The 202,123-nt window shown below is 57.5% G+C and carries 179 protein-coding genes, 5 tRNA genes, 3 rRNA genes and 5 pseudogenes (1 of these 192 cut by a window edge); 83 read left to right on the top strand and 109 right to left on the bottom strand.

The window, feature by feature from the left end:
• The 3 genes in view from aroA to MTP36_RS14965 are tightly spaced (at most 22 nt apart) and all read left to right on the top strand, a layout consistent with a single transcriptional unit that may run on beyond the window.
• A protein-coding gene (gene aroA, locus MTP36_RS14955) for a 3-phosphoshikimate 1-carboxyvinyltransferase (RefSeq protein ID WP_249251949.1) crosses the window boundary here: on the top strand, positions 1–1,155 show its 3' portion. It extends 120 nt beyond the left edge of the window; 1,155 of the gene's 1,275 nt are visible here — the last part of the coding sequence; its start codon lies beyond the left edge, outside the window; the stop codon is at positions 1,153–1,155.
• Complete coding sequence (locus MTP36_RS14960; protein ID WP_249251951.1) at positions 1,148–2,011, top strand: prephenate dehydrogenase; 864 nt, start codon at positions 1,148–1,150, stop codon at positions 2,009–2,011. Before aroA ends, MTP36_RS14960 begins: the two co-directional genes overlap by 8 nt.
• A gap of 22 nt (positions 2,012–2,033) precedes the next feature.
• Positions 2,034–2,990 (top strand): helix-turn-helix transcriptional regulator, encoded by a 957-nt coding sequence (locus tag MTP36_RS14965; RefSeq protein ID WP_249251961.1) that lies wholly within the window; start codon positions 2,034–2,036, stop codon positions 2,988–2,990.
• Between the two features lie 59 nt (positions 2,991–3,049).
• Here the strand turns inward: MTP36_RS14965 and MTP36_RS14970 are convergent, their stop codons facing one another.
• From MTP36_RS14970 to MTP36_RS14985, 4 genes are all read right to left on the bottom strand, one after another.
• Positions 3,050–5,116 carry an AAA family ATPase gene (locus MTP36_RS14970; RefSeq protein ID WP_442900219.1) on the bottom strand — a complete coding sequence of 689 codons (2,067 nt, stop codon included), beginning with the start codon at positions 5,114–5,116 and terminating at the stop codon, positions 3,050–3,052.
• A 112-nt stretch (positions 5,117–5,228) separates the two neighbouring features.
• A complete protein-coding gene (locus MTP36_RS14975; protein WP_249251981.1) occupies positions 5,229–5,681 on the bottom strand; it encodes a hypothetical protein in 453 nt (150 codons plus the stop codon).
• Between the two features lie 28 nt (positions 5,682–5,709).
• A complete protein-coding gene (locus tag MTP36_RS14980; RefSeq protein WP_117949951.1) occupies positions 5,710–6,672 on the bottom strand; it encodes a TIGR03943 family putative permease subunit in 963 nt (320 codons plus the stop codon).
• A gap of 36 nt (positions 6,673–6,708) precedes the next feature.
• Positions 6,709–7,932: a GTP-binding protein gene (locus tag MTP36_RS14985; protein ID WP_249251983.1), complete on the bottom strand. Its 1,224-nt coding sequence runs from the start codon at positions 7,930–7,932 to the stop codon at positions 6,709–6,711.
• A gap of 283 nt (positions 7,933–8,215) precedes the next feature.
• Here MTP36_RS14985 and MTP36_RS14990 point away from each other — a divergent pair, with 283 nt between their 5' ends.
• The gene (locus MTP36_RS14990; RefSeq protein ID WP_249251989.1) at positions 8,216–10,015 is read left to right on the top strand and encodes an aminopeptidase P family N-terminal domain-containing protein; all 1,800 of its coding nucleotides are present in this window, start codon (positions 8,216–8,218) and stop codon (positions 10,013–10,015) included.
• A 181-nt stretch (positions 10,016–10,196) separates the two neighbouring features.
• Positions 10,197–10,916 (top strand): LytR/AlgR family response regulator transcription factor, encoded by a 720-nt coding sequence (locus tag MTP36_RS14995; RefSeq protein WP_249251991.1) that lies wholly within the window; start codon positions 10,197–10,199, stop codon positions 10,914–10,916.
• A gap of 142 nt (positions 10,917–11,058) precedes the next feature.
• On the opposite strand, the gene MTP36_RS15000 is transcribed toward MTP36_RS14995, so the two are convergent.
• From MTP36_RS15000 to MTP36_RS15010, 3 genes are all read right to left on the bottom strand, one after another.
• Positions 11,059–11,982 carry a glycosyltransferase gene (locus tag MTP36_RS15000; RefSeq protein ID WP_249252002.1) on the bottom strand — a complete coding sequence of 308 codons (924 nt, stop codon included), beginning with the start codon at positions 11,980–11,982 and terminating at the stop codon, positions 11,059–11,061.
• Between the two features lie 20 nt (positions 11,983–12,002).
• On the bottom strand, positions 12,003–13,046 hold the full coding sequence (locus MTP36_RS15005) for a glycosyltransferase family 2 protein (protein ID WP_249252013.1): 1,044 nt from the start codon (positions 13,044–13,046) through the stop codon (positions 12,003–12,005).
• Positions 13,047–13,198: 152 nt separating this feature from the next.
• Positions 13,199–13,849 (bottom strand): HAD family hydrolase, encoded by a 651-nt coding sequence (locus MTP36_RS15010; protein WP_249252014.1) that lies wholly within the window; start codon positions 13,847–13,849, stop codon positions 13,199–13,201.
• Between the two features lie 180 nt (positions 13,850–14,029).
• Here MTP36_RS15010 and MTP36_RS15015 point away from each other — a divergent pair, with 180 nt between their 5' ends.
• Both MTP36_RS15015 and MTP36_RS15020 read left to right on the top strand, forming a co-directional pair.
• Positions 14,030–15,211, top strand: coding sequence for a patatin-like phospholipase family protein (locus MTP36_RS15015; RefSeq protein ID WP_249252016.1), 1,182 nt, complete (start codon positions 14,030–14,032; stop codon positions 15,209–15,211).
• Entirely contained in the window at positions 15,198–16,829 is a 1,632-nt protein-coding gene (locus MTP36_RS15020) for a phosphoenolpyruvate--protein phosphotransferase (protein ID WP_249252024.1), read from the top strand. Before MTP36_RS15015 ends, MTP36_RS15020 begins: the two co-directional genes overlap by 14 nt.
• Before the next feature lie 502 nt (positions 16,830–17,331).
• On the opposite strand, the gene MTP36_RS15025 is transcribed toward MTP36_RS15020, so the two are convergent.
• Both MTP36_RS15025 and prmA read right to left on the bottom strand, forming a co-directional pair.
• Positions 17,332–18,075 carry an RsmE family RNA methyltransferase gene (locus MTP36_RS15025; protein WP_015537187.1) on the bottom strand — a complete coding sequence of 248 codons (744 nt, stop codon included), beginning with the start codon at positions 18,073–18,075 and terminating at the stop codon, positions 17,332–17,334.
• A 31-nt stretch (positions 18,076–18,106) separates the two neighbouring features.
• Positions 18,107–19,021 (bottom strand): 50S ribosomal protein L11 methyltransferase, encoded by a 915-nt coding sequence (gene prmA / locus MTP36_RS15030; RefSeq protein ID WP_117949965.1) that lies wholly within the window; start codon positions 19,019–19,021, stop codon positions 18,107–18,109.
• Between the two features lie 235 nt (positions 19,022–19,256).
• Between prmA and MTP36_RS15035 the strand changes: the two genes are divergently transcribed.
• Positions 19,257–19,859: a GNAT family N-acetyltransferase gene (locus MTP36_RS15035; protein ID WP_249252026.1), complete on the top strand. Its 603-nt coding sequence runs from the start codon at positions 19,257–19,259 to the stop codon at positions 19,857–19,859.
• A 98-nt stretch (positions 19,860–19,957) separates the two neighbouring features.
• Here the strand turns inward: MTP36_RS15035 and MTP36_RS15040 are convergent, their stop codons facing one another.
• Both MTP36_RS15040 and MTP36_RS15045 read right to left on the bottom strand, forming a co-directional pair.
• On the bottom strand, positions 19,958–21,697 hold the full coding sequence (locus MTP36_RS15040) for a hypothetical protein (protein ID WP_249252028.1): 1,740 nt from the start codon (positions 21,695–21,697) through the stop codon (positions 19,958–19,960).
• A 28-nt stretch (positions 21,698–21,725) separates the two neighbouring features.
• On the bottom strand, positions 21,726–22,406 hold the full coding sequence (locus MTP36_RS15045) for a TetR/AcrR family transcriptional regulator (protein WP_212792316.1): 681 nt from the start codon (positions 22,404–22,406) through the stop codon (positions 21,726–21,728).
• Between the two features lie 132 nt (positions 22,407–22,538).
• Between MTP36_RS15045 and MTP36_RS15050 the strand changes: the two genes are divergently transcribed.
• From MTP36_RS15050 to trxA, 3 genes are all read left to right on the top strand, one after another.
• A complete protein-coding gene (locus MTP36_RS15050) occupies positions 22,539–22,961 on the top strand; it encodes a dihydroxy-acid dehydratase domain-containing protein (RefSeq protein ID WP_394803386.1) in 423 nt (140 codons plus the stop codon).
• A 98-nt stretch (positions 22,962–23,059) separates the two neighbouring features.
• Positions 23,060–24,415, top strand: a complete 1,356-nt coding sequence (locus MTP36_RS15055; RefSeq protein ID WP_249252030.1) for a GntP family permease — start codon at positions 23,060–23,062, stop codon at positions 24,413–24,415.
• A 208-nt stretch (positions 24,416–24,623) separates the two neighbouring features.
• A complete protein-coding gene (gene trxA / locus MTP36_RS15060; protein ID WP_005921611.1) occupies positions 24,624–24,932 on the top strand; it encodes a thioredoxin in 309 nt (102 codons plus the stop codon).
• 75 nt (positions 24,933–25,007) lie between these two features.
• Here trxA and MTP36_RS15065 read toward each other — a convergent pair whose 3' ends face one another.
• On the bottom strand, positions 25,008–25,670 hold the full coding sequence (locus MTP36_RS15065; RefSeq protein ID WP_249252032.1) for a helix-turn-helix domain-containing protein: 663 nt from the start codon (positions 25,668–25,670) through the stop codon (positions 25,008–25,010).
• Between the two features lie 165 nt (positions 25,671–25,835).
• A complete protein-coding gene (gene pckA / locus MTP36_RS15070) occupies positions 25,836–27,440 on the bottom strand; it encodes a phosphoenolpyruvate carboxykinase (ATP) (protein WP_005921605.1) in 1,605 nt (534 codons plus the stop codon).
• A 511-nt stretch (positions 27,441–27,951) separates the two neighbouring features.
• On the opposite strand from pckA, the gene MTP36_RS15075 reads away from it, so the two are divergent.
• The 3 genes from MTP36_RS15075 (at position 27,952) to MTP36_RS15085 (ending at position 29,422) form a co-directional block, all read left to right on the top strand.
• Complete coding sequence (locus tag MTP36_RS15075) at positions 27,952–28,353, top strand: hypothetical protein (RefSeq protein ID WP_249252033.1); 402 nt, start codon at positions 27,952–27,954, stop codon at positions 28,351–28,353.
• 259 nt (positions 28,354–28,612) lie between these two features.
• Positions 28,613–29,239 carry a hypothetical protein gene (locus MTP36_RS15080; protein ID WP_249252035.1) on the top strand — a complete coding sequence of 209 codons (627 nt, stop codon included), beginning with the start codon at positions 28,613–28,615 and terminating at the stop codon, positions 29,237–29,239.
• Positions 29,240–29,346: 107 nt separating this feature from the next.
• Positions 29,347–29,422, top strand: a tRNA-Lys gene (locus MTP36_RS15085).
• 237 nt (positions 29,423–29,659) lie between these two features.
• Here the strand turns inward: MTP36_RS15085 and MTP36_RS15090 are convergent.
• Both MTP36_RS15090 and MTP36_RS15095 read right to left on the bottom strand, forming a co-directional pair.
• Positions 29,660–30,607: a transketolase family protein gene (locus MTP36_RS15090; RefSeq protein WP_118658042.1), complete on the bottom strand. Its 948-nt coding sequence runs from the start codon at positions 30,605–30,607 to the stop codon at positions 29,660–29,662.
• 1 nt (position 30,608) lies between these two features.
• A complete protein-coding gene (locus MTP36_RS15095) occupies positions 30,609–31,460 on the bottom strand; it encodes a transketolase (RefSeq protein WP_113991759.1) in 852 nt (283 codons plus the stop codon).
• Between the two features lie 14 nt (positions 31,461–31,474).
• Here MTP36_RS15095 and MTP36_RS15100 point away from each other — a divergent pair, with 14 nt between their 5' ends.
• From MTP36_RS15100 to pulA, 6 genes are all read left to right on the top strand, one after another.
• Complete coding sequence (locus MTP36_RS15100; RefSeq protein WP_249252037.1) at positions 31,475–31,855, top strand: hypothetical protein; 381 nt, start codon at positions 31,475–31,477, stop codon at positions 31,853–31,855.
• Positions 31,856–31,871: 16 nt separating this feature from the next.
• Positions 31,872–32,408 carry an ECF transporter S component gene (locus MTP36_RS15105; protein WP_249252039.1) on the top strand — a complete coding sequence of 179 codons (537 nt, stop codon included), beginning with the start codon at positions 31,872–31,874 and terminating at the stop codon, positions 32,406–32,408.
• A 201-nt stretch (positions 32,409–32,609) separates the two neighbouring features.
• Positions 32,610–33,338, top strand: a complete 729-nt coding sequence (nagB, locus tag MTP36_RS15110; protein ID WP_249252047.1) for a glucosamine-6-phosphate deaminase — start codon at positions 32,610–32,612, stop codon at positions 33,336–33,338.
• A 123-nt stretch (positions 33,339–33,461) separates the two neighbouring features.
• Positions 33,462–35,219: a tyrosine-protein phosphatase gene (locus tag MTP36_RS15115; protein ID WP_249252049.1), complete on the top strand. Its 1,758-nt coding sequence runs from the start codon at positions 33,462–33,464 to the stop codon at positions 35,217–35,219.
• Between the two features lie 7 nt (positions 35,220–35,226).
• The gene (locus MTP36_RS15120) at positions 35,227–35,553 is read left to right on the top strand and encodes a hypothetical protein (RefSeq protein ID WP_249252051.1); all 327 of its coding nucleotides are present in this window, start codon (positions 35,227–35,229) and stop codon (positions 35,551–35,553) included.
• Positions 35,501–37,468: a type I pullulanase gene (gene pulA, locus MTP36_RS15125; protein ID WP_249252059.1), complete on the top strand. Its 1,968-nt coding sequence runs from the start codon at positions 35,501–35,503 to the stop codon at positions 37,466–37,468. Before MTP36_RS15120 ends, pulA begins: the two co-directional genes overlap by 53 nt.
• Before the next feature lie 290 nt (positions 37,469–37,758).
• Here pulA and MTP36_RS15130 read toward each other — a convergent pair whose 3' ends face one another.
• Complete coding sequence (locus tag MTP36_RS15130) at positions 37,759–39,141, bottom strand: S1C family serine protease (protein WP_249252061.1); 1,383 nt, start codon at positions 39,139–39,141, stop codon at positions 37,759–37,761.
• A gap of 111 nt (positions 39,142–39,252) precedes the next feature.
• On the opposite strand from MTP36_RS15130, the gene MTP36_RS15135 reads away from it, so the two are divergent.
• The 3 genes from MTP36_RS15135 to MTP36_RS15145 all read left to right on the top strand — a co-directional run bounded on the left by MTP36_RS15135 (position 39,253) and on the right by MTP36_RS15145 (position 43,139).
• Positions 39,253–40,212: a bifunctional GNAT family N-acetyltransferase/class I SAM-dependent methyltransferase gene (locus MTP36_RS15135; RefSeq protein ID WP_330220867.1), complete on the top strand. Its 960-nt coding sequence runs from the start codon at positions 39,253–39,255 to the stop codon at positions 40,210–40,212.
• 203 nt (positions 40,213–40,415) lie between these two features.
• On the top strand, positions 40,416–42,020 hold the full coding sequence (locus tag MTP36_RS15140) for a peptide chain release factor 3 (RefSeq protein WP_006735394.1): 1,605 nt from the start codon (positions 40,416–40,418) through the stop codon (positions 42,018–42,020).
• 135 nt (positions 42,021–42,155) lie between these two features.
• Positions 42,156–43,139, top strand: coding sequence for an aldo/keto reductase (locus MTP36_RS15145; protein WP_249252070.1), 984 nt, complete (start codon positions 42,156–42,158; stop codon positions 43,137–43,139).
• 57 nt (positions 43,140–43,196) lie between these two features.
• Here the strand turns inward: MTP36_RS15145 and MTP36_RS15150 are convergent, their stop codons facing one another.
• Positions 43,197–43,883: a Crp/Fnr family transcriptional regulator gene (locus MTP36_RS15150; RefSeq protein WP_249252080.1), complete on the bottom strand. Its 687-nt coding sequence runs from the start codon at positions 43,881–43,883 to the stop codon at positions 43,197–43,199.
• A gap of 5 nt (positions 43,884–43,888) precedes the next feature.
• Positions 43,889–44,746 (bottom strand): NAD(P)/FAD-dependent oxidoreductase, encoded by an 858-nt coding sequence (locus tag MTP36_RS15155; RefSeq protein WP_249254442.1) that lies wholly within the window; start codon positions 44,744–44,746, stop codon positions 43,889–43,891.
• A gap of 358 nt (positions 44,747–45,104) precedes the next feature.
• Between MTP36_RS15155 and MTP36_RS15160 the strand changes: the two genes are divergently transcribed.
• Positions 45,105–46,112, top strand: coding sequence for an asparaginase (locus tag MTP36_RS15160; RefSeq protein ID WP_055186189.1), 1,008 nt, complete (start codon positions 45,105–45,107; stop codon positions 46,110–46,112).
• Positions 46,113–46,122: 10 nt separating this feature from the next.
• On the opposite strand, the gene MTP36_RS15165 is transcribed toward MTP36_RS15160, so the two are convergent.
• From MTP36_RS15165 to MTP36_RS15195, 7 genes are all read right to left on the bottom strand, one after another.
• Complete coding sequence (locus tag MTP36_RS15165) at positions 46,123–46,452, bottom strand: branched-chain amino acid transporter permease (protein ID WP_006735387.1); 330 nt, start codon at positions 46,450–46,452, stop codon at positions 46,123–46,125.
• Positions 46,449–47,192, bottom strand: a complete 744-nt coding sequence (locus MTP36_RS15170) for an AzlC family ABC transporter permease (protein ID WP_249252091.1) — start codon at positions 47,190–47,192, stop codon at positions 46,449–46,451. The genes MTP36_RS15165 and MTP36_RS15170 overlap by 4 nt, the downstream gene beginning before the upstream one ends.
• Before the next feature lie 387 nt (positions 47,193–47,579).
• On the bottom strand, positions 47,580–50,246 hold the full coding sequence (locus MTP36_RS15175) for an EAL domain-containing protein (protein WP_249252101.1): 2,667 nt from the start codon (positions 50,244–50,246) through the stop codon (positions 47,580–47,582).
• 187 nt (positions 50,247–50,433) lie between these two features.
• On the bottom strand, positions 50,434–51,519 hold the full coding sequence (locus tag MTP36_RS15180) for a putative ABC transporter permease (RefSeq protein ID WP_249252103.1): 1,086 nt from the start codon (positions 51,517–51,519) through the stop codon (positions 50,434–50,436).
• A 15-nt stretch (positions 51,520–51,534) separates the two neighbouring features.
• Positions 51,535–51,714: a DUF6472 family protein gene (locus MTP36_RS15185; RefSeq protein WP_097785226.1), complete on the bottom strand. Its 180-nt coding sequence runs from the start codon at positions 51,712–51,714 to the stop codon at positions 51,535–51,537.
• Positions 51,707–52,474 (bottom strand): tRNA (guanosine(46)-N7)-methyltransferase TrmB, encoded by a 768-nt coding sequence (gene trmB, locus MTP36_RS15190; protein WP_249252113.1) that lies wholly within the window; start codon positions 52,472–52,474, stop codon positions 51,707–51,709. Before trmB ends, MTP36_RS15185 begins: the two co-directional genes overlap by 8 nt.
• Positions 52,471–53,661 carry an alanyl-tRNA editing protein gene (locus tag MTP36_RS15195; RefSeq protein ID WP_249252115.1) on the bottom strand — a complete coding sequence of 397 codons (1,191 nt, stop codon included), beginning with the start codon at positions 53,659–53,661 and terminating at the stop codon, positions 52,471–52,473. The genes trmB and MTP36_RS15195 overlap by 4 nt, the downstream gene beginning before the upstream one ends.
• Before the next feature lie 601 nt (positions 53,662–54,262).
• Here MTP36_RS15195 and malQ point away from each other — a divergent pair.
• The 3 genes from malQ (at position 54,263) to MTP36_RS15210 (ending at position 57,283) form a co-directional block, all read left to right on the top strand.
• Positions 54,263–55,840, top strand: coding sequence for a 4-alpha-glucanotransferase (gene malQ / locus MTP36_RS15200; RefSeq protein WP_249252126.1), 1,578 nt, complete (start codon positions 54,263–54,265; stop codon positions 55,838–55,840).
• A 153-nt stretch (positions 55,841–55,993) separates the two neighbouring features.
• Positions 55,994–56,782 carry a GGDEF domain-containing protein gene (locus MTP36_RS15205; RefSeq protein ID WP_249252128.1) on the top strand — a complete coding sequence of 263 codons (789 nt, stop codon included), beginning with the start codon at positions 55,994–55,996 and terminating at the stop codon, positions 56,780–56,782.
• A gap of 60 nt (positions 56,783–56,842) precedes the next feature.
• Entirely contained in the window at positions 56,843–57,283 is a 441-nt protein-coding gene (locus MTP36_RS15210) for a hypothetical protein (protein ID WP_006735368.1), read from the top strand.
• 43 nt (positions 57,284–57,326) lie between these two features.
• On the opposite strand, the gene MTP36_RS15215 is transcribed toward MTP36_RS15210, so the two are convergent.
• Positions 57,327–57,740, bottom strand: coding sequence for an EamA family transporter (locus tag MTP36_RS15215; protein ID WP_097779010.1), 414 nt, complete (start codon positions 57,738–57,740; stop codon positions 57,327–57,329).
• A gap of 886 nt (positions 57,741–58,626) precedes the next feature.
• Here MTP36_RS15215 and hisG point away from each other — a divergent pair.
• The 10 genes from hisG (at position 58,627) to MTP36_RS15265 (ending at position 68,351) form a co-directional block, all read left to right on the top strand.
• Positions 58,627–60,222, top strand: coding sequence for an ATP phosphoribosyltransferase (gene hisG / locus MTP36_RS15220; RefSeq protein WP_223452335.1), 1,596 nt, complete (start codon positions 58,627–58,629; stop codon positions 60,220–60,222).
• Complete coding sequence (gene hisD, locus MTP36_RS15225; RefSeq protein ID WP_249252147.1) at positions 60,219–61,496, top strand: histidinol dehydrogenase; 1,278 nt, start codon at positions 60,219–60,221, stop codon at positions 61,494–61,496. Before hisG ends, hisD begins: the two co-directional genes overlap by 4 nt.
• Before the next feature lie 12 nt (positions 61,497–61,508).
• The gene (hisC, locus tag MTP36_RS15230) at positions 61,509–62,570 is read left to right on the top strand and encodes a histidinol-phosphate transaminase (protein ID WP_249252155.1); all 1,062 of its coding nucleotides are present in this window, start codon (positions 61,509–61,511) and stop codon (positions 62,568–62,570) included.
• A 2-nt stretch (positions 62,571–62,572) separates the two neighbouring features.
• The gene (hisB, locus tag MTP36_RS15235; protein WP_249252164.1) at positions 62,573–63,169 is read left to right on the top strand and encodes an imidazoleglycerol-phosphate dehydratase HisB; all 597 of its coding nucleotides are present in this window, start codon (positions 62,573–62,575) and stop codon (positions 63,167–63,169) included.
• A complete protein-coding gene (hisH, locus tag MTP36_RS15240) occupies positions 63,166–63,774 on the top strand; it encodes an imidazole glycerol phosphate synthase subunit HisH (protein ID WP_249252172.1) in 609 nt (202 codons plus the stop codon). The genes hisB and hisH overlap by 4 nt, the downstream gene beginning before the upstream one ends.
• A 30-nt stretch (positions 63,775–63,804) precedes the next feature.
• Positions 63,805–64,524, top strand: a complete 720-nt coding sequence (gene hisA / locus MTP36_RS15245) for a 1-(5-phosphoribosyl)-5-[(5-phosphoribosylamino)methylideneamino]imidazole-4-carboxamide isomerase (RefSeq protein WP_249252181.1) — start codon at positions 63,805–63,807, stop codon at positions 64,522–64,524.
• A 15-nt stretch (positions 64,525–64,539) separates the two neighbouring features.
• Positions 64,540–65,295 (top strand): imidazole glycerol phosphate synthase subunit HisF, encoded by a 756-nt coding sequence (gene hisF, locus MTP36_RS15250; protein WP_249252189.1) that lies wholly within the window; start codon positions 64,540–64,542, stop codon positions 65,293–65,295.
• Between the two features lie 78 nt (positions 65,296–65,373).
• The gene (hisIE, locus tag MTP36_RS15255) at positions 65,374–66,009 is read left to right on the top strand and encodes a bifunctional phosphoribosyl-AMP cyclohydrolase/phosphoribosyl-ATP diphosphatase HisIE (RefSeq protein WP_117553951.1); all 636 of its coding nucleotides are present in this window, start codon (positions 65,374–65,376) and stop codon (positions 66,007–66,009) included.
• A gap of 7 nt (positions 66,010–66,016) precedes the next feature.
• Complete coding sequence (locus MTP36_RS15260) at positions 66,017–66,841, top strand: histidinol-phosphatase HisJ family protein (RefSeq protein ID WP_249252198.1); 825 nt, start codon at positions 66,017–66,019, stop codon at positions 66,839–66,841.
• A gap of 133 nt (positions 66,842–66,974) precedes the next feature.
• A complete protein-coding gene (locus MTP36_RS15265) occupies positions 66,975–68,351 on the top strand; it encodes an MATE family efflux transporter (protein WP_249252207.1) in 1,377 nt (458 codons plus the stop codon).
• 50 nt (positions 68,352–68,401) lie between these two features.
• Here MTP36_RS15265 and MTP36_RS15270 read toward each other — a convergent pair whose 3' ends face one another.
• The 3 genes from MTP36_RS15270 to murQ form a co-directional block, all read right to left on the bottom strand.
• The gene (locus tag MTP36_RS15270) at positions 68,402–69,451 is read right to left on the bottom strand and encodes a MupG family TIM beta-alpha barrel fold protein (RefSeq protein WP_249252225.1); all 1,050 of its coding nucleotides are present in this window, start codon (positions 69,449–69,451) and stop codon (positions 68,402–68,404) included.
• Positions 69,444–70,886 carry a PTS transporter subunit EIIC gene (locus tag MTP36_RS15275; RefSeq protein ID WP_055186210.1) on the bottom strand — a complete coding sequence of 481 codons (1,443 nt, stop codon included), beginning with the start codon at positions 70,884–70,886 and terminating at the stop codon, positions 69,444–69,446. Before MTP36_RS15275 ends, MTP36_RS15270 begins: the two co-directional genes overlap by 8 nt.
• A 77-nt stretch (positions 70,887–70,963) precedes the next feature.
• Positions 70,964–71,872: an N-acetylmuramic acid 6-phosphate etherase gene (murQ, locus tag MTP36_RS15280; protein ID WP_097778998.1), complete on the bottom strand. Its 909-nt coding sequence runs from the start codon at positions 71,870–71,872 to the stop codon at positions 70,964–70,966.
• 202 nt (positions 71,873–72,074) lie between these two features.
• On the opposite strand from murQ, the gene MTP36_RS15285 reads away from it, so the two are divergent.
• Positions 72,075–72,941, top strand: a complete 867-nt coding sequence (locus tag MTP36_RS15285; RefSeq protein ID WP_249252227.1) for a MurR/RpiR family transcriptional regulator — start codon at positions 72,075–72,077, stop codon at positions 72,939–72,941.
• A gap of 149 nt (positions 72,942–73,090) precedes the next feature.
• Here the strand turns inward: MTP36_RS15285 and MTP36_RS15290 are convergent, their stop codons facing one another.
• The gene (locus tag MTP36_RS15290) at positions 73,091–73,831 is read right to left on the bottom strand and encodes a sialate O-acetylesterase (RefSeq protein WP_249252229.1); all 741 of its coding nucleotides are present in this window, start codon (positions 73,829–73,831) and stop codon (positions 73,091–73,093) included.
• 572 nt (positions 73,832–74,403) lie between these two features.
• On the opposite strand from MTP36_RS15290, the gene MTP36_RS15295 reads away from it, so the two are divergent.
• A complete protein-coding gene (locus MTP36_RS15295; RefSeq protein WP_249252231.1) occupies positions 74,404–74,556 on the top strand; it encodes a hypothetical protein in 153 nt (50 codons plus the stop codon).
• 463 nt (positions 74,557–75,019) lie between these two features.
• Here the strand turns inward: MTP36_RS15295 and MTP36_RS15300 are convergent, their stop codons facing one another.
• From MTP36_RS15300 to MTP36_RS15335, 8 genes are all read right to left on the bottom strand, one after another.
• A complete protein-coding gene (locus tag MTP36_RS15300) occupies positions 75,020–75,994 on the bottom strand; it encodes a calcium/sodium antiporter (RefSeq protein WP_005922631.1) in 975 nt (324 codons plus the stop codon).
• 94 nt (positions 75,995–76,088) lie between these two features.
• Positions 76,089–76,436 (bottom strand): hypothetical protein, encoded by a 348-nt coding sequence (locus MTP36_RS15305; RefSeq protein ID WP_005922633.1) that lies wholly within the window; start codon positions 76,434–76,436, stop codon positions 76,089–76,091.
• A 15-nt stretch (positions 76,437–76,451) separates the two neighbouring features.
• Positions 76,452–77,732, bottom strand: a complete 1,281-nt coding sequence (locus tag MTP36_RS15310; RefSeq protein ID WP_015537573.1) for an SLC13 family permease — start codon at positions 77,730–77,732, stop codon at positions 76,452–76,454.
• Positions 77,733–78,328: 596 nt separating this feature from the next.
• Entirely contained in the window at positions 78,329–79,399 is a 1,071-nt protein-coding gene (pdxA, locus tag MTP36_RS15315; protein WP_097774486.1) for a 4-hydroxythreonine-4-phosphate dehydrogenase PdxA, read from the bottom strand.
• Between the two features lie 28 nt (positions 79,400–79,427).
• A complete protein-coding gene (dapA, locus tag MTP36_RS15320; protein WP_005922637.1) occupies positions 79,428–80,342 on the bottom strand; it encodes a 4-hydroxy-tetrahydrodipicolinate synthase in 915 nt (304 codons plus the stop codon).
• 20 nt (positions 80,343–80,362) lie between these two features.
• Entirely contained in the window at positions 80,363–81,529 is a 1,167-nt protein-coding gene (locus tag MTP36_RS15325) for an iron-containing alcohol dehydrogenase (protein ID WP_005922638.1), read from the bottom strand.
• A gap of 63 nt (positions 81,530–81,592) precedes the next feature.
• Positions 81,593–82,753 (bottom strand): sialidase family protein, encoded by a 1,161-nt coding sequence (locus MTP36_RS15330; RefSeq protein WP_005922639.1) that lies wholly within the window; start codon positions 82,751–82,753, stop codon positions 81,593–81,595.
• A 64-nt stretch (positions 82,754–82,817) separates the two neighbouring features.
• Entirely contained in the window at positions 82,818–84,059 is a 1,242-nt protein-coding gene (locus MTP36_RS15335; protein WP_097774484.1) for a four-carbon acid sugar kinase family protein, read from the bottom strand.
• A 216-nt stretch (positions 84,060–84,275) separates the two neighbouring features.
• On the opposite strand from MTP36_RS15335, the gene MTP36_RS15340 reads away from it, so the two are divergent.
• The 8 genes and pseudogenes from MTP36_RS15340 to MTP36_RS15375 all read left to right on the top strand — a co-directional run bounded on the left by MTP36_RS15340 (position 84,276) and on the right by MTP36_RS15375 (position 90,433).
• Positions 84,276–86,093, top strand: a complete 1,818-nt coding sequence (locus MTP36_RS15340; RefSeq protein WP_249252241.1) for a sigma-54-dependent transcriptional regulator — start codon at positions 84,276–84,278, stop codon at positions 86,091–86,093.
• Positions 86,093–86,533 carry a hypothetical protein gene (locus MTP36_RS15345; RefSeq protein ID WP_055186441.1) on the top strand — a complete coding sequence of 147 codons (441 nt, stop codon included), beginning with the start codon at positions 86,093–86,095 and terminating at the stop codon, positions 86,531–86,533. Before MTP36_RS15340 ends, MTP36_RS15345 begins: the two co-directional genes overlap by 1 nt.
• Before the next feature lie 335 nt (positions 86,534–86,868).
• Complete coding sequence (locus MTP36_RS15350) at positions 86,869–87,891, top strand: hypothetical protein (RefSeq protein ID WP_249252243.1); 1,023 nt, start codon at positions 86,869–86,871, stop codon at positions 87,889–87,891.
• A gap of 58 nt (positions 87,892–87,949) precedes the next feature.
• Positions 87,950–88,081: pseudogene (locus MTP36_RS15355) on the top strand (replication initiator protein A); the annotation flags it as partial.
• 55 nt (positions 88,082–88,136) lie between these two features.
• Positions 88,137–88,640, top strand: a pseudogene (locus MTP36_RS15360) (ATP-binding protein); the annotation flags it as partial.
• A 73-nt stretch (positions 88,641–88,713) separates the two neighbouring features.
• Entirely contained in the window at positions 88,714–89,028 is a 315-nt protein-coding gene (locus MTP36_RS15365) for a helix-turn-helix domain-containing protein (protein WP_249252254.1), read from the top strand.
• 16 nt (positions 89,029–89,044) lie between these two features.
• Positions 89,045–89,464: an N-terminal phage integrase SAM-like domain-containing protein gene (locus MTP36_RS15370; protein ID WP_249252256.1), complete on the top strand. Its 420-nt coding sequence runs from the start codon at positions 89,045–89,047 to the stop codon at positions 89,462–89,464.
• Positions 89,465–89,494: 30 nt separating this feature from the next.
• On the top strand, positions 89,495–90,433 hold the full coding sequence (locus MTP36_RS15375) for a site-specific integrase (RefSeq protein WP_249252258.1): 939 nt from the start codon (positions 89,495–89,497) through the stop codon (positions 90,431–90,433).
• A 708-nt stretch (positions 90,434–91,141) separates the two neighbouring features.
• Here the strand turns inward: MTP36_RS15375 and MTP36_RS16110 are convergent.
• The 20 genes and pseudogenes from MTP36_RS16110 to MTP36_RS15475 form a co-directional block, all read right to left on the bottom strand.
• A pseudogene (locus MTP36_RS16110) lies at positions 91,142–92,089 on the bottom strand (recombinase family protein); the annotation flags it as partial.
• 103 nt (positions 92,090–92,192) lie between these two features.
• Positions 92,193–93,920 carry an ABC transporter ATP-binding protein gene (locus tag MTP36_RS15385; protein WP_249252260.1) on the bottom strand — a complete coding sequence of 576 codons (1,728 nt, stop codon included), beginning with the start codon at positions 93,918–93,920 and terminating at the stop codon, positions 92,193–92,195.
• Between the two features lie 3 nt (positions 93,921–93,923).
• Positions 93,924–95,693: an ABC transporter ATP-binding protein gene (locus tag MTP36_RS15390; RefSeq protein WP_249252263.1), complete on the bottom strand. Its 1,770-nt coding sequence runs from the start codon at positions 95,691–95,693 to the stop codon at positions 93,924–93,926.
• Positions 95,694–95,762: 69 nt separating this feature from the next.
• Positions 95,763–96,518: a hypothetical protein gene (locus tag MTP36_RS15395; protein WP_097777098.1), complete on the bottom strand. Its 756-nt coding sequence runs from the start codon at positions 96,516–96,518 to the stop codon at positions 95,763–95,765.
• Between the two features lie 73 nt (positions 96,519–96,591).
• Positions 96,592–97,569, bottom strand: a complete 978-nt coding sequence (locus tag MTP36_RS15400) for a helix-turn-helix transcriptional regulator (protein WP_005935772.1) — start codon at positions 97,567–97,569, stop codon at positions 96,592–96,594.
• A 135-nt stretch (positions 97,570–97,704) separates the two neighbouring features.
• Positions 97,705–97,923, bottom strand: a pseudogene (locus tag MTP36_RS15405) (zinc transporter); the annotation flags it as partial.
• A gap of 99 nt (positions 97,924–98,022) precedes the next feature.
• Complete coding sequence (locus MTP36_RS15410) at positions 98,023–98,502, bottom strand: hypothetical protein (protein ID WP_249252265.1); 480 nt, start codon at positions 98,500–98,502, stop codon at positions 98,023–98,025.
• The gene (locus MTP36_RS15415; RefSeq protein WP_249252266.1) at positions 98,499–98,651 is read right to left on the bottom strand and encodes a hypothetical protein; all 153 of its coding nucleotides are present in this window, start codon (positions 98,649–98,651) and stop codon (positions 98,499–98,501) included. The genes MTP36_RS15410 and MTP36_RS15415 overlap by 4 nt, the downstream gene beginning before the upstream one ends.
• Before the next feature lie 44 nt (positions 98,652–98,695).
• On the bottom strand, positions 98,696–99,187 hold the full coding sequence (locus MTP36_RS15420) for a hypothetical protein (protein ID WP_249252268.1): 492 nt from the start codon (positions 99,185–99,187) through the stop codon (positions 98,696–98,698).
• Between the two features lie 110 nt (positions 99,188–99,297).
• Positions 99,298–99,792 (bottom strand): ABC transporter permease, encoded by a 495-nt coding sequence (locus MTP36_RS15425; protein ID WP_249252269.1) that lies wholly within the window; start codon positions 99,790–99,792, stop codon positions 99,298–99,300.
• A gap of 77 nt (positions 99,793–99,869) precedes the next feature.
• On the bottom strand, positions 99,870–100,475 hold the full coding sequence (locus tag MTP36_RS15430) for an L-2-amino-thiazoline-4-carboxylic acid hydrolase (protein ID WP_249252271.1): 606 nt from the start codon (positions 100,473–100,475) through the stop codon (positions 99,870–99,872).
• A 6-nt stretch (positions 100,476–100,481) separates the two neighbouring features.
• Positions 100,482–101,114 (bottom strand): L-2-amino-thiazoline-4-carboxylic acid hydrolase, encoded by a 633-nt coding sequence (locus tag MTP36_RS15435; RefSeq protein WP_249252273.1) that lies wholly within the window; start codon positions 101,112–101,114, stop codon positions 100,482–100,484.
• Positions 101,111–102,037 (bottom strand): ketopantoate reductase family protein, encoded by a 927-nt coding sequence (locus MTP36_RS15440; protein WP_249252275.1) that lies wholly within the window; start codon positions 102,035–102,037, stop codon positions 101,111–101,113. The genes MTP36_RS15435 and MTP36_RS15440 overlap by 4 nt, the downstream gene beginning before the upstream one ends.
• Entirely contained in the window at positions 102,034–102,876 is an 843-nt protein-coding gene (locus MTP36_RS15445) for a class I SAM-dependent methyltransferase (RefSeq protein ID WP_249252277.1), read from the bottom strand. Before MTP36_RS15445 ends, MTP36_RS15440 begins: the two co-directional genes overlap by 4 nt.
• A gap of 11 nt (positions 102,877–102,887) precedes the next feature.
• Complete coding sequence (locus tag MTP36_RS15450) at positions 102,888–103,661, bottom strand: alpha/beta fold hydrolase (RefSeq protein WP_249252279.1); 774 nt, start codon at positions 103,659–103,661, stop codon at positions 102,888–102,890.
• 10 nt (positions 103,662–103,671) lie between these two features.
• Positions 103,672–104,166, bottom strand: a complete 495-nt coding sequence (locus MTP36_RS15455; RefSeq protein WP_249252281.1) for a hypothetical protein — start codon at positions 104,164–104,166, stop codon at positions 103,672–103,674.
• The gene (locus tag MTP36_RS15460; protein WP_249252282.1) at positions 104,166–104,867 is read right to left on the bottom strand and encodes an L-2-amino-thiazoline-4-carboxylic acid hydrolase; all 702 of its coding nucleotides are present in this window, start codon (positions 104,865–104,867) and stop codon (positions 104,166–104,168) included. The genes MTP36_RS15455 and MTP36_RS15460 overlap by 1 nt, the downstream gene beginning before the upstream one ends.
• Complete coding sequence (locus MTP36_RS15465) at positions 104,864–105,727, bottom strand: MBL fold metallo-hydrolase (protein WP_097785021.1); 864 nt, start codon at positions 105,725–105,727, stop codon at positions 104,864–104,866. Before MTP36_RS15465 ends, MTP36_RS15460 begins: the two co-directional genes overlap by 4 nt.
• Positions 105,728–105,828: 101 nt before the next feature.
• Positions 105,829–106,596, bottom strand: coding sequence for an alpha/beta fold hydrolase (locus tag MTP36_RS15470; protein ID WP_249252285.1), 768 nt, complete (start codon positions 106,594–106,596; stop codon positions 105,829–105,831).
• Positions 106,597–107,072: 476 nt separating this feature from the next.
• On the bottom strand, positions 107,073–107,228 hold the full coding sequence (locus MTP36_RS15475) for a hypothetical protein (RefSeq protein WP_249252287.1): 156 nt from the start codon (positions 107,226–107,228) through the stop codon (positions 107,073–107,075).
• Positions 107,229–107,833: 605 nt separating this feature from the next.
• Here MTP36_RS15475 and MTP36_RS15480 point away from each other — a divergent pair.
• Genes MTP36_RS15480 through MTP36_RS15490 form a run of 3 tightly spaced genes read left to right on the top strand, consistent with a single transcriptional unit; the run spans position 107,834 to position 110,729 of the window.
• Positions 107,834–108,268, top strand: a complete 435-nt coding sequence (locus tag MTP36_RS15480; RefSeq protein ID WP_249252292.1) for a plasmid mobilization protein — start codon at positions 107,834–107,836, stop codon at positions 108,266–108,268.
• Positions 108,240–109,775: a relaxase/mobilization nuclease domain-containing protein gene (locus MTP36_RS15485; protein ID WP_249252300.1), complete on the top strand. Its 1,536-nt coding sequence runs from the start codon at positions 108,240–108,242 to the stop codon at positions 109,773–109,775. Before MTP36_RS15480 ends, MTP36_RS15485 begins: the two co-directional genes overlap by 29 nt.
• Before the next feature lie 12 nt (positions 109,776–109,787).
• Complete coding sequence (locus tag MTP36_RS15490) at positions 109,788–110,729, top strand: hypothetical protein (protein WP_249252302.1); 942 nt, start codon at positions 109,788–109,790, stop codon at positions 110,727–110,729.
• 325 nt (positions 110,730–111,054) lie between these two features.
• Here MTP36_RS15490 and MTP36_RS15495 read toward each other — a convergent pair whose 3' ends face one another.
• The 5 genes from MTP36_RS15495 to MTP36_RS15515 form a co-directional block, all read right to left on the bottom strand.
• Entirely contained in the window at positions 111,055–112,395 is a 1,341-nt protein-coding gene (locus tag MTP36_RS15495; RefSeq protein ID WP_249252314.1) for an MATE family efflux transporter, read from the bottom strand.
• 153 nt (positions 112,396–112,548) lie between these two features.
• Positions 112,549–113,577 (bottom strand): siderophore ABC transporter substrate-binding protein, encoded by a 1,029-nt coding sequence (locus MTP36_RS15500; protein WP_249252322.1) that lies wholly within the window; start codon positions 113,575–113,577, stop codon positions 112,549–112,551.
• A 29-nt stretch (positions 113,578–113,606) separates the two neighbouring features.
• Positions 113,607–114,359, bottom strand: coding sequence for an iron ABC transporter ATP-binding protein (locus MTP36_RS15505; RefSeq protein ID WP_249252334.1), 753 nt, complete (start codon positions 114,357–114,359; stop codon positions 113,607–113,609).
• 4 nt (positions 114,360–114,363) lie between these two features.
• A complete protein-coding gene (locus tag MTP36_RS15510; RefSeq protein WP_249252345.1) occupies positions 114,364–115,332 on the bottom strand; it encodes an iron chelate uptake ABC transporter family permease subunit in 969 nt (322 codons plus the stop codon).
• Positions 115,329–116,342, bottom strand: coding sequence for an ABC transporter permease (locus MTP36_RS15515; protein WP_249254443.1), 1,014 nt, complete (start codon positions 116,340–116,342; stop codon positions 115,329–115,331). The genes MTP36_RS15510 and MTP36_RS15515 overlap by 4 nt, the downstream gene beginning before the upstream one ends.
• Between MTP36_RS15515 and MTP36_RS15520 the strand changes: the two genes are divergently transcribed.
• Positions 116,331–116,594 carry a hypothetical protein gene (locus MTP36_RS15520; RefSeq protein WP_249252347.1) on the top strand — a complete coding sequence of 88 codons (264 nt, stop codon included), beginning with the start codon at positions 116,331–116,333 and terminating at the stop codon, positions 116,592–116,594. The genes MTP36_RS15515 and MTP36_RS15520 overlap by 12 nt on opposite strands.
• 146 nt (positions 116,595–116,740) lie before the next feature.
• Here MTP36_RS15520 and MTP36_RS15525 read toward each other — a convergent pair whose 3' ends face one another.
• Positions 116,741–117,244 (bottom strand): CarD family transcriptional regulator, encoded by a 504-nt coding sequence (locus tag MTP36_RS15525; protein WP_015537283.1) that lies wholly within the window; start codon positions 117,242–117,244, stop codon positions 116,741–116,743.
• Between the two features lie 304 nt (positions 117,245–117,548).
• On the opposite strand from MTP36_RS15525, the gene MTP36_RS15530 reads away from it, so the two are divergent.
• Together MTP36_RS15530 and MTP36_RS15535 are read left to right on the top strand one after the other, a co-directional pair.
• Entirely contained in the window at positions 117,549–118,949 is a 1,401-nt protein-coding gene (locus MTP36_RS15530) for an MATE family efflux transporter (protein WP_249252356.1), read from the top strand.
• Positions 118,949–119,527 (top strand): cytidylate kinase-like family protein, encoded by a 579-nt coding sequence (locus tag MTP36_RS15535; RefSeq protein WP_249252367.1) that lies wholly within the window; start codon positions 118,949–118,951, stop codon positions 119,525–119,527. Before MTP36_RS15530 ends, MTP36_RS15535 begins: the two co-directional genes overlap by 1 nt.
• 103 nt (positions 119,528–119,630) lie before the next feature.
• On the opposite strand, the gene MTP36_RS15540 is transcribed toward MTP36_RS15535, so the two are convergent.
• Positions 119,631–119,882: a DUF6061 family protein gene (locus MTP36_RS15540; protein WP_249252369.1), complete on the bottom strand. Its 252-nt coding sequence runs from the start codon at positions 119,880–119,882 to the stop codon at positions 119,631–119,633.
• 572 nt (positions 119,883–120,454) lie between these two features.
• Here MTP36_RS15540 and MTP36_RS15545 point away from each other — a divergent pair.
• Complete coding sequence (locus tag MTP36_RS15545; protein WP_055186213.1) at positions 120,455–121,360, top strand: peptidoglycan-binding domain-containing protein; 906 nt, start codon at positions 120,455–120,457, stop codon at positions 121,358–121,360.
• A gap of 143 nt (positions 121,361–121,503) precedes the next feature.
• Here the strand turns inward: MTP36_RS15545 and MTP36_RS15550 are convergent, their stop codons facing one another.
• Entirely contained in the window at positions 121,504–122,280 is a 777-nt protein-coding gene (locus MTP36_RS15550; protein WP_128118058.1) for a hypothetical protein, read from the bottom strand.
• 70 nt (positions 122,281–122,350) lie between these two features.
• Between MTP36_RS15550 and MTP36_RS15555 the strand changes: the two genes are divergently transcribed.
• Positions 122,351–122,899 (top strand): sigma-70 family RNA polymerase sigma factor, encoded by a 549-nt coding sequence (locus MTP36_RS15555; protein WP_117534687.1) that lies wholly within the window; start codon positions 122,351–122,353, stop codon positions 122,897–122,899.
• A gap of 58 nt (positions 122,900–122,957) precedes the next feature.
• On the opposite strand, the gene MTP36_RS15560 is transcribed toward MTP36_RS15555, so the two are convergent.
• Positions 122,958–123,623 (bottom strand): sigma-70 family RNA polymerase sigma factor, encoded by a 666-nt coding sequence (locus MTP36_RS15560; RefSeq protein ID WP_249252379.1) that lies wholly within the window; start codon positions 123,621–123,623, stop codon positions 122,958–122,960.
• Complete coding sequence (locus tag MTP36_RS15565) at positions 123,607–124,437, bottom strand: helix-turn-helix domain-containing protein (protein WP_249252381.1); 831 nt, start codon at positions 124,435–124,437, stop codon at positions 123,607–123,609. The genes MTP36_RS15560 and MTP36_RS15565 overlap by 17 nt, the downstream gene beginning before the upstream one ends.
• A gap of 675 nt (positions 124,438–125,112) precedes the next feature.
• On the opposite strand from MTP36_RS15565, the gene MTP36_RS15570 reads away from it, so the two are divergent.
• The 3 genes from MTP36_RS15570 to MTP36_RS15580 are packed head-to-tail and all read left to right on the top strand — an operon-like array spanning position 125,113 to position 128,140.
• The gene (locus MTP36_RS15570; RefSeq protein ID WP_249252392.1) at positions 125,113–126,378 is read left to right on the top strand and encodes a plasmid recombination protein; all 1,266 of its coding nucleotides are present in this window, start codon (positions 125,113–125,115) and stop codon (positions 126,376–126,378) included.
• 42 nt (positions 126,379–126,420) lie between these two features.
• Positions 126,421–126,735, top strand: coding sequence for a helix-turn-helix domain-containing protein (locus MTP36_RS15575; RefSeq protein ID WP_044959457.1), 315 nt, complete (start codon positions 126,421–126,423; stop codon positions 126,733–126,735).
• A 16-nt stretch (positions 126,736–126,751) separates the two neighbouring features.
• Positions 126,752–128,140, top strand: coding sequence for a site-specific integrase (locus MTP36_RS15580; protein WP_249252394.1), 1,389 nt, complete (start codon positions 126,752–126,754; stop codon positions 128,138–128,140).
• A 162-nt stretch (positions 128,141–128,302) separates the two neighbouring features.
• On the opposite strand, the gene MTP36_RS15585 is transcribed toward MTP36_RS15580, so the two are convergent.
• From MTP36_RS15585 to MTP36_RS15600, 4 genes are all read right to left on the bottom strand, one after another.
• A tRNA-Lys gene (locus MTP36_RS15585) sits at positions 128,303–128,378 on the bottom strand.
• A 39-nt stretch (positions 128,379–128,417) separates the two neighbouring features.
• A 5S ribosomal RNA gene (gene rrf, locus MTP36_RS15590) occupies positions 128,418–128,534 on the bottom strand.
• A 126-nt stretch (positions 128,535–128,660) separates the two neighbouring features.
• Positions 128,661–131,495, bottom strand: a 23S ribosomal RNA gene (locus MTP36_RS15595).
• A gap of 270 nt (positions 131,496–131,765) precedes the next feature.
• Positions 131,766–133,276, bottom strand: a 16S ribosomal RNA gene (locus MTP36_RS15600).
• Together the 16S, 23S and 5S rRNA genes with 1 tRNA gene alongside form the textbook arrangement of a ribosomal RNA operon.
• Before the next feature lie 826 nt (positions 133,277–134,102).
• Here MTP36_RS15600 and MTP36_RS15605 point away from each other — a divergent pair.
• The 3 genes and pseudogenes from MTP36_RS15605 to MTP36_RS15615 all read left to right on the top strand — a co-directional run bounded on the left by MTP36_RS15605 (position 134,103) and on the right by MTP36_RS15615 (position 135,456).
• Positions 134,103–134,879: a type III pantothenate kinase gene (locus tag MTP36_RS15605; RefSeq protein ID WP_249252403.1), complete on the top strand. Its 777-nt coding sequence runs from the start codon at positions 134,103–134,105 to the stop codon at positions 134,877–134,879.
• Positions 134,880–134,949: 70 nt separating this feature from the next.
• Positions 134,950–135,026 (top strand) — tRNA-Arg (locus MTP36_RS15610).
• Between the two features lie 177 nt (positions 135,027–135,203).
• Positions 135,204–135,456 (top strand): annotated as a pseudogene (locus tag MTP36_RS15615) (DUF6061 family protein).
• A 424-nt stretch (positions 135,457–135,880) separates the two neighbouring features.
• On the opposite strand, the gene MTP36_RS15620 reads toward MTP36_RS15615, so the two are convergent.
• The 3 genes from MTP36_RS15620 to MTP36_RS15630 are packed head-to-tail and all read right to left on the bottom strand — an operon-like array spanning position 135,881 to position 138,799.
• Positions 135,881–136,846 (bottom strand): hypothetical protein, encoded by a 966-nt coding sequence (locus tag MTP36_RS15620; RefSeq protein ID WP_249252405.1) that lies wholly within the window; start codon positions 136,844–136,846, stop codon positions 135,881–135,883.
• Positions 136,843–138,393: a relaxase/mobilization nuclease domain-containing protein gene (locus tag MTP36_RS15625; RefSeq protein WP_249252407.1), complete on the bottom strand. Its 1,551-nt coding sequence runs from the start codon at positions 138,391–138,393 to the stop codon at positions 136,843–136,845. The genes MTP36_RS15620 and MTP36_RS15625 overlap by 4 nt, the downstream gene beginning before the upstream one ends.
• Positions 138,365–138,799: a plasmid mobilization protein gene (locus MTP36_RS15630; protein WP_098924071.1), complete on the bottom strand. Its 435-nt coding sequence runs from the start codon at positions 138,797–138,799 to the stop codon at positions 138,365–138,367. Before MTP36_RS15630 ends, MTP36_RS15625 begins: the two co-directional genes overlap by 29 nt.
• A 439-nt stretch (positions 138,800–139,238) precedes the next feature.
• On the opposite strand from MTP36_RS15630, the gene MTP36_RS15635 reads away from it, so the two are divergent.
• The 6 genes from MTP36_RS15635 to MTP36_RS15660 all read left to right on the top strand — a co-directional run bounded on the left by MTP36_RS15635 (position 139,239) and on the right by MTP36_RS15660 (position 145,358).
• Positions 139,239–139,415 carry a hypothetical protein gene (locus MTP36_RS15635; protein WP_249252409.1) on the top strand — a complete coding sequence of 59 codons (177 nt, stop codon included), beginning with the start codon at positions 139,239–139,241 and terminating at the stop codon, positions 139,413–139,415.
• A gap of 340 nt (positions 139,416–139,755) precedes the next feature.
• Complete coding sequence (locus MTP36_RS15640) at positions 139,756–140,724, top strand: tripartite tricarboxylate transporter substrate-binding protein (RefSeq protein WP_223382696.1); 969 nt, start codon at positions 139,756–139,758, stop codon at positions 140,722–140,724.
• A gap of 93 nt (positions 140,725–140,817) precedes the next feature.
• Positions 140,818–141,333, top strand: a complete 516-nt coding sequence (locus tag MTP36_RS15645) for a tripartite tricarboxylate transporter TctB family protein (protein WP_113991662.1) — start codon at positions 140,818–140,820, stop codon at positions 141,331–141,333.
• Between the two features lie 11 nt (positions 141,334–141,344).
• The gene (locus tag MTP36_RS15650) at positions 141,345–142,853 is read left to right on the top strand and encodes a tripartite tricarboxylate transporter permease (RefSeq protein ID WP_005941131.1); all 1,509 of its coding nucleotides are present in this window, start codon (positions 141,345–141,347) and stop codon (positions 142,851–142,853) included.
• Between the two features lie 14 nt (positions 142,854–142,867).
• Positions 142,868–144,223: a sulfatase-like hydrolase/transferase gene (locus MTP36_RS15655; protein WP_005941134.1), complete on the top strand. Its 1,356-nt coding sequence runs from the start codon at positions 142,868–142,870 to the stop codon at positions 144,221–144,223.
• Positions 144,224–144,239: 16 nt separating this feature from the next.
• Positions 144,240–145,358, top strand: a complete 1,119-nt coding sequence (locus MTP36_RS15660; protein WP_005941137.1) for a GntR family transcriptional regulator — start codon at positions 144,240–144,242, stop codon at positions 145,356–145,358.
• Between the two features lie 41 nt (positions 145,359–145,399).
• On the opposite strand, the gene MTP36_RS15665 is transcribed toward MTP36_RS15660, so the two are convergent.
• Complete coding sequence (locus tag MTP36_RS15665; RefSeq protein ID WP_015536708.1) at positions 145,400–146,509, bottom strand: anaerobic sulfatase maturase; 1,110 nt, start codon at positions 146,507–146,509, stop codon at positions 145,400–145,402.
• 147 nt (positions 146,510–146,656) lie between these two features.
• On the opposite strand from MTP36_RS15665, the gene MTP36_RS15670 reads away from it, so the two are divergent.
• The 4 genes from MTP36_RS15670 to MTP36_RS15685 all read left to right on the top strand — a co-directional run bounded on the left by MTP36_RS15670 (position 146,657) and on the right by MTP36_RS15685 (position 150,934).
• A complete protein-coding gene (locus MTP36_RS15670) occupies positions 146,657–147,244 on the top strand; it encodes a chromate transporter (RefSeq protein WP_005941143.1) in 588 nt (195 codons plus the stop codon).
• Positions 147,241–147,804 (top strand): chromate transporter, encoded by a 564-nt coding sequence (locus tag MTP36_RS15675; protein WP_005941145.1) that lies wholly within the window; start codon positions 147,241–147,243, stop codon positions 147,802–147,804. The genes MTP36_RS15670 and MTP36_RS15675 overlap by 4 nt, the downstream gene beginning before the upstream one ends.
• A gap of 144 nt (positions 147,805–147,948) precedes the next feature.
• Positions 147,949–149,559 (top strand): recombinase family protein, encoded by a 1,611-nt coding sequence (locus MTP36_RS15680; protein ID WP_249254444.1) that lies wholly within the window; start codon positions 147,949–147,951, stop codon positions 149,557–149,559.
• A gap of 13 nt (positions 149,560–149,572) precedes the next feature.
• The gene (locus MTP36_RS15685) at positions 149,573–150,934 is read left to right on the top strand and encodes an MATE family efflux transporter (protein ID WP_249252410.1); all 1,362 of its coding nucleotides are present in this window, start codon (positions 149,573–149,575) and stop codon (positions 150,932–150,934) included.
• A 381-nt stretch (positions 150,935–151,315) separates the two neighbouring features.
• Here the strand turns inward: MTP36_RS15685 and MTP36_RS15690 are convergent, their stop codons facing one another.
• The 3 genes from MTP36_RS15690 to MTP36_RS15700 all read right to left on the bottom strand — a co-directional run bounded on the left by MTP36_RS15690 (position 151,316) and on the right by MTP36_RS15700 (position 155,687).
• Positions 151,316–152,332 (bottom strand): ATPase P, encoded by a 1,017-nt coding sequence (locus tag MTP36_RS15690; protein ID WP_249252412.1) that lies wholly within the window; start codon positions 152,330–152,332, stop codon positions 151,316–151,318.
• Positions 152,333–152,491: 159 nt separating this feature from the next.
• Positions 152,492–153,994, bottom strand: a complete 1,503-nt coding sequence (locus MTP36_RS15695) for a carbon starvation CstA family protein (protein WP_249252414.1) — start codon at positions 153,992–153,994, stop codon at positions 152,492–152,494.
• A gap of 757 nt (positions 153,995–154,751) precedes the next feature.
• Positions 154,752–155,687, bottom strand: a complete 936-nt coding sequence (locus MTP36_RS15700; protein ID WP_055186420.1) for a LysR family transcriptional regulator — start codon at positions 155,685–155,687, stop codon at positions 154,752–154,754.
• A 439-nt stretch (positions 155,688–156,126) separates the two neighbouring features.
• On the opposite strand from MTP36_RS15700, the gene MTP36_RS15705 reads away from it, so the two are divergent.
• Positions 156,127–156,339, top strand: coding sequence for a hypothetical protein (locus tag MTP36_RS15705; protein ID WP_249252416.1), 213 nt, complete (start codon positions 156,127–156,129; stop codon positions 156,337–156,339).
• 11 nt (positions 156,340–156,350) lie between these two features.
• Positions 156,351–156,890: a histidine phosphatase family protein gene (locus MTP36_RS15710; RefSeq protein WP_249252417.1), complete on the top strand. Its 540-nt coding sequence runs from the start codon at positions 156,351–156,353 to the stop codon at positions 156,888–156,890.
• Positions 156,891–156,934: 44 nt separating this feature from the next.
• Here MTP36_RS15710 and MTP36_RS15715 read toward each other — a convergent pair whose 3' ends face one another.
• The 7 genes from MTP36_RS15715 to MTP36_RS15745 all read right to left on the bottom strand — a co-directional run bounded on the left by MTP36_RS15715 (position 156,935) and on the right by MTP36_RS15745 (position 166,076).
• Positions 156,935–158,284: an MATE family efflux transporter gene (locus MTP36_RS15715; protein WP_249252425.1), complete on the bottom strand. Its 1,350-nt coding sequence runs from the start codon at positions 158,282–158,284 to the stop codon at positions 156,935–156,937.
• Between the two features lie 217 nt (positions 158,285–158,501).
• Positions 158,502–161,801 carry an ATP-binding protein gene (locus tag MTP36_RS15720; RefSeq protein WP_249252427.1) on the bottom strand — a complete coding sequence of 1,100 codons (3,300 nt, stop codon included), beginning with the start codon at positions 161,799–161,801 and terminating at the stop codon, positions 158,502–158,504.
• On the bottom strand, positions 161,798–162,406 hold the full coding sequence (locus MTP36_RS15725) for a DUF4194 domain-containing protein (protein ID WP_249252429.1): 609 nt from the start codon (positions 162,404–162,406) through the stop codon (positions 161,798–161,800). The genes MTP36_RS15720 and MTP36_RS15725 overlap by 4 nt, the downstream gene beginning before the upstream one ends.
• The gene (locus tag MTP36_RS15730) at positions 162,393–163,823 is read right to left on the bottom strand and encodes a Wadjet anti-phage system protein JetA family protein (RefSeq protein WP_249252430.1); all 1,431 of its coding nucleotides are present in this window, start codon (positions 163,821–163,823) and stop codon (positions 162,393–162,395) included. Before MTP36_RS15730 ends, MTP36_RS15725 begins: the two co-directional genes overlap by 14 nt.
• Positions 163,824–164,096: 273 nt before the next feature.
• Positions 164,097–164,633: a hypothetical protein gene (locus MTP36_RS15735; protein ID WP_249252432.1), complete on the bottom strand. Its 537-nt coding sequence runs from the start codon at positions 164,631–164,633 to the stop codon at positions 164,097–164,099.
• Between the two features lie 182 nt (positions 164,634–164,815).
• The gene (locus MTP36_RS15740; protein WP_249252434.1) at positions 164,816–165,361 is read right to left on the bottom strand and encodes a hypothetical protein; all 546 of its coding nucleotides are present in this window, start codon (positions 165,359–165,361) and stop codon (positions 164,816–164,818) included.
• 217 nt (positions 165,362–165,578) lie between these two features.
• The gene (locus MTP36_RS15745) at positions 165,579–166,076 is read right to left on the bottom strand and encodes a hypothetical protein (protein ID WP_249252436.1); all 498 of its coding nucleotides are present in this window, start codon (positions 166,074–166,076) and stop codon (positions 165,579–165,581) included.
• 563 nt (positions 166,077–166,639) lie between these two features.
• On the opposite strand from MTP36_RS15745, the gene MTP36_RS15750 reads away from it, so the two are divergent.
• Positions 166,640–167,311, top strand: coding sequence for a hypothetical protein (locus MTP36_RS15750; protein ID WP_249252438.1), 672 nt, complete (start codon positions 166,640–166,642; stop codon positions 167,309–167,311).
• A gap of 68 nt (positions 167,312–167,379) precedes the next feature.
• Here MTP36_RS15750 and MTP36_RS15755 read toward each other — a convergent pair whose 3' ends face one another.
• Both MTP36_RS15755 and MTP36_RS15760 read right to left on the bottom strand, forming a co-directional pair.
• The gene (locus MTP36_RS15755) at positions 167,380–167,706 is read right to left on the bottom strand and encodes an acylphosphatase (protein ID WP_249252440.1); all 327 of its coding nucleotides are present in this window, start codon (positions 167,704–167,706) and stop codon (positions 167,380–167,382) included.
• A 12-nt stretch (positions 167,707–167,718) separates the two neighbouring features.
• Entirely contained in the window at positions 167,719–169,374 is a 1,656-nt protein-coding gene (locus MTP36_RS15760) for a putative manganese-dependent inorganic diphosphatase (RefSeq protein WP_249252450.1), read from the bottom strand.
• A 249-nt stretch (positions 169,375–169,623) separates the two neighbouring features.
• Between MTP36_RS15760 and MTP36_RS15765 the strand changes: the two genes are divergently transcribed.
• Together MTP36_RS15765 and MTP36_RS15770 are read left to right on the top strand one after the other, a co-directional pair.
• Positions 169,624–170,982, top strand: coding sequence for an MATE family efflux transporter (locus tag MTP36_RS15765; RefSeq protein WP_117929194.1), 1,359 nt, complete (start codon positions 169,624–169,626; stop codon positions 170,980–170,982).
• Positions 170,983–171,234: 252 nt separating this feature from the next.
• The gene (locus MTP36_RS15770) at positions 171,235–171,891 is read left to right on the top strand and encodes a phosphatase PAP2 family protein (protein ID WP_249252452.1); all 657 of its coding nucleotides are present in this window, start codon (positions 171,235–171,237) and stop codon (positions 171,889–171,891) included.
• A 69-nt stretch (positions 171,892–171,960) separates the two neighbouring features.
• Here MTP36_RS15770 and gluQRS read toward each other — a convergent pair whose 3' ends face one another.
• The 4 genes from gluQRS to MTP36_RS15790 all read right to left on the bottom strand — a co-directional run bounded on the left by gluQRS (position 171,961) and on the right by MTP36_RS15790 (position 176,949).
• Complete coding sequence (gene gluQRS / locus MTP36_RS15775) at positions 171,961–172,932, bottom strand: tRNA glutamyl-Q(34) synthetase GluQRS (protein WP_055186405.1); 972 nt, start codon at positions 172,930–172,932, stop codon at positions 171,961–171,963.
• A 123-nt stretch (positions 172,933–173,055) separates the two neighbouring features.
• Positions 173,056–174,414, bottom strand: a complete 1,359-nt coding sequence (locus MTP36_RS15780; protein ID WP_249252454.1) for a 6-phospho-alpha-glucosidase — start codon at positions 174,412–174,414, stop codon at positions 173,056–173,058.
• A gap of 70 nt (positions 174,415–174,484) precedes the next feature.
• Positions 174,485–176,044 carry a PTS transporter subunit EIIC gene (locus MTP36_RS15785; RefSeq protein WP_249252462.1) on the bottom strand — a complete coding sequence of 520 codons (1,560 nt, stop codon included), beginning with the start codon at positions 176,042–176,044 and terminating at the stop codon, positions 174,485–174,487.
• 86 nt (positions 176,045–176,130) lie between these two features.
• Positions 176,131–176,949 (bottom strand): PRD domain-containing protein, encoded by an 819-nt coding sequence (locus tag MTP36_RS15790; RefSeq protein ID WP_015537071.1) that lies wholly within the window; start codon positions 176,947–176,949, stop codon positions 176,131–176,133.
• 348 nt (positions 176,950–177,297) lie between these two features.
• Between MTP36_RS15790 and MTP36_RS15795 the strand changes: the two genes are divergently transcribed.
• Positions 177,298–177,912 (top strand): hypothetical protein, encoded by a 615-nt coding sequence (locus tag MTP36_RS15795; RefSeq protein WP_249252464.1) that lies wholly within the window; start codon positions 177,298–177,300, stop codon positions 177,910–177,912.
• A 64-nt stretch (positions 177,913–177,976) separates the two neighbouring features.
• Here the strand turns inward: MTP36_RS15795 and MTP36_RS15800 are convergent, their stop codons facing one another.
• Positions 177,977–179,101 carry a DUF362 domain-containing protein gene (locus MTP36_RS15800; RefSeq protein ID WP_249252466.1) on the bottom strand — a complete coding sequence of 375 codons (1,125 nt, stop codon included), beginning with the start codon at positions 179,099–179,101 and terminating at the stop codon, positions 177,977–177,979.
• Positions 179,102–179,487: 386 nt separating this feature from the next.
• Here MTP36_RS15800 and MTP36_RS15805 point away from each other — a divergent pair, with 386 nt between their 5' ends.
• Positions 179,488–180,765: a chloride channel protein gene (locus MTP36_RS15805; RefSeq protein ID WP_249252477.1), complete on the top strand. Its 1,278-nt coding sequence runs from the start codon at positions 179,488–179,490 to the stop codon at positions 180,763–180,765.
• Between the two features lie 296 nt (positions 180,766–181,061).
• Here the strand turns inward: MTP36_RS15805 and MTP36_RS15810 are convergent, their stop codons facing one another.
• Entirely contained in the window at positions 181,062–181,913 is an 852-nt protein-coding gene (locus tag MTP36_RS15810) for an undecaprenyl-diphosphate phosphatase (RefSeq protein ID WP_256466547.1), read from the bottom strand.
• A gap of 421 nt (positions 181,914–182,334) precedes the next feature.
• Between MTP36_RS15810 and MTP36_RS15815 the strand changes: the two genes are divergently transcribed.
• The 5 genes from MTP36_RS15815 (at position 182,335) to MTP36_RS15835 (ending at position 185,981) form a co-directional block, all read left to right on the top strand.
• A complete protein-coding gene (locus MTP36_RS15815; protein WP_005924324.1) occupies positions 182,335–182,748 on the top strand; it encodes a potassium channel family protein in 414 nt (137 codons plus the stop codon).
• Positions 182,749–182,792: 44 nt separating this feature from the next.
• Positions 182,793–183,461 (top strand): potassium channel family protein, encoded by a 669-nt coding sequence (locus MTP36_RS15820; protein ID WP_005924321.1) that lies wholly within the window; start codon positions 182,793–182,795, stop codon positions 183,459–183,461.
• The gene (locus tag MTP36_RS15825) at positions 183,458–183,889 is read left to right on the top strand and encodes a hypothetical protein (RefSeq protein WP_249252479.1); all 432 of its coding nucleotides are present in this window, start codon (positions 183,458–183,460) and stop codon (positions 183,887–183,889) included. Before MTP36_RS15820 ends, MTP36_RS15825 begins: the two co-directional genes overlap by 4 nt.
• Entirely contained in the window at positions 183,886–185,241 is a 1,356-nt protein-coding gene (locus tag MTP36_RS15830; protein ID WP_249252481.1) for a PH domain-containing protein, read from the top strand. The genes MTP36_RS15825 and MTP36_RS15830 overlap by 4 nt, the downstream gene beginning before the upstream one ends.
• 77 nt (positions 185,242–185,318) lie before the next feature.
• Positions 185,319–185,981 (top strand): HAD family hydrolase, encoded by a 663-nt coding sequence (locus MTP36_RS15835; protein WP_097778932.1) that lies wholly within the window; start codon positions 185,319–185,321, stop codon positions 185,979–185,981.
• 95 nt (positions 185,982–186,076) lie between these two features.
• On the opposite strand, the gene MTP36_RS15840 is transcribed toward MTP36_RS15835, so the two are convergent.
• From MTP36_RS15840 to rpmH, 15 genes are all read right to left on the bottom strand, one after another.
• A tRNA-Glu gene (locus MTP36_RS15840) sits at positions 186,077–186,148 on the bottom strand.
• 91 nt (positions 186,149–186,239) lie between these two features.
• Positions 186,240–186,316, bottom strand: a tRNA-Met gene (locus MTP36_RS15845).
• A gap of 474 nt (positions 186,317–186,790) precedes the next feature.
• A complete protein-coding gene (serS, locus tag MTP36_RS15850) occupies positions 186,791–188,122 on the bottom strand; it encodes a serine--tRNA ligase (RefSeq protein WP_118658657.1) in 1,332 nt (443 codons plus the stop codon).
• A 95-nt stretch (positions 188,123–188,217) separates the two neighbouring features.
• Positions 188,218–189,093, bottom strand: a complete 876-nt coding sequence (locus MTP36_RS15855; protein ID WP_005924304.1) for a ParB/RepB/Spo0J family partition protein — start codon at positions 189,091–189,093, stop codon at positions 188,218–188,220.
• A 22-nt stretch (positions 189,094–189,115) separates the two neighbouring features.
• Positions 189,116–189,949, bottom strand: a complete 834-nt coding sequence (locus MTP36_RS15860) for a ParA family protein (RefSeq protein WP_055186425.1) — start codon at positions 189,947–189,949, stop codon at positions 189,116–189,118.
• Positions 189,950–190,762: 813 nt separating this feature from the next.
• On the bottom strand, positions 190,763–191,557 hold the full coding sequence (locus tag MTP36_RS15865) for a ParB/RepB/Spo0J family partition protein (protein WP_097778935.1): 795 nt from the start codon (positions 191,555–191,557) through the stop codon (positions 190,763–190,765).
• 154 nt (positions 191,558–191,711) lie between these two features.
• Entirely contained in the window at positions 191,712–192,419 is a 708-nt protein-coding gene (rsmG, locus tag MTP36_RS15870; protein WP_005924286.1) for a 16S rRNA (guanine(527)-N(7))-methyltransferase RsmG, read from the bottom strand.
• A gap of 63 nt (positions 192,420–192,482) precedes the next feature.
• Positions 192,483–194,357, bottom strand: coding sequence for a tRNA uridine-5-carboxymethylaminomethyl(34) synthesis enzyme MnmG (mnmG, locus tag MTP36_RS15875; RefSeq protein ID WP_249252490.1), 1,875 nt, complete (start codon positions 194,355–194,357; stop codon positions 192,483–192,485).
• A 403-nt stretch (positions 194,358–194,760) separates the two neighbouring features.
• Complete coding sequence (mnmE, locus tag MTP36_RS15880; protein WP_249252499.1) at positions 194,761–196,131, bottom strand: tRNA uridine-5-carboxymethylaminomethyl(34) synthesis GTPase MnmE; 1,371 nt, start codon at positions 196,129–196,131, stop codon at positions 194,761–194,763.
• Positions 196,132–196,351: 220 nt separating this feature from the next.
• Entirely contained in the window at positions 196,352–198,163 is a 1,812-nt protein-coding gene (locus tag MTP36_RS15885) for a 5'-nucleotidase C-terminal domain-containing protein (RefSeq protein WP_249252508.1), read from the bottom strand.
• A gap of 224 nt (positions 198,164–198,387) precedes the next feature.
• Positions 198,388–199,524, bottom strand: coding sequence for an RNA-binding cell elongation regulator Jag/EloR (gene jag / locus MTP36_RS15890; RefSeq protein ID WP_249252510.1), 1,137 nt, complete (start codon positions 199,522–199,524; stop codon positions 198,388–198,390).
• 18 nt (positions 199,525–199,542) lie between these two features.
• Positions 199,543–200,604 (bottom strand): YidC/Oxa1 family membrane protein insertase, encoded by a 1,062-nt coding sequence (locus MTP36_RS15895; protein ID WP_242852991.1) that lies wholly within the window; start codon positions 200,602–200,604, stop codon positions 199,543–199,545.
• 99 nt (positions 200,605–200,703) lie between these two features.
• Positions 200,704–201,006, bottom strand: coding sequence for a membrane protein insertion efficiency factor YidD (gene yidD, locus MTP36_RS15900; RefSeq protein ID WP_242651874.1), 303 nt, complete (start codon positions 201,004–201,006; stop codon positions 200,704–200,706).
• Complete coding sequence (gene rnpA / locus MTP36_RS15905) at positions 201,003–201,410, bottom strand: ribonuclease P protein component (protein ID WP_118658651.1); 408 nt, start codon at positions 201,408–201,410, stop codon at positions 201,003–201,005. Before rnpA ends, yidD begins: the two co-directional genes overlap by 4 nt.
• Before the next feature lie 203 nt (positions 201,411–201,613).
• Positions 201,614–201,748 carry a 50S ribosomal protein L34 gene (gene rpmH, locus MTP36_RS15910; RefSeq protein WP_005924258.1) on the bottom strand — a complete coding sequence of 45 codons (135 nt, stop codon included), beginning with the start codon at positions 201,746–201,748 and terminating at the stop codon, positions 201,614–201,616.
• Positions 201,749–202,123 lie beyond the last annotated feature (375 nt).

The following is a 202,123-nucleotide window of genomic DNA, read 5'->3' on the forward strand; positions in this document are numbered from 1 at the left end:
ATCACCCATCTGGAATTCAGCAAGGACATCTCTGCCACCCTGTCCGCTGCCGCGCAGCTGTGCGCCGCCGTGGACACCGACGCAGACGATGCCACTGTGCAGGGGCTTGGGCATTTTCTGCCCCTGACCGCACCGGTGGACTGCTGCGAAAGTGGCAGCACCCTGCGGTTTTTGATCCCCATCGCCAGCCTGACTGGCCAGCCGGTCACCTTTACCGGACGCGGACGGCTGATGGAGCGCCCGCAATCCGTATACGAAACGTTATATCGTGAGCAGAATCTACGGTTTGAGCAGTCCCCCGCCGGGCTGACCGTGGAGGGCGCACTGACCCCCGGGGACTACCGGCTGGCAGGCAACGTGTCCAGCCAGTTCATCAGCGGGCTGCTGTTCGCGCTGCCGCTGCTGCCCGGGGATAGCACCCTGCACCTTATTCCCCCGGTGGAGAGCCGCAGCTACATCGATATGACCCGCGCCGTGCAGGCCGCCTTTGGGGTGCACAGCCGCTGGCTGGACGCAACCACCCTGCTGCTGCCCGGCGGGCAGCAGTACCACCCCTGCGACTACAACGTGGAGGGCGATTACAGTCAGGCTGCTTTCCCGGCGGTGCTGGGTGCGGTGTGCGGCGGGGTGACCATCACCGGCCTTGCACCGGACACCCTGCAGGGCGATGCTGCCATTCTGGACATTCTGCGCCGGTGCGGCGCGGTGTTCACCCGCAAAGGCGACAGCGTCACCTTTGCAAAAGCTCCCTTGCATGGGGTGGATATCGACCTTGCGGACTGCCCCGACCTTGGCCCCGTGCTGATGGTGCTGGGTCTGCTGTGCAAGGGCACCACCGTCATCCGCAACGCCCAGCGGCTGCGCCTGAAGGAGAGCGACCGCATTGCGGCCATGGAGGCCGAGTTGCGCGCCTGCGGCGGCGTGCTGGAAAGCGACGGCGGCACCATCACGGTGCACGGCTGTGCGGAGCGTCTGCACGCTCCTGCCGCCCCGCTGCACGGCCACAACGACCACCGGGTTGTCATGAGCCTTGCGGTGCTGGCTGCCGCCGCCGGGCTGTCCCTGACCGTGGACGATGCCGAAGCCATCCAGAAGAGCTGGCCCGGCTTTTTTGCAGATGCAGCGCCGCTTGGCGTGGAGGTAGAAGATGCTTGATAAAACAAAACGTTATCTCGTAGTGGGTCTGGGTCTGCTGGGCGGCAAGTACGCGCTGGAGCTGACCCGCGCCGGCTTCCATGTGGACGGCATCAACCGCAGCGAGGGCCACTTGCAGTACGCGCTGGAGCACGGCTATATCGCCGGCGGTAAGACCCACGATTTTGAGGACCTTGTCCGGCAGGCCGACCATATCATCTTTGGCCTGTACCCCACCGCACTGCTGGACTGGTTCCGAACCTACGGTTCTCTGCTCAAGCCCGGGTGCATCTTTACGGATGTTTCCGGCGTCAAGACCGGCCTTGTGGAGCCGGTGCAGGCACTGTGCCCGGCAGGGGTGGAGTTCATTGCCAGCCACCCCATGGCAGGCCGCGAGACCTCCAGCGTGGAGCACGCCGCCGAGGTGAATTTTGCCCCGGCAAACTTCATCATCACCCCCACCGAAAAGAACACCCCGGCGGGCATCCAGTGGGCAAGGGAGCTTGCCCAGGTGCTGGGCTTCAAGCACATCTGCACCCTGACCGTGCAGGAGCACGACCGGATGATCGGCTATGTCAGCCAGCTGTGCCACGCCATTGCCGTAAGCCTGATGTGCGCCAACGACAACTCCTCGCTGTGCGAGTACACCGGCGACTCCTTCCGCGATCTGACCCGCATTGCACGCATCAACGACAAAATGTGGGCAGAGCTGTTTTTGTGGAACAAGCAGAACCTGATCAGCGAGATCGACCAGTTTGATTCCGCTTTGCAGGAGATGCGCGCCGCCCTTGTGGCAGACGACCGGGACAAGCTGGAAGAAATGTTCCGCCTTTCCACCCAGCGCCGCGCCGCCTTTGACAAAAAGCTGCCGGAATAAACCGTGACGGAGGTATTGCCCCATGCCCAAGCAGGAAGGACAGAAATCCAAGCTGGTAACGCTGCTGCGCATCCTTGAGCAGCGCACCGACGAGACCCACCGCCTGAACGTGCCCCAGCTGGTGCAGCTGCTGGAAAATCAGGGCATTCTGGCCGAGCGCAAGAGCATTTACAGCGACATTGACACCCTGCGCAGTCTGGGCTACGACATCCAGCTGCAACGGGGGCGCGGCGGCGGGTACTGGATGGCCAGCCGTGCATTCGAGCTTTCGGAGCTGAAGCTGCTGGTGGATGCGGTACAGTCCAGCAGTGTCATCTCGGCGCGCACCAGCAAGCGCATCATCCACAAGCTGGAAGCCCTCTGCTCCGACTACGAGGGCACCCAATTGCAGCGTCAGGTGTATGTGGACGGACGCCCCAAGACCGACAGCCAGACCCTTTTGTACAGCATCGACGCCCTGCACACCGCCATCAACCGGGGGTGTCTGGTGCAGTTCCGCTACAAGGGCAGCAGCGCCGTGCGCACCGTAAGCCCGTGGCAGCTGGCGTGGGAAAACGGCTGTTATTACCTGATTGCCTATCAGGACGAAAAAACACCCCCGGTGCGCCACTACCGGGTGGACCGGATGGCCGGGGTGCTGGTGCTGGACGAGCCGCGCCGGGGCAAGGAGTTCTTCCGCACCTTCGACCTGCCCGCCTATCTGCGCAAGCACTTCAATATGTTCGGCGGCACCGAGTACCGGGTCACCCTGCGGTGCACTGCCGACCTTGAGCCGGTCATGCGGGAGCGCTTTGGCCGCGAGCCGGTGTTCTGCCCGGAGGACGCAGAGCACTTCCACTTTGACGTACCCATCTGTGTCAGCCAGCAGTTTTTCGGCTGGGTGTGCGGCTTTGGCGGCAAGGTAGAGGTCACCGCCCCCGCCGCCGTCCGCACCCAGCTGCACGAGATGGTGCAGGGGCTGGCAGAACAGCATGAATAAACAGAAAGGGTTCCAGAAACGCCTGCGGGCGTTTCCGGAACCCTTTTTCATGATGATTTTTATTCCTCAAATTCCAGATCGCTGGGCTGGATGAGGTCAAGCGGAGCGGCAGGCTCGGCGATAAGGCGGCGGCTCTGGTTGAAGATGGCCTTTTCCAGCGTGTTGCGCGCCAGACGGCCGTTGCCGGCGGTGCGGCTGTTCAGCGCCTGACGGCGCTTGTAGTAGCCCCGCAGCGGGTCTGCGCAGCCCTCGGCAAGGCGGTAGCCCTTGCCCTTGGCCAGCACGGCGGTGATGTCCAGCAGCTCGTCTGCGGTGTAGTCCGGGAACTCGATCTTGTTGGGGAAGCGGCTGGCAAGGCCGCTGTTGGCGGTGAGGAACACTTCCATCTCCTTCGTGTAGCCCGCAAGGATGACCACCAGCTCGTCCCGGTGATCCTCCATGCCCTTTACAAGGGTGTCGATGGCTTCCAGCCCAAAGCTGTCCTGCTGGCCGCGGTACAGGCTGTACGCTTCGTCAATGAACAGCACGCCCCCCAGCGCACTCTCGATGACGCTGTTGGTCAGCGGGGCGGTGTGGCCGGTGTAGCGCCCCACTAAGTCAGCGCGAGTCACCTCCACCAGCTGCCCGCCCCCCAGCGCGCCGATGGCCTTGAGGTACTTTGCCACCAGCCGGGCAATGGTGGTCTTGCCGGTGCCGGGGTTGCCGGTAAAGATCATGTGCATGGACAGGCTTGCGGTCTTGAAGCCCGCCGCCGCGCGGCGCTGCTGCACCTGTAAATTGTCTGCCAGACCGAACACATACTCCTTGACCGGGGCAAGCCCCACCAGCGCATCCAGCTCGGCGCGGATCTGCTCCACTGCGCCGGTGTAGGCCGCTGGAAGCAGGCTGAACAGGTCTGCGGGGGCGGCACCGTTCAGGGCAAATTGCAGCCCTTCGGGCGCGGCGGTCAGCGCCACCGTGCCGGACAGTTTTGCATCAGTCTGCAAACAATACTCGCTCAGGGCGCGGAAGATCCGCTCGCAGCAGTCTGCCAGCCCCTCTGCGCCCTTTTCCTTGGAGCACTGCGCCGCCACATAGTCCCGCACCTCTGCCCCGGCGGTGAGGGTCAGGCCCAGACGGCTGTGCACCCGCTGCGCCAGCGCGTTCAGCTGCTGCGCTGCCAGCGCAGCCAATGCTTCCGGGGTAAAGGGAGCGGTCTGGCACACATCCCCTACCGCCGCCACAAAGGACGCGCCTAATTTATCTGCCAGCGCCTCCCGTCCCTTGCGGGAGAAGAAGATCAGGTATTTGCCGCAGGGGTCGATGCGGCTCACTGCGCCGGGGGCAAGCGCTGTACCGGCTTCCACCAGAATGCCCTCTTTGTTCACCAGATACCGGCTGGACAGGGGCGCACTGCCCTTGACCGCAAGGTCGGAGAGGATGCGCAAAAAGCCGGGGTGGCAGCTCTCGTAGTGCTCGAACACCACGATCTCGCCCGGGGCGTGCAGGGCGGCGTAAAGGTCCTGCAAAAACAGCTTTTCCGCGCCGGGGTCGGGGTAAAGCGCAAGATCCATCACCGCCATCCGGTCGCTCTGCAAAAGCCCCCGCGCCGCCATGATGCGGGCGGTCTCGGCCAGTGCAAAGTGCCGTCCCGTGCCCGGTGCACCCCACAGCAGGATCACATTGCGGGCGGCTGCGCCCTCGGTGCCCAGCACAAAGGGGCGGCGCATGGCCCGCACCACGCTGTCCACAAAGGCATCCTGCCCGAGGACGGTCTTTTTTACCTCGGCAGCAAGGCCCTCAAAGCTGCCCAGCTGCTCCGGCTTTGTGTCTGCCGTGCCCTTGGCAAGCAGACCGTCCGCTTCCATGTCCCGCAGCATCTGGCGGCTGTCCTCCAGCGCCGTCTGCACCCCGGCATCCTGCGCTTTCAGCCGGGCGTTTTGCTGCTTCAGCATTTCGTCCAGCCGCTTTTGCTGCTCCAGCAGCGCTGCGTTCAGATCCGGCAGGCCGCTGCCCGCCGGTTTTTCGGGCTGCGGCTTTTCCGGCTGCGGCTGTGCGCCGCCGAACTTCAGTTTGCCGCCCGCGCCGAACACGCCGTTCATCAAGCTTTCCCAATCATCGGTGTATGCCATGGTGCTGCCCTCCATCGGTGTTTTTTCTTCCAGTATAGTGAACTGCGCAGCATTTTGCAAGCACAAAAAAGCTCCCCCTTTCGGGGGAGCTGATATCCGCGCCTATGCGGGGATCATGCTGTTTTTCTCAGCCCTTGCAGCCCTGCTCTTCCCAGTCGCCGAAATCGTTGGCATCGGCGATCTTGGTGGCGTCGATCTTGCCGTTTTCGTCCCTGGGGGCAACGGCGGGGCCGGCCTCCACGGGGTTGGCGTTCGGGGCTTCGGGGTCGTACACCGGGCGCTCTTCGGCGGTCTCCGGCTGGGTCTGGGGTGCGTCCTCAGCAGGGGCTTCCGGTGCGGCTTCCTCGGCAGCTTCTGCGGCGGCATCGGCAGCCTTTGCCTCTTCCTTGGCCTCGGCCTCTTCGTAGGCCTCGGCGGTCTTTTCGGCCTCCTCGGCGTCCTTTTCGGCTTCCTCCGGGAACTCGACCTCCTCCACATGGAGCGGGTCTTTCTGGTTCAGGATCTTGTCCAGCACCACGATGGCAGCGCCGGTGACGGCCACGGCAGCAGCCGTGCCAAGAATACGGAACAGAGTTTTCATACCAGAACCTCCTTGTTATAAAGAAACGTTAAGAGAACGTTACGACCTCTTCCAAAGGCTTTTCGGCAGGCTCTACCGACACGGCGGTCAGCACCGGGCCTTTGCCCCGGTAGATGTTGTGGAACTTGTACCCCACCTTTGCGGTCACCCGCACCCATGCGCGCTGTTCCAGCGCCTTGTAGCCATCGTAGCTGCAGGGGAAGCCCACAAACTGGATGTCCTGCACGCAGCAGGTCATGGCAAAGCGGCCGGGCACAAAGCTGTTCTTACCGGCGCGGTTGGTCTGGCAGACCTGTGCCAGAAAGCGCACCGTCTTGCCGGTGTACTTCTGGGGCTCGTCCTGACAGTCCATGTACCAGATGCCGAAATCGTCATCCGGGATGTCGATGGGGTCGGCGTTGATATCAAAGGGCAGCGGGTCGGGAATATCATCGTAGGCTACGCTGCCGTCCTTGAACTCGTAGGCGATATCGCACTTGCGGGAGGCCTGCCGCACCAGCTTGTGCAGCTCCTGCCGGGCGTCATCGTTGTTCACGGCTTCGGCGCGGTTGAACACGATCAGCTCACTGCGGGCGATCTTGTCCAGCATCAGACTGCGCATGGAGTTATCGCGGGCGTAGGTCAGGGCAGTGGTGCCGTCGGCGGTGGCGATGCACTGGTACACCAGCCAGTTCTCGGGCAGGGCATCCGCTAAATCCTGCAGCAGCCACATGCCGTTGTACTCGATGACCACGCGGCCTGCGTCTGCTTCCTTGCCCAGCTTTGCAAGGTTCTGGGGGTTCAGCTCGGACTTGTCCTCCAGCACCTTCACGGTCACGCCGGGGAAGGCGAACTTCTTCTCGTTGTACTCCTCTTCGCCCTCCTCGCAGACCAGCAGCAGGGTCTTGTCGCCGGAGTCGAAATTGGGGTCTTCAAAGGTCTCCTGAATAAACTTGGTCTTGCCGCTTTCCAGAAAGCCCACAAACAGGTAGACCGGGATCTCTTTTGCCATAATAAATGGTTGCTCCTTCTCTCAATAATGGGGTTCTCAGCAGCCGAACAGCTGGGCGATGGCGGTCTCGTTCAGCTTGGAGCCGATGACCACCAGCTTGCCGCCCACGTCTGCGCTGCGGCTGCGCACTTCCCACTCGCCGGGCACATAGTCGAACTCCAGCCAGCCGTCTGCACCGCCGTCCACGATGCCCTTGCTGCGCAGGATCATGCCGTAATTGCCGGTATCCAGCTCGGTGAGGGCGTGCTCCACCTCGGCCTTGGTGAACTTGCGGGCCGTCTCCACGCCCCAGCTGGTGAACACTTCATCGGCGTGGTGGTCGTGATGATGATGACCGCAGCAGCAGTGGTCGCCGTGCTCGTGGTCATGCTCGTCATGATCATGGTGATGATGCTCATGCTCGTGCTCGTCATCATCTTCATCATGATCGTGGTGGTGACCGCAGCAGCAATGGTCATCATGATCGTGCTCGTCGTGGTCGTGGTGATGATGCTCGTGCTCATCCTCGTCATCATCATCGTCATCGTCATGATGATGGCCGCAGCTGCACACACCGTTCTCATCGTCGTGATGATGGTGATGCTCGTGCTCTTCTTCCTCGTCCTCGTGGGCGTGCTCTTCGTTGGCCTTGGCAGCCATGGCGATCAGCTCGGCCTTGAAGTCATCCTTGGTGGACATGGCCTTCAGGATCTGCTCACCGGTCAGGTGATCCCATGCGGTGGTCACGATAGTAGCGGTGGGGTTCTTTTCCCGCAGCATTGCCACGGCAGCGGCGATTTTTTCCTCGCTGGCGGTCTGGGTGCGGCTGAGCAGGATGCAGCTTGCGTGGCTGATCTGGTCATCGTAGAACTCGCCGAAGTTCTTCATATACATCTTGACCTTGTTCACATCGGCCACGGTGACAAAGCTGTTCAGCTGCACATCCAGATGCTCGGCCACGCCCTCTACGGCGCGGGTCACATCGCTCAGCTTGCCAACGCCGGACGGCTCGATGACGATGCGGTCGGGGTGGTACTGCTCCACCACCTGCTGCAGAGCGGTGCGGAAATCGCCCACCAGAGAGCAGCAGATGCAGCCTGCATTCAGCTCGTTGATCTGGATGCCGCTTTCCTTCAGGAAACCGCCGTCAATGCCGATCTCGCCGAACTCGTTCTCGATCAGCACCACCTGCTGGCCTGCAAAGGCCTCGGTGATCAGCTTTTTGATCAGAGTGGTTTTGCCGGCGCCAAGGAAGCCGGAGAAGATATCGATTTTAGTCATGTTCCAAATGCCTCTTTCTTTTTATCGCAATATTCGCAATTGTTAGCGCAAAGGGCCGCAGAGTGCTGACCCATAAAAATACTACACCTCTATTATAACAAGCCTGTCAATGGGAAACCGGCCTTTTTCAAGAAAAAATTGTAACTTTTTTTGCAAATTGACGGCGTTTTGGGGGGAGTTTTGCCCCCGCATTGCATTCTTCCCCGCAGAATGATACAATAGCAGCAGCAAACCATCGCCGCCGGACGTTTTTCCGGCAAATGACAGAAAGAGGGCTTTTGTTATGAGTATGAACACAGTTCCCGAGCGTCTGGCCGCGCTGCGTGCCGCTATGAAGGCAAACGGCGTGGACGTCTATCTGATCCCGGTGGGCGACCCGCATTCCAGCGAGTATCTGCCCGACCACTACACCTCCCTGACCTACTTCTCCGGCTTCCACGGTGAGAACTCCAACTTTGTAGTCACCATGACCGAGAGCGCCGTCTGGGCAGACGGCCGGTACTTTGTGCAGGCGGAAAAGGAGATCGCCGGTACCGAGATCCAGCTGATGCGCATGGGCGAGCCGGGCGTGCCCACCGCCGAGGAATACTGCGGCAAGGTGCTGCCCGAGGGCGGCACGCTGGGTCTGTGCGGCCTGACCGCCAACTGCGCGCTGGTCAACAACCTGAAAAAGGAGCTGGAACCCAAGCACGGCAGCATCAAGACCCTGTTCTTGGAGGACGAGCTGTGGGTGGAGGGCCGCCCTGCCCGCCCGGCTACCCCGGCATGGATCCTGCCCAAGGAATACGCCGGCTTCTCCCCGGCGGAAAAGCTGGAGCAGCTGCGCGGCAAGCTGAAGGAGCAGGGCTGCACCGCCCAGCTGGTGGGCAAGCTGGATAATCTGGCATGGCTTTTGAACCTGCGCGCCATGGATATCGAGTGCACCCCCTATGCCATGGCATACTGCTACGTTACCCCCAGCCGCGCCGTGCTGTTCATCGATCAGGCGCGGGTCACCCCGGAGGCCAAGGCAGAGCTGGAAGCCAACGGCGTAACGCTGGCCGACTACGACAGCATTCTGGACGTGATGGCCGCCGAGACTGAGCCGCAGACCGTGCTGGCGGAGAGCGCCACCGTGAACTACGCCGTGTATCAGGTGCTGGAAAACAACCCCGCCCTGACCGTGAAGGACGCCGCCGACCCCCTGCTGGCCATGAAGGGCGTGAAGAACGAGGTGGAGCTGGCACACCTGCGCGAGTGCCATCTGCGGGACGCCGTTGCCATGGTACGGTTCCAGATCGAGCTGGAAAACCGTCTGGCTGCCGGTGAAACGCTGACCGAGCTGACCGTGGACGAGATCCTACACAAGTACCGCAGCGCAAACGACAAGTTCCTTGTGGAAAGCTTTGGCACCATTGCAGCCTACGGCGGCAACGCAGCCATGATGCACTACCACGCCACCCCGGAGGATCACGCCGTTTTGCAGCGCAAGGGCTTTTTGCTGGTGGACAGCGGCGCAACCTACATGGACGGCACCACCGACATCACCCGCACCTACCCGCTGGGCGAGCTGACCGAGGACGAGCGGCTGTTCTATACCTGGACCTTGCAGTGCCACATCGACATTGCCAAGGCTGTCTGGCTGGACTACTGCGACTGCCATATGCTGGACACCATTGCCCGCGAGCCGCTGTGGCGTCACCTGATCAACTACCGCTGCGGCACCGGCCACAGCGTCAGCTTTGTGGGCAACGTCCATGAGGGCCCCCACGCCCTGAACGGGCGCAACACCACCCTGATGCGCCCGGGCATGATCGTTACCGACGAGCCCGGCGTGTATGAAGCCGGCGAGGTGGGCATCCGCATCGAGAACGAGATCGAGTGCTACCACAAGGCCGACAACCAGTACGGCACCTTTCTTGCCTTCCGTCCCCTCACCTTTGTGCCCATTGCCACCTCTCCCATCGTGCCCGGCGTGCTGGACAAGGAGCAGGTCGCATGGCTGAACGATTACCACCGCAAGGTGTTCGAGCAGCTGGCACCCCGCCTGACCGAGGACGAGCGCGCATGGCTGGCCGAGAAGTGCGCCGCCATCGGCTGCTAATGCGAAAAAGAACAAAAGTCAGCTGCCGCTTGCCGTCCTGACTCTTGCCGTAAAAATGCAATTCCGGGCAGACCGCGGTCTGCCCGGAATTGCTTAATTTAAAATAATTTTTCCGCTGAAAATATCCAGAGCACATGCGGAGGATATTTCAAATCGTCTACCCTGCAAAGGAAGCCAAACCATGATCTTTCACATTGCGATCTGCAGCCCGGACGGGGCGCTGCGCAGCCGGCTGGAGCACCAGTGCATGGAGTTCTTTGCCCGGCGGGAGGATGCCTGCATCGTGGAGCAGCTGCAAAGCCCGGAAGCGCTTTTGCAGCAGGATGCCGCCGGGCTGCGGTACGAGCTGTACCTCATCGAGCTTGCGGCGATAGCCCGGCCCGAAGGGCTTGCGGCGGCAGCAGAGCTGCGCCGCCGGGGCCGCCGCGCGCCGCTGGCCTTTGTGGCACGCACCCCGGCCCACGCATACAGCGCCTACCGGGTGGACGCCATGCAGTATCTGCTGCAGCCGGTGCACCAGCCGGAAGTTTCTGCCCTGCTCAAGCGGGCGGTGGAGCCGGAATATGGCCCCACCCTTACCGTGACTACTGCAGACGGCGTGCGGGCGCTGGCCTATGCCGAAATTGAATATCTGGAATGCACCCACCACATCGTGCACTTTCACCTGACCACCGGAGAGGATGTGGCCTCCCTCTCGCTGCGGGTGCCCTTTTCTGCTGTGGCACAGCCGCTATTGACGGACGGTCGCTTTGTGCAGCCGCACCGCTCCTATGTGGTCAATCTGGAAGCAGTACAGCTGCTGTCCCCCGGCGAGGTACGGATGCGCAGCGGGGCGCGCATCCCCATTCCCCGCGGGCGGGAAGCCGCCGTCCGGGAGGCTTTCTGCGCTCGATTGGGGTAAAAAGTAAAAAGTCGCTGCACATTCGTGCAGCGGCTTTTTTGCTTGACGATTTAAAATGGCTTCCGCTGCGCTTTAGCCATATTCAGCGGAAAGAATATTTTTAATTTCGCGGTTGTCGCGGCTTTTGTTTTACGGAAAATTATCACTTGGACTGGGTTCTGCGCTTCAGCAGGGTCTGGACAGGGCCTGCGGGCATGAAGCGCTCCGACTGGGCAATGAGGGTGTGGTACAGCCGCAGCTGATTGCCACGGGCGATCCCCAGTTCGGACAGCATCTGCTTGTAATGGGGAAACATCTGCAAACGGCTGTTCACGACCTTGCTAAGGTCTGCATTGGTGTGCAGCAGGCTCTGGGGGTTCTGGATGTAGTAATAGCCCGGGTCGGCAAGGGCGGTATAGGCCTTCGCCAGCCGGAAATACCGCACATTGAACAGCTGATCCTCGTTGTAAACTTCGCGGGTGAACCAGAGCCCCGCGTTCATCAAAAGGCTGCGGCGGTACAGCTTGTTCCAAACAACGTTGAAATAGAAGGAGGAGGGCTTTTTCATGTACTCCTGCATAAACTCCTTCTGTCCGTAGTTCCCGGCGGGCAGAAAGCTGTAAACGTTCACCTCCGGCTCGGCGGTGTCGGTCTGTACGCCCAGCTGCGCCAGCAGCTTTTCGGTGCGCCGACCGCTTTTGCTGGAAGCCAGCGGGATCACCATCCAATAGGGTGCAATGACCAGATCGGCATAGTTCTTCTCGGCGGCTTCCACCATGCGGGCGGTAAAGGTGGGTTCGATATAATCATCGCTGTCCACGAACTGCAAATACTTGCCGTGGGCAGTGCGCATCCCGGCGTTGCGCGTGAGAGAAAGCCCCTCGTTCTCCTTGCTGATGACCACCACGCGGGGGTCTTTTGCCCGGAACTGCTCACAGATGGCAAGGCTGCCATCCGGGGAGCCATCGTTCACCACGATGATCTCAAGGTTCTGGTAGCTCTGGCCGCAGATGCTTTCCAGACAGCGGGCAAGGGTCTTTTCCACGTTGTAAACGGGCACGATCACGCTGACGAGCGGGGTGTTCATGGGGTTCCTCCTTCACAGGCTTACTCCGTTCCGAGTTTCTGCTTTTTCTTGGCGGCAGTCTTTCGTCCGCTGCGCTCGGCGGCAAGCTCCGCTTCCTCGTCGCTGCCGGCAAAAAAGGCATACCAGTACTCTGCCGCGTCGCTCAGCGCCTTCTGGATGCCAATCGTGGGGCTTACGCTTTCCGCCAGCCCCAGCAGCGAGGCGTGCAGCTGGGTCTGCACCTCCTCGTAGAGGCCCAGTTTCGTGTAAAGAGCCTTATAATAGTCTATCATTTGCAGACGGTTCTGCATGATGGTGGACAGATTGATCTGGGTGTGGCAGATGCTCTGCGGATTCTGGACATAGTAATAACCCGGTTCCTCCAGCGAGACCACCCGTTCCACAAATTCCAGATACCGGATGTTGAACTGCTGATCCTCGGCGTGGATCAGCTCGTTGGTAAACTCCAGCCCGTGGGCGTTCAATACGTCCCGGCGGTAGAGCTTGTTCCACACCACGTTGTAGAAAAAGGTCACGGGCTTTTCCATCAGGTGCAGCGCGTAGCTTTTCTGGTCGTAGACACCGGCGGGCAGAAAACCATACTCCCGGTACTCCACCTCCGGCTTTTTCCTGCGCAGCTTCTTTTTGGCGATGTCCTCCGGGTTGCCTGCCTTGACCTTTTCCCGCAGCTGCTCCTTCTGGATATCCCGGGGGATCTCCATCCAGTAGGGCGAGATGACCAGCGTGGCATCGTGCTGCTCGGCAGCTGTCACCATACGCTGGGTAAAATCCGGGGCAAGGTGGTCATCACTGTCCACGAACTGCAAATATTTGCCCTGTGCCAGCCGCATACCCACATTGCGGGTAATGGAAAGGCCCTCGTTTTCCTTGTCCACCACCGTCACGCGGGGGTCTTTTGCACAAAACTGATTGCAGATCGTAAGGCTGTCATCCGTAGAGCCATCGTTCAGCACGATGATCTCCAGCTCCTGATAGGTCTGGCTGCAAATACTTTCCAGACAGCGGGCAACACTATTTTGCGCGTTATACACAGGCACGATAATGCTGACGAGCGGGTTTGTCATGACAGGGATCTCCTTTTGACGATAAGGTTTGGTTTTTTTCGCTTCACCAAAGCACGTCTTTGTAAAAAAGACGTAATTATTTATATTATCATACTCCTATGGCACGCAAAATGCAAGGGGATGGGCGTTTTATCCATCCGGGAGCAGGCAGTTTATACCTGCGCCCAGTCCAGCGCAGTCCAGTCCGGCAAAAACTGATTGCATACCCGGCGCAAAGCGGGAGCATCGGCAGCGCTGGTGGTGTCCTGAATGCCCACCAGATAGAAGCCGGCGTCGTGGGCAGTCTGGGCAGCGTAGAGCGCATCCTCGCACACGGCGCACCCGGCGGGCTCCGTGCCGCCAAGGCGGTGCAGCGCCTCCATAAAGGGGGCGGGGCTGCTCTTGCTCATAGCGCCCCGCGCCTCGATGTAAAAATCAAAGTATTCGTCGATGCCAAGGCGGGTCAGTACGGCGCGGCACTGGCTGCTCCATGTGTTGGAGCACACGCACATCCGCGCGCCCTCGGCCCGCAGCCGGGCAAGAGTGTCCCGCACGCCGGGCTTCAGTTCCACCTTCTCGTACAATTGGGCGATCACCTCGCGCATCACGTCCAGATAGCCGTTCCTGTCCAGCGGCAGCGCATATTCCCGGATGAGGTACTGTGCGCCGTCCTCCATGCCCATGGTCAGCAGGGTCTCGTGCAGGTCTGCCTTCGGGGTGCGGCCAAAGCGCGCCAGCAGCGCCTCCGGGGCACCCTCCCATACCACCACCATGCTGTCGGTCAGGGTACCGTCCATATCAAAGATCCATTGTTTGCAGTGCATACTTTCCTCCTGTTGTGCGCCCCTCCGGGCTGTCTCTATACTCATCTCCGGCTAGTATAGCACGAAACTTTCACAGGAAAAAGGCATGATCTCTGAAAATTCGGGAGAATTTTATCCGAAAGTATGGTATAATTATGACAATTTTAGAAAATACCGGGAACGTGCACGGGAGGGCTGGATATGGAACGCAGAGAACCCACGCAAAAGGCGCTGGTGCTGGCAGGCGGCGGCGCGCGGGGCAGCTATCAGGTGGGCGTCTGGCGGGCTTTGATGGAGCTGGACTGGCACCCGCAGATCATTACCGGCACCAGCGTGGGCGGGCTGAACGGTGCCATGTTCGTACTGGACCTGTACGAGACCGCCCGGGATATGTGGCTGACCATCCGCAGCCGGGATGTGATGGAGCTGCCGGAGGAAAACGCCGACTTTTCCGCCCTGCATCAGTTTCTGCGCCGGGTGGTAAAGGAAGGCGGCATGGACGTGACCCCGCTGGAGGAGATCGTGGAGCGGGTGCTGGACGAGGACGCGCTGCGGGCAGCGCCCATCCGGTTCGGCATCGTGACGGTGGAGCAGCGGGGGCTGCGCCCCCGGGAGCTGACGCTGGAGGATATCCCCGCCGGGCAGGTGCGGGACTACCTGATGGCTTCGGCGGCCTGCTTCCCCGCATTGCGGGCGCGGCAGATCGACGGAGTAAAGTTTTTGGACGGCGGGTACAGCGATAATATGCCCACCGGTCTTGCCAAGACCATGGGCGCAGAGGAGCTGGTCTGTGTGGACCTTGAGGGCGTGGGCATCACCCGCCCCAACCTGACCGGCCTGCCCACCACCATGATCCGCAGCTACTGGGAGCTGGGCGATATCCTGCACTTCGACCCCGACACCGCCAAGCGCAACATGGAGCTGGGCTATTACGACACCCTGCGCGCCTTTGGACGCATCCGGGGCTGTGCCTACGCGGTGGACAGCGGTGCGGACAGCAGCGCCGATGCCGAAGCCTTCCGCGCAGCCTTTGACGCAGTGCAGAAGGAGGTGCGGGAGAAGTACCCTGTCACCCTTACCGCCGATGCCGCTTTACTGCTGGCACGGATGAAGGACGCCCAGCTTGCCCCGCTGGAAGCCGCCGCCGAGGATGCCGGGGTAGACCCCACCCACTTTTATACCACCCGGACGCTGGCTCAGGCGTTTCTGGCGGCGTGCGATAAAGACCGCATGGAAAGCTTTGCCCCGCTGTTCACGGGCAGCAGCACCGCCGGGCAGGCGGCGCTGGCCGCTTTGCTGCCCAATACATTCTTACAGGCGCTGGTGTGGCGCACTTTAACCGCATCGGCTTTGCCGGAGGTGACAGAAGATGAAGGTTTATAAAGGCGTATCCGCTTCCCCGGGGTTGGTTCTGGGACAGGTGAGCCGACTGGAGCATCATGTGGAGACCTTCAGCCACGGGCCTTTCAACCCGGAGCGGGAGCTGCGGCTGCTGGCAAACGCCGTGCACACGGCGCAGAATGAACTGGACTCCATGGCAGAGCGTGCCGCGCCCACCGAGCAGGCCATCTTTTTGTTCCAGAGCATGATGCTGGACGACGAGGGCATGATGAACGAGGTGCGCTTTTGCATCAATGCGGGCATCAGCGCTTCGGCGGCGATGCATCAGGTGGGGCAGCGCTACGCCGACCAGCTTGCCAACATGAAGGATAACCCCTATATGCAGCTGCGCAGCGTGGATATTCTGGACGCCACCCGCCGGGTGATCAACATCCTGACCAACCGTCCCCGGGTGTGGCTGGCGCTGGATCATCCGGTGATCCTTGCCGCCGACCGGCTGATGCCCACCGACCTGTTCAGTGTGCCCTCCGGCATGATCTTGGGCGTCATCACCGCCGAGGGCAGCGGCCAGAGCCATGCCGCCATCATTGCCCGGGCAATGAACATCCCGGGCATCGTGCAGGTTGGCAAGGATTTTCTGGACGACTGCGACGGCCGCACCGTCATTCTGGACGCAACCAACGGCAACTGCATCCTGGACCCGGACGCCGTCGCCCGCCAGCAGGCGGAGGCCAGCATCTGCCAGCTCCAGCGCGAGGACGCGGAGATGAAGCAGCTGCACAGCCTGCCGGATGAAACGCGGGACGGCGAACCCTTTGAGCTGCTGGCAAACTGCTTCGGCCCGGAGGATATCGACACCGCCATGCAGTCCGGTGCCAAGGGCGTTGGGCTGCTGCGCAGCGGCTACATGATGCTGCCCGGGCGCATTCTGGACGAACAGGAGCAGTATTTCTTCTATTGCTCCTGTCTGGCAGCGGCAAACGGCTGCCCGGTGACCGTGCGCACCTTCGACTTTGGCTCCGACCGTACCGTGGCCGACGCCAATCAGGGGCCGCAGTCCTCCAAGCTCGGCCTGCGCGGCATCCGCAACAGCCTGCGCCAGCCCCAGCAGTTCCAGACCCAGATCTGCGCTTTGCTGCGCGCCGCCGCCCGGGGGCCGCTGCGGGTGATGTTCCCCATGGTGACCGATGTAGAGGACTGGGACGCCGCCATGAGCATTGTGGAACACTGCCGCCAGAACCTGCGGGAGCGGGGCGTGCCCTTTAACGAAAATACCCAGTTCGGCGTGATGCTGAGCATCCCCGCCGCCTGCCTGACCGTGGAGGACTTTATAGCCCACGGCTGCGATTTTCTGGTCATCGGCACCAACGACCTGACCCAGTACACCCACGCCGCCGACCGCGAGCTTGCCAGCGCGGAGCACTACTACCGCCCCGCCAGCCCAGCCATGAAAAAGCTGATCACCATGGTGATGGATGCCGCCAGCGCGCACCACGTCCCGGTGACCATCTGCGGCCTTGCCGTAGGCAACCCCGCCAACACGGCGCAGTACCTGCACCTTGGTCTGCGCAGCTTCTCGGTAAGCCCGCAGAACCTGCTCAAGGTAAAGCGAGCTCTGCTGGACACCGATGCCCACCCGGATGCAGGGGAAAATACCTGAAAATACTTTACAAAGCGTAATATAACGCAAAATAATAAGAGGCTGTTGCACAAACCCCTGTGCAGCAGCCTCTTTGATGTTGTGTTTTTTACTTTAGCGGGCTCGCCCTCTCCGTCATCGCTGCGCGATGCCACCTCTCCCAAAGGGAGAGGCAAGAGCACTGCCGGAAACTTCCTCATTGCACCTAACACTTCAGTAATGAACCTTACGGCTTGGCTCTCCCTTTGAGGAAAGACTTCCCCCGCCCCGGGGGAAGATGTCACCGTAGGTGACAAAAGGGGGAATCTGGCGCGGGAGCGCCTGAGAGGGCGAAGGCTTGTTACAGTACATCGAGAGCAAGCAAAACAAAAAAGATTGACCGCCACAGTTTTCCCGACTCAAACGGCCAATCTTTTCTGATTGTCTAGGGTATGGAAGCTGACCGTTGCCGGGCAGCACCTTTTCTGTTCTCAGTATAATCATTCCGGGCGTATTTGTCAAGCAGATACGTTCTTTTTTATGCTTACTCCAGATTCCCGGTCAGGGTCATGACGGCGGAGAGCACCGCCAGCGGGGCGGTCTCGCAGCGGAGGATGCGGGGACCAAGACCCACCGTTTTTGCCCCGGCGCTCGCGGCCATTTCGGCCTCCTCGGCGGCAAAGCCGCCCTCGGCGCCGGTCACAATGGCAAGGCGCAGCTTTTGCCCGTCGGCGGGCTTTGCCTCTGCCAGCAGTTGGCGCAGGGGTGCGCCGCCGCACTCGTAGCAGAACAGCACAAGATCGTACTGGTCAAAGCTGCGGCACACCGCCCCAAAGTTCGGCAGCGGCAGGGCTACGTCCGGCAGAACGCCCCGGCCGCACTGCTTGGCGGCTTCCAGCGCAATGCGGTTGTAGCGCTCGTTCTTCTGCTCCTCTTTTTTGGGTGCAGCCACGCAGTAGCGGCTGAAGAAAGGCACGATATGCGCCGCGCCCAGCTCGACCCCGTGCTTGATGATCTGTTCCAGCTTGTCCTGCTTGGGGTAGCCCGCCAGCAACGTCACCTCCACGGTGGGCTCGGCGGCGCTGGGGTAGCCCGGCTCTACGGCAAAGTCTACCCTGTCCTCCCCAAAGCCGGTGATGGTGGCGGTGTACTCTACGGCGTTGCCGTCGCAGAGGATGACGGTATCCCCCGGCTTTGCCCGCATCACCCGGGCAAGGTGATGGGCGTCCGCACCCCGCAGGGTGGCGGTGCCGTCGGAGATCTCGGTGGTAAAGTAGCGGTGCGGCATACTGTGCGCTCCTTCTTATAATATTTGAATCTCAGGCCTTTTTGCAGACGATGCACTCCCAGCCGCGCTTTTCCTTGACCTCCACGACGGACAGACCGGCTTTTTCCAGCCCGGTGATCACCTCGTCCTTGCGGCTGTCGATGATGCCGCTGGCAATAAAGGTGGCGCCCTCGGCCATCAGTCCGGGCACGGCGGGCGCAAGGCTGAGGATAGCATTGGCCACGATGTTGGCAGTGATGATATCATAAGTGCCGCTGGCCTTATCGGACAGGTCGCCCACCAGCACGGTCAGCTTGTCCTGCACGCCGTTCAGCGCAGCGTTCTCCCCGGCAGTGCGCACCGCCACGGGGTCGATGTCCACACCCTCGGCGCTGGCAGCGCCCAGCTTGAGGGCGGCAATGGCAAGGATGCCGCTGCCGGTGCCGATATCCAGCACCCGCTCGCCGCCGCGCACCTGCTCGTCCAGCGCTTCAAGGCAAAGGCTGGTGGTCTCGTGACCGCCGGTGCCGAAGGCAAGGCCGGGGTCAAGGATCAGCTTGACCCGGTCGGTGTCGTACTGCTGCCACGAGGGCACCACAGCCAGACGGCTGCCGATCTCCATGGGGTGGTAGTATTTGCGCCAGCCGTTCTGCCAGTCCTCCTGCTCCACGCCCTCGGTCTCCACGGTGTAGGGGATGCCGGCGGCTTCCATACGGGCGGCGATGAGCGCCAGCGTCTCCACCTGAGAAGCACCCGGCTCCAGATACAGATGGATGATCACGGTATCCCGGGGCTTGTCCAGCAGCTCCTGCTCGATCAGGTCCACATGGGCGATCTCGGCCACCTGCTGCTCGATGTCGCTGTAATCCTCGATGTAGATGCCGCCCTCGGCGATCAGGGTAGCAACGGCTTCGGCGTTTTCGGCATCAGCCTTGGCCACGGTCAGGCGGATATCGGTCCATTCCATAGTACAAGTCTCCTTTTTGTATGCTTACCCTTCCGGCAGCGCCGGAGGGAAAAATTCTGTTACCTGTATAGTACCCGATTCTGCGCCCGGATGCAAGCCCCTTGGCAAAACCGGCGGCGCTGCCGCCCGAAAGGGTGCACAGATTGACTTTCGGCAGAACATCCGTTATGCTATATTGGACAAGGCAAAAAATGTGATGCTGCGCAAAGGAGCATCGGAAAGGGATCTTTATCGTATGTGTACTAAAACCTTCACATGGCGGCTGCTCACCGGCCCCGAGCTGACCGAGGTGTATCTGAACGAGATGCGCCGGGACTTCCCCGCCGGGGAGCTGAAGCCCCTGAGCATGATCCTGACCAGCGAAGCGGAGGGCACCGCCCACACTTGGGGCGTGTTTGACGGCGACACGCTGGCGGCTTATCTTTTGATGGTGCGGCCGGAGGGCTGCCGGGTGAGCCAGCTGGATTATTTTGCTGTCGTGCCCGCCTACCGCGCCCACGGCATCGGGGCACAGCTGCTGGCGCAGCTGCCCGCCCAGGAGGGCGACGCCGAAGCGATCCTGATTGAAGCCGAAATGCCGGAAAAGGCCGAGGACGCCGCCATGGCGGTGCGGCGGCTGGGCTTTTACGCCCGCTGCGGCGCGTGGGACACCCACTACACCGAGCATCTTTTTGACGCATGGTTCCGCATTCTGGTGCTGGACTGCCCGGGCTGCGCACCCCTTGCCCCGGAGACTGCGGTAGAGGCACTGACCGACTGCTACCGCCGCACCATCAGCCCTACCCAGTGGCAAAAGCACGTTCAGTTCTTTGCCCCGGACGGCAGTACATACTGCTGATCGCGCAGGAGACCACCTATAACAAAGCCCGCCCACCTGTGGAGACCCACGGTGGGCGGGCATTTTGCGTTTTATTGTTCCTGCCGCTGTAAAAGCATTCAGAGGGCGGCGGTCTGGGGTACCAGCCGGAAGAGCATCACGGGCAGCTCGCTGTTTACAAAATCCAGCGTAAGGATGATCTTTCCGCGCTTTGTTTCAAAAGGCATCTCCGTCTGTGTGCCGTCCGGGGCAATGCGCACAAGCGTTTTGCCTTCCAGCAATCCGGCGGGCAGCGCGAGCCTTACCCGACCGGTGGGCTGCGTCAGGCTGCCTGCGGTCTCAAATGCCACACTCAGGTATTCCCCATTCGTCCGTGCGGTCACATCCTCCGCAGAAAGGCTTCCGATGAGCGGCCATGCCGTTGCGGCGTCGATCATTTCCAGCTGCGCGGCGTTTTCTGCCTGCCCGCACACGGGGCAGAAGGTCAGCGTTTCGCCTTCCGCAGTGCGGAAAGTAAACTTCCGGCAATCAGTGCTGCCCGTGTGCGCGCAGCCCTGCCGCAGACAATCGGCGCTCTGAGAGCCGGTTCCGTTCGGGGACCATGCACCGAACTGGTGTCCCAGCTTATCGGTCGGGTCTGCGGTGTAGCTGTCTTTGCAGCGGGAGCAGGTAAAAACAGTGTAGCCGTCTGTTTCACAGGTAGGCTCTACGGTAACAGCCTGATAATCATGGTTCAGCGCGGGCAGTTCCGCATAGGTGGTATAGTCACAACGGGAGCAGGTTTCGTAAGCATTCCAGCCCTTTTCCGTACAGGTGGGGGCTTTTGCATCGTGATTCACCAGATCATGGTTCAGTGCGGTCAGCTCTGTATAGGTGGTATAGTCACAACGGGAGCAGGTATCGTAGGCGTTCCAGCCGATTTCCGTACAGGTGGGAGCTTTTGCTGCGTGCTGCACCAGAGCATGATTCAGTGCGGGCAGTTCCGCGTAGGTGGTATAGTTGCAGCGGGAGCAGGTTTCGTAAGCGTTCCAGCCCTTTTCCGTACAGGTGGGAGCTTGCGCTTCGTGCTGCACCAAATCATGTTTCAGCGCGGGGATTGCTCGATAAGTGGTATAGCCGCAACCGCGGCGGGTGCAGCCTTCGTAAGCGTTCCAGCCGGGTTTCGTACAGGTGGGGGCTTTTGCTGCGCGACGCTCCAGAGCATGGTTATTTGGGTCTTTTTCGCCGTATTCCACCTTACACACCTCACAGACCGCTTTGGTGGTGCAGGTTGCTGTGCCACCGGTACAGCTTGCGGTACCTTGTAAGCCGCAGCGCAAGCAAATGATGCGGTGCGTGCCGTTGCCAAGGGAGGAGTTCGCCGGATTTATCCATTTGTGATCGCCGTCGTACCGCCCTTTGCAAGTGGTGCACGTTCCCGGGCTGATGCAGGTCGCGCTGGGGTCACCGCCGCAGGGTGCGTTCTCTTCTTTTGCGTCGCAGTTGGGGTTCGTGCATCTGCGGGTGTGCGTGCCGTTGCCGTTAGGCTTCCACTCGCCCCATGCGTGACCGGGGATGTCGTATTCCGCGCCGCAATCTTCACAGATTTTGCCCTCGGTGCAGGTGGGACCTTGGGTACCGCCGGTATGTACCTGTAAAAGCGTAACATTGCCATCGTTGTGGCAGTTCTGGCATTCAGTTACATAAACCCTATGATAGGTCGAATCATATTTTCTGTATCCGAGGATCTCACGTGTCTCCCTACTCCCACAGCGGGAGCAGTGCACCGGGACTGTTTCTGCCGCCGCTTTTAACACGATCCCCGGTATCAGGCACACCATTGCCAGCACCGTCAAACACCAGATCAGCCATTTTTTCATGTTACTCCCTCCTTGTCATCAAACCTTGTTATCCTTTCAGATCAAACTGCACGGACAGCGATGCAAGCACGGCATCTACCACCTTCCGCGCCTGGGCAAGCATATCGATCTCCGCCACAAAAGCGATGACCTGCTCGCGCTCCTGCGCGGGGACCTGCAGCGCACTCAGGCTCATGCTCAGATAGCGCCGTATTTTACGCTCCAGCGTAAAGTAGGGGTCGCACCGCCGTGCCATGTAGCCGCGCATCATGCCAGCCGTGCCCAGCTCCATCTCGTAGAAATCGCACTCGGCGCACCCGGGCAGATACGCGCTGAACGCCGCCTGCAGCTCGGCCGTGGTGCTGCGGTGGATGATCTCTGCCGTGGCGGGGAAGGTGTATGCTTCCACATAGATATCCCGCAGATTCTCGCTCAGCTCGGTCATCGCCAGCTGCAAAGCCGTTTCCACCGCGTAGAGGTACACCGGCGAGGGGGCGTTTGCCGCCAGCGGCCTTACCGCGCCGAACTGCCTGCTGAACATCATGCCGATCAGCTCGGTCAGCACGCCGTCCTTGGTGCGGAAAATATTCTGGAACGACCCGGCGGAAACATCTGCTTCCTTTAAAATTTCTGCCACCTTGGTGTTCGTGTAGCCTTTTTCCAGAAAAAGCCGGACACAGGCGGTCAGGATCCGCCGTTTTGCTTCTTTGCTGTCGTATCTGCGCGCCATTGGAAATCATCCTTTTCTATAATTGGTTTCTGACCTAATTATATATTGATTTGAAAATTGCGTCAAGTAAACTTTTAAGGGCGTATTTTGGGCAATTTACCAGTTTTCAAAAAATTGACGCATCTCATGGGGATGCGTGACTGCAAGAGCAAGTCGGAAATAGAGAAAGAGAAATGCCCACTTGCTCGAGAACTTCTCAGGGGAGTGGCCATCTGCGCCGACCCGAAGCTGGCTTCCAGCGTAGCGCTGATCACCGACGGACGCTTCTCCGGCGCAAGCCGCGGCCCGGTCATCGGCCATGTCAGCCCGGAGGCTGCCGTGGGCGGCCCCATCGCACTGGTGGAGCCGGACGACCTGATCCAGATCGATGTGCATAACCGCAAGCTGGCCATCGTAGGCGTGAAGGGCGAGCCCAAGACCCCCGAGGAGATGGACGCCATCCTCGCCGAACGCCGCGCCAACTGGAAGCCCAAAGCACCCAAGTACACCAAGGGTCTGCTGAAGCTCTACTCTCAGCACGCCGTCAGCCCCATGAAGGGCGCATACATGGAGTAAACCACTCCATATAAACAACAAGAAGTAAACTGTCCGGCGGGTTTTGCCGGACGGCTTGGATAAGTGCAACCAAAAATCACGAAACGGAGGAATTTTCTATGACCGCAGTTGCAACGCCCGATGCGGCACGGCTGGTTTTTGCTGCCGTGGCAGGCCTGATCCTATTGCTCATTCTCATTATCAAGTTCAAGGTACACGCCATGATCTCCATCCTGATCGGTGCGGTGGGCATCGGCCTGATGGCCGGTATGCCCCTGTCCGACATCATCGGCTCGGTGAACGAAGGCATCGGCAACACCTTAAAGGGCATCGCCCTTCTGGTGGGTCTGGGCTCCATGTTCGGCGCTATTCTGGAGGAATCCGGCGGCGCACAGACCTTGGCTGTGACCATGGTGCGGAAGTTCGGTGACGAAAAGGCCGCGTGGGCACTGGGCATCACGGGTCTGGTGGTGGCCATGCCGGTGTTCTTCGATGCCGGTCTGATCATCCTCATCCCGCTGGCCTTCTCTCTGGCAAAGCGCACCAAGCGCTCTGTGCTGTACTACGTCATCCCCCTGCTGGCCGGTCTGGCTGTCGGCCACGCTTTCATCCCGCCCACGCCGGGCCCCGTGCTGGTGGCTACCATGCTGGGCGTTGACCTTGGCTGGGTCATCCTCATCGGCATCTTCTGCGGCATCTTTTCCATGATCGCCGCCGGTCCCATCTGGGGCAGCATCTGCGGCAAAAAGTACATGGTTGAAGTCCCCGAGCACGTTGCACAGCAGGCAGACATTGACGAGAGCAAGCTGCCCAAGTTCGGCACCATCGTGGGCATCATCATGATCCCGCTGCTGCTCATCATCGCAAACTCTGTGGCAAAGGTGGTGCCCGCGCTGGCCGGCATCCAGCCCGTTCTGGCCTTCCTCGGCGAGCCCTTCATGGCTCTGCTGCTGGCTACCATCGCTGCGATGTACCTGCTGGGCACCCGTCACGGCTACACTAACGCCCAGCTGGAAAAGATCATGACCAAGTCTCTGGAGCCCACCGGCATGATCCTGCTGGTCACTGCCTGCGGCGGCGTGCTGCGCTATATGCTGCAGAACTCCGGCTTGGGCGATGTCATCGGCAACGCCGTGGCAAACGCCAGCCTGCCGCTGGTGCTGGTGGCCTTCATCGTGGCTGCTCTGGTGCGTATCTCGGTGGGTTCCGCTACCGTGGCTATGACCATGGCCGCAGGCATCATCTCCGCCATGCCCGGCCTCAGCGCGCTGAGCCCGCTGTACCTTGCCTGTGTCACCGCTGCCATTGCAGGCGGCTCCACCGTCTGCTCCCACTTCAACGACTCCGGCTTCTGGCTGGTGAAGAGCCTTGTGGGCATGGACGAAAAGACCACCCTCAAGACCTGGACCATCATGGAAACGCTGGTGGGCGGCGTGGGCTTCCTGGTAGCACTGGTTATTTCCTTCTTTGCCTGAGCGCCTGTCCGGGGCCTGCACCCCGGGATAAGCGTTGAAGATATCCTTATTCATTTACCTCGTTACCTCCTTCAAAAACAGCCGCTCCGGGTGCGCCCGGAGCGGCTGTTTTTTGTGTCTGCGTGACCCGGTCACGGAAAAGCGGGCGGCGTATGGGGTATACTGATGGTGTCAGTAAAACACAACACCCATTCAGGAGGGAAAAAATATGGCAGTCATCAACATTACCAAGGAAAACTTTGCACAGGAAGTGCTCCACAGCGAAAAGCCCGTACTGCTGGACTTCTGGGCCAGCTGGTGCGGCCCCTGCCGGATGCTGAGCCCCGTGGTGGACGAAGTAGCCGAAGAGCGCACCGATGTAAAGGTGGGCAAGGTGAACGTGGACGAGCAGCCGGACTTGGCGGCCCAGTTCGGGGTAATGAGCATCCCCACCCTGCTGGTGTTCGAGCAGGGCAAGCTGGTGCGTCAGGCCGTGGGCGCCCGCCCCAAGGCCGGTGTGCTGGAGCTGCTGGGCTGAATTATCGTTTTGAATGTGGTACAGCGGAACGCCTGCGGGCGTTCCGCTGTCTCTTTTTTACGGAAATGGTTGGCATCAATTCAAAAAAATCATCCACGCTTCTACAAATGGAATTACAAAACCAAAGCAAAAGAAAAACAAAAGATCCAGCACAACTTTCATCCATCTGGCAGAACGTGTACCGAAGGACATGGCATGAATGATGAAAAGATTGATCTCGCCCCAGCGGCGATAATAGCCTGTCTGTTCAAAACTGTTCCAGATCTCCAACGATAAAAATTCAATGCCAGCACACAACGGGAAAATGACGAGAGAATGCATCCAGCCGTCTGCCCGAAAAGAACCATCGCCAAGACCATACCAGTGCACCGCAATGGTACCGGGGCAAGCCAAAACACCCCACAAGGCAAGCGCAATGCTCAGCCCAAGCAGGGCGGTGCGCACGGAATGCCAATCTACGGCGTGCTGTCGGCGCAGCATGGTAAAGAAATCTTCCAATTGGACGGTCGGTGCGGCATCGGCTTCTTCTGGGGCGCGGCAGTGCATAAGGTCGGCAAGGGTCAGCCCCAGAGCATCTGCCAGAGGTTCCAGTGTGTTGATATCCGGCAGACCGATGCCCCGCTCCCAGCGGCTGACAGCCTTGTCAGTAACGTGCAGCTGTTCCGCCAGCTCAGCCTGTGTCAGCCCCTGTGCTTTGCGCATCCGGCTCAGATAATTTCCGAAAGTTCTGGCATCCATTTTATCAACTCCCTTGGAAAAAGCATAGCATAAGGCCGCACAAAACGCAATCGACGCTCTGTTTACCCGAGAAAAACAGCAAAGCGCCCGCCCTATGGTTCGAGCAGAACCACGGGGCGGGCGCTTATTTTATATGGAGTTCAGAAGAAAAATGCGGGATTCAGCTTACAGCTGGGGGCCTGCGGAGACCAGAGCCTTGCCGTGCTCGTTGCCCTCGTACTTAGCGAAGTTCTTCACGAAGCGGCCAGCCAGATCCTTTGCCTTCTCTTCCCACTGAGCGGCATCTGCGTAGGTGTCGCGGGGATCGAGGATGGCGGGGTCAACACCGGGCAGAGCGGTGGGAACCTCAAAGTCGAAGTAGGGGATCTTCTTGGTGGGAGCCTCGTTGATAGCACCGCTCAGGATAGCGTCGATGATGCCGCGGGTATCCTTGATGGAGATGCGCTTGCCGGTGCCGTTCCAGCCGGTGTTGACCAGATAAGCCTTTGCACCGCTGGCCTTCATCTTCTTGACCAGCTCCTCAGCGTACTTGGTGGGGTGCAGCTCCAGGAAAGCCTGACCGAAGCAAGCGGAGAAGGTGGGGGTGGGCTCGGTGATGCCGCGCTCGGTGCCTGCCAGCTTTGCGGTAAAGCCGGACAGGAAGTAGTACTGGGTCTGCTCCGGGGTCAGGATGGAGACCGGGGGCAGAACGCCGAATGCATCAGCAGACAGGAAGATCACGTTCTTTGCTGCGGGAGCAGAAGAAACGGGACGCACGATGTTCTGGATGTGGTTGATGGGGTAGGACACACGGGTGTTCTCGGTGACAGACTTGTCAGCGAAGTCGATGTGGCCCTCGGCATCCAGAGTGACGTTCTCCAGCAGAGCGTTGCGCTTGATGGCGTTGTAGATATCGGGCTCGGACTCCTTATCCAGGTTGATGACCTTAGCGTAGCAGCCGCCCTCGAAGTTGAACACGCCGTTGTCGTCCCAGCCGTGCTCGTCATCGCCGATCAGCAGACGCTTGGGATCGGTGGACAGGGTGGTCTTGCCGGTGCCGGACAGACCGAAGAAGATGGCGGTGTTCTCGCCGTTCTTGTCGGTGTTGGCAGAGCAGTGCATGGAAGCAATGCCCTTCAGCGGCAGGAAGTAGTTCATCATGGAGAACATGCCCTTCTTCATCTCGCCGCCGTACCAGGTGTTGACGATGACCTGCTCCTTGCTGGTGATGTTGAACAGCACAGCAGTCTCGGAGTTCAGGCCCAGCTCCTTGTAGTTCTCGACCTTAGCCTTGGAAGCGTTGTAAACAACGAAATCAGGCTCGAAGTTCTCCAGCTCCTCAGCGGTGGGACGGATGAACATATTGGTAACGAAGTGTGCCTGCCAGGCCACCTCCACGATGAAACGCACTGCCATGCGGGTATCCTTGTTGGCGCCGCAGAAAGCATCCACGACGTACAGGCGCTTGTTGGACAGCTCCTTCTGAGCGATCTCCTTGACAGCCTTCCAAGCCTCCTGAGAAGCGGGGTGGTTGTCGTTCTTGTACTCATCGCTGGTCCACCACACGGTGTCCTTGGAGTTCTCGTCCATCACGATGAACTTGTCCTTGGGAGAACGGCCGGTGTAGATGCCGGTCATCACGTTCACAGCACCCAGCTCGCTGACCTGACCCTTCTCGTAGCCTTCCAGCTCGGGATTGGTCTCCTCTGCGAACAGCTGCTCGTAGGAGGGGTTGTGCACGACTTCAGTCGTGCCGGTGATGCCATACTTGGTAAGATCCAACTTTGCCATATTTGCGTACCTCTACTTTCGTTTGATCCTTACATAACTCTGTGTAGGAGATGCAGCGCCATTTATGGTATGGACACCGCATAAGGGGGAGACAGCACAGAACGATGCAATGCAAATTCTCCTGTCTATCATTATACACAAAAGCTTTCCAAAAGCAATAAATGGAAGGTTCTGTTTGCAAAAAAGAAACAAATTTCATAAACAAGCTTTCCCGCATAAAGTAATTTCACGAAGCCTTGCAGGGACGCGGACCATGAAAAATAAGGCGGGACGGGGAAAAACCGACATTTTGATAAAAGTTTGACAAACCGGGATGCAAGGTGGGACCCCGGCCCCAAAGGGGCGAAAGGCCACAGCAGGCAGCTCTTTGGCGCAAGACCGAGAAAATGTAAATAAGCACAAAAAATAAGATAATAGTTAAAAAAAATAATGGCGGTATGATATAATAAAGCTAGAGAGGACTCTCCGAGAAACAGAAACCAACGTACCGAAAGAAAGGAAGTGCTTTTCCATGAAAAAGATCGTCCCGATCCTGCTGGCCATGGTTTTGGCCCTGACCCTTTGCCTGGTGGGCTTTGCGGATGCAGAACGCTATGACGATGACCCTTTGGAAGAAACGGCGGCTTCCACGTCCGAGGAGGCCTTGGAGGAGGCAGAGCCGGTTCCTGCCAGGAGCAGTGAGTGCGACGCTTGTGGGAAAATGTCTCGCGTAACCCCAAAAAAAGACACGTTTGAGACCGGACCGGAGGAAGTAAAATGCATCCATTATCCCCACGGGACGGACGAAGTCTATCATCGGAATGCTACGTATTACGAGGTCTGCGGTTCCTGCGGATACAAGTCCGGCACATGGACTGTGGACGAGGGAGAGTCGCTCCGGTACTGCCACGGGTGGTCGGCGACAAAGCACTGAGTTCCGGGGAGAGCGATTTTTGTACGGCTAAATGGAGAGGCCCCTGTAGCAGGGTGCCGCTGACCGTTTCAAGAACCTGTGAGAAACAGCAGCCCAGAGCCCTGAAAACAGCTTTGGGCTGCTGTTTTTGCCCTTTTTTGCAATATTTCGGCCAGAAGAAACGTTTTAGTGGTAAAGGGACCTTACTTATGCTATACTGGTTCTGTATATAGATGATACTTTTCCCCCTTTGCCGGGGGCTGACATAAGGGAAACTGCCATGAAAACCATCTACATTCTGCTCACCCGCTCCGGCACGCTGCTGTCCAAACTGGTCTATGCCGCCACCGGTTCCAGCTATACCCACGCCTCCATGGCCTTTGATGCAGAGCTGAGTTGCCTGTATAGCTCCACCCGCAAAAACGGCTACACCATGTTCCCGGCGGGTCCCAGCAAAGAATACCTGAACAAGGGCGTTTTCCGTCTGCGGGACGACGCCCCTTGTGCGCTGTATGCGCTGGAGGTGTCCGATGAGGCCTATTTCCGCGCCCTGCACCGCGCCGAGGAGTTCATGCGCCACAGCGAGGAGTACAGCTTCAACACGCTGGGGCTGATCTTGTGCGGGCTGCATATCCGCTGGCAGCGCCGCCGGCATTATTTCTGCTCCCAGTTTGTCAGTGAGGTGCTGGAGCAAAGCGGTGCACTGGCGCTGCCCAAGGACAGCACCTTGATGCACCCCAACGACTACGCCCTGCTGCCCCAGCTGAAGTGCCTGTACAAAGGACGCTTGGCCGACCTGCCCCAGCGTAAGGCCATGGAGCTGGGCGAGACGCCCTCCATGGTCAGCATCTATACCGGTCTGCTGGTGGAGCTGCTGCAGCACCGGGCGCAAAGGTTTTTTGAGTAAAGCTTTTGGGCATAAACCTGAAATTTCGGCTTTTTTGAGCACTGCTCTTGCATTTTGCAGCCAATTGTGGTAATATTATTCGGCGGTATTGTTTTGCCGCAGAATATGCGCTCGTAGCTCAGCCGGTAGAGCATCTGACTTTTAATCAGAGGGCCAGGGATTCGAGTTCCCTCGAGCGCACCAAAATCCCACGAAGAATCGCAAGATTCCTCGGGGGATTTTTCGTTTTCTGGGGCTCTGCACACTTTTGCACACTTTTTGCACACCGGCGGGAAAGCCGTGTTTTTCCTTGCATTGTCTGCATTCTGTGCATCGTGGGCGTTTTTCTTACCCCCGCGATACACCGTTCAAAAAAGGCCGCCGCACAAAGCACTGTGCGGCGGCCTTAAAATTTGAACGCGTATTGCTATAAAAGAGCGCTTACTTGCCCAGCATCTCGTGGGCGGTCTTGCAGATGGTGGCTGCGTCCAGACCGAACTTCTTCAGCAGATCCCATGCGGGGCCGGAGCAGCCGAACACGTCCTGCACGCCCACGCGGCGCACGGGGGTGGGCAGCTTCTCGCTCAGGACGGCGCAGACGGCTTCGCCCAGACCGCCGATGACGTTGTGCTCCTCGGCGGTGATGACCTTGCCGCACTCCTTGGCAGCCTTGAGGACGATCTCCTCGTCCAGGGGCTTGATGGTGTGGATGTTGATGACCCGGGCGTGGATGCCCTCGGCAGCCAGCTGCTCGGCAGCCATGCGGGCTTCGTTGACCATCAGACCGGTGGCGATGATGGCAATATCGTTGCCCTCGGTCAGCTGCTCGCCCTTGCCCAGTTCAAAGTGGTAGTTGGCTTCATCGTGGAACACCGGCACAGCCAGACGGCCGAAGCGCAGGTAGACGGGGCCTTCCATGGCGTAGGCGGCGCGCACAGCGGCGCGTGCCTCGATATCATCGGCGGGGCAGATGACGGTCATGCCGGGGATGCTGCGCATCAGGGCAAAGTCCTCGCAGCACTGGTGGGAAGCGCCGTCCTCGCCCACGGAGATGCCGCCGTGGGTGGCGCCGATCTTCACGTTCAGGTGGGGGTAGCCCACAGAGTTGCGCACCTGCTCAAAGGCGCGGCCGGCTGCGAACATGGCAAAGCTGGAAACAAAGGGCACATAGCCCATAGCGGCCAGACCTGCTGCCACGCCTACCATGTTTTCCTCGGCGATGCCGCAGTCAAAGTGACGATCCGGGTATGCCTTCTGGAACATACCGGTCTTGGTAGCGGCGGCCAGATCGGCATCCAGCACCACCAGATCATCGTGGCCTTCCGCGGCCAGTTCCTTCAGGGTGTTGCCGTAGCTGTCGCGGGTCGCGATCTTTTTCACGTCTGCCATCTCAGTTCTCCTCCTGTTCCAGCGCGGCATAGGCGGCGTTCAGCTCGTTCATGGCCACCTGATACTCTTCGTCGTTGGGGCCCTTGCCGTGCCATGCAACGGAATTGGTCATATAGGAAACGCCGGTGCCCTTGACCGTATCCAGAATGATGCAGGTGGGCTTTTCGGTCTCGGCGTGGAAAGCCTGCACGGCGCTCTCGATCTGGTCAAAGTCGTGGCCGTTGATGGTGACCACGTTGAAGTTGAAGGCGCGCAGCTTATCTTCCAGCGGGGCGCTGTTCATCACGGTCTCGGTGGTGCCGTCGATCTGCAGATGGTTGCGGTCCAGCATCACGCACAGGTTAGAAAGGCCGTAGTGGGCGGCAAACATAAAGGCCTCCCAGCATTCGCCCTCTTCCACCTCGCCGTCGCCCAGAATGGCGTAAACGTTCACGGCAGAGCCGGCGTGCTTTGCGCCCAGCGCCATGCCGCAGGCGGCAGAGATGCCCTGACCCAGACTGCCGGTGGACATATCCACACCGGGCACGCTGTTCATGTTGGGGTGGCCCTGCAGGCGGCTGCCGATCTTGCGCAGGGTCTTGAGCTCTTCCACCGGGAAGAAGCCCCGCTCTGCCAGCGCGGCGTACAGCGCCGGGGCGGCATGACCCTTGGACAGCACCAGACGGTCGCGGTTCGCCATCTTAGGCTGGGCAGGGTCTACGTTCAGTTCCTTAAAGTACAGATAAGACAGCACGTCTGCGATGCTCAGACTGCCGCCCGGATGACCACAGCCTGCACTGTGGGTCCCTTCGATCACGCCCATGCGGATGTGGCAGGCGTGCTTTTTCAGGGTAAGTTTTTCAGCATTTGTCATGATGGTCCTCCCGTATGAACCTCAGAATTCATGCGCTCAAAAAAGCCTCTCGTCAGCGCCCCGGCGTCAAGATTGCCGCAGCGCGCTTTTTTTCAATTTTATATTATCCATTCTGCGCAAAAAGGTCAAGCTTCTTCCAGCAAAATGTACAGCCCCGGGGAAATTTTTTTGCGAACAGACCGATTTTTGTCTATTTTGCAGACGTTCTGCCCCGCTTGACAGGGGCAAAATGGTTTGTTATACTTTTGACCATCGTTCCGGCAGGAAGCCGGACACGGGCGGGCAGCAGCCTGCCGCTTATCCCAGCAAGCAATATTTTTTTGAAACAGACGCCACGAAGGGGTCTGCCTTTGGCATGGAATGCCGGGGCAGGCTCCTTTTTATATTGCGGCTGAAAATGGAGGAACCCTTATGAAAACCAAAAACACTCAGACTGTGCGGCAGCTGGTGCTGGCTGCCCTGTTTTTAGCGCTGGCCTTTGTGCTGCCCCTGCTCACCGGACAGGTACCCAAGGTGGGCAATATGCTCTGCCCGATGCACTTCCCGGTGCTGCTGTGCGGCTTTGTGCTGGGCGGCCCGTGGGGGCTGGCTGTGGGCTTTGCCGCCCCGCTGCTGCGCTCGGTGCTGTTCGGGATGCCGCCCATGTTCCCGGTGGCCATCTCCATGGCCTTTGAGCTGGCCACCTACGGGCTGGTGTCCGGGCTGCTGTGGCGCAGGGTAAAGCACAGCCTGCCCGCGCTCTACGCCGTGCTGCTGACCGCTATGGTGTCCGGGCGCATCGTCTGGGGTATCGTGCGCTTTGTGCTGGCCGGGCTGACCGGCGGCAGCTTCCCCTTCCGTGCGTTCCTGTCCGGGGCGCTGTTTACCGCCGTGCCGGGCATCACAGCGCAGCTGGTGCTCATCCCGCTGCTGCTCACCGCCCTGCAAAAGGCCGGCTTTGCGGACTGACCCCCTGCGCGCACCCTTTGTGCAAATAAACGATACTTCAGCCGGTTTTTAAGGCACTTTTTCCAAAAGAAACGGAAAACCGGAAAAATTGTGCCGTTTTGTGGCTTTCTGTTGGCAAATGTGATAAACTTGAACCAGATGCGGGTGTGTGCCGCTGTGCACCGCCCACAAAGAGTAAATGAAGAAGAGAGGTCGTTTATCGTGAAGATCATTCGTACAAAGGACTACGCTGATATGTCCCGCAAGGCAGCAAACATCATTTCTGCGCAGGTCATCATGAAGCCCGACTGCGTGCTGGGTCTGGCTACCGGCGGCACCCCCGTTGGCATCTATGAGAAGCTGGTGGAGCGCTACAACGAGGGGGATCTGGATTTTTCTGAGGTCACTTCCGTCAATCTGGACGAGTACCGCGGCCTGCCCAAGGATCACCCGGAAAGCTACTGGAGCTTTATGCACCGCAACCTGTTCGACCATGTGAACATCGACCCCGCCCACATCAACCTGCCGGACGGCACCAACATGGACGCCGAAGCCGAGTGCAAGCGCTACGACGAGGTCATCCGCAGCGTGGGCGGCGTGGATCTGCAGCTGCTGGGCATCGGTCATGACGGTCACATCGGCTTCAACGAGCCCCACGATGCCTTTGATCTGGGCACCCACTGCGTAGATCTGGCCCAGGAGACCATCGAAGCCAACAAGCGCTTCTTTGACGGCAACGTGGATCTGGTGCCCAAGCAGGCTTACACCATGGGCATCCGCACCATCATGCAGGCACGCAAGGTGCTGATGGTGGTCAACGGCGCAGGCAAGGCCGAGATCGTCAAAAAGGCCTTCTTCGGCCCCGTCACCCCCGAGGTGCCCGCAAGCATTCTGCAGCTGCACCCGGACTTCATTCTGGTGGGCGATGAAGAGGCTCTGAGCCTGATCTGATCCTCCAAGTTTCTGAGCCGCTGCACGGCTGCCGCCGTGCAGCGGCTTTTTGCTGTCCTCTCTTTACATTCCGCCGAAAAAGCGGTATTCTTTGTCCAGAACAAATTTTCCCGGGAGGAGACCATGGATATCCGCCAGCTGCACTACTTTTTGACCCTGTGCGAAGAAATGAATTATACCCGCGCCGCACAGCGGCTGTTCCTGTCGCGGCAGGCGCTGCGCCAGAGCATCTCTGCGCTGGAAGCCGAGATGTGCGGGCCGCTGTTCATCAGCGCCCACCACAAACTGGCGCTCACCGACCGGGGCATGAGCCTGCAGCGCCACGCCGCCCCGGTGGTGGAGCAGTTCCAGCAGATGCAGGCCGCGCTGCGGGCAGAGATCCAGTCTGCCCAGCCGGTGCGCATCGGCATCAGCGTGGCGCTGGTACCGGACTATCTGCCCGGGCTGGAGACCCAGCTGGACAAGTTCCGGCAGCAGTACCCCCATGTGGAGATGCGGTTCCGTCTGCTGGACAACGACGCCGTGGCCGATGGGGTGGAGCAGGGCGAGCTGGACGCGGGTCTGGTCATCGACCTTGGCTGCGCCGCGCCGGTGCTGGCGCGCACCACCCTGCGGGCAGACCCCGCCTGCCTGCTGGTGCCCCGGGGACACCCCTTCTGGGAAAAGGAGCGCATCCCGCTGGCAGAGCTGCGCGGGCAGCGGGTGCTGCTGCCCAGCCTGCGGCAGGATCTGTTCAGTCCGCTGTGGGCGGCCTGTGCCCGGGCGGGCTTTGCCCCCAATGCCGAGATCGGCCCCAGCTTTTATCAGGCCTACTATCTGGTGCAGGAGCAGCTGTGCACCTGCCTGACCCGCTACGAGCCCGGCGCGCGCCGGGAGCTGGACCGGGTGCGGGACGTGCTGCTGGAAGATATGCCCCCGCTGTGCGTGTCGCTGGTGCAGCGGCGGGACACCAGCTCTGCCTACATCGACCTGCTGCGCAGTTACCTGCTGGAGGTTCTGGGCAGCACCGCCAGCCTGCCGCCCCGCCGGGGTCGGCCCGCAAAGCCCTTCTACACCGCGCCGGTGCTTTCCAGCGCCGCCGCAAAGGCTGCCCCGGAGCATCCCGCCCCGGGCACCCAGCTGCCCTTTGCGGGCGGCAACAACTTCCGGGAGCTGGGCGGTTACCGCGCCGACGAGGGCAAGACCGTAAAGTGGGGGCAGATCTACCGGGGTTTCCCCACCGGGCGGCTGACCACCGAAGCCGACCGCGCCCGGCTGGACGGGCTGGGGCTGCGGCTCATCCTTGACCTGCGCAGCGGCGCAGAAGCCGCCAAGCTGCCGGACTATGTGCCGGACGGCGCACGGCTGGTGCAGATCTGCGGCCTGCAGGATGCCACCGGGCAGGAGATCGATTTTTCGCCCAACGACATCCAGCGGCTGGTGCAGAGCGCCCCTGCCGGGACGAACCTCTCCCAGCTGATATACCGGCAGATGCTCACCGGCAACAAGGCCTTCAAGGAGCTGTTCCGGGCGCTGGAAGCCGGCGAGACGCCCATCCTGTTCCACTGCACGGCGGGCAAGGACCGCACCGGTGTCGCTGCCATGCTGATCCTGCTGGCGCTGGGCGCTTCGGACGAGACCATCTGCGCGGATTACGCCCGCACCAACCTCTGCCGCGCCGCCGAGATCGAAAAGGCCATGGCTGACCATGCGGCGGAGATCGCCGCCGACCCGGCGCAAAAGCTGCGCTGGCAGTCCTCCGCCGGGGTAGACCCGGAGACTGCGCCCTTTGTGCTGCGCACCATCCGGCAGGACTACGGCAGCGCTGAGAGTTATCTGGAAGCCGAATACGGCCTGACCCCCGCCCGCCTGATGCGGCTGCGGCGGATGTATCTGGAGTGAGACGATTTTGAATGCCCTCCGCATTGCTCTGGGCATTTTCAGCGGAAAGAATATTTTATATTTCGGGGTTCAGAAACGCCTGCGGGCGTTTCTGAACCCCATTTTCATGGAAAGGGGTCGTGACGGCAAACGGCATCTGCCGCGCTGGTTTCCTGCGGAAACAGCCGCGCGGCGGGGGAAGCCTTTATTAGGAAAATTGATTTCCATGGTAAACATCGATTCCCTCTTGAAAAAAAGCCTGTTGTCCGATACACTGAATATAACGAATCTTATAAGAAGGAATGAAGCTGACCATGGCTGCAAAAACGCCTGCCCAGTGGAAAACACTGTTTGAAAACGTACCCTTCCACCGCGAAAACTACTATACCGGCCCCCTTGGGCCGGATTACACCCCCGGCGGCACCTGTCTGCGGCTGTGGGCACCCACCGCCGAAGCGGTCACCGTGACCTTATACCACAAGGGAGACGGCGGCGCCGTGCTGGGCACAAAGCCCCTTGTGCGCGGGGCGCAGGGGGTGTGGAGCGTCTGGCTGCCCGGGGAGCAGCACGGCCACTACTACACCTTTGCCGTCACCGTGGACGGCGTCACCCGCGAGACCGGCGACCCCTACGCCCGGGCGGCGGGAGTGAACGGTGTCCGCAGCATGATCGTGGACCTTGCCCGCACCGCGCCCTCCGGGTGGGAGCGGGATGTGCGCCCCACTATCCCCCCGGCACAGCGCACCGTGTGGGAGGTGAGCGTGCGGGACTTCTCGCAGGATGCCGCCAGCGGGGTGCGCCCGGCATGGCGGGGCAAATATATGGCCTTTACCCAGCAGGGCACCACTCTGCACGGCGACGGCATCCACCCCACCTGCCTGAACTACCTCAAGCGGTTGGGGGTAAAATATGTCCAGCTGATGCCCATTTTTGATTTTGGCAGCGTGGACGAAGCAAAACCCTTGCTGCGGCAGTATAACTGGGGCTATGACCCCACCAACTTCAACGTGCCGGAGGGCAGCTACTCCACCGACCCCACCCGGGGCGAGGTGCGCATCCGGGAGTGCCGGGAGATGATCGCCGCCCTCCACGCGGCGGGCATCGGGGTGGTGATGGACGTGGTGTATAACCACACCTACCGCACCGAGAACCCCTTCAACAGCACTGTGCCCTATTACTTTTTCCGGCAAAACCCGGACGGCAGCTTTTCCAACGGCAGCGGCTGCGGCAACGAGTTTGCCAGCGAGCGCCCCATGGCGCGGCGCTACCTCATCGACTCCATCCTCTACTGGGCAAAGGAGTACCACATCGACGGCTTCCGCTTCGACCTGATGGGCTTGTACGATGCCGAGAGCATCAACGCGGTGCGCGCCGCACTGGATGCCTTGCCCGGCGGGCGGGACATCCTGCTGTACGGCGAGCCGTGGCAGGGCGGTGCCAGCCAGCTGCACCGGTACGAGGCCAACAAGGCCAACCTTGCCATGCTCAACGAGCGGGTGGGCATCTTCTGCGATGACACCCGGGACGCCATCAAGGGCGGCTGCTTCGATGCCCGGGAGCCGGGCTATGTGGAGGGCAAGCCCGGCAGCTTCTGGGATATCGGCGCAGCGGTGGCGGCATGGTGCCGCAGCGACCGTCTGCCGCCCCACGCGCCCAGCCAGATCGTGAGCTATGTTTCCGCCCACGACAACTTTACCCTGTGGGACAAGCTGCTCTGCGTCCGGTACGAAAAGCCGGAGTTCACCGCCCGGGACACCGTGGCGCTGGCACAGAACCGGCTGGCGGCGGGCATCTACCTGACCAGCTTCGGCCTGCCCTTCATGCAGGCAGGCGAGGAGTTCGCCCGCACCAAAAAGGGTGTGAGCAACAGCTACCGCTCCTCCCCCGCCCTGAACCGTCTGGACTGGAACCGTGCTGAGCAGTACCACGCCCTCGTGGACTACTACCGGGGGCTTCTGGCGCTGCGGGCAGCCTTTCCCCGGCTGGGCAGCACCGACCGTCACGCCCCGGAGGCTTTGCAGTTCTTTGCGCTGGAACAGCCGCTGGTGGGCTGGACGCTGCCCGCCGTCTGGGGAGACGGCGCGGCATGGAGCGCTTTGTGCGTCTTTTATAACCCCACCGAAACCGCCTGCACCGTTTCCCTGCCCGGCGGGCAGTGGAAACTGCTGAGCGACGGCACCTCTTCCAGCCTGTGGCGCGGCCAAAGCCGCATTTTTACCGGCAATGCCCCCCTTGCGCCGTATAGCGCAACTATTTTTGGTGCGGTATAAATAAAGAGCCCTCTCAGGCGCTCCCGCGCCAGCTCCCCCGAAGGGGGAGCCAAGCCGTAAAGTTCATCACTAAAGCATGAGGTGCCACGAGAAAGCTTCCGGCAGTGCTCTTGCCTCTCCCTTTGAGGAAAGACTTCCCCCGCTCCGGGGGAAGATGTCGCGCAGCGACAAAAGGGGGAGTGTGGCTGCGAACGTAGTGAGCAGACGGAGAGGGCGAAACCGCTTCCCGAGGGTATCCCCACAACAAAAAAGGCTGCTGCACATTCCGTGCAACAGCCTTTTTACTATTTTCAGTTATTCTCTGCGCCCTTTTCGCCAAGGGTGACGTTAACGGTCTGCATCTGGCCGCCGCGCGCGACGGTGATCTCGATGGTGTCACCGGCCTTGTGGTCCTGCATCAGGGTGCCAAGGTCGCTCTGGGTGGCCACCTCGCTGCCGTCTACGCTCACGATGCGGTCACCGGCCTGCAAGCCCGCCTTGTCGGCGGGGCCGCCCTTGACCACTTCCACGATGTAGACACCGTAGGCGTTCACGCCCAGCTGGGCGGCGGTCTGGGCGTCGGTCACGGCATAGTAGCTGATGCCCAGATAGGGACGCCCGGTCACATAGCCGTTTTCCAGCAGCTCCTGCGCCACCTTGACGGCGTCATTCACCGGGATGGCAAAGCCCAGACCCTCGGCATCGCTGTCGGAGGACTTTGCATTGACGATGCCCACCAGCTCGCCGTTCATGTTGAACAGGCCGCCGCCGGAGTTGCCGGGGCTGACGGAGGCATCCATCTGGATCAGGGACATGGTGTTGACAGAGCTGGAACCCTGAATGCTGACGCTGCGGTTCAGGGCGCTGACGATGCCGCTGGTCACGGTGCCGCCCAGCTCACCCAGCGGGTTGCCCACGGCCATGACGCTTTCGCCCACCTTCAGGTTGTCGCTGTTGCCCACGGTGGCAGGGGTCAGGCCGGTAGCATCGACCTTCACCACGGCGATATCACTGGTGGTATCCTCGCCCACCAGCGTAGCGGGGTAATCCTTGTCGCCGATGCTCACGGTGATGTTGGATGCACCGCTCACCACATGGGCGCAGGTGAGGATATAGCCGTCCGAGCTGATGATGACGCCGCTGCCGGCGCCGCTCTCCACCTGACTCTGGCCGTACCACGACCACTGGGAGTAGACCACCTGCTCGGTGGTGATGACCACCACGCTGGGGCTGACCATCTCAGCCACCTGTGCGGTGCTCAGGCCGGTGCCGCTGGTGGCGCTGATGGAATTGCCGGTGCTGTCGGTGCTGCTGTCAGAGCTGGCCGGACGCTCCACCTGCTGGATGACCACCTTGCTGCCGCCGCCGTATTTGGCACCCACAAAGCCGCCCGCAAAGCCCATGGCTGCTGCCAGCACCAGCGCCACGGCGCTGCGTGCCAGCTTTTTGCCATTGAACTTCTTCTTGCGGCGGGGCTTTTCCGGCTGCGCCGGGGCGCTGTGCTGCGGCTGCTCCGGCGGGGTGGGCGGCACGCTGCCGCCGTCTGCCGGGGCGGTATCGGCCGGGCGCGCAGGCTGCGCTTCCGGCTCGTTGTACTGGTTTGCCGTGTTCATGCCGCTGCTGCCCACGTTGGGGTAGCCGGTCTCGTTATTGGAAGCGGAATAATCGTATTCCCACTTGTTCTCGTTTTCCATGTTACTACATCCTTCCCTCAAAGGCCGGTCCGCAGGGACATCTGTTCCTTTGAACTGTCCCTATTGTAACTGTCAAATGTGAAAATCAATCGCTTGCGCCGTGAAGAATATGTGAAATGCGGTCCTGTTTTTCTGCCCTTGACAGCCGCGCCGCCGCTTGCTATTGTAAGGGAAGAACATTTGCCCGTCAAGGAGGAGCTTTTTATGGAACTGCGCCGCACCGAACAGGGGTTTGCCCTGTATAAAGAAAAGGACTGCATCGGAGAGTGCACCCTCTCCCCCGCCCCCAAGGGCGCACAGCTTACCGCCCTGTGCATCCTGCCCCGGTGGCGGCGCAAGGGCTACGGCTCCTACCTGTTAAAAGAAGTATTGCGCAGCTTTGGCGGCTATGACCGGGAAGCCGCCACCGTGTTTACCGCCCCGCTGCCGGAAAATGCCGCCGAGCTTGCCTTCTGGGGCAAATTCGGCTTTGCCGCCGAGGGCGGGCAGCTGGTGCGCCGCCGCACCCCGGACTTAACAGCGGTAAAGTTCGTGCAGGACTTTTTAGCCGCCCGGCTGGTGCACCCGCAGCTGTGCGTAGACGCCACCTGCGGCAACGGCGGCGACACCGCCTTTCTGTGCAATCTGACCGCCCCCGCCGGGCGGGTGCTGGCTTTTGACGTGCAGCCCGAAGCCATCCGCTCCACCCGCACCCGGCTGGAACAGGCAAATGTGCCCGCCGAGCGGTACAGCCTTATCTGCGGCAGCCACGCCGACTTATTACAGTATGTGCAGCCCGGCACTGCTGATGCAGTCATGTTCAACTTTGGCTGGCTGCCGGGGGCGGACCATGCGGTATTCTCCACCGCGCAGAGCAGCATCCCCGCCTTGCAGGCGGCGCTGCAGGCGGTGCGCCCCGGCGGCATCGTGAGCGCCATCCTGTACAGCGGGGCGGTCATCGGCTCGGACGAAAAACAGGCGGTGCTGCGTTTTCTGCGGGCACTTCCACTGAAAAGTTTCACCGTTCTGGTGTGTGATTTTGCCAATTGGGCCGAAACTGCCCCTCTGCCCTGCCTGATCCTGAAAAAATAACGAAAACACTTGCATTATCACGCGTTTTCGTATAGAATAGGGTGCGTATGTGTAAAAAGCAAGAACCCTCTCAGTCACGGCTGACATCAGGCCGGAGAGGGTTTTCTCAGAAAGCAGGATGGAGGTTCCCATGTAAGACACCATCTGTCTGCCATTTATTCTCTGCCTTGCATAGGCAATTTTTATAGGAGAAACTACGATCTATGACAAATCGTGAAGAGATCGAACGCCGCAGGACGTTCGCCATCATCAGCCACCCCGACGCAGGTAAGACCACCCTTACCGAAAAGCTGCTGCTGTACGGTGGAGCCATCAATCAGGCTGGCTCCGTCAAGGGCAAGCAGAGCGCCAAGCACGCCGTGTCCGACTGGATGGACATTGAAAAGCAGCGTGGTATCTCGGTCACCTCTTCGGTGCTGCAGTTCAACTACGCCGGTAAGTGCGTGAACATTCTGGACACCCCCGGCCATCAGGACTTCTCGGAGGATACCTACCGCACCCTGATGGCGGCAGACTCTGCCGTCATGGTCATCGACGCCGCAAAGGGCGTTGAGGCGCAGACCATCAAGCTGTTCAAGGTGTGCACCCTGCGCCATATCCCCATTTTTACCTTCATCAACAAGATGGACCGCGAAGCCCGCGACCCCTTTGAGCTGATGGAGAACATCGAGGAAATTCTGGGCATCAAGACCTACCCCATGAACTGGCCCATCGGCTGCGGCAAGGAGTTCAAGGGCGTGTTCGACCGCAACGCACGAAAGGTGCTGGCTTTTTCCAGCGATGGCCGCGCCAACGGCGTGAAGAAGGTCAGCGAGACCGAGGCCGAGCTGGGCGACCCCGCACTGGACGAGCTGCTGACCCCCTACCTGCACCAGCAGCTGGTGGACGAGATCGAGCTGCTGGACGGCGCTGCCGAGGAGTTTGATCTGGACAAGGTGCTGCGCGGCGAGCTGAGCCCCGTGTTCTTCGGCTCTGCATTGACCAACTTCGGCGTGGAGCCCTTCCTTGAAAACTTCCTGCGGCTCACCTCCGCCCCGCTGGCCCGCGTGGACAGCCTGACCGGCGAGCCGGTGGACCCCTGCCGGGACGAGTTCTCCGCTTTCATCTTTAAAATTCAGGCCAACATGAACAAGGCCCACCGCGACCGTATTGCCTTTATGCGCATCTGCTCCGGCAAGTTCGAGCGCGGCATGGAAGCCTACCATGTGCAGGAGGGCAAGAACATCAAGCTTGCCACCGGCACCCAGCTGATGGCGCAGGACCGCGCCATCGTGGACGAGGCCTACGCCGGCGACATCATCGGCCTGTTCGACCCGGGCATCTTCTCCATCGGCGACACCCTGTGCACCGGCAAAAAGAAGGTCCAGTTCGCGGGCATCCCCACCTTCTCCCCGGAGCACTTTGCCCGCATTGAGCAGAAGGACACCATGAAGCGCAAGCAGTTCGTGAAGGGTATGGAGCAGATCGCGCAGGAAGGCGCCATCCAGATCTTCCGCGAAGTGGGCGGCGGCATGGAAGAAGTGGTGGTCGGCGTGGTCGGCGTATTGCAGCTGGAAGTGCTGGAGTACCGCCTGAACACCGAATACAACGTGGAGATCCGCATGCAGCAGCTGCCCTTTGAGCAGCTGCGCTGGGTGCAGAACGACCCCGACACCTACAACCTGCGGGATCTGGACCTGACCAGCGACACCAAGGCTGTGGAGGACATGAAGGGCAACCGTCTGCTGCTGTTCACCTCCGACTGGGCGGTGCGCTGGGCGGAGACTCACAACGAGAGCTTGCAACTGAGCGAGTTCGGCAACATCTGATAAAAGAGCGCTGCGGAGTGCACCTGCGCTTCGCAGCCTTTTTTATATAGCAACCAAAAATACAACATAGAATGCCAGACATTGGAATGAGGGTTCCCATTGCGGGGAACACTGCTGGCATGGAGGGTAAAGTATATGCAGAATATCAACATTGGCAAAAGCGGCATCGCTGTGCCGTTTCTGGGCATGGGTACATGGGCCATCGGCGGCGGTGCATGGTGGGGCGATAACGACGATGCACTGTCCGTAAAGGCCATCCAGACTGCCGTGGAGCAGGGCATCCAGTGGATCGACACTGCACCCATCTACGGGCTGTACCACAGCGAGGAAGTGGTGGGCGAGGCCATGAAGCACATCGACCGCGACAAGGTGGTGCTTTCCACCAAATGCGGCCTGGAGTGGCGGCACGAGTCTCCCATCCTGCACAAGGTAGTGGACGGCGTACAGGTGTACCGCGACCTTTCCGCCAAGAGCATCATCGAGGACGTGGAGGACAGCCTGCGCCGTCTGCACACCGACCATCTGGACGTGCTGTACACCCACTGGCAGAGCCCGGATTTTGGCGTGTATCCGCTGGAAGAGACCATGGAAGCCATGATGAAGCTGAAGGAGCAGGGCAAGATCCGCGCCATCGGTGCTTCCAACGTCACCTCCGACATTATCCGGGGCTACTGCAAGTACGGCCAGCTGGACGTCATTCAGGAAAAATACAGCCTGCTGACCCGCCGCGTTGAAAAGCAGCTGCTTCCCACCTGCAAGGAGCTGGGCGTCTCGGTGCAGGCCTACTCCCCGCTGGAGCAGGGTCTTCTGACCGGCAAGGTGACCATGGACACCACCTACCCGGAGGGCAGCACCCGCAACTCGAACCCCTGCTTCCAGCCCACCCGCCGGGCACAGGCGCTGGAACTGCTGGCAAAGTGGGGCGACCTGACCGAGAAGTACGACTGCACCATGGCGCAGCTGGTCATCGCCATGACCGCCCGCATGATCCCGGGGCTGCACGTTCTGTGCGGTGCCCGCAAGCCGGAGCAGGTACTGGACAACGCCGGTGCGCTGCACATCAAGCTGGACGGTGCCGACGCCGTCCGCATGAAGTGGGACGTGGACGCGATCTCCTGAGCATAAGCAGAACAACACCGGAGCATCTTCAGACGCTCCGGTGTTGTTTTTTATCTCTTATTCTCCCCTTGCCAGCGCTTGCAGCTTTTTCTTATCCAGCACCTGCACCCCGCCGCGGTACAGCCGCACCCAGCCCTCCTGCGCAAAGTATTTGAGCATCCGGCTCACCACCTCGCGGGCAGAGCCCATGTACTTTGCCATCTGGTCGTGGGTCATGCGGAGGTCCGCGCCGCCGGTCTTGGCAAGCTCGTCGGTCAGAAAAATGGCCAGCCGCCGGTCGGCGCTCATGAACAAAATTTGCTGCATCGTCCACATGGTATCGGAAAAGCGCTCTGCCGTCATCTGGTAGGCGTAGCAGCGCACATAGACGTTTTCCTGCATCAGCTGCCGGAAGATGCCCGCGCTGATGCACAGCGCCTCGGTATCCTCCTCCGCGTCGATGTAGAGGTCGATGTTCACCGCGTCCATCACGCAGGAGGCGGACAGGATGCACACCTCCCCGCCGAACAGGCGGTACAGTGTCACGTCCCTGCCGTCCTCGGACAGCAGATAGCTGCGCAGCTGCCCGCTGCGCAGCAAAAGGATGCCCACGCAGCTTTCCAGCGGGCTGTGCACCCGGGCGCCCTTGGCGTAGTGCACCGGGCGGGTAAAGCGGCACAGCCGCTCCTGCTCTGCCGGGGTCAGCTGCTCCCAGAACGGAAACGCGCAGGCAAGGCACCTGGCGTGCGGAGATGTTTCAGCCATACGGCTCACCCCTTTCGCAGCGCCTTGGCGGCTTCCGTACCCGCCAGTGCGCCCTCATAGACCGCTTTTGCCACCTGCAGCAGCCCGCCGGTGCAGTCTCCGGCGGCGTACAGGCCGGGCACGGTGGTCTGCATCTTATCGTCCACCACGATGCGGCTGCCCTCTACGGCAGCGCCCAGCTTTCGGGCAAGTGCGGTGCTGCCCGCCACGCCCAGCGCCACAAATACGCCGGACACCTCCCGCACCGCGCCGCCCGCCAGCTGCACGCCGGTGACGGTCTGCTCGCCCAGAATGGCTTCCACCTTCTGGGTGCAGACGGCTACCTCGGGCGGGAAGTCTGCGGTCAGGGCTGCGCCGTTCGTCAGCAGGGTGACGCTTTTTACCACCGGCAAAAGCGCCTGCACCTCATGCAGGGCGTACTCGCCGCTGCCCAGCACCGCCACGTCCTTTCCGCGGTAGAAAAAGGCATCACAGGCGGCACACCAGCTTACGCCGTGGCCTTCCAGCCCGGTCAGCCCCGGGATGCGAGGCACAGCGCGGGAAGCACCCGTTGCCAGAATGACCGCGTCTGCCGGGTACGCGCCTGCCAGCGTTTCCACGGTCAAACGGTCGGTCCATGTCAGCCCCACAGCCTCGGTCTGCACGAACTGCACCCCCAGCCGCCGGGCGTTCTCGATGCTGCGGCGTTCCAGCTCCGGCCCGGAGACCGGCTGGGCAAAGCCGTAATAGTTTTCGATCTTTTCGGCGCGCGCCAGCGCCCCGGAGCCCTTGGTCAGCACGGTGGTCTGCACCCCGGCGCGCACGGCGTACAGGGCGGCGGACACTCCCGCCGGGCCGGAACCTACGATGACGATGTTGGACATGGTGTTGCTCCTTTGCATGGTTCTTTTGCCTTATTATACACCAAAGCCGTGCTGATTTCTGTGACCGGGTCGCAAAATTCTTTGCCATAGGAATCAGCTTTTCAGCTTGCCACGGAGTAAAAGCCTTCACCCCTTGGGGGGAAGGTGGCGCGTAGCGCCGGATGAGGGGTGATTTCCCGTAAGCTGCCGCTTGCCTGCGCCCTCATCAGTCACCTGCGGTGACAGCTTCCCCCGACCGGGGGAAGCCTTTATTCGGAAAACAGATTTCTTATTTTGAGCAGCGGGCACTGTTCAAGCCCCGGGGAGTATGTTATACTGGTCTCACGTTGAAATTACTGCCACAGGGGGCTTTTGCTTTATGTCCAAACAACGTCTGCTTTTCATCACCACCGGCGGCACCATTGCCAGCGTGCGCACCCAGCAGGGGTTAAAGCCCGTGCTTAGCAGCGAGGAACTGCTTGCCCATCTGCCGGAGCTGAAGGAGCTGTGCTGCCCGGAAACGCTGGCGCTGTGCAGCATCGACAGTACCGACCTCGGGCAGGAGCACTGGCTCATGATGGCACGCGCCATTCAGGAAAACTACGCCTTGTACGATGGCTTTATCATCTGCCACGGCACGGATACGCTGGCCTACTCTGCGGCGGCACTCTCCTATCTCATCCAGAACGCGGATAAGCCCATCATCCTCACCGGCGCGCAGCAGCCCATCTCCAACGAGATCACGGATGCCAAGAAAAACCTGCGGGACAGCGTGGTCTGCGCCATCGACCCGGGCAGCCGGGGCGTGATGGTGGTGTTCGGCGGGCACGTCATCGCTGGCACCCGCGCCAAGAAGAACAAGACCATCAGCTACGACGCCTTTGCCTCGGTCAACTTCCCGGAGCTGGCGCTGGTGCAGGGCGACCGGCTGGTGCGGTACATCCCCTCGCCGTGGCCCACCGGCCCGGTGGAGTTCAGCCGCACGCTGGACAGCCGGGTGTTCCTGCTCAAGCTGACCCCGGGCATGTCCCCGGCGCTCATCCCGGAGATCTTCCGTCTGTACGACTGTGTCATCGTGGAGAGTTTCGGCGTGGGCGGCATCCCGCAGCAGCTGATGGACGCCTTTGCCGCCGGGCTGGGCGATTACGAGACCACCCACAAGGTGCTCATCATGACCACGCAGGTCACCTACGAGGGCAGCGACGTGGGCGTGTATGAGGTGGGCAAGCGGGTGCGCAACCGCTTCCGCTTCTTGGAAGCCCACGATATGACCATCGAGGCGGTGGTGACCAAAAGTATGTGGCTGCTGGCGCAGAACTGCGAAAGCTTTGACCAGCTGCAGCAGCGATTCTACCGTCAGGTGAACTTTGACACCTTCTATCACTGAGCATCACTGCTCAGAACACCAGCTGCACCAGCAGTACATAGCAAAGGGTGCCCCCGGCTACGCTGAGCAGAGTCTGGTGCTTCCACTTGTGCAGCGCGATGGTCGCCAGCAGCGCAAGCGCTTCCGGGATGCCGTGGCTGCCGGAGAACGGGGTGACACCCTTCAGGCAATAGACGATGAGCATCCCGAAAATAGCGGCGGGCAGCACCCGCCCCAGATACCGCACCACCTCCGGCGGCTGCTGCTCCTTGCTGGAAAAAATCAGAAACGGCAAAAAACGGGTAAGCATGGTGGCGGCGGTGCACACCGCAATGGTAAGCCCCATCTGAACTGCTGTCATTCCTCTACCTCCCCGGCTGCTTTTTCCATCGGACGGCGCAAAGCCAGCAGCAGCACCAGAATGCCGCCCATGGACGGCAGCAGAAAGCTGCCGGAACCGAATACTGCCAGACATACCAGCGGCACGGCAAGCCCGATCAGGGCACTGCCGTGCTGCTGATCTTTTTCCCACTGGTTCAGGAAGATGACCGTGAACATTGCAGTCATGACAAAATCCACGCCCTCGGTGCTGAAGGGCAGCACGGTGCCCAGCGCAGCCCCAAGCCCGGCGCTGCCCACCCAGTAAAGCTGATCCAGCAGGGTGATGAAGAACATGAACCAGCCCTTGTCCACTCCTTCCGGCGGCACTGCCGAGCAGGTGATGGAAAAGGTCTCGTCGCTCATGGCAAAGATCATGTAAAAGCTGCGCCAGCCGTAGCCCTTATAGCGCTCCAGCATGGCAAGGCCGTAGAACAGGTGCCGCGCCTGGATCATCAGCGCCATCAGAAAGGCCGACAGCGGCGAGAACGCGCCCAGCAGCAGGCTTGCCAGCACGAACTCCAGCGAGCCGCCGTACACAACAGTGCCCATGAGCATGGGCATCCACACCGGCAGCCCCAAGGACTGCACATAGATGCCGTAGCCCAGCCCCAGCACAAAATAACCCGCCAGCACCGGGATGGTCTGCGGAAAAGCCGCCCGCAGCGCCCGCAGGCAGGGGTGCGGCAGGGCGGGAGAAACGGTTCGGGACAGATGCTGCATAGAAAAGCTCCTTGCTTTGCGGGCTCAGCGGGCGGTGCACCCATATACCCACATATATTGTATGGAATAAGTGATTTTTATTATAGCACATCCCGGCGCTTTTGCAAGACAGTGGACTGCGCCCTCTCAGTCACCTGCGGTGACAGCTCTCCCAAAGGGAGAGCCAAGAGCACTGCCGGAAGCTTTCTCATTTCACCTAATACTTTAGCAACGAACGTGATGGCTTGGCTCCTCCTGAGAGGAAAGACTTCCCCCGCTCCGGGGGAAGATGTCACCGTAGGTGACAAAAGGGGGAATCTGGCGCGGGAGCGCCTGAGAGGGCGAGCAGGCTAAAGAAAAGCAGCCAGACCGGGCGGTCTGGCTGCTTTTATAGCATACAAGAATATTTTACTCTACATCTTCATCCGCAAAGATCCACAGCACCTCGTTGATATGGGAGCCGCTGCAGGAGTAGGGGGTCACACGGACGCAGAAGCTGCGGCCATCCGTCTTGCGGTAGCGGTGCTCCAGCAGGTTGCTGCTGAACACGGTGCTGCGCACAAGGCCGAAATCGAACAACTTTGCAAAGTTTTCTCTGTCCTCGGGCGCTACCAACGTGTCGCGGTAGTTGGTCAACGCAGCGCGGAAAGAGCCGCCGCAGGTGTCCAGAACGGACTGGAAGTCGTCCGGCACAATAACGGGGCGCACGGTGTCCTCCTGCAGGTCCACCACGATTACCGTCTTGTATTTGGGGGCAAGCACCTTCAAAAAGTGCTCGGCATCCCGCTTTTCCTGCAGGGTGCGCTCCATCTTTTCGTTCAGGCCTTCCAGCTGGCGGGCGCGGCCGTTGTGCTCGTAGTAGGTCTGCCGGTCCTGCCGCATGGCAGCCTCGGCCTTGGCCACGGCTTCGTCCACATGGCGCAGGTCGGTGGTCTGCTGGATGCCCACCGAGATGGCGTAGTCCTTTTCCTTCAGGAAGGCGCGCATCCGGTCTGCGGTGCTCCACACGCTGTAGGGCGGCTCGTTGGGGGTAAGGATGACAAATTCATCGCTGCCAATGCGGTACACCCGGCTGGTAGCAAAGAACTTGCGGGCGGCGTTTGCCAGACAGCACAGCAGGGTGTCGCCGCTGCGGTGACCCAGATGCTCGTTTACCTCGTGCATCCCCACCACATCAATGTAGGTGCACACCACGGATTCGTACCCGCTGTGGGGCAGCTCCCGCAGGTCGGCTTCGTACCGGCTGCGGTTGGCAAGGCCGGTCAGGGTGTCGTGGCTGTAAGAGAAGTCCAGCTCCTCGCTGAGCTGGTCGGCCTGTGCGTCGTTGCGCACCAGCACGGTCGCCCACGGGTTCTGGGCGCAGCAGCCCCGGCAGGGCAGCACCTCTGTGGTGACCCAGATATACTGGCCGGACACGTTCTCGCGGTAGCGGTAGAACTCCGGCGCGGTGGCGTGGTACAGCACAGAGCGCAAAGCTTCCAGATCGGTCTGCTCCAAGAACAGGTCTGCGTCCTCCTCGTGCACGATCTTCTCGTTCACCAGGCGGTCGCAGTAGTTGACAAAATCTTCTTCTTTTTCCAGATCTGCACCCAGCAGGCGGGCGTCCCGCTTGATCACCCGGTACGCACCGGTGGCAAGGTTCAGCAGCGAGATCTCCAGCACGTTGTCGGTAAAGATCTGGTAGGCCTGCAGCGCCAGCGCAGTCTTTTCGGTGCCCGGGTTCTCCACCCGGCGGTCACGGCGCATCAGGTCGCGGCGCAGATCCCAGTAATCCTGATTGGTGGGATCTGCCAGCAGTTTTTCGGCGTTTTCCACCGGCATGGGCTTGAAGAAATAGTAACCCTGCGAGTACAGACAGTCTGCGGCTTGCAGCATGGACACCTGTTCCGGGGTCTCCACGCCCTCGGCGATGATGGGCAGATTCAGCCGGTGCGCCATATCCACCACCGACTCCACGATCTGCACGCCCTTGCTGCGGTTCTCCTGATTCATGTCGATGAGCTTCATGTCCAGCTTGATGGCATCGACGTTGGTATCCTTGAGCATATTCAGCGAGGAATACCCGCTGCCGAAGTCGTCCATCATGACCGAGAAGCCCTTGCGGTGCAGCCCCTGAATGGCGCTTTCCACCATCTGGGTATCCTCGGCCACCATGGTCTCGGTGATCTCAGCCAGCAAAAGCTTTGGCTCCAGCTTATATTTTTCCACCAGATCTGCAAAGATCTGCGGCACATCCAGGTTCAGGATATCCTGCACCGAAACGTTCACCGATACCGGCACAAGGTTGCTGCCGCTTTCCTGCCACTTCTGCAGGGTCTGGCAGACGGATTCCCAGATGTACTGGTCCAGCCTTGTCACAAGGCCGGTGCGCTCCAGCAGCGGCATGAACTCGGCGGGAGGAACACAGCCCCGGGTGGGATGGTTCCAGCGCACCAGTGCCTCCATGCCCACGATGGCGCGGGTGATGCTGTTGCACTTGGGCTGCAGGAAGAAGCAGAATTCGTGGTTGTCCAGTGCGTGCTCCAGCTCGCCCAGCAGCTGCTGCTGTTCTTTCAGCTCGTTGAGCATGGTGGGCTCAAAGCGGTGCAGGTAGCCGCTGTCTGTCGTTACACCGGCGATCTGCGCGTAGTTGCACAGGGTGGCGGCATCCGCGCCGGGGTTTGCCTGCATGGGGCACACGCCCATTACCACAAAGAAGGTGACATCCTGTCTGCCGGCATTCATGCAGGCTTGCAGCGTGGCAAGCACAGCGGTCTGCTCGGCTTTTTCGTCCGGCAGGCACAGGAAAAAGTCATCATTTCCAAAATAGCCCACAGGATATCCGGTCTGCTTGCTGTAACCCAGCAGACAGTTTGCCACCGTTTCCAGCAGAGCATCGCCCTTTTCGGTGCCGTAAAGCTCGTTATAAAGCTTGAAGTGCTGGATATCCACAGCGGCGACAGCCCATTCCGTTCCCTGATGCGCGGTCAGGAATGTATGCAGGGCCTGTAAAAATGCGTCCTTGCGGTCGATCCGCTCCAACGCAGCAGATGCCGGTGCGGCGGCATCTGTTTTGGTCTTTCGTTCCTCTGACATGACGATTCCTCACAATTTGGATAGATTGAATGCGGATAAGCCGATTGCGGTCGGTTTGTATACTTTATAATCAGTATAACACGGTTTCAGTCGTTTTGAAATAGTTTTTTCACACTTTATAACAACATTATTCGAGCAAAGCGCAACAAAAATGCCACACACGGCAGCGCCGGTGCGGCATTCGGGGTCATTTGGTATTCTTGTTGTCGTCCTTGTTTTCCTGCTCGGCGCGGTGCAGCATCTCCCGCAATGTGGGCAGGGTGCGCAGCTTTTTGCCGTGCCGGAGCTTCGGGTAGGCGCGCAGCATACGGCGCGGGCCCACGATGCGGGGAGTGCGCAGCAGCTGTGCCTGCATTTCCTCGCTGCGCTGTTGCAGCTCTGCTGCCAGTTGTTCCAGCTGCAACAATTCAGCAGCGCGCTCGGCGGTGCCCTTGGCAGCAAGGCGGGCGGCGTTGGCAGCTTCGGCAGCGTTCAGGCGGGCATCCTCACTGGCGCGGCGGGCAGCTTCGCTGGCCTCAGCGGCCTTGGCGCGGATGGCAGCCAGCGTCTCACGGGCAGAGGGACGCTTTCCGGCGGCGTCCCGCGCCTCGGCGGCGGCAAGCTTGAATTGCAGCCGTCCCTCGTCCAGTTTCTGGTCGGCATTTAGGGTGGTGGTACCCAGCAGCTGGGTCATGGCGTCGCTGACGGCGTGGATGCTGTCGCCCAGCTGCTCCATGGTGTCCAGCGTATCAGCCAGTGCAGAGGCGGCAATGGCGGTAGCCACCACGTCCACCGCATACACGGCGTACAAAAAGCACATGAGGATGACCCCCACAAAGGGCGGGATCAGGGCTACAAGGTCGGCCACCGCCGGGTGCACGATGCGCATGACCACCAGCGTGCCCACACCCCACAGCAGGCAGAATTCCAGACAGATATAGCCCCCAATGTTAAAGGGAAAATCGCTGTAATCCCACCAGCGGGTGTGGTAGAGCTTATACAGTGCCCAGCCGCCCACCAGTTCCAGCGCACTGGGCAGGATGACGCCGCCTATATACAGCAGCAGGATGCTGTGCTGCAAGGGCGTAAGGGCAAACAGCACGATGATCATGCCAAAGCCGTAGATGGGGCAGACCGGGCCGTTGAGGAAGCCCCGGTTCACCAGCTGACCGGTGGTGGCGGCGGCGTAGATGACCTCCAGACACCAGCCTATACAGGAATAGATCAGGAAATAGGCCAGAATATGGTACAGCGAAAAGCCGCATATCACGGTATCGGTAAGAAAGCTTACCATAGGCACCTCCGTTCTTCAGTTCTGTTTGGATACGATCTTATATTCGTCCCCCGGCTCAAAAAAGGGACAGGCAGCGGTATTGTGCGCAAGATAGCGTGCCATCTCGTCCTCGTCCAGAGCAGCGCCCTGCGCGCAGTAGTAGCTGCCGTATTCGTCCTGAACATTATTCAGGCACAGCTCACAGGGGTCAGACATTTCCTTCGCCTTCCTGCGCGGCGGCTTCGGCAGCGGCAGCTTCGCGTGCCATCCGCTTGATCACCTTGGGGTCTACCCATGTCACGCTGTCGGCACCGGGCTTTTTGCGGGCAATGAGTGCCTTGATCTTGATGCCCATCTCGGTGAACATACCCTCGTGCTCAGTGCGGATGTTCCACTCCGGCTCGTTCTCGTGCAGGTCGTAGGTGATCCACTCGATGTCGTAGCCGGAAGCGGGGAAATACTCCACGCTGTCCCGGAACAGGTCGTCGTCATCGGTCTTGAAGTAGATCTCGCCGCCGTCCTTCAGAAACTCGCGGTAAGCGATGAGCTGGCGCGGGTAGGTAAGACGGTGCTTGTGGGAGGAGTCGTTTTTGCTCCACGGATTGCAGAAATTGATATAGATGCGGCTGACCTCATCCTCCGGGGTGATGACGCCCTTGATGCGCTCGATATCGGTGCTCATGATCTTCACATTGTCGATGGGGCGTCCGGCTGCCTGATAGGCGGCTTCGATCTTGCGCTTGGCAAGGATGAGCACCTTGTCGGTGATATCGATGCCCAGATAGTTGTTTTCCGGGTGGGCACAGGCCAGCTGGGAGATGAAGCCGCCCTTGCCGCAGCCCAGTTCCAGAATAAAGGGCTGCTCCGGGCGGGCATACTGGCCGTGCCATTTGCCGCCCCAGATGAGGGGCTCGTGCACATGGAAATCCGCAGCCATCAGTTCGTCGTGGGCATAGGGTTTGAAACGCATTCTCATAGTTTGTTGTTCTCCTTCAAAAATCTCTCCACCTGCTCCGGGGTGGCGGCGCAGCTGCCCTGACAGATGCCGGGCTTGCCGCCGCCGCGCCCGTTCAGGGCGGCGTTCAGGGCTTTGGTCAGGGCGCGCACATCGCCGTCCCGCCGGGCAAGGCAGTAGCCGGTGCCTTTTTCGGTGGGGGTCAGGGCGGCGCACAGGCCGGTGGTGGCTTCGGTCAGACGGACAGCCAGCCGGTGCAGCCCGTCCGGGTCCAGCCCCGGCAGGGTACGGATGGCGTCCGCATCGGGCGCGGTCAGCTGCGCAAGGGCGTCAAACAGCTGGCTGCACAGTCCAAAGTGTGTAAACTTGAGTGCGGTATACTCGTCGTATACACGATGCACCGCCACAGCGGTCTGGTCGGCCTTGGCAGAAAGCAGCGCACCGATGTCTGCCTGCCGGGCGCGCATGGCCTGCGCCGCCGCCAGTGCACGGGCTCCGCACACCACGCTCAGCCGCACGCCGCCCTTGTAGTTCTCGCTGGCAAGGATCTTGATCTGCCCCACCTGACCGGTGGTGCGGGTGTGGGTGCCGCAGCAGGCGCAGACGTCCGCGCCCGGGATGGTCACGATGCGCACCTGCCCCTCGATCTCTTTTTTAGAGCGGTAGACAAGGGCGGCAAGCTCTTCCCGGGTGGGGTAGCTGATGAGCACCGGCACATCCTGCCACACGATGCGGTTGGCGGCAAGCTCCGCCTTCCGCAGCCCCTCGGGGCTGATGGGCACACTGGTGTCCATGCGCACCACCTCGGTGCCCACATGGAAGCCCACGTTCTCCGCCCCGAACATCTGGTGCAAAATGCCGGAGAGGATATGCTCGCCGGTGTGCTGCTGCATTTTGTCAAACCGCCAGTCCCAGTCGATGCAGCCGGCAACGGCTGCGCCGGGCGCGGCAGCAGCGGGCAGGGCATCCACCGTATGCCAGATGACGCCCGCCTGCTCGTGGACGTCCTGCACCTGCAGCACCGTGCCGTCCGGCAGGGTCAGAGTTCCCCGGTCGGCGGGCTGACCGCCGCCCTCTGGGTAGAACACCGTGCCGTCCAGCGCAATGCGCCCGCCGCCGGTCTTTTCGTCCGGCTCTGCGGCAAGGATGACGCTTTTGCATTCGGTGCGGAAAGCGTCCTGCTCAAAATATTTTTCTGTGCGCTGCATCGCGCGAGTACCTCCTGTAGATAGAACGATTGACAATAGTGGTAAGAGTCTTTGCCGAGGGATGTTCTCTTTTGACACCAAAAGAGAACCGGAAAAGTGCATTGCGCTCCGCGGGGTGACTTTCTGCTTGTTTTCAGCGTGCAAAGACGCTCCGCTGGGCCAGAGGTAGGGAGGGGTGTTCCGATTCCCCCCTCCCTACCTCTGGACTCCACCCACCCCGCAACGGATCAAGGGCTGCACGCCCTTGACAATTCTAAAGAAGTGGGCTACACCGGAAAAAACTGAAGATTCACGCCTGTTCGGCGTGAAGATCTTTTAACCGTTTTTTCCGGCTCCGCCGATTTGCAGCCCCTCAGTCGCTGCGCGACAGCTCCCCCCGGGGGAGCAAGCGCGCCCGCAAACTTTACGGTTCAACCGGAAACTTCGCCGCCATGCCAAAGGCGCCCCCTTCGGGGGAGCTGCTGAGCGCAGCGAAGCTGAGGGGGTACCCTATAAAAACCAGTATACCACGATTTTTGCCTGTGGAAAATAGTTTGCGGTTATGTTATGATAGGAAACAACGAATATTCCCGAAAATTGACAGCGAGGAAGGTAACGGATCATGCGTGAAAGTGGTATTCTGATGCCGGTATCCAGTCTGCCCGGCCCTTATGGGATCGGCTGCTTTGGCAAGGCGGCATTTCAATTTGTGGATTTCCTGTCTGCAGCGGGACAAACGATCTGGCAGCTGCTGCCGCTCAGCCCCACCGGCTACGGCGACAGCCCCTACCAGAGCTGCTCTGCCTTTGCGGGCAACCCCTATTTTGTGGACTTGGAAGCGCTGGAAAAGGAAGGCCTGCTGACCGCCGCAGACCTCAAGGCCGAAAGCTGGGGCAAAAACCCGCTGGAAGTGGACTACGGCACTTTGTACGTCAGCCGCTTTGCGGTGCTACGCAAGGCCTACGCCGCATGGCGCAGCCAGTGCGCCGGGCTGCACGGCTGCACCTACTACTACCCCGACGACTACTACGCCTTTACCCTTGCCAACGAGGACTGGCTGGAGGACTATGCCCTGTACATGGCGCTGAAAGTCGCCAACAAGATGAAGAACTGGGTGGAGTGGGACACCCCCTACCGCCGCCGCGACAAGGCCGCGCTGGCTGCCTTTGCTGCCGCAAACGAAGAGGAGATCGGTTTCTGGAAGTTTGTGCAGTACAAGTTCAGCGTCCAGTGGCAGGCCGTCAAGGCCTATGCCAACGAAAAGGGCGTGCAGATCCTGGGCGATATCCCAATCTACGTCTCTGCCGACTCGGTGGACGCATGGGTGGGCGGCAAGCTGTTTGAGCTGGACGCCGACGGCCGCTTTGCCCGGGTGGCGGGCTGCCCGCCGGACTACTTCTCCGCAGACGGCCAGCTGTGGGGCAATCCCCTGTACGACTGGGCATACCACAAAAAGACCGGCTACGCCTGGTGGATCCAGCGGGTGCGCCACGCACTGGGCATCTACGACCTGCTGCGCATCGACCACTTCCGCGGCTTCGACACCTACTGGGCCATCCCGGCCACCAGTACCACCGCCCGCACCGGCAAGTGGGAGAACGGCCCCGGCATGGAGCTGTTCGATGCACTGGAGGCCGCACTGGGCAAGCTGCCCATCATTGCCGAGGACTTGGGCGAACTGTTCCCCAGCGTGCGCAAGCTGCTGGCCGACAGCACCTTCCCGGGCATGAAGGTGCTGCAGTTTGCCTTCGGCGGCGGGGACAACGAGTATCTGCCCCATAACCACGTCAAGAACGGTGTGGTCTACCCCGGCACCCACGACAACACCACCCTGACCGACTGGTGGGAGAACGGCGCTTCCGAAAAGGAAAAGGCCACCGCTGCGGCCTATCTGCACCTGACCCCCTGCAAGCCCACCGCCAAGGAGGTGGCAGCCGTCAAGACTGCCGCCGCGCGCACCGCGCTGCTGCGGGCAGCGCTGGGCTCGGTGGCGGACAGAGCCATCATTCCCATGTACGACTGGCTGGGTCTGGGTGCCGAGGCACACCTGAACACCCCGGGCAAGCTGGGCGGCAACTGGGCATGGCGCGCCAAAGCCGGTTTTGACTCCAAAGCCCTTGCCGCACAGATCAAAGCCGAGTGCGCCGTGTACTGCCGCTGCAATGCAGACGTTCAAAACGTGAAAGAATCAGCAATTTGACAGAATTGTAAAAACTGCCGTAAAAATTTGTGCGTTTTGCTGGAAAAATCTGTATTTCAATGGTATAATAGCCGTAAGTTCCCGGATTTGTGGGAAAATTGGAATTTCGCCCGTCGGAAGCGGCGGCGCGTACGGATGATGGGGAAATTACAGATGGACAGAGAATGGACAGAGCAGGATCTGCGCGCCTTTGCCGAGGGCGCACAGACTGCGTTTGAAACGGTATTGCTGGACGAGCTACCACAGGACACCGGCTGGCAGGACGAAGGCTTGCAGGTGAGCTATACCCTGTGCAACGGGCGGGTAAGCTGTGTGCTGCACCGCACGGTACGGGCAGACGGCAAGCTGTGGCGGATCACCATGTCTGCCCCGCTGGCAGGCAATCTGCTGCCGGAAGAGCGCATGAGCGCCCGCGAGCGGGAGCTGTGCCGCGAGGACCTGAACCACGATTTTCTTTCCGGCGTGTACAACCGCCGCTATCTGGAGACCGTGATCGCCGCCGAGCTGGACCGCTGGGCAGAGCAGGGGCGCAAGGCCGCTGTGGCGCTGATATCGCTGGATCACGGCGCACAGCTGCGGGATACCTACGGTCAGCCGGTGATGGATCAGCTGATCTGCTTTGTGGCAAACCAGTGGAAAAAGTATTTCGATATCCCGGGCAGTCAGATCGTCTGCCGCCTGACCGGCACCACCTTTGTGGTGGGCTGTCTGGATATGGACGGTGGCCAGTTGGCCGAGCAGATGCGGAACATCTACGCCGAAATGCCCCACGAGTGCGTCACCTCCATGGGGATGATGAAGCGAGTGCCCTTTACCCTGAGCGTCGCAGTGGCAGGGCTGGACGAGCTGGACAGCGCCGCCAACTGCTGGCAGCGCCTGTACGCCATCTGTGACGAGCGGCTGCGCGGCATCCAGATCTCCGGCGGCAATAAGATCTGCTGAGAAATAACGTATATAATCCCCCTTTGGGCACATAATAGATGCCAAAGGGGGATTTTTTGTATGGAAAACCAGAAAAACGACAACCTGAACCTGCTGGAAGCGGTGGTGCAGAACACCGAGATGGGCAAGAACACCTTGGAGCAGATCTTACCCATGACCAACGATGTGCAGTTCAAGGCCGAACTGCTGCGCCAGCGCAACATCTATCACCAGCTGAATCAAGAGGCGCACACTGCCATCGAAGCCTGCGGCGGCAGCGCGCAGGGGCAGAGCACCATGGCAAAGCTGAACACGAAAATGGGCATCGGGCTCAAGACCCTTACGGACAAATCCACCCGCAATCTGGCCGAGATGCTCACACAGGGCAGCGGCATGGGGGTGGTGGACTGCGTAAAAAGCTGTAAAGACTACCCCAACGCCGCCCCGGGCGCAAAGCGCCTTGCCCAGCGGCTGCAGGATTTTGAAGAGGATAATCGCATCCAGCTGGAACGGTTTTTGTAATGCGTTCTACCCCATGAAAACGCCCGGAGTGCATCCCTGACCGTTACAGCACCATAAACAGTGTGCCAGCGGTGATGAGGGCGCAGCCGATGAGGCTTTTGGCGGTAAAGGGCTCGTGCAGCACCACAAAGGCCAGCGCAAGGGTGATGACCACGCTGAGCTTATCAATGGGCACTACCTTGGACGCTGCACCCACCTGCAACGCGTGGTAGTAGCACAGCCAGCTTGCGCCGGTGGCAAGGCCGGACAGCACCAGAAACAGCCAGCTGCGGCGGGAGATCTCCGCAATACCGGCCTGCGTACCGGTAAGGAACACCATGCCCCAGCTCATCAGCAGCACCACCGCCGTGCGGATAGCAGTGGCAAGGGTGGAGTTGACCCCCTCGATGCCGATCTTTGCCAGAATCGAGGTAAGGGCGGCGAACACCGCCGACCCCAGCGCGTAAACGAACCACATGGCAAACGCCTCCTTTTTGCCTCAGTATACGCCTTTGTGTGACGGAACACAAGGCTGCCGGGAGGAGGACGATTTGGAATGCGCACCGCGTTGCTCTGCGCATAGTCAGCGGAAAGAATATTTATAATTTCGGAGCACCGGAGCGTCTGCGGACGCTCCGGTGCTCCATTTTCACGAGAAGGGATTTAGAACGAACTCCCTCAGTCAAAACCTGCGGTTTTGCCAGCTCCCTCGGGGAGGGAGCCTTTGGCATAGCGGGAAAGTTTCCGGCAAAGCCGTAAACTTTGCAGGTGGGAACGCTCCCCGGGGGGAGCTGTCGCGCAGCGACTGAGGGGCTTTTAATGGAGAAGCGAAAAAAGCGTTAAAGCGATAGCGCCGACTGGCGCAGCGCTAGCTTTTTTGTGCTTCGACTTCTTCTTTAGGATTGTCAAGGGCGTGCAGCCCTTGACCCGTTGCGGGGTGGGTGGAGTCCAGAGGTAGGGAGGGGGGAGTCGGAACACCCCTCCCTGCCTCTGGCCCAGCGGAGCGTCCCTGCATGCTGAAAGCAAACAGAAAGTTCCCCCGCAAAGCGCACACTTTTCTGGTTCTCTTTTGGTGTCAAAAGAGAACATCCACACTCCCTGTTTTTTCAACCCATCACCTTTCCGGCTGATGGGGTGAAAAATTTTCGCCTTTCTGTACAAACGCACTGAAAAATTGTAGGATAAGAATGGAAAAGACGTTCACTTTCACGCTTTACAGCTTTACCTAGATAAAGTAAAATAAGGACAGAAGCCTCTCATACTATGGGCGCGGAGGATGCCGCGCCGGATGTTTTTGTGTATAGAGACGCCGGAATTGTGCCGGCGCAGGGAAAGAAACACGGGAAAGGAAACGAGGGAGCAGGATGGAGTTCAGTCTGGAGCATCTGCAGCCAAAGGAGCGTGCCTCCTTTGCGCTGCGCAGCCTGTACGAGACGGCAGGCTGCCGCAAGTACCACATGGGACGGTTCGAGGAGTACAGCCTGTATCAGGAGAACCGCAGCTTTCTGTCGTCAGAGCAGGTCATCACCTTTACCGATTTGGATGGTCGTCTGCTGGCGCTCAAGCCGGACGTGACCCTGTCCATCGCCAAGACGGCGCAGCCCGCACCGGGCGAGACGCTGCGGTACTACTACCACGAAAACGTCTACCGTCCCTCCGCCGAAAGCCACACCTTTAAAGAGATCTCCCAGATGGGTCTGGAGCTGCTGGGCGCTGTGGGCGAAGCCGAGGTGCAGCAGGCGGTGTGTCTGGCGGCGCAGTCGCTGGCAGCGCTGGGCGCAGAGTGGGTGCTGGAAGTCAGCCACATGGGCTACCTGTTCGGCCTGTTCGATGCGCTGGGCGTACCGGAGGCCGCCCGGGCACAGCTGCTGGAAAAGCTGCGGCAGAAAAACGCCCACGAGCTGCGCGCCGCCGCGCTGGCGGCGGGGCTTTCCGAAACGGCGGCGGACGCCTTGTGTGGGGTGCTGGAACTTTCCGGCGGCTACGCGGCTACCCTTTCCAAGGCGGCAGCGCTCTGCCGCAACCCCGCCATGACCGCCGCTGTGGCAGAGCTGACCGCCCTAGCGCCCACGCTGGGACAGGCGGGCGGCAGCATCCGGTTAGACCTGACCTTAGCCGGTGAGATGGAATACTACAACGGCCTTGTGTTTCAGGGCTACCTGAAAGCCCTGCCCCGTCCGCTGCTGAAGGGCGGACGGTACGATTTACTGCTGCAAAAGTTCACCCCCGGGGCGGGTGCTATCGGCTTTGCGGTGTATCTGGACGAGCTGGACCGGCTGAATGCGATGCCGCCGGTGCAGCATCAGGACACCGGCAAGGTAATGCTGAACGTGGCGCTGCCCAAGGGGCGGCTGGGCGACAAGGTCTACAATTTACTGGCGGGCATCGGCTACGGCTGCCCGGAGGACTACAACGCCACCCGCAAGCTGGTGGTGGAGAACCCGGCGGCGGGCATCCGGTATTTTCTGGTCAAGCCCAGCGATGTGGCCATCTATGTGGAGCACGGCGCGGCCGATGTGGGCATCGTGGGCAAGGATATCCTGACCGAGGCCGCCGCCGATGTGTACGAGCTGCTGGATACCGGCCTTGGCCGCTGCCGGATGTGCGTAGCCGCCCCGGCGGGCTACCGGGACGACCCCAGCCGCCCGGTGCGGGTGGCCACCAAGTTCGTCAACATTGCAAAGCGCTACTACGCCTCCATGGGGCGGGATATCGATATCATCAAGCTGAACGGCTCCATCGAGCTGGCCCCCATCCTTGGGCTTTCGGATGTCATCGTGGACATCGTGGAGACCGGCACCACCCTGCGGGAGAACGGCTTGCAGGTGGTTACCGAGTTCATGCCCATCTCGGCGCGGTTCATCGCCAACAAGGCCAGCTACCAGTTCAAACACCGGCAGATGGACACCATGCTGGAAAAACTGCGCGACACCTTGCACAAGCAGGAGGAAGAGAAATGATCAAGCTGTATAATTTTGACGAGCTGAAGCCGGAAGAGATTCTGAACCGGGACATCCGCGCCGAGAAGAACGTGGAGGACGTGGTGGACGCCATCATTGCGGACGTGCGCGCCCGGGGCGACGACGCCCTGAAGGACTACGCCTTGAAATTTGACGGAGCAGCAATCGAAAATTTACAGGTGACGCAGGCGGAGATCGACGAAGCCTTTGCGGGCATGGACCCCTATTTCCTCGAGACGCTGCGGCAGGCGGCGGAGAACATCGAGCAGTTCCACCGCCAGCAGGTGCACAAGAATTTTGTGATGAACGACCGCCCCGGCATTGTACTGGGGCAGAAATATACTCCCATTGAAAAGGCCGGTGTCTATGTGCCCGGCGGCACGGCGGCGTATCCTTCCACCGTGCTCATGGACGTCATCCCCGCCAAGGTGGCAGGGGTGTCCGAGATCGTCATGACCACCCCCGCCGGGAAGGACGGCAAGGTGAACCCGGTCATTCTGGCTGCTGCCGCCACCGCCGGGGTGACTAAAATCTTCAAGACCGGCGGCGCACAGGCCGTGGCGGCGCTGGCCTACGGTACCCAGAGCATCCCGGCGGTGGATAAGATCGTAGGCCCCGGCAACATCTACGTTGCCACCGCCAAGCGCAAGGTGTTCGGCAAGGTGGGCATTGATATGATCGCAGGCCCCAGCGAAATTCTGGTGCTGGCAGACGGCAGCTGCAATCCCGCATGGGTGGCGGCAGACCTGTTAAGTCAGGCCGAGCACGACAAGCTGGCAAGCCCGGTACTTGTCACCGACAGCGCAGACCTTGCCAAGGCGGTACAGGCTGAGCTGGAGGTACAGATCCCGCAGCTGCCCCGCGCCGCCATTGCCCGCGCCAGCGTGGACGACAACGGTAAGATCATCCTCTGCACCGACCTGCACAAGGCCATCGAGGCCTGCAACATCATCGCGCCGGAGCACTTGGAGGTCTGCGTGGAGGACCCCTTTGGGGTGCTGAACGAGATCCGCAACGCGGGCAGCATCTTCCTTGGCCGCAACGTGCCGGAGGCGCTGGGCGATTACTTTGCAGGCCCCAACCACACCCTGCCCACCAGCGGCACCGCACGCTTTTCCAGCCCGCTGGGCGTGGACGATTTTGTCAAGAAGTCCAGCTTCATCTACTACACCCGGGACGCGCTGGAAGCCGTTGCGCCCCGCATTGCAGACTTTGCCGAGCGCGAGGGTCTGCACGCCCACGCCCGCAGCGTGACCATCCGGTATGAGAAGTAAGAGGAAACCATTATGAGCCGTTTTCTTTCCCCTGCCCTGTCCGCTGTCACTCCTTACACGCCGGGAGAGCAGCCGCAGGATCAGCAGTACATCAAACTGAATACCAACGAAAGCCCCTATCTGCCGTCGCCCCGGGTGGTGGCAGCCGTAAGCGAAGCCGAGGTGGAAAAGCTGCGCCTTTACTCCGACCCCGCCTGTGCCCAGCTGCTGCGCACGGCAGCGGCGCATTTCGGCTTGCAGCCTTCCCAGGTCATGCCCGGCAACGGCAGCGACGAGAACCTGTTCTTTGCGCTGCGCGCCTTCTGTGACGAGAGCCACCCGCTGGCCTTTGCGGATATCACCTACGGCTGCTACGGCGTGTGGTGCGGTCTGCTGCACATCCCCACCCACATCATTCCGTTAAAAGAGGACTTCACCCTTGACCCCGCCGATTACCACGGCCTGCACGAGACCATCGTCATTGCAAACCCGAACGCCCCCACCGGACTGTGCCTGCCCCGGGATGCCATCGAGGGCATTTTGCGATCGAACCCGGACAGCGTGGTCATTGTGGACGAAGCCTATGTGGACTTTGGCGGCGAGAGCTGTGTGCCGCTGATCGACCAATACGAAAACCTGCTGGTGGTGCAGACCTTCTCGAAATCCCGGCAGCTGGCGGGTGCGCGGCTGGGGCTTGCCATGGGCAATGCGGCGCTGATCGCCGATTTGAACCGGGTCAAGTTCAGCCTGAACCCCTACAACATCAACCGCCTGACCCTGAAAGTCGGACAGGCTGCGCTGGAGGATACCGCCTACTTTGAAAAGACCCGCGCCGCCATTATGGACACCCGCGCATGGACGATGCAGCAGCTGACCGACCGGGGCTTTACCGTACTGGACAGCCGCGCAAACTTTGTATTTGCCAGCACAGAACGGATAAACGGTGGTGTGCTATACAAAAAGTTAAAGGAAAACGGCATTCTGGTGCGGCATTTTGATGCGCCGCGCATTGAAAACTGGCTGCGCATCACCATCGGCACGCCGGAGCAGATGCAGGCACTGATGGACGCCGTGGACAAAATACTGGAGGTGTGACAATGGCAGAGCGCATGGTAACGCTGGAACGCAGCACCAACGAGACCCAGATCGAGCTGACCCTTGATCTGGACGGCACTGGCCGCTACGAGATCGACACCGGATGCGGCTTTCTGAACCACATGCTGGAGCTGTTTGCCCGGCACGGACGGTTTGATCTGGTGCTCACCTGCCACGGCGATGTGCAGGTGGACTACCACCACACCACCGAGGACGTGGGCATTGCGCTGGGACAGGCCTTTGCCCGGGCGCTGGGCGAGATGCGCGGCATCTGCCGCTACGGCAGCTTCTACCTGCCCATGGACGAAGCACTGGTGCTGTGCGCGGTGGATCTTTCCGGGCGCTGCACCCTGAACTGGGACATCCACTGCCAGACCGAAAAGGTGGGCGATTTTGACGTGGAGTGCGCCAAGGAGTTCTGGTACGGCTTTGCCCGCAGCGTGCCCGCCACCGTCCATTTTGTGCAGTTTGCAGGCGAGAACACCCACCACATTCTGGAAGCCTGCTTCAAGGGCGCGGGCCACGCGCTGGCCGAAGCTGTGCGCATCGACGCGGCACATCGGGACGAGATCCCCTCCACGAAAGGACTGCTGGTATGATCGCCATTCTTGATTACGGCGTGGGCAACCTGTTCAGCCTGCGTTCCAGCTTGCAGCAGCTGGGGCTGCAGGCGGTGGTCACCGCCGACGCCGATGCCATCCGCGCCGCCGACCGGCTTATCCTGCCGGGGGTGGGCGCATTCGGGGATGCCATGGCAAAGCTTACCGCCACCGGCCTTGTGCCGGTGCTGAAAGAGCAGGCGGAAGAGAAGCCGTTGCTCGGCATCTGCCTTGGGATGCAGCTGCTGTTTGAAAAAAGCTACGAATACGGCGAGCACGCCGGGCTGGGCTTTATCAAAGGTGAGGTCTGCCCGCTGGGGCCCGACCTTGCGGACAAAAGTCTGAAAGTGCCGCAGATGGGCTGGAACGCCTTGCACATCGTAAAGGACGACCCCCTGTTCCGGTACATCCGCGAAGGCGAGTATGTGTACTACGTCCACAGCTACTACGGCAAAAACTGCGCCGAAAGCACCCTTGCCGTCAGCGATTATTCCATCCCGGTCACCGGCGCGGTGCGGGCGGGGCGGGTGTACGGCACCCAGTTCCACCCGGAAAAAAGCGGCGATACCGGGCTGCGGATCCTCAAGGCGTTCAGTGAATTGTAAGCGGGTGAGGACGCTAAAGGAGAAACAACCATGCAATTATTTCCAGCCATTGACCTGCGCGGCGGGCAGGTGGTGCGCCTGACACAGGGCGACTACGACCGCATGACCGTTTACGGACAGGATCCCTGCGCACAGGCACGCAGCTTTGTGGCCGCCGGGGCAAAAAATCTTCATGTGGTGGACTTGGACGGTGCCAAAGACGGCACCCTTTCCAACTACGACACCATTGCCGCGCTGGCAAAGCAGGGCGGCTTGTACATCGAGGTAGGCGGCGGCATCCGCACCGAGGAACGCATTGAAAAATACCTTTCCCTCGGGGTGGGGCGCTGCATTCTGGGCAGCGTGGCGGTGACGGATTTTGCCTTTACCGCCCGGATGCTGCAAAAATACGGCGATAAGATCGCCGTGGGCGTGGACGCCAAGGACGGCTATGTGGCCATCCACGGCTGGAAGGAGGTCAGCGCCGAGCCGGGCGTTGCCTTCTGCAAGCGGCTGGCAGAAGCCGGCTGCACCGCCATCATCTACACCGACATTGCCTGTGACGGCGCGATGCAGGGCACAAACCTGGGCCTTTACCGTCAGCTGGCGGCGGAAGTGCCCGGGGTGGCCTTTACCGCCAGCGGCGGCATCTCCTCCGAGGCAGAGCTGCTGGAATTGCAGCAGATGGGCACGGCAGCGGCGATTCTGGGCAAAAGCCTGTACACCGGTGCGCTGGACCTTGCCCGCTGCGTGCAGCTGGTGCAGGACTGAGAAAGAGGGAGCTTTATGATAACCAAACGCATCATCCCCTGTCTGGACGTGCGCGACGGCCGGGTGGTCAAAGGCACGAACTTTGAGGGCATCAAGGACGTAGCCGACCCAGTGGAGATGGCACGGCTGTACAACGCCGCCGGGGCGGACGAGCTGGTGTTTTACGATATCACCGCCAGCTTTGAGGGACGCGCCCTCTTTACCGACATCCTGACCCGGGTGGCGGGAGAAATTTTTATCCCCCTGACCGTGGGCGGCGGCATCAACACACTGGAGGATTTTGACCGGGTGCTGAAATGCGGCGCAGATAAGGTAAGCGTCAACTCCGGCGCGCTGAAAGACCCCGGGCTGATCCCCGCCGCCGCGCAGCGCTACGGCGACCAGTGCGTGGTGCTTTCCGCAGACGTGAAGCGGGTGAACGGGCAGTTCCGGGTGTTCGCCAAGGGCGGGCGCGAGGATACCGGCCGGGATGCGCTGGACTGGGTAAGCTGGTGCGCTGCCCACGGCGCGGGCGAAATATGCCTGAACAGCATCGACACCGACGGCGTGCGCAACGGCTTCGACATTGAAATGCTGGACGCGGTGGCTGCCCGGGTGAATATCCCCATCATTGCCAGCGGCGGCGCGGGCAAAAAAGAGGATTTTCTGGAGCTGTTCCACCACAAGGGCATCGACGCCGGGCTGGCGGCGGGCATCTTCCACCAGAAGCTGCTGGGTATCCGGGAACTGAAGGAATACCTGAACGCAAGCGGCGTGGAGATGCGGCTGTAAAAACACAAAAACACCTTGCATTTTTATCTTGAATACGATAAAATACACAGTATCCCCATCCGGGGAGGGAGAACCGTCATGGAACTGAAATTTGATGAAAAAGGCCTGATCCCCGCCATCGTGCAGGATCACTACACAAAGCAGGTGCTCACCCTTGCCTACATGAACGCTGAAACGCTGGCGCTGACCATCGCCGAGGGGCGCACCGTGTTCTGGAGCCGCAGCCGTCAGGAGATCTGGCGCAAGGGCGAGACCAGCGGCAATGTGCAGCGGGTGGTGTCCATTACCGCCGACTGCGATGCCGACGCACTGGTGGTAGAGGTGGTAAAGGACGGCCCCGCCTGTCACACCGGAGCGGAAAGCTGCTTTTTCAATGAAGTATACGTCTCCCCGGAGCTGAAGCAGTTCAGCTGGCAGGGGCTGTATAACCTCATCAAAGGCCGCAAGGATACCCCCACCGCAGGCAGCTACACCACCTACCTGTTTGAAAAGGGCAAGGAGAAGATCCTGAAAAAGGTGGGCGAAGAGTGCACCGAGGTCATCATTGCGGGTGAAAAAGAGGACAAGGCCGAGACGGTCTACGAGATCAGCGACCTTGCCTATCATGTGCTGGTGCTGATGGTCAGCGCGGGCATCACCGTAGAGGATGTGACCCGGGAGCTGGAAAAGCGCCACGTCATCGACCACAAGGTCAAGCAGGAAAGGATGCAGTGAGAAGCCTATGGCAGATTACAGAAAATCCAGCGTACATTGCCACTCTACCCTGTGTGACGGCAAGAACACCCTGCAGGAGATGGCGGGTGCCGCCTGTGCGCAGGGGCTGACCACCCTTGGTTTCAGCGGCCACAGCTACACAAAGCCCGACCGCGAGTACTGCATGACCCCCGGCCGCACCGCGCAGTACCGCGCCACCATTGCCAAGCTGAAAAACGAGTACCGGGGCAAAGTAGATATCCTGTGCGGCATCGAGTGGGACCTGCTGAGCGAGGGCACGCCCAAGGGCTTTGATTACTGGATCGGCAGCGCACACCATCTGTACGGCAAAAACACCGGCAAATACTACGAGATCGATTTCCGCCCCGAGGATCTGCGGGACTGCATCAACAACGATTTTGACGGTGACCCGCTGGCAGCGGTGGAAGCCTATTTTGCCGAGGTGGAGAAGATCGCCGCCAAAAAGCCGGACATTCTGGGGCACATCGACCTTATCAAAAAGCTGAACGCGGACAGCAGCTTTTTTGACGAGGAGTCTCCCCGCTACAAGGCAGCGGCGCTCAGGGCGCTGCACGCCGCCCGGGAGAACGACTGCATTTTGGAAGTGAACACCGGCGGCGTATACCGGGGTTACCGCAAGGACTTCTACCCCGGCGCATGGCTGCTGGGCGAGTGGAACAAGCTGGGCGGCAGGGTGATCATCACCGCCGACGCCCACGACACCGCCGCGCTGACCTTCGGCTTTGACGAAGCCGCCGCCGCCATCAAAGCCGCAGGCTTTACCGCCCTGACCGTGCTGACCGTCAACGGGTTTGAGCAGCAGGAGTTATAAAAAAGTAGTTGCGAAACACCTACGGTGTTTCGCAACTACACAAATAAATTTTTTTAAATCGTTTTACCGCAAAAGAGGCCACTGCACACAAAAATGTGCAACGGCCTCCTTTTTGCGCGAAGAAAGGAATCCTATGACCCAGACGCGACCCCTGAAAACAAACCTCTTTAACCGGAATGCAGACCTGCTGCACGGGCCTATTTTCAAGAATCTTTTTCTGTTCATGCTGCCCATTCTGGTGTCCAACCTGTTCCAGCAGCTGTATAATACCGTGGATACCATGATCGTGGGCAACGTGCTGGGCGATAGCGCACTGGCTGCCATCGGCTCCTGCGGGTCCATCTACGAGCTGCTGGTGGGCTTTGGCATCGGCATCGGCAACGGGCTTTCCATCGTGGCTGCACGCTCCTACGGGGCACAGGACGAGGATCTGCTCAAAAGGACGGTGGCCGGGTCGCTGGTCATCGGGCTTTGCGCAAGCTTTGTCATTACCACAGCGGGCTTTTTCGGCCTGCGGCCGCTTTTGCAGCTGCTGGACACCCCCGCCGAAATTTTAGAGGACGCCTACCGGTACATCATCGTCATCGATTTGGGCGTTTTAGTGATGTTCCTTTATAACCTGTGTGCCGGACTTCTGCGCGCCATCGGCAACAGCGTGATGCCGCTGGTGTTTTTGCTTATCAGCTCCGGGCTGAACGTGGCGCTGGACCTGTGGTTCATTGCCGGGCTGGGCATGGGCGTACAGGGTGCGGCGGTGGCTACCGTCATTGCGCAGGGCATCTCGGTGGTGCTGTGCATTCTGTATGTGATGCGCCGCGTGCCGCTGCTGCTGCCCGCCCGCAAGCACTGGGCGGTGGGACAGCATTTGTACTGGGAGCTGTTCAGTCAGAGCATCTCCATGGGGCTGATGAGCAGCATCGTGTCGGCGGGGTCGGTGGTGCTGCAATACGGTATCAACGGGCTGGGCACGCTGACCATTGCGGGGCACACCGCCGCGCGCAAGCTGTTCTCCTTTACCAGTATGCCGCTGATCTCCATGGCAAACGCAGGCTCTACCTTTGTTTCTCAGAACCGGGGCGCCGCTCAGCCGGAGCGGGTGCGCAAAGGGATGCGCACCATGTACCTGTGCTCGGTGGTCATTATGGCGGCCAACATGGTGCTGATGCAGCTTTTTGCCCGGCAGCTGGTGCAGCTGATCTCCGGTTCCTCCGCGCCCCTCGTGCTGGAAAACGGCGCACGGTATCTGCTGTGGAACGCGCCGTTCTACGCGGTGCTGGGGGTGCTGCTGTGCACCCGGTACGCCTTGCAGAGCCTTGGGCAGAAGGTACTGCCGCTGTTTTCCAGCGTCATCGAGCTGGTGGGCAAGGTGATCTTTGTGCTGGTGTTCATCCCGCGCTACGCCTACAACGCCGTCATCCTGTGCGAGCCCATCATCTGGTGCTTCATGGCGGCATATCTCGTGGCAGTGTACCGCCGCGACGCCTTTGTGTATCCAAGAAAGAATCAATAAATAAACAAAAACAAGCACCGGAGCGTCTGCGGACGCTCCGGTGCTTGTTTTTATGATGTTTTTACCATGCGGAAGGTCTTTCCGCGCTTAATGCAGTCCAGCAGCAGGTCGTATTCTGCGGGCACCTCGCCGATGACGTTTACCTTTTCGTCTGCGGGTAAGTCAACGCGCACAAGCTGGATCTCGCCGGAATAGCGCCCGTAGCCGATGTTATCCATGGTCACGCAGCGGCGGCGGCGCTCTGTGCAGTTATCCGGCTGCACGGTGCTGCCAAAGCAGGAGTAGAGCCGGGATTCCTGATACCGCACAAGCCCTTTGGGCGAATCCGGGCGGCAGGTAAAGGTGCGGTCGTACAGCGTCTCGTAGCCGGGGCGCAGGGCGACCGGCAGGCAGAGCTCGCCGGTGGTGCAGAAGTGCCGGATGTACTCCTGTTCCCGGGTGCTGACCTCCGGGTCGCCCGCAAAAATGCCGTCCAGCCCGTAGTTCAGCGCTAAGTCCGCAAAGGCCGCTGAGGGGGCGGCGGTGCGGTGGGCTTCCAGCGTGGGCAGACCCTTGTACAGCGGGCCGCGCAGCAGGGCGTCGCCGGGGATGAAGCCGTACACCTGCAAGCCCTCTGCCTGCAAAGCTGCGGTGCTCTCACGCAAAAATTCCGGGTCAAGGCCGGTCTCCGGGCGGGGGTAGAAGTTGTGCATGGCGATGACCGTGCCGCCGCCTGCCGCCAGCTGCCGTGCCACCTCCGGGGTGGTGGTGGAGGCGTTGACGGCAACGGGCAGCTGCTGCGCAAGGGCGCACATCTGCTCCACCGAGAAGCCGTAGTCCAGCCGCAAACCCCACAGGTGCAGCCGCTTTGCCAGCGCGGTCAGGTCGGCGCAGCCGAACTGCCGGATGGTCTTTTCCGACACATCTGCCAGAATGCGCCAGCCCTGTGCCGCCAGAAAGTCGCACATCTCCTGCACGCGGGCGCAGTAAGCGGCGTCAAATTCTTCGCTGATATGCAGTGAGATAAAAACAGGCGCGCCGCCTGCCGCAAAAGCGGAAAGCGACGCACGCTGTTCCTCAAACTGCGTCAGATACACTGACCGTCCGAGTGTTTTAAGCATTGGCAACGTCCTCAACAGAGACCATTGCATTGGTCACGATAAAGCCCATAATGTAGCAGATGACCAGACCCACTGCGTAGCAGCCAACGGAAGCAGCCACACCGTGAGGGCCGGCGGTCATGACGAACAGAGCCAGCAGACCGGAGGGGCCCCAAGCAGTAGCAGCCACCTGCATGGCCATGACGAAGGCACCGCCGAAACCAGCGCCCAGACCGGCACTGATGAAGGGCTTGCCCATGGGCAGGGTGACGCCGTAGATCAGCGGCTCGCCGATGCCCAGCAGGCCTGCGGGCAGTGCACCGGTGATCACGTTCTTCAGGCGGGTGTTGCCGCACTTCTTAGCCTTGAAGTAGATAGCGACAGCAGCGCCAACCTGACCTGCACCGGCCATAGCCAGCGCGGGGTACAGGGTAACGTAGCCAAAGCTCTCCAGCTGCACGGAGTACAGGGCGACCAGACCGTGGTGCATGCCCATAGCGACCATGGGCAGGAACAGAGCGGTGGAAACATAACCGGCAATGATGCGCACGATCAGGATATCGCTCATGCACAGCTTTTCAACCACCCAGCACAGCGCGGTGGAAACATAACCGGTAGCGGGCATGATGATCAGGATATAGGGCACGAGGCACAGGATCATGGTGATCAGCGGGGTGAACACGATGTCCAGAGATTCGGGCATCCACTTGCGCACCCAGCGCTCGATCTTGACAAGGCACCATGCGCCCAGCACAACGGCCAGCACGCCGCCGCGGCCTGCACGCAGGATGGAATCCAGCGGCACAGCCTCGTTGAAGAGACCCAGAATGGAAGAGATCTTGTTGATGCCCTCCAGACCGGTGATCATGCCCAGCATACCGCCCAGAATGGGGGTGCCGCCGAACTTTTCGGCTGCACGGTAGCCGACCCATGCGGTCAGGTAACCAAGGAAGCAGGTGTTCATCAGGCCCAGCAGGGTGCTGATAAGGGCCAGTGCGGGGATGTCGGCGTAGTTCGGCACCACCTGCCCGATCAGAGAGTTGATGCCGGCGCACAGACCGGAAGCCACAACGCCCGGGATCAGGGGGATAAAGATATCGCCAAAGGTCTTGAACAACTCCTTGACCTTGCTCTGCTTCTGCCCTGCCTTGACTGCGGCCTTGTTGGTCTGCCAGTCGTTGGCGGTGGAAGCGGCGGCGTCCGCCGGGATGCCCATGTCGCGGCAGATATCTGCGCACTTGCGGCACTTGCCGGGGCCGACCACGATCTCTACATAGCCGGTACGGTCGTGCACGATGCCCATTACGCCCTCGATGGCCTTCAGGCCCTCGTCGTCGATCTTGGCGTCATCTTTAACGCGCACCCGCAGACGGGTCATGCAGTTGGTTGCGGTGAGAACGTTGCTCTTTCCGCCGACTTTCTCCAGCGCCGCGCGGACCAGTTCTTCATTCGTCATAAGTGGGTCCTCCTTAAAAACAGGTGTATATCCGATGCGGCCTTTGCCGCTAAGGAACTTGAGTGTGCAAATGTGCCTTACAGCACTTCCAGCCGGATGGCCTCCCGCACATGGCCGCGTGCCCGTTCCAGCCGCCGGGCGGCTTCCTTGGCATCGCAGTCTGCCAGCAGCATGGTAATGGCAGTCTTTACGCTGCCGCCCGCTGCATCAATGGCGGCGCGGGCTTTTTCCCGCTCCACGCCGGTGGCGTCGATGACGATATTCTCGGCGCGGGTGTGCAGCTTTTCGTTGGTCTGCTGCACGTCCACCATCAGGTTCTGGTAGGCCTTGCCGGTGCGCACCATGGAACCGGTGGAGATCATGTTCAAAATCAGTTTCTGCGCCGTGCCGGACTTGAGCCGGGTGGAACCGGTCAGCACCTCGGGGCCGCAATTTACCTCAATGGCAAGCTCTGCGGCCTTGCCGATGGCGCTGCCGATATTGCAGGCAATGGCGGCGGTGTGACAGCCCACGCTTTTGGCGTAGTCCAGACCGCCCAGCACATAGGGCGTGCGGCCGGAGGCGGCAATGCCCACCACAAGGTCATTTGCGGTCAGGCCGTGGGCTTTCAGATCCTCAACAGCCAGCTCCCGGCTGTCCTCTGCGCCCTCCACGGCCTCAATGAAGGCTTTTTCGCCGCCGGCGATCAGCCCCACCACCATCTCCTTCGGCACACCGAAGGTGGGCGGGCACTCGGCGGCGTCCAGCACGCCCAAGCGGCCGGAGGTGCCGGCGCCCATATAGAACAGCCGTCCGCCCTTTTCAAAGGATTCTGCCGCCCATGTGACCGCCTGCGCGATCTGCGGCAGGCACTTGGCAATGGCCAGCGGTACCCGGGCGTCCTCCTCGTTCATGACAGTCACGATCTCCAGCGGGGACATCTGGTCCAGCTGCATCGTGCGCGGGTTGCGGGTCTCGGTGGTCATCCCACTCAGATTCAATCCCATTTCCTGCACCTCAACTTTCCGCCGCACCCCTTGCGGCGTGATTGTGACCAAAGTATAAACTTTTTCAAACAAAATGTCCACAAAAAGACTATTTTGTGGTACAATGTTTTATGCAAGCATTGTTTTTGAAATTTTTGCATTCAAGTATGACTTTTTTGTGCAGCTTGTTCAATCCATCCTGAAATACAACAGAGGTATCGATATGCAGAACGTTCTTTTACGCCTGCGGGAGGTGCAGCCCTCCCTCAGCAGCACCGAGCGGCAGATCGCGCAGTTCATTCTGGACAACCCGGACGAGACCACTACCCTTACCATCCGGGATCTGGCGCGGCGCTCCTTCTCCTCCCCTTCCAGTGTGGTGCGCATCTGCCGGGTGATCGGCTTTCAGGGCTACAAGGAACTGCGCCACGCCCTGACGCTGGAGCTTGCCACCCTTGGGGAGAACGGCAGCCACCGGGAAAAGGATATCACCCCGCAGGACAGTTTGCAGGAGATCGTGGAAAAGGTGACCCACAAGAACATCCAGAGCCTGCTGGACACCCAGCGGCTGCTGTTGCTGGACGAGTTGGAACAGTGTGTGGAGCTGATCGCCAACGCCCGCACGGTGCTTTTGTTCGGCATCGGCTCCTCGCTGTGCGTGGCAAAGGACACCTACCTGAAATTCCTGCGGCTGGACAAGCCATGCGTGGTCAACGAGGACTCCCACTCGCAGCTTTTGCAGGCGCGCAACGCCACCGCGCAGGATGTGGGCATCGTGTTCTCCTACTCCGGGCAGACCATGGAGATGATCCAGTGCATCAAGGAGATGAAGGCAGGCGGCGCACCGGTCATCGCGGTGACCCGCTACTACCCCTCCGAGGTGGCACAGCTGGCCGACCATGTGCTGTATGTGGCCGCCAACGAGAGCCTGTTCCGCAACGGTGCCATGTCCTCCCGGCTTTCCCAGCTGAACGTGATGGATATCCTGTACACCGCCTACGCCAGCCGCAACCACGAGGACACCATGCGCCGCCTGACCAAGACTCATATCTATAAGCCCGGTGACCCGGAGGTGCTGACCCAGCCGTAAAACAAAAAGCCGTCCCGCAGGGTACAAAAAAGGCGCCTGGTGATCTTCTCACCAAGCGCCTTTGCTTCCGTTAGCGAAAGTATAGCGTTTTTTACGGCTTTTTTCAATCTGAGCAGAAAAGCGACTGCTTTCCTGAAGAAATCCGGCATTTACACCAGACTCTTGTAGGCTTCCAGATAGCGCAGACCCAGTGTCCGCAGGCTTTCAGTCGTGAAATGCAGCCCGTCCGGGCGGGCAGTAAGGTCAGCGGCGGAAACGACCGCACACTTCGGCAGCTGCGCGGCCAGTTCCGGCAGACGATGGTTGAACTCCTTCAATAGTTCTGCAGGAGTTCCGTGGAAACCGTTTTCCGGGTAGCCCAGTTCCCCCACCACGATGGGCAAATCGCCCAGTTCTTCCCGGAACGCCCGCATAGTGCGCAAGAACTGCTCCGGGTAGGCTTCCAGCTGCTCCGGGGCAAGACAGTCGCTCTCGCCCTGATGCCACAAGATCGCGGTCAGCGCGGAGGTGCGCATAGCCAGCTTTGCCTGAAAGACTGCATGGTCAAACAGCACCTCGCCCGGTTGCCACTGGCTGATGCGGGTACCGCCGTCTGCGCAGGGAATCAAGCCGATTTTAGCCCCGGTTTCTTTTTGCAGCTGCGCGGCAAAGCTTGCGGCAAGGTTTGCGCCGCTGCGTGGAACTGCCCCCTCTGCCACCGCCCGGTCCACATTGATGGGCTCACTCATGGGCTGCCAGCGCCCCATGCGCAGCATGAAGCAATCCGGGGCGGTGATGGTGTTCTCCGGGGTCAAATCGCCCCGTCCTGCCATGTTAGACTGTCCCACCAGCAAAAACGAGCGGATGCCCTGCGCTGCCTCGTGCAGACCATCGTTGATCCATAGTGCCATAACAAAACGCCTCCTGCGTGTTTTTTACCCCAGTATAGCACAAAAGCAGCCGATATTCACGAACGGCTGCTTCTATGCTGTGAAAATAATGAAGAAGGAGAGATCGTTTTGCATACGCTGTTGATCGTGGACGATGAGGAGATCGAGCGCGAGGGGATGGCGCAGTTCATCCGCGACCACGGCAGGCTGGAAGATCAATGACATAACAAGCACAGCCCCGCTTTGGCGAAGGAGAAGCCAAAGCGGGGCTGTATTCAATGAAGGAGAAATGAAGGGAATATCAGGTTACAGATTCAGCTCAAACTGTTCTGCCGTAACAGTTGCTTTGCCATCGGCAGCAAAGGTGATGCCGTCGGCAGACTGAGGGGTGTAGATCCATAACATATTTTTACATATTCGTTCAGACCCTGCGGGGCTGAACATCTTGGCTTTCAGCCGTTAACATAACCGACTAGCATGACCTTCCAGAAAAAGCGAGGGCAGGGCTGATCTGTTTTGTGACGGCTTTTTTGTTGCCGTTTTGCCCGTTGCGCCTCGAAAACCGCATGACCGTCTGCATGGGATACCCGGCGATGACCTCGCAAGACCTGGCCCCGGCAGCACCCCAGCCCCGGCAAAACGAAAAGCCGGCAGCAACAAAAATCTCCGGCAAGGAGATCCTTGAAGCCATCCGGCTGATGGACGCAGACGAACGCAGAGAATTGACGAGAGTTCTGTTTGCATAAAAGATTCACGTTTGCGAAGCAATAAAAAAAGAACGTCAAATCTTACGATTTGACGTTCAAAATCTGGTGCACCTCCAGGGACTCGAACCCTGGGCCCACTGATTAAGAGAGCAAGCCACCGGTTCGTCTCAATTTATGGAAGTTTTGAGTCATCGTTATTTTTAATCAAAGCAACGTGATTTTTCACCCAGTAATTTCTGCATCCTTTGTCGGATTTTGCAGCAAGAAGCACCCTCTGCACGTTTTGAAACCGTGCAAAATCCGTGCAGAAACCGTGCACTTACTCTCCGACAAATAAAATCGCCCTATCCTCACCGGCTTGACGGCATTGGTTTGAGTGGCCGCACACTAAAAATCAAGTCTTGGAGGATACCACTATGATGAAACTGCTTTCCTGCCGGTACAACGGAAGACCACCGGCCTGACAAAGCAGACCGGGGGCAAGGAAGTATCTCCGGGAATGTCACATGGTAAACTGGATAGCGCAGAAGGCAGCGTAGATGCACAGCAGAATAATGCCCTGTGCACGGGACAGCTTGCCGCGCTTCAGTGCGGGAAGGGTCATGATCATCATGACAGCCAGCATGACCGGGATCTCCAGCACAAGGCTGGAATTGATGCCGAACAAAGTAGAGCTCTGCGGCACGGTGAAGGGCGCCAGCGTGACGGACATACCGCTGACCAGCACCAGATTGAACACGTTTGCGCCCACGATGTTGCCAAGGGACAAATCGCTGCAGCCCTTGACCAGCGAGGTGATGGCGGTGACCAGCTCCGGCAGAGAGGTGCCCAGCGCCACAAAGGTCAGCGCGATGACCGACTCCGGCACGCCCAGTGCCTGTGCGATGAGGGTGCCGTTATCCACCAGCAGGTTTGCGCCCAGTGCGATCAGCACAGCGCCCAGCACCAGCAGCACCAGCGTTTTGGTAAGGGACATCTCTTCCCCTGCATTTTCGGCCTCGGCCTCCGCTTCGGCGGCGGCAGGGGCTTTTTTCATCTGCAATACGTTTGCCACCATGTAGGCCACGAACATGGCCAGCATCACAAAGCCCAGCGGGCGGGTGAATTCGCCCATGGCGTAGGCAGCCACGCAGTAGATGGCGGCTGCGGCAAAGAAGAAGGCTACCGGCACCCGCAGGGTCTTGGGGTCTACCTTGCCCGGACGGACGGCGATGGTGATGGCGGCGATCAGGGCAGAGTTGCAGATGACCGAGCCGATGGCGTTGCCGTAGGCGATCTCACCATGGCCGGACACGGCGGACATGGTGGACACCATGACCTCCGGCAGAGTAGTGCCGATGGACACCACCGTTGCGCCGATAAGCAGCTCCGGCAGGTGGAACCGCCGGGCCAGTGCCGAAGCACCGTCCACGAACCAGTCGCCGCCCTTGATCAGGAACAGCAGACCGACGATAAAAAGCAATACAGGAACCAGCATAATTTTTCTCCTCTGAATTTTCGCGGGGCGTGAACCACAGAACCGGGAACGGATCGCTCCATCCCCGGTTCTGCACAAGATCGGTCAGTTGGCGTTATTTCTGCATGATGTGGATGGCAAAACCGCCGTACTCGCCCTCAAGATACACATTCTTGATGCGGCCGTCCTCAAAATAGGCGGCAGTCTCCATGCGGAAGCGGAAGCCATTTTCCTCCAGCTCCTCCATCGCAGCCTTCAGGTCGGGGGTGCGCATTGCGATGTGGCCGTTCTTGCCCAGAAAGGGGCTCTTCATGCACTCGAAATAGTTACCGGCAAACTCGGACTTCTGTCCGTGGCGGGGCTCCAAGTTGAACAGCTTGCACAGCAGCAGCGCCAGCTGCTCGGCCTCGCCTGCGTTGTCGGTGTTGATGCCGACGTGCTCCAGCTCAAACGTGTTTTTCATTTGGTGTTTCTCCTGTTACTTCATGGGGAAGATCAGCACAGCACCCACCGTCAGCGCCAGCAGACGGATGAAGTACTGCGGAATGGTGAACTTCCAGAACTCGGTGATCTTGTAGTCGCCGGCGCCCATAATCATGGCGGGCATACCGTCAATGGGCAGGAAGTGTCCGCACCAGCCGGAGACCACGATAGCGGCAGCGGCTGCGGTGGGATCCAGACCCAGATTGACGCAGGTGGCAATGGCCATGGGAGCAAAGACGTACACGGTGCCGATGGTGGAACCGGTCAGGGTGGCCAGCACACTGGTCAGGATGCAGAAAGCGAAGATCAGCACGAAGGGGTTGACGTTGGTGCCCAGCATCTTGGCAACGGTCTCGCCGACCAGACTGGTCAGGCCGGTGTTGCCCAGAGCATCGGCGATGCCGATGACGCCTGCGGACATCAGGATGATGGGTGCGCTGATGGAGTTGCGGATCTCGTTGAAGTCCATGACGCCGGAGATCAGGATGATGCCCACGGCCAGACCGGTGATGGCGTAGCCTGCGTCACCGATCTTGCTCTGCAGGATCATGCCCACAACGGCGAGCACAAAGCTGAAGTAGGTGATGAGCTCCTGATTCTTGGTCAGGGCGACCTTCTGCTCACCGGCGTGGAGAGCCTCTTCCTTGGCCTCGGCAATGGGGTGGTCCGGCAGGATCTTGTAGGCCAGGACGCACCACACCAGGAAGCCGATGGACAGGCACAGGTTGACCAGAGAGAACTTGACCAGATTGACGTTTGCCGCAACGCCTGCGCTTTCCAGAACGGCGATCACGATGCCGTACTGCAGAGCGGTGTTGAAGGGCAGCAGCGGGTGGTTTGCTGCAAAGCCCGCAGGCATCAGAACCCTGGACGGGGGCAGCTGCTTGGAGTAGGGCAGAGTGGACAGCAGGCCGATGACCAGCACATAGTAGGCGGTGGAACCGGTGCCAAACAGGCTGCAGCCCAGCATAACGATGAGGATCAGCAGGACGTAGGCCTTAAAGCCGCCCTTGCTGGCCATGTTGAACATGGTCTGCTTGAACTTGACGATGAAGCTGGTCTTCTGCAGGGCCGCAATGATGGCCATGAAGGATGCCAGCATGACGATGGTGGGGTTTGCGAAACCGCCGAAGGCGGTCTTGATGTCGGTAACGCCGAACACCACCAGCAGCAGCAGCGCCAGCAGCGGGGGTGCACCGAAGGGCAGTTTATCCACCATGATCAGGATGATCATGAGGACAGTCACTGCCAGAGCAATGATCATGGGAAGTGTCATAGAACGTTTCCTCCTTTTTTGTGTCCGCAGTACCTGTTGCGCAAGAGCCCGACCCTTTGCACAATTCCGATGCGGCTTTCTTGATTAAAAGTATATAGTTTTCCGCTGTGCGTCACAATCATTTTTGGGCTCGTTGTGTTCTTTTTTGAAACATATTCAGAATTTGTTCAATTCTTTTGCCGCAATGTGTCGCTTTTTGAAACATATTGCAGTTAGTTTCGGCTGATTTGTTGCTTTTTGAAACAGGGCACCCTTTCCGTCACGGCTATCGCCGTGCGCCCTCTCAGTCAAAGCCTACGGCTTTGCCAGCTCTCCCAAAGGGAGAGCCAAGAGCACTGCCGAAAACTTCCTCATTGAACCTAATACTTTAGCAACGAGCCTTAGACCTTGGCTCTCCCCTTGGGAGAGCTGGCGCGGGAGCGCCTGAGAGGGCGTGCAAGGCTAACGGGTGCTGCCCCTCATCTGGCACGGAAGCGCCTGAGAGGGTTCGCTCCCTGAGGGAGTTCGTCCCCAAAACCAGAAAAAGCCGCCGCACCGTACGGGGTGCAGCGGCTCTCTCTGGAAGAAAATGAAGAATTGGTTGGGATGGGGATAACTTAGTTGGCGCGGCCGGTCATTTTGACCGCATACTTGATGGCGTTGACAAGGCTCAGCTCGTTGCCGTTGCCCTTACCGGCGTGGTAGAAGTCGGTGCCGTGATCCACGCTGGCGCGGATGATGGGCAGACCCAGCGTGACGTTGACGCCCTCCACGGCCTTCCACTCCTGCTTTTCGCGGTCGTAGACAAAGCCCACGGTCTTGAGCGGGATGTGACCCTGATCGTGGTACATACACACCACGATGTCGTACCAGCCGCCGAGGGCCTGCGAGAACACGCTGTCCGGCGGGCAGGGGCCCACAACGCCGGTAATGCCCTCGGCCTTGGCAGCCTCGATGGCGGGGGTGATCTCCTCGATCTCCTCCCGGCCGAACAGGCCGTTCTCGCCGCAGTGGGGGTTCAGACCCGCCACAGCGATGCGGGGGTTCTCGATGCCCATATCCTTGCAGGCCTTGTTGGCGATCTCGATGACCTCCAGCACGCGATCCTTCTTGACCCGGTCGCAGGCTTCCCGCAGGGAAACGTGGGTGGAAACGTGCACCACGCGCAGGTCGTGATGAGCCAGCATCATGGTGTACTTTTTGGTGTGGGTGTAGGTGGCGTAGATCTCGGTGTGGCCGTCAAAGTGGGTGTAGCCGTCCGACTTTTCGCCGTGGTAGTACTCCAGTGCCTTGTTCATGGCTTCCTTGTTCAGGGCGTTGGTGCAGGTGGCATCCACCTCACCCGCCATGGCCAGCTCAATGACCTTTTTCACGCACTGGAAGGCTGCGTTGCCGCCCTCCACGCTGACCTTTGCTATCTCAAACTTGCTGATGTCCTCGATCAGATCCAGATGCAGCACGTCGATGGTGCCGGGGGTGAACAGGGCATCCGACACCTTCTCGCAGCGGTGGATGACGATGTCCTCGCGGCCAACGAACTTCTTGGCCTGCTCCATCACCTTCACATCGCCCACCACGATGGGGCGGCAGTAGCTGTACTGCTCCGGGTCAGCCAGAGCCTTGATGGTGATCTCCGGGCCGGAACCGGCGGGATCGCCCATGGTAATACCGACAATGGGTTTATTCATAGCAGCCTTCTCCTTGCTTCAGTGCGTTTCAGTGCAGACCCTTGGCCTCGTTCTCTGCCAGAACCTTCTTGATGGCCTCCATGCCCTCTTCCGGCACATAGTTGAAGGGTGCGCGGCACTTGCCAACGGGGTGACCCTGCAGGGCAACGGCGGTCTTGATGATGGTGTTGGGGTTGCCGTACTTGAAGGTCTGCTGCAGGATGGCAATGGCGTCCTGTGCAGCCTGTGCGCCCTCCAGATCTCCGGCCTTGAAGCAATCGTAGATCTTGGCAACGGTCTCCGGCCAGATGTTGGCGCGGCCTGCAATGCCGCCTGCGCCGCCCTCTTTCAGGCAGGTCAGGATGGCGCCGTCGTTACCGGCCAGAATGGCAACTTCCTTATCCAGCTCGCGGGTCAGGCGGATGTAGGCCTTCAGGTTCTCGATATCGCCGCTGGAATCCTTTGCGCCCACGATGTTCTCCACGTCACGGCACAGTGCCTGCACGGTCTCGGGCAGCAGCTTGTTGCCGGTGCGGGCGGGGATGTTGTACAGGATGATGGGCAGGTTCACAGCCTTTGCCACAGCGGTGTAGTGGTCGTACAGCTCCTTCTGAGAGGCCAGTGCAAAGCTGGGGGTGATGATGGACAGTGCGTCTGCGCCCAGCTCCTCGGCACGCTTGCTCAGGCGGATGGTCTCGGCGGTGGTGATGCAGCCGGTGCCTGCGTAGACCGGTACGCGGCCCTTTACCTGATCGATGACAGTGGCAAGGATCTCTTCCTTCTCCTGGAAGGACAGGGCGTAGGCTTCGCCGTTGGTGCCCATGGGGAAGATGCCGTGCACGCCGCCTGCCAGCAGGCGCTCCACCTGCTCGCGCAGAGCCTGATGGTTGACCGTCTGCTCAGGGTCGTTGTTCATGGGGGTGATTACGGGAGGGATGATGCCCTTGATATCGCTGGTCTTCATAAGTCTTTACTCCTTTTCTGTTACATGATTTCCTGATACAGCTTGCGTGCGTCGTCGGCGGTAACGGGGCGCATATTGTTCACCAGCAGGCGCTGTACCTGCATACCGGCGTTGACCAGACCTTCCAGATCCTCGGCAGGCACGCCAAACTCCTTGAGGCTGGTGGGGATATCCAGATGCTTGACGATGTGCTCCAGACGGGCGATCATCCATGCAGTCTTTTCCTCCACGGTGGTGCAGGTCTTTTCCTCGTGGCAGCAGCGGTCGTAGGCGGCAGCCAGACGCTCGCGCACGGCGGGGTGCTCGCTGTTGAAGCGCATGACCGGTGCCAGCAGAATGGCGTTGGACACACCGTGTGCAATGTGGTACTTGCCGCCCAGCGGGTAGCTCAGTGCGTGCACAGCGGTGGTGCCGGAAGCGGTGATGGCCAGACCGCCGTAGTAGGCTGCGATCTGCATCCGGTTCTTCTCTGCCATGGCTTCGGGGTCATCGCAGGCTTTTTCGATGTTGTTCAGGATCAGGTCCAGGCCTTCCAGTGCATACAGGTCGCTGAAGGGGTTGGCCTTGTTGCTGGTAAAGCACTCGATGCAGTGTGCCAGCGCATCCACGCCGGTAGCGGCTGCGATCTTGCGGGGCAGGTTCTTGATCATGCGGGCGTCCAGAATGACGTAGTCCGCGATCATGTTCTCGTTGACGATGCCCACCTTCAGCTCCTTCTCAGGCACAGCCACGATGGCGTTGGGGGTGACCTCGGCGCCGGTACCGGCGGTGGTGGGGATCAGCACAATGGGCACGCACTTCTGTGCCATGCCGGGGTTATCCAGCAGCTCCTTCACACCGTAGGCGTCGGTCACCAGCACGCTTGCCAGCTTGGCAGCGTCCATCACGGAGCCGCCGCCACAGGCCACGATCAGGTCTGCACCGGAGACCTTGAACTCGTCCACCAGCTTCTGCACAGCCATGTAGCTGGGCTCCGGGGGCAGCTCGTCCAGCACATAGTACTCTGCGCCGGAGGCCTTGACGGCCTCTTCCGGCAGAGCAAACAGGCCTGCGCCCTCAATGCCCTTATCGGTGAACATGGCTACCTTTTTTGCGCCGCGCGCCTTGATGATGGCGGTGATATTGTCCATAGCGTTCTCGCCGCCGTAAACTGCGTGCGGCATTTTAAGATTGTACTGGGTCAGCATACTGATCAACCTCCTGAATGATGTTCTGATCTATAAAAAGGATGAAACTCTCGAAAAGCTTTTTCAGCGGCTCTGCGCTGCGGTGGGGTTATACAGACCCACGGTCTCCCGCTTTGCGCCCAGCACGTCCTGCTCCGAGAAGCGGACATACTTGATGCCCTGCCGGGTGCGGGCAGCGTAGGCCAGATGCAGCATGCCGTCCCGTCCCTGCATCAGGTAGGGGTACTCGTACTGCTTGTTGTTGGTCTTGTTCTCATCGCCCATGTAGCCCTCGCCGCGCTCCATCCAGCGGATGATGGGGAAGGTCAGGCCGCCGTCCTCCGAAAGCGCCACCGCCACCGGGCAGCGCAGGCCGGGCCATGCAGCCTTGCCGGGCACGGGGTTGGGGGTGCAGGTGGGGTTATAGGCAATGGCGATGCGGCCGCTCTGCAGCTTGACCGCGCTGATGCTGGAGTTGTTATTGGGCAGCGGGGTGGGTGCAGGCACCGTCCAAGTCTCGCCCCAGTCAAAGGACTCGCTGCGGTGGATGCGGTAGGCCTCGCGGTTGCGCATAAAGGCCACCAGATGCCCCGGTTCCAGCTCGATGACATTGGCGTGGACGTGGCCGTTGCTGCCGGGCATCATGACCATGCGCCAAGTCTTGCCCTCATCGTCCGAGATGCGGAAGGCGGTGGGGTCGCCGGACAGACCCTCGGCAGAGTCGGTGCACAGCCAGTTGGCAAAGATCCAGCGGCCGTTGGACAGCACCTGAATGGGCTGGCGGCAGAAGGTGCCTTCCTCCGGGAACACGGTGGTGTAGTCGCCCCATGTTTTGCCGCCGTCGGTGCTCTTCTGGCAGCGCACCACAGCGGTGAACTGCATATTGTCCTTACCCTCTACGCGGTCCAGCTGGGCAGTGTACATCGCCCACACGGCGTTGTCCGGGCCGTAGAACAGCGAGGGGTTCTGCTCGCTGCGGGTGGGGTCGCCGGAGATATTCACCGGCTCCAGCCACTTGGTACCGTCATGCGGCAACACCGAGCAGATGATGTGCACATCTGCGCTGCCCTCATAAGTACCGGCGAACCAGCAGCAGAGCAGGTCACCGTTGGGCAGCTCCACCATGGCAGGTGCGTGGGCGGTGGGCCAGCCGCCGGTGGGCAGCAGGGCTTCCAGTGTGCCCATCTCCTCGTTCTCGTACACGGTGCCGTCCCAGGTCAGGCCGGGCAGTTTTGCATAGGTCATGGTCGTTCTCCTTCTGTTACATTTATCTTCTGTTCCAGCCGCAAAGGGCTGTCTGCTTCTGTTCTCAATGCTTTGCAATGCGGTCTGCCAGCTCCACCAGCAGATCCTCCTGCCCAAAGCCGCCGGACTTGGTAATGACGTAGCGGGTGCGCCCCTGATAGGTGAACCGCGCCAGCACGATGCCGCTTTCCAGTTCGCACACCGGTTCCAGCTCCCGTGCGCCCACGCTGTTCATACATTGCAGCAGGGTGTCGCCGCCGGTGAGCAGCAGCGTACCCAGATGTTCGCTGCCGAACAGCGCCCCGAACATCTGCCCGACGCTGCCGGAAATGCCCACTCGCATGCCGTCCAAGTCAATGCCCCGGGCGGCGGCGTAATCGGCGGTAAGCTGGTTGCCCCCGGCGTCATTCGTCTCGATGATGCAGCGGGGGTTTGCTGCCAGCATCTGTTCAATTTCTGCCAGCGCAGCCTTGCCGTCGGCGCTTGCCCAGTAGCCGGGCTCCAGCTTCTGCCGGGGGGTCAGCCGCAGGCGGGCAAAGCCTGCCTTTTCGGCGGTGTCCATCTGCCGCAGGGTGATGGGGTTCACGCTGCCGCAGAGCACCAGCAGCCGGGGGTCCAGCTGCGGGGTCTCGACCACGCTGCCGTCCGAAAGCCCCAGCAGCTCCGGCAGAAAGGCGGCAAAGCCTGCACAGCCTGCCAGCACCGGGGGTGTTCCATTCTGGAACAGCTGCCGCCCGGCGGTTTCCAGATCTGCGGCGGTTGCAGCGTCATACACCAGAATGCCGGTCTTGTCCGCTGCCGTCTCACCGGGGCGCAGGTTCTGTGCGGGGATCTCAGTCTGCAAATGGATCAGCTTTGTCACCTCGGCACAGCGCACCGGTTCGAAGGGGTCGATGCCGAAGGGGCTTTCGTTCACCGGCACACCGTCGATGTAGTGGACGCCTTTTTTTGTGGTGCGTCCGATCTGCGGGAAGGCCGGCAGAAAGGGCAAATTGCGTGCGCCGCTTGCTTTGAGCAGGGCGGCAAGCTCTGCGCCGATGTTGCCGCGCAGGGCGGAATCCGTCTTTTTATAGATGCAGCCCACGCCGTTTTCCACCGCGCTGCGGGTCAGCTCTTCAACGGCCTTTGCAGCCTTTGCGGCGGGCAGATGCCGCGTTTCGGTATCCACCACCAGCACGGTGCTGCTGCACGCGGAAAGGTCTGCCTGACCCACCACGACCTGCGTGGGGATGCCGTGTGCCGCAAGCTGTACGCCGGTATCCAGCGCACCCGTAAAATCATCTGCAATCATCAGCAGGCGAAGCATTGTTCGTGCCCCCTCACTTGTTTTTGTGCTTTCATTATGCCGTATCCGGCAGGGGAATGCACCCGGCGCAAGCGGGAAAATCGTTTCATTTTAGCACGTTTTCAATTTTCTTTTTGTTTTGTTGGCAAAAACGTTCTATTTTGAAACCATATTCTGTTTTCTTTTTGAACCAGACCGTTTATAATAGTTTCAAAGAGAAACACGGAGGGACGTTTTATGGTCGAGACTCACACCCGCATTCTGGGCATTGCCCCCTACGACGGAATGCGCACCGCCATGGAGCAGGCGGCGCAGGCCTACCCCAACGTTGAGCTGGAGGTGTACACCGGCGATCTGGAAGAGGGACAGGCCATCGTGCAGCGCATGGCCCCCAACAGCTACGACTGCATCATCTCCCGCGGCGGCACCGCCACCCTGATCCGGCAGGTGACCGACCTGCCGGTGGTGGATATCCATATCTCGGTGTATGATGTGCTGCGCACCATGAAACTGGCAGAGAACTACACCAGCCTGTACGCCATCGTGGGCTTTCCCAGCATCACCGAACCCGCCCACACCCTTTGCAGCCTGCTGAACTTTGATTTGGACATCCTCACCGTCCGCAGTGCCGAGGAGGTGCGCCACACCTTGGAGCGGCTCAAGCAGGGCGGCTACCGGATGGTGGTCTGTGATATGGTCACCCACACCATTGCCCGGGAGATGGGCTTTGACGCCTTCCTGATCACCTCCGGCATCGAAAGCCTGCACAGCGCCATCGATCAGGCGGTGAACATCAGCACATGGTTCGGCCAGCTGCGGCAGGAGAACCTGTTTCTGCGCAGCATCACGCAGGAGCAGGGCGGCCGCGTGGTGGTGATGGAGCCGGACGGCAGCCTGTACTATAACAATATGAAGGACATCTCCCCGGAGCTGCACCGCTGTTTGCAGACCCATCTGCGGGAGATCCCCGCCACGGGCAGCTTAAAGTTCTACTACACCGAGCGCAGCCAGCTGTACAGCATCACAGCACAGGTGCTGCTGATGAACAATGTGCAGCGGTATCTGTTCTACTGCGTGCCCTCCCGCATCCCGCTGCATTCCAGCCGCCCGGGGCTGCGGTCGCTGAACAAAGGCGAGTGCGAGTATCTTTTCTCCAACAGCTTTTACAGCCTGAGCGGTGCCATGGGCACGCAGGACGCCGAGATCAACGCCCTTGCCACCGTGCGCCAGCCCCTGTTCATCTGCGGCGAGCCGGGCACCGGCAAAGAGCAGATCGCCCGCTACCTCTATCTGCACAGCGCACTGGTGAACCGCCCCCTCGTGGTGGCGAACTGCGCTTTGATGAATGATAAATCATGGGATTTTCTGCTCAACCATTATACCTCGCCCCTGAACGCCAACGGCAACACAGTCTACTTCCAGAACTTTGAGGCTATCCCGGAACAGTGGAGCGCCGAACTGCTGGCTGCCATCGAGGAGACCGGTCTTGCCCGCCGGGTGCGGCTGCTGTTCTCCCGCTCGGTGCGGCCGGAGGAACCGGTCTCGCCGGTCACCCGCCGGTTCATCGAGCGGCTGGGCGCACTGACGCTGGAGCTGCCCCCGCTGCGCAGCCGGTCGGACGAGATCCCGTCCCTTTCCAGTTTGTACCTGAACAGCCTGAATCTGGAGCTGGGCAAGCAGCTCTCCGGCTTTGAGCCCCGCGCCATCGAGATGCTGCGGCAGTACCCGTGGCCGAACAACTACACCCAGTTCAAAAACCTGCTGCGCTCCCTTGCCACCCTGACGAACGGCCCCTACATCCGCAGCAGCAGCGTGGCAGACCTGCTCTCCAAGGAGCGCAGCCTGCGCAGCGCCCCGGCGGCGCACCCGGCGGCGGTGATCAGCACCGACACCTCCCGCACGCTGGAAAGCATCATCGGCGAGGTGGTGCAGCAGACGGTAGCCGCCCACGGCGGCAACCGCGCCGCCGCCGCCCGGCAGCTGGGCATCAGCCGCACGACCCTGTGGCGGTACCTTGGAAAAATTGAAGCCGGGGAGCCTGCCGACCCTATCTGATGCTTTTGTCCCACAATGGGTTCGTTTTCCGTGCTTCATACGGAGCACCGAAAGAACGTTTTGCAAAAATGTACAGCCTGCATCCATCGGATGCAGTTCAAGGGCTTGGGGATTTCCCAGCAAGTATTTTGCAGCGCAAAACGGTCTTTGTATATACGAAGACACTGCTTGCGGATGCTATGAAACCTCTCAACGTGCTTTCCAAATTTGAAAATCATTTTGCAATCAGGACCGTCCGTTTTCAAGTTCAACTTGAAGCGGACGGTTATTTTCTGCAAGAAAAATTTTTCGCATTTGCAACCGCCGCAAGCAGGGCGAGCCGGTACCACCTCGCAAGTTTTGAACCTGATTTTTTACAAATCCAGCTTCAAAATACTTGTTGGGCTTCGCCCAAACCCGATGTTCAGCAAAAAATTGCGCTGACCGTGTATCCTCGCTGATGCCGAATGAGCAAATTTTCTTGGAGAAAAATTTGTTCTATGAAAATCGGCGTTGATTCATTCAATATTGCATCAAACCGGAACTATCACTTTCGGTTTTGAATGTAAAAAGCGGAAGGAATGCTTCCTAAAAATTTCTGCTTCATTGTGATATGCTTTCTACAAGCCTTCATCGAACCTTGAAAATCACATGACCGTCTGCATGGAATACCCGGCGAAGAGACCCTATGAGGACGAGCCGGAAAACGCCGCTGGAAAGGGGCAGGAACACCATACAGAGAGAACGGCGTAAGAACAATGATATTCTATTTCATTTCAGAAAGGATGGTTTGCCTATGACAAAGCTGAGCCAGCTTAAAATCGATCCGGAGTTCCAGAATCAAATCAACCCTCCGTCGTTTGAGGAAACCCACCAACTGGAAATGAACATCCTAAAAGAAGAACGTGTACTGAATCCGATCATCACGTGGAACGGCTATATTGTGGATGGACATACACGCTATCAAATTCTTCGGAAATATCCATTTATTCCATTTGAAGTCATCGAAAAAGAATTTTCCAGCCGTTATGAAGCACTCGTATGGATCTGTAAAAATCAGCTTGGGCGGCGAAACCTGACCCCAGAACAGAAAAAGTTCCTGATCGGAAAGCAGGCAGAAGCGGAAAAGCAAATCAAATCGTTTCACGGCAATCAGTATACTTTGGCATCTGAAAGTGGTCTGGTTCAAAATGAACCAGACCGCACAAAGCACGGTTCACGGTCGAAGGTCGCTGCGGAACATGGAACATCCGAAAGTTATGTTTACCGTGCAGAGCAATTTGCAAAAGGTGTGGAAGCTGCGGAGGAGGCAGTACCCGGAGCGCAGAAAGAAATCCTGAGTGGAAAGATCCGGGCAACCGATCGTGAAATTTCCTCGATTGCAAAGGTTCCAAAGGAAAAGCGTCCCGAAGTTGTGGCAGAGCTTCGTAAGCCTAAAGGCGAACGGGATTCCAGTATCACGGATTCGTATTCTTCGCCTTCAAAGGGCAATGAGTTTATAACGACCTTCAAGCAAGACATTCAGGGGCATAAGAAAGGACTCAACAAGGAAGAAAAGCAGAATCTCAAGGATGCCGTCAAGAGCATCTATTCACCTCGCCGCTTGGCAGATGGCGAAGCCATGATGTGCGAGATTCAGGGAGCGCAGGAGGATTTTGTCCGGCGGTGGGAAATGTGCTTTCGTGAATATCCGGATATTCTTACTGAACCGAAGAACAATGAGAAACTGCTGATTTTTATCGACCGTGCCAGTCGGTATCTTCAGACGGTAAAAGATCGTCTGAACAATGATGGAAACCAAAACTCTCAAACGGTCTAGCACTAATTCGGATGTAAAAATGGAGGTGAATTCCATTTCGGATTACTTGAAACCCAATATGCCACTGCCGCAATATCTGCCTTATGCCCGCTTTTTGCTGGACACAGACCCAAGCCACACAGCGAAGCTGCTCTACACTCTGCTGCTGGACCGGGCTACGCTTTCTCAAAAGAACAACTGGATGGACGCACAGGGGCGCATTTATGTAGTTTATCCGCTTTCCAAGCTGTCAAAAGATTTGAGATGCACGCTGCTATGTGGAACAATGGCAGACCATGCGCGCAGAGAACCTTGGGCTGCTCCTCTGGGGCGGTGTGGGCACAGGCAAGAGTTTCCTTGCCGGGTGCATTGCAAACGCTCTGATGGAGCAGGAGGTGCCTGTGCGTATGACAAACTTCGCCCGAATCCTGAACGAGTTGAACAGCAGCTTTTCCGGGCGGAACGATGTTGTGGACAGGCTCTGCCGCTATCCCCTGCTCATCATTGACGACTTCGGCATGGAGCGTGGTACCGAGTACGCACTGGAACAGATCTACAGCATCGTGGACAGCAGATACCGCAGCCAGAAGCCACTGATCGTCACCACCAACCTGACACTGGGCGAGATACGATACCCACAGGATACCGCCCATGCCCGCATCTATGACCGCCTATTGGAAATGTGCGTTCCGATCTCCTGCATTGGGGTCAGTTTGCGCAAAGAGAACGCACAGGAAAAGCTGGAACGACTGAAACTTTTGATCGGATAAAGCCGAACCTGTCGGAAAGCAAAAATTGCTGGGTGTAGAAGTCACCCGGCTACAAGGATATGGAGGCTTGCCTATGAATTTGAATCGGCCTGACATGACCGAAGCTGTGAAATCCGAAAATTATACGAATAAGTTCTTGCAAAAGAACTCGAATCCCACTACAATGGAGGTGGTCACTCAAACCAATGCCGTCAAGTCTCCGACTGACAGCCCGAAAACCACGAAGCTGGTGTATACGGTGGAAGAGATCGCACGAATGCTGGCCATCAGCCTGCGCTCTGCTTACAATCTGTGCAACAGCACTACCGAATTCCGTGTCCTGCGGGTAGGCGGAAGCATCCGTGTGCCGAAGGACAGCTTCGATGCGTGGCTCTACCGGGCAGCTTGATAAGGAGGCAAACAGTATGGCATATATTACGAAGCGCGGCAACTCTTACAGCGTCCGCTACACCTACGAAGATGAGCACGGCAAGAGCTGCGACAAATGGGAGAGCTTTCCCACAAAAGAGGAGGCAACGAACCGAAAAAAGCAAATCGAGCATGAACTGGCCGCTGGCACTTTCCTGATTCCGTCCTCGGTAACGGTGGCAGAGTTCCTGATGGACTGGCTGCCGAAACAGTGCAGCAAGCACAAGTGGGCACCCAAAACCTACGAATCCAACCTTTCCACCATTCAGAATCTCATTATCCCCTATATCGGTAGCATGGAGATGCAGAAGCTCAGGCCCTACCACATGGAGAACCTCTACACGACCCTGAGCAAAACGCCCTGTGGTTCGTATATCGAGGGCAAGAAGCAGGAACTGACCGAAAAGCAGAAGTAGCGTTTCCTTTCCGGCACAACGATCCATGAGGTGCACCGGCTGCTGGGCACTGCCTTCCAGTATGCCGTAGAGTGGGGCATCCTTGTCAAAAGCCCTGTTCCCGTGGACAGCCCCAAGAAGTCTACGCAGGAGCGCACCATCTGGACGGTAGAGGAAATGAGGGCGGCTCTGGACAGCATGGAGGACCCCATCCTGCATCTGGCAGTCCACCTCACACTGGTGGGCGCACTGCGAGAGGGCGAGATCGTAGGTCTGACCCCGGAAGATCTCGATTTTGACGCAGCAGATGGCATCGGAACCTTCCGTATCAACAAGTCCATGCAGCGGGTGCGGAAAGAAGCCCTAAATCAAGTGGACGATGGCTGCATCATCAAGATATTCCCGGACAAGCTGGAGCGCAGCACCACTTCCCTCATCCTGAAAAGCACCAAAACCGCATCCTCCTGCCGTACCATCTTCATGACCTCTGCACTGAAAGAGGAATTGAAGAAGTGGCTGAATCAGTTGGCGGCAGACGAGATGAAAGACCCGGCACGCTACCATGATAGCGGAATGCTGTTCCGTCTACCCAATGGTCTGGCAGTGGAGCCGGTGCTGATCCGCAAGAAGTTCCTCAAATGGCAGGATGCCCACCCGGAATTCCCCCGCATTGTGTTCCACGGTTTGCGGCATTCCAGTGCCACCTATCAACTGATGATCTCCGGCGGCGATGTGAAAGCCGTTCAGGGCACCACAGGGCACGCCACGGCGGATATGCTGGTGAACACCTACGCTCATATCCAGCAGTCCTCTCGTGTAGAACTGGGCAGGAAATTTGAGGAAGGGTTCTATGCTAAACAGGAAAGCCCCAGCCCGCAGGCTGTACCCGCCGCAGGCGAACCGACCATCTCCATGACCGCTCTGCTGGAACTTCTGAAGGACGCAGACCCCGAAGTAAAGGCGCAGCTCCGTCTGGCTCTGCTGACCTGATGCAAAATTTACCACGCATTTCAAAGCAATTCCAGCCCATGCAGAGGATTCCCACGAAAACGCCGACCGTGCAAAAACCGTGCATTGACCGTGCAAACCCCGATTTTTCGGGGTTACATAACAAAAAAGAACGCCAAATCTTACGATTTGACGTTCAAAATTTGGTGCACCTCGCGCACTCATATCCGAACTTTTCTCCGCTTTCACGGCTTCCCCGAAAGCGACCGTTTCCGTACCTTCCTTATAATTAAAGGTGATGAGGACCTTATCATCGTAGAGATAGATGGCATTGATGAAGGTGTCCACCAGTGCCTGCCGCTGCTCCGGCTGAGTCATGTCCAGCTTGCGGAAGCGGAGCAGCCAGAACCGGACGAACTCTTCTTTCATCTTCGGTTTTGCCAGCCGTTCCTCTGCAATGCGGGCTTGCAGTTCTTTCCGCTGTTCTTCCAGAGCCTCCAACCGCTCTTTCGTGGAACTGGTCAGGATGCCCATCTGGATAGCGTTCAGCATATTGGTGATGCCGACTTCCGTTTCCTTCAACTGCTTTTCGTAGATGGGCAAATCCGTGCTTTCCTGGTTTTGCAGTTCCATCACTTTGGCGATGATAGCATTCATGGAAGCGTCATCTTCCACCAGCTTCATGGTCTCGTTGACCACCAGATCTTCCAGCCACTGTTTCCGCACGGCCTTTTTATCGCAGGTCTTTTTCTTCTTGGCAGCAGCACACTTGTAGTAGGTATACATTTTCCCGGTGTGGCTGACACCGCTTTCTCCGAACATCAGCGCTCCGCACTTGCCGCAGTATAGCTTGGTAGTGAGCAGATAGCTTTCCTCTGCTTTATGACGGGCAGGGGCCTTTTTGTTTTTTGCCAGCTTTTCCTGCACCTTATTGAACAGTTCTTCTGACACGAGAGCCGGAATCGCATTGGGCTGCACCACATCCCGCAAGCGCAATTCGCCGATGTACCGGCGATTACTCAGCATCCGCTGAATGGTATTATAGGACATCTCCCCGCCCATCGAATTTTTAATGTTGTGCGCCTTTAACCAATCCCGCAGATCAGTCATGGTCGCGCCGTCTGCATACTTCTGGAACGTCTGCTCCACATACGGGGCCAGCAGCGGGTCGGGCTGGTAATGCCGGGTCTCATCGATCATGTAGCCGAACGGAATCGTGCCGCCATTATAAATACCCTTGAGAGCATTCTCGGTCATGCCACGCACGACCTTTTCAGACAGGTCAGCCGAGTAGTATTCCGCATAGCCCTCCAGAACAGACTCCAGAATGATGCCCTCCGGGCCAGCCGAAATGATTTCCGTAGCCGATACCAGCTTCACACCATTGCGTTTCAGCTGGGTCTTGTACCGTGCGCTGTCGTAGCGGTTCCGAGCAAAGCGGTCAAGTTTCCAGACGATGATAACATCAAAGATGCCACGTTCACTGTCTTTGATCATCTGTTGGAACTGCGGGCGGTTGTCCGTTTTTGCAGAAACGGCACGATCGATGTAGTGTTTGACCACCGTAAAGCCGTTCTTCTCCGCATAGGCGGTGCATTCCCGGATCTGACCTTCAATGGATTCTTCACGCTGACTGTCAGTAGAATAGCGGGCATAGATCACGGCGGTCACGGCAAGCACCTCCCATTTATACATCATTGAACGGTGGAGCGTTCTTTCAAAATAGTGTTTCGTATAATGTATATACCACAGTTTTTAACTGAATGCAAGACTTTTTCCCAAATAAAAGCCGCCCTCATTCTCAGATCGTCCAGTTCTGGCTTGCCGACTGCAGATCCACCATGTGGGTATACAGCCCCTTCCGGGCGTACAGCTCTGCCGGGCTGCCCTGCTCGGCCACGATACCGCCCGACAGCACCACGATTTTATCCGCACCGGCTACGGTGCGCATCCGGTGGGCGATGATAAGGACGGTTTTGTGTTTTATGAGCCGCGAAAGAGCCTCCTGAATGGCAGTTTCGTTCTCCACGTCCAGACTGGCGGTGGCCTCGTCCAACAGAATGATGGGCGCATCCTTCAGGAAGGCGCGGGCAATGGAAATGCGCTGACGCTCGCCGCCGGAAAGAGCACAGCCATTCTCGCCGATGTTCGTGTTCCATTTGTCCGGCAGCTTTTCGGCAAATTCCTCGCAGTTTGCCAGCTTTGCCGCCGCAAGGACCTCCTCGTCGGTGGCACCCTTGCGCCCCAGACGAATGTTTTCCAGGATCGTGTTGTCAAACAGCGTCACATCCTGAAACACGATGGAATACAGGCTCATGAGCTTTTCCGGGTCGATTCGGGAAACCTCCATGCCGCCCACGGTGATGCTGCCCTTCTGGTAGTCCCAGAACCGTGCTGCCAGCCGGGAAACAGTGGTCTTGCCGCCGCCGGAGGGGCCCACCAGTGCCGTGACCTCGCCCTGCTTTGCGGTAAAGGAGACATCTCGCAGCACCGTCTCGCCGGAGTTGTAGGCAAAGCCCACATGGTCGAACACGATATCGCAGCCCTGATTGGTCAGCTGCTCGCTGCCGACCTGCAAGGGAGCGTCCAGAATCTCGTTCATCCGCCCCACATTGGTGCGCATGGCAATGACCGCTGCCAGATTCTGCAACGCGCCCTGCATAGGGTCGTACATCCGGGAAGCCGCCATCAGGAACAGAAACAGGGTCAGCACGTCGATACTGCCCTGCACCAGCAGCACCGCGCCGGTGAGTGCCACCGACGCAATGCCCAGCTTGAGCACCATGCCCGCAGAGGACACGAACAGCGCCGTTTCCAGCTCTGCCGCGATGGACTGCTTTTCCACAGCCCGAATTTTGTCGGAAAGACCGGACAGATACCGTTGCTCCGCATTGCTGGCTTTCAGGTCGCGGAGGGTCTCGATGTACTCCTGAATGCCGTCCGCACAAGCCATTTTCGCCGCCATGGTCTTGGCCTGCACCTTGTCCTGCACCCGGTAGCTGCCCATCACGATGGCAGCGGATACCGGGATGACCCACAGGGCTGCCAGCGCCATCCGTCCGTCAAAGGCGAACAGGCTCAGGGCAATGAGCACGGTAGAGATGAGGGAACCGAACAGACCGGGGATGAAGTGGGAGCAGTCCTTTTCCAACACCTCGCAGTCTGCCATGATGGTGCTGGTCAGGTCGGCAAGGTCCCGCTTGCCGAAAAAGGACAGGGGTAACTTGCGCAGCCGCTCCGCAAGGGTCAGGCGGCGAGTGCCGCTCTCTTTATAGGTCGTAAAATAGGTGTCGTTGTACTGGAACCATGTGGTCAGCAAGATCAGCGCAAAGCAGGCCGCACACCCCAGCAGATAAAAGGCGGTTCTCCCGCTCGCGGAGCCTGCCAGCAGATCTTTTACCAAGAGATACAGCAGTCCGGTGGGCAGCATGAACGCCATGTTTTGGAACGCACAGGCCAGAACGCCCTTTACAAGCCCCTTTGCGCCCTCCGGGGAGCTGGCCGTGGCGTGTTGAATTTTTTCGATCATCCTTTACCCCTCCTTTGCGACCTTCCACTGCACCGAGGCCTGATAATCCTGCCACATCCGGGCAAACAGGCCGTTCTGCGCGCACAGTTCGTCCTTTGTGCCAGTCTCCGTAATACGCCCATCCTGCACCACATAGATGCAGTCAGCGTTGGCTACGGTAGACAGGCGGTGTGCGATCATCAGCACCGTTTTGCCCTTGGCAAGCCGGGCAAAGGCCGCCTGCACCTTAGCTTCATTGTCCGGGTCGGCAAAAGCGGTGGCCTCGTCCAGGATCAGGATGGGCGCATTTTTCAGCATGGCGCGGGCAATGGCAATGCGCTGCTGCTCGCCGCCGGACAAATACACGCCCTTGGTGCCGATAACGGTATGGATGCCCGCCGGGAACTTCTCCACGATATCCATGCACTGCGCGGCTTTCAACGCTGCCAGCACCTCGGCTTCGGTGGCCTGCGGTCTGCCCAGACGGACGTTATCCAGAATGCTGCCCTTGAGCAGGCGGCTGTTCTGGAACACAAAGGAGATGGTATCCATCAGCTCTTCCTTGGGGATATCCCGCACATCCGCTCCGCCCACCCGGACGCTGCCGCTCTGCACATCAAAGAACCGGCAGACAAGGTTTGCCAGCGTGGATTTTCCGCCGCCGGAAGGGCCTACAAAAGCTACGGTCTGTCCCGGCTGAATGTCCAGAGAAACGCCCTTGATGACCTCGGTTTTTCCGTCGTAGCTGAAATGCACATCCTGCAACGTGACAGAGGAATCCTTCGGGTGCTGCGGAACAGCCTGCACCTGCATGGGCGCCGCCTCCAGCACCGAGTCGATGCGTGCCAGCGCATCCGCTACCACCATCTTGTTCTCACTCATGTACATTATACGGGTCAAAGTCAGGGAGATCACCGGCGTGATGATGATATAGAACAGCAGGTTCAGCAGAAACTCCGGGGTGACGCCGTGGGTCGTGAACAGCAGCCCGCCCGCGATCAAAAAGGCGAACACGCCGTTGACGGCGGCGGTATAGAACATCATGGGCAGGCGCAGGTCTTTGGTGTAGGAGATGACCCACTTTTCATACTCATCAATGGTGGTCTTGAACTTTTTGAAGGAAAATACCGATTGCCCGAAGGTCTTGACCACCGGGATGCCCCGGACGTATTCCACTGCCTCGTTGGACATAGCCTCCAAGGCGTTGCCGTACTGCCGCATTTTTTCAGCCATCCGCTTGCCGGTCATGGTCGTCATAATGAGGAAAGCCAGCACCACCGGCGCAAGGCTCAGCAGCCCCAGCCGCCAGTCGAACGCCAGCAGCAAAACCAGCAGCCCCACCGGGGTTGCGATGGCGTTATACTGATCGGGCAGCTGGTGGGCAAGATAGGTCTCGGCGGCTCCGGTGCTCTCGTGGATGATCTTGCGCAGCTTACCGCTGCCGAAAGTCTCGGCAAAGCCCAGCGGCAGCACCGCCAGATGCTCCGACACCGCCAGCCGCAGATTGGTCGCCACCCGGAACGCCGACAGGTGGGAGCACATCAGCGCCGCAATGTAAATAAGGTAAGACAGCACTGCAAACAACACTGCCATCCAGCCGTAATGGGGGATGTTCACCGCCTGCGCGTAGTCCGGCGCGGCGTTCAGCACATCCCGCAGGATCTTCCAGATGTACACAAAGGGCACCAGCGCCACCAGCGCACTGACCGCAGACAGCACCCACGAAGCGTAGGTGAAATATCGGTAGTTCCCGGCGTAGCCCATCAGCCGGGAAAAGTCCGATCGTTTTTTCAATCAAATCACATCCTTACCGTAATATTGCCATGCGCAACTGCCTGACATGATCGGGTGCACATGTGCCGCTTATTCTGCCTCAGACAAATTTTCTGTGGCGAAAAGTTCAATGACATTTTCCATAGTTGCCTGATCATAGTTCTCTGCGATGGCGGCAGCATTCCAATAAGCATAATTTCCTTCATACCAGCTCTGCAGGTCGTCGAGATCCTCTGCATAGCGGAATTCCAGATGATACGTCGTTTCCATCGTATCGGGCGCAAAGGCAAAGTAGGTAAACTCCCCGGAATCCGCATCCTCGCTCTGGTAGAAGAGGAAGCTGTTTTCATTGTCCACATCCAGTTTCTGGTAGGTGTGTGCAAACACTTCCTGTCCTTGCGCATCCAAACCGGTGATGGTGTCGCCATTCATCACGAATTTTTCCACGCCGCCCAGAAAATAGCAGTTGAACGCCGTGCTGTCCGGATCTGCTGCATATTTTTCAATAGCCTCCTCGCCATACGGCTCTGCCATGCACATTCCCAGCAGCATATCCGTAGCCGATTCCGCATTGTCCTCGCCTACCAGCGGAGTCGCAGCGTCGAGCCACAAATTCCGGTATTCACTCTTTGCCATCTCCGGGAACAGTTCCACATAAGTCCCGCTGATACCAGACAGATAATCCTCCGCATCCATTACCTGACTTGCGGAAGCCGAAGAAGCCACCGAGGAGGAAACGCTGGATGCCGAAGACGCTGTGCTTGCGCTCTGCTGGCCGCAGCCGACAGCAGACAGCAGGCAGACCGCAGACAAGGCCACTGCAACAAATTTCTTTTTCATCATCATATGAAAGTACCTCCGGTTTTAAAGTAAGTTTGTTCTAACCGCTCTGTACTTTAGCATATTTTTCGGCCGTGGACTACTCCATTCTGATTTCCCTGCTCCGTTTTGCGAGTCCATTTGCGTGGGTGCGGTACTGCGACGGGGTCGTTCCATATCGTTTCCGGAAAGCCTCCGAAAACTTGCTGGCGTTGTCATATCCTGCATTCTGTGCGATCTGCGTAATGGGCTTTGCGCTCCGGACAAGCTCTACGGCAGCCTGTTCCAGACGGTATTCCTTGATATAGTGGTATACTGGCACACCGTAGACCTGTTTGAACATTTTTTGCAGGTGCGAAACCGAGATCCCGTGTTCTTCTGCCAGCTGCGCAAGGGAGACATACCCCTCCCGGTTTGTCAGAAGGTGATCCCGGAGATGGTGTGCCAGTTCGGTCTGTTCGGTAGAACAGTACAAGTCCGTTCCTTCCTCCTGCGGAATGCGGCTCAGCAGCATCAACAGCTCCACCACCTTGAGCCGCAGGAACCGGAGATCCATGTAGGGCGCATTTTCGTACAATTCCCGGAAAACGTGCTCACAGCGGGGTCCTGCCGTACCGAACATGAACCATCGGTTTCCCAGAAGATTCTGCTTTAGTACCGCAAAATCCACCGAAAAGCCCGGTGCGTTCTTCTCAAGCCAGTTCTGAGCGGCTGCTGGATCAACTTCCAGACACAGCCCTTCGTAACAGCCCAGCGGGAACCGTGACTCTGAACGTGTTCCATGCCGTCCGTCGTAGCAGCTGACGGCCATATCCCCCGGCTTTAGCAGAACGCTATCACGCATGGAAAAGCTGGTTTCAAAACGGCCATTGATGCAGAAATTGATCTCTATCATACCGATCTGCGTGCGGATTTCCGTATAGGTCTCCATCTCCAGCCGCAGCAGCATGATCCCCACGCCATCAAACAGCCGGTAATAGTGAATTTCTCCACTTCCGGCCGCATTTTCAAAGCCGCCTGTTTGTCCGGGATTATAGGGAGTGACCCCCGTTTTGTCATGAAAAATGATATCAATCATACTGTTTATTCAATCCGATCTCCACAATCCGTCTTTTGCAGGGCTTGGAATGGCAGCTGTGGTCAACTGGCAGATCTCTGTCTTTCATGTTTTTCCTTTCTTCGCCCCTTGCATCGCAATTTTCTCAACCATGCGCTATCCCAGTGCCACATCCAGTACCATCATCACGCTGAAGCCTACCGCAAAAAACACCGTGCCGACGTTAGAGTGCTGCCCCTGCGACATTTCCGGGATCAGCTCCTCCACCATCACATACAGCATGGCTCCGGCGGCAAAGCTGAGCAGATAGGACAAAGCGGGCACCACAATGTCTGCCGCCAGGATCGTCAGTACTGCCCCGATCGCACCGAGAATGCACCATCGAATCAGCATTTTCGTTTTCTCCGTCTTCATCTTTTTTGCCTCCGATTGCAGTTCATGATTCTGCTTTTCATTTGGGCAATTTCCAACTTCTTAGAAAATCAAATGGACAATACCGCCGACAATTGCCGCTCCCGCAACCCAGATCAGCGCCAGTATGCTTCGCTTTTTCAGCACCTGCCTCCAGGTCTGCACGAACGGCGCATCTTCAAGCCCTGGCAACACCCAAAACTGGCTGTGCCCGACCCATAGCTTGTCGATTACAATGCCGTCATAGATATTCATAACCTCAAGAAACAGCAGCGCCTGCCAATAGGCCTCATCAAAGGAGGAAGCCCCATTCCACAAACCGATGATCAGCACAAGAGCAGCAAGCATCACGACAAAGAACGGTATCATAAAGCATTTTCGTTTCCGGTTCATCGTATTGCGGTCGATCAGTCCCAGTTCGATGGCGCGATCCTGCACCTCCTTGGGATAAAAGTACAGTCCATTGACAGCACCGCCGATCACAGCGATTTTTACCATTGCGGTAAACAGCAGACAATAAAGCAGCAGTTGCAGTACGATCATTGTTTTTCTCCTCTCAGTCTGCGTGCGAATCGGGCATCTGGCATCATCGCGGTGTAGCGGATTCCTTGTTTTCCCTTATGCTGAAGCTGCTGGATATGGGCTTCTGTTGTTTTTCTTTTTTTATGCAGGACTTTTTTTATCACACGCATAGAAAATCTCTGCCTCCCAAAACTATTGCTTCTGTCACACGTCCTCAAAGCAGTGCGCAAAGCCACGCTGCCACAGCGGAGGCGGGAATGTAGATCACAAAGTGCCGGATATGTGTTCGCTTGTTATAGCCGAACATATGCGGACCGACCACGCCCTTCAGCTCCGGATAGAAATGCGGAAAGAAATTGGAGTGACACAGCAGCACCCAGTCAAAGAAAATGATGTCGTAGATCTCCATGGCGTAGAGCACGGTGAGAAACCGCACAAAGAAGTCCAGGAAGCCGAAGCCGTTTCTGACGCCGTCCCATACGCTTAGTGCCGCCGCAGCGAGAAAAAGCAGGATGGCAATGATCTCAATCACCCAGCCGATACTATGTGCGCTGGGAAATCGTTCCTTTGTATCGGGGATTGCGTCCAGATTTTCCTTTGGTGCGGATGAGAAAAAACGCTTGTCCTGAATGAAACCCACCCCGCCGTATAAAACAAGAAAGTATGCCAGAAATACCATGAGCGTTACAAGAACCGTGATTTTCATTTCGACTTTACCTTCTCTCCTTCACGTCCGCAAATATGGCAGATCATTGCATTCCCGCGTCGGGGTATTTGATGAGGCCATACAGCGAGGAGCATCTCCCATGTATTGTTTCAAAGCACGGTAACGATCAAGGCTGCCAGTGCGGCAGCTGCGGCAAACAACGGGATACCGCGCCAAAACGATTCGATATGCTTTTTCGGATTTTGATAGTATTTCTTCTCCGGCAAAAACGAGAAACGGATGCGTTTTGTACTGCGCCACCAGAGCAGATCGATCACAAGGAGATCGAACAGGCCCAATCCCTCGCCGAATGCAAGGAAGTACCAAAATGCTGACAGGTAATTGTTTAGGCTCAGCACACTTTTCAACGCAAGCCCCAAAACGGAAAACACCACTGTAAACAAAAGAAGATTACTGAGCAAAATGGCAGCGGTGGATTTTGCCTTCGGAACTGCTTGCCCAAGCTGAGGGTCGCTTTGCACACGGGTCTGAACCTCATCGGGATAGGAACGCAATCCGATGAGATTTTTCCTGTCCGTGTCTGTTCCGAGAAAGCATACGCCCCAATACAGAAAATAAAATACAGCGGCGATCATGACTTTCATATATATCTACGCTCCCATTCCATTTGCCGACAATCTCCGCTCCTGACGAACGCTTTTCATACCAAACTGCCTCCCCGCTATTTTTTGACCTTCATGCAGAAATCGCAGCGGTCATTTCCGCGCCCCAGCGTCATGCTTCTCTCCCAGATCAGCTTCGGATGCAGCCCGGTATAGCTGATGTCATCACTGTCGCAAAAGCAGCGGCACAGCTCTGGGCAGCCGTATTCTATGCAGGTGTCGTGATAGGGACACTTCATCATATCCACACGCCAGACGCCGTTACCGGTCTGCAGTTCTTTTGGGGCAAAGCCCGCCGCCGGGCCGAAAACGCTCCGGGTGGATTTGACGAAAACGTCGGGAACAAGGCGGTAAAGCCCCGGTATGTGCAGCAGGGCGGCAAGCTGTTTGTGGCTCGTTCTCGCCAGCCGCTCCACATAGCCGTGAACGGTTTGCAGTGCCTCCTCTTTCGGCATGACCCGCTGCAAGGTCTCGTAGGCCGCAATGCCCGGCAAGATCTGCCGCTTGAGGTGGTATTGCTTTTCCTTGCTTGCACCCGCATTTTCAGCCAGCAGCGCATTCAGGCGTGCATCAAAAGCGGCGTTCAGCTGCTTTGCCTGCGCAGGAAAGCGTTGCGCCGCAGTCTCCCGAAAGTCACGGGAAAGATAGGTTTCCTTCACCTTCATCGTCCGTCACCCCTTCTTTTTGTACCCGCAGTCGCAGTAGGATCCGCCGGAGGCAAGGGTATACTGCCGCACAAAATTTGTCACACCGCCCGCTTCGCTCATGGTGTAGTCCAGATGGCACAAAGCGGGGGTCAGGTCGTACAGACCCAGCTTCTTCATCAGCACACAGATGCCGCATTTGGTAAAGCGTCCCTCGTAGCCGCTGCCATCCGGGTATTCGTAAAATTCCATGTTCCACGAATAGGGGTTGCGGTCGGCGGCTTTCAGAGCAGCGGTGGCCTTCATGGCGGCAATGTCCTTTGCGGTAAACTTGCTTTTTCCGCTTTTGCGGCAGAACCACTGCATGGGCTTTGTCATCATGGACTTTGCGTAGTAATCCGTCAGCCTGTCCACCTCCGGACGTTGCGGCATGGAGAGGATGAACGCGCCGAGCATTGCGCAGTTGACGATGTTCATCTTGAAGCGGTCCGCTTTTTCAAACTCCGGCAGCCTGCGGATGATCTGCCGGTATTGCGGCTTTGCCTTTTTCGTGATAGCTCTTGCGGTGGCTGCATCATAGCCCAGCACAGCGGTCAGCTGCTTTCGGAACGACGGTGCAAACAGAGCCCACATACCGAAAGGCATTCCAGCGTATTTCATTGCAGGTACCTCCCGGCTTCCGTTTCCAGTGCCTGCCATACCGGGTAGGCTGCGCCATGTTCATCAAAAAATTTCTTGAGGTCCCGGTTCAGCGCGCTCATTTCGTCGATGGCGTTCATAGCATGGTCGGAGGCGCAGAGTTTGCCCAGCGAGGTAGCGCACATCAGCTTGAAAAAGTGCAGGCAGGTCTTGCGGTACTTTTCCCCTTCAAAGTCTACATCCGCTTTGGGCAGAATGGCGTGCCCGGCATCTCGGATGGCGCGGTATCCCTCGATGTTGGCATCCAGCACACGGTTCAGGTACGCGGTATCTCCCCTGAGCTTTTTCAGGTCGCCGTCTGTCTTATAGCAGGCGAAGGCCGCAGGCATCACAAACGCGGCATGGCAGAGCAGATAGTCCTCCATGTTCGGCTCGTAAACAACCTTATATTTTGTGCCGTGGAAGATGCGCCCAATCAGCTGTTTATTGGAGATTGCACCCGGCAGCTGTCCGATGGTGATCTTTTTCAGGTCGATGGAGACCACCCGGTCAGCCTCCCGATGCCCCGCAGAAAGCGCAAAGGCAAACAGGACGTTCTTCCCCGGCAGCGCCGCTGCCAGCGCCCTCGCCTGCACATTGTTCCCCACAAAAACGACGTTCTTCGTCCGGTTCGCCCGCAGCGTGTCCAGAACGGAATCCAGCTGTGTATAGCGCAGGACCACAAAGATCACATCGTACATTGCATCCGGTGCAAGTTCCGTCACCACCGGAATGCGGCTGACCGAAGTGTGGAGCGAAAATTTGTCCTTGATCCGCAGGCCGTTCCGCCTGATCTCCGCTGCCCAGTTTCCTCGCGCAAGCAGGGTAACATCCTTTCCGGCGCGCAGCAGATTTCTTGTCAGATTGCACCCCAGAACGCCTGCACCATATACCAGAATTTTCATAGCTTGCCTCCAAATCCGATCTTTACGATCTGCATTTTCATCCCGCTGTCCCCGACCTTGGCGAGGAAACGGAAAAAGCCGCTGACAGAAGGGTCTTTCAAATCGTTGTAACCCAGCATATAGCCCCGGCTGGACACTTGCAAACGGCTGTCCCATGGGGAAAGCTCGCTTTTCGCATCCGAAACTGCGAAATATGCCCCCACATCCTTGATTTTTGCCGTTCTGAGCCATGTTTTTGCGATCATCTTTACCGCCGTTCGGTTGGCGGCATCAAAGACCAGTACCCCGCCGGGGAAAGCGTCCGCCATCCCCTGCACCAGCGCCTTGACCTGCTGGGTCAGGAAGTAATAGAACACCCCGGAGGCAAAAAATACCGCCCCGCCGGAGGCATCGATTTTGTCAAACCATGCGGGGTCTTTCAGGTCGCAGGGGATGTTTTGCTCCCGCTCCCCGGCGGGCAGCAGCTGCTGCCGCAAGGCGATCACATCTGGGAAATCCAGATTGTAGATCTTGCATCTGCCGTTGTCGCAGGCTCTGCCGGTGTTATCCAGCCCGCAGCCCAGATTGACCACTGCCGCACAGGGGTGGTTTTTCAGGTATGCCTGCACCTCAAAGGCAAGGTCATTCTGCCGCATGGCGACCTCCAGCGCACCGAACCGCTGCATCAGGCTGCGGGAGTTTTCCTCTGCCTCTGAAAAGTCGTAGTCGATCTGGTCGATCAGATGCACCGCTGTTTCGTCCCGATAAAGGTTTGGATACAACTCCGTACACAGCTTCCGGGAATACAGCGGGAGGATCAGCGTCTCCTGCACGGTGTTTTTCTCGATTTTGTATTTCATATCGGGTCCTCTCACTTTCTGATAAACGGCAGCTTCGGCATACCGTCCTGCTCAGCGATAAATGCCAGCATTTCAGCAAAGCCCTTCGGATCATGAATCTGATATTGCATGTGATCGTATCCCTCAAATACGGGGTAATTGCCGCAGGGATAGGCTTCTATCACCGCTTGACGGTATTTGAAATGATCTTCTATGCTGCCAAACTCGAAATAGATATGCCTTTGCATTTCTTTGGAAAGTGACGGAAAGGGTTTATCCTCCAGGCTGTCCAGAATCTGTCGCCGCAAATTTGTGTAGGTCAGATTTTTCCCTGCGGCTATAAAATACGGCTTTATGGAGTTATCGTCACACCACAGTATCTTTTTCAATGTGCCGCCCTTTGACCAGTACAGGCTCTTGATGGCCAGATACAGAAACGGTGTCATCATGCGGCGCGTACCTTTTCCGATTTGTGCAAACTGCCCGCCGTCAAAGAAAACATGTCCGATGGGCAGCTTCGTGCCTGTCAAAAACGCCATGGCAAGGTCAGCACCGATCGAAGAAGCCACAACCAGTTCAAGGCGTTCCACCCCCTGCGATTTCAGGTATTCTTCCACCTGACGAACCTCGTCCACCTTGCTGACATATTTCTGCCCTTTGCAGTACACGGTGGAGGTAGGTAAAATGCAGAAATACCGATCCTGTAAATAGTTTGCAACCGGTTCGCTGCTCTCCCCCGTCACGCCCATTGCGTGAAAGAACAGTACGGCAGGATTCCTCCTATCGCCATATGTTTGAAACAGCATTTCTATCACCTCATATTTTCATAAAAAGCATCATAATCGCCGCCAGTGCTGCCGAAATGACCGCCATACCAACTGTGCCGAACAGCCACTTTTTGCCCTTATCCTTGGCTGTAATGTAGGGTTTCAGGTCTTCCGTTCCCGGAATTTCCCATGCGTTCGTATGTCCTACCCAATAGCCGTCAACCCAAAATCGGTCTATGGGATTCATAACGGACAGTATGACCAGCAGCTGCCAAAAGCCCTGAACAAAGCCCTTTGCACCGTTTATCCCATAGACACAGACCAGCACATAGCCGATATAGCCGGGAATACAGACTGCTTTGAACAGCAGGCTGTTGCGTCGGATGCGTTCCGGGCTTGTAAGCCCCAGTTTTACGCACCGCTGCTGCACCGCCGGGCTGTAAAGATGCACCATCCCAACAGCCCCTTTGCAGATGCCCACAGCACAGACAAGAACCAGCAAAGCCCCCAGCCCAAGACCTTCCAGAATCACCTGTAAAAGCATTACTTATTCCTCCTGTATCCGTTTTCGTCCCGGTATTCTGGATGTTCCTTTACGTATGGATCCTTATCGCCGCAGATGGTATAGTCGCATCGGCAGCCGTCCACGCAGGTGGTCGTCCGCACGAGCTTGGCATGGAGCAGTTCCATGGACGCATAGTCCACATTGCACAGGGCGGGCATAATGTCCGCAAATCCGAACCGCTTGGCAAATTCCGCCGCCGGACACGCCGTAAATTCATAATAAATAGGCTTGTCGGTTTCATAAGGCGCAACCGACATCTCGTAATCGTGCCATTTGTCGCAGCCGCTTTTCGCACGAACAAACGCCTTGTACATCAGCTTCCTCCAGAACGGCTTGTTGCAGTCCACAAATTTCAGCTTGCGGAAAGTTGAAAGAATCAGTTTTTCCTCCATCTCTTCAATTTCACGGAATGTGGTCACATCCCGGCACACATCGTAATAGCACATAATGGCGATGCAGTCGTAGGTGCCGCCTACACCGTTGTGGAAGTTCTTTTTGCCGCCGAGGTCGGTGCGCCACTTGGAAAGAAGCTCTGCGTATCTCAGCTGCACCTGCTCCCAGACCACCTCGCGCTCCACCTCCGGATAGTGCAGAGTGATTTTCGCCAGAATTTCCTTTTTGCAGGGTTTGGAATATAGCACATGGCAGCTACGGTCAATTTGTAATTCACTGTCCTTCATCTTCCCACACCTTTCAGAAAACCGCTCTTTGCATTTTCTTCGGTGTCGTCCGATTCGTCGTAGGCATCATAGGGCGCCGATGGGTCGTGTACTCGTTTTTTGAATGGTGAACAGCTCTTGTCTTTGTGGGCAAACGCAAAGGCAAAATTGTCCGTCCATCCCGTGTGACCGGTGATGAAATATGGATGCAGCCCACGTGCGCGCAGTTTCCGCTCCAGCTCCGCCAGTGACTGCACAGCCAGCTTATTGTCCTCCGCCAGCGAGGAAATGAAGCTGTAGCCGCCGTCCGCGCCAAACCACAGCGTGTCGCCGGTAAAAAGGTATTTATCGTCAATGAGGTAGACCATATGTCCCCATGTATGGCCGGGAACCAGAAAACACTCGATCCTGACGCCGTCAATGTCAAGTACCTGCCCATCGTGCAGCAGTACCTTTTCGTTGTTGATCGTGACCTGCGGCAATTTATAGAGATGATAGATGACTTTTCGCCGCACCTCGCCGGTGAGATACCGGTTCTCGATCTCTCCGATGTACAGCTTCGCATTCCGGAACAGCCCCGGACTGTCTGCTTCCACCGCACCCACATGGTCGGTGTCCTGATGGGTGATAAGGATATGGTGTATCGACTTCGGATCAATCCCAAGCCAGCCCATTTTTTCGGCAAGGCGGTCGTAGTTATATCCCGCATCGACCATAATGGTCGTATCGCCTTTGCGGTAGAAGAAGATGTTCGCCACCCACTCCCGCACGCAGGCAACATTCTCGTCGATCCAGCCGGTGTTCAAAGGCTTGAAGATCTCCTTGCCTCGGTACATCCAGCTCATTGCTTTTCTTTGAAATTCCGTTGCCTTTTTCGACATGATCGCACCTCATTTCTGTGCTGTGATGCACAGCCAGCCCTTTTTATTTTTGTGGCTCTGAATCTGACAAAATCCTGCTTGCTCCAGATACGTTTTACCGTTCACAATGCAATGCTTTTCACAAGGTGCGCCCATCGCTCCGGGTGACAGGCTAGCAATTCCTCGTGCTGCAAGTTCTGCTCATGGAGAACAGGATGTGCAAAATGCTGCTGATACCGGGCACGATATTTTGCGCCCATTTTCAGGGCGTAAAAAATATGGATCTGGGTGCCGGGCACATGGATCTTATCCGGCAGCGGAGTGATAAGATCGGAGTAGAACTGGTTTTTGCAGCTCTGCATGGTCACATAAGGGCGGGCATCGCCAAACATTTTCAGAAAAGCCTTGACATAATCCCCCGACTCTTTAGCACACTCGTCCAGCCGCTTTTGGAGAAATTTCGCCTTAATCTTTCCGTCCCGCACCACAGGGTAGATCAATGGCAGCAGAAAATCAGTCTGCAATCTTGCCGCCAGCGGCGATGCCTGATCCAGATCGGAGCTGCCCAGAATGCCACAGTCCATGTGGATGTTCTGCCGTGCCGCCAGCAGCCCCACAAACGAGCCGCCCAGAGAGCAGCCGTAGGCCGCCCGGATGTGACCGCCGCAGTGGGTCTTGAGGTAGGCCTCGATTTTTTCGGTCTCCTCCAGCATGGTGGGAAATTCAGTCTGTTCAGTCTCATCAAAACCATCGTAGCTGACGCACAGCACCCGGAAGCTGTCAGCCAGAAGCGGAATTACCGCACCGAAATTGCTTTTCCAATGGCAACAGGTGCCCGGCAGCAGCAACAGCACCGGAGCATTCTCTGCACCAAATGTGTAGATTTTCATCGTGATACGTTCCTTCTCTATTTATTTTCCACCTGTAAATAGAAGAGATATATTTCTCCGTATAGGGCAGAGTTTTGAGTTAGGTAGAGCTAACTTTTCATTCTATAAAAAGCCGCTTCTCAGCGGTCCTTCTGCCAAAATAATACGCCCTGCCGTCTCCTCTGTCAAGGAGTTTAGTCATTTTCAGAGATTTTAAAAAAGATTTCGTTATTGGAGCTTCCCCTGCGGCATAGAGGAGGCAAAACGTTTCCCGCATCGAAAAAATTTCGTCCCTGTAAACTTGTCTGTTTCTGCTTGGCAACGCCCGGTGGGAGTGCTATTTTTACTTTGTGAATTTGTTTCGCCTAACCATCTGAGGGGTTTTTCCCCCTGCATTTTTTTGCATCGATTGTTAGACAATGGTCAAAAATGCAACATCCTGTTGCTGCCGGCAATAGAAAGATCTACCGCAGACAGAAAATGGGGTTTGTTCTGATTCACATAGCGTATTTTTTCCTAAAGCTACAATATGTGTCATACTTTTCTTGCTTCACTTCAATAAATTTTTCAAAACCCTCTTGACGCATTCTACATGCCGTGGTATTTTTCTTGTAAATCCCATTGATTTTGTGGATTGGTTTAAATTCATCCACAAAATGTGGTCGTGTTCATTTTGAACACAGCCACAGAAAGTGGTTGGTTATCACCGTGAGACCCACCACTTCAGTGAGGAAAAGTCCACGAAAGAATTTACCGCCCCGCAACACACCCGATTCATTTTGCCGCCGATTCACCCGACAAAATCATCGCTGCGCTGCGTGGGCGGTATTTTTCTTTTAGGAAGTGTACCTTGAAAATTTCATGAGCCGACCGGACGTGATACCGACTTTCCGTCAACGCCGCTGCACAAACAGGGGCAGGAACTTCGTTCGGAGCAAACGGTGATCAACATACACGAGCAGCGGAACTCTCTACTTATTTTTGCGTCTTAACAATTCGGAAACATTTGTTAAAAATACGTTTTGAGCGCAGTGGTAGAGGGCAAGAACCGTCCCGTGGCCACAAATTTTCAATTCTTGAAAATTTCCTGTCCATCCGGGACTTCACTTCTTCAATGCGTCTGCATTTCCGAAGTGATCTTGTTGGGGCGTGCCTGCCCCAAACCCTGCTCATCATTCGTGCCTTACGGCACGAATGGAACGGCGTGTCGTGCTTTACATAACTTCACCGAGGAGTTATCGAACAGACAGGAGGTACAATGACCAAAACGAATGTTCAACCGATTCCTAGCAATTCCCAGCACCACGACACGCCGAACAACAAAACGCACGTCATCAAGTTCCGTGTGACAGCGGAGGAAAAAGCGTCACTGGAACTCACTTGCAAACTCCTGAATCTCTCCCTCTCCACCTTCATCCGCCGCGCCATCCACAATGTCAAGATCGAGAAAACGGTCATCGTTGCCGGTGGCGGAGAAGAAACCCTGACCGCTGTTTCCACCCTGCTTGCTCAGTGCAGCAAGGTGGGCGGAAACCTCAACCAGCTTGCAAGGCACTTCAATTCCGGCGGTGCGGACACCGAGCAGATACGAGCGAAAATCCTTGACGAACTTGCAGACCTGACTGCATTCCGGCTCAGCGCCGAGAAAGTTCTGGGTGAACTGTATGGCAACGCTCAAGCATATCGCCTCTAAAAACTCGGACTACTCTGCCATTGAAGCGTATCTCATTTACCAGCACGATACGTTCACTGGAAAGCAACTTCTGGATGAACAAGGCAAGCCGAAGCTGCGGAATTCGTACCTGCTCGACACCCTTGAGTGCGGCGATTTCTCGTTCGCAACGGCCTGTCTGCTGGCAAACCGCAAGTATGGCAAGAACACCCAACGCGATGATATTAAGAGCCATCAGTATATCATCAGCTTCGACCCCAGAGATGCAGCCGACAACGGCTTGACCATGGAAAAAGCACAGGCACTTGGCCTGAAATTCTGCGAAGAAAACTTCTCCGGTCACCCCGCCATCGTCTGCACTCACCCGGATGGGCATAACCATTCGGGAAACATCCACGTCCACATTGTGATCGGCAGTATCCGCACACGAGAGGTGGAACGTAAGCCCTATATGCAAAAGCCCCGTGACTGGCGTGAGGGTATGAAGCACTCCAGCACAGCCCAGACCATGCGGCACTTGCGTGTTGAGGTCATGGAACTGTGCGAGGGTGCCGGACTGTACCAGATCGACCTGCTCAACGGCTCGAAAGAGCGCGTGAGCGAAGCGGAGTATTGGGCAAGGCGGCGTGGGCAGCAGAAGCTCGACCTTGCAAACGCAGCCCTTGCCGCAGCCGGACAACCACCCCAGCAGAAGAAGTTTGAAACTGTAAAGAATATCTTGCGGAAACAGATTTCTTCGGTGCTGTACCGCACAACGAGTTTTGAAGATTTTTCTGACAAGCTCATGCAGCAGTACGGCATTGCTGTCAAGGAAAGCCGTGGACAACTCAGCTATCTGCCCTCTGGCAGAACAAAGTTTATCCGGGCGAAACATCTCGGTGACAAATTCGATAAGACGACAGTGCTTGCCACGTTGCAGACAAACACTGAGCGCAAACCCAAGGCGCAGTTCAAACAGGATACCATCGGGAAACTGATCGATATCCAGTCGAGGATGACCGAGGGCAAAGGCATTGGCTATAAGCGTTGGCTCACGAAACACAATCTTCAAGTGATGGCACAGACCGTGAAGCTTCTGCAGGAAAAGGGCTTGACCGACGAGGACGCCTTGAACCAGCGCATCGCTGAACTGGAAACCAAGTATCACGACTCGCTGGCGGTGGTGAAAGACCTCGAAGGTCGCATGAAAGCCAACAATGAGCTGCGCTATCACATCGCAGCCTACACCAGCACCAAGAATGTTGCCCAGCAGTTAAAGACCGCCAAGCGCCCCGCAGTCTTTGAGGAGCAGCACCGTGCAGAGCTGACAGCGTACCGGGCGGCAGCAGCCTATTTCAAGGCAAATGACCTCACCAAGCTGCCCAGCCCGAAAAAACTGGAAGCCGAGTATGCGCAGCTGGCATCCGAAAAGGCAAAGTTCTACGAGCAGTACAAGGAAGCTAAAGAGGAACTGCTCAAACTGAAAACCGCAAAGCAGAATGTTGCGTCCTTTTTCCGGGAGGAAGAACCGGCGCAGCAGGAGAGATAAAGGAGTGTGCGTATGATCAACCTGAAAATCGACCCGGAGTTCCAGTCCCAGATTCCTCCTCTGACCGATGATGAATTTAAGCAGCTTGAAGAAAATATCCTGAAAGAGGGCAAGCTGATTTCTCCTTTGATCGTCTGGGGCAATACCCTTGTTGATGGTCACAATCGTTATGCGATTCTTCAGAAACACCCCGAAATCTGCTTTTCTACTATGCCGCTCCTGTTTGAAAGCAGAGAAGAAGTCCTCGCTTGGATTTGTAAGAACCAGTTGGGGCGGCGCAACCTCACGCCGGAGCAGAAGCTGTTCCTCATCGGCAAGCAGTACGAAGCGGAACGTGCGGAACATGGCTGTACTCGTGACGATGTCCAGCGCACAAACGGTCAGTTTAGCCGGAGTTCCCAAAATGGGAACTTCGGTGAGAGCGTTAAAACGTGTGAGCGTATCGCCAAGGAAAACGGTGTCAGTAAAAACACTGTTCTTCGTGCCTCGAAGTATATGAGAGGCGTGGAGATTGCGGAAGAACTGATACCGGGCTTAAAGCAGAGCATCCTGTCCGGACAGACGAAAGTGTCCAAAGCTGATATGCACCGCCTCGCCAAGGTTGCCTACAATGACCGTGCACAAACTTTGCAGGATATTCTGCACCCGGAGCTGAAGGTGGAACCGACACCTGACGCTGATGGTGTGATCCGCGTTCCGGGCAAAGCGCCTGTCATGCCATTCCGAAAGTTTGAATCGATTTATGACAGCGATGCTTACCCGGAGGATGTACGGTACGAGTATGTAGCTCTGGAAGAGCTCACTACTCGTTTCCGTATTTCGTTCAGCTACCAGTTGGAGCAGATGCCCGATAATGCACAGCGTGATGTGATTCTGGAGATCATTCACAAGCACAAGGACTACCTTGCTTCTCTGGAAGCCGCACTCGCAGATGTTAAAGACCAGACAGCATAACAACAGGCACATGGTATGCTGTTCACAGATGTCCAAAGGAGCGTGCGTTTGAACAAAAAGAAAAAGTCCACAAACACTTCCCCTTACCCCGATGAAGTCATCGACCGTCTGGCACGGGCATTCTACCCGGCCATTCTTGCCTGCTGGAACAGCGAGGAAGGCCAGCGGGAGTTTGCTACATGGCAGGCGGAACAGGCTCATCACGCCACTAGTAAAGAAAAACAGAGCGTTCCCGACGGGGAACGCCCTGTTGTACATATCGCTATCGTATGTGGATTTTTCAGGGTGCGTCCTATTCAGGGGCGCACCCTTTTTTTGTTTTGCCTTATTTCACCTTGTTTCGCAGTTCTTTTTTCGTTGCCCACAGGCTGTAAGCGCAGGCGATCACCTCGGACACCCAGAACGCAAACCACGCCCTGTCGATGCCCATGGTGCGGATGAGAAGCCACAGGCAGGGCACCAATACCACCAACTGCCGCAAGGCAGCGCCGATCATGTTGACCACGCCGTTGCCAAGACCGGAGGCAAAGTAGCCGCACAGAATAGTTGTGACCGCAAACAGGAAAGTTACCGAAATGATGCGCAGGGCAGGCACACCGAAAGCCAGCATCTCGTCACTGGCAGAGAACAGCCCCAGCAGTTGCGCCGGGAACAGCAGGAACACCGCCGTGCCGCACAGGGCAAACACCACGCCGGTGGGCAGCAGCACCTTCCATGCCTGCTTTACCCGGTCGGACTGCCCACTGCCATAGTTGAAGCCCACCACCGGGATGGCCGCCTGTCCCAGACCATTCACCGGCATCATCAGGAAGTTTTGCAGCTTATAGTAGATGCCGAAGAACGCTACCGCCGTGGAGGACACCCCCAGGAGAATGCCGTTGACCGCAAAGGTCATCACGCTGCCGATGGCCTGCATCACGATGGTAGGCAGCCCCACCCGGTAGATGTCGGCCACATCCTGCCACAAAAAGCGGTAGCCCTTTAACCGGACGTGGATGACCGGGTTTTTGACCTGGTTGAACCACAGCGCCGCCGCTGCACCGATGAGTTGCCCGATGACGGTGGCGATGGCTGCGCCCCGGATTCCCATGGCCGGGCAGCCCAGCAGGCCAAAGATCATAATGGGGTCGAGAATAATGTTGACCACTGCGCCGATGATAAGGGAAACCATGGACAGCACAGTATCACCCACGGCCTGCAGCAGCCGCTGCCCGTAGGTCTGTAAAAAGATGCCCCAGCAGAACACGAGATTCACCGAGAGGTATTCCCGACAGAGCTGCTGCAGTTCCGGGTCGCCCGTCAGAGCGGCGGCGATCTGGTTCGAGAACAGCAGCCCCACCAGCGTGAACACCAGCGAAGTGCCCAGCATCAGGAACAGCCCGGTGGTGGCGGCACGGCAGGCTTCCTCCGGCTTTTTCTGCCCCAGCTTGCGGGAGAGCAGAGCATTCAGGCCCACGGCGGTGCCCACGCCGATGGCAATCATCAAAAACTGGATGGCATATACAAGAGAGGCGGCGGTCAGGGCTGTTTCCGACAGCCGTGCCACAAAAATGCTATCCACGATGTTATACAGCGATTGGATGAGCAGCGATAGCATCAGCGGTACCGCCATGGTGTACAGCAGGGGGCGGATGGGCATTTCTGCCAGTTTGTTTTTCGGGTTCATAGGTCCTCCTTTTCAGGCAAACAAAAAAGCGTGAAATCGTTGAGGGGTAGCTTTTCCTCAGGATTTCACGCTTTGTAAGCCGGCTTTTTGTATTCTTAACGGAAGGTATTATACCGGAGTTTTTTCAAAATTGCAAGAAGAATTTTGAAAAAATCACAGCAGTGCGTTTTCCAGATCGCTCAGCATTTCGTTCAGTGCTTGAATGCCGCCCTCTGCGGTGTACCAGACATTCGGGTGTGCCAGATAAACGATGTGGCCGTTCTTGTAGGCATCCGTGCTTTCCACCAGCTCGTTTTCCAGGATCTCCTGTGCCATCTGTGCGCCATCGGTGCCAATGGCTACATCACGATCCATTGCGAAGATGTAGTCGGGGTTCTTGTCCACAATGAACTCGAAGGAAGCCTCGTTGCCGTGGGTCGAGGTGTCGATATTGGCATCTACGCCGATGTTCTCAAAGCCGATCTCCTTGCCGATGATGGAGCAGCGGCCATTGTTGCCCAGAACATTGAAGCTGCCGCTGGTGGTCATGCCGACGATGGCAGTCTTGCCCTCTGCAAAGGCTTTCAGGGCGTCGATGCGGCTGTCAAAATCCGCCATCAGGCTTTCCACATGGTCTTCCAGACCAAAGATAGAAGCGATGGTCATGGCATTTTCACGGGTGCTTTCCACAACGCCCTTTTCGGCGTCGGTCGCAAGGAAAACAACGGGTGCGATCTCGCACAAAGCATCATAGGATTTGGACAGGCGTCCGCCGATAAAAATGATGTCCGGCTCGCAAGCCATGACTGCTTCCATATCGGCTTCCTTGATGTTGCCAAGGTTCGCAATGCTGTCATTGGTAACATAGCTCTGAAGATAGTCCAGAGAGGTGGATGCCGTGCCGACCACACGGTCGCCAACGCCCAGTTCATCCAGAATGTCCAGAGAAGCAAGTTCGAGGATTGCAATGCGCTGCGGGTCAAAGGGCACTTCCACATCTACCAGTTCCTTTGCACCGTTGAACGCCTTGATGGTCACCGACTCCGGCACGGCTTCCGAGGAAGTGGTAGCTTCGCTGGATGCAGCCACAGAGGATGCCACGGAGCTTGCCGTGGAGGAGGAAGCACCACAGGCAGTAAGAACCCCCGCTGCACTCACAGCGGCCATAGCGGTCAAAAACGAACGACGAGAAATTTTCTTCATAAGAATGCTCCTTTTAAAAAGTACTGAAATCAATAATATATCGACAAAGGCTTGCCTTCGATCTGCATGATCTCAAAGTCTACCTTGTAGATATCGGACAGGTTTTCTTTGGTGATCACTTCCTGCACCGTGCCAAACTTTGCGATTTTTCCATTCACAAAGGCGCAGATGTAGTCGGAATAAAACGCAGCATAGTTGATCTCGTGCAGAACAAGGATCACCGTTTTGCCCAGCTCATCGCACAGGCGGCGGACGATGCGCATGAGGTTGGTTGCGTGGTAAATATCCAGATTGTTGGTCGGTTCATCCAGCAGGATATACTCGGTGTCCTGCGCAATGACCATGGCAATATAGGCACGCTGCCGCTGACCGCCGGACAGTTCATCGATGAACTGCTCCTCAAAATCGCCCAGTTCCATGTAGGCAATGGTGCGGTCAATGATCTCGTTGTCCTCTTGGGTCAGCCGTCCGCCGGAGTACGGAAAGCGGCCAAATGCAACCAGTTCCCGGACAGTCAGCTTCATCTGGACATTGTTGGCTTGGGTCAGGATGGCGAGCCGCTTGCTCAGCTCCCGGCTTTTCCAGCGCGTGATCTCCGTCCCCTCAAAATCCACAAGACCGCTGTCCCGTGCGATCAGGCGGGACAGCATTCCCATCACGGTGGATTTTCCCGCGCCGTTCGGACCGATGAGGGAAAGGACTTTACCTTTCGGAATCTCAAAACTCACGCCATCGACAACGGCTTTGCCATCGTAGCGTTTGGTGATCTCTTTTACAAACATGGTTTTATGCCTTTCTCTGGGTGAGCAGCAGATACAGGAAATACACGCCGCCGCCCACGGTGATGAACACGCTGACCGGAACCGAGTAAACGAATACCCGTTCCACCAGAAGCTGTCCGCCGATCAGAACAGCCATACCGAACAAAACAGAGCCGGTGATGAGCTGGCTGTGCCGGTAGGTGCGCAGGAACTGCCGGGAAAGGTTGGCAATGATAAGCCCCAGAAATGCCAGCGGCCCAACCATAGCGGTGGCTGTTGCAATGTACAGTGTGACCCCCAGCAGCAGCCGGCGGATGCAGCGGTCATAGTCCACACCCAGATTGATGGCCTGATCTTTGCCCAGTGTCAGAACGTCCAGCAGCGCAAGCTCTTTCCGGAAGGCAAAGGCGACCAGCGCAAGAACCGCAACGGACAGTACCAGAATCGCCGAATTGACATTGGAAAAGCTGGCGACCAGATCCGTCAGCAGCGTGTCGTACTCGTTGGGGTCCATCACACGGGTCAAAGTCGTCTGGATGCTGGAAAAGAACGAGGTCAGCACCGTGCCGATGAGCAGGACGTACAGAACATTGTGGTTCGTTTTCCGGAACAGATAGCTGTAAATCACGGTGGCAACAGCGCCCATAATGGCAAGGTCTACCGCAAAGGCTGCGTTGGCATTGACCGCCAGAAAGCTGCCCGAACCCGCCACAAAGAACACCGCCGTGTGGATCAGCGAATAAAGCTGGTCCATACCCAGCAGGCAGGGCGTGACGATGGTGTTGTTGATGGTGGACTGAAACACGATGGAAGCACTTCCAATGGCAAATGCCGTGATGAGCATGGCGATCAGCTTGGGTGTGCGGATACGCATGGCGTAGGCAAATAATTTTTGGTTTTCAAAGTGGACACCCACTGTCATATAGCCTACGCAGGCCAGCAGAACAAGAAGCAGAAGGATCAGCAGTCGCAGATGATTTTTGTGCGTTTTCATGCTGCACCTCCGGTTTTCTTGGCAGCTTTGCCCAGCCGGACTGCCTTGCGTCCATGCCGAAGCCGATACAGCAGCAGACCGACAAACAGGATACTGCCGATAACGCCAACGATCAGCTCGATGGGCAACTCGTAGGGATAGATCACAACCCGCCCGATCATATCGCAGACCAGCACGAACACAGCGCCAAACAGAGCGGTATCCACCAGCGTTCCGCGGATCTGGTCACCCTTGAATATTGCTACGATATTGGGCACGATGAGGCCGATGTAGGAGATCGAGCCGACCACGACAACAACGGATGCCGTGATCATGGCAGCAATGGTCAGACCCATAAACAACACCAGATCATACGGAACGCCGAGGTTCTGAGAAAAATCTTTTCCCATGCCCACGATATTGAAGTGGTTGGCAAATACAAATGCCAGAACCACCAGCGGTACCGTCAGCCAGACAAGCTCATACCGCCCACGAATGACGGTGGAAAAATGACCGACCAGCCAGCTGGAAAGAGCCTGTGTCATTTCATATTTGTAGGCAAGATAATTGGTAACACCCATTACGATGTTGGAGAACATGATGCCGACCAGCGGAACCATGACAACATCCTTGAACCGGATACGCTGGATGAACCAGACAAAGACCCATGTACCGAGAACGGCACAAACGAAGGAAAAGGCAGCACGTCCCCACAGGGTAGAACCCGGTGCAAACAGCAAAGCCAGCAGAATGCCAAACTGTGCAGAAGAGATCGTCGCGCCTGTGGTGGGCGAAACAAACTTGTTCATGCAGAGCTGCTGCATGATAAGCCCCGCCACGCTCATGCCGATGCCTGTGCAGAGGATGGCAAGCAGACGCGGCAGGCGGGAGATCAGAAAGATCTCCCATGTTTTCACGCTGCCTGTAAGCAGGTCAAAAAACCGGATATCCAGCACCCCGGCAAACAGAGAGCTGACCGAAAGGATCAGCAGCAGAACGCCGAGAAAAACAGTGGAACGATGATTACGAATGAAAAGCCCTCCTCAAGATTAGCGCAAACTAACTTTTTGAAAATAAAAAGAGAACGCCTGCGTGTGAAGAAACTGGTCTTACGTGTTCACACACAGCGCGTTCTGCTGAAGGGATTATATCATAAGGCATCGATGGGTTTCAAGTGGCAAACTCGCACGAAGGTTTTTCATGGCAAACTGCCATGCTTTGTTAATTCCTACAAAGTTGCTCCGATTTATATCCGCACCAAAAAGTATAGGATCGAATTTTAAAATATACGATGATAGAACAATTTAAACATTTCCCGATCCTTTTGACCAGTGATAGATCTGCCGGACGCAAAAGACCGCCTCCGTTTTTAAACGGAAGCGGTCTTTTCGTTGCGGAAATCAGTTGAGGTAAAAATCACCATGCGGCTTTAGCGCAAAACCTCCAGAAGCCGTCTGCCGGCTTCCTGCTGCGATTCCCCAAACGCCACCGCCAGCTCTTCCCGCAGGACACGCTCTACCATCTGGTAGAAGTAGGTATCCATGGCGTTGATCTTTCGGCCGCGGCTTTGCTGCTGGGTCTGCTTTTGCCCCAGCTCCTTGAACAGGGTCAAATACTGGTAAAAATCGTTGGTGTGCAGCAGTGCCTGATAATGTTCTGCCAGCGCTGTCTGTACCCCCGCCGGGATAGGCAGCTTCTCCGCTTTGATGCGTGCAAGGTCGGCTTCCGCCTGCTGTGCCGGGGTCACCGGGCGCAGCGCCGCTTCCTTTTCCGTGGGGATATAGCTGCGGTCGTGGGAATCCGAAAAATAAGGCCGGAGGGTGTAATACTCTCTGGCGGACTCATCGCAAAAGCGCCGCAGCCCGACGCCTTCCACCTCGTGCACTCCCAGATTTCCGTAAACCACCAGCGCTCCCGCCTGAAACCGTGACATGGTATTGCCTCTTTCCCTTGTATGAAAAGGCTGCAAAAACAGACTTTCCAGCGTAATTTTACTCTTTACGTTATTGTACCACGGTAGGTTGGCGGGCTTCAAAGGGCATCTTTCACAAAGTTTTCCTCGTGCAATCTGCGCAGAATGCCCAGTACAATTCTTGTGCAAAACTGCCTTTGCAAATTCCAGACAGGCAGGCTATAATGATTTCGTACAACGAGTAGCACTCATGCGTAAAACCGGTTGCATGAGAGCTGCCCGTTGTTTTTATTTGCCCCAAAATGGAAAGGTAAAGGTGAATCCCATGGAAAGTTCCAATCAATTTCTCGGCACGGAACGCATCGGCAAGCTGATGCAAAAGTATGCGATCCCGTGCATTATTTCGCTGCTGGTCGGCGCACTGTATAACATCGTGGATCAGATCTTTATTGCAAACGCCAGCTATCTCGGCTCTTATGGCAACGCCGCCAATACGGTCGTTTTTCCCCTGACGGTGGTAGCGCTGGCAATCGCAGTCATGATTGGTGACGGTTGCTGCGCCTTCGTCAGCATCAGCCTTGGGCAGAACGAGGTCCCCAAGGCAAAGCGGAGCGTCGGCAATGCGGTGGTGATGTGTCTCGTCAGCAGTATTGTGCTGGCCGCGCTCTATCTGATTTTTGCGGACAACATTCTTGCCATGTTCGGCGGAACGGTGAACGCCGAGACCTACCACCACTCGCAGGAATATTTCTTTTATATCACGCTGGGCGTGCCCTTTTATATGTTCGGGCAGGCCATGAATCCCATCATCCGCGCCGACGGCAATCCTCGGTTTGCCATGATCTCCACCCTTGCGGGTGCGGCGCTGAACATCATTCTGGACCCCATCTTCATTTTTGGCTTCCGCTGGGGCATGATGGGCGCAGCGGTGGCTACCGTCATCGGTCAGCTGGTCACCGCAGTGCTGGCAGTGTGGTATCTGCTGCACATGAAGATCATTCGCCCTGAAAAGGGCGACTACCGGCTGAAGGGCTCCATCTGCGGCCGTACCCTGACCCTTGGCATGACCAGCTTTCTGTCCCAGATCAGCCTTGTGGCGGCAATGGCAGCCATCAACAACATGATCCGCAAATACGGCGCACTGGATGCCGTGTTCGGGCAGGAACAGTACGCCCAGATCCCTATGGCAGTTGTTGGCATCGTGATGAAGTTCTTCCAGATCGTCATCTCCATCGTGGTGGGCATGGCGGCTGGCTGCATCCCCGTGGTGGGCTTCAACATGGGTGCTAAAAAGCCCGCCCGTGTGAAAGAGCTGTTCACGAAACTGCTGCTGGCAGAGGCCGCAGTGGGTGCCGTTGCACTGGTGCTGGTGGAGCTGCTTCCCCGGCAGCTCATCGCCCTGTTTGGTGCCGCCAACGAGAGCGTTTACTACACCGATTTTGCCGTGAAATCCTTCCGCATCTACCTGTGCATGATCATTCTGGCCTGTGTCAACAAGGCGTGCTTCATCTTTTTGCAGGCCATGGGCAAGGCAGCGGAATCCACCGCCCTGTCCATGGTGCGTGAGGTGGTGTTCGGCGTGGGCTTTGCCCTGCTGCTGCCCCGGTTCTTTGGGCTGGACGGCGTGCTGTACTCCATGCCCCTGTCGGATATCCTCACCTTCCTGATTGCAGGCTATCTGATCTGCAAGACCTACCGTGAACTGAACGGGAAAGGAGAACTCTAATGGAAAAACGCATCATCACCATCAGCCGCGAGTTTGGCAGCGGCGGCAGAACCATCGGCAAGCTGGTGGCAGAGCATCTGGGCATCCGGTGCTACGACGCCGAGCTGATCCAGAAACTGGCTGCCGAAAGCGGCTTTGACGAAAACTACATCAAGGAGGCCGGAGAGTATACCCCCGGCGGCTTCCTTGCTTCTGCCTTCACCGACCGCAGCTTCGGCCCCACCAACGAGGACCTGCTTTGGAAGCTGCAATACCGGATCATCCGGGAACTGGCAGAAAAAGAGCCCTGCGTCATTGTGGGACGTTGCGCCGACTTCATCCTGCAGGACCGCACCGACTGCCTGAAGGTCTTTGTCCACGCCGACCTGAAGTTCCGGGCTGACCGCATCGTGCGGGTCTACGGCGAGCGGGAGAAATCGCCCGAAGCCCGGCTGAAGGAAAAAGATAAGCGCCGTGCCGCCTACTACCGCTTCTATACCGATATGAACTGGGGCAATGCCGCCAACTATCATATTGCGCTGGATAGTGGGGTCATCGGCATTGAAAAATGTGCCAAAGTCATCGAAAGCCTTGCCTGAACTGTATCCGATGCAAGTCCTAAGCCAATAGAGCAAAACACCGCCCATCTGCGTTTGATTACGCAGATAGGCGGTGTTTTTTCAATACGATTTTATGGGAAGATCAATCTTCTAGCCCATGGTTCCCGGTTACGTTTTTCAAATATTCCTCCGGGTCACCGTTCAGAATCAAATCGGCATAGCCAAGCGGGTTATTGTAGATAAGATAATCCAGTTCTGTCCTCTGCACCATGGTCACGTCCAATTCATCCTCGACCCCAGTGCAGTCAATGGAGATCATTCTCCCATCCCGGAGCAGCAGCTCCACGCAGCCAGTGTCCATGTTGAAATGGCAGGCTCTTGCATCGTACTTCATGTTCGTGTCCTTTCTGCCTTACGGCACTCTTACCGTGGTCTGTCGTGCTTTCTTATGATAAGGTCTAGGACGATTTTCGATGGAAGCAAGGGATTCGTTCTGTTTTCCAAAGAATACAAAAAATCCGAACCCTTCTCCTATCGGAAAAAAGTTCGGATTTTGTTGTTGTGGTGCACCTCCAGGGACTCGAACCCTGGGCCCACTGATTAAGAGAGCAAGCCGCCGGTTCGTCTCAATTTCTGGAAGTTTCGAGTCATCGTTATTTTTTAGCAAAGCAACGTGATTTTTCACCCGGCAATTTCTGCGCCCTTTGTCGAATTTTGCAGCGAAAAGCACCCTTTGCACGTTTTGAAACCGTGCAAAATCCGTGCAGAAACCGTGCACTTACTCTCTGACAAACAAAAATCACACTATCCACCACCGACTTGACGGCAATGGTTTGAGTGACCGACCCAGATATCCTAAATTATCTCTCTATGTTTACAAAACATCTGTGATTCTCTCTTTCTATTACGTAAGGACGCAAATGAAGGGCCCCATAAACGTCCTACTAAAAAAAGGAGATTATTACTATGTTACTCAAAAATGGAAGTACTGGCAACTATGTTATGTACCTGCAGTATGGACTGCATATCATGTGCTGCCCTCCGGGTAGTTTTGACAGCAAATTTGGCTCTGGTACTGAAAATGCTGTTAAGAAGTATCAGGGCAAAAAAGGTCTTACCCAAGATGGCATTGTTGGCGATGGTACATGGAACGCACTGGTAAGCGACATTAAAACCATCCAGCAGCTCCTGAAGAACAAAGGTTATTACGCCAGTACAGTGGATGGCCTTGCAGGTTCAGGCACTTATAACGCTGTTATCAGTTTTCAGAAAGCATCCGGCTTGACTGCCGATGGTATGGTCGGCAGTGCCACCCTAAACGCATTGAACGCTTCTTCGGGCGGTACAAGTGGTCAATCTCATTCAATCACTCTGCCTACTGATAGAAACTATCTTTGGGCACAGAAGAATCCGGACATTGTTAAGCTTGTTGGAAATAGTGGTTGCTCTCTTGTTGCCGTGTTGAATACCGCTAATATCTATGGGCCTCGTGAATTCACCCCTAACGAAGTCCTGACTGCCTGTGGAAATTGGGGTGCAAACGGTCTGAATACTTGGGCTCTTCCCAGCAAGTGCAATGGTAAAATCGACACGAGCAACTACACTCATGGCGGTAAGGAGCAGGCGACTGTATTCAGTGCAGTCAAAGCAAGTATTGACAATAACCTTCCCATCATTATTCGGCTCAACAGTAGCGATGGCAAAAAGACGCATTTTGTCACAGCGATTGCTTATACTGGCAGTTGCTCCTCTGCAAGCAGCATTTCCGTCATTGATCCTGCTGGTGGTGTCATTCGAACTCTTGAGGAAGCGGGAACTGCACGCAATGAAACCGTATACGGTGATTATATCGCAACCGCTCGTCGCTCCTAAATATCTCTACTCTCTTCATCAACAATAAGTTGTAAAGCATCATTTTTAACATATATCCCCCCCAAAGTCTTTTCTCAACTCTCGAAAAGGCTTCGGGGGGGATTTTTCAATGCCTATTATATGCAACACTTTTCACTATCTGCTTATCCAAGCTCAGGCGAGTGATATTTATTTACTCTCCACACATCCCCAACTTTTACCAACTGCATTTCATATTCGACTTTATTCATGTCATCATATGAATACTCATCATGTTCCTCATACGTTTCATTGGGATTATAGTATGCAATCATTACAAAATTTACTTGTGCTTCCGTTTTATTTTTCAAATAGTATCGCACTGAGCAGAAATCATCCGGATAATATTCTCCCACATATCCAGTAAAATATGGAATTTGTGCCAAATCATAGTCATCACAAACGGCAAGTTTTCCATTATAATTCACAAACTTTTTCTCAATTGAATCTTGTGACAAGAAATCATTTGTAAAAATAGATTTCATATATTCTTCAAACTCTTTATAAGAATTTTGATAGACCTCATAATCATGTCCGTTCAGTTTTACATATGTCGGCGCATTTTGCGTCATAGGCACAAAAGTCGGAGCATCTTCAATTTTAAAATTCAGTCCTTTTAAGTTACTTGATTGTCCCCAAAGTGCATAGTCTATTTTCTGCGCTTTTTCAAAAACAGTATATTGATCTTGATCTAAAAATACCGAGGTCGAATCAACTAACGTCTGGGAAAAATCTTGCAAATCATTTTTTTCTTCAGAATTGCATGAACTTGACGATGTATCCTGTGACGAAACTACTGTGGACATTGATGATGCTGTTGTATCATTCATTCCACATCCCACCAAATTCACCACAATACAACCTAGAATCACTATCATTTTTACACTTTTTGCACAATTCATATATGTTCTCCTTTTTTATAAGTTTATCAACATATTGTTTAGTCTCTCCTCTTAAAAGGAGGAAAGAAAATTGAATTATACGCTTTTTGACCTTTTTCTAAATGCATATAACGGCAACTCCTTTGCACAGCTACAAATCGTCCAACGTTTTCAGCCATTACTGAAAAAATATGCAGCTCTTCTTAAGTATGAGGATGCCTATTCAGATTTACAATTATATCTTCTCGAATTACTGCATTCCGGAAAATTGACCAAACTTCAAAGAAAAGATGACGGCACATTAGTGAAATATATTGAATCCTCTATCCGGCATCAATACATTTCGCTTAACAGCCGAAAAAACGCCGTAGATAACTCTGTCATCGCAAGCGTTGATGAAATTGATTTCGATCAGATGTCTTTGTCCTCAAACGATGAATATCCTGAACTATTGATTTCCGATTTACATTCTGTTCTTCAACCTTCTGAACTGACCTTATTATCTCAATTTGTTTTTAAAGGAATGAGCATCGCAGATATAGCAGAAAAATCTGGTGTCAGTAGACAAGCTATCAACCGTAAAAAGCTTTCCATATTAAAAAAATTAGAATGTGCATTCTTCCCTAAAACTTCCAAATAAATTCTCATTCATTTTGATTTCATTCTTTAGTGTATAAAAGCTATTTTCTTCGCTCCCTTTAATCAAACCACCACGGCAATTCCAGCCACAGGTTATCCATAGCCTGTTCCTCGGTCTTTTGGGCGCGGCCTTTTGTCAGGTGGAAATATATCGCCGTACCAATCAAAGGATGTTCCTTGCCATCAGTAAAGCCATAGCGGTACAGCAGATAGGTCTGCTCCCGTTGGGTCAGCCGTTTCAGGCCATCGTACAGTTCCCGGCGCGATTCCTGCTCTTCCATAATGCTCTGCGGCTGCATAGCATAGGGGTCGGCTATGGCTTCGATGCGCCGCAGCTGCTCTTCTCCCGGCAGAACATCGTCCAGCGAAACGCGCTGGTAGCAGACGCCGTCCTTGTCCTCCGTTACCATCCGCTGTTCAAAAGCGGCAAAGGCATCCCGCACCATGTCCATCATGGCGTTGCGGATGGCAGGAGCCGCATAAGTCAGGAACTTCATGCCGCGCGCTGCATCGAACTTCGGCACAGCTTTCCATAAGCCCAGATTGCCAGCCTGTTTCAAATCGTCCGTGTCAAGGTTCAGGCCAGCCTGTGCCAGATTCATGCTGCGAAAAAAGTCATTCGCCACCTTGCCGATAAAGGACTTGTTGTTGTCGATCAGGCTGTCCAGCGCAGTTGCATCGCCTTTCTGTGCCAGCGCACAAAGCCGTTCATTCGTCTGCTTCATGGGCGTTTTCCTGCTCTGCGGCAGACTGCAAGATTCCCAGCAGACCGTTCCGCAGCTGTTCCAGTGCTTCCGGCGTAGCTCCCTCCATGCCCGAAACACTGTCCAACATTGCATCCGTCAGCTGCTCTGCCGTAATCGTTGGGTGCTGCACATCCTGCCCTTTGGTCAATTCGGTGAACATCTTCTCGGCCACTTTCTTACTCATAGCTTCCTGTTCGGCGTAATGGCTCCCGATACCCTTTTTGATCTCCTTGACCGCTGCCATGAAATACATCTCAATGTCATCAAGGTCGCCTTGGTACACAGGCTTTCTCCGAAGGCTGATGTCCTTTGCAGCCTTGGCTGCTTCCGGGGTCTTGACCTTTGTGCGCAGAAGGGTACTCAATGTCGTGAGCATAGCGTTCTGTGCTGCGATGCCGGATGCAAAGATATCATCAAAATACTGCGCTATGCGGTAAGTAAGCTCTGCAAAGCGGGCGTTTTCCAGCAGCAGGTTGACCACCTCTGCATTGATGCGCCCTGTGTAGAGGTTCTTTGCGGCTTCTACGGACAAGCCCAGTTCGGCAATGTCGTAATTTTTGCGGTCGGGGATGTTGGTTTCTCCCAGCAGAAAATCCGTGGACACGTTGAACAGCCTTGCAATCCTCAGCACCTGCTCATGGGTCAGGGTTCCTTTCGCACCGCTGATGAAGCGGCTGATGGTGCTCTTGGAGCAGCCGATCTCCTTGGCAAGTTCTGGTTGGCTGATGTTGTGTTCTTTCATCAAGTCCGCAAGACGGATGTTGGATGGTGCGGGCAGATATTCCTGTGCCATGTGGTCGGCCCTCCTTTTTGAGCTTTTTCCTCATTATAATACGCTCTGCCGTTTTGTTCAATATACGGTTTCCCCTCTGCCCTTGCTGTTGCAAATCTGCAACCAGTAAGGGCTTTTTTCTTTTTCCGTTGCAGTTCTGCCGCTTTTTCGCCTTTCCTGCAAAATTTTCCGTATATTCAGGCAGGAAGCAAAAAACACCAGAGTTCCCACTTTGGGGATACTCTGGTGCAGTACATAACATCGCCCTGCCCGGTGGCCGCAGGGTGCGGGGCTTTGTGGGCATCGAGCCGCTTGTCCACCCCTGCCCGTAAAAAGTGCATTTTTCACGGAAGAAGTTCGTACAACCTGTACGGTCTGTACTTGTACGCACCTGTACGGCAAATCGAGACAAATTAAAACGTGTTATCGTTTTTATTTTAGATTTTCGTACGTCGTACAGACCGTACGGGTTATTTGAAGTCCGTACGCAATTTTTTCAGATGCGTACGGAGCAATCAAGTTCGCATTGTGCGAACTTGATCGTAGCTCTCCCGCAGGAGACGTTCCCCCTCGGAGAGCCCACTACACTTTGCAGACCATAGGGATGAAAGTGTCATAGTGGGTTATTACACTTCCGCAGAAGTGCATCTCCGTTCCCCGTCACCTCTCGATGAACCTTGAAAGGAGGGATGCCCTTTGGCAAGAAATGATGGCATTGACCGCACCAGTGTTCGAAATCTCGCCGTTTCGGACAAGGCCGTTGGCAACACTCAGCAGCACAACGAGCGCGAAAAGGACAGCTACCGGAACCCCGACATCATCCCCCAGCGCACTGCATGGAACATCCACTTCAAAAAGCCAACCGCCAGCTACACCGACCTGTTCTCCCAACTGGAAACCGCTGGCACGATTTCAACGCGCGGCTTGAAGCCGGATGCCACCCATTACTGCGAGCTTGTCTTTGATGTCAACTCGGCCTACTTTGACAACCACGGCGGCTACGAGTTCGCCAAGCAGTTCTATGAGGATGCCTACCAAGCTGCCGTTCAAATCGTGGGCGGTGAGCAGTATATCCTCTCGGCAGTCATGCACGCCGATGAGATCAACCGTGCCATGACCGAAGCATTAGGCCGTGAAGTCTACCACTATCATCTCCATGTGGTCTATGTGCCTGTGGTGGAAAAGCAGATCCTCTGGTCGAAACGCTGCAAGGACAAGGCACTGGTCGGCACAGTCAAGGAGACCGTCATGCAGGTCAGCCGAAGCAAGAAGTGGGCTTCCAAGCCCCTGCTGGACGATGCCGGAAAGCCTGTCCTGCAAAAGAGCGGCAAGCCAGTCCTGAAGAAGTCGTACAGTGTCCTGCAAGACGATTTCTTCCACTATATGCGCAACGCCGGGTATACGGATGTAGAGCGCGGTGAGCGTGGCAGCACTGAAGAACACCTGACCGTCACCCAGTTCAAAGTCCAGCGGGAGCAGGAGCGACTGGACACTCTGACCGCCCAGATTGACCAGAAAGAGCAGCACCTCACCCAAACCAACAAAACCCTCTCCAAGACCGAAAAGGAACTTGCCGCTGTGCAGAAAAAGGTCACGCTCACAAAAGAAGCCCTCATTCATGCGCGCGATCTGGATTATATTGGTAAGCGCACCTTTCTCGGCAACTATTCGCTGACCGAAGAAGAGTTTTCCAAGCTGAAAAAGCAAGCCGACCACGGCTATATGATGGATGTGGAGAACCGCCGCCTGAAAGAAGAACTTTCCACCGCCAAGAAAGAGGCCGTTCGTTGGAGCAACAAGTACCACGACCTGTGGTACGACGTGAAACCCTATCTGGATGCTCTCCACCGTGCGCCCGAACTGGTGCGTGGCTTTCTGGAAAAGATTCTTGCCCCCAAGCAGGAGCACACCATGAATGTGCCGCAGCAAAACCGTAAGCGTGGGCAAGATGTAGAACTTTAAGCTGAATTTTTAGATGATATGACAATATAAGGAGCAATGCTTATGGATTTTGACCGTAATTCTATGACCGTCCCTGTGCAATCTTCCGATTATACGAAAAAGTTCTTGCAAAAGGACTCGAATCCCACTACAATGGAAGTGGTCACTCAAACCAATGCCGTCAAGTCTCCGACTGACAGCCCGGCAACCACGAAACTGGTGTACACGGTGGAAGAGATCGCACGAATGCTGGCCATCAGCCTGCGCTCTGCTTACAATCTGTGCAACAGCACTACCGAATTCCGTGTCCTGCGAGTAGGCGGAAGCATCCGTGTACCGAAGGACAGCTTCGATGCGTGGCTCAACCGGGCAGCTTGATAAGGAGGCAAACAGTATGGCATATATTACGAAGCGTGGCAACTCTTACAGCGTCCGCTACACCTATCAGGACGAGCACGGCAAGAGCTGCGACAAATGGGAAAGCTTTCCCACCAAAGAGGAGGCAACAAACCGTAAGAAACAGATCGAGCATGAGCTGGCGGCTGGAACCTTCCTGATTCCGTCCTCGGTGACGGTGGCAGAGTTCCTCATGGATTGGCTGCCCAAGCAGTGCAGCAAGCACAAGTGGGCACCCAAAACCTACGAATCTAACCTTTCCACCATCCAGAATCTCATTATCCCCTATATCGGTAGCATGGAGATGCAGAAGCTCAAGCCCTACCACATGGAGAACCTCTACACGACCCTGAGCAAAACGCCCTGTGGTTCGTATATCGAGGGCAAGAAGCAGGAACTGACCGAAAAGCAGAAGCAGCGTTTCCTTTCCGGCACAACGATCCATGAGGTGCACCGGCTGCTGGGCACTGCCTTCCAGTATGCCGTAGAGTGGGGCATCCTTGTCAAAAGCCCTGTTCCCGTGGACAGCCCCAAGAAGTCTACGCAGGAGCGCACCATCTGGACGGTAGAGGAAATGAGGGCGGCTCTGGACAGCATGGAGGACCCCATCCTGCATCTGGCAGTCCACCTCACACTGGTGGGCGCACTGCGAGAGGGCGAGATCGTAGGTCTGACCCCGGAAGATCTGGATTTTGATGCTGCGGATGGCATCGGAACCTTCCGTATCAACAAGTCCATGCAGCGAGTGCGAAAAGAAGCCCTAAACCAAGTGGACGATGGCTGCATCATCAAGGTATTCCCGGACAAGCTGGAGCGCAGCACCACTTCCCTCATCCTGAAAAGCACCAAAACCGCATCCTCCTGCCGTACCATCTTCATGACTTCTGCTCTGAAGGAGGAACTGAAGAAGTGGCTGAATCAGCTGGCGGCAGACGAGAGGAAAGACCCGACACGCTACCATGACAGTGGAATGCTGTTCCGTCTGCCTAACGGTCTGGCGGTGGAGCCTGTGCTGATCCGCAAGAAGTTCCTCAAGTGGCAGGATGCCCACCCGGAATTCCCCCGCATTGTGTTCCACGGTTTGCGGCATTCCAGTGCCACCTATCAACTGATGATCTCCGGCGGCGATGTGAAAGCCGTTCAGGGCACCACAGGGCACGCCACGGCGGATATGCTGGTGAACACCTACGCTCATATCCAGCAGTCCTCTCGTGTAGAACTGGGCAGGAAATTTGAGGAAGGGTTCTATGCTAAACAGGAAAGCCCCAGCCCGCAGGCTGTACCCGCCGCAGGCGAACCGACCATCTCCATGACCGCTCTGCTGGAACTTCTGAAGGACGCAGACCCCGAAGTAAAGGCGCAGCTCCGTCTGGCTCTGCTGACCTGATGCAAAATTTACCACGCATTTCAAAGCAATTCCAGCCCATGCAGAGGATTCCCACGAAAACGCCGACCGTGCAAAAACCGTGCATTGACCGTGCAAACCCCGATTTTTCGGGGTTACATAACAAAAAAGAACGTCAAATCTTACGATTTGACGTTCAATATCTGGTGCACCTCCAGGGACTCGAACCCTGGGCCCACTGATTAAGAGTCAGTTGCTCTACCAACTGAGCTAGAGGTGCATATTATCAGAATGCGGTTTCTTCATTCTGATAATCAAAAGTCGGCGACTACCTATTTTCACAAGCCGTTTCCAGCTAACTATCTTCGGCACAAGTAAGCTTAACTTCTGTGTTCGGAATGGGAACAGGTGGAACCTTACCGTCATCGACACCGACCAATTTGACTGAATCAGTATAGCACATTTCTGCGCTTCTGTCCAGTATTTCTTAGAAGGACGTGCCTTCAAAACTGAATAATCACTGCTCACATTTTTTCGTTGACTTAAAAGTCTCAAGCGAATTGTGGTCAAGCCCTCGACCTATTAGTACATGCTTGCTGAATGGATCACTCCACTTACACATCATGCCTATCAACCTTGTAGTCTTCAAGGGGTCTTACTTGTTTGAAACAATGGGATATCTTATCTTTGGGTCGGCTTCACGCTTAGATGCTTTCAGCGTTTATCCGATCCGTACATAGTTGCCCAGCTATGCCCTTGGCAGAACAACTGGTGCGCCAGAGGTACGTCCGCTCCGGTCCTCTCGTACTAGGAACAGCTCCCATCAAATATCCTGCGCCCACGACAGATAGGGACCGAACTGTCTCACGACGTTCTGAACCCAGCTCGCGTACCGCTTTAATTGGCGAACAGCCAAACCCTTGGGACCGAATACAGCCCCAGGATGCGATGAGCCGACATCGAGGTGCCAAACCTCCCCGTCGATGTGGACTCTTGGGGGAGATCAGCCTGTTATCCCCAGGGTAACTTTTATCCGTTGAGCGATGGCATTTCCACTCACATACCACCGGATCACTAACTCCAACTTTCGTTACTGCTCGACCCGTCAGTCTCGCAGTTAGGCTCGCTTCTGCGTTTGCACTCTTTTGCTTGATTTCCGTTCAAGCTGAGCGAACCTTTGAACGCCTCCGTTACTCTTTAGGAGGCGACCGCCCCAGTCAAACTGCCCACCTAACAATGTCCCCCGCCTTGATTCAAAGGCGCAGGTTAGAATTCCAATATCGCAAGGATGGTATCCCAACGGCCACTCCACAAATGCCAAAGCACTTGTTTCCCTGTGTCCCATCTATCCTGTGCATGCAACATCGAAACCCAATATTAGGCTACAGTAAAGCTCCATGGGGTCTTTCCGTCTTGTCGCGGGTAACCGGCATCTTCACCGGTACTACAATTTCGCCGGGCGGGCTGTCGAGACAGTGCCCAAATCATTACGCCTTTCATGCGGGTCAGAACTTACCTGACAAGGAATTTCGCTACCTTAGGACCGTTATAGTTACGGCCGCCGTTCACTGGGGCTTCGATTCAATGCTTGCACATCTCCTCTTAACCTTCCAGCACCGGGCAGGCGTCAGCTCGTATACGTCATCTTTCGATTTAGCACAAACCTGTGTTTTTGGTAAACAGTTGCTTGGGCCGATTCTCTGCGGCTCCATCTCTGGAGCACCCCTTCTCCCGAAGTTACGGGGTCAATTTGCCGAGTTCCTTAACAACCCTTCTCCCGTTGGCCTTAGAATCTTCTTCCTACCTACCTGTGTCGGTTTGCGGTACGGGCACCGCAGAAATACACACAGCTTTTCTCGCCATCTTCCATCCCGGACTTCGGTACTAACTTCCCTCGATCGCTACCGGAACCAACACCCGGCTCCGAGACTTCAAATGTGTCCCTGTGTTTAACTCTTTTGGTGGTGACGGAATCTCTACCGTCTGTGCATCGGCTACGCCGTTAGGCCTCACCTTAGCTCCCGACTAACCTGGAGCGGACGAACCTTCCTCCAGAAACCTGAGGCTTTCGGCCATGCAGATTCTCACTGCATTCGCGCTACTCATTCCGGCATTCTCACTTCTATACACTCCACAGCCGCTTGCGCTACTGTTTCACCGCGTATACAACGCTCCCCTACCCAATACATTGCTGTATTGCCTAAGCTTCGGTGTCAGGTTTAGCCCCGTTAAATTCTCCGCGCAAAGACGCTCGACCAGTGAGCTATTACGCACTCTTTGAATGTGTGGCTGCTTCTGAGCCAACATCCTGGTTGTCTACGTATCTTCACATCGTTTTCCACTTAACCTGACTTTGGGACCTTAGCTGTAGATCTGGGCTGTTTCCCTTTTGACAATGACATTTATCTGACACTGTCTGACTCCCAAGCATCAATACTCTGGCATTCTGAGTTTGATAAGCTTCGCTAACCTCTCGGCCGCTAGGCTATTCAGTGCTTTACCTCCAGGTATCTAACTTGAGGCTAGTCCTAAAACTATTTCGGGGAGAACCAGCTATCTCCGGGTTCGATTGGAATTTCTCCGCTACCCACAGTTCATCCGCCGCCTTTTCAACGGAGGTCGGTTCGGTCCTCCATGGAATTTTACTTCCACTTCAACCTGACCATGGGTAGGTCACCCGGTTTCGGGCCCATTGTATGCAACTTAACGCCCTTTTCAAACTCGCTTTCGCTTCGGCTCCAGACCTTAAGTCCTTAACCTTGCTGCATACAATCGCTCGCCGGACCGTTCTACAAAAAGTACCCTATCACACTTTGACGTGCTCTAGGTGCTTGTAGGCACAGGGTTTCAGGTTCTTTTTCACTCCCCTCCCGGGGTGCTTTTCACCTTTCCTTCACAGTACTATACGCTATCGGTCACTGGGTAGTATTTAGGGTTGGAGGGTGGTCCCCCCGTATTCCGACCAGGTTTCACGTGTCTGGCCGTACTCTGGAACTCGCTCAGCTCTTGTCGTTTTCACCTACGTGGTTCTCACACTCTCTGACCGGCCTTCCCATGCCGTTCGGTTAACAACTTAAGTCCTAAATGCGGTCCGTACCCCGGAAGTATTTCTACTCCCGGTTTGCCCTCTTCCGCGTTCGCTCGCCACTACTTACGGAATCTCGTTTGATGTCTCTTCCTCGCCCTACTTAGATGTTTCAGTTCAGGCGGTTCCCTCGATATACCTATTTTTAAGTTCAGTATAACGTACCTGAGTATGAACCCAGGTGAGTTTCCTCATTCAGAAATCTCCGGATCAATGCTTATTTGCAGCTCCCCGAAGCTTATCGCAGCTTATCACGTCTTTCATCGGCTCCCAGTGCCAAGGCATTCGCCCTGCGCCCTTGTTCGCTTGACCTTTCAAACGTTCTCTTGGAACATTTGGTATCCTCTTGATTCTCTCTTGCCAACGAAGATTATTGTTACCCTTCCTTTTGAAATTGTAATATTTCTTAAAAAAGAACTTACTATAATCTTTGTTTCGCAGTTATTATTCAGTTTTCAAGGTACGTCTTTGAGTGTCCTTTTCAGGGCCCTCAAAATCGAACAATATCTACTTAAACTTTAACTTGTCACCTGTTCCAATGACCGACCATCTTAGATGCTCTGTCATTGCCTGACTCCTTAGAAAGGAGGTGATCCAGCCGCAGGTTCTCCTACGGCTACCTTGTTACGACTTCACCCCAATCACCAGTTTTACCTTCGGCGGCGTCCTCCTTGCGGTTAGACTACCGACTTCGGGTCCCCCCGGCTCTCATGGTGTGACGGGCGGTGTGTACAAGGCCCGGGAACGTATTCACCGCAGCATGCTGATCTGCGATTACTAGCAATTCCGACTTCGTGCAGGCGAGTTGCAGCCTGCAGTCCGAACTGGGACGTTGTTTCTGAGTTTTGCTCCACCTCGCGGTCTTGCTTCTCTTTGTTTAACGCCATTGTAGTACGTGTGTAGCCCAAGTCATAAAGGGCATGATGATTTGACGTCATCCCCACCTTCCTCCGTTTTGTCAACGGCAGTCTGGCCAGAGTCCTCTTGCGTAGTAACTGACCATAAGGGTTGCGCTCGTTGCGGGACTTAACCCAACATCTCACGACACGAGCTGACGACAACCATGCACCACCTGTCTCTGCGTCCCGAAGGAAACACATATTTCTATGTGCGTCGCAGGATGTCAAGACTTGGTAAGGTTCTTCGCGTTGCGTCGAATTAAACCACATACTCCACTGCTTGTGCGGGCCCCCGTCAATTCCTTTGAGTTTCAACCTTGCGGTCGTACTCCCCAGGTGGATTACTTATTGTGTTAACTGCGGCACTGAAGGGGTCAATCCTCCAACACCTAGTAATCATCGTTTACAGTGTGGACTACCAGGGTATCTAATCCTGTTTGCTACCCACACTTTCGAGCCTCAGCGTCAGTTGGTGCCCAGTAGGCCGCCTTCGCCACTGGTGTTCCTCCCGATATCTACGCATTCCACCGCTACACCGGGAATTCCGCCTACCTCTGCACTACTCAAGAAAAACAGTTTTGAAAGCAGTTCATGGGTTGAGCCCATGGATTTCACTTCCAACTTGTCTTCCCGCCTGCGCTCCCTTTACACCCAGTAATTCCGGACAACGCTTGTGACCTACGTTTTACCGCGGCTGCTGGCACGTAGTTAGCCGTCACTTCCTTGTTGAGTACCGTCATTATCTTCCTCAACAACAGGAGTTTACAATCCGAAGACCTTCTTCCTCCACGCGGCGTCGCTGCATCAGGGTTTCCCCCATTGTGCAATATTCCCCACTGCTGCCTCCCGTAGGAGTCTGGGCCGTGTCTCAGTCCCAATGTGGCCGTTCAACCTCTCAGTCCGGCTACCGATCGTCGCCTTGGTGGGCCATTACCTCACCAACTAGCTAATCGGACGCGAGGCCATCTCAAAGCGGATTGCTCCTTTTCCCTCTGCTCGATGCCGAGCCGTGGGCTTATGCGGTATTAGCAGTCGTTTCCAACTGTTGTCCCCCTCTTTGAGGCAGGTTCCTCACGCGTTACTCACCCGTTCGCCACTCGCTCAAGAAAGCAAGCTCTCTCTCGCTCGTTCGACTTGCATGTGTTAGGCGCGCCGCCAGCGTTCGTCCTGAGCCAGGATCAAACTCTTTATAAATGATATTTATCACTTAAAAGTGTTAAATCTTGTTTCGCTCAGCACGCAATCGCTTGCGTCCTGTGTGAATTACTTTGTTTGGAATTGTTTACCGTGTTTTTCCAACACGAAAATAGGTTCCGTTACAAGTTCTTTCGATATTGTTCAATTTTCAAGGTCCTGTGCGCCGTAGCCTTGCGGCTGACGACTTGATTATTTTACCACAGAAGCGGTTTTTTGTCAAGCACTTTTTTGAGAGGCTTTTGAACTTTTCTGAACTTGGAGCGCTTCGTACATCTCAGTGTCAACTGGTGTTTTTCAGCGTCTATTGGTTCTTTTCAAGGGCTTCCTGCTGAGCTTTCAGAAGTCATTCTTTTGTCTCAGCGCTTGGCGCTCAAGTATAATACCACACCCCGGGACAGTTGTCAACACTTTTTGACAAGTTTTTTCCAAATTCTTTGCGGAGGGGGTGAACTCCCTCAGTCAAAGCCTACGGCTTTGCCAGCTCCCTCGGGGAGGGAGCCTCTGGCGCGGCGGGAAAGTTTTTATTTCACCTGAAACTTTAGCGATAGGGCTAGCGGCGTGCGCCCTCTCAGTCAAGCCCTGTCGGGCTTGACAGCTCTCCCAAAGGGAGAGCCAAGAGCACTGCCGGAAACTTCCTCATTACGCCTAATACTTTAGTAATAAACCTTAGACCTTGGCTCCCCCTTCGGGGGAGCTGGCGCGGGAGCGCCTGAGAGGGTTCAGCCTCTCCACACCTCCCCTCACCAAAAGCCTTGCGTATCGGCGGCGGGTGCGCTATTATATATTATATACATTATAGAGCGCTGCGAAAGGAGCCCTGACCATGATCCTCACCGTCAATATCGGCAACACCCACATCACTGTGGGCGGCTACGAACAAGATACCCTTATCTTCTGCGGGCGGCTGCACTCCGACCCCGCTGCCACGGTGGAGGAATATGCCATCCGGCTGGTGAATCTGTTACAGCTGTACGGAGCATCCCCGGCGCAGATCGAGGGCGGCATTCTGGGCAGCGTGGTGCCCATGCTCAGCGGGCGGGTGCTGGTGGCCTTACAGCTTTTATGCAAGGCACGCATCCTGACCGTGGGGCCGGGGTTGAAAAGCGGCATCAAGCTGCGGCTGGACAACCCTGCGCAGCTGGGCGCAGAGCTGTTGTGCGGCGCGGTGGCGGCGCTGGCAGAGTGTCCCGGGCCGCTGGTGGTCATCTCGGCAGACACGGCCATCTCCCTGATGGCGGTGAACGCCAAGCAGGAACTTGTGGGCGGCGTGATCCTGCCCGGGCCGCAGCTTTCCATGAATGCGCTGGTGCAAAAGACCGCCCAGCTGCCCCAGATCGACCCTGCCACCCGCGCCCCGGACTCAGTGCTGGGCAAAAGCACCTCGGCCTGTTTGCAAAATGGCTTTGTGCTGGGCACGGCCAGCCTGCTGGACGGTCTGGCCGAACGCTTCTGCGCCGAATTGGGCGCACAGACCGCCTTTTACGCTACCGGCGACCTTCCACGCTCCATCCGGGAGGCCTGCCGCACCCCCATCCACTACCGCGAGACCCTGATCACCGACGGTCTGCACCGCATCTGGCTGCGAAACCGGAAGGGTTGACGATTTTCGTTTGCATTTTGCATCCCGATGTGTTATACTGTGTTGTACCCACCAAAGGGATACAGTATTTGCGATCGTAGCTCAGCTGGATAGAGCGTTCGGCTCCGACCCGGAAGGCCAGAGGTTCGAATCCTCCCGGTCGCACCAAACAATGAAAATCCGAACCTTTTCTCGATAGGAGAAGGGTTCGGATTTTTTGTTTTCTTCGGAAATGACAATTCCGGCTCGTTCCAGACCGCGGTGTGTCCAAAACCTTATCAGAAGAAAGACCGTATCACAAAGGTCACAACTGTAAAGGTGCCGTAAGGCAGAAAGGACACAAATATGAAGTACAATGAAAGAGCCTGCAAGTTCAACATGGACACCGGCTGCGTGGAGCTGCTGCTCCGGGATGGGAGAAAGATTTCCATCGACTGCACCGGGGGTCGAGGATGCACTGGACGTGACCATGGCGCAGAGGTCAGAACTGGATTATCTCATCTACAATGACCCGCTTGGCTATGCCGATTTGATTCTGAATGGCGACCCAGAGGAATATTTGAAGAAAGTGGCTGGGAGTTATGGGCTAGAAGATTAAGGGCAAAACAAAAAACAGGGTGCGCCCCCGAATAGGACGCACCCTGCCAAAATCCACATACGATAGCGATATGTACAACAGGGCGTTCCCCGTCGGGAACGCTCTGTTTCTCTTTGCTGGTAGTATGATGAGCCTGTTCCGCCTGCCACGCGGCAAACTCCCGCTGGCCTTCCTCGCTGTTCCAGCAGGCAAGGATGGCCGGGTAGAATGCCCGTGCCAGACGGTCAATGACTTCATCGGGATAAGGGGAAGTGTTTGTGGACTTTTTCTTTTTGTTCAAACGCACGCTCCTTTGATCGTCCCCACCGTGGCAAATTCGGGCGAGAAAATCAAAGTTCCAATTTTTATCAGGCGCAAGGGCGCGGATGCTTTCCGCCCTGCTCTTGCGGCTAGTGGCTCGTTGATGGCTTACAAGTGCCTGTCGTTATGCAGTCTTTTCTTCTTCAAGGGCTTCTGCAAGAGCCTTTTCCAAATAGGTTTCGATTTCAGTCAGGTAGTTAGCAGGTCGCTGCATTGCGAAGCGGAGAACCTTCTGCTTTTCCGGGTCAGTGAAATAGCTGGGATTGTTTTTGAGCGTTTTCTTCCATGAGTTTTTCATCATTTCGGTCGCACGGCTCAAAGATTTGTAAACCTTCATAAACTCGTCCGGTACATGATAGCACCGAAATTCTTCTGTTTGTGGTGTGGGCATGGGAACGAGTTCCGCTTTTTCAGGTTCAAATTCTGCGCTGGCAGATTCCAACACTTCCAATGCCTCTGGATGCAGGATTTGAGCAAGGACATCTGAACGATGCTCGACACTTGCCTGCACAAGCTTGGACATTTCTTCGTTGGTGAACTTCACTTCACCGGAAAAGACTTTCTGCTTGATGCCGGGAGAGAGGTTGTCCGCGATGTCGATGCCTCGCGTGTAGTGGCTGGCACGGAGAACGGAGGCACGGCTGACACCGTTTTCTTCTGCGATCCGGTCGCAGGTTTTCTTCCCGGAGTGGTGGTTATCACCGTGATCACCACCACTTTTCTTTGCTAAAGTGTACTGATTGCCCCGAAAGATTTTTGCAGCTTTCTTCTCGGCTTCGTACTGCTTCCCAAGCAGATAGCGTTTCTGTTCAGGACTCAGGTTTCGCCGTCCCAACTGATTCCGGCAGATCCACGCAACGGCTTCTTCGCGGTTCTCAAATCGGAGCGGCATGGTGGAAAAATAAATCTCAGGATGCTTCTGGAGGATGGCATAACGGTTGTGTCCATCAACAAGGGTATTACCCCAGACAATCAAAGGAGAAATCAGCTTGCCCTCTTTGAGGATATTTTCTTCAAGCTGCTTAAATTCATCATCGGTCAGAGGGGAAATCTGGGACTGGAACTCCGGGTCGATTTTCAGATTGATCATACGCACACTCCTTTATCTCTCCTGCTGCGCCGGTTCTTCCTCCCGGAAAAGGACGCAACATTCTGCTTTGCGGTTTTCAGCTTGAGCAGTTCTTCCTTGGCTTCTTTGTACTGCTCATAGAACTTTGCCTTTTCGGATGCCAGCTGTACATACTCGGCTTCCAGCTTTTTCGGGCTGGGCAGCTTTGTGATGTTGTTTGCCTTGAAATAGGCTGCTGCCGCCCGGTACGCTGTCAGCTCTGCACGATGCTGCTCCTCAAAGACTGCGGGTCGCTTGGCAGTATTGAACTGCTGTACGATACCCTTGGTGCTGGTATAGGCTGCGACCTGATAGCGCAGCTCTTTGTTGGTCTTCATGCGGCCTTCGAGGTCTTTCACCACCGCCAGTGTGTCGTGATACTTGGTTTCCAGTTCAGCGATGCGCTGGTTTAGGGCGTCCTCGTCGGTCAAGCCCTTTTCCTGCAGAAGCTTCACGGTCTGTGCCATAACTTTGAGATTGTGTTTCGTGAGCCAACGCTTATAGCCGATGCCCTTGCCCTCGGTCATCCTCGACTGGATGTCGATCAGTTTCCCGATGGTATCCTGCTTGAACTGCGCCTTGGGTTTGCGTTCGGCGGTTGCCTGCAACGTGGCAAGCACTGCCGCCTTATCGAACTTGTCCCCGAGATGTTTCGCGCGGATGAACTTTGTTCTGCCAGAGGGCAGATAGCTGAGCTGTCCACGGCTTTCCTTGACAGTGATGCCATACTGTTGCATGAGCCTGTCGGAAAATTCTTCAAAGCTCGTGGCACGGTACAATACAGACGAAATCTGTCTCCGTAAAGTATCCTTCACAGTTTCAAACTTCTTCTGCCGGGGCGGTTGTCCAGCTGCGGTGAGGGCTGCGTTCTCACGGTCAAGTTTCAACTGGCCACGCCTACGCGCCCAATACTCAGCTTCGCTGACACGCTCTTTCGAGCCGTTGAGCAGGTCGATCTGGTACAGTCCGGCACCCTCACACAGCTCCATGACCTCAACACGCAAGTGCCGCATGGTCTGGGCGGTGCTGGAATGCTTCATGCCCTCGCGCCAGTCGCGGGGCTTCTGCATATAGGGTTTGCGCTCCACTTCTCGTGTTCGGATGCTGCCGATCACGATGTGGACGTGGATGTTTCCTGAATGGTTGTGCCCATCCGGGTGAGTGCAGACGATGGCAGGATGACCGGGAAAATTTTCAGAACAAAACTTCAGGCCAAGTGCCTGTGCCTTTTCCATGGTCAAGCTGTTGTCGGCTGCATCTCTGGGATCAAAGCTGATGATATATTGATGACTCTTAATATCACCATGCTGGGTGTTCTTGCCATACTTGCGGTTCGCCAGCAGACAGGCCGTTGCAAACGAGAAATCGCCGCACTCAAGGGTGTCGAGCAGGTAGGATTCCCGCAGCTTCGGCTTGCCCTGTTCATCCAGAAGTTGCTTCCCGGTGAACGCATCGTGCTGGTAAACAAGATACGCTTCAATCGCAGAGTAGTCCGAGTTTTTAGAGCTTATATGCTTGAGCGTTGCCATACAGTTCACCCAGAACTTTCTCGGCGTGCAGCCGAAATGCAGTCAGGTCTGCAAGTTCGTCAAGGATTTTCGCCCGGATCTGCTCGGTGTCCGCACCGCCGGAATTGAAGTGCCTTGCAAGCTGGTTGAGGTTGGTGCCCACCTTGCTGCACTGGGCAAGCAGAGTGGAAACGGCGGTCAGGGTTTCTTCGCCGCCGCCTGCAACGATGATTGTTTTCTCGATCTTGACGTTGTGGATGGCGCGGCGGATAAAAGTGGAGAGGGAGAGATTCAGGAGTTTGCAAGTGAGTTCCAGTGACGCTTTTTCCTCCGCTGTCACACGGAACTTGATGACGTGCGTTTTGTTGTTCGGCGTGTCGTGGTGCTGAGAATTGCTAGGAATCGGTTGAACATTCGTTTTGGTCATTGTACCTCCTGTCTGTTCGATAACTCCTCGGTGAAGTTATGTAAGCACGACACGCCGTTCCATTCGTGCCGCTAGGCACGAATGATGAGCAGGGTTTGGGGCAGGCACGCCCCAACAAGATCACTTCGGAAATGCAGACGCATTGCAGAAGTGAAGTCCCGGATGGACAGAAATTTTTCAAGAATTGAAAATTTGTGGCCACGGGACGGTTCTTGCCCTCTACCGCTGCGCTCAAAACGCATTTTCAACAAATGTTTCCGAATTGTTAAGACGCAAAAAATAAGTAGAGGGGGTTCTGCTCATGTAATGGGGTCACCGTTTGCTCCGAACGAAGTTCCTACCCCTGTTTGTGCAGCGGCGTTGACGGAAAGTCGGTATCACGTTCGGACGGCTCATGAGATTTTCAAGGTGCGTTTCCCGTAAAAGAAAAATACCGCCCATGCAGCATAGCGATGGATTTTGTCGGGTGAAACAGCGGCAAAATGAATCGGGTGTGTTGCAGGGCGGTAAATTCTTTTGCGGACTTTCCCTCACTGAAGTGGTGGGTCTCACGGTGATAACCAACCACTTTTGCAGAAGATTTGCAATCAATCTACAAGTTCAGTGGGATTTGTGATAGAGAATATCATGGTTCGTAAGGTACGTCAAGATGATTCCGAAGAAATTATTGATGAATGGAGACAATAGTAAGACTTCTATTATGAATATGATACACTTTACATCATGAAAGAATTTAAGCTGCACAAAGATGATTCAAGCGGATGTGCAATATGCACAATAAGTTTTCTACAGCAAAATACAGATGTGGTCATTTAGCTCTTTTACCAGACAACTTTTTTTGCAAAATAAAAAAATTTGTTGACTTAAAATTGCTTGAAATGTTATCTTGTTGGTAACAAAAGCACGGTGAAGTGCTTGCTACCACACGAAAAGGCAAAACAAAAAAGGAGAGTAAAATGATGAAAAAGCGTATTGCGGCGTTGGTCACCGCCGGTGTCCTTGCTTTGTCGATGCTTACCGGCTGCGGAAGCAAACAGGAGAGCTGGAAAGTTACCTGCCCGTGGGCACCGTCTGGTGTAGCAGCGATGGTCAGCCAAAAGGCTGCTGCCAAGTCCCCTGATTATTCTGATAATAAAATCACACTGGTTGCTGAAGCCGTCAAGGGCGATGCTGCTACTGTCAACACTTGGGTGTCCAGTACTAAGGCAAATGATAAGGAACTGGTCTTCGCCGGTGAGGGTCTGTTCGCCATTACCGAGACTCTGGATCCGGCCAAGCTGCAGTTCAGCTACGACGATTTCGAGTTCGTGGAGAACTTGTACTCCTCCGTCTTCGTCCTGTCCGCTGATTCTTCACTGAACCTCAAGAATCTGGACGATCTGGAGGCCTATGTCAAGGCAGGCAACCCCGTATCCGTGGCCGTTAACGGCGCTACCGGCTCCGAGGCTTTCCTGGCAGCGGCTCTGTTCGGCTCTATGGGTGCCGGCGACCAGCTGAAACTGACTCCGTACCAGTCCGCTGCGGAGGCTGCACAGGCTGTAGCTAAGGGTGAAACGAACTTCGCGGTCTCTCACCAGTCTCAGATTCTTGAGACCTACCAGCAGGGCGGCGTTGATGTGGTTTGCGCATTCGATGACAAGGCTATCGAAAACGGCCCCTTCGCTGGTGTTGAGGGCGTTGGCTCCAAGGGCTATCCTTACTTCCGCAACCGCTGCTTCGTGATGGCACGCAAGGGTACCGATGCTGCAAAGGTTGCAGAGCTGAAAGAGCTGTACGATAAGATCCTTGCCGATCAGGAAATGGTCGAGTGGCTGAACGATACCATGCTGCTGGAAGTTGATACGATGAGCGAAGATGACGTCAAAGCTCATATTGAGAACGTCAAGAGCATCGTCGAGCAGTATAAGGACATCGTGGCAGGCTGATAAAAAGCCCTCATAGCGACAAAAAGCTGAAGCAGGGGGAACGGGGACATCCCCTTCTCCCTGCTTTTATATTTCCAAAAGGAGTTGAAACAAGTGAAAAATCTGATAGAACGTGCCGAAGCAAAACTGGATGAATGGGGCGCAAAGCTCGAACAGAAGAACATCGAGTACCCGGTAGACCTGATTTGCGGCATTCTGTTTCTGGTCATTGGCATCGTGCTGCTGCTCATCATGCCGCAGCAGGTGCAGATCTCGGAAAAAGACGTTGTGAATGGCCGCGCTTTCCCGACGATGCTGATTTGGCTCATGCTGGCCATGAGCGCCCTTCTGGTGGGCCGCGAGGCATACAACATGGTGATGCACCGCCCGACCAAAACTAAAACGCTGAATCTTTTGGTGGAAACAAAAGCACTCGTCATCGTCCTCATTCTGGTGGTCACTTATCTGCTGGCAGAGGTCACGGATCTGTTTGTTGTGGGCGCTGTATTCTGCGCACTGGCATTTCTGGTCTTTTTCCGCTGCAAGAAACCCCTTTACTATGCCATCACAGTTTCAATGGCTGTGTTGATTTGGGTCGTATTCCACTTTGTGCTGAATGTTAGTTTCTGAGGAGGCAGAATATGGGTTTGTTTGACTTTATCGGCCCGGCCTCCGGGCTGCTTTTCACCCTCGAAAATATCATCTGGATAAACCTCGGCGTCTTTATTGGCTGCGTGTTCGCGGCCATCCCGGGATTAAGTGTTATCCTCTGCATCATCCTATTCCTGCCTGTCACTTATACCATGCGTGCGATTCCCGGCATGATGTTCCTGTTGGGCATTTACTGCGCAGGTGGCTATGGTGGCTCGGTATCGGCTATCCTTATCAACACGCCGGGTACGCCCCACGCGGCGGCTACTATGCTGGACGGCTATCCGCTGTCCAAAATGGGCCGCACTAAGGCGGCGTTGAAAATTGCACTTTATGCATCTACCTTTGGCGGTATCTTCTCTGCGTTGGTGCTGCTCTTCCTCGGCCCTCAGGTCGCAAAAATTTCGGCACAGCTCGGCACGGCGGAGTACTTTATGGTCTGCCTGTTCGGCATGACGATTATTGCAGGCGTTTCTGGTAAGAGCCTTGTCAAGGGCATCATCGCCGCCTGCCTTGGTTTGCTTATTTCCTGTGTGGGCGCAGACCCCATGACCAGCTATGACCGCTTTACATTTGGTATTCCCCGTCTGTATCTGGGTCTTGACCTTGCCGTTACCCTCATCGGTTTGTTCGCACTGGTGGAAATCATTGGCAAGGCAGAGCTGAAGCGGAATGAGTTGAACCTTCACGCCGGAAAAATCGGCAATGATGACGGCAAAATCACAAAAGATGAATATAAGCGGATGTTCCGACCAGTGCTGATGGGTTCTATCATCGGTTCCTGTGTTGGTATCGTACCTGGCACGGGTGCGTCGGAGGCCTCGTGGTTCTCCTACAACACTGCGAAGAACCTGTCCAAGCATCCCGAGGAATTCGGCCACGGTTCTGTGGAGGGCGTTGCGGCTGCTGAGTCTGCCAACAATGCCGTCTGTGGCGCGACCCTGATTCCCTTGCTGACGATGGGCATCCCCGGCGACGGCTGCGTGGCCATCATGTTGTCGGCCCTGATGATAAATGGCCTGAACCCCGGTCTCTCGCTGTTCACCACCGACGGCGCTATCATGTATGCCATCATGCTGGGCCTTATCCTCGTGAACATCTTCATGTTCCTGCAGGGCAAATACCTGACTAGCCTGTTTGCAAAGGTCGTCTCCATCCCTCAGCAGATCTTGACACCCATCATCGTGATTTTCTGTTTCGCCGGTGCTTACTCGGTGAACAGCAGCTATTTTGATTTGAGCGTTGCGCTGGTGTTCGGCGTGATGGCGTGGTTCATGCGCAAGCTGGAGCTGCCCGCTGTCCCTGTGCTGTTGGGTATGGTGCTGGGCAACATGACGGAAACCAACTTCCGCCGTGCTTTGCTCATCTCGGATGGAAGCCCCAGAATTTTCGTCAGTAGTGTGTACTGCTGGATCTTCATTGCGCTGATCGTGGTGGTCATTCTCGGCATTCTGCGCGGCAAGATGAAGGAAGCAAAGAACACCAAAGCAGAACAGTAAAGGGAGGTAAAACCATGGCATATAATATCATTTTCTATTTCAGTGACCAGCAGCGCTGGGACACCTGCGGCTGCTTCGGCCAGCCACTGAATATCACGCCTAATCTGGACAAGCTGGCGGCAGAGGGTGTGAAGTTTGACAATGCCTTTTCGCCTCAGCCGGTGTGCGGCCCCTGCCGTGCTCTGTTCCAGACCGGAAAATACCCCACTGAGACAGGCTGTTTCCGCAATAACCTGATGCTGCCCTCGAATATCAAGACTCTGGGCGAGTATATGGAAAAAGATGCCGGCTACGAAACTGCCTATGTCGGCAAGTGGCATCTGGCCTCGGATGGCGAGCTGGAAAAGAAGCCGACCATTGACCATACCATTACAGCCGTTCCGTTGGAGTTGCGCGGCGGCTACACCGGCTACTGGCGTGCAGCCGATGTGCTGGAATTTACCTCCCACGGCTACGACGGCTATGTGTTCGACGAGAACAACAACCGCATCGATTTTAAGGGCTACCGTGCTGACTGCATCAACCAGTTCGCGCTGGACTACCTCGACCAGTACACCGGCGAAAAGCCCTTCTTCATGACCGTATCCCAAATTGAGCCGCACCATCAGAATGACCACAACCACTACGAAGGCCCCAACGGCTCGAAGCAGCGATTTGCGGATTTTGTCCTCCCCGAAGACTTGAAGGCTCTGGGCGGCAATGCAGCAGAAGAGTATCCGGATTATCTGGGACAGTGCGCAAGCCTCGACGAGAACCTCGGCAAGCTGGTGGAAAAACTGAAAGAAAAGGGTCTGTATGAGAATACTGTTATCCTTTACGCTTCCGACCATGGCTCTCATTTCAAGACCCGCAACCGCGACGCCCATCTGAACGGATACGATGACTATAAGCGCTCGTGCCACGACGGCTGCCTGCATGTGCCGCTGGTCATCTGCGGCGGCCCGTTCAAGGGCGGCAAGGAAGTCACCGAGCTGGTCAGCACCGAGAGCATCCCCAAGACTCTGTTGGCTTTGGCAGGCGTGGATGTCGGCGACAAGATGATCGGCGAAAATCTGCTTGACGTTGTGGAAAAGAAAAATCATAATAGAGCTAATGAGGTCTACGCCCAAATCTCGGAGAGCCGCTGCGGCCGCTGCATCCGCACGGCAGATTATATGTACTCTGTCTATGCCCCCGGTGTCAATGGCGGCGAGGCTGCGGCATCTGATGTGTATGCGGACGACTTCCTCTATGATATGCAGAAAGACCCGTGGCAGCTGAACAATGTTGTCGCAGATCCTGCATACGCCGACGTCAAAGCGGAGCTTCGTGAGCGCTTGCTGAACTGGATACAGCACGCAGAAGGCACCCGCCCCACCATCACCGACTGAAAAGGAGCGTTTGCCCATGCTCTCGGCTGCTGAGAAAAAATCCGATCAGGTTTATCGCTGGCTTCTGGCTTATATTGACGAAAACAAATTTTCCGGGAACCAGCGTTTGCCTTCGGAAAATGCGCTCTGCCGGAAGCTGGGTGTCAGCCGAGAAACGATACGAGTGGCCATCGACCAGTTGGTAGCAGAAGGACTCGTGTACAAGCTCAAGGGAAGTGGGACTTATTTCCACCGGGAAAAAGTAATGACGCGGGATTTGAACACAGATGATGCCCTTTATAAAATCGGCCTTGTCCTGCAGGGACAGGATACAAGTGCCAATTCGGGATTAATCGAAGGGGTTCGCAGTGTTCTGACGCAGGAGCAGGTTGACCTCCATGTATTTCTGACCGATAACAAATTCTGCAACGAACGCCGCTGTCTGGAGACTGTGGTACATCAGAATTTTCACGGTTTCATCGTGGATGGTGTCAAATCGAGCATCCTCAGCCCAAATCTTGACTGCTACAAGGAGCTTTACCGACGTAAGATCCCGGTGATATTCTACAACAACTTCTATCGGAACTTGCGTTGCCCCCGCGTAACGATCAATGACATCGAATGTGCCCATCAGCTGATAGGACGCCTGATGGATGCCGGACACAGCCACATTGCAGGCATCTTCGTGTACGACAACTACCAGAGCGTAGAAAAGTTTCAAGGCATGGCGGAAGCGATGCGAAATCGTGGTTTGGAACTGAACGATGATTACATCAAGTGGTGTATTTCGGACGAAGCCCACAACGAAAGCTATGTCCGTTCCATTGAAAGATTTCTGAAGAGCATCCCTAAATGCACCGCTATCGTCTGCTGCAACTACATCATCTATCGGCTGGTCATGAAAACCCTGCAGAAAATGGGGAAGACTGTACCCGAAGATTATTCGCTGGTCTGTTTTGATTATTCCGAAGAAACTTATCGGCAGGAGGATGTTACCTGCTCCGTGGAGCAAGGCTTCGAGATGGGACGTCAGCTTGCGCTGCGGCTTATGGAGATGATTTCCACCGGCGAATGCGATGACCGGAACTACACTTATGTCATGAAGCCCATCCTCTACGATGGCCATTCCATCCGGAAGATCAAAAAGGTAAAATAAAGATTCTCCCGGAGGCAGTACTGCTCTCCGGGAGAATCTCTTTATCGGTTTTGTTGTGCCAGAAAATGTGCAGCAGTATGCAGGCGCGGAAGCACATAGGCAAAGAACTGCTTATACGCTGCGCAAAAGCGGTTGCTTCCAGAGGCATCCCAATCTCGCTTGCATCCGCCCCGGCAGAGCAGCTGATAAGCACATGCTGCGCATTCCGCCGGGCGTTTGCGGCCCTGTGCCAGAAATGTCTGGCTTGTGGGAGAATCAAGCGCATCTTCAACGGTACAGTGGCTCAGATTTCCCAGCTTCCACTCATCCAGAACATAAAAGTCACAGGGATAAAGGCTTCCGTCACCTTCTACGGTAAGATAATGTCCACAGGAACCGGAGGAAGCGCAGGAGGTAGGCGGCATTCCCAGCAGGATACGCAGATAGTCCTCAAAATTGCGAACGCTGATATAATTGCCTCGTTGCAGCTGCTGATACCAAGTATCAAAGACGCCGCACAGAAAACGACCATAAAGTTCCGGCGTTAAAGAATATGCCTGCCCTCCAATCGTATCAAGTGGGTCAAGACATGGGATGAATTGCAGATTGTGCTGTCCCAACTCGCAGAGGCTTTTGAAGGCTCGCTGCGGCTTTCTGGCCAGCTGTCCGGTCACAACACAGAGCAGATTCGTTTCGACCCTGTAGGCATCCAGCAGCGCAAGCGCATGAGTTACTTTATCCCATGTGCCCTGCCCAGCTGCGTCCAGCCGATAGAGATCATGGTTCTCCTGTGTGCCGTCCAGAGAGAGGCCTACGAGGAAAGAGTTGGCTTTGAAAAAGGAAGCCCACTCTTCATCCAGACAAATGCCATTGGTCTGGATGCTGTGGAACACAGAGATATTGCGCTGCATGGAACGCTCCGTTTCCAGAAAGAACCGGAAGAAATCCAACCCGGCAAGAGTCGGTTCGCCGCCCTGAAACAGAAAATGGACGCTGCCGCCTTCTTCTGTGGCTGCAAAAGCCTTTTCAACCAGTTCTCCTGCCATTTCATGGGAAAGCAGTCCCATATTTTTGCAGGCTCGGCTGTTGGAAACATCGTCATAAAAGCAGTACCGGCAACGCAGATTGCACAGGCTGGACGCTGGCTTGACGAGAAATGTATTATGTTTCATAGAGATTCCCTCCGTGCTTCGCAGTTCTTAAAACAAGGATACCGGAAAATACGGGCTTTCGCAAGCAGTAACAGTTAAAAGCTGTTTGAAATAGTAAGAAAACGAATATAGTTGTCCGAAAATCAAAAAAAGGAGAAGAAAACTTGTATGGATGAAAATAAAACATACGGTACACGGTTAGCACGGCTTTGGAAGCTGTTTTTGAGTACGCTGTACATTAGCAGCTTTACCTTCGGCGGCGGCTTTGTCATCGTGACCTTTATGAAGAAAAAATTTGTAGATGAGCTGCACTGGATCGATGAACAGGAAATGCTGGATATGACAGCGTTGGCGCAGTCCTCTCCGGGCGCAATCGCGGTCAATGCTGCAATTCTGGTAGGCTGGCAGGTAGAAGGCTTGATTGGAATGATCGTGGCAGTGTTGGGCACCATCATCCCACCTATGGTCATACTTTCAGTCATTTCTGTGTTCTACAATGCTTTTGCCACCAATCGCTATATCGCGTTGTTACTCAAGGGAATGCAGGCTGGTGTGGCGGCGGTCATTCTGGATGTTGTATTCGACCTCGGCGGCAAGGTGCTGAAGACCCGCTCATGGGTGTATATTGCCCTGATGGTCGCAGCGTTTGTCGCAAATACGGTGTTTGATGTCAATGTGGTGGTGGTCATCCTTGCCGCCGCAGTATTCGGCGTGGTGCTGGCTCTGGTCCAGTGGAAAAAAGGTGGTGCAAAATGATCTACTTACAGCTTTTTCTCAGCTTTTTGCAGGTGGGTATGTTCAGCGTAGGCGGCGGCTATGCGGCCATGCCGCTGATCCAGAGCCAAGTGGTGGAACAACATGGCTGGCTGACGATGCAGGAGTTTACTGACCTCATCACGATTGCAGAAATGACCCCTGGTCCCATTGCGGTCAACTCGGCAACTTTTGTTGGTTTGCGTATCGCGCAGGTACCCGGAGCCATCATTGCAACACTAGGTTGCATTGCACCGGCGCTGTTCTTTGTTTCACTTCTATCCTGCATCTATCGTAAATACAAGGATATTTCTCTGCTGCAAAGTGTTCTGGCCTGCCTGCGTCCGGTCATTGTAGCGCTTATCTTTGGTGCAGGTCTTTCTATACTGTCTATGGTGGTGTTCGGAGAGAGTGCAAAGACGCTCGCCAACGTAGACTGGATCGGCATCGGCAGTTTTGCATCGGCATTTTTTGTGCTACGGAAGCTCAAGTGGAATCCCATCCTGACCATGTGCCTGTGCGGCGTGGCCGGGCTTGGACTTCACATTTTGCTCGGAATATAATCTTAAGACAATTTGTCTGTTGGAATCATGAAAATAAATCATTGGGCTTGCAATCAGGGCAAAACCGTGGTATATACATTATACGAAACATTGCTTTGATGAACGTATTACCGTTCAATGACGTATAAAATGGAGGTGCCCGCCATGACCGCCGTGATCTATGCTCGCTATTCCTCGGACAACCAGCGCGAAGAATCCATCGAAGGCCAGATCCGGGAATGCACGGCTTATGCCGAGAAAAACGGCATCACCATCGTCAAGCACTATATTGACCGTGCTATCTCCGCCAAGACGGACAACCGCCCCGAGTTCCAGCAGATGATTAAGGACAGCGACAAAAAGCTGTTTGACATCGTGCTGGTCTGGAAGCTGGACCGCTTTGCCCGAAACCGCTACGATAGTGCCCGGTACAAGACTCAGTTAAAGAAGAACGGTGTCAAGCTCATGTCGGCTACCGAGATCATCTCCGAGGGGCCGGAAGGCATCATTCTGGAATCGGTGCTGGAAGGTTATGCGGAATACTACTCCGCCGACCTTGCCGAGAAGGTCGTGCGTGGACAGACTGAGAACATCCTGAAAGGCCGCTGCAACGGTGGTCGTGGAACCTTTGGCTATACGCTGGATTCGGAGCGGAAGTTCCACATTGACCCTCTCACCTCGCCTTTTGTGCTGGGATCGTTCAAGAAGTACAATGAAGGCTCCACCATGAAGGAAATCCGGGACTGGATGAACGAAAACGGCATCAAGAACCCGGTGGGCGGTGCGTTTACTTATAACAGCGTTGAACATATGCTCAAGAACCGGCGGTACATCGGAGAACTGAAATTCCGGGATGTGGTCGTGCCGGATGCCATCCCGCCCATTATTCCGCTGGAACTGTTTGAGGATGTGCAGGAGAAAATCGCCAAAAACAAAAAAGCCCCTGCCCGTAGAAAGGCAGAGGATGACTACCTGCTCACCACCAAGCTGTTCTGCGGCTACTGTGGGGCATTGATGTTTGGCGAAAGCGGCACGAGCCGGACGGGCGAAGTCCACCGCTATTATAAATGTGCTACTGCCAAAAAGCATAAAGGCTGCAAGAAAAAGACCGTCCGTAAACAGTGGCTGGAAGATCTGGTGGTCAACCAGACCATGCAGCTTGTGAAAGACGATGCCGCTATGGAGTCCATCATCGCCAAGGTGATGGAACTGCAAAATAAGGAAAACGCCAACATTCCCCTTTATGAAAAGCAGCTTCGGGATGCGGAATCGGGTATCCAGAATATGCTCAATGCGATTCAGGCTGGAATCCTGACCAGTTCCACCAAGGAACGGTTGGAACAGCTCGAAGAAACCAAGCGTGAGCTTGAAGCCCGCATTGCGGAAGAAAAGCTGGCAAAGCCAAAAATCAAAGAGGAATTTATCCGTTTCTGGCTGATGCGCTTCCGTAAACTGGACATGAGCCTGAAAGACCAGAGGCAAGCGTTGGTGGATACGTTCATCAATTCGATTTATCTGTACGATGATAAGGTTTTGATAACCTTTAACTATAAAGAAGGTACACAGACCATCACGTTTGAGGAAGCGGCCCAAGCCGCATCAAAGGAAAATGGTTCGGATTTGGATTGCTTTACTGCACCAAGGACTGCTGCACAGGTTTTGTGCAGCAGTCCTTTTTATTTATTTTATCGAATCCATCTTGCAAAAGCGGCGCAGTGCCTTATAATAGAGGCTGTGCCCCGGTGTGCGCGGGTACGGTTAGGATGTATAGGATAAAGGAAAAAAGAGTATGGCTTCTCAAACGAATACGCTGACGGAAGGCCCTCTGGCCAAGCAGATCTTTCTGGTCAGTCTGCCGCTGGCGCTTTCCAACCTGCTGCAGGTGCTGTTCAATATGTCGGACGTGGCGGTGGTGGGGCGCTTTGCCGGTTCTACGGCGCTGGGTGCTGTGGGCTCCACCAGCACGCTGGTGACCCTGTTCACCGGCTTTCTCATCGGTCTGAGCAACGGCATCAACGTGCTGGTGGCGCGTTTTTACGGCGCGCGCCATCCCAAGGACGTGGAAAAGACCGTCCACTCGGCGGCCATCATCAGCGCCGTTGCCGGTGTGGCGTTGCTGCTCATCGGTCTGCTGGGCTCCCCCGCCATGCTGCGGCTGCTGAACACCAAAGAGGATCTGCTGCCCGGCGCGATTTTGTATCTGCGGGTGTATTTTCTGGGCATGCCGGCGCTGGCGCTGTACAACTTCGGCAACGCGGTGTTCAGCTCCATCGGCGACACCAAAAAGCCGCTGATGTATCTGTCCATTGCCGGTGCCCTGAACATTGCGCTGAACCTATTCTTTGTCATCGTGTGCGATCTGAGCGTGGTGGGTGTGGCGCTGGCCAGTGCCATCAGCCAGTGCGTTTCGGCATTTCTGATCCTGCGGGCGCTGACCCGGGTGCAGGACTGCTACGCGCTGGATCTGCACAAATTACAGCTGGACCCGGCGCAAGCCAAGAGCATCCTTGCGCTGGGCGTACCCGCCGGATTGCAGAATGCTATTTTTGCCATTGCCAACCTGTTCATTCAGGCGGGCGTCAACTCCTTTGACTCTTTGATGGTCAAGGGCAACAGTGCCGCCGCCAACGCGGACGGTCTGATTTATGATTGCATGGCGGCCTTCTATATGGCCTGCGCCAGCTTTATGAGCCAGAACTACGGCGCGGGACGGCCTGACCGGGTGAAGAAGAGCTACTTCATCAGTCTGGGCTACTCCTTCGGCGTGGGGCTTGTACTGGGCGCGGCGCTGTTCTTCTGCGGGCCGGCCTTCCTTGCGCTGTTCACCACCGAGGCGGCGGTCATCGACGCCGGCATGAAGCGCGTAACCGTGATGGCCTTTGCCTACGGCGTCTCCGCCTTTATGGACTGCACCATCGCCGCCTCCCGTGGGCTGGGCAAGACGGTGGTGCCCACCGTCATCGTGGTGCTGGGCTCCTGCGTATTCCGGGTGATCTGGGTGTACACCATCTTTGCCCACTTCCACACCATCCCGGCGCTGTACCTGCTGTACCCGTGCAGCTGGACACTGACCGCGCTGGCGGAGATCGCCTATTTCGCCAGCTGTTACAAGCGTGCAATGGCTATCTTCCGCAAGCCCGCGGCGGCGTAAGAGGACGATTTGGAATGTGCGCCGCGTGTGCCTTGCCGCCGCGATTTAAGGCACAGCCGCTACTGTTCAAAAGTCCCCTATGACCCATAGAGTTTTGAATAGTTACTTTTTCTGCGCCAAAACACGCAGAACACTGCGCTTTTTTCCCTACTGTTCAAAAGTAGCCAGAAGTTTTGAACAGTAGGGAGCAGTTGCAAATATAACGAAAGCACGATGCTTTTAAATACTATCCAATATTCAAAAGTGGTAATAATGAGCTACTGTTCAAAAGTCCCCTTGTGTCATAGGGCTTCGCCGCCTGTTCTGAACAGCAGCTCCTGCCCTGTAAAAGCAAAAGCCGGACGGCCCGCGGGCCGTCCGGCTTTGTGTTATCACAAGGTTTTACTGATAATCGTGGTTGAGGAACAGGGCCTTGATGACCACCACCTCGTCGTATTCCTCCTGCTCCACCTGCACGTCCGCGTTCAGGCTCTTCAGGCGCGCCTTGACTGCATCCAGTGCCTCGGGCACGGTGACGGCGCGGCCCTCCTCCACGGCGTCCATCATCTGCTTGAGCACGATGGGGTGGGCATACCAGCTTGCCACCGGGAAAGCCCCGTGGGGGTAGTGCTTCACATACTCTGCCATGGCTGCCTCGGCCTTTTCTGCACGCTTCATGATGGCGTTGTTGTTATTGTGGGCGGTAGGCAGCATATTGTAGCTGGAAAACAGGAAGATGGCGGCAAAGCCGAACAGCGCAAAGTACACGCCGTAGCTGCCGGTATGGCTGAACACGGAGTACAGACCGTAGACCGCAGCCGCAACGCCCAGCACAAAGATCGCCAGCGCCACATACCGGTACACCGGCTTGCTTTGCAGCTGCGCACGCTTGCGGCGCTGGGCAGCGCTCAGCTCGGCGGAAAGCTCCGGCTTTGCGTCCAGATACTCCTTGGCGCGGCGCAGCACGGTAAGGCTGTGCTGTGCTTCCTCGGAAAGCTCCGGCAGCTTGCGGGCGGCCTTTTCGGCAGCCTTTTTCTCCAGCGCCTGCTCTCCGGCGGCGCTCAGCAGATGCAGCTGCGGCTGCTCCTTGGCAAGCACTTCCAGCAAAGCGTCCACATCCCGCTCGTCCTTGAAGTTGCACTGCTTCTGCTTGCCGTCGTCGTACTCTACCACCAGATAGGCCATGGAGGCAAACACGCCCTTGCCGGAAAAGCCGCCGGAGCTCATAGCCACCCGCTTGAACACCCGGGTGATGCTGCCATAGGGCAGATAATAGCAGCGGTCGATGTAAAAGCTGTTCAGGTACAGCGCCTTTTTGCCTACGCCGCAGGGGCCGATCTTCCGGCAGGCTTTTTTGTCTGCCTCCAGCTCCTGCGGGTCAAGCTTTGCCATGCCCAGCTGTGCGGGTTTGAAAATCATGGGTAGTTCCCTTCTTTGCTTTAAATTCTACGCCCCTATTTTCCCACGGGACGGGGGCAATTGCAAGCCCTGATTTTTTTCAAAAAACAGCGCCCGCCGCTGTACGGTCAGGCAGCGGCGGGCGCAGGTTACTTACGGAAATATAGAGCCGTCAGTTCCTTATGCCTTGGAAGTAGAGCTCTTCTTGGTAGCATGGAGGAACAGAGCCAGCATTGCGATGGCAAAGACAATGCCGATGGGGTAAGCAACGGCGGTGTTGTAAGCCACCAGCTTGCCGTCCGCATAGGTGTTGATCATCTTGCCCAGGCACTCGGGAGCCAGCACGAAGTAGGTGCAGGACACAGCGCTCATGAAGGTTGCAGGCACGGCGGTGATCCAGAAGTTCTTCTTCTCCTTGAACAGGTACATGGAAGCAGCCCACAGGACGATCATAGCCAGCGTCTGGTTGGTCCAGCTGAAGTAACGCCAGATGACGGTGTAGTTGATGAAGCCCAGTGCATTGCCGATGCCAAGGAAGGCACCAACGCCCAGCACGGGGATGCAGAGCTTCAGGCGGTTTGCGTAGCTGTCCTGATCGATCTTGAGCCAGTCGGCCAGGGTCAGACGAGCGGAACGGAAGGCGGTATCACCAGAGGTGATGGGGCAGATAACGACACCGATCATAGCCAGTGCCACGCCGACATTACCCATGGTCTTGAGGCAGACGTCGTAGATAGCGGCAGACTGACCGGCAGCCAGAGCCTCGGCCAGACCGACCATCTTGCCGTCGGTAATGGTGTACAGTGCGCAGCCAGCAGCAGCCCAGATCAGAGCGATGATGCCCTCGCTGACCATTGCACCGTAGAATACGAAGTGACCCTGCTTCTCACTCTTCATGCAGCGAGCCATCAGAGGCGACTGGGTGGAGTGGAAACCGGAGATAGCACCACAGGCAACGGTGATGAACATGAAGCTCCAGATAGGAGTGTTAGAGGGGTGCATATTGCTGAAGTTTGCCCAGATCTCGGGGATGGTGTAGGCGGGGTTGGTGAAGATACCAAAGATAACGCCCACGGCCATGATGATCAGGCAGATGCCGAACAGGGGGTAGATCTTACCGATGATGGCATCAATGGAGATAAAGGTTGCGATGAAGTAGTACACCAGAATGATGATCAGCCAGAACAGAGTGGTGGTCATCAGACCGGACATACCGCCGTTCTTGCACAGGGTAACGATCAGGCCTGCGGGGCCGACTGCGAACACGGTACCGACCATGATCAGCAGCACCACAGAGAACACACGCATGATGTTCTGCATCACGGGGCCCAGATAGCGGCCGGTGACCTCAGCGATGGAAGCGCCGTCGTTGCGCTCGCTCATCATGCCGGAGAAGTAGTCATGTACGCCGCCGGCAAAGATGGTGCCGAAGGTGATCCACAGGAACACCACGGGACCCCACAGAGCACCCTGCAGTGCACCAAAGATGGGGCCCAGACCTGCAATGTTCAGCAGCTGGACGAGGAACAGCTTCCACTGGGGCATCACAACGTAGTCAACGCCATCGTTGATGCGCACAGCAGGAGTTTCGCGGTCGTCCGGTCCGAACGTGTTGTCCACGATCTTACCATAGACAAAGTAGCCTACGATCAGAAGCGCCAGACACAGTAAGAAACTAATCATACCAGAAACCTCCTTTTTGATTTCAGCCGCCGACAGCTTATGCCATACTGCGGCTATGACCGATCTCTGGCTTCATGTTAACACCTTTTTCATAATTGTGTTAATATTTTTTAGGTATAGTTCCCATATCAAAAAGTATATAGCCGCTTATTTTATTTGTTTATGCAAACTTTTATTTTGTGGCGATAACACGTTTTAATTCGTCGTTCTGTTTCTCAAAAACTTTCTCCCGGAAACGGTCAAGTCCGCCCCCGCCAAACTTTGCGCCGCCTTTTTGTGCATTTTGCTTAATCGTTTGCGATTTTCTCCCCAAAACGTGGAATTTGGGACGAAAAGAAGGGAAATCCGCCCTCTCAGGCGCTCCCGAGGGAACTCCCCCAGTCGCCTACGGCGACAGCCCCCTCGGAGATGGGGCCTTTGGCATAACGGTACGGTTTCCGGCTAAAGTGCAACGTTTCCGGGTGCGCCAGAGGCTCCCTCTTAGAGGGAGCTGGCAAAGCCGTCAGGCTTTGACTGAGGGAGTTCGTTCCAAACCACCCTCCGTGAAAAAAGGGTACAGAAACGCCCGCAGGCGTTTCTGTACCCCAAAATTTAAAATAATTCTTCCTCTGAATATGGCTAGAGTGCAACGACGACGACCGCCGCCAGTGGCGGAAACAGGGAGGAGTTGTTGGGGCAGCGGCCAGCAAGACGCGCGTGCCGCCCAAGGCACGATGCGGATGCTGGGTGCCGCAACCCGGAAGACGCGGCGTGCATTTCAAATCTTCTTCCACCCGCTGTCCTTGATGGTGGCATCTGCCTGCTTGTGCAGCAGCTGCACAAACAGCTGCTCCTCCGGCTGCAAAGGCTCCCGCTCCGGGTACACCAGCACGTCCCGCATCTGCTGCTTCTGCGCCGGGCAGCTGTGCAGCGCCAGATGGTACTGCTCCAGCGCGCGCTGCGGCATGGGGGACGACCACATATAGGCCGTGGGCAGATTCTGCAAAATGGAGAACTGGCTGCACCGCTCGTACACATGGATGCGGCGGTTGGGGTTCACCTCCCAGCGGGAAGCGGTGCTCTCGTCCCCGGGCAGATGGGTGTCGCCGTGCAGCACCTCGATGTAATCGTTCAGTTCGTCAAGGTTCTGCACCTGACGCCGCGCCAGCGGGCTGTCCTGACTGGTGAGCAGCAGGTAGGAAAACTCCATGATAGGCTCCTGCCGCAGACCGTGGCGCTGGCAGTAGCGCAGGTAGTAGTCCTCATCCTCGGCGGCGTAGCGCAGCAGCGCCATGTGGTAGCCCTGCCGCAGCACAAAGTCCAAGGCTTCAATGGCACCGCTCTCCCGGATATGTGCCCGCAGCTGCTCGCTGCGGGCTGCCTGCTGCAAAAAATCCACCGCCGCATAGGAGGCGTAGGTGGCATGGGTCAGCACCACCCGCAGCTCGGCGCAGCTGCGCTGCTGGTGCGCCTCCTGCTTCAGCTCGTCCACCTGCTGCAGCACCCGCTGCGCCTGCGCGATGAACCGCTTGCCCTGCTCGGTGGGGATCATGCCCGTGGAGGAGCGCTCGAAAATGCGCACCCCGTATTCCTCTTCCAGATTCTTCAGCGCCTTGCTGACATTGGGCTGCGCCGCGTACAGCTGCTTTGCCGCCGCCGACACCGACCCCCATTTCATGATGGCTACCAGATACCGCAGTTCCGTAATATTCATGAACCCCTCCGCATGGTTTGCAGTCGTAATCGTATTGTAACAATTTCTCCGCGCCGCTGTCAAGCGGGGGAGTTTTTTTGCCCTCAGCCGCCGGGCGGCGGGACGATTTGACGATTTAGAATGCGCTCCGCTTCGCTCTGCGCATAATCAGCGGAATTTGATTTTTATATTTGTGTTCCAGAAACGCCTGCGGGCGTTTCTGGAACACTTTTTCACCAGAGGGGTCGTAAAGATGAACGGCAGCTGCTTACCGTTACGACCCCTCCCGTGAAAAGGCAATTCTGGAAAATCCGCAGATTTTCCAGAATTGCGAATTAAAAATAATTTTTCCGCTGAACATGGCCAAAGCGCACGCGGCGGCCATTTCAAATCGTTCCCCCTTGCACCAAAGCCCCCGGGTGCTATATAATAAGGAAAAACACAAAGGAGGGGCTGTACCATGCCGGAATACCGCGTGCTGCGCATTGACGAGCAGCTGTACGGCTGCGAGGAGCTGCCCGCCGGGCAGCCGGTGCTGTGCGATGTGACCCTGACCGATGCCGCCGGGGCTGCCCGCATTCTGCCCTACCCGGACAGGGAGCTGACATTTCTTGGCATCGACGAGGGAGACACCGTCTGTCTGCTGCCGGACGGCACCCTGCACAAGCTGTAAGGAGTATTTTTATGCATAATATCTATTTCACCCGTCACGGCGAGACGGTATGGAACGTGGAAAATAAGATCTGCGGCATGACCGACAGCCCGCTGACCGCCCACGGGCAGGAGCAGGCGCGGCAGCTGGGCGCGCTTGTCCGGGACAGCGGCCTGCACATCGACGAGATCTTGTACTCTCCCCTCTCCCGCGCCGCCGACACCGCAAAAGCCATTGCCGCCGCTACCGGTCTGCCCGCCCGCTGCGAGCCCCGCCTGCGGGAGCAGTGCTTCGGCAAATACGAGGGCACGCCCCGGGACGGTGCGGAGTTCCGCATCTCCAAGACCCACTTTGCCGACCGCTATGTGGGCGGCGAAAGCATGATGCAGCTGGCGCAGCGCATCTACAACCTGCTGGACGAGTTGAAGGCGGACACCGGCAAGACTTACCTGCTGGTGGCACACAACGGCATTGCCCGGGTGGTGCACTCCTATTTTTACGATATGACCAACGAGGAGTACGCCGCTGCGGGCATCAAAAACTGCCAGCTGGTGGAATATACCTTTGAATAACAGGAAAGCCGCCGGGGCCCCGGCGGCTTTCCTGTTATGACGCGTCAAGCATGACGGTAATGGAATTTCTGGTCTTTTGTCACAAACATATACACGGTCACCGCCAGCGTGGCCAGTTCGGCGGCGGTGACAGCCAGCCACACGCCGTCAATGCCCCACAGGGCGGGCAGGACGAGCAGCGCGGCCATCTGGAACAGAAACGTGCGCAGAAAGGAGATGAGAGCGCTGGTCACGCCGTCGCCCAGTGCAGTGAAGAAGGAGGATGCATAGATGTTGAAGCCCTTGATGAGGAAGCACAGCGCATACAGCCGGAACGCGCGGCTGGTCAGCGCCAGCAGCTGGACATCGTAGCCCACAAAGATGTGCGCCACATGGGGGATGATGACCATAGACGCCGCCGTCATGGTCACAGACACCACGGCGATGAGGCGCAGGCTCTTTTGGTAGAGGTTATGCACCTCGGCGTGGTTGCGCGCGCCGTAATGGAAGCTGACGATGGGCGCGCTGCCCACGGCATAGCCCACGAACACCGCCACAAACAGGAAGGCAGCGTACATGATGACGCCGTAAGCCGCCACGCCGTTTTCCCCGACCAGCCGCAGCAGCTGGAAGTTATACAGGATATTGACCAGCGACATGGAAAGGCTGGTCATCAGTTCGGAAGAGCCGTTGATGCAGGCATCCCACAGCACGCGGCCGTAAAACTGCGTTCTGCACAGGTGCAGGCAGCTGGTGTTGCTGCGTTCGATAAAATAAAACGCCGGCAGCACGCCGCCCACCAGCTGGCTGATGAGGGTGGCAAGGGCAGCGCCCTCCACGCCCCAGTGCAGCATACCCACCATCACCACGTCCAGCACCATATTGGTGCAGCCTGCACCAACGGTGAACCAGAAGCCCAGATGCGGCTTTTCGGCGGTGACGAAAAAGCTTTGGAACAGATTCTGCAAAGCGAAGCCCGGCAGCGCCAGCATCAGGATGCGCCCGTAACGCACGGCATAGTCCAGCAGCTCGCCCTTTGCGCCCAGCAGCACGGCGGTCGGCCGCAGAAACACAATGCCCAGCACGGACAGCACACCGGCCGAGACGAGCGCTGCCCACATAAACATGGAAAAATAGCGGTCGGCTTTTTTCTGGTCGCCCTCGCCCAGCGTGATGCCTACGATGGCGCTGCCGCCGGTGCCCAGCATAAAACCGACAGTGCCCAGCATCTGCGGCAGCGGCATGATGAGGTTGATCGCTGCAAAGGCCGTCTTGCCCACAAAGTTGGAGACACACAGGCCGTCCACGATGCCGTAGATGGAGGTGAACAGCATGGTGCCGATGCAGGGCAGCACGAACCGCAGCAGGCGGGAATAGTTGAAATGATCGGACAATTGGATGGTTTCCTTTGGCATAGCTCCTCCTTTTTGAACTTCACATATGCAAAAAGGTCGGATAAGAACCATCGCTCCGGTGCGTTCCCTCTTCTGCTGCGGCACTACGGTGCCCACAGCCTCCGGGAAGCACGAACGATGACATCTTATCCGGCCTTTCAATTACGTTGAAACAGCCCTCCGATGAGCGAAAAACAGTATAGCAAAGTTTATTTTTTATGTCAAGCCCTGCTTTGCATTATTCCGCTGCAAGGCGGACAAAGGGCGCGATGGCGTTGGCGTCGCCGTGGCGGACGATGGAGTAGGTGATATCGCAGTAGGGCTGGATGGCGGTGCTCTTTTCCACGGTGGAGATGAGCAGCACCTGCAATTGCAGGCGGCGGAACAGTTCCATCATGGGGCGGATGCGGTCGCTGGTCATCTTGCTGAAGGCCTCGTCCAGCAACACCAGACGAATGCTGTTCTCGCTCTTCTGGTAAATTTGCAGAAGGCTTGCGCAGATGGCCACATAGAAGGGTGCCTGATTCTCGCCGCCGGAGGAATCGCGGCTGACGCGGGAAAGATACGCCTGCTGCCCGGTGACCTGATTGGTCACCTTGATATCGTAGTCCAGATAGGTGCGGTAGTCCACATAATCCGAAAGGGTGGCACCGGCGGCGGTGCGTCCCTCCTGCCGGGCGCGGGTGTTCTCGTCCACGTCCGCCATGATCTTTTCCATCAGTTCGTCCACCTGACGCTCATAGGCGGGGTCGGCGGTGGCGGCAAGGTTGTCCAGAGAGTCGCCCTCGGTCATCTGCTGGTTGCCTTTATCCACGATGACCTGATAGAACGCCGCCAGCTGCGGGTCGCGGCTGGGTTCCAGCTCAAAGCGGTAGACTTCCTCGCCGTAGGTCAGCTGCTCCATGACCTTGTTCAGCTCCCGGAACTGCCGCCGGGCGTTGAAGATATCGTCCTTCATGCGGAACAGGATATCCTTGCGGAAGCGGTCCTTGCAGTCCCGCTGCGCCTGCTCCAGGCGGGCGGCGTAGCGCTCCAAATCGATGCGCACAAGGCTCTCATGCTGGGCGCGGTACTGTTCCAGCCCGGCAAGACCCAGAGGATAATCGCAGACGTAGCGCCGGTTGTATTCCCGCTGCGCCGGTTCCAGCGTGCTGTTCAGGTAGACGGTCAGGGCATCGTCCAGCTTGGCCTGTGCCTTTTCGGCGGCCTGCGCGGCGGCGCGGGGGGACTTATCCGGCCCGGTCAGCGCCTGCTGACGGCTGCGGGAGAGCGGCTCCACCAGCGGATGAGCGGCAAAAAAGCTTTCTGCAGCCTGTGCGCTCTTTTCGGTGGTGTCCACCGCCTTCTGCTGCTCTGCCTCACAGGAGGAGATCTGTTTTTCGCACACGCGCAGATCGCCGCCGGTCTGCTCCACGGCGGTGCGGGCGGCTTCCCATGCGGCCTCGCGCACCTCTTCCTCTTTATACAGCTGCTGCAAAAGCGGGTTCTCGCGGCACTCGGCCAGCTTTGCCGCCTGCTCGTCCACCGCCGCGCGGGCGGCGGTCAGGGCGGCGCGGGCGTCCCACAAAGCGGCAAGCTCTTCCAGCGTGGTGCCGCGCAAAAGGGTCTGGTACTGGCTGTATGCGGCTTTCAGGTTCTGCTCTGCCTGTGCGGCGGCGCGTACCTCTTCAGCAAGGGCGTTCATCTCCCCTGCCAGTGCCCCGGCGCGGGCGCGGCGGGCTTCCAGACCGATATAGCGCTGCGGGGTGCGCAGACGCTCCAACCGGAAGGGGTGGTGGCGCAGAAGGTCACGGGTGGCGCTGTCGGGGTAGTTTTCCAGCGTGTCGGGGGTGTCGCAGCAGACGATGCGGCGCAGGATGGTGTCGGCGTACTGCGCCGCCAGCGGGTTTTCGCTGGTGACCTGTGCCGCCAGACTGTCGGCGGGGGCGGTGTCGGCGCGGCGGTTGGCCTTGCGCAGACCCGGGGTGTCCAGCAGGCTGATGGGGCCGACTTTCTCTTTCAGCGCCACAAAGGCGCTCTTTGCGGCGGCGTAGTGGGCGGGCGGCACAAGGATATCGAACCGGCGGTCGCCCAGACAGGCTTCCACGCAGTCCTGCCAGCTTTCGTCCTCCACGTTCAGCAGCTCGCAGAAGATGCGGGCGTCCGGCTCCATGCCCCGGCTTTTCAGCTCCGCGTTCACGGCGTCCCGCACCCGGGTGGCGGCGTCGCCGTGGGGGTACACCCACTTGCCGCCGGATACGGCATCCAGCTCGGCGCGTTTTTCGGTCTGCTGCCGCTGCAGGGCGGCGGTGTGCTGCCGGGCGGCAAAATAGGCTTCTTCCAGCGGCTTTTCCTGTGCGGTCAGCCAGTCGGTCAGGGCGGGCAGGGTGTCGGGGGTCAGGTCTGCCATCTTCTGTCCGGCGGCAAAGCCGCTGCGGCGCAGCACCGCCAGCAGGTTGCCGGTCTTTTCGGCGGCTTTTTCGGCGGTATCGGCGCGGCGGGCGGCGGCATCCAGTGCGGTCTGCCGGTGCGCCAGCTCCTCGCTGAGGGCGTCCAGTGCGCGGCCCTCGCCGCTGGCACCGGCGGCGCTGTGGGCGGTCAGGTAGGCGCGGCGAGCTTCCGCTTCGGCGGTCTTGGCCTCGGCGTAGCGGGTGCGCAGCGTTTCCTGCTGGCGGCGTCCGGCGTCCACCCGCTCCTGCCAGACGGCCTTTTCCCCGGCATCGGCAGCGGCGCGCGCCAGCAGGGCGGCGCCCCGGTTCACAAGGGCTTCGGTCTGTTTTTCGGTGGCTTCGCGGCCATAGCGCACGATCTCGTCCAGCGCATCGGCGCGGGTCTGGGCTTCCGCCAGAACAGCGTGCAGGTTTTCCAGCTCCAAGCGGTCACCCTGCAAGGCTTCCAAGTCCAGTTCCGGCTGGGGCAGGATATACTGGTACAGAAACTCCCGGAAATTCGGGATCTCGTCCATGCTGGTGCCCATCTGGAACACCTCGTTGAACTTTTTACCCAGCGGGCTGGCTGCGCGTCCGATGCCCAGTGCGCGGCAGATGCGGTCCCGCGCTTCACTGGGGCTGCGGGTGTAGGAAAGCCGCCCCTCGGCGGGCTTGAAGTCCTCCTTGGCGCTGGGCGCACCGGTGCGCGGGTCGATGAAGGGCAGCTGTTCCAGCGTGATGCCGTCCTCCGAGATATACCATGTCTGGTCGCCGGGGTGCAGCTCCTGCATGGGCCCTTCGGACTCCACCCGCACCGCGATGACAAAGCTGGTGTGCTTTACGCTGTCCCAGAACTCCGCCCCGATATACGCCACGGTATGCCCCGGGCGGCGGTAGGCGTTTTCGCCGCGCTGCTTGGCGTGGACAGAGCCTTGCAGGGTGCGTCCGCTTTTCTTATTGCCCAGCGCATTGAAGTTGCGGTTGGTGGTCAGGCAGTAGCGGATGGCGTCCAGAATGGTGGTCTTGCCCACGGCGTTCACGCCGATCATATAGGTCAGGCGGGCGCAGTCGAAGGTGGTATTTTCAAAGTTGTGCCAGTTGATAAGCTTCAGGCGCTTGAGTTCGATCATGCTTCACCCTCCCCTGCTTCGGTGTCTGCGCCCTCCGGGCGCTCGTACAGACCAAGCTCGGTGCGGGTGCGGGCGCTCTCGGCGGCGGCATCCGCAAGGTCGGCATCCGGCAGCGCCAGCAGCACCGTGGGGAACACCTCAATGCGGCTGTCCAGCCCGGAGAGCCGTCCCACCGGACGCGCCAGATTGTACCGGCGCAGGGTGCGCATGAGCTTTTCCAGCGTTTGCTGGTCCAGCTTGCGGGGCAGGTTCATCTTTTGCAGCTCTGCCTGCACCTCTTCCACCGTGACCAGCACCTCGTCCGCGCTGGCGGCAAGGCTTTCCCGCTTTTGCAGGTACAAAAGCCGCAGCACCAGCAGCAGGATGCTTTCGTACTTGAGCAGCCGTGCCTGACTGCCCTCGTGCTCGTTGACCAGCGCCGCCGCCTGCATGGGCGCGGGATACAAAAGCACCGCGTAGCCCAGCGGTTTGAACACTGCCCGCACCTCGTTGAGGTGATCCTGAATATACAGATATTTTGCCCGCTGTTCCTCTACACCGCCCAGCACGAAGCAGTGGTTGAGCAGATAGTTTGCGGTCTCTTCCAGCAGATCAATGGTTGCCATCCGTGTTTACCTCCTTGCGGCGGGTCAGGACAAAATCCTGAAACCGGAAGCCGCCGCGCTCCACCCAGTTTCCGGTCATGGTGATATCATACTCCCGGTGCGGCGACTGGGAATAGGTGTGCAGGCCGATGATGCCTGTAAAATCGTTCGGGTATTCCTCCACAAGGGTGGAGGCGTTCACCTGCCCGCGGGCAGCCAATGCCTGCCGCGCCAGCAGCGCCACGTTTTCCTCGGTGACAGCAAGGCGGGCGTAATCCAGCAGAAGCTGCTGTTCCTGCCGCAGCCGGTCGGGGTCAAGAGGTTCGGTGCGCACCGGGGCAAGAGGTGCTTCAGTGCGGGGCGCGGCGGGGGGATACAGCGGCTTTGCGCCGAACACTGCCGCCGGGTACAGGTGCAGCCGCGCCGCCACCGGGCCATCGTCCGGCTCAAACAGCTGTTCCGGGCTGCGGATGTCCTCCGCATAGCGGCGCAGCAGGGCGGTGACGCTGCCCTGCGCCGAGCGGTCGCTCAGCAGCAAAAACTGTGCCCGCTGCACCGCCCGCTTGCGGTAGCGGATGTGGCTGGCGTCGATCTCCTTCATCAGGGTGCTCATCTCCTCCAGCGCGTCCCGCTGCTGCTGGATGAGGGCACGCACCCGGGGTGCAGCCTCGCCGGGGGCGCAGCGCTCCACCCGGGCGTAATCCAGCGCTAAGCGCGGCAGCTGGTTCTGCTCGCAGTCGTCCAGTTCTTCTTCCAGATAGGCGCGGTAATTGAACAGGTTATCGCTGGTTTTAAAGCGATGGTAGGCCGCCGCCACCACCTTTTCCTCGTACTGGTCGAACAGTTCCAGCACCTCCTGCGGGGTGCGGTTATGGGTCAGGCGGTCGATATAATGCCCGATGGAAGCGTTGAGGGCGCGCAGAGACTTGTTCAAAGTCTCAAGGTCTGCCGCCACCTCCCGCAGCACGTTTTCGTAGGGGCTTTTTTCCTGCCCGATGCTGCCCAGCAGCTGCCACGCCTTATACAGCTTGCCGGTATAGGTGACCACCCGGGGGTTCAGGATCTCTTCCAGCGCATCCAACAGCGGGGTGACCTCCGGCATAAAGGCAAAGGTGGGCTCGCTTTCGTAGCTGCCGGGCTGCTCCTCCAGCCAGCCGGTGCGGCGCAGACGCAGCAAAAAGCCCACCGCCAGCGTGTGGGGGTCGCGGGTGGGCTGCTCGTCCTCATCGCCCGCGCCGTCGGCGTCCAGCGCCAGCGGCTTTGCCAGCGCGGCAAAATAATCCTCGGCGCGGGAGACGGCTTCGGCGCGGGAAATGCTGTAATCTGCCGTATGGCGGCACTCCTCCCAGAGCAGCAGCAAAAGCTCTGCATAAAACGCCCGGTTGGGCCCCGCCAGCGGGCGGAACAGCCGCGGGCTGACCAGTTCAAACAGCTGCATGGAAACGTCCTTTCTGTCTTGGTTCGATACCCTTTTATTGTACCACAGCGGGCGGGGTTTGTCACAAAAAGGCGCAAAAAAGCCCGCCGGGCAAGGCGAGACGATTGAAAATGGCTTCCGCTTGCGCTCTAGCCATGTTCAGCGGAAAAATTGTTTTTATTTTCGGGATAGCGGAGCGTCTGCGGACGCTCCGCTATCCCATTTTCACGGGAGGGGTTCACGCAAAAAGCCCCGGGGAGCGGGGTGCTCCTCGGGGCGGGGTGGGGTTCAGTTCTACGGGGTGGTGTTGGTCAGCTCAAAGCCGATGGCAACATAGGTCTTGCCGCCGATGGTCCGTGCGCCGACGCCCAGCGCGGTGAGTTCCAGCGTTCTACCGTTTTCGTCTGCGCCGCCATTGTTCACAGTGCTGAGCAGAGCTTGGACATTGGTATTGTTGGCTTTGATGGCTTCGGTTTTTGCAGCCTCGTAGAAAAGCGGCACAAAGGCATCCGGCTTGCTGCTTTTTGTATCATAGCAGAGCTGCACCTGCCGCACCACGGTCGTTTCGTCACCGTCTGTTTTGCAGCGTGCCCTGCCGGTCAGGCTGTCCGCGCCGCTTTTCTCGGTGATGTGGGTGACAGCCAGCGCCCGGATGGCGTCATCGTTTTCAAAGCTCGTCCCGAACGCCTTATTCAGCGCGTCAAGATAGGCGCTTTCCACCTCGGCGTCAAACTCGGGGTTGTCGGAGCCGCTGCCGCCGCAGGCGGTAAGCAGCGCCAGTGCCATGATACCGGCCAGCAGAACAGCCGCAAAACGCTTGATCTTTTTCATGCAATGCTCCTTTTATAAAATGCAGGGCGTTCCCGTGCGGATGCGCGGGGTATTCTGCTTTCATTTTACAGCAGCGCGGCGGCGTTCGTCAATGGCAAGTGTGCCTGTTTTTTGCCGGGATCTTTGGGCAGGGCGCAAAAAAGCCCCGGAGGGCGGGTGCTCTCCGGGGCGGGATGATTCAATTACTGTGCAGCTTTAATTCCAAAGCCGATGGCAACATAGGTCTTGTCACCGATGGTCTTTGCGCCGACGCCCAGCGCAGTAAGCTCGACTTCCTTATTTTGAGAAGCTGCTGCGGCCTTAACAACATCCCAAGTGGCTTTCAGAACGTCAAGGTTCATTTTATCCGGCGTAATAGTCTCTGCCTTGTCCGCTTCATAGTAGAACTTCACATACTTTTCGTTGGTGGACTGCGCCGTGTCGAAGCAGACCATAACCTCATTCACGGTATTTGCACTCAGCTTTTCTGCTTTCCAAAGTGTATCCTTATTCAGAGTCTCTGTACCGCTTACCTCCTGAAGGTAATCGACAGCCAGCTTCTTGATGGCGTCATCGTTATCGAAATTCACACCAAAAGTCTCATTCAGTTTTGCCATATAGGCCTGCTCAACCTTCTTCTCGAACTCCGAGCTGCCGGGGGTGCCGGGGGTACCGCCGCAAGCGGTGAGCATTGCCAGTGCCATGATACCGGCCAGAAGAACAGCCACAAGACGTTTCATCTTTTTCATGTTAGATTCCTCCAAATAAAAAAATTTACATAAGCGATCCGTGCCCCAAAAGCCCGGATAGCTTATGTTTATTTTACAGCATCTCCCTCCCCCGGTCAATGTACAGACTGCCTAGATTTTCCAGTTGTTTTTGAGCAGATACGCCAGCCTGTTGGATACAAAAAAGCCCCGGGGAGCGGGGCGCTCTCCGGGGAAGAAAGGACTGATGATTCTTTACTTATTTAAGGTTGGGGTTCTTGATCTTGAACGCAATTGCCATGTAGCTCTGCTTGCTGTCGCCTTTGACAACAACGCCAATGTCTGTCAAAGCGCCATTCTGGTTAATATTGACATTCGTATCGGTATTAACCTTCTTCGAGATTTCGTTCAGAATGTAACCCAGCAATGTGTCATTATAGGAGAAGTTCGCCGCCACAAGAACCGTCAGATACTCTTCTTTCCGACCCTCTACATCACAGCCAAGAACGAACTTATAGCCCAGAATGCTGCCAGAAGCATGGATTTTCTCATCCAAGAATCTTTCTGCTTTATCTTTCAATACTTTGTTATTATCTACGCTTGTTGTGCTGGTGCTGTACTTGCCCAGAACCTTAGTCTCGGCATCTGTATCCTCTTTCAGATTGCTACCAGCGCCGCCACCGGAACAGGCGGTGAGCATCACCATAGCCATCACACCTGCCAGCAGCAGGGCTACGAATTTTTTCAAGTTCTTCATAAGGGTATCCCTCCAATCAGCTTGTTTGTGGTTATGTTTCTTTTTTCTTGAAAGGCTTTCGCAACCATCGTTGCCTTTCTGCCCTGATTATATCCGACAGGTGACGGTTTTGTCAATCGGGAATATCGCTAAACTTCCTGAAGCGTTTTCGTCAAAAAGGATGAAAACAAGCGGGATTTGTTGCAGTTTTGGTATATTCTGGAATCAATTCTGTCGACAGTCTACGGAATCTCCGTTTCTCTGCCCCGGCGGCGCGGTTTTGCCGGGTGCGGGGTTACTTAAATTTGGATATATGTTGTGTTGCCGGCGTGAACTCCCTCAGACGCGGCTTGCGCCGCGCCAGCTCCCTCTGGGAGGGAGCCTCTGGCGCGCCCGGAAGCTTTGCACTTTAGCCGGAAACTTTGCCGCCATGCCAAAGGCCCCATCCCAGAGGGGGCTGGCATCGAGCGCAGCGAGATGACTGGGGGAGTTCTTTTCCCCATTATTTTGCCTTTTTACACATTTTCACCACGTTTTGGTGGTAAAATCATGTCCGAATTGAAACGAACTTGGAGGAAGTACCCATGCAACACTGTCCCGCCCGCGCGGCACAGCGGCTGGCGGCGGCAGTTCTGGCGCTGGTCTTGCTGCTGTGCGCCTTTTTGCCCCATGCCCACGCCGCTGCGCTGAAAGAGAAAAACGGCATCCGGCTGCTCAGCTTCGACACCAGCCACATCCTTTCCATCGGCAACCAGACCTCCGGCAAGTGCAGCCTGTACGCGCTGCGCTACGCCCGCACCATTCTGGACAGCAAGGTGTGCTCCGGCAGCGGGATGTGGTCGAACGGGGCGGTGTGGTCGGCAGCGGGCTACACCGGGTACTCCGGCACCCGCGCCGAGTGCCTGAAAAAGCTGTACAGCGAGCTTTCCGCCGGGCATCCGGTGATCGTGCACCTGAAAAACACCACGGTGAGCGGGGTCAAAAGGCACACGAACCGCACCTCTACTTATGAATACCACCTGACTTCCTCCGGCTGGAGCGAGGTGAACTACCCCCACATTGCCACCAGCAGCACCTACGGGCACTGGGTATGCGTGGCGGGCATCTCCCCCACCGCCGATCCGGAAAACCTGACCGAGAGCGACTTCTACGCCCTCGACCCCGCCCGGGTAACGGCAAATGGACGGCTTGCCGTCACCCGCCTGCTGGATCATACCCTGTGGGTGGAAAACTCCCCCCTCAAGGTGCTGGGGTAAAAGTATAATATGATAGAAACAGAGCGCCTGACACTGCGGTGTCAGGCGCTCTGTTTCTATTCAGTTCCTTAATACCCCTTTACCGAGAAGCCGCGCTCCCACGGGTCGGGCGGGATATTTTTGCTGCGGATGCCGGTGATCTGGATATAGTCGCTTTTCTGGATCATGGCGAACAGGGAGATGAACTTGTCCGGGTCGCCCTGCACTTCCAGCGTCACGCTGCCATCGTCCTCGTTCTGCACCCAGCCGGTCAGGTCAAGGGTCTGCGCGGCGTACCGCGCACGGTAGCGGAAACCCACCCCCTGCACCTGCCCGGTGATGATGTAGCGCCGCCGCTCCGTGCCTTCCGGCAGTGCGGGCGGGGTGCGATCTTTTTTGGAAAGAAAATCAAACACAGCGGTGTCCCTTTACAGCTCCTGATAAGCGGTCATCAGGGCGGGGATGAACTGCTTTTTGCGGCTCACCACGCCCGGCAGCGTCCAGCTGCCATCGGCGGCGGGCTGGATCTCGAAGCCATCCGTCAGCACCCCGGCGGCGTAGCGTCCATCGCATATAACCACGCTCTCTTCCTTGGGCACATCGGTCAGCAGCATGTAGATGTCCTCCACGTTCTGCTTGTTGCGTGCCTCTTCCAGATACGGCTTCAACAGCGCTTCGGCGGCGGTCAGGTTCTTGCGGGTCATATAGCTGCCCTGCGCCACGCCAAAGCGGATATCGCCGCACATAAACACCTTGAAGTCCTGCAAGAACACTTCCTCAGCGGTCTTGCCGTCCAGCTTTTCGCCGGCTTCAAACATTTCGTTGGCAAACTCGTTGATGTCTACCCCCGCGATCTTTGCCAGACGGTTGGCGGCGTTCACGTCGATGGGGGTGCAGGTGGGGCTGCGGAACACCAGCGTATCCGAAAGGATGGCAGCCAGCAGCAGACCGGCGGTCTTTTGCGGGATGGTCACGCCGTTTTCATCGTACATCTGGGTGACGATGGTGGCGGTGCAGCCCACCGGCTGGTTGCGGAAGTACACCGGGCCGCTGGTCTCCAGACTGCCGATGCGGTGGTGGTCGATGATCTCCAGAATCTCGGCCTGATCAAAGCCCTCTACCGCCTGTGTGGCTTCGTTGTGGTCCACCAGAATGATGCGGCGCTTGCGCAGGTTGATGATGTTGCGGCGGCTGATCATACCGCAGTACTTGCCGTCTGCATCCAGAATGGGAAAATACCGGTGGCGCACCTTTGCCATCACGCGGGTGACGTCTGCCACCGGGGTGACGAGGGTGAATTTCATGATATCGTCCCGGGTCATGTAATAGGAGATGGGCGCGCACTGGCTGATGAGCTTTGCCGCCGCGTAGGTATCGCAGGGGGCGCTCATGATGGCTACGCCGGTCTCGGCGGCGATATGCTGGATGGTGCGGCCCACCTTTGCGCCGTTGCAGATGATGATGAGAGAAGCTTCCTTCTCGATGGCGCAGAGCTGGCTTTCGTAGCGGTTGGTCAGGATGACGATATCGCCCTTTTCCATGCTGCTTTCCAGCATTTCCGGAGTGGCGGTGCCGATGCGGATGTGGCCGGTGGTGCACTCTGCGTCCTCACTGCCCACCACCATGGTAGCGCCCAGCGTTTCCAGAATATTGCGGTAGCTGGTGCGGCTCTTGGCAAGGATGCTGGTGTCGAACAGGTCCATGTTGGCGGTGGCGATATCCTTCACCGTGATGACGCCCTGCAGTTCGTTGTCCTCGCTGGTCACAGGAAGGGTGTCGATCTTCTGGTCGCGCATGATCTCCCACGCCTTGCGCAGACTGGTGGAGCCGGAGATGCCGGGGATCTGGCGGTAATCCACGTCCCGGATCTTAGGGTTGACGTCGGTGCACATCCGGGGCGGCGTGACCCCGAACTTTTTCAGCACAAATTCCGTTTCCTGATTCATCTTGCCCGCACGCCGGGCCTCGCAGACCAGATCACTGGTCTTATTTTTCAGCTCTGCATAGGCAATGGCAGAGCAGATGGAGTCGGTGTCCGGGTTGCGATGCCCGATGACCACGACCTTATGCGCAGTTTGCTGCATACTTTACCCCCTTATGGGTCTTTACCTTCTTATCATATATCTTATCATTTACCAAACAGCGCCCCTCTCCTGCACAGCGGGGCGGGCTGCAACCTTATTTTAACACAACTGTGCCCATGGGTAAAGGGCACTGCACACGGCAGACTGTTGCTTTTTGATGCTTTCTTGTATACAACCCCTTGCATTTCGACAGCATCCGCTGTATGATAGAGGTATTCGAGCTTTTTGTCATTTGCAACGGAGGACAGCATGAAATCGTCCAAATTCACATCCACTCCCCTGTTTCCACGGCAGGCGCTGGTGGCGCTGCTGCTGCCGCTGATCGCGGAGCAGGCGCTCAGCGTGACCATCGGTCTGGCGGATACTTTGATGGTATCCTCGGTGGGCGAAGCTGCCGTGTCCGGCGTGAGCCTTGTGGACAGCTTCAACACCCTGATGATCCAGATCATGAGCGCACTGGCCACCGGCGGCGCGGTGGTCACCAGCCAGTACATCGGCCATCAGGAGCCAAAAAACGCCAAGGCTGCGGCTGCGCAGATCCTGTTCGTGCTGTCCAGCTTCAGTGTGCTGGTGGCGGCGGTGGTCATCGGCGGGCGGCACGCCATTCTGCGGGGAATCTTCGGCTCTATTGATGCGGACGTGATGCACTACGCCGAGACCTACTTTCTGCTTTCGGCGCTGAGCTACCCCTTCATCGGCCTGTACAACGCCGGTGCGGCGCTGTTCCGGGCGCAGGGCAACAGCAAGATCAGCATGCTGTCCAGTCTGGTGATGAACGTGGTGAACATCGGCGGCAACGCGGTGCTGATCTACGGCTTTGGCATGGGGGTCATGGGTGCGGCGCTGGCAAGCCTTGTGTCCCGCGCCATTGCCTGCGCAGTAGTGCTGTACCTGCTGCAAAAGCCGGACTGCGCGCTGCGGGTGGACAGCCTGCGGGCGATGGCGCCGAACGGCGGGCTGATCCGGCGCATCCTGCGGGTGGGCATCCCCGCCGGCATCGAGAACGGCATGTTCCAGATCGGCAAGCTGTCGGTCTCCAGCCTGACCTCCACCCTTGGCACGGCAGCCATTGCCGCCAACGCAGTGGCCAATACCACCACCACTTTCCTGAACATCCCCGCCAACGCCGTGGGCATGGCTGCCCTGACCGTGGTGGGCCAGTGTCTGGGCGCGGGCGAAAAGGAGCAGGCAGTGTACTACTCCCGCCGCCTGATGCTGACCGCCTACTGCGGCGCGTGGGTGATGAACCTGTCGGCCTTCTTCTTTGCCAACCGGTTCGCGGTGTCCCTGTTCAACCTTTCGCCGGAAGCACAGGCCATGGCGCTGGACATCATGGTGTGGTTCAACATCGTTTCCCTGTTCGTGTGGCCGTCCAGCTTTACCCTGCCCAACATCCTGCGCGCCGCCGGTGACGCCCGGTTTACCATGACCGTGAGCATCGTGTCCATGTGGGCGTTCCGGGTGGGCTTCTGCTATCTGGCCGTGCTCTGCTTCGGCGGCGGGCTGCTGAGCATCTGGATGGGGATGTATCTGGACTGGGTGTTCCGCTCGCTGTGCTTCTACCTGCGCTTCCGCCGGGGCAGCTGGCTGGAGCAGAGTGTGATCTGAATTTTTGGTATCCACCCCTTTCCCGGTCTGTAAAGACCGGCGAAAACGGGGTGGATTTTTTCTTTTTGCAGGAAAGCACCGCTTTGATTCGTATTATCAACAGAAGAGCGATGGTATTTTTTACAGGTTCCACAAATTATTTTTTCAGCGCTTGACAAAGTTTTCACCTTTCGTTCTTGCAATCTTCATCGTTCGGGCGTATAATTTCTCAATGCTATCGAGTTCTGCTCTTCTGCAAAAGGAGGCTATTCTATGAAACGCAGCTGGCTTGCGCGCCACCCGGTCGGGTTCATGGCGCTGTATTCTATATTTTATCTTTCTGTTTTTCACTATCTGGAGGCAAACGTCCCCCTGCGCAGCATTCTGGTGCACTGCCGTCTGGACGATCTGATCCCCTTCTGCAAATATGCGGTGATCCCCTATTTTGCATGGTTTGTGTGGATCCCCTTTACCCTGTTCTATCTGCTGTGGAAGGCCCCGCGCGAGGACTTCTGGCGGCTGTGCCTGCCGCTGTTCTCCGGCATGACCATTGCACTGGCGTGCTACGCCGTGCTGCCCACGGCGCTGGACCTACGCCCCTACTGGGTGCCGGGCAGCGATATCTTTGCACGGGTGGTGCGCTTTTTGTACCGCACCGACACCGCCACAAACGTCTGCCCCTCCATCCATGTGTTCAACTCGGTAACGCTGCTGCTGGCGTACTACCGCAGCCGCATCTTTGATGCGCCCCGCCGCCGCTGGATGCGTCCTGCCGCCACTGTGCTGTGCGTTTCCATCGTCTGCTCCACCGTGCTGCTCAAGCAGCACAGCTGCATTGATGTGGCGCTGGGTGCGCTGCTGGCACTGGCGCTGGACAGTGCCTTTACCGCCCTCGAGCGCAGCCAGCTGCCGCAGGTGCGGAGAGCCTAAGGAAGAAAGAAAAAGCGACTCCTGTCAGCGCCTTTGGCGCTGGCAGGAGTCGCTTTTTCATTTCCTTTTTCAAAACAGTCCCTCGGGCAGGCAGATATCCTGCTTGGGGACTTTTGTCCACGCAAAGTCCGGCACAAGGCTTTCCGGGGTGCGGGGCGCCGGCTCCGGCTGCAAGCCGTAGGCATACGCCAGTTTGCCGATGATCTCCGGGGCGGTGTATTTTGCCCGCAGGTTTTCAAGGCTCTGGTCGCCGTCCCGTTTGGACAGCCGCCGCCCGTCCGCTGCCAGCAGCAGCGGGCAGTGGGCAAAGCGGGGCGGCTGCAAGCCCAGCAGCCGGTACAGGTACAGCTGCCGCGCCGTGGAGGAAAGCAGGTCTGCCCCGCGCACCACCTCAGTAACGCCCATGCGGGCATCGTCCACCACCACCGCCAACTGATAGGCAAACACGCCATCTGCCCGGCGCAGATAGAAATCGCCGCAGTCCCGCAACAGGTTCTCGGTGTGGGTGCCCATGCAGCCGTCCGTAAAGGTGATTTCCTCATCCGGCACCATCAGGCGGTAGGCAGGGGCTTTCTTTTTGCGCTTTTCCGCGATCTCTTCCGGCGTCAGCCCCCGGCAGGTGCCCGGGTAGATGACGTTGCCGTCCGAGGTGTGGGGTGCGCTGGCGGCGTGCAGCTGGGAGCGGGAGCAAAAGCAGGGGTACACCAGTCCCCTCTGCTCCAGTTTGCGGTAGCTTTCGGTATAGATGTCCCCGCATTCGCTCTGGTAATAGGGTACGTGTGCGCCGCCGGTGCTGCCGCCTTCGTCCCATGTAAGCCCCAGCCACGCAAGATCCTGCTCCAGCAGGTCGGCGTAGACGCGGGGACAGCGCTCGGCGTCCAGATCCTCGATGCGCAGCACGATGCGCCCGCCCTGACTTTTTGCGCTGAGCCATGCCAGCAGGCTGCACGCCAGATTGCCCAGATGCAGCCGTCCGCTGGGGCTGGGCGCAAAGCGCCCGGTGACCGGGCGGCTGGTGGATACAGGGACTTGGTTTTGCATGGGTGTGCTTCCTTTCGCTTTTACTGGTTTTTTCTCATTATAAGCCCTTGCTGTGCAAAGGTCAATGCGCATAAAAAAGCCGCCGCAGGCGGCAATGCCTGCGGCGGCTGTAAGGTCGGCTGCTCAGTGCAGCTCCGGCCAGTAGCCCTTGTTGGCTTCGATCATATCGTCCAGAATGGCCTTTGCAACGCTCATGCTGGGCACAGTCTTGTTCAGGGTAAAGGCCTGCAATACCTTCTCGTAGCTGCCTTCCACGCAGCCCTCTACCAGCAGCTTTTCGCTGTTGAGCTGCTGCATCATCAGGCCCTGCTGGAACAGCGGGATGTTGTCCCGGGCAATGACCTCCGGGCCGTTTTTGCCGATGTAGGCGGGCAGTTCCACCATTGCGTCATAGGGCATATTGGGGATCGCGCCGCGGTTCTCGGTGATGATGAGGAAGCGTGCCTTGGTGTCGTTCTTCAGCGCAGCGGAAAGATCTGCGATCCAGTCGCCGTGGCTGCCGGCATAGAAGGTGTTGGCGTCCACCTTGCCGGTCTTGAGGTAGTGGTCGATGCCGTCGAACAGGTTCTTTTCGCGGGTCTCCTCCACCTCGTTGGCGCGGGTGTGGTTCGGGTCCGAGTGCTCCACGAACTCCTTGGCCTGCAGATAGTAATTCAGGTAGGTGTTGGGCAGGTACTCCGGGAAGTTTTCCATGATCTCGTACTCGCCCTTCCACACATAGTACCAGCTGCCCTTGGTGTGGCGGTTCTGGCTGCTGGAGGAGGTCAGGGCGCCCATGCCCTTGAGGTAGCTTTCCGGCAGAAGGATCTGGTTCTCCTTGATGTAGGCGCGCAGCTTGGGCATCAGATCCTCGCCGTGGTACTGGATGGAGGTGAACCAGCCGAAGTGGTTCAGGCCAAAGTAATCGTAAACGATCTCCTTCTTGTTCTGGATGCCCATGGCAGCTGCCACCACATCAATGATGGCGATGGGCATATCGCAGATGTTGATGATCCGTGCCTTCGGGCGCAGCTTGCGGCAGGCTTCGGATACGATGGCGGCGGGGTTGGAGTAGTTCAGGATCCAGTAGTCCTTCTTGGCATACTTTTCCACATCGTCGATCAGCTTGATCATGGGGAAGATGGTGCGCATTCCGTAGGCCATGCCGCCGCAGCCGCAGGTCTCCTGTCCCACGCAGCCGTGGCGCAGAGGGATCTTTTCGTCCTGCTCCCGCATGGCGTAGCCGCCCACGCGCATCTGAGCAAACACAAAAGAGGCATCCGTGTAAGCCTGCTGCACATCGGTGGTGACCACCAGCTTGATGTCAGTATTCAGTTCCTTGTGCAGGACCCAGTCCACCACAACGGCAACCTTGTCCTGCCGCTCCTTGTTGATGTCGAACAGACGGATCTCGTCCACTTCCAGTTCTTCCCGGCGCAGGGCGATGGATTTGACGATACCGGCGGTAAAAGTGCTACCGCCGCCAGCAATGGTAATGACCATAGTATAAACGCTCCTTTTTTGTATTTTTCAGGTTAGCCCGGCGCAGTCCGCCGGGGCACGGAAAAGCGGTTTACTGGTTTTCCAGCTGTGCTTCCACAGCACGCTTGATATCGGCTACCTGCAGACCGTAAACGATCTGGATATCGGTACCCTTTTTCACGATGCCGCTGTTCGGCAGTTTGTTGATGGCAGCTTCGTCCAGCTTTGCGGGGTCCTTGATGTTTACCCGCAGACGGGTGAAGCAGTTGTCCACCGACAGGATGTTCTCCTTGCCGCCCAGACCATCGATGACGCACTGCACCTCGGCAGCGTTCTTCACGCTTGCCTTCTTGGCGGGTGCATCGCTCCCCGCGGTCTCGGTGCTCACCTCTTCCCGGCCGGGGGTGTGCAGGTTGAAGGCCTTGATCAGCAGGGTGAACACCACAAAGTACACTGCGATCTGGCACAGCGCCAGCAGGTACAGGGTGGGATAGTTGGTCTTATCTGCACCGGCAGAAAGGTTCATCAGCACCGAGCCGAGGAGGTTGGTGGTAAAGCCGGTGACATGGAAGATGTGCAGCAGCACGATGAACAGGCCGGAGATGCAGGCGTGTGCCACCCACAGGATGGGGGCAGTGAAGCAGAACATGAAGTCCAGCGGCTCGGTGATGGAAGCCAGAGAGGCGGTAAAGGCCAGCGGCACCAGAACGGCAGCGGTCTTTTTGCGGTTCTCCTTGCGGGCGCAGAAGATGAAGGCCGCCACGATGCCAAAGTAGCCGAAGGTCTTGGTGAAGCCGGTGTACATCCACACGATGCCGTCCGAGAAGGGCAGACCCATGCTGTACTCCATCATCATGACGATGTAGGAGCCGGTGTAGGTGGCATCGCCCACGGTCAGGCTGTTGCCCAGCGCAGAGAACTGGAAGGGGGTGTAGATGAGGTGGTGCAGGCCGGTGGGGATGAGGAAGCGCTCCAAGAAGCCGTACAGGAACAGGCCGAAGTTGCCGGAGGTGGCGATCAGATCGGTCAGTGCGCTGATGACGTTCTGCACCGGCGGCCAGAAGAAGCAGGAGCCAAAGCCGAACAGGATGGAAAAGACCACCATGCAGGTAAAGGACCAGCGGTTGCCGGAGTAGATCTGGGTGATGATGCCCTTGAACTGCTTTTCACAGGTGCGGTTGTACACCCAGCCGCAGACAAGACCCAGCAGGATGCCGCCGAACACGCCCATGTCCACCGTCTGGATGCCGAACACGGTGGACTGACCGGTGCCGTACAGACCCACCATCGGGTCAGCCTCGGCCAGCATGCCCAGCTGGGTCAGGGTGACGTTGCCGGCGGTCAGGTACATAAAATAGCTCATCAGGCCGATGATGGCAGCCTGCTGCTTGTTCTTTTTGGCCAGCGCCGCTGCAATGCCTACGCAGAACATCAGGCTGAGGTTGTTGATGATGACCATGATGCAGTTGTAGATCAGCTGACCCAGCAGCTTGATGGGGGTCCACTGCAGAGCGGGGATCATCGCACTAAGGCTTGTGCTGGTAAGCAATGCGCCCAGCACAAGGATCAGGCCTGCTGCCGAGATATACGACAGCGGTGAGAGCATGGCTTTGGAGAACTTTTCCAAGCCATTCATGACTTTTTCTTTCATCGTGTAATACTCCTCACTTTTTGACTTGACTGTTTTGGGGGATGATTTCTATTCCGCAGAGCTTCCGGACGCCCTGTTGAAACATTTTATCCAACGATCTTGGTCAGGTGGATGAGCAGATAGACCTGTTCCTGATGATCCAGCTCGTAATCAAATTCCTGCCGCAGATAGGCATTGATGCGCTGTAAGCACACCTCGTTGCGGCTGTCGCGCTGCAAAAGCACCGTATACATGGACTCCAGCCCGGCGTCCTGCCAAGGAGTGTGCCGCAGAATGCGCGCCGCCAGAAACTTGAGGTGTACGGTCAGGCGGGTGGTCTCAAGGCTTTCTTCCTCAAAGGTGCAGTGATAGGTATCGCAGATGATCTCCTTGACCGCCTTGACGAACTTTACGGTATCGTAAGCCAGCGCGCCGTCCGCCGCACCGGCTACCAGATGCAGGGCAATGTAGCCCGCTTCGTCCTCCGGCAGCTGTACGCCGCAGAACTGCCGGACAAGTTCCAGCGCCCTTTGCCCCACTGCGTACTCCTTCGGGTACAGCATCCGGGTCTCCGAGAGCATGAGGTTGGGCAGAAAGGTGCCCTTTTCCACACGCTCCAGCGCAAAACTGATGTGGTCCACCAGCGAGATGGTGCTTTTGCTGCTGAGCAGGATGCCCTGCTCCTCTGCCGCCAGCGAGATGCGCTCGGCGGCCTGCATCACCTGCGGGGTGACGTTATCCAGCATCTTGAGGAACTTGGTCTGCAGCTCGTTCTGCACATAGTACACCTTGGAAACGCGGCTTTTGTCGATCACGTCCCCCGGGCGGCGGCCAAACCCAAGCCCGTTGCCCACGAGAATGGCTTCCCTGCCGTCCGGCATGACCACCGACACCGCATTGTTATTGAATACCTTTACAGCCTGCATCGCCGCACTCCTCCGCTTCCATGCCGCAGCTCTTGTGAAAAAGAAAAGGGCACAAGAACCAAAGGGATGCCGTTGCCGCCTTCCCTCTGATGCTCATGCCTGATCGAACAGTTACACGCACTGATAAATTCACTTGTCTGCTTTTGATTATACGAGCCAGCGCGGAGAATGTCAATGCGTGGAACTGCCCGAAATTCAAGCTGCATTTTTGTATATCCTGCACAGGTCTGCTTGAAATTCGTCCTGCGCAGAACGATTGACAACGCCGTGCGCAGAACGTATACTTAGGGTGTAGATCCCGCTTTGCTCCGGCGGCTTGCCGGGGCACCAGTTACGGAGGTTTTTCTTATGACATCGAAATATATCCGCTCCCTTGCGCTGCTGCTGTGCGCCGCTTTCCTGGGCTGTCTGCTGGCAGCCTGCGGCGGCTCTGCAAGCAGCCCCGCATCCAGCGCTGCGCCCGCCTCGGACAGCGCATCCGCTTCCGGCAGCAGCACGCTGCCCTCCTCCACCACAGAAGCCGACACCGGAGAGCTGAACCCCGGCAACTTCGACGAGAACTCGGTGTTCTCCATCACCGGCACGGAAAACGCCTTTGCGCCCTGTCTGGGCTGGGGGCCCGGGGTATCCGGCTGCTCCTTGAAATCGGTCATCGCGGCGGCATCGCTGCTGCACTGGGCCGAGGACGCGCGGATGTCCAGCCGCTCCCCGGAGGCCATTCAGGATGCCTTTTACAGCTGGTACGACGGTCTGACCGACAACCAGCAGGAAGGCTTTGCCGAGGCATGGCCGCTGGTCAAGGACGCCGCGCTGGACCTGCTCAGCGATAAGGACAGCATGACCGGCCGCATTGCGGACGCAGGGCTGGACGCTGACACCCTGCCCGGCTGCACCCTGAAAAACTGGCAGGCGCTGCAAAGCGTGCTGGACGATATCGTGCCGGAGACAAACGGCGAGGCTTAAACGCAGCCTTGAACTTTAAAGCGCAATGGGGCGCTGACCATGTGGTCAGCGCCCCATTTTGTCGTTATACCTTTTTCAGCACATACTGGCGGGTGCCCATGCCCACCTTCTCGGCCTGTTCAAGGGTGGCCTTCCACTCGATGTTGGGGTTGGAGTCCTTGAAGTTGTCGTGGTAGCAGTTCCAGCCCGGCTTTGCAAGGTTTGCGCCCAGCTGGCTGTTGGGCAGCGGGGCGGCGTTCAGGCAGGCATCCACGCAGGCCTGATCCAGCGCCACCGGGTCGAAGGACGCAAAGATGCCGATATCCGGCAGGATGGGTGCATCGTTCTCGCAGTGGCAGTCGCAGTTGGGGCTGATGTCCTGCACCAGAGAAACGTGGAAGCAGGGACGGTCGTGGCAGACTGCGGCGGCGTACTCTGCCATCTTGCGGTCCAGCAGTTCGTTGGCGCAGTCGTTGGGAGAATAGATGGCGTCAAAGCTGCACGCACCGATGCAGCGGCCGCAGCCCTTGCACTTGTCGTAATCAATGACCGCCTTGTTTTCGGCATTGTAAGTAATGGCGTCCGAGCCGCACTCCTTGGCGCAGCGGTGGCAGCCGCGGCACAGCCCCTCCTGCACGGCGGGCTTGCCGGCAGCGTGCTGCTCCATCTTGCCCGCGCGGGAGCCGCAGCCCATGCCGATATTCTTGAGCGCACCGCCAAAGCCGGTGGACTCGTGACCCTTGAAGTGGGTCAGGCTGATGAACACGTCCGCATCCATGATGGCGCGGCCGATCTTGGCGGTCTTGCAGTATTCGCCGTTGGGCACCGGCACTTCCACCTCATCCGTGCCGCGCAGACCGTCACCAATGATCACCTGACAGCCGGTGGTCATGGGCCAGAAGCCGTTCAGCTGGGCGCAGTTCAAGTGCTCCAGCGCATTCTTGCGGCTGCCCGGGTACAGGGTGTTGCAGTCGGTCAGGAAGGGCATACCGCCCTGCTCCTTGCACAGGTCTGCCACCACCTTGGCGTAGTTGGGACGCAGAAAAGCCAGATTGCCCAGCTCGCCGAAGTGCATCTTGATGGCCACGAACCGACCGTCCATGTCGATGTCCTTAATGCCGGCGGCAATGCACACCCGGCGCAGCTTTTCCAGCAGGCTGGTGCCCACCGGACAGCGGAAATCCGTATAGTAAACTTTGGATGCTTCCATGGTGTTTTTCCTCCCATATCTTTCCGGCGGCGTCTGCCGCGCAGTCTCTCTTTTGTTCAGGCAGTACCGCATGATTCCAAGTGCCGATACGGCGAGCGAGGTGCGGCAGATGCTAAGCCAAAAGCGCAGATAATACTTTGTGTATTATCGAGCATTTTGGCAACGCAGATGCCGTGCCGCAGCCGCCGGAACGGTGCTTGAGCCGTCAGGCGGGAATTGTGCGGTACTGCCTTCAGTATAGCACACCCGGGCGAGCGGTGTAAACAGAAAATGGAGCAGCGCCGCTTTTGCTCTGCCCATTTTGGGGTTGACAGCCCTGCCCTGCGGTGTTATTTTATATCGGTTCCGAAAAACGGAACGGATGTCAAGATACAGGAGTTATTTCTATGAACGATTTTGATACATTCTGGCACGAAGCTAAAGCCGCCCTGCGGGTGGCGCTGCAATGGTTCTTTCTGGCGGTTCCCATGGGTCTGCTCTGTGGATTTCTGGGCACCTTGTTCCACCTTGCCGTCGAGCACGCCACCGAGCTGCGTGCCGCGCAGCCCTGGCTGCTGTTCCTTTTGCCTGTGGCGGGTCTGCTCATCACTGCCCTTTATAAGGTAACAAAGTGCGAGGGTGTGGGCACCAACAACGTTCTCCGCGCTGTGCAGAGCGGCGAGCCGGTCAGCATTCTGCTGGTGCCCGCTATCTTTCTGGGTACGGTGCTCACCCATCTGTGCGGCGGCTCTGCCGGCCGCGAGGGCGCTGCGCTGCAGATGGGCGGCAGCATCGGCTGGAACCTTGGCACCCTGCTGCGACTCAAGGACCACGACCGCCGCACCGCCACCATCAGCGGCATGGCTGCGTTCTTCTCTGCCCTGTTCGGCACCCCGCTGGCGGCGGCCTGCTTTGCCATGATGGTGGAGGATGTGGGCCTGACCTTTACCGCTGCCTTTGTCCCCGCCTTTACCTCTGCCCTCATCGCCTACGGCTGCTCGCTGGTCTTTGGCATCGTGCCCACCCACTTTGCCCTCACTGCACCGGAGCTGAATGTCCGCACCGCCCTGCTGGTCATCCTGCTGGGTGTGGCCTGCGCTGCCGTTTCCCGCTTGTTCTGCTATACGCTCCACTTCATGGAGCATATCGTGCCAAAGCTTCTCCCGAACCCGTGGGTGCGGGTCTTTGCGGGCGGCGTGCTGGTCATCGGCTTTTCCTATCTCTTCGGCGTAGGGCGGTATAACGGCGCGGGCATGAGCGTTATCGTTGCTGCCGTGGAGCAGGGACAGGCGCTGCCGTGGGATTTTCTGTGCAAGATCTTCCTCACCGCGCTGACCCTTGCCTGCGGGTTCAAGGGCGGCGAGGTGGTGCCCAGCTTTTTTGTGGGCGCTACCTTCGGCTGCGTGGTCGGCCCGCTGCTGGGTCTACCCGCCGAATTTGCGGCGGCGGTGGGGCTGGTGTCCATCTTCTGCGGTGCCACCAACGTCCTGATCCCCTCCATCCTGCTGGGCTTTGAGCTGTTCAGCGGCGCCGGGCTGGAGCTCATCGCGCTGGGCTGCGGTATCTGCTTTATGCTCTCCGGCCACCACGGCCTGTACAGCAGCCAGACCTTTGTCACCAACAAACTGCGCTCGGAGTATATGTCCCACAAGTGGCGCGTAAAGGTGAAAAAAGAGGAAGAGTAAGCGTTGCGTGCGCCCTCTCCGTCATCGCTCCGCGATGCCACCTCTCCCAAAGGGAGAGGCAAGAGCACGCCCGGAAGCTTCCTCATTGCACTTAAAACTTCAGTAACGAGCCTTAGACCTTGGCTCCCCCTTCGGGGGAGCTGGCGCGGGAGCGCCTGAGAGGGCGTGCTCCCTTTGGGAGAGGTGTCACCGCAGGTGTCGGAGAGGGTTCAGCCCGCCAAAGAAAAAGAACTATACCATAAAACAGGGGCTGTTGCTTGCGCAACAGCCCCTGTTATCATTATTAAGCTTTTCTCTTATGCCAGCGCGGTGATGGCTGCCACAGACAGCACGATGGCACCCAGTACGATGCGGTAGATGCCGAAGAACTTGAAGTCGTGGCGCTTGACGTAATCCATCAGGAAGCGGATAGCTGCAAGGCTGACGGCAAAGGCCACAACGCAGCCCACCAGCAGCACAGCGATCTCGGTGCCGGTGATGGATACACCGGAAACTGCGAACTTGACCACCTTGAGCAGGGATGCACCCGCCATGACCGGGATGGCCAGATAGAAGGTGAACTCCGCCACGCAGGCGCGGGAGAGACCCAGCAGCAGGCCGCCCACGATGGTAGCACCGGAGCGGGAGGTACCGGGGATGATGGCAAGGCACTGCCACACGCCGATAAGCAGCGCGTCCCGGTAGCTGATCTGTTCCAGCTTTGTGACCCGGGGCGTGGTGCGGCGGTTCTCCACCACAAGGAAGAGCACGCCGTACAAGATCAGCATGGCGGCTACGGTGATGTAGTTATAGAAGTGCTCCTCCATCCAATCGTCCAGCGGGCTGATGACCAGCACCGGCAGGGTGGCGGCTACCACCTTGAACCACAGGTTCCACACGCTGGGCTTGGAGATGACCTTGCCCTGCCGCAGCCCGAAGGGCCACAGCTTATTCCAGAACAGCACCACCACAGCCAGAATGGCACCCAGCTGGATGACCACCCGGAACATGGACATAAATTCTTCACTGGCATTGAACTTGACGACCTGCTCCACAAGGATCATGTGCCCGGTGGAGGAGATGGGCAACCACTCGGTAATGCCCTCCACGATACCCATCAGGATCGCTTTGATGATCTCGAAAAACGTAATAAATCCCTCCTGCAGCACCCGTTGGGTGCGTAGTTTTTTCAAAAGCAGTTCCAGTATACCATACTATGAGCCGCTGTGCATACAGATTATAGAAATTTTACCGGGGTGAGAGCAGTTTTCTGCAAGCGGGTGCGCCCTCTCCGTCATCGCTACGCGATGCCACCTCTCCCAAAGGGAGAGGCAAGAGCACTGCCGGAAACTTCCTCGTTATACCTAATACTTTAGCAATAAACCTTAGACCTTGGCTCCCCCTTTGGGGGAGCTGGCGCGGGAGCGCCTGAGAGGGCGCGGGCGCAAGCAGCCTGCGCATTTATTTCCGCGTTTCCGGCAGACGCTGTATTTATCTGCCCCGGGAAATGTGCTATACTATAAAAATAAGAAGTCTGTCCGCTTTCTGCGCCCGACGCTGAAAGCACTGAGAACAACGAGGTGAACCTTCATGAACATACTGGTGATCGGCTGCGATCAGGTGGGTGCGGCGCTGATCCGCGATCTGGAACGCATCGGCCATGATATCTCGGTGGTGGAAAAGGACCCTGAGCAGCTCAAGCGTCTGGATGCCTTTGACGATTATACCTTTCACGGCACTGCCCTTGTGGGCGACCCCACCGACCCGGACACCCTGCGCCGGGGCGGCGTGGAGAACTGCGACGCCGTGGCGGCGGTGACCGAGGAGGACTCGGTGAACCTGATGGCGGCGCAGCTGGCAAAGAACATCTTCCGCCGGGATAAAGTCATCTGCCGGGTGTCCGACCCGCATCTGCAAATTTTGTACCACAAGGCCTACGAGTTGGAGACCATCTGCCCCACCGTGCTGACCGAGCAGGCGGTGTTCCGGGCACTTTCCAAGTAAAACAGCCTGTTTTTGCTTTACAGACCGTAGAATGAGGTAACGATATGAAAGTTTGTATTGCCGGCGGCGGCCGGGTGGGGATGTATCTTGCCCAAAGCCTGCTGTCCCACCACCATAAGGTGACTATCATCGAGCCGCAGGAGGCGCTGTGCCGTACCCTTGCGGATACGCTGGATATCCCGGTCATCTGCGGCGACTCCTTGAGCTTTGACACCCTGCACACCGCCGATGTGGCCAGCTGCGACGCCTTTGTGGCGGTGACCAACACCGACGAGACCAATCTGGTGGCCTGCCAGATCGCCAAGCGGGAGTTTGGTGTAAACCGCACCGTGGCGCGCGCTTCCAACCCCAAAAACCGGGACATCCTGCACACGCTGGGCGTGGACACCGTGGTGTGCGGCACCGACAACCTGAGCCATATCCTGGAGCGGGAGATCGAGACCGACACCATCCGGCAGCTGCTTTCGCTGGGCGGCGGCACTGCCAGCCTGAATGAAATTTTGCTGCCGGAGGACTTTCAGTTCGCGGGCAAGGAGATCAAGGAGATCCCCATTCCCGGCGATGCCATTCTGGTCAGCATCACCCGGGATACCGAGTTCATCATCCCTCACGGCAGCACGGTGCTGCTGCCGTGGGACCGGCTGCTGTGCCTGACACAGGACGATACCCTGCATCTGCTGATGGATGCGTGGGGTCTTTCCTCCCACAAATGAGCGAGCAGGAGCTGCTGCGCACCGCGCTGGTGCTGCCGCCCCGCGCCCGCCGGGTGCTCTGCGTCTGGGCAGCTGTGCCCGGGCTGGTCTGCGCGCCCTTTGCCTTCTGGCAGAGCGTGTGGGCGGGCGCAGTCTTTTGCGCTGTATGGGCGGCGCTGGTGGCGCTTGTCCGGGCGCGCTGCTGCAGCTTTGTCGCCGCCCTGACGGCAGACAGCGTCACGGTGCAGGCCGGGGTGGCTATCCCTGTGCTGCACCGCATCCCGCGCCGGGCGGTCACCGGGGTACAGCTGCTGCGCACCCCGCTGCTGTGGGCGGCAGGGTGCACCGTGCTCCTTGTGCGCAGCCCGGGTCTGCAATTGGTGCTGCCCGGCATCCCCGCCGCACAGGCTACCGCGCTGGCGGCTGTGCTGATGGAGGGCAGTGTATGAACCGGGAAAAGCACTTCCACCCGCTGGCGGCGCTGCATCTGCTGCGCAAGACTTTGCTTGTGTACCTTCTGCCGCTGGTACAGGTGCTTTTTGACCGCAACTGGGACGCCCTGCGTGCGGCGCTGCGGCAGGAGCTTGTGCTGCTGGTGTTTATCAGCGCCGTGTGCTGGGCGGTGTACTATGCAAGCCGCTGGCAGGTGGATGCCGAGGGCACGGTGCACGTCAGCTGGCGGCTGGGCGTGCGGCTGGACCGCGCCCTGCGCGCCGAGGGTCTGGCGGCGCTGGTGCTGGAGCAGCCCCTGCTCTACCGGCTGACCGGTGCCTGCCGGGTGGTGCTGTACCCTGTGGGGCAGACCAAGACCATCACTTTGTATCTTACCCGGCAGCAAGCCGCAGAGCTTGCCGATGTGCTGCTGCCGGTGACGGACCCGCTGTGGCACGCGCCCAAGGGCGGCGAAAAGCTGGCCTTTACGGTGCTGGGTGCTAACGGCCTGTCCACCCTGTTTTTGTGGTGGCTGGCTATCCACCAGACCCAGAGCTACGCCCCGGATGCCCAGACCGCTGCCCTTGCGCAGCTGGGACAGCTGGCGGCGCTTGCCGCCCGCTGGCTGCCGCTGGGCATGGCGTGGCTGCTGGTGCTGGCGGGCACCCTGTTCTGCATCAGTCTGGTGCGCAGCGCTTTGCAGGCGGTGCATTACACCGTCTGGCGCACCGACACCCAGCTGGGCAGCCGGGGCGGATTTATCCGCCGGTACGAGATGCGGCTGCGGCTCTGCCAGCTGAACTATGCCGACCTGCGCCGCTCCCCCGCCACGTGGGCGCTGCATTACTGCCCGGTGTTCGTCTCGGCAGGGGCGTGCCGCCCGGAGCTGCCTTTGTTCGTCTGGCGGGAGGGCACTCCGCTGCTGCGGGAGCTGCTGCCGGAGATGGCGCAGCTGCCCCCGGACACCCGCGCCGACACCACTGACCGCAGCATGGTATTTTTTCTGCCGGCGGGCATCCCGCTGGCGCTCTGCCTGCTGCTGACGGCGGTATCCCGCACCACTCTGCCTGCGCTCACCCTGCCGCTGCTCATCCCCACCGGGGTGTTTGCCGCCCTGCTGGGCGCAGCCGCCGTGGGCTGGCACCGGGAGGGCGTATGGCAGCAGCAGGGACAGCTGCTGCTCTGCCGACAGCACCAGTTCCATCTGCACCAGCTGTGCGTGTTCCACCCGGACACCGGCTTTACCGCGTTGCAATCTCCTTGGGCGGTGACGGTGCAGCGTGCCAACCTGACCCTTGTATTTCCCGGCAAAGAAAAGGTCACGGTGCGCAGCGTGCCGCTGGCGGCTCTTGATTTTCTGGAGATATAGAAGTATACTTGCGATGCCCCGCTGAACCTACGGTCGGCGGGGCATTTTTTGTATCACAGAGCAACGGAGACTATTTTATGATAAAGACTGTATTATTTGATCTGGACGGCACCCTGCTGAACACCATCGACGACCTTGCCGATGCCGGCAACTGGGTGTGTGCCCAAAACGGCTGGCCCACCTTTACGGTGGCGCAGTTCAAGATGATGGTGGGCAACGGCATCCCCAAGCTGGTGGAGCGATTCTCCCCCGCTGACGCCCGCACCCCGGCGCAGCTGGCGGCGACGCTGGCGCAGTTCACCGCCCGGTACGATGCCCACAAGGAGGACAAGACCGCGCCCTACCCCGGCATTCCGGCACTGCTGGACGCACTGAAAGCCGAGGGCATCCAGTGCGCGGTATTCTCCAACAAGGCTGATGCCCTGTGCGGCGGCATCATTGCCCACTACTTTGGCACCGGCCGCTTTGACGCCGTGCGGGGCAACCGCCCGGGCGTACCTACCAAGCCCGACCCCACCGGGCTGTATGCCCTGATGGCTGAGCTGGGCGCAGACCCCGCCGCCACCCTTTTTGTGGGCGACAGCGATGTGGACATCCTCACCGGACACAACGCGCAGCTGCCCGCCATGGGCGCGCTGTGGGGCTTCCGCGGCCGCGCTGAGCTGACCGCCGCCGGTGCCGATGCACTGGCAGAGGTGCCGGAGGATATCCTGCGGTATGTGCAGGAGCAGAACAAGTAAAATCACAAAAGGAACACCGGGCAGATGCCATCTGCCCGGTGTTCTTCTTTATACAAAGTAAAAACGCCCTTGCGCAATGCGCAAAGGCGTTTTTATGACCCGTACGGGAATCGAACCCATGTTACAGCCGTGAAAGGGCCGTGTCTTAACCGCTTGACCAACGGGCCTTACAAATACAGAGCTTCGCTAAAACCTCCGACTTTCATCGTCCACTACTGCGGACGACCGTCCCCCTTATCTTAGCGAAACTCTGTAACGTGGTAGCGGTAACTGGATTTGAACCGGTGACACTTCGGGTATGAACCGAATGCTCTAGCCAACTGAGCTATACCGCCACATATTTAACTTGCACTCGAACGGTGCTTTATTATTATATCCATAGATGCCCCTTTTGTCAACACATATTTTCAAAAAAATTTGCAGTTTTTTGAGATTCTCAATTTATTTACATAGGTGCGTTGAAATATCGATTTTTTGTTGCTTTTGTAAGGGTTTTGCGGTAAAAAAAGACGAACCCTCTCAGTCATCGCTGCGCGATGCCAGCTCCCCCGAAGGGGGAGCTTATAGCGCTACCGCAAGCTTCCCCATGATGCCTAATACTTTAGCAACGAGCCTTAGACCTTGGCTCTCCCTTCGGGAGAGCTGGCGCGGGAGCGCCTGAGAGGGTCAGCCGTCCCCTTGGGGAAGGTGGCTTGACGCGAAGCGGCAAGACGGAAGGGGTACCCACACAAAAAGCACCGCTTCCCTGTGCGGAAAGCGGTGCTTTTTTCAACCTTTTTCTGCCCGGTTGTGGAAAACCCGGTGCAGTTTTAGTTCTTCTTATTGGTGGGGACCATGACCTTCAGCCCGCCCATGTACGGCTGCAGCACTTCGGGGATGGTCACGCTGCCGTCGGCCTGCAGGTGGTTCTCCAGGAAGGCGATCAGCATACGCGGAGGTGCCACGCAGGTGTTGTTCAGGGTGTGGGCCAGATAGGTCTTGCCGTCCTTGCCCTTGATGCGGATGTGCAGGCGGCGTGCCTGTGCGTCACCCAGATTGGAGCAGGAGCAGACCTCGAAGTACTTCTGCTGGCGGGGGCTCCAAGCTTCGATGTCGCAGCTCTTGACCTTCAGGTCAGCCAGATCGCCGGAGCAGCAGTTCAGCTGACGCACGGGGATCTCCATGCTGCGGAACAGTTCCACGGACATCTTCCACAGCTTCTCGTACCAGTCAGCGCTCTCCTCGGGACGGCAGACCACGATCATCTCCTGCTTCTCGAACTGGTGGATGCGGTAGATGCCGCGCTCCTCGATGCCGTGTGCGCCCTTCTCCTTGCGGAAGCAGGGGCTGTAAGAGGTCAGGGTCAGGGGCATCTTGCTCTCGTCCAGCGTCTGGTCGATGAAGCGGCCGATCATGGTGTGCTCGCTGGTGCCGATCAGGTACAGGTCCTCACCCTCGATCTTGTACATCATGGCGTCCATCTCGGGGAAGGACATGACACCCTGCACCACGTTGCCGTGCATCATGAAGGGCGGGATGACGTAGGTGAAGCCCTTGTTGATCATAAAGTCGCGGGCATAGGCCAGCACAGCCTCGTGCAGGCGTGCGATGTTGCCCAGCAGGTAGTAGAAGCCGTTACCGGCCACGCGGCCTGCGGCGTCCATATCAATGCCGTCAAAGCTCTCCATGATCTCGGTGTGGTACGGGATGGGGAAATCCGGCACGACAGGCTCGCCGAAGCGCTGAGCTTCCACGTTATAGGTATCGTCCGGGCCGATGGGCACGCTGGGGTCGATCATCTGGGGAATGGAGTACATGATCTCCTGAATGCGGGCAGACAGTTCCTCCTCTTCCTTCTCCAGCTCTGCCATCTTGTCAGCATCTGCCTTGACGGCGGCGTTGTTGGCATCGATCTGTGCCTGCAGCTCAGCCTTCTGTGCCTCGTCGGTGCACTTCTTCAGCTGACCGAACAGCGGGCCGTTGGCCTTGCTCAGCTTGTTGCGGGCGGCCTTCAGGGCCTCCACTTCCTTCAGGGCTGCACGGTACTTGGCATCCTTCTCGATGACCTCGTCCACCAGCGGCAGCTTTGCATCCTGAAATTTCTTTTTGATGTTTTCCTTAACGGCATCCGGGTTCTCGCGGACAAATTTGATATCCAGCATGATTGACTCTCCTTAACTCTATTGGGCTTGCAGCGGCGCACTTACGGCTTTCCGCTGCCGTTCAAAGGCGGCAGTTCCCGCCTTGGATCGCATGATTATTCGGTTTCCATCTGGTACTGTCCCAGCAGATTTGCAAAGGCGCGCAGCTGCTCGTCGGAGTAAAAATGCACCGTCAGCTTGCCCTTGCCGCCGTGGTAGGCCACGTTCACCTCGCTGCCCAGCACCTGCTTCAGGCTCTCTTCCACCTCCACCGGCAAAGTGCCGCGGGGTGCGGGTTCGCGGGGCTCCTTGGCGGGCTTTGCCATCTTTTTGCAAAGCGCCTCGGCCTGCCGGACGTTCAGCTGGTTATCCGCGATGATCTGCGCGGCTTCGGCCTGCAATTCCGGTGTGGGCAGACCCAGCACCACCTTGGCGTGGCCGGTATTGATAAAACCGCTTTTCAGCAGTTCCAGCACCGTTTCCGGTAAGTTGAGCAGACGCAGGCTGTTTGCCAGCGCGCTGCGGCTCTTGCCCAGCTTGCGGGCGGCCTGCTCCTGTGTCAGGTCGCAGCGGGTCATCAGCTCCCGGATGCCGGCAGCTTCTTCCACCGGGTCCAGATCCTCGCGCTGTAAGTTTTCCACCAGCGCCAGCTCCATGGCCTGCTCGTCGGACACATCCTTGATGACCACCGGCACCTCGGTAAGACCCGCCATGCGGGAGGCGCGCCAGCGGCGCTCGCCCGCCACGATGCTGTAACCGCCCATGGGTCTTGGCCGCACCGCGATGGGCTGCAATAAGCCGTGCTCGGCGATGCTGGCAGCCAGCTCACTGAGGGTCTCCTGTTCAAAGGTCTTGCGGGGCTGGTCGGGGTCCGGCTCGATCTCGCGCAGCGGCAGCGTTTCCACCGCTGCGTGCTCTGACTCAAAGACCGGTGCTGCGTCCTCAAACAGACTGTCCAGCCCGCGTCCGAGCCCTCCTTTTCCTCTTGCCATTGTTTACCTTGTTCCCCCTGTTTTAATCTTCCAGAGCATTTTTCGCCGGCTCTGCGGCGGGTGCAGCCTTTGCGCGGGACTTCTTAGGTTCCTGCGGGCGGTTGTGCTTGACGAATTCGATGGCCAAGTCCATGTAGGCCTCGCTGCCCTTGCCCTTTGGCTCGTAAAAATTGATGGGCTGGCCGTAGCTGGGCGCCTCCGAAATGCGGATGGAGCGCGGGATGGTGGTCTTGTACACCTTGGAGCCGAAGTACTTCTGCACCTGCTCCACCACCTGCACGGTCAGGTTGTACCGCAGCGAGAACATGGTGAACACCACGCCCTCGATATCCAGATACGGGTTATACTTTTTGCGGATGGTCTTGAGGGTGCTGATGAGCTCCGACAGACCTTCCAGCGCATAGTATTCGCACTGCACCGGGATGAGCACACTGTCGCAGGCGCTCAGGCCGTTGAGGGTGAGCAGATCCAGACTGGGCGGGCAGTCGATAAAGATGAAGTCGTAGTCCTTCTGCACCTCGGCCAGCGCCTTGCGCAGACGCCCCTCGCGGCCGGGCAGGTCGATCATTTCCAAGCTGGCACCGGCCAGACGGGTGTTGGAGCCGATGACATCGGTGCGGTACTCGGTGTGCCGGATGGCCTGCGCCGCCGATGCCCTGCCGATGAGCACCTCGTAGGTGCCCGCCTCCACGCTGCGCTTCGGGATGCCGTAGCCGGTGGTGGTGTTGCCCTGCGGGTCGAGATCTACGATAAGCACCTTTTTGCCCAGCGCCGCTACGCAGGACGAAAGGTTGACAGCGGTGGTGGTTTTGCCCACTCCGCCTTTCTGGTTTGCGATCGCTACAATTTTTGCCACGCGCTTTTCTTCCTCCCGGGGAAAGATTTGTTCCACGTGGAACACGCAGTCGTGCCCGCTGGTTTCCCCGTCCGGCAGGCACCTCGGCTTCTAGTATAACACATCCAAATTGTTTTTTGAACCATCTGGAGCGTTTTTCAGCTGGATTTTTAACTTTTGAGGGTGGGAAAGTGGAAATTGCCCCTTCCGTCTGCTCCCGTTGGTCGCAGCCACCTTCCCCAAGGGGACGGCTTTTGGTGGTGGCGGGAAAGTTTCTCGTTGCCTTTGATACATTAGTGACAGCGCTAACGGCGTGCGCCCTCTCCGTCACCTACGGTGACACCTCTCCCAAAGGGAGAGGCAAGAGCATTGCCGGAAGCTTTCTCATTGTTCCTAACACTTTAGTGACGAACCTTACGGCTTGGCTCTCCCTTTGGGAGAGCTGGCGCGGGAGCGCCTGAGAGGGCTCGCTCCCCCTCGGGGGAGCTGTCGCGCAGCGACTGAGGGGCTACGAATGGAGAAGCGAAAAAAGCGTTAAAGCGATAGCGCCGACTGGCGCAGCGCTAGCTTTTTTGTGCTTCGACTTCTTCTTTAGGATTGTCAAGGGCGTGCAGCCCTTGACCTGTTGCGGGGTGGGTGGAGTCCAGAGGTAGGGAGGGGGGAGTCGGAACACCCCTCCCTGCCTCTGGCCCAGCGGAGCGTCTTTGCACGCTGCTGGCAGGCAGAAAGTTGCCCCGCAGAGCGCCACACTTTTCTGGTTCTCTTTTGCCACCAAAAGAGAACATCCCTCGGCTACCACCTCCTACCCCGCAGCGCTGTTCCACATGGAACACTTCACTTCTCCGCGGCGGCGGTGGGGATGCGCACGGTGTACTCGATGTAGCCGTCCTTTTCTTCCCGGTGGGCGGTGGCGGGCACGCCGTTGTCGGTCATCAGCCGGATGGCGTGGTCGATGGTATTGACAAAGATGCGCACGTCCCGCACCATGGAGATGCGGTGCCCGGCCTTGGGCGGGCTGTTCAGCAGCTGCTCGATGTAGCTGTCGGTCTGACGTGCGTTCAGGCGGCGCTTGGCGATGGTGATGAGCGCCTCGCTGCGGCGGTTCTCCGGCAGACGCAGCACCGCGCGGGCGTGGCGTTCGGTGAGGTTATTGTCCAGCACGAACTGCCGCTGGTCTGCGGTCAGCTGCAACAGCCGCAGCTTGTTGGCAAAGGTGGGCTGCGCCATGCCCAGACGCTTGGCGGCTTCGGCTTGGGTGCAGTCCCACAGCACCATCACATCCCGCAGCCCCTGCGCCTGCTCAAAGGGGTTCAGGTCGGCGCGCTGGATGTTTTCCAGCAGACCCAGTGCGGCGGTGCGGTCATCGGCGTAGCTGCACAGGATGGCGGGGATGGTGGTCATCTTTGCCAGCTGACAGGCGCGCAGCCGCCGCTCCCCTGCCACCAGCTCGTAGCCCTCTGCCGCCCTGCGCACCGTGACCGGCTGGAGCAGACCGTTTTCCCGGATGCTCTGCGCCAGCGCCGTCAGCTCCTGCTCGTCAAAGCTTTTGCGCGCCTGAAAGGGCGATGGGTGGATCTGGTCGATGGGCAGAGAGAGTAATTTCCCGGAAGGTTTCTTGCGTTCAAACATGATGCTGCCCCTTTCCTGTGAAATAAACCTTCGGTTTTTCCACATTTCTCCGGGAAATCGTGGAAAACCTGTTCAGCTTCAGTGTAGCACACAAAGAAAGACCCCGCCAGAAATTTCGTTCGGCAGGGTCTTACAGGTTGCGTCAAGTTATGCGTTATTTCAGCGGGCTTTTTGCAATTTTACCGCCGTTTCTGGGGTATGCTGTCGGAGTTTGCGAAATCTTTTTGCACAAAATCAGCGTGCGGGTGTCGCCGCCGGGCAGGTGCAAAGTGCGGGTCTCGCGGTACTCGCCGCCCAGCTTTTTGATAGCACCCCGGGCTGCGGTCAGCTCCTCTTCGCCGGAGGCTCCCTTCATGGCAAGGAAGTTGCCGCCCACCTTCACCAGCGGCAGGCAGTATTCTGCCAGCATGGGCAGGGCTGCCACGGCGCGGGCAGAGGCAAGGTCGAACTGCTCCCGCCACACCTTGCGGGCGGCTTCCTCGGCGCGCTCCTTGGCAAACTCCACCCCGGTCAGACCCAGCTGGGCGCAGGCGTACTTCAAAAACTCCACCCGCTTGCCGGTGGGCTCCATGAGGGTCAGTTCCAATTCCGGCTTGAAGATCTTGGTCACGATGCCCGGAAAGCCTGCACCAGCGCCCACGTCTACCATGCGCCCGGCAACCTCCGGCTGGCTGGCAAACAGCAGGCTGTCGAGGAAATGCTTGTCCTCGATGCCCTCCGGGTCGGTAATGGCGGTCAGGTTGACCTTCTGGTTGTAGTCTACAAGGATCTGGGCAAAGGCATCCAGCTGATCCAGCTGGGTGCCGGTGAGGGCAATGTTCCATGTGGAACACTTTTCCTCCAACCGCTGTTTGTCGATCATAGTGTTTTCCTTTCTGTCGGGTGGTTGGGGTAGCGCAATCGTTTGTTTTATCGCAACTTCGTATTATTTTTGTTGTTTTCCTGCCAGTGCGATGCTCAGCTGCGCCACATCGGAGGGCGAAACGCCGGGGATGCGCCCTGCCTGCCCCAGATTGCGGGGACGGATGCGGGCAAGCTTTTCCCGGGCTTCCAGCGTCAGGCCGGTCAGGGCGGCATACTCAAAATCCTCCGGGATGAGGGTCTTTTCGTGGCGTGCCACCTCCCGGATCATCCTGTCCTGTCGGGCGATGTAACCGGCGTACTTGATCTCCGTTTCCAGCCGCTCCGCCAGCATGGGGGTGATCTCCTCTCCCCAGCCGATGATGCCCGCCACCAGCGGGTAGCTGATCTCGGGACGGCGCAGCAGCTCCTCGGCAACGCCGCCCTCGGCGGCGGGGGCAAGACCGGCGGCTTCCATGGCGGCACGCAGGTCTGCGGTGCGCAGATGCGTCTCGTGCAGGCGGCGGCGCTCGGCTTCCAAAATGTTCTGGGTGTGCTGGTACTTTGCCCAGCGGTCATCCTGCACAAGGCCGTATTCCCTGCCGATGGGGGTCAGGCGCTGGTCGGCGTTGTCCTGCCGCAGGGTCAGACGGTACTCGCTGCGGCTGGTCATCATGCGGTAGGGGTCCATGACGCCCTTGGTCACAAGGTCGTCCACCAGTGTACCCAGATAGCTGGTGTGCCGGGGCAGCACCAGCTGCTCCTTGCCCAGTGCGTTGCGGGCGGCGTTCAGTCCCGCCAGCAGACCCTGCGCGGCGGCTTCCTCGTAGCCGGAGGTGCCGTTGAACTGCCCTGCCCCGTACAGACCCCGCACCACCTTGCTTTCCAGCGTGGCTTCCAGACTGGTGGGGTCTACACAGTCGTACTCGATGGCGTAGGCGGGGCGCATGATCTCCAGATGCTCAAAGCCTTTGATGCTGTGGTAAAAGGCGTTCTGCACATCCTCCGGCAGGCTGCTGGAGGCGCCCTGCAAATACATTTCCTCGGTGTTCTCGCCGCAGGGCTCTACGAAGAGCGGGTGACGATCCTTGCCGGAGAAGCGCACCACCTTGTCCTCAATGGAGGGGCAGTAGCGCGGGCCGACACCCTCGATCATGCCGCCGTACAGCGGGCTGCGCTGGATATTGTCCAGAATGATCTTGTGGGTCTCCGGGTTCGTGTAGGCGATCCAGCATTCCACCTTGTTGTGCATGGGTGCATCGGTCAAAAAGCTGAAGGGCTGCAATTCACTGTCCGGGTCGCCGGGCTGGCATTCCAGCTTGGAAAAATCAATGCTGCGGCGGTGCACCCGGGCAGGGGTGCCGGTCTTGAACCGGCGCAGCGGCAGACCGGCGGCTTTCAGGCTGTCGGTCAGGGCGTTGGCGGCGTGCATCCCATCCGGGCCGGACGCATACCACGCATCGCCCACAAAGATTTTGCCGCCGAGGTTCGTACCGGTGGCAAGCACCACGCACTTGGCGGTGTATTCGCCGTGCAGCTGGGTGATAACGCCCTTCACATGGCCGTTTTCCACTTCCAGCGCCACTACCTCAGCCTGATGGATGGCCAGCCCCGGGGTCTGTTCCAGCGCGTGCTTCATGTATTCGTTGTAGCGGCGGCGGTCGGTCTGCACCCGCAGTGCGTGCACGGCGGGGCCTTTGCCCTTGTTCAGCATCCGGCTTTGCAGGTAGGTGGCATCTGCCGCCAGACCCATCACGCCGCCCAGCGCGTCCACCTCCCGCACCAGCGTGCCCTTGGCAGTGCCGCCGATGCTGGGGTTGCAGGGCATATTGCCGATGGCGTCCAGACTCATGGTAAAGACGGCCGTTTTTGCGCCCAGCACAGCAGCTGCATGGGCGGCTTCGATGCCCGCATGGCCAGCGCCAATGACGATGACATCATATTCTCCTAAGTGGTTCATATACTTTCGGGTTTCCTCTAACAAATGATTTAAAATGCCCTCCGTTTCACTCTGGGCATATTCAGCGGAAGAATTATTTTTAATTTCGCGTTTGTCGCGCTCTGCGGAGCGCTCCAAACGCTATTTTCACGGGAGGGGTCGTAACGGGAAACGGCAGCAGCAGCGCTCGCTCCCCCGGGGGGAGCTGTCGCGCAGCGACTGAGGGGCTGCAAATCGGCGGAGCCGGAAAAAACGGTTAAAAGATCTTCACGCCGAACAGGCGTGAATCTTCAGTTTTTTCCGGTGCAGCCCTCCTCTTTGGGGTTAAAAGGGGCGAGCAGCCCCTTTTTCGTGGCTCCAGCGCGTCGAAATCGCTGGCACTTTTCTGGTTCTCTTTTGGTGTCAAAAGAGAACATCCCCGCCCTTATTTCCCCACACAGAACCGCTCGAACACCTGTTCGATGACAGTTTCCGAGGCGTTTTCGCCGGTCAGGTCGCAGAGAGCATCCAGTGCGTCGTCCACGCAGACCGAAACGGCGTCCAGCCCAAAGCCGCCGGCGGCGGCATCCAGTGCACCGGCTACGGCGTCCCGGGCGCGGAGGGCGGCAGAAAGCTGCCGCTGCCCGGACAGGCTGGCGGCGTGGGGGTCGATGCTGCCGGTGCCCAGCAGCCGCGCCACCGCAGCGGCGATGACCTTGCGGCTCCCCTCTTCCCGGCAGCAGACCGGCAGCACCATGGCAAAATACGGGGCGATGAGCTCTGCATCAAACTGGGTGGGCTTGTCTTCCTTGTTCACAAGGGCGATGGCGGGGCGACCGGCGCAGCGCTGTGCCAGCGCCAAGTCCTCCCGGCTGGGCGGCTCAGAGCCGTCAAAGACGGCGAGAATCAGCCCGGCTTCTTCCAGTTTTTTCCAGCTACGGCGGATACCCTCGGCTTCAATGGCGTCCTCGGTCTCCCGCAGACCGGCGGTGTCAAAGAGGTTCAGCCGGATATCTCCCAGCTGCACCGCCTGCTCCACCACGTCGCGGGTAGTGCCCGCCACCGGGGTGACGATGGCACGGTCGAAGCCTGCCAGCAGGTTCAGCAAGGTAGACTTGCCCGCGTTGGGGCGTCCCACGATGGCGCAGTCCACGCCCTCGCGCAGCACCGCACCGGCATCGTAGCTGCGGATGAGGGCGTCCAGTTCCTCCCGTACTGCGCCCAGCACGGTGCGCAGGTGGGCGGGGTCCAGCTCCGGCACATCCTCCTCCGGGAAGTCCACCCAAGCAGCTAGATGCGCCTGCAGGGCGGTCAGCTGGGCTTTCTGAGCGTTGATCTTTTTCGCCAGCGCACCGCCCAGCGCAGCGTTTGCCAGCGCTGCCCCCTGCCGCCCGTCTGCCGAGATCAAGTCCATGACCGCTTCAGCCTGGGTCAGACCCAGCTTGCCGTTCAAAAAGGCACGGCGGGTGTACTCGCCGGGGGCGGCAGGCTGCGCACCGGCGGCAAGACAGGCTTCCACAAGACGGCGGGCCACCGCATTTCCGCCATGGCAGGAAAGCTCCACCACGTCCTCGCCGGTATAGCTGTGGGGCGCACGGAAAAACAGGGCAACGCCCTCGTCAAAGGATTCTTCCCTGTCCACGAAATGCCCGAACAGCGCGGTGTAGCCCTTAGCTTCTTCCACCTTTTTTGCCGGGTTTGCCGGGTGGAACACCCGGGCCGCCACCTGATAGCTCTCCGCACCGGAGAGCCGCACCACGGCAATGCCGCCTGCGCCCGGTGCTGTTGCAATTGCTGCAATGGTCGCTTCCTGCATGGTTTTTTCTTGCTTCCTTTCCGCGCCCGGTCTGGCCGCTTGCTCCCATCTGCCCACAGCAGCGAGACCAATACAGTTTCATTGTACCACGAAATGCTGCGGAATGGTACTGTTTTTTCAACCAATTCCCGGGAAACGGTTGAAAATCCGCCCGTTTCTCACACAAAAAAGGGACTTTCCGTCCCAACACGGAAAGCCCCTTTTTACAGGAAACTGATTTTTAGAACTTGGCGATCTCTGCCGTGGTGATGGCCTTGCCGGGCAGCGTACGTGCATCGGCATTCTCATTCAGGGCCAGCTTGCCTTCGCGCAGCAGCTGCACAGCCTTCTGGTGATCGGCGGCCTTCCAGTTGTTGCCCACGATCTTCCAGTTGTTGTTCACGTGCGGCTCGATGGTGCCGCCCTTCACGGTGCGGATGTACTCGCCCAGCAGCTCGCGGATGCCGCCCACATCGCCGCGCACATCGATCTCCAGCAGCTTGGGCAGATCTTCACCGGGCAGGAAGATGTCCGCAGCCGTCAGCAGCTGGGTGGTGGCACGGTAGTTGTTCACTGCCACAACAAAGGTGTCGGTGTCCTTCACGGCCTTGCCGTTCGGCCACTTGAGGTTCTTGATGCGGTGGCCCGGCTCCTTGGAGACGTCCAGCTCGTAGTTGACGCCCTCAAAAGCATCGTACAGGTAGTAGCGCACCGAGGGGTCAAAGGCGATGGTCACTTCATCCGGCTTCCATGTCTTGAAGAAGGCTGCGGACCACTCCATAAAGCGGCGCAGCTGCTCGCCGGTCATCTGCAGCTTGTACAGGGTGTTCTGGTAGGTGTAGATGCTGGCCATATCGCACTTGCGGATGGTGCCTGCGCGCATCTGGGAGGTCATGGAGGTCAGGGCCGTTGCAGAGACCTGCGCACCGGTGTAGTACATCTGCACTTCGTTGATGAAGTCCAGCAGAGCGGTGTCCTGCACCATGGCCTGCGGCAGGCAGTCAATCTCGTTTTCGGGGGCCAGATCGCCGCCCTTCAGCTCGCCGATGGGGGTGACAGCGTCTTCCTTGGCGCGGGTGTCGTAGGGAGCCAGCAGAGCGGTCAGCTCCGGATCGGGTTCGTACTCCTTGATCTGCAGGTTCTCCGAGGTGCGGTTCACGACCTTCCACTTGCCGTCCAGCTGGCGCTCCAGATAGACGTGGATCTCGGACAGGGTGGCACCGGCGTTCTTGTTCTCCACCACCAGCACGTTGTTGATCATCATGTTGGGGATGCTCCTGTGGCCGTGGCCGCCCACGATGACGTCGAACTCGGGGCAGGCATTTGCCAGATCGGTGACGCCGGAGCCATAGACGCCGTACTCGTTCTCGGTATCCATGTGCATGACGCCGATCAGCACATCCACCTGATCCTTGATCTTATCGATGATTTTGCGGCTCTCGTCCACAGGGTTTGTGACCTTCCAGCCCTCCAGATTCTTGGCATCCCAGCGGATGATGTTGGGGGTGACCATGCCAATGACGCCGATCTTGACGGTGCCCTTTTTGATGATGGTGTAGCCGTCGGCCAGCGGGGTGCCGTCCGGTGCGTAAACGTTGCCGGTGAGCACCTTGGCCTTCTGCTGTCCCATGACCTTTTTCAGCACATCCATGCCGTAGTTGTACTCATGGTTGCCGGTGGTCCAGATATCATAGCCGATGGCATTCATGGCAGCGATCATGGGATGCAGGTCATCGTTCAGGAACAGCTCTGCGGAGTTGGCCTGAATGGTATCGCCTGCATCCACCACCAGCGTGTTCCGGGTGCGGCACTGCTTGATGGCGGTCGCTTGCTGGGCCACGCTGCCGGAAGCATCTGCCTTGTTGGCGGCGTAATCCCAGGGGTCGAACTTGCCGTGGGTGTCGCTGGTGGCAAGGATCTGCAGATCCATGCTCCACAGGGACTTGATGTCACAGGCGGCTGCAGAGGGTGCCATGCAGCTGGCGGCTGCGATGGTCGCGGATGCCCCTACACCACGCAGGAAGCTGCGGCGGGAAATCTTGCTCTGAGACATAGTTGATTACCTCTCTTTTCATCATTCTGTCTGTTCTTCACGAACAGAACGCTCTTGACTACAGTATAAATCCTTGGCCAATTGTTTTACAATTGCCATTTGAGAGAAAGATTTCGGCAAAAAACAGGCAGTTTCTCCAAATTTTGAGAAGAATGACTTTAAAAACACAGGACCGGACAGCCTGCGGGCTGTCCGGTCCTGTTGCTTCAAAAATATTTTCGCTATTACAGCTCGATCTTGCCGAAGCTGAAATCGGCAAAGTCGTCCACGCGCTCGGTGCGCTTGGGTGCTACGGGTGCTGCACTCTCGGCGTCGCGGGGGGCGTAGGTGCGCTCCGGCACACTGGACGGACGCGGGCCGCGGGGTGCACCGCTGCGGTTGCCGCGGTAGCCGCCATTGCTGCGGCGCTCGCCGCGATAACCGCCGTTGCGGTTGCCGCCGGGACGGCGGCCATTCCGGTTGCCGCCACGGCCACGGCGCTCGCCGTAGGTATTCTCGGTCTGAGCATCCGGTGCGGTGGAGTAGATGACCACACGGCGGTCACGGCCCTCGCCCTTGCTCTCGCTGCGCACACCCTCCATCTTGCTGATGGCAGAGTGGATGATGCGGCGCTCGTAGGGGTTCATGGGCTCCATGGCAAAGCTGCGGCCGGTCTTGCGCACCTTGGCACCAATGCGCTGTGCCAGTGCGGTCAGGTCGCTCTCGCGCTTGTCGCGGTAGCCGGCAACGTCCAGACCCAGCTTGATGTAATCGCCCTCCAGACGGTTTGCCACAAGGCTTGCCAGATAGGACAGGCTCTCCATGGTCTCGCCACGGCGGCCGATGAGGGCGCCCAGCTTTTCACCGTCCAGACGGATGATGGTGGCTTCGCCCTTCTGCACGGCGCTGAAGGTCACGTTCTCCACGCCCATCAGGGTGATGACTTCCCGCAGATAGTCCACGGCGGCCTTCACCTTGGCGTTCTCCTCGATGACGATGGGCTCTTCCACCTCTTCTGCCTCCTCGGCAGCTTCGGCGGGCTGCTGGGCAGCAGATGCCTGCTCTGCGGCGGGAGCGGCAGGCTCTGCCATAGCAGCGGGCGTTTCCTCTGCCACAGGAGCAGTCTCCTGCACGGGGGCGGCAGTCTCAACAGGCTGCTCTGCCACCGGCTTTGCGGGTGCAGCGGCGGGGGCATCCGGCAGTTCCACGCGCACGCGCACCTTGGCGGGGGTGGTCTTTAAGCCCAGAAAACCGGTCTTCTGGGGCATTTCCAGCACTTCATAGCTGACATTCAGATCGTCGGCCTGCACGCCCAGCAGGGCGCAGGCTTTGGCGCGGGCTTCGTCCACCGTCTTACCGGTGGATTCCTGTGTACGGATCATAACCGTTTACCTCCCTTGTTACTGTTTATCCTGCTTGTCAAGCTCGCTCAGCGGCACGGTGCGCTCGTCCTTGTAGCGCTCGGCATCCAGCTGACGGGCATACTCCAGCCGGCGCTTGTTCATCTCGCTGGCGGAAAGGTTCTTTTCCACGCTCTTGCCGGTCTTGGGGTCGGTCACCGTGATGGTGGTGTTCTTCACACCGCGCTTTTCCTGCTTGCGCTTGGCGGCGATCTCCGCTTCCACTTCCTTGCGCATCTTCTCGGGGTCGTAGAACTTGCGCATGACCTGGGTCTGTGCGGTCATGACGATGTTGGAAATGACGTAGTACAGAGAGAATGCCAGCGGGTAGGTAAAGCAGAAGAACAGGTACATCAGCGGCATCATATACATGGTCAGCTTCATGCTGCCCTGCATCTGCTGGCCAGAGGCCTTCATGCTGATATGGGTGGACAGGAACATGGTGATGACCGACAGCAGCGGCAGCACGAGATCCAGAGAAAGCCCCAGCTTCGGGATGCGGGTCAGGTCGATGCCAAAGAAGTTCATGTGCTGGCTGAACTCGGTGATGGTAGCGATCTGCTGTGCGGTAAAGCAGCCCAGCACGCCGCTGTTGCCGGCAACCACCTCGGCGATGATGTTGGTATCGCGGGTGATGGCGGTAAAGGAGATGCCGGCGGCGGTCATCGCCTCGCCAGCGCTGGCAAGTGCAGCGGCGCTGATGTGGAAAATGCGCTCCAGCGGGTTATACACCACGCCGATAACACCGAACATGACAAGGAAATTCAGCAGCATGGGCATGCAGCCAGCCGTGGGCTTATAGCCAAAGTCCTGCTGCAGCTTCATCAGCTCTTCCTGCTGCTTTTCAGGCTTATTCTTGTACTTGGTCTGGATCTCTGCGATCATGGGCTGGAAAGCAGACATTTTCGCCATGCTCTTCTGCTGGCTGGTCTGCAGGGGGATCTTGACGATGTTGATGAGCAGGGTGAAGAGGATGATGTCCCAGCCGTAGTTCGGCAGCAGCTTGTAGATCCACTCCATGACATAGCCGAGAGGACCGCTCAGGATGTAAAAGAAGTTCATACCTTTGTCCATTCTGCCCCGGCTGTGGCCCGGGACGCATTATTTTTTTATCGTAGGACACGCCGCCCACAGTGCAGCGCGTCACAAGAAGCGAAAACTTTATCCCCTGTGCCGCTTTTCAAACAGCTTTGCGGGCTGCAGGTTGCGGGCAGGGCTTTGCCAGCGGCCGGGGGGCGGCACGGGGTCGTAGCCCCATTTGCCCAAGGGATTACACCGGGCAATGCGCCATGCGCCCAGCAGGATGCCTTTTATACAGCCGTGGGTCAGGATGGCCTGCATGGTGTAGTTGCTGCAGCTGGGCGAAAACCGGCAGCTGCGGCCGATCCATGGGCTGAGGGTGTACTGGTAGATGCGGATGGGCACGCACAGCGCCCTGCGGCAGAGCATTTGCAGCCGGTTCACGCGCGGGACTCCGGCTTTTGTTTGCGGGCAGGGGGTACGGTGGCGGGCGGCTTTGCGTCCGGGCGCTTTGCCTTATCCGGCAGACCGGCCTGTGCAAACAGCTTTGCCACAATGCTGCTCAGCTGCCAGCTTTTCAGTTTGGGGGTCATGCCCCGGGCCACAAAGATCAGATCGTAGCCGCCGATATTGTGATCCAGATGCTCGTCAATCGCAGCTTTCATCACGCGGCGGGCGCGGTTGCGCTGCACGGCGTGACCGATCTTTTTAGTGGCGGTCAGGCCCACCCGGGTGTTGCGGCCCCGGGTCTTGAGCACATACAGCACCAGTGCCGGGTTCACATAGGACTTGCCGCGGGCGTACACACGGCCAAACTCGCTGTTGCGGCGGATCGGACGATAACGCATAACATCGGCACCTCCTTTCGTCCGGGTGCACATAGGTGCACTCTTTAGCCAGTATATCAAAAATTTTTGCAGTTTAAAAGCCCATCCGGGCATTTTTACGAAAAAACTTTTGACGGGTAAAAAAATAAGACCGCCAATGGGATATCAGCGGTCTTTTGTGCGCATATTCATTTCTGCGCCGGATCTCACCTGCAAGGCAGAGATCAGACAGTCAGGCTCTTGCGGCCCTTTGCACGGCGAGCATTGATGACCTTACGGCCGTTCTTGGTGCTCATGCGGGTCAGAAAGCCATGAACTTCCTTGCGCTGACGCTTCTTGGGCTGAAAAGTTCTCTTCATGGTTGTATCCTCCGTAAAAACTTATCCCCGGTATGGGGTCTTGATCGGTCCCAGATTGGGGACAGGCTTGCAATTCAACAGTATATCGCATAGTATGACGTTCTGTCAAGCATTTTTTGCAGTTTTCTGCAAACTTTTTTCTGATTTTTCTGTTAAAAGCTTTTCAACTTTTTCACCATTTTGCTGTGGAAAACTTTTTTCTACCAGATATTGTGGTCTTTTTGGCGTGTTTCCACAAGGGCGCTGCGGGGGCTTATCTTATGTATTATAAATTACATTATAGTAATATAGACGCAGGGAGATTTTTGTGGTATACTAACGTGGTATCAGCAGCATTGTTGAAAACTTCGACCGATTCAATGGAGTGGATGTTTT

The sequence above is a fragment of the Faecalibacterium sp. I4-1-79 genome (assembly GCF_023347235.1).
Classification (GTDB): Bacteria; Bacillota; Clostridia; order Oscillospirales; family Ruminococcaceae; genus Faecalibacterium; species Faecalibacterium tardum.

Bases quoted from the DNA above. Each gene is read 5' to 3' on its own strand.
- MTP36_RS15460 (WP_249252282.1), bottom strand. From the start codon at position 104,867: ATGAAGGACAGTGAATTACAAATTGACCGTAGCTGCCATGTGCTATAT.
- MTP36_RS15145 (WP_249252070.1), top strand. From the start codon at position 42,156: ATGCAGAATATCAACATTGGCAAAAGCGGCATCGCTGTGCCGTTTCTG.
- MTP36_RS14960 (WP_249251951.1), top strand. From the start codon at position 1,148: ATGCTTGATAAAACAAAACGTTATCTCGTAGTGGGTCTGGGTCTGCTG.
- MTP36_RS15720 (WP_249252427.1), bottom strand. From the start codon at position 161,801: ATGATCGAACTCAAGCGCCTGAAGCTTATCAACTGGCACAACTTTGAA.
- MTP36_RS15710 (WP_249252417.1), top strand. From the start codon at position 156,351: ATGCATAATATCTATTTCACCCGTCACGGCGAGACGGTATGGAACGTG.
- MTP36_RS15050 (WP_394803386.1), top strand. From the start codon at position 22,539: ATGCGTGACTGCAAGAGCAAGTCGGAAATAGAGAAAGAGAAATGCCCA.
- MTP36_RS15330 (WP_005922639.1), bottom strand. From the start codon at position 82,753: ATGACCTATGCAAAACTGCCCGGCCTGACCTGGGACGGCACCGTGTAC.
- MTP36_RS15310 (WP_015537573.1), bottom strand. From the start codon at position 77,732: ATGACACTTCCCATGATCATTGCTCTGGCAGTGACTGTCCTCATGATC.
- MTP36_RS15505 (WP_249252334.1), bottom strand. From the start codon at position 114,359: ATGTTTGTAAAAGAGATCACCAAACGCTACGATGGCAAAGCCGTTGTC.
- MTP36_RS15675 (WP_005941145.1), top strand. From the start codon at position 147,241: ATGATCTACTTACAGCTTTTTCTCAGCTTTTTGCAGGTGGGTATGTTC.
- MTP36_RS15090 (WP_118658042.1), bottom strand. From the start codon at position 30,607: ATGGCAGACGTGAAAAAGATCGCGACCCGCGACAGCTACGGCAACACC.
- MTP36_RS14975 (WP_249251981.1), bottom strand. From the start codon at position 5,681: ATGAAAACTCTGTTCCGTATTCTTGGCACGGCTGCTGCCGTGGCCGTC.
- MTP36_RS15345 (WP_055186441.1), top strand. From the start codon at position 86,093: ATGCTTTTGTCCCACAATGGGTTCGTTTTCCGTGCTTCATACGGAGCA.
- MTP36_RS15790 (WP_015537071.1), bottom strand. From the start codon at position 176,949: ATGCAGGCTGTAAAGGTATTCAATAACAATGCGGTGTCGGTGGTCATG.
- pckA (WP_005921605.1), bottom strand. From the start codon at position 27,440: ATGGCAAAGTTGGATCTTACCAAGTATGGCATCACCGGCACGACTGAA.
- MTP36_RS15620 (WP_249252405.1), bottom strand. From the start codon at position 136,846: ATGATCAATCTGAAAATCGACCCGGAGTTCCAGTCCCAGATTTCCCCT.
- MTP36_RS15565 (WP_249252381.1), bottom strand. From the start codon at position 124,437: ATGGCACAGGAATATCTGCCCGCACCATCCAACATCCGTCTTGCGGAC.
- MTP36_RS15385 (WP_249252260.1), bottom strand. From the start codon at position 93,920: ATGATCGAAAAAATTCAACACGCCACGGCCAGCTCCCCGGAGGGCGCA.
- MTP36_RS15025 (WP_015537187.1), bottom strand. From the start codon at position 18,075: ATGCCGCACCGCTACTTTACCACCGAGATCTCCGACGGCACCGCCACC.
- hisB (WP_249252164.1), top strand. From the start codon at position 62,573: ATGGCAGAGCGCATGGTAACGCTGGAACGCAGCACCAACGAGACCCAG.
- MTP36_RS15305 (WP_005922633.1), bottom strand. From the start codon at position 76,436: ATGAAAAACACGTTTGAGCTGGAGCACGTCGGCATCAACACCGACAAC.
- mnmE (WP_249252499.1), bottom strand. From the start codon at position 196,131: ATGCAGGAAGCGACCATTGCAGCAATTGCAACAGCACCGGGCGCAGGC.
- MTP36_RS15540 (WP_249252369.1), bottom strand. From the start codon at position 119,882: ATGAAGTACGATGCAAGAGCCTGCCATTTCAACATGGACACTGGCTGC.
- MTP36_RS15295 (WP_249252231.1), top strand. From the start codon at position 74,404: ATGACCTCGCAAGACCTGGCCCCGGCAGCACCCCAGCCCCGGCAAAAC.
- MTP36_RS15535 (WP_249252367.1), top strand. From the start codon at position 118,949: ATGGAAAAACGCATCATCACCATCAGCCGCGAGTTTGGCAGCGGCGGC.
- MTP36_RS15260 (WP_249252198.1), top strand. From the start codon at position 66,017: ATGGCAGATTACAGAAAATCCAGCGTACATTGCCACTCTACCCTGTGT.
- MTP36_RS15670 (WP_005941143.1), top strand. From the start codon at position 146,657: ATGGATGAAAATAAAACATACGGTACACGGTTAGCACGGCTTTGGAAG.
- MTP36_RS15560 (WP_249252379.1), bottom strand. From the start codon at position 123,623: ATGAAGCAGACGAATGAACGGCTTTGTGCGCTGGCACAGAAAGGCGAT.
- MTP36_RS15290 (WP_249252229.1), bottom strand. From the start codon at position 73,831: ATGGCACTATGGATCAACGATGGTCTGCACGAGGCAGCGCAGGGCATC.
- MTP36_RS15005 (WP_249252013.1), bottom strand. From the start codon at position 13,046: ATGACAAACCCGCTCGTCAGCATTATCGTGCCTGTGTATAACGCGCAA.
- MTP36_RS15450 (WP_249252279.1), bottom strand. From the start codon at position 103,661: ATGCTGTTTCAAACATATGGCGATAGGAGGAATCCTGCCGTACTGTTC.
- MTP36_RS15495 (WP_249252314.1), bottom strand. From the start codon at position 112,395: ATGAACCCGAAAAACAAACTGGCAGAAATGCCCATCCGCCCCCTGCTG.
- MTP36_RS15605 (WP_249252403.1), top strand. From the start codon at position 134,103: ATGATCCTCACCGTCAATATCGGCAACACCCACATCACTGTGGGCGGC.
- MTP36_RS15350 (WP_249252243.1), top strand. From the start codon at position 86,869: ATGACAAAGCTGAGCCAGCTTAAAATCGATCCGGAGTTCCAGAATCAA.
- MTP36_RS15690 (WP_249252412.1), bottom strand. From the start codon at position 152,332: ATGATTTTCAAACCCGCACAGCTGGGCATGGCAAAGCTTGACCCGCAG.
- MTP36_RS15765 (WP_117929194.1), top strand. From the start codon at position 169,624: ATGAAATCGTCCAAATTCACATCCACTCCCCTGTTTCCACGGCAGGCG.
- MTP36_RS15630 (WP_098924071.1), bottom strand. From the start codon at position 138,799: ATGACCAAAACGAATGTTCAACCGATTCCTAGCAATTCTCAGCACCAC.
- MTP36_RS15575 (WP_044959457.1), top strand. From the start codon at position 126,421: ATGGATTTTGACCGTAATTCTATGACCGTCCCTGTGCAATCTTCCGAT.
- hisA (WP_249252181.1), top strand. From the start codon at position 63,805: ATGCAATTATTTCCAGCCATTGACCTGCGCGGCGGGCAGGTGGTGCGC.
- MTP36_RS15095 (WP_113991759.1), bottom strand. From the start codon at position 31,460: ATGACAAATGCTGAAAAACTTACCCTGAAAAAGCACGCCTGCCACATC.
- MTP36_RS15780 (WP_249252454.1), bottom strand. From the start codon at position 174,414: ATGGTCATTACCATTGCTGGCGGCGGTAGCACTTTTACCGCCGGTATC.
- MTP36_RS14995 (WP_249251991.1), top strand. From the start codon at position 10,197: ATGATCTTTCACATTGCGATCTGCAGCCCGGACGGGGCGCTGCGCAGC.
- MTP36_RS15725 (WP_249252429.1), bottom strand. From the start codon at position 162,406: ATGGCAACCATTGATCTGCTGGAAGAGACCGCAAACTATCTGCTCAAC.
- MTP36_RS15325 (WP_005922638.1), bottom strand. From the start codon at position 81,529: ATGCTGACCCAGTACAATCTTAAAATGCCGCACGCAGTTTACGGCGGC.
- MTP36_RS15510 (WP_249252345.1), bottom strand. From the start codon at position 115,332: ATGAAAACGCACAAAAATCATCTGCGACTGCTGATCCTTCTGCTTCTT.
- MTP36_RS15300 (WP_005922631.1), bottom strand. From the start codon at position 75,994: ATGCTGGTTCCTGTATTGCTTTTTATCGTCGGTCTGCTGTTCCTGATC.
- prmA (WP_117949965.1), bottom strand. From the start codon at position 19,021: ATGGAATGGACCGATATCCGCCTGACCGTGGCCAAGGCTGATGCCGAA.
- MTP36_RS15335 (WP_097774484.1), bottom strand. From the start codon at position 84,059: ATGCTTCGCCTGCTGATGATTGCAGATGATTTTACGGGTGCGCTGGAT.
- MTP36_RS15660 (WP_005941137.1), top strand. From the start codon at position 144,240: ATGCTCTCGGCTGCTGAGAAAAAATCCGATCAGGTTTATCGCTGGCTT.
- MTP36_RS15785 (WP_249252462.1), bottom strand. From the start codon at position 176,044: ATGAAAGAAAAAGTCATGAATGGCTTGGAAAAGTTCTCCAAAGCCATG.
- pdxA (WP_097774486.1), bottom strand. From the start codon at position 79,399: ATGAATAAACCCATTGTCGGTATTACCATGGGCGATCCCGCCGGTTCC.
- MTP36_RS15480 (WP_249252292.1), top strand. From the start codon at position 107,834: ATGACCAAAACGAATGTTCAACCGATTCCTAGCAATTCCCAGCACCAC.
- MTP36_RS15525 (WP_015537283.1), bottom strand. From the start codon at position 117,244: ATGTCACGGTTTCAGGCGGGAGCGCTGGTGGTTTACGGAAATCTGGGA.
- MTP36_RS15000 (WP_249252002.1), bottom strand. From the start codon at position 11,982: ATGAACACCCCGCTCGTCAGCGTGATCGTGCCCGTTTACAACGTGGAA.
- MTP36_RS15490 (WP_249252302.1), top strand. From the start codon at position 109,788: ATGATCAACCTGAAAATCGACCCGGAGTTCCAGTCCCAGATTCCTCCT.
- MTP36_RS15550 (WP_128118058.1), bottom strand. From the start codon at position 122,280: ATGAATTGTGCAAAAAGTGTAAAAATGATAGTGATTCTAGGTTGTATT.
- MTP36_RS15895 (WP_242852991.1), bottom strand. From the start codon at position 200,604: ATGAACTTCTTTTACATCCTGAGCGGTCCTCTCGGCTATGTCATGGAG.
- MTP36_RS15695 (WP_249252414.1), bottom strand. From the start codon at position 153,994: ATGATTAGTTTCTTACTGTGTCTGGCGCTTCTGATCGTAGGCTACTTT.
- MTP36_RS15365 (WP_249252254.1), top strand. From the start codon at position 88,714: ATGAATTTGAATCGGCCTGACATGACCGAAGCTGTGAAATCCGAAAAT.
- hisF (WP_249252189.1), top strand. From the start codon at position 64,540: ATGATAACCAAACGCATCATCCCCTGTCTGGACGTGCGCGACGGCCGG.
- MTP36_RS15055 (WP_249252030.1), top strand. From the start codon at position 23,060: ATGACCGCAGTTGCAACGCCCGATGCGGCACGGCTGGTTTTTGCTGCC.
- MTP36_RS15215 (WP_097779010.1), bottom strand. From the start codon at position 57,740: ATGTGGTTCGTTTACGCGCTGGGGTCGGCGGTGTTCGCCGCCCTTACC.
- MTP36_RS15010 (WP_249252014.1), bottom strand. From the start codon at position 13,849: ATGCACTGCAAACAATGGATCTTTGATATGGACGGTACCCTGACCGAC.
- MTP36_RS14970 (WP_442900219.1), bottom strand. From the start codon at position 5,116: ATGGAGGGCAGCACCATGGCATACACCGATGATTGGGAAAGCTTGATG.
- MTP36_RS15210 (WP_006735368.1), top strand. From the start codon at position 56,843: ATGGAAAACCAGAAAAACGACAACCTGAACCTGCTGGAAGCGGTGGTG.
- serS (WP_118658657.1), bottom strand. From the start codon at position 188,122: ATGCTGGATATCAAATTTGTCCGCGAGAACCCGGATGCCGTTAAGGAA.
- malQ (WP_249252126.1), top strand. From the start codon at position 54,263: ATGCGTGAAAGTGGTATTCTGATGCCGGTATCCAGTCTGCCCGGCCCT.
- MTP36_RS15285 (WP_249252227.1), top strand. From the start codon at position 72,075: ATGCAGAACGTTCTTTTACGCCTGCGGGAGGTGCAGCCCTCCCTCAGC.
- MTP36_RS15735 (WP_249252432.1), bottom strand. From the start codon at position 164,633: ATGAAAAAGATCAAGCGTTTTGCGGCTGTTCTGCTGGCCGGTATCATG.
- MTP36_RS14990 (WP_249251989.1), top strand. From the start codon at position 8,216: ATGAGTATGAACACAGTTCCCGAGCGTCTGGCCGCGCTGCGTGCCGCT.
- MTP36_RS15065 (WP_249252032.1), bottom strand. From the start codon at position 25,670: ATGGATGCCAGAACTTTCGGAAATTATCTGAGCCGGATGCGCAAAGCA.
- MTP36_RS15745 (WP_249252436.1), bottom strand. From the start codon at position 166,076: ATGAAGAACTTGAAAAAATTCGTAGCCCTGCTGCTGGCAGGTGTGATG.
- MTP36_RS15185 (WP_097785226.1), bottom strand. From the start codon at position 51,714: ATGTCTGACCCCTGTGAGCTGTGCCTGAATAATGTTCAGGACGAATAC.
- MTP36_RS15805 (WP_249252477.1), top strand. From the start codon at position 179,488: ATGAACGATTTTGATACATTCTGGCACGAAGCTAAAGCCGCCCTGCGG.
- pulA (WP_249252059.1), top strand. From the start codon at position 35,501: ATGAAGCTGACCATGGCTGCAAAAACGCCTGCCCAGTGGAAAACACTG.
- hisG (WP_223452335.1), top strand. From the start codon at position 58,627: ATGGAGTTCAGTCTGGAGCATCTGCAGCCAAAGGAGCGTGCCTCCTTT.
- MTP36_RS15740 (WP_249252434.1), bottom strand. From the start codon at position 165,361: ATGAAAAAGATGAAACGTCTTGTGGCTGTTCTTCTGGCCGGTATCATG.
- gluQRS (WP_055186405.1), bottom strand. From the start codon at position 172,932: ATGCAAAACCAAGTCCCTGTATCCACCAGCCGCCCGGTCACCGGGCGC.
- MTP36_RS15680 (WP_249254444.1), top strand. From the start codon at position 147,949: ATGACCGCCGTGATCTATGCTCGCTATTCCTCGGACAACCAGCGCGAA.
- MTP36_RS15865 (WP_097778935.1), bottom strand. From the start codon at position 191,557: ATGTTTGAACGCAAGAAACCTTCCGGGAAATTACTCTCTCTGCCCATC.
- MTP36_RS15835 (WP_097778932.1), top strand. From the start codon at position 185,319: ATGATAAAGACTGTATTATTTGATCTGGACGGCACCCTGCTGAACACC.
- MTP36_RS15820 (WP_005924321.1), top strand. From the start codon at position 182,793: ATGAAAGTTTGTATTGCCGGCGGCGGCCGGGTGGGGATGTATCTTGCC.
- MTP36_RS15080 (WP_249252035.1), top strand. From the start codon at position 28,613: ATGAAAACCATCTACATTCTGCTCACCCGCTCCGGCACGCTGCTGTCC.
- MTP36_RS15275 (WP_055186210.1), bottom strand. From the start codon at position 70,886: ATGACGAATGAAGAACTGGTCCGCGCGGCGCTGGAGAAAGTCGGCGGA.
- MTP36_RS14985 (WP_249251983.1), bottom strand. From the start codon at position 7,932: ATGACTAAAATCGATATCTTCTCCGGCTTCCTTGGCGCCGGCAAAACC.
- jag (WP_249252510.1), bottom strand. From the start codon at position 199,524: ATGATCCGTACACAGGAATCCACCGGTAAGACGGTGGACGAAGCCCGC.
- MTP36_RS15400 (WP_005935772.1), bottom strand. From the start codon at position 97,569: ATGATTGATATCATTTTTCATGACAAAACGGGGGTCACTCCCTATAAT.
- MTP36_RS15160 (WP_055186189.1), top strand. From the start codon at position 45,105: ATGTCCAAACAACGTCTGCTTTTCATCACCACCGGCGGCACCATTGCC.
- dapA (WP_005922637.1), bottom strand. From the start codon at position 80,342: ATGAAGACCAGCGATATCAAGGGCATCATCCCTCCCGTAATCACCCCC.
- MTP36_RS15470 (WP_249252285.1), bottom strand. From the start codon at position 106,596: ATGAAAATCTACACATTTGGTGCAGAGAATGCTCCGGTGCTGTTGCTG.
- MTP36_RS15075 (WP_249252033.1), top strand. From the start codon at position 27,952: ATGAAAAAGATCGTCCCGATCCTGCTGGCCATGGTTTTGGCCCTGACC.
- MTP36_RS15340 (WP_249252241.1), top strand. From the start codon at position 84,276: ATGGTCGAGACTCACACCCGCATTCTGGGCATTGCCCCCTACGACGGA.
- MTP36_RS15625 (WP_249252407.1), bottom strand. From the start codon at position 138,393: ATGGCAACGCTCAAGCATATAAGCTCTAAAAACTCGGACTACTCTGCG.
- MTP36_RS15040 (WP_249252028.1), bottom strand. From the start codon at position 21,697: ATGAAAAAATGGCTGATCTGGTGTTTGACGGTGCTGGCAATGGTGTGC.
- MTP36_RS15370 (WP_249252256.1), top strand. From the start codon at position 89,045: ATGGCATATATTACGAAGCGCGGCAACTCTTACAGCGTCCGCTACACC.
- MTP36_RS15750 (WP_249252438.1), top strand. From the start codon at position 166,640: ATGCAACACTGTCCCGCCCGCGCGGCACAGCGGCTGGCGGCGGCAGTT.
- MTP36_RS15855 (WP_005924304.1), bottom strand. From the start codon at position 189,093: ATGGCAAGAGGAAAAGGAGGGCTCGGACGCGGGCTGGACAGTCTGTTT.
- rsmG (WP_005924286.1), bottom strand. From the start codon at position 192,419: ATGATCGACAAACAGCGGTTGGAGGAAAAGTGTTCCACATGGAACATT.
- MTP36_RS15045 (WP_212792316.1), bottom strand. From the start codon at position 22,406: ATGGCGCGCAGATACGACAGCAAAGAAGCAAAACGGCGGATCCTGACC.
- MTP36_RS15440 (WP_249252275.1), bottom strand. From the start codon at position 102,037: ATGAAAATTCTGGTATATGGTGCAGGCGTTCTGGGGTGCAATCTGACA.
- trxA (WP_005921611.1), top strand. From the start codon at position 24,624: ATGGCAGTCATCAACATTACCAAGGAAAACTTTGCACAGGAAGTGCTC.
- MTP36_RS15545 (WP_055186213.1), top strand. From the start codon at position 120,455: ATGTTACTCAAAAATGGAAGTACTGGCAACTATGTTATGTACCTGCAG.
- MTP36_RS15205 (WP_249252128.1), top strand. From the start codon at position 55,994: ATGGACAGAGAATGGACAGAGCAGGATCTGCGCGCCTTTGCCGAGGGC.
- murQ (WP_097778998.1), bottom strand. From the start codon at position 71,872: ATGGGATTGAATCTGAGTGGGATGACCACCGAGACCCGCAACCCGCGC.
- MTP36_RS15425 (WP_249252269.1), bottom strand. From the start codon at position 99,792: ATGAAAGTCATGATCGCCGCTGTATTTTATTTTCTGTATTGGGGCGTA.
- MTP36_RS15580 (WP_249252394.1), top strand. From the start codon at position 126,752: ATGGCATATATTACGAAGCGTGGCAACTCTTACAGCGTCCGCTACACC.
- MTP36_RS15130 (WP_249252061.1), bottom strand. From the start codon at position 39,141: ATGGAAAACGAGAACAAGTGGGAATACGATTATTCCGCTTCCAATAAC.
- hisD (WP_249252147.1), top strand. From the start codon at position 60,219: ATGATCAAGCTGTATAATTTTGACGAGCTGAAGCCGGAAGAGATTCTG.
- trmB (WP_249252113.1), bottom strand. From the start codon at position 52,474: ATGAGAATGCGTTTCAAACCCTATGCCCACGACGAACTGATGGCTGCG.
- MTP36_RS15435 (WP_249252273.1), bottom strand. From the start codon at position 101,114: ATGAAATACGCTGGAATGCCTTTCGGTATGTGGGCTCTGTTTGCACCG.
- MTP36_RS15015 (WP_249252016.1), top strand. From the start codon at position 14,030: ATGGAACGCAGAGAACCCACGCAAAAGGCGCTGGTGCTGGCAGGCGGC.
- MTP36_RS15100 (WP_249252037.1), top strand. From the start codon at position 31,475: ATGAACCTCAGAATTCATGCGCTCAAAAAAGCCTCTCGTCAGCGCCCC.
- MTP36_RS15730 (WP_249252430.1), bottom strand. From the start codon at position 163,823: ATGCAGCTGTTTGAACTGGTCAGCCCGCGGCTGTTCCGCCCGCTGGCG.
- MTP36_RS15395 (WP_097777098.1), bottom strand. From the start codon at position 96,518: ATGATGATGAAAAAGAAATTTGTTGCAGTGGCCTTGTCTGCGGTCTGC.
- hisH (WP_249252172.1), top strand. From the start codon at position 63,166: ATGATCGCCATTCTTGATTACGGCGTGGGCAACCTGTTCAGCCTGCGT.
- MTP36_RS15635 (WP_249252409.1), top strand. From the start codon at position 139,239: ATGCAGCATAGCGATGGATTTTGTCGGGTGAAACAGCGGCAAAATGAA.
- MTP36_RS15175 (WP_249252101.1), bottom strand. From the start codon at position 50,246: ATGTCAGAGGAACGAAAGACCAAAACAGATGCCGCCGCACCGGCATCT.
- MTP36_RS15455 (WP_249252281.1), bottom strand. From the start codon at position 104,166: ATGCTTTTACAGGTGATTCTGGAAGGTCTTGGGCTGGGGGCTTTGCTG.
- MTP36_RS15770 (WP_249252452.1), top strand. From the start codon at position 171,235: ATGAAACGCAGCTGGCTTGCGCGCCACCCGGTCGGGTTCATGGCGCTG.
- MTP36_RS15430 (WP_249252271.1), bottom strand. From the start codon at position 100,475: ATGAAGGTGAAGGAAACCTATCTTTCCCGTGACTTTCGGGAGACTGCG.
- rnpA (WP_118658651.1), bottom strand. From the start codon at position 201,410: ATGCGTTATCGTCCGATCCGCCGCAACAGCGAGTTTGGCCGTGTGTAC.
- MTP36_RS15700 (WP_055186420.1), bottom strand. From the start codon at position 155,687: ATGAATATTACGGAACTGCGGTATCTGGTAGCCATCATGAAATGGGGG.
- MTP36_RS15640 (WP_223382696.1), top strand. From the start codon at position 139,756: ATGATGAAAAAGCGTATTGCGGCGTTGGTCACCGCCGGTGTCCTTGCT.
- MTP36_RS15500 (WP_249252322.1), bottom strand. From the start codon at position 113,577: ATGAAGAAAATTTCTCGTCGTTCGTTTTTGACCGCTATGGCCGCTGTG.
- MTP36_RS15165 (WP_006735387.1), bottom strand. From the start codon at position 46,452: ATGACAGCAGTTCAGATGGGGCTTACCATTGCGGTGTGCACCGCCGCC.
- MTP36_RS15715 (WP_249252425.1), bottom strand. From the start codon at position 158,284: ATGCCAAAGGAAACCATCCAATTGTCCGATCATTTCAACTATTCCCGC.
- MTP36_RS15815 (WP_005924324.1), top strand. From the start codon at position 182,335: ATGAACATACTGGTGATCGGCTGCGATCAGGTGGGTGCGGCGCTGATC.
- MTP36_RS14965 (WP_249251961.1), top strand. From the start codon at position 2,034: ATGCCCAAGCAGGAAGGACAGAAATCCAAGCTGGTAACGCTGCTGCGC.
- hisIE (WP_117553951.1), top strand. From the start codon at position 65,374: ATGGAACTGAAATTTGATGAAAAAGGCCTGATCCCCGCCATCGTGCAG.
- MTP36_RS15105 (WP_249252039.1), top strand. From the start codon at position 31,872: ATGAAAACCAAAAACACTCAGACTGTGCGGCAGCTGGTGCTGGCTGCC.
- MTP36_RS15155 (WP_249254442.1), bottom strand. From the start codon at position 44,746: ATGTCCAACATCGTCATCGTAGGTTCCGGCCCGGCGGGAGTGTCCGCC.
- MTP36_RS15830 (WP_249252481.1), top strand. From the start codon at position 183,886: ATGAACCGGGAAAAGCACTTCCACCCGCTGGCGGCGCTGCATCTGCTG.
- MTP36_RS15140 (WP_006735394.1), top strand. From the start codon at position 40,416: ATGACAAATCGTGAAGAGATCGAACGCCGCAGGACGTTCGCCATCATC.
- MTP36_RS15195 (WP_249252115.1), bottom strand. From the start codon at position 53,661: ATGCAGCGCACAGAAAAATATTTTGAGCAGGACGCTTTCCGCACCGAA.
- MTP36_RS15705 (WP_249252416.1), top strand. From the start codon at position 156,127: ATGCCGGAATACCGCGTGCTGCGCATTGACGAGCAGCTGTACGGCTGC.
- MTP36_RS15485 (WP_249252300.1), top strand. From the start codon at position 108,240: ATGGCAACGCTCAAGCATATCGCCTCTAAAAACTCGGACTACTCTGCC.
- MTP36_RS15020 (WP_249252024.1), top strand. From the start codon at position 15,198: ATGAAGGTTTATAAAGGCGTATCCGCTTCCCCGGGGTTGGTTCTGGGA.
- MTP36_RS15760 (WP_249252450.1), bottom strand. From the start codon at position 169,374: ATGCAGCAAACTGCGCATAAGGTCGTGGTCATCGGGCATCGCAACCCG.
- MTP36_RS15530 (WP_249252356.1), top strand. From the start codon at position 117,549: ATGGAAAGTTCCAATCAATTTCTCGGCACGGAACGCATCGGCAAGCTG.
- MTP36_RS15420 (WP_249252268.1), bottom strand. From the start codon at position 99,187: ATGAAAATCACGGTTCTTGTAACGCTCATGGTATTTCTGGCATACTTT.
- MTP36_RS15465 (WP_097785021.1), bottom strand. From the start codon at position 105,727: ATGTCGAAAAAGGCAACGGAATTTCAAAGAAAAGCAATGAGCTGGATG.
- MTP36_RS15520 (WP_249252347.1), top strand. From the start codon at position 116,331: ATGATTACGAATGAAAAGCCCTCCTCAAGATTAGCGCAAACTAACTTT.
- MTP36_RS15795 (WP_249252464.1), top strand. From the start codon at position 177,298: ATGACATCGAAATATATCCGCTCCCTTGCGCTGCTGCTGTGCGCCGCT.
- MTP36_RS15410 (WP_249252265.1), bottom strand. From the start codon at position 98,502: ATGATCGTACTGCAACTGCTGCTTTATTGTCTGCTGTTTACCGCAATG.
- MTP36_RS15265 (WP_249252207.1), top strand. From the start codon at position 66,975: ATGACCCAGACGCGACCCCTGAAAACAAACCTCTTTAACCGGAATGCA.
- MTP36_RS15665 (WP_015536708.1), bottom strand. From the start codon at position 146,509: ATGAAACATAATACATTTCTCGTCAAGCCAGCGTCCAGCCTGTGCAAT.
- MTP36_RS15885 (WP_249252508.1), bottom strand. From the start codon at position 198,163: ATGTCTCAGAGCAAGATTTCCCGCCGCAGCTTCCTGCGTGGTGTAGGG.
- MTP36_RS15685 (WP_249252410.1), top strand. From the start codon at position 149,573: ATGGCTTCTCAAACGAATACGCTGACGGAAGGCCCTCTGGCCAAGCAG.
- MTP36_RS15150 (WP_249252080.1), bottom strand. From the start codon at position 43,883: ATGGCTGAAACATCTCCGCACGCCAGGTGCCTTGCCTGCGCGTTTCCG.
- MTP36_RS15825 (WP_249252479.1), top strand. From the start codon at position 183,458: ATGAGCGAGCAGGAGCTGCTGCGCACCGCGCTGGTGCTGCCGCCCCGC.
- MTP36_RS15180 (WP_249252103.1), bottom strand. From the start codon at position 51,519: ATGGTAAGCTTTCTTACCGATACCGTGATATGCGGCTTTTCGCTGTAC.
- MTP36_RS15800 (WP_249252466.1), bottom strand. From the start codon at position 179,101: ATGGAAGCATCCAAAGTTTACTATACGGATTTCCGCTGTCCGGTGGGC.
- MTP36_RS15170 (WP_249252091.1), bottom strand. From the start codon at position 47,192: ATGCAGCATCTGTCCCGAACCGTTTCTCCCGCCCTGCCGCACCCCTGC.
- MTP36_RS15445 (WP_249252277.1), bottom strand. From the start codon at position 102,876: ATGAAATACAAAATCGAGAAAAACACCGTGCAGGAGACGCTGATCCTC.
- hisC (WP_249252155.1), top strand. From the start codon at position 61,509: ATGAGCCGTTTTCTTTCCCCTGCCCTGTCCGCTGTCACTCCTTACACG.
- MTP36_RS14980 (WP_117949951.1), bottom strand. From the start codon at position 6,672: ATGGCAAAAGAGATCCCGGTCTACCTGTTTGTGGGCTTTCTGGAAAGC.
- mnmG (WP_249252490.1), bottom strand. From the start codon at position 194,357: ATGAACCACTTAGGAGAATATGATGTCATCGTCATTGGCGCTGGCCAT.
- MTP36_RS15415 (WP_249252266.1), bottom strand. From the start codon at position 98,651: ATGCGTGTGATAAAAAAAGTCCTGCATAAAAAAAGAAAAACAACAGAA.
- rpmH (WP_005924258.1), bottom strand. From the start codon at position 201,748: ATGAAGAGAACTTTTCAGCCCAAGAAGCGTCAGCGCAAGGAAGTTCAT.
- MTP36_RS15655 (WP_005941134.1), top strand. From the start codon at position 142,868: ATGGCATATAATATCATTTTCTATTTCAGTGACCAGCAGCGCTGGGAC.
- MTP36_RS15650 (WP_005941131.1), top strand. From the start codon at position 141,345: ATGGGTTTGTTTGACTTTATCGGCCCGGCCTCCGGGCTGCTTTTCACC.
- MTP36_RS15270 (WP_249252225.1), bottom strand. From the start codon at position 69,451: ATGCTTAAAACACTCGGACGGTCAGTGTATCTGACGCAGTTTGAGGAA.
- MTP36_RS15115 (WP_249252049.1), top strand. From the start codon at position 33,462: ATGGATATCCGCCAGCTGCACTACTTTTTGACCCTGTGCGAAGAAATG.
- MTP36_RS15035 (WP_249252026.1), top strand. From the start codon at position 19,257: ATGTGTACTAAAACCTTCACATGGCGGCTGCTCACCGGCCCCGAGCTG.